At 60.3% G+C, this 228,673-nt stretch carries 211 protein-coding genes, 2 pseudogenes and 1 riboswitch (1 of these 214 cut by a window edge); of the genes and pseudogenes, 108 read left to right on the top strand and 105 right to left on the bottom strand.

Translation table 11 applies throughout. The annotated features are described in order from the left end of the window. Positions 1-40: 40 nt before the first annotated feature. The 7 genes from UB23_RS13105 to UB23_RS13135 all read left to right on the top strand — a co-directional run bounded on the left by UB23_RS13105 (position 41) and on the right by UB23_RS13135 (position 5,638). Positions 41-679, top strand: a complete 639-nt coding sequence (locus UB23_RS13105; protein WP_045059744.1) for a peroxiredoxin — start codon at positions 41-43, stop codon at positions 677-679. Positions 680-962: 283 nt separating this feature from the next. Next, positions 963-1,556, top strand: coding sequence for an NADPH-dependent FMN reductase (ssuE, locus tag UB23_RS13110; protein WP_045059745.1), 594 nt, complete (start codon positions 963-965; stop codon positions 1,554-1,556). Between the two features lie 102 nt (positions 1,557-1,658). After that, positions 1,659-2,624, top strand: coding sequence for a sulfonate ABC transporter substrate-binding protein (locus UB23_RS13115; RefSeq protein ID WP_045059746.1), 966 nt, complete (start codon positions 1,659-1,661; stop codon positions 2,622-2,624). A gap of 25 nt (positions 2,625-2,649) precedes the next feature. Then, positions 2,650-3,798 carry an FMNH2-dependent alkanesulfonate monooxygenase gene (ssuD, locus tag UB23_RS13120; RefSeq protein WP_045059747.1) on the top strand — a complete coding sequence of 383 codons (1,149 nt, stop codon included), beginning with the start codon at positions 2,650-2,652 and terminating at the stop codon, positions 3,796-3,798. A gap of 8 nt (positions 3,799-3,806) precedes the next feature. Further along, positions 3,807-4,589, top strand: a complete 783-nt coding sequence (gene ssuC / locus UB23_RS13125; protein WP_045059748.1) for an aliphatic sulfonate ABC transporter permease SsuC — start codon at positions 3,807-3,809, stop codon at positions 4,587-4,589. After that, positions 4,586-5,392 (top strand): aliphatic sulfonates ABC transporter ATP-binding protein, encoded by an 807-nt coding sequence (gene ssuB / locus UB23_RS13130; RefSeq protein ID WP_045059749.1) that lies wholly within the window; start codon positions 4,586-4,588, stop codon positions 5,390-5,392. The genes ssuC and ssuB overlap by 4 nt, the downstream gene beginning before the upstream one ends. Before the next feature lie 30 nt (positions 5,393-5,422). Continuing rightward, positions 5,423-5,638, top strand: a complete 216-nt coding sequence (locus tag UB23_RS13135; protein ID WP_003229256.1) for a TOBE domain-containing protein — start codon at positions 5,423-5,425, stop codon at positions 5,636-5,638. Positions 5,639-5,839: 201 nt separating this feature from the next. Here UB23_RS13135 and UB23_RS13140 read toward each other — a convergent pair whose 3' ends face one another. From UB23_RS13140 to UB23_RS13150, 3 genes are all read right to left on the bottom strand, one after another. Continuing rightward, a complete protein-coding gene (locus tag UB23_RS13140; RefSeq protein ID WP_045059750.1) occupies positions 5,840-6,478 on the bottom strand; it encodes a TetR/AcrR family transcriptional regulator in 639 nt (212 codons plus the stop codon). 95 nt (positions 6,479-6,573) lie between these two features. After that, a complete protein-coding gene (locus UB23_RS13145; RefSeq protein ID WP_236695858.1) occupies positions 6,574-7,332 on the bottom strand; it encodes a carbonic anhydrase in 759 nt (252 codons plus the stop codon). 189 nt (positions 7,333-7,521) lie between these two features. Beyond that, positions 7,522-8,898 (bottom strand): glutamine synthetase family protein, encoded by a 1,377-nt coding sequence (locus tag UB23_RS13150; protein ID WP_045059751.1) that lies wholly within the window; start codon positions 8,896-8,898, stop codon positions 7,522-7,524. A 278-nt stretch (positions 8,899-9,176) separates the two neighbouring features. Here UB23_RS13150 and UB23_RS29915 point away from each other — a divergent pair, with 278 nt between their 5' ends. The 8 genes from UB23_RS29915 to UB23_RS13185 all read left to right on the top strand — a co-directional run bounded on the left by UB23_RS29915 (position 9,177) and on the right by UB23_RS13185 (position 17,918). Then, a complete protein-coding gene (locus tag UB23_RS29915) occupies positions 9,177-9,467 on the top strand; it encodes a hypothetical protein (protein WP_082069181.1) in 291 nt (96 codons plus the stop codon). A 37-nt stretch (positions 9,468-9,504) separates the two neighbouring features. Further along, entirely contained in the window at positions 9,505-10,863 is a 1,359-nt protein-coding gene (locus tag UB23_RS13155; RefSeq protein WP_045059752.1) for a glutamine synthetase family protein, read from the top strand. A gap of 58 nt (positions 10,864-10,921) precedes the next feature. Further along, positions 10,922-12,286, top strand: coding sequence for an aspartate aminotransferase family protein (locus UB23_RS13160; protein ID WP_045059753.1), 1,365 nt, complete (start codon positions 10,922-10,924; stop codon positions 12,284-12,286). A gap of 182 nt (positions 12,287-12,468) precedes the next feature. Then, positions 12,469-13,566, top strand: coding sequence for a polyamine ABC transporter substrate-binding protein (locus tag UB23_RS13165; protein WP_045059754.1), 1,098 nt, complete (start codon positions 12,469-12,471; stop codon positions 13,564-13,566). Positions 13,567-13,806: 240 nt separating this feature from the next. Beyond that, positions 13,807-14,904: a polyamine ABC transporter substrate-binding protein gene (locus UB23_RS13170; RefSeq protein ID WP_045059755.1), complete on the top strand. Its 1,098-nt coding sequence runs from the start codon at positions 13,807-13,809 to the stop codon at positions 14,902-14,904. A gap of 67 nt (positions 14,905-14,971) precedes the next feature. Then, positions 14,972-16,114 (top strand): ABC transporter ATP-binding protein, encoded by a 1,143-nt coding sequence (locus UB23_RS13175; protein WP_045059756.1) that lies wholly within the window; start codon positions 14,972-14,974, stop codon positions 16,112-16,114. Between the two features lie 35 nt (positions 16,115-16,149). Then, positions 16,150-17,031: an ABC transporter permease subunit gene (locus UB23_RS13180; protein ID WP_177328557.1), complete on the top strand. Its 882-nt coding sequence runs from the start codon at positions 16,150-16,152 to the stop codon at positions 17,029-17,031. After that, a complete protein-coding gene (locus UB23_RS13185) occupies positions 17,028-17,918 on the top strand; it encodes an ABC transporter permease subunit (RefSeq protein ID WP_045059758.1) in 891 nt (296 codons plus the stop codon). The genes UB23_RS13180 and UB23_RS13185 overlap by 4 nt, the downstream gene beginning before the upstream one ends. Before the next feature lie 49 nt (positions 17,919-17,967). On the opposite strand, the gene UB23_RS29770 is transcribed toward UB23_RS13185, so the two are convergent. Further along, positions 17,968-18,114 carry a hypothetical protein gene (locus UB23_RS29770; protein WP_160298063.1) on the bottom strand — a complete coding sequence of 49 codons (147 nt, stop codon included), beginning with the start codon at positions 18,112-18,114 and terminating at the stop codon, positions 17,968-17,970. Then, on the bottom strand, positions 18,102-18,743 hold the full coding sequence (locus UB23_RS13190; protein WP_045059759.1) for an HD domain-containing protein: 642 nt from the start codon (positions 18,741-18,743) through the stop codon (positions 18,102-18,104). Before UB23_RS13190 ends, UB23_RS29770 begins: the two co-directional genes overlap by 13 nt. Before the next feature lie 281 nt (positions 18,744-19,024). Here UB23_RS13190 and UB23_RS13195 point away from each other — a divergent pair, with 281 nt between their 5' ends. Beyond that, on the top strand, positions 19,025-19,990 hold the full coding sequence (locus tag UB23_RS13195) for a GlxA family transcriptional regulator (protein ID WP_045060004.1): 966 nt from the start codon (positions 19,025-19,027) through the stop codon (positions 19,988-19,990). Between the two features lie 145 nt (positions 19,991-20,135). Here the strand turns inward: UB23_RS13195 and UB23_RS13200 are convergent, their stop codons facing one another. Then, a complete protein-coding gene (locus UB23_RS13200; RefSeq protein ID WP_045059760.1) occupies positions 20,136-22,541 on the bottom strand; it encodes a penicillin acylase family protein in 2,406 nt (801 codons plus the stop codon). Positions 22,542-22,655: 114 nt separating this feature from the next. Then, positions 22,656-23,237 carry a DUF6436 domain-containing protein gene (locus UB23_RS13205; protein WP_045059761.1) on the bottom strand — a complete coding sequence of 194 codons (582 nt, stop codon included), beginning with the start codon at positions 23,235-23,237 and terminating at the stop codon, positions 22,656-22,658. Between the two features lie 98 nt (positions 23,238-23,335). On the opposite strand from UB23_RS13205, the gene UB23_RS13210 reads away from it, so the two are divergent. Then, positions 23,336-24,283: an alpha/beta hydrolase gene (locus UB23_RS13210; RefSeq protein WP_045059762.1), complete on the top strand. Its 948-nt coding sequence runs from the start codon at positions 23,336-23,338 to the stop codon at positions 24,281-24,283. A gap of 119 nt (positions 24,284-24,402) precedes the next feature. On the opposite strand, the gene UB23_RS13215 is transcribed toward UB23_RS13210, so the two are convergent. Further along, positions 24,403-25,149, bottom strand: coding sequence for a DUF2059 domain-containing protein (locus UB23_RS13215; RefSeq protein WP_045059763.1), 747 nt, complete (start codon positions 25,147-25,149; stop codon positions 24,403-24,405). A 109-nt stretch (positions 25,150-25,258) separates the two neighbouring features. Between UB23_RS13215 and UB23_RS13220 the strand changes: the two genes are divergently transcribed. Both UB23_RS13220 and UB23_RS13225 read left to right on the top strand, forming a co-directional pair. Further along, positions 25,259-25,891, top strand: a complete 633-nt coding sequence (locus UB23_RS13220; RefSeq protein ID WP_045059764.1) for a 2OG-Fe(II) oxygenase — start codon at positions 25,259-25,261, stop codon at positions 25,889-25,891. A gap of 2 nt (positions 25,892-25,893) precedes the next feature. Next, positions 25,894-26,379 (top strand): DUF523 domain-containing protein, encoded by a 486-nt coding sequence (locus UB23_RS13225; protein ID WP_045059765.1) that lies wholly within the window; start codon positions 25,894-25,896, stop codon positions 26,377-26,379. 128 nt (positions 26,380-26,507) lie between these two features. On the opposite strand, the gene UB23_RS13230 is transcribed toward UB23_RS13225, so the two are convergent. Continuing rightward, positions 26,508-27,095, bottom strand: coding sequence for a transporter substrate-binding domain-containing protein (locus UB23_RS13230; RefSeq protein WP_045059766.1), 588 nt, complete (start codon positions 27,093-27,095; stop codon positions 26,508-26,510). Between the two features lie 134 nt (positions 27,096-27,229). Between UB23_RS13230 and UB23_RS13235 the strand changes: the two genes are divergently transcribed. Then, positions 27,230-27,655, top strand: a complete 426-nt coding sequence (locus UB23_RS13235) for a DUF4399 domain-containing protein (RefSeq protein WP_045059767.1) — start codon at positions 27,230-27,232, stop codon at positions 27,653-27,655. 61 nt (positions 27,656-27,716) lie between these two features. On the opposite strand, the gene serA is transcribed toward UB23_RS13235, so the two are convergent. Next, the gene (gene serA / locus UB23_RS13240; protein ID WP_045059768.1) at positions 27,717-28,946 is read right to left on the bottom strand and encodes a phosphoglycerate dehydrogenase; all 1,230 of its coding nucleotides are present in this window, start codon (positions 28,944-28,946) and stop codon (positions 27,717-27,719) included. Between the two features lie 202 nt (positions 28,947-29,148). Between serA and UB23_RS13245 the strand changes: the two genes are divergently transcribed. The 4 genes from UB23_RS13245 (at position 29,149) to UB23_RS13260 (ending at position 33,425) form a co-directional block, all read left to right on the top strand. Beyond that, a complete protein-coding gene (locus UB23_RS13245; protein WP_045059769.1) occupies positions 29,149-30,543 on the top strand; it encodes an FAD-binding oxidoreductase in 1,395 nt (464 codons plus the stop codon). A gap of 37 nt (positions 30,544-30,580) precedes the next feature. Continuing rightward, positions 30,581-31,246, top strand: a complete 666-nt coding sequence (locus UB23_RS13250) for a fumarylacetoacetate hydrolase family protein (RefSeq protein WP_045059770.1) — start codon at positions 30,581-30,583, stop codon at positions 31,244-31,246. 204 nt (positions 31,247-31,450) lie between these two features. Next, on the top strand, positions 31,451-32,380 hold the full coding sequence (locus UB23_RS13255) for an SdiA-regulated domain-containing protein (protein WP_045059771.1): 930 nt from the start codon (positions 31,451-31,453) through the stop codon (positions 32,378-32,380). Between the two features lie 127 nt (positions 32,381-32,507). Continuing rightward, on the top strand, positions 32,508-33,425 hold the full coding sequence (locus UB23_RS13260; protein WP_045059772.1) for an SdiA-regulated domain-containing protein: 918 nt from the start codon (positions 32,508-32,510) through the stop codon (positions 33,423-33,425). 125 nt (positions 33,426-33,550) lie between these two features. On the opposite strand, the gene rpiA is transcribed toward UB23_RS13260, so the two are convergent. After that, positions 33,551-34,225: a ribose-5-phosphate isomerase RpiA gene (gene rpiA, locus UB23_RS13265; protein WP_045059773.1), complete on the bottom strand. Its 675-nt coding sequence runs from the start codon at positions 34,223-34,225 to the stop codon at positions 33,551-33,553. 185 nt (positions 34,226-34,410) lie between these two features. Here rpiA and ilvA point away from each other — a divergent pair, with 185 nt between their 5' ends. After that, entirely contained in the window at positions 34,411-35,925 is a 1,515-nt protein-coding gene (gene ilvA, locus UB23_RS13270; protein WP_045059774.1) for a threonine ammonia-lyase, biosynthetic, read from the top strand. A gap of 39 nt (positions 35,926-35,964) precedes the next feature. After that, positions 35,965-36,390, top strand: coding sequence for a DUF2269 domain-containing protein (locus UB23_RS13275; protein WP_045059775.1), 426 nt, complete (start codon positions 35,965-35,967; stop codon positions 36,388-36,390). Positions 36,391-36,442: 52 nt separating this feature from the next. On the opposite strand, the gene UB23_RS13280 is transcribed toward UB23_RS13275, so the two are convergent. Beyond that, positions 36,443-37,099: an HAD family hydrolase gene (locus UB23_RS13280; protein ID WP_045059776.1), complete on the bottom strand. Its 657-nt coding sequence runs from the start codon at positions 37,097-37,099 to the stop codon at positions 36,443-36,445. 143 nt (positions 37,100-37,242) lie between these two features. Here UB23_RS13280 and UB23_RS13285 point away from each other — a divergent pair, with 143 nt between their 5' ends. Further along, a complete protein-coding gene (locus UB23_RS13285; protein WP_007945562.1) occupies positions 37,243-37,722 on the top strand; it encodes an RNA pyrophosphohydrolase in 480 nt (159 codons plus the stop codon). Between the two features lie 22 nt (positions 37,723-37,744). Next, positions 37,745-40,024 carry a phosphoenolpyruvate--protein phosphotransferase gene (gene ptsP / locus UB23_RS13290; RefSeq protein ID WP_045059777.1) on the top strand — a complete coding sequence of 760 codons (2,280 nt, stop codon included), beginning with the start codon at positions 37,745-37,747 and terminating at the stop codon, positions 40,022-40,024. Between the two features lie 59 nt (positions 40,025-40,083). Here ptsP and UB23_RS13295 read toward each other — a convergent pair whose 3' ends face one another. Next, a complete protein-coding gene (locus tag UB23_RS13295; protein WP_045059778.1) occupies positions 40,084-40,830 on the bottom strand; it encodes an NRDE family protein in 747 nt (248 codons plus the stop codon). 132 nt (positions 40,831-40,962) lie between these two features. On the opposite strand from UB23_RS13295, the gene UB23_RS13300 reads away from it, so the two are divergent. The 3 genes from UB23_RS13300 (at position 40,963) to UB23_RS13310 (ending at position 43,655) form a co-directional block, all read left to right on the top strand. Beyond that, complete coding sequence (locus UB23_RS13300; RefSeq protein ID WP_045059779.1) at positions 40,963-41,745, top strand: sulfite exporter TauE/SafE family protein; 783 nt, start codon at positions 40,963-40,965, stop codon at positions 41,743-41,745. 83 nt (positions 41,746-41,828) lie between these two features. Next, on the top strand, positions 41,829-42,635 hold the full coding sequence (gene lgt / locus UB23_RS13305) for a prolipoprotein diacylglyceryl transferase (protein ID WP_045059780.1): 807 nt from the start codon (positions 41,829-41,831) through the stop codon (positions 42,633-42,635). Positions 42,636-42,683: 48 nt separating this feature from the next. Then, positions 42,684-43,655, top strand: coding sequence for a thymidylate synthase (locus UB23_RS13310; RefSeq protein WP_045059781.1), 972 nt, complete (start codon positions 42,684-42,686; stop codon positions 43,653-43,655). A gap of 118 nt (positions 43,656-43,773) precedes the next feature. On the opposite strand, the gene cadR is transcribed toward UB23_RS13310, so the two are convergent. After that, on the bottom strand, positions 43,774-44,223 hold the full coding sequence (cadR, locus tag UB23_RS13315; RefSeq protein ID WP_045059782.1) for a Cd(II)/Pb(II)-responsive transcriptional regulator: 450 nt from the start codon (positions 44,221-44,223) through the stop codon (positions 43,774-43,776). Positions 44,224-44,309: 86 nt separating this feature from the next. Between cadR and UB23_RS13320 the strand changes: the two genes are divergently transcribed. The 7 genes from UB23_RS13320 (at position 44,310) to UB23_RS13350 (ending at position 53,380) form a co-directional block, all read left to right on the top strand. Further along, entirely contained in the window at positions 44,310-46,577 is a 2,268-nt protein-coding gene (locus tag UB23_RS13320) for a heavy metal translocating P-type ATPase (protein WP_045059783.1), read from the top strand. Positions 46,578-46,593: 16 nt separating this feature from the next. Beyond that, complete coding sequence (locus tag UB23_RS13325; protein ID WP_045059784.1) at positions 46,594-47,457, top strand: LysR family transcriptional regulator; 864 nt, start codon at positions 46,594-46,596, stop codon at positions 47,455-47,457. A gap of 119 nt (positions 47,458-47,576) precedes the next feature. Continuing rightward, entirely contained in the window at positions 47,577-48,653 is a 1,077-nt protein-coding gene (locus UB23_RS13330) for a putative 2-aminoethylphosphonate ABC transporter ATP-binding protein (RefSeq protein WP_045059785.1), read from the top strand. Continuing rightward, positions 48,653-50,377, top strand: a complete 1,725-nt coding sequence (locus UB23_RS13335; RefSeq protein WP_045059786.1) for a putative 2-aminoethylphosphonate ABC transporter permease subunit — start codon at positions 48,653-48,655, stop codon at positions 50,375-50,377. The genes UB23_RS13330 and UB23_RS13335 overlap by 1 nt, the downstream gene beginning before the upstream one ends. A gap of 27 nt (positions 50,378-50,404) precedes the next feature. Beyond that, positions 50,405-51,430 (top strand): putative 2-aminoethylphosphonate ABC transporter substrate-binding protein, encoded by a 1,026-nt coding sequence (locus UB23_RS13340; RefSeq protein ID WP_045059787.1) that lies wholly within the window; start codon positions 50,405-50,407, stop codon positions 51,428-51,430. 256 nt (positions 51,431-51,686) lie between these two features. Then, positions 51,687-52,817 carry a TIGR03364 family FAD-dependent oxidoreductase gene (locus tag UB23_RS13345; RefSeq protein ID WP_045059788.1) on the top strand — a complete coding sequence of 377 codons (1,131 nt, stop codon included), beginning with the start codon at positions 51,687-51,689 and terminating at the stop codon, positions 52,815-52,817. A gap of 2 nt (positions 52,818-52,819) precedes the next feature. Then, positions 52,820-53,380 (top strand): phosphonate degradation HD-domain oxygenase, encoded by a 561-nt coding sequence (locus tag UB23_RS13350; RefSeq protein ID WP_045059789.1) that lies wholly within the window; start codon positions 52,820-52,822, stop codon positions 53,378-53,380. A gap of 153 nt (positions 53,381-53,533) precedes the next feature. On the opposite strand, the gene UB23_RS13355 is transcribed toward UB23_RS13350, so the two are convergent. Then, positions 53,534-54,910 (bottom strand): GTPase/DUF3482 domain-containing protein, encoded by a 1,377-nt coding sequence (locus UB23_RS13355; RefSeq protein ID WP_045059790.1) that lies wholly within the window; start codon positions 54,908-54,910, stop codon positions 53,534-53,536. Further along, positions 54,903-56,273, bottom strand: coding sequence for a DUF2868 domain-containing protein (locus tag UB23_RS13360; protein ID WP_045059791.1), 1,371 nt, complete (start codon positions 56,271-56,273; stop codon positions 54,903-54,905). The genes UB23_RS13355 and UB23_RS13360 overlap by 8 nt, the downstream gene beginning before the upstream one ends. 99 nt (positions 56,274-56,372) lie before the next feature. Between UB23_RS13360 and UB23_RS13365 the strand changes: the two genes are divergently transcribed. Further along, on the top strand, positions 56,373-56,885 hold the full coding sequence (locus tag UB23_RS13365; RefSeq protein ID WP_045059792.1) for a dihydrofolate reductase: 513 nt from the start codon (positions 56,373-56,375) through the stop codon (positions 56,883-56,885). Between the two features lie 122 nt (positions 56,886-57,007). On the opposite strand, the gene UB23_RS13370 is transcribed toward UB23_RS13365, so the two are convergent. Next, the gene (locus UB23_RS13370) at positions 57,008-58,399 is read right to left on the bottom strand and encodes an L-cystine transporter (RefSeq protein ID WP_045059793.1); all 1,392 of its coding nucleotides are present in this window, start codon (positions 58,397-58,399) and stop codon (positions 57,008-57,010) included. Positions 58,400-58,639: 240 nt separating this feature from the next. On the opposite strand from UB23_RS13370, the gene UB23_RS13375 reads away from it, so the two are divergent. Beyond that, positions 58,640-59,695 (top strand): phosphorylcholine phosphatase, encoded by a 1,056-nt coding sequence (locus UB23_RS13375; RefSeq protein WP_045059794.1) that lies wholly within the window; start codon positions 58,640-58,642, stop codon positions 59,693-59,695. Positions 59,696-59,869: 174 nt separating this feature from the next. Here UB23_RS13375 and ilvD read toward each other — a convergent pair whose 3' ends face one another. The 3 genes from ilvD to UB23_RS13390 all read right to left on the bottom strand — a co-directional run bounded on the left by ilvD (position 59,870) and on the right by UB23_RS13390 (position 63,969). Beyond that, positions 59,870-61,711, bottom strand: a complete 1,842-nt coding sequence (gene ilvD, locus UB23_RS13380) for a dihydroxy-acid dehydratase (RefSeq protein WP_045059795.1) — start codon at positions 61,709-61,711, stop codon at positions 59,870-59,872. A 354-nt stretch (positions 61,712-62,065) separates the two neighbouring features. Then, positions 62,066-63,262: a class I SAM-dependent rRNA methyltransferase gene (locus UB23_RS13385; protein WP_045059796.1), complete on the bottom strand. Its 1,197-nt coding sequence runs from the start codon at positions 63,260-63,262 to the stop codon at positions 62,066-62,068. A 167-nt stretch (positions 63,263-63,429) separates the two neighbouring features. After that, positions 63,430-63,969: a type 1 glutamine amidotransferase domain-containing protein gene (locus UB23_RS13390; protein ID WP_045059797.1), complete on the bottom strand. Its 540-nt coding sequence runs from the start codon at positions 63,967-63,969 to the stop codon at positions 63,430-63,432. Between the two features lie 207 nt (positions 63,970-64,176). Here UB23_RS13390 and UB23_RS13395 point away from each other — a divergent pair, with 207 nt between their 5' ends. From UB23_RS13395 to UB23_RS13405, 3 genes are read left to right on the top strand one after another with little or no spacing between them, the layout of a single operon-like run. Further along, the gene (locus UB23_RS13395; protein WP_177328558.1) at positions 64,177-64,992 is read left to right on the top strand and encodes an HDOD domain-containing protein; all 816 of its coding nucleotides are present in this window, start codon (positions 64,177-64,179) and stop codon (positions 64,990-64,992) included. Between the two features lie 41 nt (positions 64,993-65,033). Continuing rightward, positions 65,034-65,846: a bifunctional DNA-formamidopyrimidine glycosylase/DNA-(apurinic or apyrimidinic site) lyase gene (gene mutM, locus UB23_RS13400; protein WP_045059799.1), complete on the top strand. Its 813-nt coding sequence runs from the start codon at positions 65,034-65,036 to the stop codon at positions 65,844-65,846. Positions 65,847-65,898: 52 nt separating this feature from the next. Then, positions 65,899-66,222: a hypothetical protein gene (locus tag UB23_RS13405; protein ID WP_045059800.1), complete on the top strand. Its 324-nt coding sequence runs from the start codon at positions 65,899-65,901 to the stop codon at positions 66,220-66,222. Positions 66,223-66,245: 23 nt separating this feature from the next. Here UB23_RS13405 and UB23_RS13410 read toward each other — a convergent pair whose 3' ends face one another. The 5 genes from UB23_RS13410 to UB23_RS13430 form a co-directional block, all read right to left on the bottom strand. Continuing rightward, a complete protein-coding gene (locus UB23_RS13410) occupies positions 66,246-66,497 on the bottom strand; it encodes a YfhL family 4Fe-4S dicluster ferredoxin (protein WP_028621174.1) in 252 nt (83 codons plus the stop codon). A gap of 178 nt (positions 66,498-66,675) precedes the next feature. Further along, positions 66,676-67,155 (bottom strand): pantetheine-phosphate adenylyltransferase, encoded by a 480-nt coding sequence (coaD, locus tag UB23_RS13415; RefSeq protein WP_045059801.1) that lies wholly within the window; start codon positions 67,153-67,155, stop codon positions 66,676-66,678. Positions 67,156-67,270: 115 nt separating this feature from the next. Further along, positions 67,271-68,866, bottom strand: a complete 1,596-nt coding sequence (locus UB23_RS13420) for a GMC family oxidoreductase (RefSeq protein WP_045059802.1) — start codon at positions 68,864-68,866, stop codon at positions 67,271-67,273. A 127-nt stretch (positions 68,867-68,993) separates the two neighbouring features. Next, positions 68,994-69,539, bottom strand: coding sequence for a hypothetical protein (locus tag UB23_RS13425; protein WP_045059803.1), 546 nt, complete (start codon positions 69,537-69,539; stop codon positions 68,994-68,996). 25 nt (positions 69,540-69,564) lie between these two features. After that, entirely contained in the window at positions 69,565-70,995 is a 1,431-nt protein-coding gene (locus tag UB23_RS13430) for a coniferyl aldehyde dehydrogenase (RefSeq protein WP_045059804.1), read from the bottom strand. Between the two features lie 149 nt (positions 70,996-71,144). Here UB23_RS13430 and UB23_RS13435 point away from each other — a divergent pair, with 149 nt between their 5' ends. Both UB23_RS13435 and UB23_RS13440 read left to right on the top strand, forming a co-directional pair. Continuing rightward, positions 71,145-71,834: a TetR/AcrR family transcriptional regulator gene (locus tag UB23_RS13435; protein ID WP_045059805.1), complete on the top strand. Its 690-nt coding sequence runs from the start codon at positions 71,145-71,147 to the stop codon at positions 71,832-71,834. Between the two features lie 15 nt (positions 71,835-71,849). Then, positions 71,850-72,704, top strand: coding sequence for a sulfurtransferase (locus UB23_RS13440; protein ID WP_045059806.1), 855 nt, complete (start codon positions 71,850-71,852; stop codon positions 72,702-72,704). 104 nt (positions 72,705-72,808) lie between these two features. Here UB23_RS13440 and UB23_RS13445 read toward each other — a convergent pair whose 3' ends face one another. From UB23_RS13445 to UB23_RS13460, 4 genes are all read right to left on the bottom strand, one after another. Continuing rightward, positions 72,809-73,801 carry a hydrolase gene (locus UB23_RS13445; RefSeq protein WP_045059807.1) on the bottom strand — a complete coding sequence of 331 codons (993 nt, stop codon included), beginning with the start codon at positions 73,799-73,801 and terminating at the stop codon, positions 72,809-72,811. Between the two features lie 62 nt (positions 73,802-73,863). Next, positions 73,864-74,478: a 16S rRNA (guanine(966)-N(2))-methyltransferase RsmD gene (gene rsmD, locus UB23_RS13450; protein ID WP_045059808.1), complete on the bottom strand. Its 615-nt coding sequence runs from the start codon at positions 74,476-74,478 to the stop codon at positions 73,864-73,866. Then, positions 74,478-75,968, bottom strand: a complete 1,491-nt coding sequence (locus UB23_RS13455; protein ID WP_045059809.1) for a M16 family metallopeptidase — start codon at positions 75,966-75,968, stop codon at positions 74,478-74,480. The genes rsmD and UB23_RS13455 overlap by 1 nt, the downstream gene beginning before the upstream one ends. Next, positions 75,961-77,316 (bottom strand): M16 family metallopeptidase, encoded by a 1,356-nt coding sequence (locus UB23_RS13460; RefSeq protein WP_045059810.1) that lies wholly within the window; start codon positions 77,314-77,316, stop codon positions 75,961-75,963. Before UB23_RS13460 ends, UB23_RS13455 begins: the two co-directional genes overlap by 8 nt. 343 nt (positions 77,317-77,659) lie before the next feature. Here UB23_RS13460 and ftsY point away from each other — a divergent pair, with 343 nt between their 5' ends. The 4 genes from ftsY to rpoH all read left to right on the top strand — a co-directional run bounded on the left by ftsY (position 77,660) and on the right by rpoH (position 81,826). Continuing rightward, positions 77,660-79,171: a signal recognition particle-docking protein FtsY gene (gene ftsY / locus UB23_RS13465; protein WP_045059811.1), complete on the top strand. Its 1,512-nt coding sequence runs from the start codon at positions 77,660-77,662 to the stop codon at positions 79,169-79,171. Continuing rightward, positions 79,168-79,839, top strand: a complete 672-nt coding sequence (ftsE, locus tag UB23_RS13470; RefSeq protein ID WP_045059812.1) for a cell division ATP-binding protein FtsE — start codon at positions 79,168-79,170, stop codon at positions 79,837-79,839. The genes ftsY and ftsE overlap by 4 nt, the downstream gene beginning before the upstream one ends. Continuing rightward, the gene (gene ftsX / locus UB23_RS13475; protein WP_045059813.1) at positions 79,836-80,858 is read left to right on the top strand and encodes a permease-like cell division protein FtsX; all 1,023 of its coding nucleotides are present in this window, start codon (positions 79,836-79,838) and stop codon (positions 80,856-80,858) included. The genes ftsE and ftsX overlap by 4 nt, the downstream gene beginning before the upstream one ends. Before the next feature lie 113 nt (positions 80,859-80,971). Next, positions 80,972-81,826 (top strand): RNA polymerase sigma factor RpoH, encoded by an 855-nt coding sequence (gene rpoH, locus UB23_RS13480; protein WP_045059814.1) that lies wholly within the window; start codon positions 80,972-80,974, stop codon positions 81,824-81,826. A gap of 152 nt (positions 81,827-81,978) precedes the next feature. Here rpoH and mtgA read toward each other — a convergent pair whose 3' ends face one another. Then, positions 81,979-82,701, bottom strand: a complete 723-nt coding sequence (mtgA, locus tag UB23_RS13485; RefSeq protein ID WP_045059815.1) for a monofunctional biosynthetic peptidoglycan transglycosylase — start codon at positions 82,699-82,701, stop codon at positions 81,979-81,981. 73 nt (positions 82,702-82,774) lie between these two features. Between mtgA and UB23_RS13490 the strand changes: the two genes are divergently transcribed. The 4 genes from UB23_RS13490 (at position 82,775) to trmB (ending at position 85,122) form a co-directional block, all read left to right on the top strand. Further along, positions 82,775-83,146 carry a DUF423 domain-containing protein gene (locus UB23_RS13490; protein ID WP_045059816.1) on the top strand — a complete coding sequence of 124 codons (372 nt, stop codon included), beginning with the start codon at positions 82,775-82,777 and terminating at the stop codon, positions 83,144-83,146. Positions 83,147-83,331: 185 nt separating this feature from the next. Further along, positions 83,332-83,532 carry a sulfur carrier protein ThiS gene (thiS, locus tag UB23_RS13495; protein ID WP_007897898.1) on the top strand — a complete coding sequence of 67 codons (201 nt, stop codon included), beginning with the start codon at positions 83,332-83,334 and terminating at the stop codon, positions 83,530-83,532. Positions 83,533-83,592: 60 nt separating this feature from the next. Continuing rightward, positions 83,593-84,387: a thiazole synthase gene (locus tag UB23_RS13500; RefSeq protein ID WP_045059817.1), complete on the top strand. Its 795-nt coding sequence runs from the start codon at positions 83,593-83,595 to the stop codon at positions 84,385-84,387. A 9-nt stretch (positions 84,388-84,396) separates the two neighbouring features. Further along, on the top strand, positions 84,397-85,122 hold the full coding sequence (gene trmB / locus UB23_RS13505) for a tRNA (guanosine(46)-N7)-methyltransferase TrmB (RefSeq protein ID WP_045059818.1): 726 nt from the start codon (positions 84,397-84,399) through the stop codon (positions 85,120-85,122). 128 nt (positions 85,123-85,250) lie between these two features. On the opposite strand, the gene UB23_RS13510 is transcribed toward trmB, so the two are convergent. The 9 genes from UB23_RS13510 to UB23_RS13550 all read right to left on the bottom strand — a co-directional run bounded on the left by UB23_RS13510 (position 85,251) and on the right by UB23_RS13550 (position 91,950). Beyond that, on the bottom strand, positions 85,251-85,574 hold the full coding sequence (locus UB23_RS13510; RefSeq protein ID WP_017341283.1) for a DUF3392 domain-containing protein: 324 nt from the start codon (positions 85,572-85,574) through the stop codon (positions 85,251-85,253). Between the two features lie 22 nt (positions 85,575-85,596). Then, positions 85,597-86,802 (bottom strand): radical SAM family heme chaperone HemW, encoded by a 1,206-nt coding sequence (gene hemW / locus UB23_RS13515; RefSeq protein WP_045059819.1) that lies wholly within the window; start codon positions 86,800-86,802, stop codon positions 85,597-85,599. Then, the gene (rdgB, locus tag UB23_RS13520) at positions 86,799-87,395 is read right to left on the bottom strand and encodes an RdgB/HAM1 family non-canonical purine NTP pyrophosphatase (protein ID WP_045059820.1); all 597 of its coding nucleotides are present in this window, start codon (positions 87,393-87,395) and stop codon (positions 86,799-86,801) included. Before rdgB ends, hemW begins: the two co-directional genes overlap by 4 nt. After that, positions 87,392-87,826 carry a DUF4426 domain-containing protein gene (locus tag UB23_RS13525; protein ID WP_045059821.1) on the bottom strand — a complete coding sequence of 145 codons (435 nt, stop codon included), beginning with the start codon at positions 87,824-87,826 and terminating at the stop codon, positions 87,392-87,394. Before UB23_RS13525 ends, rdgB begins: the two co-directional genes overlap by 4 nt. A 26-nt stretch (positions 87,827-87,852) precedes the next feature. Beyond that, complete coding sequence (gene metW, locus UB23_RS13530) at positions 87,853-88,473, bottom strand: methionine biosynthesis protein MetW (RefSeq protein ID WP_045059822.1); 621 nt, start codon at positions 88,471-88,473, stop codon at positions 87,853-87,855. A 7-nt stretch (positions 88,474-88,480) separates the two neighbouring features. Continuing rightward, positions 88,481-89,620, bottom strand: a complete 1,140-nt coding sequence (metX, locus tag UB23_RS13535; protein WP_045059823.1) for a homoserine O-succinyltransferase MetX — start codon at positions 89,618-89,620, stop codon at positions 88,481-88,483. Between the two features lie 193 nt (positions 89,621-89,813). Continuing rightward, on the bottom strand, positions 89,814-90,404 hold the full coding sequence (locus tag UB23_RS13540; RefSeq protein WP_045059824.1) for a YggT family protein: 591 nt from the start codon (positions 90,402-90,404) through the stop codon (positions 89,814-89,816). Positions 90,405-90,414: 10 nt separating this feature from the next. After that, entirely contained in the window at positions 90,415-91,233 is an 819-nt protein-coding gene (gene proC / locus UB23_RS13545) for a pyrroline-5-carboxylate reductase (RefSeq protein ID WP_045059825.1), read from the bottom strand. A gap of 24 nt (positions 91,234-91,257) precedes the next feature. Continuing rightward, positions 91,258-91,950 (bottom strand): YggS family pyridoxal phosphate-dependent enzyme, encoded by a 693-nt coding sequence (locus UB23_RS13550; protein ID WP_045059826.1) that lies wholly within the window; start codon positions 91,948-91,950, stop codon positions 91,258-91,260. 57 nt (positions 91,951-92,007) lie between these two features. On the opposite strand from UB23_RS13550, the gene UB23_RS13555 reads away from it, so the two are divergent. Then, complete coding sequence (locus UB23_RS13555) at positions 92,008-93,042, top strand: type IV pilus twitching motility protein PilT (protein WP_045059827.1); 1,035 nt, start codon at positions 92,008-92,010, stop codon at positions 93,040-93,042. Between the two features lie 131 nt (positions 93,043-93,173). On the opposite strand, the gene UB23_RS13560 is transcribed toward UB23_RS13555, so the two are convergent. Continuing rightward, positions 93,174-93,782: a C40 family peptidase gene (locus UB23_RS13560; protein WP_045059828.1), complete on the bottom strand. Its 609-nt coding sequence runs from the start codon at positions 93,780-93,782 to the stop codon at positions 93,174-93,176. Between the two features lie 250 nt (positions 93,783-94,032). Here UB23_RS13560 and UB23_RS13565 point away from each other — a divergent pair, with 250 nt between their 5' ends. Beyond that, positions 94,033-94,452 carry an NINE protein gene (locus tag UB23_RS13565; RefSeq protein ID WP_045059829.1) on the top strand — a complete coding sequence of 140 codons (420 nt, stop codon included), beginning with the start codon at positions 94,033-94,035 and terminating at the stop codon, positions 94,450-94,452. A gap of 91 nt (positions 94,453-94,543) precedes the next feature. Here UB23_RS13565 and UB23_RS13570 read toward each other — a convergent pair whose 3' ends face one another. The 7 genes from UB23_RS13570 to gshB all read right to left on the bottom strand — a co-directional run bounded on the left by UB23_RS13570 (position 94,544) and on the right by gshB (position 100,520). Beyond that, positions 94,544-95,815 carry a dihydroorotase gene (locus UB23_RS13570; RefSeq protein WP_045059830.1) on the bottom strand — a complete coding sequence of 424 codons (1,272 nt, stop codon included), beginning with the start codon at positions 95,813-95,815 and terminating at the stop codon, positions 94,544-94,546. After that, complete coding sequence (locus tag UB23_RS13575) at positions 95,812-96,816, bottom strand: aspartate carbamoyltransferase catalytic subunit (RefSeq protein ID WP_007913665.1); 1,005 nt, start codon at positions 96,814-96,816, stop codon at positions 95,812-95,814. Before UB23_RS13575 ends, UB23_RS13570 begins: the two co-directional genes overlap by 4 nt. 27 nt (positions 96,817-96,843) lie before the next feature. Next, positions 96,844-97,350, bottom strand: coding sequence for a bifunctional pyr operon transcriptional regulator/uracil phosphoribosyltransferase PyrR (pyrR, locus tag UB23_RS13580; protein WP_045059831.1), 507 nt, complete (start codon positions 97,348-97,350; stop codon positions 96,844-96,846). Positions 97,351-97,447: 97 nt separating this feature from the next. Next, positions 97,448-97,885, bottom strand: a complete 438-nt coding sequence (gene ruvX / locus UB23_RS13585; RefSeq protein WP_005792259.1) for a Holliday junction resolvase RuvX — start codon at positions 97,883-97,885, stop codon at positions 97,448-97,450. Next, positions 97,885-98,457, bottom strand: coding sequence for a YqgE/AlgH family protein (locus UB23_RS13590; RefSeq protein WP_045059832.1), 573 nt, complete (start codon positions 98,455-98,457; stop codon positions 97,885-97,887). Before UB23_RS13590 ends, ruvX begins: the two co-directional genes overlap by 1 nt. Positions 98,458-98,546: 89 nt before the next feature. Then, entirely contained in the window at positions 98,547-99,446 is a 900-nt protein-coding gene (locus UB23_RS13595) for an energy transducer TonB (protein WP_045059833.1), read from the bottom strand. 117 nt (positions 99,447-99,563) lie between these two features. Further along, positions 99,564-100,520, bottom strand: coding sequence for a glutathione synthase (gene gshB, locus UB23_RS13600; RefSeq protein ID WP_045059834.1), 957 nt, complete (start codon positions 100,518-100,520; stop codon positions 99,564-99,566). Positions 100,521-100,765: 245 nt separating this feature from the next. On the opposite strand from gshB, the gene pilG reads away from it, so the two are divergent. The 7 genes from pilG (at position 100,766) to trhA (ending at position 111,432) form a co-directional block, all read left to right on the top strand. Further along, positions 100,766-101,170, top strand: a complete 405-nt coding sequence (gene pilG, locus UB23_RS13605; RefSeq protein WP_045059835.1) for a twitching motility response regulator PilG — start codon at positions 100,766-100,768, stop codon at positions 101,168-101,170. A 57-nt stretch (positions 101,171-101,227) separates the two neighbouring features. After that, positions 101,228-101,593: a twitching motility response regulator PilH gene (pilH, locus tag UB23_RS13610; RefSeq protein WP_045059836.1), complete on the top strand. Its 366-nt coding sequence runs from the start codon at positions 101,228-101,230 to the stop codon at positions 101,591-101,593. Positions 101,594-101,603: 10 nt separating this feature from the next. Continuing rightward, positions 101,604-102,137 (top strand): chemotaxis protein CheW, encoded by a 534-nt coding sequence (locus UB23_RS13615; protein ID WP_045059837.1) that lies wholly within the window; start codon positions 101,604-101,606, stop codon positions 102,135-102,137. Between the two features lie 62 nt (positions 102,138-102,199). Next, positions 102,200-104,260 carry a methyl-accepting chemotaxis protein gene (locus UB23_RS13620; RefSeq protein WP_045059838.1) on the top strand — a complete coding sequence of 687 codons (2,061 nt, stop codon included), beginning with the start codon at positions 102,200-102,202 and terminating at the stop codon, positions 104,258-104,260. A 37-nt stretch (positions 104,261-104,297) separates the two neighbouring features. After that, positions 104,298-110,189, top strand: coding sequence for an Hpt domain-containing protein (locus tag UB23_RS13625; RefSeq protein WP_045059839.1), 5,892 nt, complete (start codon positions 104,298-104,300; stop codon positions 110,187-110,189). Continuing rightward, positions 110,182-110,637: a chemotaxis protein CheW gene (locus UB23_RS13630; protein WP_045059840.1), complete on the top strand. Its 456-nt coding sequence runs from the start codon at positions 110,182-110,184 to the stop codon at positions 110,635-110,637. Before UB23_RS13625 ends, UB23_RS13630 begins: the two co-directional genes overlap by 8 nt. A 177-nt stretch (positions 110,638-110,814) precedes the next feature. Continuing rightward, positions 110,815-111,432 carry a PAQR family membrane homeostasis protein TrhA gene (trhA, locus tag UB23_RS13635; RefSeq protein WP_045059841.1) on the top strand — a complete coding sequence of 206 codons (618 nt, stop codon included), beginning with the start codon at positions 110,815-110,817 and terminating at the stop codon, positions 111,430-111,432. Positions 111,433-111,530: 98 nt separating this feature from the next. Here trhA and UB23_RS13640 read toward each other — a convergent pair whose 3' ends face one another. Beyond that, on the bottom strand, positions 111,531-112,250 hold the full coding sequence (locus tag UB23_RS13640; RefSeq protein WP_045059842.1) for a 16S rRNA (uracil(1498)-N(3))-methyltransferase: 720 nt from the start codon (positions 112,248-112,250) through the stop codon (positions 111,531-111,533). 155 nt (positions 112,251-112,405) lie between these two features. Beyond that, positions 112,406-113,812 carry an adenosylmethionine--8-amino-7-oxononanoate transaminase gene (locus UB23_RS13645; protein WP_045059843.1) on the bottom strand — a complete coding sequence of 469 codons (1,407 nt, stop codon included), beginning with the start codon at positions 113,810-113,812 and terminating at the stop codon, positions 112,406-112,408. Positions 113,813-114,034: 222 nt separating this feature from the next. Here UB23_RS13645 and UB23_RS13650 point away from each other — a divergent pair, with 222 nt between their 5' ends. The 3 genes from UB23_RS13650 to UB23_RS13660 all read left to right on the top strand — a co-directional run bounded on the left by UB23_RS13650 (position 114,035) and on the right by UB23_RS13660 (position 117,307). Then, entirely contained in the window at positions 114,035-115,786 is a 1,752-nt protein-coding gene (locus tag UB23_RS13650; protein ID WP_045059844.1) for a flavin monoamine oxidase family protein, read from the top strand. A gap of 343 nt (positions 115,787-116,129) precedes the next feature. Beyond that, entirely contained in the window at positions 116,130-116,681 is a 552-nt protein-coding gene (locus tag UB23_RS13655; protein WP_045059845.1) for a cytochrome b, read from the top strand. A gap of 32 nt (positions 116,682-116,713) precedes the next feature. Beyond that, on the top strand, positions 116,714-117,307 hold the full coding sequence (locus UB23_RS13660) for a YceI family protein (RefSeq protein WP_045059846.1): 594 nt from the start codon (positions 116,714-116,716) through the stop codon (positions 117,305-117,307). A 249-nt stretch (positions 117,308-117,556) separates the two neighbouring features. Here the strand turns inward: UB23_RS13660 and UB23_RS13665 are convergent, their stop codons facing one another. From UB23_RS13665 to ahcY, 4 genes are all read right to left on the bottom strand, one after another. Further along, the gene (locus UB23_RS13665; RefSeq protein ID WP_045059847.1) at positions 117,557-119,452 is read right to left on the bottom strand and encodes a DEAD/DEAH box helicase; all 1,896 of its coding nucleotides are present in this window, start codon (positions 119,450-119,452) and stop codon (positions 117,557-117,559) included. 223 nt (positions 119,453-119,675) lie between these two features. Next, positions 119,676-120,491 carry a substrate-binding periplasmic protein gene (locus UB23_RS13670; RefSeq protein WP_045059848.1) on the bottom strand — a complete coding sequence of 272 codons (816 nt, stop codon included), beginning with the start codon at positions 120,489-120,491 and terminating at the stop codon, positions 119,676-119,678. 189 nt (positions 120,492-120,680) lie between these two features. Beyond that, positions 120,681-121,526: a methylenetetrahydrofolate reductase [NAD(P)H] gene (metF, locus tag UB23_RS13675; RefSeq protein WP_045059849.1), complete on the bottom strand. Its 846-nt coding sequence runs from the start codon at positions 121,524-121,526 to the stop codon at positions 120,681-120,683. Positions 121,527-121,705: 179 nt separating this feature from the next. Then, complete coding sequence (ahcY, locus tag UB23_RS13680) at positions 121,706-123,115, bottom strand: adenosylhomocysteinase (RefSeq protein WP_045059850.1); 1,410 nt, start codon at positions 123,113-123,115, stop codon at positions 121,706-121,708. A gap of 23 nt (positions 123,116-123,138) precedes the next feature. Beyond that, positions 123,139-123,240: riboswitch (S-adenosyl-L-homocysteine riboswitch) on the bottom strand. A gap of 198 nt (positions 123,241-123,438) precedes the next feature. Here ahcY and UB23_RS13685 point away from each other — a divergent pair. Further along, positions 123,439-123,831: an acyl-CoA thioesterase gene (locus UB23_RS13685; RefSeq protein ID WP_045059851.1), complete on the top strand. Its 393-nt coding sequence runs from the start codon at positions 123,439-123,441 to the stop codon at positions 123,829-123,831. A 261-nt stretch (positions 123,832-124,092) separates the two neighbouring features. Then, positions 124,093-124,974 (top strand): formate/nitrite transporter family protein, encoded by an 882-nt coding sequence (locus UB23_RS13690; RefSeq protein ID WP_045059852.1) that lies wholly within the window; start codon positions 124,093-124,095, stop codon positions 124,972-124,974. Here the strand turns inward: UB23_RS13690 and UB23_RS13695 are convergent, their stop codons facing one another. Together UB23_RS13695 and UB23_RS13700 are read right to left on the bottom strand one after the other, a co-directional pair. Beyond that, complete coding sequence (locus tag UB23_RS13695; RefSeq protein WP_045059853.1) at positions 124,975-126,240, bottom strand: cation:proton antiporter; 1,266 nt, start codon at positions 126,238-126,240, stop codon at positions 124,975-124,977. Between the two features lie 106 nt (positions 126,241-126,346). Then, positions 126,347-127,516, bottom strand: coding sequence for an MFS transporter (locus tag UB23_RS13700; protein ID WP_045059854.1), 1,170 nt, complete (start codon positions 127,514-127,516; stop codon positions 126,347-126,349). Positions 127,517-127,824: 308 nt separating this feature from the next. Here UB23_RS13700 and UB23_RS13705 point away from each other — a divergent pair, with 308 nt between their 5' ends. Together UB23_RS13705 and UB23_RS13710 are read left to right on the top strand one after the other, a co-directional pair. Next, a complete protein-coding gene (locus UB23_RS13705) occupies positions 127,825-128,658 on the top strand; it encodes an EamA family transporter (RefSeq protein WP_045059855.1) in 834 nt (277 codons plus the stop codon). A 39-nt stretch (positions 128,659-128,697) separates the two neighbouring features. Continuing rightward, positions 128,698-129,081 (top strand): MAPEG family protein, encoded by a 384-nt coding sequence (locus UB23_RS13710; RefSeq protein WP_045059856.1) that lies wholly within the window; start codon positions 128,698-128,700, stop codon positions 129,079-129,081. Positions 129,082-129,207: 126 nt separating this feature from the next. Here the strand turns inward: UB23_RS13710 and mltA are convergent, their stop codons facing one another. Continuing rightward, entirely contained in the window at positions 129,208-130,380 is a 1,173-nt protein-coding gene (gene mltA / locus UB23_RS13715; protein ID WP_045059857.1) for a murein transglycosylase A, read from the bottom strand. Positions 130,381-130,507: 127 nt separating this feature from the next. Here mltA and UB23_RS13720 point away from each other — a divergent pair, with 127 nt between their 5' ends. Further along, positions 130,508-130,957 (top strand): c-type cytochrome, encoded by a 450-nt coding sequence (locus UB23_RS13720; protein WP_045059858.1) that lies wholly within the window; start codon positions 130,508-130,510, stop codon positions 130,955-130,957. Positions 130,958-131,039: 82 nt separating this feature from the next. Here UB23_RS13720 and UB23_RS13725 read toward each other — a convergent pair whose 3' ends face one another. From UB23_RS13725 to UB23_RS13740, 4 genes are all read right to left on the bottom strand, one after another. Continuing rightward, on the bottom strand, positions 131,040-131,435 hold the full coding sequence (locus UB23_RS13725; RefSeq protein WP_045059859.1) for a DUF1090 domain-containing protein: 396 nt from the start codon (positions 131,433-131,435) through the stop codon (positions 131,040-131,042). A 99-nt stretch (positions 131,436-131,534) separates the two neighbouring features. Then, positions 131,535-133,202 (bottom strand): NAD-dependent DNA ligase LigB, encoded by a 1,668-nt coding sequence (gene ligB / locus UB23_RS13730; protein ID WP_045059860.1) that lies wholly within the window; start codon positions 133,200-133,202, stop codon positions 131,535-131,537. A 208-nt stretch (positions 133,203-133,410) separates the two neighbouring features. Further along, the gene (gene metK / locus UB23_RS13735; RefSeq protein ID WP_045059861.1) at positions 133,411-134,601 is read right to left on the bottom strand and encodes a methionine adenosyltransferase; all 1,191 of its coding nucleotides are present in this window, start codon (positions 134,599-134,601) and stop codon (positions 133,411-133,413) included. 18 nt (positions 134,602-134,619) lie between these two features. Next, the gene (locus tag UB23_RS13740) at positions 134,620-135,615 is read right to left on the bottom strand and encodes an ArsR/SmtB family transcription factor (protein WP_045059862.1); all 996 of its coding nucleotides are present in this window, start codon (positions 135,613-135,615) and stop codon (positions 134,620-134,622) included. Between the two features lie 273 nt (positions 135,616-135,888). On the opposite strand from UB23_RS13740, the gene tkt reads away from it, so the two are divergent. The 6 genes from tkt to fba all read left to right on the top strand — a co-directional run bounded on the left by tkt (position 135,889) and on the right by fba (position 142,212). Next, a complete protein-coding gene (tkt, locus tag UB23_RS13745; protein WP_045059863.1) occupies positions 135,889-137,886 on the top strand; it encodes a transketolase in 1,998 nt (665 codons plus the stop codon). A 154-nt stretch (positions 137,887-138,040) separates the two neighbouring features. Continuing rightward, complete coding sequence (gene epd, locus UB23_RS13750) at positions 138,041-139,105, top strand: erythrose-4-phosphate dehydrogenase (protein WP_045059864.1); 1,065 nt, start codon at positions 138,041-138,043, stop codon at positions 139,103-139,105. A 17-nt stretch (positions 139,106-139,122) separates the two neighbouring features. Continuing rightward, positions 139,123-140,286: a phosphoglycerate kinase gene (locus UB23_RS13755; protein ID WP_045059865.1), complete on the top strand. Its 1,164-nt coding sequence runs from the start codon at positions 139,123-139,125 to the stop codon at positions 140,284-140,286. Between the two features lie 35 nt (positions 140,287-140,321). Further along, positions 140,322-140,543, top strand: coding sequence for a lipoprotein (locus UB23_RS13760; protein ID WP_045059866.1), 222 nt, complete (start codon positions 140,322-140,324; stop codon positions 140,541-140,543). Between the two features lie 56 nt (positions 140,544-140,599). Then, positions 140,600-140,929 (top strand): MliC family protein, encoded by a 330-nt coding sequence (locus tag UB23_RS13765; protein ID WP_045059867.1) that lies wholly within the window; start codon positions 140,600-140,602, stop codon positions 140,927-140,929. A gap of 218 nt (positions 140,930-141,147) precedes the next feature. Continuing rightward, positions 141,148-142,212: a class II fructose-bisphosphate aldolase gene (fba, locus tag UB23_RS13770; protein WP_008151974.1), complete on the top strand. Its 1,065-nt coding sequence runs from the start codon at positions 141,148-141,150 to the stop codon at positions 142,210-142,212. A gap of 129 nt (positions 142,213-142,341) precedes the next feature. On the opposite strand, the gene UB23_RS13775 is transcribed toward fba, so the two are convergent. Further along, the gene (locus tag UB23_RS13775; protein WP_045059868.1) at positions 142,342-143,010 is read right to left on the bottom strand and encodes a polysaccharide lyase family 7 protein; all 669 of its coding nucleotides are present in this window, start codon (positions 143,008-143,010) and stop codon (positions 142,342-142,344) included. 321 nt (positions 143,011-143,331) lie between these two features. On the opposite strand from UB23_RS13775, the gene UB23_RS13780 reads away from it, so the two are divergent. From UB23_RS13780 to UB23_RS13790, 3 genes are read left to right on the top strand one after another with little or no spacing between them, the layout of a single operon-like run. Then, the gene (locus tag UB23_RS13780) at positions 143,332-145,455 is read left to right on the top strand and encodes a putative bifunctional diguanylate cyclase/phosphodiesterase (RefSeq protein ID WP_045059869.1); all 2,124 of its coding nucleotides are present in this window, start codon (positions 143,332-143,334) and stop codon (positions 145,453-145,455) included. A gap of 45 nt (positions 145,456-145,500) precedes the next feature. Continuing rightward, positions 145,501-145,992, top strand: a complete 492-nt coding sequence (locus UB23_RS13785; RefSeq protein ID WP_045059870.1) for a M48 metallopeptidase family protein — start codon at positions 145,501-145,503, stop codon at positions 145,990-145,992. 50 nt (positions 145,993-146,042) lie between these two features. Beyond that, positions 146,043-146,333 (top strand): winged helix-turn-helix domain-containing protein, encoded by a 291-nt coding sequence (locus tag UB23_RS13790; protein WP_045059871.1) that lies wholly within the window; start codon positions 146,043-146,045, stop codon positions 146,331-146,333. A 119-nt stretch (positions 146,334-146,452) separates the two neighbouring features. Here UB23_RS13790 and UB23_RS13795 read toward each other — a convergent pair whose 3' ends face one another. Next, entirely contained in the window at positions 146,453-146,905 is a 453-nt protein-coding gene (locus UB23_RS13795; RefSeq protein ID WP_045059872.1) for a GNAT family N-acetyltransferase, read from the bottom strand. Between the two features lie 168 nt (positions 146,906-147,073). Here UB23_RS13795 and UB23_RS13800 point away from each other — a divergent pair, with 168 nt between their 5' ends. Further along, entirely contained in the window at positions 147,074-147,811 is a 738-nt protein-coding gene (locus tag UB23_RS13800; protein WP_045059873.1) for a substrate-binding periplasmic protein, read from the top strand. Between the two features lie 21 nt (positions 147,812-147,832). On the opposite strand, the gene yccS is transcribed toward UB23_RS13800, so the two are convergent. From yccS to betI, 9 genes are all read right to left on the bottom strand, one after another. Further along, the gene (gene yccS / locus UB23_RS13805) at positions 147,833-150,016 is read right to left on the bottom strand and encodes a YccS family putative transporter (protein ID WP_045059874.1); all 2,184 of its coding nucleotides are present in this window, start codon (positions 150,014-150,016) and stop codon (positions 147,833-147,835) included. A 235-nt stretch (positions 150,017-150,251) separates the two neighbouring features. Further along, entirely contained in the window at positions 150,252-151,430 is a 1,179-nt protein-coding gene (locus UB23_RS13810) for an NAD(P)/FAD-dependent oxidoreductase (protein ID WP_045059875.1), read from the bottom strand. A gap of 153 nt (positions 151,431-151,583) precedes the next feature. Next, entirely contained in the window at positions 151,584-152,921 is a 1,338-nt protein-coding gene (gene dbpA, locus UB23_RS13815; protein WP_236695861.1) for an ATP-dependent RNA helicase DbpA, read from the bottom strand. Positions 152,922-153,077: 156 nt separating this feature from the next. After that, positions 153,078-154,505, bottom strand: coding sequence for a multidrug transporter subunit MdtD (gene mdtD, locus UB23_RS13820; RefSeq protein ID WP_045059877.1), 1,428 nt, complete (start codon positions 154,503-154,505; stop codon positions 153,078-153,080). Positions 154,506-154,648: 143 nt separating this feature from the next. Beyond that, entirely contained in the window at positions 154,649-155,986 is a 1,338-nt protein-coding gene (locus tag UB23_RS13825) for a TldD/PmbA family protein (protein ID WP_045059878.1), read from the bottom strand. Beyond that, a complete protein-coding gene (locus UB23_RS13830) occupies positions 155,986-157,428 on the bottom strand; it encodes a TldD/PmbA family protein (RefSeq protein WP_045059879.1) in 1,443 nt (480 codons plus the stop codon). Before UB23_RS13830 ends, UB23_RS13825 begins: the two co-directional genes overlap by 1 nt. 314 nt (positions 157,429-157,742) lie before the next feature. After that, positions 157,743-159,446: a choline dehydrogenase gene (gene betA / locus UB23_RS13835; protein WP_045059880.1), complete on the bottom strand. Its 1,704-nt coding sequence runs from the start codon at positions 159,444-159,446 to the stop codon at positions 157,743-157,745. 151 nt (positions 159,447-159,597) lie between these two features. Next, the gene (betB, locus tag UB23_RS13840; protein ID WP_045059881.1) at positions 159,598-161,070 is read right to left on the bottom strand and encodes a betaine-aldehyde dehydrogenase; all 1,473 of its coding nucleotides are present in this window, start codon (positions 161,068-161,070) and stop codon (positions 159,598-159,600) included. A 118-nt stretch (positions 161,071-161,188) separates the two neighbouring features. Then, positions 161,189-161,782 carry a transcriptional regulator BetI gene (gene betI / locus UB23_RS13845; protein WP_045059882.1) on the bottom strand — a complete coding sequence of 198 codons (594 nt, stop codon included), beginning with the start codon at positions 161,780-161,782 and terminating at the stop codon, positions 161,189-161,191. Positions 161,783-162,162: 380 nt separating this feature from the next. On the opposite strand from betI, the pseudogene UB23_RS13850 reads away from it, so the two are divergent. Further along, positions 162,163-163,708 (top strand): annotated as a pseudogene (locus tag UB23_RS13850) (BCCT family transporter). A 44-nt stretch (positions 163,709-163,752) separates the two neighbouring features. Beyond that, positions 163,753-164,112: a hypothetical protein gene (locus tag UB23_RS30750; RefSeq protein WP_205940125.1), complete on the top strand. Its 360-nt coding sequence runs from the start codon at positions 163,753-163,755 to the stop codon at positions 164,110-164,112. A gap of 198 nt (positions 164,113-164,310) precedes the next feature. Here UB23_RS30750 and choV read toward each other — a convergent pair whose 3' ends face one another. The 3 genes from choV to UB23_RS13865 all read right to left on the bottom strand — a co-directional run bounded on the left by choV (position 164,311) and on the right by UB23_RS13865 (position 167,358). Further along, positions 164,311-165,489: a choline ABC transporter ATP-binding protein gene (gene choV, locus UB23_RS13855; protein WP_045059884.1), complete on the bottom strand. Its 1,179-nt coding sequence runs from the start codon at positions 165,487-165,489 to the stop codon at positions 164,311-164,313. Then, positions 165,486-166,331, bottom strand: coding sequence for a choline ABC transporter permease subunit (choW, locus tag UB23_RS13860; protein ID WP_045060006.1), 846 nt, complete (start codon positions 166,329-166,331; stop codon positions 165,486-165,488). Before choW ends, choV begins: the two co-directional genes overlap by 4 nt. A gap of 76 nt (positions 166,332-166,407) precedes the next feature. Continuing rightward, the gene (locus UB23_RS13865) at positions 166,408-167,358 is read right to left on the bottom strand and encodes a choline ABC transporter substrate-binding protein (RefSeq protein WP_045059885.1); all 951 of its coding nucleotides are present in this window, start codon (positions 167,356-167,358) and stop codon (positions 166,408-166,410) included. 435 nt (positions 167,359-167,793) lie between these two features. Between UB23_RS13865 and UB23_RS13870 the strand changes: the two genes are divergently transcribed. Both UB23_RS13870 and UB23_RS13875 read left to right on the top strand, forming a co-directional pair. Next, positions 167,794-169,170, top strand: a complete 1,377-nt coding sequence (locus tag UB23_RS13870) for an L-serine ammonia-lyase (protein ID WP_045059886.1) — start codon at positions 167,794-167,796, stop codon at positions 169,168-169,170. 540 nt (positions 169,171-169,710) lie between these two features. Beyond that, positions 169,711-170,814, top strand: coding sequence for a GlxA family transcriptional regulator (locus tag UB23_RS13875; RefSeq protein WP_045059887.1), 1,104 nt, complete (start codon positions 169,711-169,713; stop codon positions 170,812-170,814). Between the two features lie 89 nt (positions 170,815-170,903). Here UB23_RS13875 and UB23_RS13880 read toward each other — a convergent pair whose 3' ends face one another. The 5 genes from UB23_RS13880 to choX form a co-directional block, all read right to left on the bottom strand. Next, on the bottom strand, positions 170,904-171,167 hold the full coding sequence (locus tag UB23_RS13880) for a hypothetical protein (RefSeq protein WP_045059888.1): 264 nt from the start codon (positions 171,165-171,167) through the stop codon (positions 170,904-170,906). A 466-nt stretch (positions 171,168-171,633) separates the two neighbouring features. After that, the gene (locus UB23_RS13885) at positions 171,634-172,110 is read right to left on the bottom strand and encodes a thioesterase family protein (RefSeq protein WP_045059889.1); all 477 of its coding nucleotides are present in this window, start codon (positions 172,108-172,110) and stop codon (positions 171,634-171,636) included. 147 nt (positions 172,111-172,257) lie between these two features. Beyond that, positions 172,258-173,223 carry an L-carnitine dehydrogenase gene (locus UB23_RS13890; RefSeq protein ID WP_045059890.1) on the bottom strand — a complete coding sequence of 322 codons (966 nt, stop codon included), beginning with the start codon at positions 173,221-173,223 and terminating at the stop codon, positions 172,258-172,260. A gap of 140 nt (positions 173,224-173,363) precedes the next feature. Beyond that, positions 173,364-174,251 carry a 3-keto-5-aminohexanoate cleavage protein gene (locus tag UB23_RS13895; RefSeq protein WP_045059891.1) on the bottom strand — a complete coding sequence of 296 codons (888 nt, stop codon included), beginning with the start codon at positions 174,249-174,251 and terminating at the stop codon, positions 173,364-173,366. A 90-nt stretch (positions 174,252-174,341) separates the two neighbouring features. Continuing rightward, positions 174,342-175,286 (bottom strand): choline ABC transporter substrate-binding protein, encoded by a 945-nt coding sequence (gene choX, locus UB23_RS13900; RefSeq protein WP_045059892.1) that lies wholly within the window; start codon positions 175,284-175,286, stop codon positions 174,342-174,344. A gap of 207 nt (positions 175,287-175,493) precedes the next feature. Between choX and UB23_RS13905 the strand changes: the two genes are divergently transcribed. Next, a complete protein-coding gene (locus UB23_RS13905) occupies positions 175,494-176,438 on the top strand; it encodes a GlxA family transcriptional regulator (protein ID WP_045059893.1) in 945 nt (314 codons plus the stop codon). A 30-nt stretch (positions 176,439-176,468) separates the two neighbouring features. Here UB23_RS13905 and UB23_RS13910 read toward each other — a convergent pair whose 3' ends face one another. Then, the gene (locus UB23_RS13910; protein ID WP_045059894.1) at positions 176,469-176,885 is read right to left on the bottom strand and encodes a DUF3010 family protein; all 417 of its coding nucleotides are present in this window, start codon (positions 176,883-176,885) and stop codon (positions 176,469-176,471) included. Positions 176,886-176,953: 68 nt separating this feature from the next. Beyond that, positions 176,954-177,868: a LysR family transcriptional regulator gene (locus UB23_RS13915; protein WP_045059895.1), complete on the bottom strand. Its 915-nt coding sequence runs from the start codon at positions 177,866-177,868 to the stop codon at positions 176,954-176,956. A 182-nt stretch (positions 177,869-178,050) separates the two neighbouring features. Here UB23_RS13915 and UB23_RS13920 point away from each other — a divergent pair, with 182 nt between their 5' ends. Together UB23_RS13920 and UB23_RS13925 are read left to right on the top strand one after the other, a co-directional pair. Further along, on the top strand, positions 178,051-179,385 hold the full coding sequence (locus UB23_RS13920) for a nucleobase:cation symporter-2 family protein (RefSeq protein WP_045059896.1): 1,335 nt from the start codon (positions 178,051-178,053) through the stop codon (positions 179,383-179,385). A gap of 62 nt (positions 179,386-179,447) precedes the next feature. Further along, the gene (locus UB23_RS13925; protein ID WP_045059897.1) at positions 179,448-179,957 is read left to right on the top strand and encodes a nucleoside deaminase; all 510 of its coding nucleotides are present in this window, start codon (positions 179,448-179,450) and stop codon (positions 179,955-179,957) included. 151 nt (positions 179,958-180,108) lie between these two features. On the opposite strand, the gene UB23_RS13930 is transcribed toward UB23_RS13925, so the two are convergent. The 3 genes from UB23_RS13930 to UB23_RS13940 all read right to left on the bottom strand — a co-directional run bounded on the left by UB23_RS13930 (position 180,109) and on the right by UB23_RS13940 (position 181,171). Beyond that, entirely contained in the window at positions 180,109-180,432 is a 324-nt protein-coding gene (locus UB23_RS13930) for a helix-turn-helix domain-containing protein (protein WP_045059898.1), read from the bottom strand. Further along, complete coding sequence (locus UB23_RS13935; RefSeq protein WP_045059899.1) at positions 180,416-180,670, bottom strand: type II toxin-antitoxin system RelE family toxin; 255 nt, start codon at positions 180,668-180,670, stop codon at positions 180,416-180,418. The genes UB23_RS13930 and UB23_RS13935 overlap by 17 nt, the downstream gene beginning before the upstream one ends. A gap of 99 nt (positions 180,671-180,769) precedes the next feature. Next, positions 180,770-181,171 (bottom strand): lysozyme inhibitor LprI family protein, encoded by a 402-nt coding sequence (locus UB23_RS13940; protein ID WP_045059900.1) that lies wholly within the window; start codon positions 181,169-181,171, stop codon positions 180,770-180,772. Positions 181,172-181,418: 247 nt separating this feature from the next. Between UB23_RS13940 and UB23_RS13945 the strand changes: the two genes are divergently transcribed. The 6 genes from UB23_RS13945 to etfB all read left to right on the top strand — a co-directional run bounded on the left by UB23_RS13945 (position 181,419) and on the right by etfB (position 189,182). Beyond that, complete coding sequence (locus tag UB23_RS13945) at positions 181,419-182,396, top strand: dipeptidase (protein WP_008033250.1); 978 nt, start codon at positions 181,419-181,421, stop codon at positions 182,394-182,396. A 78-nt stretch (positions 182,397-182,474) separates the two neighbouring features. After that, on the top strand, positions 182,475-183,005 hold the full coding sequence (locus tag UB23_RS13950; protein ID WP_034116150.1) for a DUF5943 domain-containing protein: 531 nt from the start codon (positions 182,475-182,477) through the stop codon (positions 183,003-183,005). Between the two features lie 15 nt (positions 183,006-183,020). After that, positions 183,021-185,081, top strand: a complete 2,061-nt coding sequence (gene dgcA, locus UB23_RS13955) for a dimethylglycine demethylation protein DgcA (protein WP_045059901.1) — start codon at positions 183,021-183,023, stop codon at positions 185,079-185,081. Between the two features lie 142 nt (positions 185,082-185,223). Beyond that, the gene (dgcB, locus tag UB23_RS13960; RefSeq protein ID WP_045059902.1) at positions 185,224-187,176 is read left to right on the top strand and encodes a dimethylglycine demethylation protein DgcB; all 1,953 of its coding nucleotides are present in this window, start codon (positions 185,224-185,226) and stop codon (positions 187,174-187,176) included. Then, positions 187,176-188,396 carry an electron transfer flavoprotein subunit alpha gene (etfA, locus tag UB23_RS13965; RefSeq protein ID WP_045059903.1) on the top strand — a complete coding sequence of 407 codons (1,221 nt, stop codon included), beginning with the start codon at positions 187,176-187,178 and terminating at the stop codon, positions 188,394-188,396. Before dgcB ends, etfA begins: the two co-directional genes overlap by 1 nt. A gap of 15 nt (positions 188,397-188,411) precedes the next feature. Further along, positions 188,412-189,182, top strand: a complete 771-nt coding sequence (gene etfB, locus UB23_RS13970) for an electron transfer flavoprotein subunit beta (protein ID WP_045059904.1) — start codon at positions 188,412-188,414, stop codon at positions 189,180-189,182. Between the two features lie 695 nt (positions 189,183-189,877). Here etfB and gbcA read toward each other — a convergent pair. Next, on the bottom strand, positions 189,878-191,173 hold the full coding sequence (gene gbcA / locus UB23_RS13975) for a glycine-betaine demethylase subunit GbcA (RefSeq protein ID WP_045059905.1): 1,296 nt from the start codon (positions 191,171-191,173) through the stop codon (positions 189,878-189,880). Between the two features lie 295 nt (positions 191,174-191,468). Between gbcA and gbcB the strand changes: the two genes are divergently transcribed. Beyond that, positions 191,469-192,569, top strand: a complete 1,101-nt coding sequence (gene gbcB / locus UB23_RS13980; protein WP_045059906.1) for a glycine-betaine demethylase subunit GbcB — start codon at positions 191,469-191,471, stop codon at positions 192,567-192,569. Between the two features lie 211 nt (positions 192,570-192,780). Here gbcB and UB23_RS13985 read toward each other — a convergent pair whose 3' ends face one another. Further along, entirely contained in the window at positions 192,781-193,821 is a 1,041-nt protein-coding gene (locus UB23_RS13985) for a threonine aldolase family protein (RefSeq protein WP_045059907.1), read from the bottom strand. 132 nt (positions 193,822-193,953) lie between these two features. On the opposite strand from UB23_RS13985, the gene UB23_RS13990 reads away from it, so the two are divergent. The 8 genes from UB23_RS13990 to fdhA all read left to right on the top strand — a co-directional run bounded on the left by UB23_RS13990 (position 193,954) and on the right by fdhA (position 203,995). Then, positions 193,954-194,670: a TraX family protein gene (locus tag UB23_RS13990; RefSeq protein ID WP_045059908.1), complete on the top strand. Its 717-nt coding sequence runs from the start codon at positions 193,954-193,956 to the stop codon at positions 194,668-194,670. Positions 194,671-194,952: 282 nt separating this feature from the next. Next, positions 194,953-196,206 carry a serine hydroxymethyltransferase gene (gene glyA, locus UB23_RS13995; RefSeq protein WP_045059909.1) on the top strand — a complete coding sequence of 418 codons (1,254 nt, stop codon included), beginning with the start codon at positions 194,953-194,955 and terminating at the stop codon, positions 196,204-196,206. Between the two features lie 23 nt (positions 196,207-196,229). After that, positions 196,230-197,480 (top strand): sarcosine oxidase subunit beta, encoded by a 1,251-nt coding sequence (locus UB23_RS14000; RefSeq protein WP_007947735.1) that lies wholly within the window; start codon positions 196,230-196,232, stop codon positions 197,478-197,480. A 14-nt stretch (positions 197,481-197,494) separates the two neighbouring features. Further along, a complete protein-coding gene (locus tag UB23_RS14005) occupies positions 197,495-197,824 on the top strand; it encodes a sarcosine oxidase subunit delta (protein WP_045059910.1) in 330 nt (109 codons plus the stop codon). Next, on the top strand, positions 197,821-200,838 hold the full coding sequence (locus tag UB23_RS14010; RefSeq protein ID WP_045059911.1) for a sarcosine oxidase subunit alpha: 3,018 nt from the start codon (positions 197,821-197,823) through the stop codon (positions 200,836-200,838). Before UB23_RS14005 ends, UB23_RS14010 begins: the two co-directional genes overlap by 4 nt. A 101-nt stretch (positions 200,839-200,939) precedes the next feature. Then, complete coding sequence (locus tag UB23_RS14015; protein WP_045059912.1) at positions 200,940-201,572, top strand: sarcosine oxidase subunit gamma; 633 nt, start codon at positions 200,940-200,942, stop codon at positions 201,570-201,572. A gap of 156 nt (positions 201,573-201,728) precedes the next feature. Further along, a complete protein-coding gene (purU, locus tag UB23_RS14020; protein ID WP_045059913.1) occupies positions 201,729-202,586 on the top strand; it encodes a formyltetrahydrofolate deformylase in 858 nt (285 codons plus the stop codon). 209 nt (positions 202,587-202,795) lie between these two features. Next, positions 202,796-203,995, top strand: a complete 1,200-nt coding sequence (gene fdhA / locus UB23_RS14025) for a formaldehyde dehydrogenase, glutathione-independent (RefSeq protein WP_045059914.1) — start codon at positions 202,796-202,798, stop codon at positions 203,993-203,995. A 139-nt stretch (positions 203,996-204,134) separates the two neighbouring features. Here fdhA and UB23_RS14030 read toward each other — a convergent pair whose 3' ends face one another. The 4 genes from UB23_RS14030 to UB23_RS29920 form a co-directional block, all read right to left on the bottom strand. Beyond that, a complete protein-coding gene (locus tag UB23_RS14030; RefSeq protein ID WP_045059915.1) occupies positions 204,135-204,809 on the bottom strand; it encodes an anti-sigma factor in 675 nt (224 codons plus the stop codon). Next, complete coding sequence (locus UB23_RS14035) at positions 204,806-205,450, bottom strand: sigma-70 family RNA polymerase sigma factor (protein ID WP_045059916.1); 645 nt, start codon at positions 205,448-205,450, stop codon at positions 204,806-204,808. The genes UB23_RS14030 and UB23_RS14035 overlap by 4 nt, the downstream gene beginning before the upstream one ends. Positions 205,451-205,506: 56 nt before the next feature. Further along, on the bottom strand, positions 205,507-206,100 hold the full coding sequence (locus UB23_RS14040; RefSeq protein WP_082069185.1) for a fasciclin domain-containing protein: 594 nt from the start codon (positions 206,098-206,100) through the stop codon (positions 205,507-205,509). Between the two features lie 97 nt (positions 206,101-206,197). Then, positions 206,198-206,491 carry a hypothetical protein gene (locus UB23_RS29920; protein WP_177328555.1) on the bottom strand — a complete coding sequence of 98 codons (294 nt, stop codon included), beginning with the start codon at positions 206,489-206,491 and terminating at the stop codon, positions 206,198-206,200. Positions 206,492-206,542: 51 nt separating this feature from the next. Between UB23_RS29920 and UB23_RS14050 the strand changes: the two genes are divergently transcribed. Further along, the gene (locus UB23_RS14050; RefSeq protein ID WP_045060009.1) at positions 206,543-207,100 is read left to right on the top strand and encodes a DUF2780 domain-containing protein; all 558 of its coding nucleotides are present in this window, start codon (positions 206,543-206,545) and stop codon (positions 207,098-207,100) included. Position 207,101: 1 nt separating this feature from the next. Here UB23_RS14050 and UB23_RS14055 read toward each other — a convergent pair whose 3' ends face one another. Then, positions 207,102-207,989, bottom strand: a complete 888-nt coding sequence (locus tag UB23_RS14055) for an acyltransferase (RefSeq protein WP_045059917.1) — start codon at positions 207,987-207,989, stop codon at positions 207,102-207,104. 311 nt (positions 207,990-208,300) lie between these two features. On the opposite strand from UB23_RS14055, the gene rloA2 reads away from it, so the two are divergent. Both rloA2 and UB23_RS30265 read left to right on the top strand, forming a co-directional pair. Then, positions 208,301-208,807, top strand: coding sequence for a retropepsin-like aspartic peptidase RloA2 (gene rloA2, locus UB23_RS14060; protein WP_045059918.1), 507 nt, complete (start codon positions 208,301-208,303; stop codon positions 208,805-208,807). A gap of 73 nt (positions 208,808-208,880) precedes the next feature. Next, positions 208,881-209,012: pseudogene (locus tag UB23_RS30265) on the top strand (hypothetical protein); the annotation flags it as partial. A gap of 83 nt (positions 209,013-209,095) precedes the next feature. Here the strand turns inward: UB23_RS30265 and UB23_RS14065 are convergent. The 8 genes from UB23_RS14065 to UB23_RS14100 form a co-directional block, all read right to left on the bottom strand. After that, the gene (locus UB23_RS14065; protein ID WP_045060010.1) at positions 209,096-209,725 is read right to left on the bottom strand and encodes a glutathione S-transferase; all 630 of its coding nucleotides are present in this window, start codon (positions 209,723-209,725) and stop codon (positions 209,096-209,098) included. A gap of 347 nt (positions 209,726-210,072) precedes the next feature. After that, complete coding sequence (locus UB23_RS14070; protein WP_045059919.1) at positions 210,073-210,252, bottom strand: hypothetical protein; 180 nt, start codon at positions 210,250-210,252, stop codon at positions 210,073-210,075. Beyond that, complete coding sequence (locus UB23_RS14075) at positions 210,249-211,379, bottom strand: PepSY-associated TM helix domain-containing protein (RefSeq protein ID WP_045059920.1); 1,131 nt, start codon at positions 211,377-211,379, stop codon at positions 210,249-210,251. Before UB23_RS14075 ends, UB23_RS14070 begins: the two co-directional genes overlap by 4 nt. Before the next feature lie 71 nt (positions 211,380-211,450). Then, entirely contained in the window at positions 211,451-213,880 is a 2,430-nt protein-coding gene (locus tag UB23_RS14080) for a TonB-dependent siderophore receptor (protein ID WP_045059921.1), read from the bottom strand. Positions 213,881-214,028: 148 nt separating this feature from the next. Then, positions 214,029-215,030 carry a FecR domain-containing protein gene (locus tag UB23_RS14085; RefSeq protein WP_045059922.1) on the bottom strand — a complete coding sequence of 334 codons (1,002 nt, stop codon included), beginning with the start codon at positions 215,028-215,030 and terminating at the stop codon, positions 214,029-214,031. Beyond that, a complete protein-coding gene (locus tag UB23_RS14090; protein WP_045059923.1) occupies positions 215,027-215,545 on the bottom strand; it encodes an RNA polymerase sigma factor in 519 nt (172 codons plus the stop codon). The genes UB23_RS14085 and UB23_RS14090 overlap by 4 nt, the downstream gene beginning before the upstream one ends. Before the next feature lie 112 nt (positions 215,546-215,657). Further along, positions 215,658-216,365, bottom strand: a complete 708-nt coding sequence (locus tag UB23_RS14095; protein ID WP_045059924.1) for a 3'-5' exonuclease — start codon at positions 216,363-216,365, stop codon at positions 215,658-215,660. Continuing rightward, positions 216,362-218,302: a putative nucleotidyltransferase substrate binding domain-containing protein gene (locus UB23_RS14100; RefSeq protein ID WP_045059925.1), complete on the bottom strand. Its 1,941-nt coding sequence runs from the start codon at positions 218,300-218,302 to the stop codon at positions 216,362-216,364. The genes UB23_RS14095 and UB23_RS14100 overlap by 4 nt, the downstream gene beginning before the upstream one ends. Before the next feature lie 249 nt (positions 218,303-218,551). On the opposite strand from UB23_RS14100, the gene UB23_RS14105 reads away from it, so the two are divergent. Further along, positions 218,552-218,998, top strand: a complete 447-nt coding sequence (locus UB23_RS14105; protein ID WP_045059926.1) for a response regulator — start codon at positions 218,552-218,554, stop codon at positions 218,996-218,998. Positions 218,999-219,084: 86 nt separating this feature from the next. Here the strand turns inward: UB23_RS14105 and UB23_RS14110 are convergent, their stop codons facing one another. Beyond that, entirely contained in the window at positions 219,085-221,262 is a 2,178-nt protein-coding gene (locus UB23_RS14110) for a malate synthase G (RefSeq protein WP_045059927.1), read from the bottom strand. Between the two features lie 531 nt (positions 221,263-221,793). Here UB23_RS14110 and UB23_RS14115 point away from each other — a divergent pair. Further along, a complete protein-coding gene (locus tag UB23_RS14115; RefSeq protein ID WP_045059928.1) occupies positions 221,794-222,312 on the top strand; it encodes a glycine cleavage system protein R in 519 nt (172 codons plus the stop codon). A gap of 215 nt (positions 222,313-222,527) precedes the next feature. On the opposite strand, the gene rarD is transcribed toward UB23_RS14115, so the two are convergent. The 5 genes from rarD to UB23_RS14140 form a co-directional block, all read right to left on the bottom strand. Further along, positions 222,528-223,415 (bottom strand): EamA family transporter RarD, encoded by an 888-nt coding sequence (gene rarD / locus UB23_RS14120; protein WP_045059929.1) that lies wholly within the window; start codon positions 223,413-223,415, stop codon positions 222,528-222,530. A gap of 132 nt (positions 223,416-223,547) precedes the next feature. After that, positions 223,548-224,522 carry a serine/threonine protein kinase gene (locus UB23_RS14125; protein WP_045059930.1) on the bottom strand — a complete coding sequence of 325 codons (975 nt, stop codon included), beginning with the start codon at positions 224,520-224,522 and terminating at the stop codon, positions 223,548-223,550. A gap of 213 nt (positions 224,523-224,735) precedes the next feature. Next, positions 224,736-226,637 carry a PhoX family protein gene (locus UB23_RS14130; RefSeq protein WP_045059931.1) on the bottom strand — a complete coding sequence of 634 codons (1,902 nt, stop codon included), beginning with the start codon at positions 226,635-226,637 and terminating at the stop codon, positions 224,736-224,738. A gap of 58 nt (positions 226,638-226,695) precedes the next feature. Beyond that, a complete protein-coding gene (locus UB23_RS14135; protein ID WP_045059932.1) occupies positions 226,696-227,460 on the bottom strand; it encodes a TOBE domain-containing protein in 765 nt (254 codons plus the stop codon). A gap of 136 nt (positions 227,461-227,596) precedes the next feature. Further along, complete coding sequence (locus tag UB23_RS14140; RefSeq protein WP_045059933.1) at positions 227,597-228,340, bottom strand: ComF family protein; 744 nt, start codon at positions 228,338-228,340, stop codon at positions 227,597-227,599. An 89-nt stretch (positions 228,341-228,429) separates the two neighbouring features. Here UB23_RS14140 and bioB point away from each other — a divergent pair, with 89 nt between their 5' ends. Continuing rightward, a protein-coding gene (gene bioB, locus UB23_RS14145) for a biotin synthase BioB (RefSeq protein ID WP_045059934.1) crosses the window boundary here: on the top strand, positions 228,430-228,673 show its 5' end (the start). 812 nt of this gene lie beyond the right edge of the window; 244 of the gene's 1,056 nt are visible here — the first part of the coding sequence; it begins with the start codon at positions 228,430-228,432; its stop codon lies off the right edge, out of view.

Consider the following 228,673-nt stretch of genomic DNA (forward strand, 5'->3'; position numbering starts at 1 on the left):
GCACAGTTGAGCTCATCAAGCACTCACCAGGAGCAGCACCATGAGCCTCAGACTTGGCGACATCGCCCCCGACTTCGAACAGGATTCCAGTGCCGGCACCATTCGGTTTCATGAATGGCTGGGCGATAGCTGGGGTGTGCTGTTCTCCCACCCGGCAGACTTCACGCCGGTATGCACCACCGAGCTGGGCTTTACCGCCAAGCTGAGAGACCAGTTCGCCGAGCGCGGCGTCAAGGCGATTGCCCTGTCCGTGGACCCGGTGGATTCGCACCACAAATGGATCGAAGACATCAACGAGACCCAGGACACCCAGGTCAATTTCCCGATTCTGGCTGACGCCGATCGCAAGGTGTCGGACCTTTATGATCTGATTCATCCCAATGCCAACGACACCCTGACCGTGCGATCGCTGTTCGTCATCGACCCCAACAAGAAGGTGCGGCTCACCATCACTTACCCAGCGAGCACTGGCCGTAACTTCCATGAAATCCTGCGGGTAATCGACTCGCTGCAACTCACCGACAACTACAAGGTGGCGACCCCGGCCAACTGGCAGGACGGTGATGAAGTAGTGATCGTGCCATCGCTCAAGGACGAGGAAGAAATCCAGAAGCGCTTTCCCAAAGGTTATCGCGCGGTGAAGCCGTACCTGCGCCTGACGCCGCAACCCAATCGTTGAAGATAAAAAGATCGCAGCCTCCGGCAGCTCCTACACGGATAGGCGGGCCCTGTAGGAGCTGCCGAAGGCTGCGATCTTTTTGAACCCACACCACAAAGCAGGGGATTTCAGGCCGTTTCGACGGCCTTTTTTTTTGCCTGGACATCCACTCTTTACATATCTCTTATTCGAATAACCAAATGAATAAATATGATTTATGGATATAACAATCAGCTGTTAAGGTCACTCCATCCAAGCGAGATCGCACACTGCGAATTGCCAAAATAGCTTAAGGAATTCCTGAATGCTGGTTGTCTCAATCGGTGGCAGTCCTAGCCAACGCTCCCGTTCCGGAGTGCTGCTGGACCACTCTCAGCGCTGGTTGCGCGAGCAAGGTGTGGAAGTGGTGAGTTACCAGGTACGGGACTTCCCGGCCGAAGACTTGCTGCATGCACGCTTCGATAGCCCCAAGGTGATCGACCTGCTGCAACAGATTGAAAACGCTGACGGCCTGCTGATCGCTACGCCGGTTTACAAGGCCTCGTTCTCCGGTGCACTGAAAACCGTGCTGGACCTGCTGCCCGAGCGCGCGTTGGACCACAAAGTGGTTTTACCCATGGCTACCGGCGGCAGTATCGCGCACATGCTGGCGGTGGATTACGCGCTCAAACCGGTGCTGTCGGCGCTCAAAGCCCAGGAAATGTTGCACGGGATTTTCGCCGTGGACAGTCAGATCGCTTACGGCGAAGGCAGCGCCCAGGCGCAGTTGGCGCCTGAGCTGGAACAACGACTTAGTGAGTCGCTGGAGCTGTTTCTTATCGCCATGGCGCGACGGCCGAAACCGATCGATCCGAACCTGTTGAATGAACGTTTGCTGAGTGCTCGCTGGAGCATTTGAGCCCGCACTCAATCCACCCCTGAATTTGCTTCACTCCACCTTACTCAGCCGCTAACGGCCAAGCAGGTGCAGCCAAAACCCAACTGCAAAAAGGAGAGCGCTATGCGCACTGTCATTTTGCGTCGTGGTCTGGTCGCTCTGTTTGCTGCGGCTGTCACCTTCGGCGCCATTACTCAAGCTCAGGCCGAGACACTTCGAATCGGTTATCAGAAGTACGGCACCCTGGTGCTGCTCAAGGCCAAGGGTACTCTGGAGAAACGCCTCGCCGCCCAAGGCGTGGACGTGCAATGGACTGAATTCCCCGGTGGCCCGCAGTTGCTGGAAGGCCTGAACGTCGGCTCCATCGACTTCGGCGTTACCGGCGAAACCCCGCCGGTGTTTGCCCAGGCGGCCGGTGCCGATCTGCTCTATGTCGCCTATGAACCACCAGCGCCCCACAGCGAGGCGATCCTGGTGCCCAAAGACTCGCCGATCAAATCTGTGCAGGAACTCAAGGGCAAGAAAATCGCCCTGAACAAAGGCTCCAACGTTCACTACCTGCTGGTGCGGGCTCTGGAAGACGCCGGCCTCAAATACAGCGATATCCAGACCGTGTTCCTGCCGCCAGCCGATGCCCGCGCCGCGTTCGAGCGTGGCAGTGTCGACGCCTGGGTCATCTGGGACCCGTACCAGGCTGCGGCCGAACAGCAACTGCAGGCCCGCACCCTGCGTGACGGCAAAGGCATCGTCGACAACCATCAGTTCTACCTGGCGACCAAACCCTACGCGCAGAAAAATCCCGAGGTGATCAAGACTTTGGTGGAGCAAGTGCGCGCAGTCGGCGAATGGTCCAAGGCCAACCCTGAAGACGTGACCCAACAGGTTTCGCCACTGCTTGGCCTGCCGGCAGACATCACCCTGACGTCGGTGAAACGCCAGGGCTACGGCGCGCTATTCCTGACCCCGGAAGTGGTGGCCGCGCAACAGAAAATCGCCGACAGCTTCTACCAGCTCAAGCTGATTCCGAAGCCGCTGAGCATCAAGGACGTGATCTGGACGCCACCGGCGGCCGTTGCCAAAGCACCGTAATTCGACTTCCTAAGGAGACCACTCCATGAGCCTCAACATCTTCTGGTTCCTGCCTACCCACGGCGACGGCCATTACCTTGGCACCGCCGAAGGCGCTCGCGCCGTCGACCACGGTTACCTGCAACAGGTCGCGCAAGCAGCCGACCGCCTGGGCTTTGGCGGGGTGCTGATCCCCACCGGGCGCTCCTGCGAAGACTCGTGGCTGGTGGCCGCGTCGTTGATCCCGGTAACCCAGCGCCTGAAGTTTCTGGTCGCCCTGCGCCCCGGGATTATTTCCCCGACGGTGGCCGCGCGCCAGGCGGCGACGCTGGATCGGTTGTCAGGGGGGCGGGCGCTGTTCAACCTGGTGACCGGCGGGGATCCGGAAGAGTTGGCCGGCGATGGTCTGTTCCTGAGCCACGAAGAACGCTATCAGGCTTCGGTGGAATTCACTCGCATCTGGCGTCGGGTGCTGGAAGGTGAAACCGTTGACTACGACGGTCAGCACATCAGCGTGAAGGGCGCCAAGCTGCTCTACCCACCGATCCAGCAACCGCGTCCACCGCTGTACTTCGGTGGCTCGTCGGAAGCGGCGCAGGACCTTGCCGCGGAGCAGGTCGAGATGGTTCTGACTTGGGGTGAGCCGCCGGCCGCTGTTGCCGAGAAGATCGAACAGGTACGGGCCAAGGCCGCCAAGTTGGGGCGTACCGTGCGGTTCGGGATTCGCTTGCACGTGATCGTTCGGGAAACCAATGCTGAAGCCTGGCAAGCGGCGGACCGGCTGATCTCCCACGTGGATGATGAAACCATCGCCCGCGCCCAGGCGTCGCTGTCGCGCTTCGATTCGGTTGGCCAGCAACGCATGGCCGCGCTGCACGGTGGCAGTCGCGACAACCTGGAAGTCAGCCCCAACCTCTGGGCCGGTGTCGGCCTGGTGCGTGGTGGTGCCGGCACGGCACTGGTGGGTGACGGTCCGACAGTGGCCGCCCGTGTGAAGGAATACGCGGACCTGGGCATCGATACGTTCATCTTCTCCGGCTATCCACACCTGGAAGAGTCCTATCGTGTTGCGGAGCTGTTGTTCCCGCACCTGGATATCGAGCGTGCGCAGCTGCCCCAGGGTGCCAACTACGTCAGCCCGTTCGGCGAGATGGTCGCCAACGATATCCTTCCCAAAGCCGCGTCGCAGAGCTGAGGCGTGTCATGAAGAAAGTTATCCACAACCTGGCGCCCTGGGCGTTGCCGGTGCTGTTGCTGGCGGTGTGGCAGTTGTCGGTATCGGCGGGCTGGTTGTCGACACGGATTCTGCCGGCGCCGATAGCCGTCATTGAAGCCGGCGTGAGCCTGGTGCGCAGCGGTGAAATCTGGACCCATCTGGCAATTAGCGGCTGGCGTGCTGCCTTGGGCTTCACCATCGGTGGCAGCATCGGCCTGGTGCTGGGTTTCATCACCGGCCTGTCGAAATGGGGCGAGCGCCTGCTCGACAGTTCGGTGCAGATGGTGCGCAACGTACCGCACCTGGCGCTGATCCCTCTGGTCATCCTGTGGTTTGGCATCGATGAGTCGGCGAAGATTTTCCTGGTGGCCCTGGGCACATTGTTCCCGATCTACCTCAACACCTATCACGGCATTCGCAACGTCGATCCGGCGCTGGTGGAGATGGCGCGCAGTTACGGTTTGTCCGGTTTCAGCCTGTTCCGCCAGGTGATCCTGCCGGGCGCACTGCCTTCGATCCTGGTCGGTGTGCGCTTCGCGTTGGGCTTCATGTGGCTGACGCTGATCGTTGCGGAAACCATTTCTGCCAGTTCTGGCATCGGTTACCTGGCAATGAATGCCCGGGAATTCCTGCAGACCGACGTGGTGGTGCTGGCGATCCTGTTGTACGCGGTGCTCGGCAAACTGGCCGACCTCGCTGCGCGCGGACTTGAACGAGTATGGCTGCGCTGGCATCCGGCCTATCAGGCTGCCAAGGGAGGTGCCGCATGACGGCTCAACAACCTCCACGCTTGCTGCGCGGAATTCCACTGGCAGTGCGCAAGCTGCAAAAGACCTTTGGTACGCGGCAAGTGCTGCGCGAGATCGACCTGCACATTCCGGCCGGGCAGTTCGTGGCCGTGGTCGGGCGCAGCGGGTGCGGTAAAAGTACCTTGTTGCGCTTGCTCGCCGGCCTCGACAAACCCACTGGTGGTGATCTGCTGGCGGGTTCGGCGCCTTTGAGCGCTGCGCTGGAAGACACCCGCTTGATGTTCCAGGAAGCGCGTCTGCTGCCGTGGAAAAAAGTTATCGACAACGTCGGCCTCGGGCTCAAGGGCAACTGGCGGCCACAAGCACTGGACGCGTTGGAGTCGGTTGGCCTGGCCGACCGCGCCAATGAGTGGCCTGCGGCGCTGTCCGGTGGGCAGAAGCAGCGCGTGGCACTGGCCCGCGCGCTGATCCACCAACCGCGCTTGCTGTTGCTGGACGAGCCCTTGGGCGCTCTCGATGCCCTGACCCGGATTGAAATGCAGCAACTGATCGAACGCCTCTGGCAAAAGCACGGCTTCACGGTGTTGCTGGTGACCCACGACGTCAGTGAAGCGGTCGCGATTGCCGATCGGGTGATCCTGATCGAAGAGGGTGAAGTCGGCCTCGACCTCCACGTGGAACTACCGCGCCCTCGGGTTCGCGGTTCTCACCGGCTGGCGGCGCTGGAAACCGAAGTCCTCAACCGCGTGCTGTCACTGCCCGGCGAGCCGCCGGAACCCGAACCTGTTTCACCATTGCCCACGCAGTTGCGTTGGGCGCAATAACTCACCTTATCCAACGACAGGAACAACCTCATGACTATCAAGGCCATCAACGTTCGTAACCAGTTCAAAGGCTCGATCAAGGAAATCGTGCTGGGTGACGTGCTGTCGGAAATCGACGTGCAGACCGCTTCGGGTATCGTCACTTCAGTCATCACCACTCGTTCTGTCAAAGAGCTTGAGCTGGTGGTCGGCAGTGAAGTGATCGCGTTCGTGAAATCCACCGAGGTGTCGATCGCCAAGTTGTAAAGGGCGTGCACTGCGCACAACCCCGGAGGGTGTGAGCCCTTCGGGTTTTTTGTGTGCGTGATTCAGTGGAGTCAGCGGTGTGGCCATCGCGGGCAAGCCCGCTCCCACAGGTTGATTTGTCACTTACAAAATCTTTGTTCGCTGGAGATTCTTGTGGGAGCGGGCTTGCCCGCGATGAGGCCAGCATGACCTGCACCGTAGTCAGATTGAGTGAGCGCGCTTGGTCAGATAAGGCGGCAGATAAAGCCCCAGATACGCATCAAACACCCGCATCCCTTCCTCGGCCATGCGCGGCGTGATCTGCCCATGCTGCTGCACCGAACGCGCGTACACCCGATCACCCAATTCCATCGCCAACGCAAACACGTCAACATCGTCCGGCAGCTTCGGCAATTCAAAGTGATGATTGAACAGCTTGTACATCAGGTCCCCCAACTCGATGTCGTGCTGACGGTCAGCCTGTGTCACTTCGGTCAACCCATGCTGGGCGAGAATCAACTGTCGGGCGGCCGCGTCCTCGTCGTAGATGTCGAGCATGCGCTGTTCCACCAGCCGCGACAGGTCGCGCCAGCCATTGAGGGCGGTGTGGTCGATGGGGGCTTGCAGGCAGGCGCGAAAAGCGGCGTGGACGTCGGCCGTCAGCGCTTCGAGCAGGGACGGAACACTGGCGAAGAAATGGTAGACCGAGGAGGGCGGGATGTCTGCGCGCTCGGCAACGCTGTAGATCGACAGACTGCCTGCGCCTTCGGCAGCCAGCAGCGTGCGGGCGGCGTCGAGTATCGAGTCGATCCGCGCCTGGCTGCGGGCGCGGGGTTTGCGAACGTTGGCGGTGCGCGTCATCGGAGTGTTCCTGCAAGGGCAGCGAGCATTGTACGAGGCGCCCTGCACCTTGTCTGCACGGGGCGGCCTGCTGCCCAATAACATTACAGAGCAGTTTATCCTCCGACTTGTATGCTGCGTCCGTTCAAGGGTTGAACCGGGCGTGCATTCATCGGGTACAGCGCCTTGAATGCCTGCAGCTGCGTTGTAGATAGTTGCAGCACTGAGGAAAGCACATGCCAGCGCACACCTTCCGTACACGGTGGCGTCGTCAGCGATCCCGCGTAGGAGTAGTAGCGACGGTTTGAGGGTAATAGATTGGCAATGTTCAGCGTTTTCAGGGTTTCCATGCCGCCTGCATTGTCGGGCATGGCTGCCAGGATCGGTTCGAGGGTCGGGTTGTGTGTGCCCTCTTCAAATAGCAATGCGACCACAGCAAGCTCGCCTGCTGTGTTGCGGTAAACCAGATGCGCGTTGAGTGGGTAAGTCCGGCCCATGATTTTTTCTTCGCTGGGCGTATGGAAGTGCATCTGCACGAATGCGTACTTGCCTGAGGGTAAGGTGATACCGCCTGCGGCGGATGACGATACCTGGATGGTATGTCCGTTGTTCAGAATGGCAGCGGGGCCAGCTTGAAATGTGAACGCCAACGGGGCAATTTCAGTCTCAACCGCATCACGGATATCGATCGGAGACTGCGCTTGGCCGGACGTACAGCCTTCATATTCGCTGCTCAATCCTCCCCAGTTTTCCGCGCCGATAGGAGCGGTATAGCTCCAGTCAACCGGTTTGCCCGTCGTTGCCCCGGCGGTGTTGCAAGCACCGGAGACGATCAAGGCAAGAGCCGACGCCAATAGCTGTTTTTTCATGATCATTTTTTCACCACTCTGGTAGGAATTCCGGTAATGGTCCGGCGTTCCTGAGTGTGTGATTGCGCAATGTTCAGCTATGCAGTCCGCGTCCTACGTTTGCGTAGGATCATTCCTCTTTGCCAGTGGGAATGGCGAGAATAAAAAAAGCCGCCAGCTGTAAGGCTGGCGGCGTTATTTTTATTTGATGCGAATTTAAACAGTATGCAGATACCAGTTGTACTCAAGATCGGAGATGGAGTGTTCGAACTCCTCCAGCTCGCTCTCCTTACACGCGACAAAAATGTCGATGTATTTTGGATCGATGTATTTGGCCATCACTTCGCTGTCGTCCAGCTCGCGCAGTGCATCACGCAGGTTGTTCGGCAGGCTCTGCTCGTTCTGCTCGTAGGAGTTGCCTTCCACGGGCGCGCCCGGTTCGATCTTGTTGACCAGGCCGTGGTGCACGCCAGCCAGGACCGAAGCCATCAGCAGGTACGGGTTGGCGTCGGCGCCGGCAACACGGTGCTCCAGGCGGACCGCGTCGGCGGAACCGGTCGGTACACGTACCGCTACAGTCCGGTTATCCAGACCCCAGCACGGTGCGTTGGGCACGTAGAACTGTGCGCCGAAGCGACGGTAGGAGTTGACGTTCGGGCACAGGAAAGCCATCTGTGCCGGTAGGGTCTCGAGCACACCGCCGATCGCGTGACGCAGTGCGGCGTTCTGCTCGGGATCCTCGCTGGCAAAAATATTCTTGCCGTCTTTATCAAGGATCGAGATATGGACGTGCAGCCCATTACCTGCCTGGCCCGGGTAAGGCTTGGCCATGAAGGTGGTGTCCATCTCATGGTCGTAGGCAATGTTCTTGATCAGGCGCTTGAGCAGTACCGCGTAGTCACACGCCTTGATAGGGTCGGCCACGTGGTGCAGGTTCACTTCGAACTGCGCCGGGGCACTTTCCTTGACGATCGCATCGGCAGGAATGCCTTGCTCCTTCGCACCTTCCAGAATGTCCTGGAGGCAGTCGACGTATTCGTCGAGGTCGTCGATCAGGTAAACCTGTGTCGAGTGCGGGCGTTTGCCGGAAATCGGCGAGCGCGGAGGTTGCGGGCGACCGTTCACGTTCTCCTGGTCGATCAGGTAGAACTCCAGTTCGAACGCAGCACAGATCGTAAGACCCATTTCGTCGAACTTGGCGACAACCTGACGCAGGACTTCCCGGGGGTCGGCGAAGAAGGGTTCACCTTCGAGTTCGTGCATGGTCATCAACAGTTGCGCAGTAGGGCGCTTCTGCCAAGGCTCGTTGCACAGGGTGTCAGGGATTGGATAACAGATTCGGTCAGCATCGCCGATGTCCAGGCCCAGGCCGGTGCTTTCCACCGTCGAGCCGTTGATATCCAGGGCAAAGAGGGAGGCCGGCAGGTTGATGCCTTTCTCGTAAACCTTGTGGAGGCTGGTGCGTTCGATGCGCTTGCCGCGCACCACACCATTCATATCCGCAATCAGAAGGTCAACGTACAGAACCTCAGGATGTTCCTTAAGGAACGCGTTCGCTTCGTTAAGCTGAACGGCACGCGGGGGTACCGACATGATGCAACACCTTTGTTGTTAAAAATATCAATCATTGATCTCTTCGGGTTTCAGTCAACCCGAACGGCATGCCGAAGTCAAGCGAGGCCTTTTTTGCCCTAAAAAAGCGCCCATGAGGCTTTTTTGAGGCACTTTGGGGCATTTTTTTGCCCTCGGGCTTATTACCAGCCGCAGGCTTGAGCGGGCCGTGTTGTATTTTTTACGGGGGTGTTGTGTAAAAAAATGAACAAGGCTAAGCTCGAATCAAACCCATAACAGCAATAATACCGGGGTGTTTCATGTCTCGCCTGCCGTTCATCGGCGTCACCGGCTGCTCACGGCAGACCGATCAGCTGGCAGCGTCCGATATTCTGGACGGTCTGGATGGCATTCTCTTTACCGGCTCTGCATCCAATATAGAACCGTTTCACTCCAGCGGCCCGTACTTCGTAGCGCAGACTGCCGATAATTCTGCACGCATCACCCATACACCTGTTGCCCCACGCTTCTTTCGAGGCGAGCATTCATGTGCCCGGCAATTGCAAGGGCAATCTGTACCACACGACGCCGATGCGTCAAACAACGCCTGACTTATCAGAGTCCGGAAACTCAGCCTAAGAGGCATTTATGAGTCACAACCTCGACCAGCTCACCGATTGGTTGAAAGACCACAAGATCACAGAAGTCGAATGCATGATCGCCGATCTGACCGGTATCACCCGGGGCAAGATTTCGCCGACCAACAAATTCATTGCGGAAAAAGGCATGCGCCTGCCCGAAAGCGTTCTGTTACAGACCGTGACTGGCGACTATGTCGAAGACGACATCTATTACGAACTGCTCGACCCGGCCGACATCGACATGATCTGCCGTCCCGACCAGAACGCGGTGTACCTGGTGCCGTGGTCCGTGGAGCCCACCGCCCAGGTGATCCACGATACCTATGACAAGCAAGGCAACCCGATTGAGCTGTCGCCGCGCAACGTGCTCAAGAAAGTGCTGAAACTCTATGCCGACAAAGGCTGGCAGCCGATCGTGGCGCCGGAAATGGAGTTTTACCTGACCAAGCGCAGTGACGACCCGGACTACCCGTTGCAACCGCCAATTGGCCGTTCCGGTCGTCCGGAAATCGGTCGTCAGTCGTTTTCCATCGAAGCGGCGAACGAGTTCGACCCGCTGTTCGAAGACGTCTATGACTGGTGCGAACTGCAGGAGCTGGACCTCGACACGCTGATCCACGAAGACGGTACGGCGCAGATGGAAATCAACTTCCGTCACGGCGATGCCCTGTCCCTGGCCGACCAGATCCTGATCTTCAAGCGCACCATGCGCGAAGCGGCCCTCAAGCATGATGTGGCTGCCACCTTTATGGCCAAGCCCATGACCGGTGAGCCGGGCAGCGCGATGCACTTGCACCAGAGCATTATCGACATCGAGACCGGCAAGAATGTCTTCTCTAATGAAGACGGGACCATGAGCCAGCTGTTCCTGCACCACATCGGCGGGCTGCAGAAGCTGATCCCCGAGCTGCTGCCGCTGTTCGCACCGAACGTCAACTCGTTCCGCCGCTTCCTGCCGGATACCTCGGCGCCGGTAAACGTGGAGTGGGGCGAAGAAAACCGCACGGTGGGCCTGCGGGTGCCGGATGCCGGGCCACAGAACCGTCGAGTGGAAAACCGCCTGCCGGGTGCCGATGCCAACCCTTACCTGGCGATCGCCGCGAGCCTGCTCTGCGGCTACATCGGCATGGTCGAAGGCTTGAACCCAAGTGCGCCGGTGGTGGGACGTGGTTATGAACGCCGCAACCTGCGCCTGCCACTGACCATCGAGGACGCGTTGGAGCGCATGGAAAACAGCGCGACCGTCGAGAAGTACCTGGGCAAGAAATTCATCACTGGCTACGTCGCGGTCAAGCGGGCCGAGCATGAAAACTTCAAGCGCGTGATCAGTTCATGGGAGCGGGAATTCCTGCTCTTTGCCGTCTGATGCGCTGCGGCGCGGTAGGAAATAACCGCGCCCTCACTGCAAACTTAGGAGAATTCGCATGACTAGTAACAATCCGCAAACCCGTGAGTGGCAAGCACTGAGCAACGACCATCACCTGGCACCGTTCAGTGACTTCAAGCAGTTGAAGGAAAAAGGCCCGCGCATCATCACCAGCGCCAAGGGTGTCTACCTGTGGGACAGCGAAGGCAACAAGATCCTCGACGGCATGGCCGGCCTGTGGTGTGTGGCCATCGGTTACGGTCGCGACGAACTGGCTGACGCAGCCAGCAAGCAGATGCGCGAGCTGCCGTACTACAACCTGTTCTTCCAGACTGCTCACCCTCCCGTACTGGAACTGGCCAAGGCCATTGCCGATATCGCGCCGGAAGGCATGAACCACGTGTTCTTCACCGGCTCCGGTTCCGAAGGCAATGACACCATGCTGCGGATGGTGCGCCACTACTGGGCGATCAAGGGCCAGCCGAACAAGAAAGTCATCATCAGCCGCAAGAACGGCTATCACGGTTCCACTGTGGCCGGCGCGAGCCTGGGTGGCATGACTTATATGCACGAACAGGGCGACCTGCCGATTCCAGGCATCGTTCACATTGCACAGCCGTACTGGTTCGCCGAAGGCGGCGACATGACGCCTGAAGAGTTTGGCGTGTGGGCTGCCAACCAGCTGGAAGAAAAAATTCTGGAAATCGGCGTTGATAACGTCGGTGCCTTTATTGCCGAGCCGATCCAGGGTGCCGGTGGCGTGATCATTCCGCCTGAGACCTACTGGCCGCGCATCAAGGAAATCCTCGCCAAGTACGACATCCTGTTCGTGGCGGACGAAGTGATCTGCGGTTTCGGTCGCACCGGCGAGTGGTTTGGTTCCGATTTCTACGACCTCAAGCCCGACATGATGACCATCGCCAAAGGACTCACCTCCGGCTACATCCCAATGGGCGGCCTGATCGTGCGCGACGAAGTGGTGGCAGTGCTCAACGAAGGCGGCGATTTCAACCACGGTTTCACCTATTCCGGTCACCCGGTGGCGGCTGCGGTGGCGCTGGAAAACATCCGCATCATACGTGATGAAAAAATCATCGAGCACGTCCACGCAGAAACGGCACCGTATTTGCAAAGTCGCCTGCGGGAACTGAACGATCACCCACTGGTGGGGGAAGTACGTGGGGTAGGGCTGTTGGGGGCGATCGAACTGGTCCAGGACAAGGCCACTCGCAAGCGTTACGAAGGTAAAGGCGTCGGCATGATTTGCCGCACCTTCTGCTTCGATAACGGCCTGATCATGCGCGCCGTCGGCGACACCATGATCATTGCTCCGCCACTGGTGATCACCAAGGCGGAAATCGATGAGCTGGTGACCAAGGCTCGCAAGTGCCTGGACCTGACACTGAGTGCGCTGCAAGCCTAAGTGCTAGGCTCTGAGCGGGGTGCAAGGTTTGCATTTCGCTCAGGGCAAACAAAGGATGGGTCTTTCCTTGAAAGGCAGCCTCGGATCTTGCCAGACTACCGGTTGTTTCAGATGCCCGGCAAAGGCCGCTGAGCACGTGGTTAAAAAGAAAAATTGGAGCATTACCCATGAAGGCATTAGGTATGAAGATAGCTGGCAAGACCCTCCTGGCCATGTCCCTGATGGGCATGATGGCAGGCGCAGTTCAGGCGGACGATAAGGTTCTGCACGTCTACAACTGGTCTGATTACATCGCACCGGACACCGTCAAGAAGTTCGAAGCCGAGTCGGGCATCAAGGTGGTCTACGACGTATTCGACAGCAACGAAACGCTGGAGGCGAAGTTGCTGGCAGGCAAGTCCGGCTACGACATCGTCGTGCCGTCGAACAACTTCCTGGCCAAGCAGATCAAGGCTGGCGTTTACCAGAAACTCGACAAGTCCAAACTGCCGTTGTGGAAAAACCTCAATACCGACCTGCTCAAAGCAGTATCGGTGAGCGATCCGGGTAACGAACATGCATTCCCGTACATGTGGGGTTCGATCGGTATCGGCTTCAACGACGAAAAGGTCAAGGCAGCACTGGGCGCCGATGCACCAACCAATTCCTGGGACCTGATCTTCAAGCCTGAAAATGCTGCCAAGCTGAAATCATGCGGCATCAGTGTCCTCGATTCGCCAACCGAGATGATTCCGGTGGCGCTGCACTACCTGGGCTATCCGACCGACAGCCAGGACAAGAAACAACTGGCTGAAGCTGAAGCACTGTTCCTGAAAGTCCGTCCTTCGATCGGCTACTTCCATTCGTCCAAGTACATCTCCGACCTCGCCAACGGCAACATCTGTGTGGCCATCGGTTACTCGGGCGACATCTACCAGGCCAAGTCCCGTGCGGCTGAAGCCGGTGACAAGGTGAAGGTCAGCTACAACATTCCGAAAGAAGGTGCTGGCAGCTTCTACGACATGGTCGCCATCCCGAAAGATGCCGAAAACGTCGAAGGCGCCTACAAGTTCATGACCTTCCTGATGAAGCCGGAAATCATGGCAGAGATTACCAACGCCGTGCGCTTCCCGAACGGTAACGCTGCGGCAACACCGCTGGTTGATAAAGACATCACCAGCGACCCGGGCGTTTATCCACCAGCCGACGTTCTGGCCAAGCTGTACGCGATTGCCGACTTGCCGGCCGCTACCCAGCGAATCCTGACCCGCAGCTGGACCAAGATCAAATCGGGTAAATAAATAAACCTGCAGGAGCGAGCTCGCTCGCGAAGAACGCTGGAGCCCCGTTGGGTGCCAGGCATCCCGAGTTATCGTTGGCGACCATCGCGAGCGAGCTCGCTCCTACAGGGCTATATGCATAAAAGTTTTGCTGGAACGGTTTTTCGAGGGTAAGTTGCGCGCCGGTTTGTTGTCGGGCAGTCGAGGGCTGTCATGCAGCGCGGGGCAACTTGGGCCCAACTAATTTCAGAGGACCTCCACTTGCCTATTTCTTCTTTGTTTCGCAATGCCCTGTTGATGGCTGCCGGACTGACAGTTGCTGTCGGTGCCCAGGCCGCCGGTACGGTGCATATTTATAACTGGTCAGACTACATCGGTCAGACCACCCTGGAAGACTTCCAGAAAGAGACCGGCATCAAGCCGGTGTATGACGTCTTTGACTCCAACGAAACCCTGGAAGGCAAGTTGCTGGCCGGGCGCACCGGTTACGACGTCGTCGTGCCGTCCAACCACTTCCTGGGCAAGCAGATCAAGGCGGGCGCATTCCAGAAACTCGACAAGTCGAAGCTGCCCAACTATTCGAACCTCGACCCGGTGCTGCTCAAGCGCCTGGAGCAGAACGATCCGGGCAACCTCTATGCCGTGCCGTACCTGTGGGGCACTAACGGCATCGGTTACAACGTCGATAAGGTCAAGGCGGTACTGGGTGTCGACAAGATCGATTCCTGGGCCGTGCTGTTCGAGCCGGAGAACATCAAGAAGCTTCACAGCTGTGGTGTCGCCTTCCTCGATTCGGCTGACGAAATGATGCCGACAGTGCTCAACTACATGGGCCTGGATGCCAACAGTACCAACCCGCAGGACTACAAAAAGGCTGAGGCCAAGTTGCTGGCGGTGCGGCCTTACGTGACTTACTTCCACTCCTCCAAGTACATCTCGGACCTGGCCAACGGCGACATCTGCGTGGCTATCGGTTTCTCCGGCGACATGTTCCAGGCGAAAAACCGCGCTGAAGAAGCGAAGAAGGGCGTGAACATCGCCTACTCGATTCCCAAGGAAGGTGGCGCGCTGTGGTTTGACATGCTGGCGATTCCAAAGGACTCGAGCAACGTCAAGGAAGCCCACGCCTTCATTAACTATTTGCTGAAACCTGAGGTCATCGCCCAGGTCAGTGATTACGTCGGCTACGCCAACCCTAACCCTGGGTCGGACAAACTGATGGAGCAGTCCATTCGCACCGACGAAGCGGTTTATCCACCGCAGGCAGTCCTCGACAAGACCTACGTGTCCATCGAGCTGCCACCCAATATTCAACGTTTGATGACCCGCAGCTGGACCAAGGTCAAGTCGGGTAAATAGCTTCAAAACTATCCAAGGTTGGCTCACCTTGAGCGAACTGCACTCTGTTTTTTTGGGAGTTTCGTAAATGGCAGTTGCCTCCGGCGCCTACAAGAAAGCCCTCGAGGGCGACCAGACACCTAAACAGGTGCTGGTCAAAATCGACCGGGTCACGAAGAAGTTCGACGAGACGATTGCCGTGGACGATGTGTCCCTGGAAATCAAGAAAGGCGAGATTTTCGCCCTGCTCGGCGGTTCGGGATCGGGCAAGTCCACGTTGCTGCGCATGCTTGCGGGTTTCGAACGGCCTACGGAGGGGCGCATTTTCCTCGACGGTGTGGACATTACCGATATGCCGCCGTACGAGCGGCCGATCAACATGATGTTCCAGTCCTACGCCTTGTTCCCGCACATGACCGTGGCGCAGAACATTGCCTTCGGCCTCAAGCAGGACAAGATTCCCGCGGCTGAAGTCGACGCCCGCGTAGCCGAAATGCTCAAGCTGGTGCAGATGAGCCAGTACGCCAAGCGCAAGCCGCATCAACTGTCTGGCGGCCAGCGCCAGCGTGTGGCACTGGCGCGCTCCCTGGCCAAGCGGCCAAAGCTGTTGTTGCTCGATGAGCCAATGGGCGCACTGGACAAGAAACTGCGCTCGCAGATGCAGCTGGAACTGGTCGAGATCATCGAACGAGTCGGTGTAACCTGCGTCATGGTGACCCACGACCAGGAAGAGGCCATGACCATGGCCGAGCGCATCGCGATCATGCACCTGGGCTGGATCGCCCAGATCGGCAGCCCGATCGACATCTACGAAACCCCGACCAGCCGCCTGGTCTGTGAATTCATCGGTAACGTGAACATCTTCGAAGGCGAAGTCATCGACGACGCCGAAGGCCACGCGATCATTACCTGCAAGGACCTGGACCGCAAAATCTACGTGGGCCACGGCATCAGCACCTCGGTGCAGGACAAGTCGGTCACCTACGCGATCCGTCCGGAAAAACTGCTGGTTACCGCCGACATGCCGACGTGCGAATACAACTGGTCCAGCGGCAAGGTCCACGACATCGCCTACCTGGGCGGCCATTCGGTGTTCTACGTCGAGCTGCCAAGCGGCAAGCTGGTGCAGTCATTCGTGGCCAACGCCGAACGTCGTGGCCAGCGTCCGACCTGGGGCGACCAGGTCTATGTGTGGTGGGAAGACGATAGCGGCGTGGTACTCCGCTCATGAACATGCGCAAATTCAAACGCCGCCTCAATCGAATAATTCCCGGTGGCCGCCAACTGGTCATCGGGGTTCCGTTCATCTGGCTGTTCCTGTTCTTCATGTTGCCGTTCTTCATCGTATTGAAGATCAGCTTCGCCGAAGCCGACGTGGCCATTCCGCCTTACACCGAGATCTACAGCTTCATCGACCAGAAGCTCCAGGTGCTGTTGAACCTGGGCAACTACGCGATGCTGGGCGACGACGAGCTGTACATCGCCGCGTATCTTGGCTCGTTGAAGATGGCGCTGATCAGCACGGTCCTCTGCCTGCTGATCGGCTATCCGATGGCCTACGCCATCGCCAGTGCCCGCAAAGAGATGCAGACGGTGCTGGTGCTGCTGATCATGATGCCGACCTGGACCGCGATCCTGATCCGCGTGTATGCGTGGATGGGCATCCTCAGCAACAACGGCCTGCTCAACGGCTTCCTGATGACCATGGGCTGGATCAACGAACCGCTGCAAATCCTCAACACCAACCTGGCGGTGTATATCGGCGTGGTTTATTCCTACCTGCCGTTCATGATCCTGCCGCTTTACGCCAACTTGGTGAAGCATGACAACAGCCTGCTGGAGGCGGCCTCCGACCTGGGCTCGAGCACGTTCAACAGCTTCTGGAAAATCACCATTCCATTGTCCAAGAACGGCATCGTCGCTGGCTGCATGCTGGTGTTCATTCCGGTCGTGGGTGAGTTCGTGATCCCGGAACTGCTCGGCGGTCCGGAAACCCTGATGATCGGTAAAGTGCTGTGGCAGGAATTCTTCAACAACCGTGACTGGCCGGTGGCGTCTGCCCTGGCGGTGGTGATGCTGGCGATCCTGGTCGTGCCGATCATCCTGTTCAACCGTAGCCAGGCCAAAGAGATGGAGGGCAAGGAATGAAGCGCTTCCGTTTCTCGAGTTTCATGCTGGTAGTAGGACTGCTGTTCATCTATGCGCCGATGCTGATCCTGGTGATCTACTCGTTCAACGCCTCCAAACTGGTGACGGTATGGGGTGGCTGGTCGATCAAGTGGTACGTCGGCCTGATGGACAACACCCAACTGATGGGCTCGGTGCTGCGCTCGCTGGAGATCGCCTGCTACACGGCGGTTGCGGCGGTAGCGCTGGGTACACTGGCGGCCTTCGTGTTGACCCGGATCACCCACTTCAAGGGGCGCACGTTGTTCGGTGGCCTGGTCACCGCGCCGCTGGTGATGCCCGAGGTGATTACCGGTCTGTCGTTGTTGCTGCTGTTCGTGGCAATGGCGCAGATGATCGGCTGGCCCCAGGAGCGTGGCATCGTCACCATCTGGATCGCTCACACGACGTTCTGTGCCGCGTATGTGGCGGTGGGAGTGTCGGCGCGTTTGCGTGAGCTGGACCTGTCCATCGAAGAGGCCGCCATGGACCTTGGCGCACGGCCGTGGAAGGTGTTCTTCCTGATCACCATCCCGATGATCGCGCCATCGCTGGCAGCGGGGGGCATGATGTCCTTCGCGTTGTCGCTGGATGACCTGGTGTTGGCGAGTTTCGTTTCCGGGCCGGGGTCTACGACCTTGCCGATGGAAGTGTTCTCGGCCGTGCGCCTGGGCGTGAAGCCTGAGATCAACGCCGTGGCCAGTTTGATTCTGCTGGCGGTGTCGCTGGTGACCTTCCTGGTGTGGTTCTTCAGCCGGCGTGCGGAAGAGTCGCGCAAGAAAGCGATCCAGCAGGCCATTGAGGAAAGCGCTGCCGACTCATGGAAGCAACCGGACGTGCGTCGTGCGCAGGCACCGCAAGCCGTTTGAGTCTGTAGGCTCGAACACCTGTGGGAGCGAGCCTGCTCGCGATGAGGGTTTAACGTTCAACGAAGATGTTGAATGTCAGTCCGCAATCGCGAGCAGGCTCACGCCCGCAAGGGCTGTTCGCCGGGTGCGGAGTCCAGGTGCCGCAGCCCAGCAGCATGAAGTCTTCCACAGGTTTTTCAGCGGTCAGGAAATCCACGGGGACTTGCGGATGATCTCGACAAAGTTCATCGGCTTGAAACCTGGCTCACTGTCCACCAGCACATCCGCATTCACCGTGCCGAAGGTGGTGCCTGGCTTGTCCTTGAAGCCGTTGGCAAAGGCACACAGGATGCACTCCTTGAACCCTTCACCCCGTGGATGCGCATGCACCACCGCCTCGCGCTGCACGGTGGAAAACGTCGCGTAATCGATGCCCAGCACATCCATCTCGACCCCTGCTGTTACCAGGGCCACGTTGGGGCGAAGGTGTTGCGGCACTCCCGGCGTGGTGTGCAAGGCAATCGATAACCACACCTGTTCGATGTCGTCGTCGCTTAAGCCATAGGGCTTGAGGAAGGCTTTGGCGGCGTTCGCACTGTCGACCTCGAAACGCTCATCGGCAGAGCGGTGGCCTTCCACCAGGCCCAGGTCATGAAACATCGCGCCGACGTAAAGCAGTTCGGGGTCGTAGGCCAACTGCTGGCGTTCGCCGCTAAGCGCGCCGAACAGGAACACCCGGCGAGAATGGTGATAAAGCAGGTCTGACTCGACGTCGCGAATGTATTCGGTGGTGGCCCTGGCCAGGGCGCTGTCGGGGATCTGGATGCCGGCGATGTGGCTGCTCATGGGTGCTTTCCTCGTGGGAACGCCTTGGTGGCGCTGATGGAACAAGTCTGTTCCTGCACCACACAGCGGACAATCGAGCCATGGCTGCGATCCTTGCCAATGAACGTGCATATCGCGCCAGCCTCGCTTGTTTCGCCGCGATTGGCTAAGTTCCTGTAGGCGCGAGCTTGCTCGCGATGGAGCTGAACGATGAAGAGGACTGCCTGGACGAAATGGCGCCATTAAGTCCATTGCGAGCAAGCTCACTCCTGCTGGGGGCATTGAATGGGGGCAAGTCTGTCATGAGTAAAACCGTTGCCATTGTGGTCTTTGCCGGCGTTCAGTCCCTGGACGTCACCGGGCCCATGGATGTGTTTTCCGAGGCCAATCGTTTCCTGGCACCGGCCGACCACTATCGCCTGGAAGTGATTGGTGTCGAGCATGGGGTGATGGCCTGTTCCAACGGTTTGGCAGTCAATGCCCATCGGCATTACTGCGAAGCGCTGGATGACTATGACCTGCTTCTGGTGGCCGGCGGCCCGCAGTTGCCGTACATGAATTTCGGCGCAACTTTTGATGCCTGGCTGCGCGACGCCAGCGCTCGGGCGCAACGGTTCGGCTCGATCTGCAATGGCGCATTCATGCTTGCCCGAGCCGGGTTGCTGGAAGGCAAAACGGTGACCACCCACTGGGGCGATGCGGCGGCGCTGGCCGCTTTATGTCCTGGTACGCGTGTCGAAGCCGACCGGCTGTACGTGCAGGATGGCGCGCTATACACCTCGGCGGGGGTGACTGCAGGGATTGATCTGTCGCTGTTCCTGCTGGCCCAGGATCACGGCCCGGAAGTCGCCTTGAGCGTGGCGAAGCGCCTGGTGGTGTTCACCCAGCGCTCGGGCGGGCAGTCGCAGTTCAGTCCATTCCTCACGCCCCATGCCGAACCGACCTCGGCGGTGGCGCTGGTGCAGCTCCATGTGCTGGCCAACCTCACCGGGGACCTGACCATCGCCGACCTGGCCAACGCCGCCAACATGAGCGCCCGTAATTTTTCCCGGGTGTTCGCCCGGGAAGCGAAGATCACCCCGGCGGAGTTCGTCGAAAGGGCTAGGGTGGATGCGGCGCGGGTGTTGCTGGAGAGCACCCGTGCACCACTGAAGACAGTGGCGTATCAGTGTGGTTTTCGCGATGCACAGCACATGCGCAGTGTGTTCAACCGGCGGCTGGGGGTGACGCCCCAGCAGTTCAGGCTGAATTTTGCGGTGGTGGTGTGAGGCGCAGGTCTGGGGTTGTCCATGCGGGCCCCATCGCGGGCAAGCCCGCTCCCACAATGGTCGCGCCGATCACAAATCATGTGTACGGCGCAGATCCTGTGGGAGCGGGCTTGCCCGCGAAGGCGTCAGCCCAGGCAACACAAATCTACTGAGCCACTGGCACCAACTTCAAAGTACTGCGCGTATTCGCCGCCACTTCCTCCTCATTGAGGTAAGCCTGGAAATAGACCCCTTCGATATACGCCTCGGCCTGGTCTTCATAGTGGCTGTTAAAGGGCACGCCGCTCTGACCGACCGGGTTGACGGTCAGGCTGTGGGCCGGGTCGGCGAAGTCGATCAGGCGCCGGGTCGACGGGCCATAGGTGACAGGCCAGGGCGCCGGGCCGATCTTCGCCGACAGGTTGTTGGGGACTTCATGAGTGCCCGGCGCGGGGAACGGGCCGACGTTGAAGACCTGGTCCAGCGGTTTTTGCTGCCCTACCGGATGACCATGGGTCAGGGTATGCGCCTTGCCCCACTGCCACTGCGCGAAGTCTGCGCCAAGCGTGTTCCGAAGGTGCACCAGGCTCGCTTGCCATGCCACCTTGACCGTGTCGGCGCGGGTTTCCTTCACCAGGGTGTCGCGGTTGTCCCACCACGGTGAATCAGCGCTGGCGGCCAGGCGCGGCAGTGCGGCATCGATCACCCGGGTCGACAATAGGGTGTCGAAAAACCCATCGCCCAGCTCGTCATGCATGGTCGCGTCAGTCAGGTTGAACAGGAACTGGTTGAACAGCGTGGCATTGGTGGAGTCCAGCGGGTAATCACCTTGCCACTGGGCCAATTGCTCCACCAACCGCAGTTCGGCAGGATCGCTCACCACTTCGCGTAACACCGGCAACAACGGGGCGAGCAAGCGTGGCCCGTAGCCGGTGGTGGTGCCCAGTTGCAGCTTCTGGCTGGCTTCCAGGTCCCACTTGACGGCTTTGTCGCCGAGCTGGCGATTGAGCTGCTGGCCACGATCCGCCAGGTTGTAGTACCCGGGGATGTCCATGCCGGTTGGCGATACCGGCTGGAAGTTGGCCGACACGATATAGCCCCGCGGCGGATTTTCTTCCTGAGGGTTGGCGCTGAACGGGTAGAAGCCGTCCTTCTCCGCCTCGGCAGTGCTGCCATCGAGAATAAAGCCACCCCGCACGCCCGCGGGGCGCCTGGGTAGCTGCGCTGCCGCCCACCAGCCAATGTCGCCCTTGGCATTGGCCCAGACGATGTTCAGGCCGGGCGCCTGGACCTTGGCTGCGGCACTGCGCGCCTTGGCCAGGGTGTCGGCGCGGTTGAGCTGGTAGAAGCCTTCGAGAATCGGGTTCGGGCTTTCGAGGAAGCCCCACCACATGGCGATCGGGGTCTTGCCCACATTCGCGCCCAGCGCATCGTTGACGATCGGCCCATGGGGCGACTGGCGCAGTACCAGGGTCACTGGGGTCTGACCCTTAACCGCTATCTGCTGCTCGCTGGAGGTCATGTCCACCCACTTGCCGCGATACCAGACCTGGTTGGGGTTGTCCGGATTGACCTTCTCGGCGATCAGGTCCAGGTCATCGTTCTGGAACATGGTGATGCTCCAGCCGAAATCGTGATTCAGGCCGAGTGACGCAAACGGCATCAGCGCCTGATAGTGACCGTAAAGGTCAAAGCCGGGTGCCGAGAGCTGCGCCTCATACCATACCGACGGCGCCGAGAAGCGAATGTGCGGGTCACCCGCCAGCAGCGGCTTGCCGCTCTTGGTGCGGCTGCCGGCGACGACCCAGGCGTTGCTGCCTTCGAACTGCGGCAGGCCGTGTTCCGCCAGGGCCTGTTCACTTAGGCGGGCGAGGGCGTTGAGGTCCTTCCAGTCGACACTGGCAAGGGGCCTGGCAGCGCCACCCTGGTGATTGGCCAGCACGCCTTTGGGCTGCCAGTCGAGATCGAACACATTGAGGTAGTTCGCACCAAGTTGATCACGCACGTAGGTCAGCAGGGGCTCGGTACGAAACGCTGCGGCGAAACTGTAGGCCATGTAGCCGGCGATGCTGATGGTGTCCTGTGCGGTAAACGGGCGCTTGGGAATGCCCAGCACGTCGAACTCGACCGGTCGCGCATGGCTGTCCTGGTACTGATTGATGCCATCCAGATACGCCTGCATGGCGATAAACGCCGGCGACTGTTGATCCAGGTTGGCGAAGTAGGTCTCAGCGCGCTCCCGGATGCGCAGGCTACGCATCAGCTTGTCGGTATCGAGCAGTTTGGGCCCCAGCACTTCGGCCAGTTCACCCCGGGCGAGGCGACGCAGGACTTCCATCTGGAACAGCCGGTCCTGGGCGTGCACATAGCCCAGCGCGCGGTACAGGTCGGGTTCGTTTTCGGCGCGGATATGCGGGACGCCGCGTTCGTCGTAGCGCACCGTGACCGGACCCTGCAGGTGTTGCAGTTCAACCATGCCCTTGCGCGTCGGCTGTTTGCTGTAGACATACCAGCCAGCGCCGGCAGCGAGCAGCACAACCAGCAGGACGAGAACGGTCAGGAGGCGTTTCATGGTGATTTCCTTGTTCTTGTTATGAGTGACAGCAATTCCCTGGCGACACTGTTTAACACGACCTGCCGCGACGGCCCATCGCCCTTAGGAGGGATTCGTATTGCCGGATCTTCCCTACTTCGTTGCCGCCACAGGCCAGGGGCAGTAACACCCCACCGCCAGTGTGTGAGTGGCGCTCACCTCACGCCCTTCGTTCAGCGCCTGCAGGATCGGTTCGATGAAGCTGTTACTGGAATTGCACGTCAGGCCTTCGCTGTAGGGGCCAAAATAGGCCAGTTTGCCGGTTCGATCCCATATCGCCACGGCGGGGCTGGCGGGGATCTGCTCGGAGCCAGGCAACACGTTGATGTTTTTCAGCCCGCCGAGGGTGCTCGGTAACTGCCCGTGACTACCGGGTTTTTGCACCGAGTAGAACTCGATGCCCTGTGGAACATAACGCTCGACCAGCTCACTGAGATGCTGCTGGTTGCCGACATTGCAGGGGCACGCAGGGTCCCAGAAGTGCACCAGGCGAATGGCCCCGGGGCCTGCAAGGTCGTCCGGCAGACGCAAGGGGTCGCCGGAGAATACTGCCGTATGTTCACTGAATGCGCGCAGGTAGCGACCTTGAAACCAGTCGTATGCCGCCCACAGTACGACGGCGCACACGAGGGTGAGCAGGCTGGCGAGCAGTGTGGTGCGGTAGGCCGGGCGCATGGAATGCTTTCCTTGGAGGTCGGTTAGCTTGCCATGCTTGCCGGGACAGATGAATATCGCAGGCCGATAAAGTCCGTTTCACTTGCTGGAAATTGCTCATGTCTGCCACTTTCGCCCCCGATCACTTGCGCGCCAGCCTGCGGCCATTGGCCGATGCCCAGCCGTTGTCGGAGCAAGCGCGGGCGTATCGGCACTTTTATGGCCTGGATTTTCCCGGGCGCGAACTGCGCACTGGCCTGGGCCGATTCGAGGCGGGTGGTTATCAGCTGGTCAGTCAGTTCTGGTGGCCGGCGCGGGCGAAAGCGACGTTGTTCCTGTTTCACGGTTTCTACGATCACACCGGGTTGTATCGGCACGTGATCGACTGGGCGCTGGATCAGGGCTTCGCCGTCATTGCCTGCGACCTGCCGGGGCATGGCCTGTCCAGTGGCGAGCGGGCGAGCATTCGGGATTTCAGCGAGTACCAGGACACGCTGCAGGGCTTGTTTGCCGAAGCGGAGTCGATTGATCTGCCGCAGCCGTGGCACTTGTGCGGGCAAAGCACCGGGGGTGCGATTGTGATTGATCATGTGCTCAACGCGGGCGCGCAAAGCCCAGCCCAGGGCCAGGTGATTTTGCTGTCGCCACTGGTTCGACCACGGGCGTGGGGTTGGTCACAATTGAGTTATCACCTGCTCAGGCCCTTCGTCAAAGGTATCGCCCGGCGCTTCAGCGAAAACTCCAACGATCCGGAGTTCCTGCCCTTCCTGCAAGCCGACCCGCTACAACCGCTGCGCCTGCCCACCGCCTGGGTAGGCGCGCTCGCCCGTTGGGTCAAGCGCATCGAGGCAGCACCGCACAGCTTGCGTCGGCCGCTGATCGTGCAGGGGCAGGCGGACATGACGGTGGACTGGCAGCATAACCTTGGGGTGTTGCGGACTAAATTCGACCGGCCGCAGGTGTTGATGCTGCCTGAGGCGCGGCATCATCTGGCGAATGAGACGCTGGCTTTGCGGGCGGAGTATTTCGGGTTCTTGACCAAGCGGATCAAGGGGCGGAATTTGTAGCGGCAGTGATCGCCCCATCGCGGGCAAGCCCGCTTCCACAGTTGACCGAGTTATCCAGCCGAATGTGGTCCATGTTGGAGCGGGCTTGCCCGCGAAGAGGCCCTCTCGGGCGCTGAACATCATTCGCCAGGATTAGTTTGCCCCACCGCCAACCCCGCCCGAATAGCTGCCAGCGCCGCCTGGTAATAAGCCTTGCCTTCGGTCGATTCGGCAAAGGTCGCGAACTCTTCCAGCTCGGTATCCGACAGGTCGCGATAGACGTACAGCAAGGTGTTGTTCAGGTCGCTGCCGATCTGGTCCATCAGGCGCTGGCGCTGACCATTCAACATGCCCTGAGCCTGGCCGCCACCCAGCAGGCCGGGGATCATGGAGCTCAGACTGTCCGCCGCGACGCCGGCAATCGCCAGGCTGACTTCGGCGCCCGCTTCGCGCGCAGGCAGGGCCTGGGCCAGATGTCCGATGATCAGCAGGCGCGTGTCACTGGCCTCGATTTTCGGCAAGCCCTTGGCATTCTTCGCCAGCTGATCGCGGCGGGTTGCCAGCAACTCCGCCGCGACGATTTTTTTGCCCAGCGGTGACTGGAAAAAGGCCAATGCCGGCTTGGGATCGGCCAGGGTCTTGCGCAGTTGTGCCTCGGCCCGCTGATCGACCGCTTGAGGCGCAAAACGCTGATTGCTGTTGTTCACCAATGCCTGGAACACTGCCGGTGGCAGGCTGTTCTGGTAACGCTGCTGTGCCGCCGACAAGGCATCGTTAAAATGCGCGCGTTGTTCCGGCCAACCGGCGACCTTGTACAACTGGTCGTGGTCGTCTGCCCAGGCGGGTAAAACGCAGAACATCAACAGTGAGAAAAGCAAACGACGCATTAGGGACTCCTGTCAGCAGGCGACTATTCTCCGTGTGGCATTCGGACTTGTCGAGAATTCGTATCAAGCCGCTGCATGGCTCTGTCGGATTTGCAGGCACAGGAATACTATGCGCGCCATGCAAATACCCTCTGATCATCCGCTGCTGTTACGTATCGTCGACGACCTGGCCACACATGGCTGGTCGCAGCAGAATATTTTCCTGCCTCTGGGTCTGACCCGGGAACTGGCTGCTGAGTGCCATAAACGTTCAGCCGAAGGTGAATTGGCGCCTGCCGCCGTGGGTCGCGGGCCCACTTCGGAGATTCGCGAGGGCATTCGTGGTGACCGCATTCAGTGGATCGAACCCGGCCAGGCGCTGGCGTGTGACAGTTATCTACAGCTGATGGACAGCCTGCGCGAGGCGATGAATCGGGGCCTGTTCCTCGGCCTGGAGGATTTCGAAAGCCATTTCGCGCTGTACCCGCCAGGCGCCTTTTACCTCAAGCACGTCGACCGCTTTCGCGACGACGACCGGCGCATGGTGTCGGCGGTGGTCTACCTGAATGATGCCTGGCTACCCGAGCACGGTGGCCAGTTGCGCATGTACCTGGACGAAGGCGTGCAGCATGACGTCGTGCCAACCGGCGGCTGCCTGGTGGTCTTCCTGTCCGGCGAGGTGCCCCACGAAGTCCTGCCCGCCAGCCGAAATCGCCTGTCGTTGACCGGCTGGTTCCGGCGTCGCGGCAACGAGCCCTTCTGACCATGCAGAAAATTCTGGTAAGCCGCTGCCTGCTGGGTCACCGCGTTCGCTACGACGGCGGTGCCAGTGGGCCTTTCGATCAGTTGCAGCAATGGGTCGGTGAGGGTCGGGTCGTGCCTTTGTGCCCCGAGGTGGCCGGCGGCTTGCCGACTCCCCGGGCTGCTGCGGAAATCCCCGGCGGGCAGGGCGGTGAAGTGCTGGATGGGCGGGCCGCGGTCATCACCACTGATGGTGCGGATGTCAGCGCCGAGTTCCTGTCGGGGGCTTGTCAGGCCCTGGAACTGGTGCAAAAGCACGGCATCCGGATTGCGGTGCTGAAGGCCAACAGCCCGTCGTGCGGGAATCTGTTGACTTATGACGGGACGTTCAGCGGTGTGAAGGTCAACGGTGAGGGCGTCACAGCGGCATTGCTGCGACGCCACGGGGTGCAAGTCTTCAGCGAGCTGCAACTGCCGGAAGCGGCCCGTGCTTTGACCGCACAAGACTAACCGCCCGAACACGTTTCCTTTGGGAGCGAGCCTTCTCGCGTTGGCGGCCCGTCACTCAACACTTTAGCTGGATATGCCGGCCTCATCGCGAGCAGCGCGCTCCCACAGGGTTATCCATCTGCCTCGGCTCAGGGCTTCGGCGCCACACTCGTATCCGCACCAAACCACTTCTGCGACAGTGCCTGCAGGCGTCCGTCCGCCTTGATCCGCCCCAGCGCATTCTCCAGGCTGGCATGAAACGCCGGGTTGCCCTTCTGGAACGGAATGGCCAGTTTCACCGGCACAGCCGCCTTGGGTTTGTCCTGTGCCAGGCTCTGCACCAGCAGTATGGAGCGCGGCTCCGCTTCTTTCTGCGCGATCAGATCCGCCTTGGCATAGCTGTAAGGTTCGGTGAAGTCGAAACGATCCTTCAGATCCGGGGTCAGTGCTATGTGGTTGATGGCGACGTCGTATTTGCCGCTTTCAACCCCAGGCAACAGCTCACTGGCATCGGCAACGACGAAGTCGGCCCGCACGTCCAGCTCTTGGGCCAGCAGCTGGCCCAGTTCGACTTCAAAGCCGGCGAGCTTGCCGTCGTCCTTGAAATTGAAGGGTGGTGTATTAGCCTCAAGAGCGATGCGTAGTTCGCCACGGTCGTTGATGTCGTCAATCAACTCGGCATGAGCCAGTGGGCTCAAAAGGGGTAGCAGGCAGATCAGGCCAGGCAAAAAACGCATGGTCACTCCTTTGAATTCATTATTGCGAGGCTCTGGATCGGCTCGCTTTGCTATGGTTGTCGAGTGCCTTCGACAACAAATGGTCATGAAGTTGTCATGACTGCGCAGATTTTACGTAAAAACTGGAGAAGAGAATGAAAACCTTTATGTCACGAGCAGCATTGGCTGGCCTGTTGATGGGGGCTTCGATGCTGGCAACGGCAGCCACTCCGGCTCCCAAGGGAGCAGAAGCGTTCATCGTGTCGCCCGAAGACGGCGCCAAGGTGCCACAGGAATTCAAGGTCAAGTTTGGCGTCAAGGACATCTCCCTGGCCCCGGCTGGCGATACGACCAAACACACCGGTCACCACCACCTGCTGATTGATGTCAAAGAGCTCCCAGCCGCCGGTCAGCCGATTCCGACGGACGCCAACCACATGCATTTCGGCAAGGCGCAGACCGAAGCGACCATCAAGCTGCCGCCAGGCAAGCACACCTTGCAGCTTGAGCTGGGTGACAGCGGCCACATTCCGTTCGATCCGCCGATCGTGTCGAAAAAGATCACCGTGACTGTAGAGTAATTTTTCGCAGGCATGAAAAAGGGAGCCCGAAGGCTCCCTTTTTTGTCGCTCAACATCGCTGTCAGAACAATACGCGGCAACGAATGGTGCCGTTGATGTGCTGCAGCTTCTCCTGGGCGATCTCCGAGTAGTCGGCGTCGACGTCGATCACTACGTAGCCGACTTTCTCGTTGGTCTGCAGGAACTGACCGGAAATGTTGATGCCGTTTTCGGCGAAGACCTTGTTGATCTCGCTCATCACGCCCGGAATGTTCTCGTGGATGTGCAGCAGGCGATGCTTGCCAGGGTGAGCCGTCAGGGCCACTTCCGGGAAGTTCACCGACGATACCGAGGTACCGTTATCGCTGTACTTGACCAGCTTCTCAGCCACTTCCAGACCGATGTTGGCCTGCGCCTCGGCGGTGGAACCACCGATGTGCGGGGTCAGGATAACGTTGTCCAGGCCACGCAGCGGGCTTTCGAACTCTTCGTCGTTGGAGCGGGGTTCTACCGGGAACACGTCGATGGCTGCGCCGATCAGGTGTTTGTCCTTGATCGCGTCCGCCAGGGCGTCCAGCTCGACCACGGTGCCGCGCGCAGCGTTGATCAGGATGCCGCCCTTCTTGATGGCGCGGATTTCCTTCTCGCCGATCATCCACTGGGTCGCAGCGGTTTCCGGAACGTGCAGGGTGACGATGTCGGACATGCCCAGCAGGTCGTGCAGGTTGCCGACCTGGGTCGCGTTACCCAGTGGCAGCTTGGTCACGGTGTCATAGAAGTACACTTGCATGCCCAGGCCTTCAGCCAGTACCGACAGTTGGGTACCGATCGAACCGTAACCGACGATGCCCAGCTTCTTACCGCGGATTTCGAAGGAATTGGCCGCGCTCTTGATCCAGCCGCCACGATGGCAGGAAGCGTTCTTCTCGGGGATGCCACGCAACAACAGAATCGCTTCGGCCAGCACCAGCTCGGCTACGGAGCGAGTGTTGGAGTACGGTGCGTTGAACACTGCGATCCCGCGTTCGCGAGCCGCGTTCAGGTCGACCTGATTGGTGCCGATGCAGAAGCAACCGACAGCGACGAGCTTCTTCGCGTGATCGAAGATCTCTTCGGTCAGTTGCGTGCGGGAGCGGATGCCGATGAAGTGCGCATCAGCGATCTTTTCCTTCAGTTGGGCTTCCGGCAGAGAACCAGTGAGGTACTCGATGCTGGTGTAGCCCGCCGCCTTGAGGACGTCGACAGCCGATTGGTGGACGCCTTCGAGAAGAAGGAACTTGATCTTGCTCTTATCGAGAGAAGTCTTGCTCATCTGCGTAAACCTGTATCCCGGAGAAAAATGGCAGGAAGTCAGCAGTCGCTGACCCCGGACGGCAGGAACGCCGTCGCCGCAGAATCGCCTTTGGGCACTATGCTGCGGGGTCGGTATGCTAGCATAGGCGCCCCGCTAAACACTCATTCCTGCGACGTGAAGCGTTCTCAGGATGACCATGAATTGTTCGAGAGTTCTGTCGATGACCAATCCTGCCCTGATTGATGAGCTGAAGACCCTGGTTGAGCCTGGCAAGGTGCTGACCGATGCCGACTCCCTCAATGCTTATGGCAAGGATTGGACCAAGCATTTCGCCCCGGCGCCCACCGCGATCGTGTTTCCCAAGACCACCGAGCAGGTTCAGGCCATTGTCCGTTGGGCCAACGAACGCAAGGTGGCACTGGTGCCATCCGGCGGTCGTACCGGGCTTTCCGCCGCCGCCGTGGCAGCCAACGGCGAAGTGGTTGTGTCGTTCGACTACATGAACCAGATTCTTGAGGTAAACCTCACCGATCGCACCGCCGTGTGCCAGCCGGGGGTGGTCACCGAGCACCTGCAGAATGTCGCCGAAGAAAAGGGCCTGTACTACCCGGTAGATTTCGCCTCGGCCGGTTCCAGCCAGATTGGCGGTAATATCGGTACCAATGCCGGCGGAATCAAGGTGATTCGCTACGGGATGACCCGCAATTGGGTCGCCGGCATGAAGGTCGTCACCGGCAAGGGTGACCTGCTTGAGTTGAACCGCGACCTGATCAAGAACGCCACGGGCTACGACATGCGTCAGCTGTTCATCGGTGCCGAAGGGACCCTGGGTTTTGTGGTCGAAGCGACCATGCGCCTGGATCGCGCGCCGAAAAACCTGACTGCCATGGTGCTCGGTACCGCCGATTTCGATTCGATCATGCCGGTACTGCACGCTTTCCAGGACAAACTCGACCTGACGGCCTTTGAATTTTTTTCCGACAAGGCCCTGGCCAAAGTCATGGCGCGCGGTGATGTTCCGGCGCCTTTCGAAACCGATTGCCCGTTTTACGCGCTGCTGGAATTTGAAGCGACCACTGAAGAAGTGGCCAACCACGCCCTGGAAACCTTCGAACACTGCGTCGAGCAGGGCTGGGTGCTGGACGGTGTGATGAGCCAGAGCGAAACCCAGCTGCAGAACCTCTGGAAGCTGCGCGAATACATCTCCGAGACCATCTCCCACTGGACTCCGTACAAGAACGACATTTCGGTCACCGTGTCGAAAGTGCCGGCGTTCCTCAAGGAAATCGACGCGATCGTCGGCCAACACTATCCGGATTTCGAAATCGTCTGGTTTGGTCACATCGGCGACGGCAACCTGCACTTGAACATTCTCAAGCCGGATAACCTGAGCAAGGACGAGTTCTTCGCCAAGTGCGCCACGGTCAACAAGTGGGTGTTCGAAACCGTCCAGAAGTACAACGGTTCGATTTCCGCCGAACACGGCGTGGGCATGACCAAGCGTGACTACTTGACCTATAGCCGTTCAGAGGTTGAGATCGAGTACATGAAAGCCGTCAAGGCAGTGTTCGACCCGAACGGCATCATGAACCCGGGCAAGATTTTTGCTGTTTGACTTTCGAACTTAAGCGCTACGAACCAGGAGCCGGTCAATGAGCTATCAGCACCAGTATGTCGACGGTACGCGTATCCACTTTCCACTGGGCAAAGTGGTCTGCATCGGTCGTAACTACGCCGAACACGCCAAGGAACTGGACAACCCGGTGCCTACCGAACCGCTCCTGTTCATCAAGCCGGGCAGTTGCGTCGTGCCGCTCGAAGGCGGCTTCAGCATTCCGACCGAGCGTGGTTCGGTGCATTACGAAGCAGAAATCGCCGTATTGATCGGCAAGCCGCTGTCGACCAAGCCAAGCCGGGAAGAAGTGCTGGATGCGATCTCGGGTTTCGCACCGGCCCTGGACCTGACGCTGCGCGACAAGCAGGCTGAACTGAAATCCAAGGGCCTGCCCTGGGAAATCGCCAAGTCATTCGACGGCGCGGCGGTGATTGCGCCGTTCGTATCCGGCAGCACCTTCGCCGACCTGACCGACATCGGCATTCGCCTGACCATCAATGGTCAAGTTCGCCAGGACGGCAACAGCAGCGCCATGCTCAACCCTATCGTGCCGATGATCCAGCACATGGCCGGATGCTTCTCGCTGCAGGCCGGTGACGTGATCCTGACCGGCACGCCAGTGGGCGTTGGCCCGCTGAATGTCGGCGACGAACTGGTCATCGAATTGCCCGGCGCCAGCAGCTTTACCACCAGCGTCCGCTGACAGCACACCCTCCCGTGGAAGCAAAGCTGCCTGTGGAGAGCTGCCTGTGGGAGCAACGCTTGCTCGCGATAGCGGTCCACCATTCAACTTCAATGTTGAATTCAAAGGCCTCATCGCGAGCAAGCGTTGCTCCCACAGGAATTGCATCCCAACCGGGATTGCTCCCATGACTCCCATTCATGACTATCCGGAATCCATCCGTTAATGGCCAACCCACCGCTGCCCACGCTGAAACCTGCCCGCCGCCCGCGCTTTTTCATGCGCTGGTATTACTGGCTATTGCTGGTTGCCGCCATAACCTATGGCCTGGCCATTGCCATGCATTGGGATGACCGCGGTGCGCTCTGGTTGCAGGAACGTTTCGAAAGCCCCGCCGAGCGCCAGGAAAGTATCTGGCTGCCGAATTACACCGCAATCATCGACGCCAAATTGCTGCCAGGCATGGAGAAGGACGAAGCGTCCGACCTGGCGTACAACCCTCAGACCAAAACCCTGTTCTCGGTCATGGGCAAGAACCCGTTCCTCGTCGAACTGTCCTTGCAGGGCGACGTGCTGCGCAAGATGCCCCTGGCCGGCTGGAGCAATCCGGAAGGCCTGACGGTGATGGGCAATGGCCTGATGGCCATCGTCGACGAGCGCGAGCACCTGCTGTCCATCGTCAAGGTCGATGCCGATACCCGGGAGCTGAACATCGGCGACTTCCCCAAGTACGATCTTGGCCCTTCGAAAGATCAGAACAAGGCGTTCGAAGCCATCGTCTGGGACTCGCGCAATCAGCAGATGTTGTTAGGTGAAGAGCGTCCACCGGCGCTGTTCACCTGGAAAAGCAGCGACGGCGTCTCGCTGGCGGGCGACAAGCAGAAGCTCGACAGTGACGAACTGGACCTGCGTAATCTGTCTGCCCTGGCCATCGACCCACGCACCGGCCATACCCTGGTGCTGTCAGCCGATTCCCACCTGCTGCTGGAGCTGGACGAGCAGGGCAAGCAGGTCAGCTTCATGACCTTGCTGGGGGGCTTCAACGGGTTGGAGAACACCATCCCCCGAGCCGAAGGCGTGACCATGGATGACGCTGGCAACCTGTACATGGTGAGCGAGCCGAACTTGTTTTACCGCTTCGAAAAACAACACTGATCCGAAAAACACGCTGAAAACCTGTAGGAGAAATTTGGACGTTGTAGGCGCAGGCAAGTGGCCATTAAGCTTCAGTTCAGACAGGCGTGGTATTTCATCCGCCTGTTTTGAATCCGAGCACACCAGAATGCGTCGATTGGCCCGTCCCAAATCTCTGATCCTGATCTTCTTAGTCATTGCGCTGATCGCCCTCGTAGCCATGGGCCAATACCTGCGCCTGTTCGAGCGCGGCTGGTTCAACCTGCATGCGCTGTGGCAGGCCGAGAGCGCACTTTCCATTGGTCTTGATCGTTATCAGGTCACGGTCGAGGCGCGGGTGATCGATGGCCTGGATGACGACGTGTCGGCCCTGACATTCGATCCAGTGCGCAAAAGCCTGTTCACGGTCACCAACAAGAATTCCGAATTGATCGAGATGTCTCTGGATGGCCAGATTATCCGGCGCATTTCGCTGGTGGGCTTTGGCGATCCGGAAGCGGTGGAGTACATCAGCGCCGACACCTACGTGATCACTGACGAGCGCGAGCAGCGATTGATCAAGATTCATCTGGAGGAAGACACCACCTTCCTCGACGCGGCGGACGCCGAGCAGATGACCCTTGGTGTGCATATGGCCGGTAACAAGGGCTTTGAGGGCCTGGCGTACGACTCGGTGGGCAAGCGCCTGTTTGTTGCCAAGGAGCGCGACCCGATGCTGATCTACGAAGTACAGGGTTTTCCGCACTACAATCCGGAAAAGTCCTACGCGGTACATGTGGTCAATAACCCCAAGCGCGATGCCGGGATGTTCGTGCGAGACCTGTCCAGTCTGCAGTACGACGAGCGCAGCGGCCATCTGCTGGCGCTGTCGGACGAGTCGCGGTTGATCCTGGAACTGGACGTGGACGGGCGCCCGCTCAGTACCATGTCACTGAGCAAGGGGCGCCAGGGCCTGCAAAAGACCGTGCCGCAGGCGGAGGGGATCGCCATGGATGACGAAGGCACGATGTACCTGGTGAGCGAGCCGAACCTGTTCTACGTGTTCAAGAAACCCGCACAAAACTAACCAATACCCCAAAACACTGTGGGCGCGGGCTTGCTCGCGATGGCGGCCGGTCAGTCAACAGAATGTTGATTGTAATGGCCTCATCGCGGGCAAGCCCGCTCCCACAGGTTTATCGGTGTTTCTGGTTATTCTGCGCGCAGGGTTTTCACGCCTTCGCTGGTGCCCAGCAACAGCAAGTCCGCGGGTCGTGCAGCAAACAAACCATTGGTCACCACGCCGACGATCGCATTGATCTGCGTCTCCAGCTGCACCGGGTTGGTGATCTGCATGTTGTACACGTCGAGGATGATGTTGCCATTGTCGGTCAGCACACCTTCGCGGTAGACCGGGTCGCCGCCCAGCTTGACCAGTTCGCGGGCCACGTGGCTGCGGGCCATCGGGATCACTTCCACTGGCAGCGGGAACTCGCCCAGGACCGGCACCAGCTTGCTGGCGTCGGCAATGCAGATGAACGTCTTGGCCACGGCGGCAACGATCTTCTCGCGAGTCAGGGCGGCGCCACCGCCCTTGATCAGGTTCAGGTGCTCGTCGCTTTCATCGGCGCCGTCGACGTAGAACTCCAGGTCGCTGACGGTATTGAGTTCGTACACCGGAATCCCGTGGCCCTTGAGGCGCGCGGCAGTGGCTTCGGAGCTGGCGACGGCGCCATCAAATGCGCCTTTGTGTTGCGCCAGGGCGTCGATGAAGCAATTGGCGGTGGAGCCGGTGCCGACCCCGACGATGCTCTTGTCATCGAGTTTCGGGAGGATGAAGTCGACGGCGGCCTGGGCCACTGCCTGTTTGAGTTGATCCTGGGTCATGCGGGCTCCGAAGTGCCGAAGAGGGGGCTGAAGGCCGGCATTATAGGCTGCGGGGCAGCGAAGGTCATGCTCAAACCTGGGGCATACCCCTGTAGGGGCAAAGCTTTGGATTGGGGTGTGGTCGTGTGGCGCGAAGCCGGGTTAGACTCGTTGGTCCTGCCCAACCCGCTCAGTGATGCTTTCCGATGCTCGAACAGTACGTCAAGAAGATCCTCACCTCGCGCGTTTATGACGTTGCCGTAGAAACCCCATTGCAGACTGCTCGCCAGCTCTCCGAGCGGCTGGGCAACAGCATTTGGCTCAAGCGCGAAGACTTGCAACCGGTGTTCTCGTTCAAGATCCGCGGCGCCTACAACAAGCTCACCCAACTGAGCGAGGAAGAGCGGGCGCGCGGTGTGGTCACCGCTTCTGCCGGCAACCATGCCCAAGGGCTGGCCCTGGCGGCCAAGGTACTGGGCGTGAAAGCGACCATCGTGATGCCCAAGACCACCCCGGAAATCAAGGTCGAAGGCGTACGCTCGCGCGGCGGCAAAGTCGTGTTGCACGGGGATTCATTCCCGGAAGCCCTGGCCTACTCGCTGAAACTGGTCGACGAAAAAGGCTACGTCTACATTCATCCCTACGACGATCCTCATACCATCGCCGGGCAGGGCACGGTGGCCATGGAGATCCTGCGCCAGCACCCGGGGCGCCTGGATGCCATTTTCGTCCCGGTCGGCGGTGGCGGGCTGATCGCCGGTATTGCGGCGTACGTTAAATACCTTCGACCTGAAATCAAGGTCATCGGCGTCGAGCCGGACGATTCCAATTGCCTGCAAGCAGCCATGGCTGCCGGTGAACGCGTGGTCTTGCCGACCGTGGGCATCTTCGCCGACGGTGTGGCGGTGGCGCAGATCGGCCAGCACACATTCGACATCTGCAAAGACTACGTCGATGAAGTCATCACCGTCAGCACTGACGAAATCTGTGCGGCAATCAAGGACATTTACGACGACACCCGCTCCATCACCGAGCCCGCCGGCGCGCTGGGCGTGGCCGGGATCAAAAAGTACGTCGAACAGCATGGTGTCACCGGCCATTCCTTCGTGGCCATCGACTCCGGCGCCAACGTCAACTTCGACCGCCTGCGCCACGTCGCCGAGCGAGCCGAGCTGGGCGAGGGTCGCGAAGCCATCATCGCCGTGACCATTCCCGAGAAGCCTGGCAGCTTCAAGGCGTTCTGCGAAGCCATCGGCAAGCGCCAGATCACCGAATTCAACTACCGCTACAACACCGGCAGCGAAGCGCATATTTTTGTCGGGGTGCAAACGCATCCGGACACCGATCCGCGCAGCGCGCTGATTGCCAGCCTGGGCGAGCAGGGCTTTCCGGTGCTCGACCTGACCGACAACGAACTGGCCAAGTTGCACATCCGTCACATGGTGGGCGGTCGTGCCGCGCATGTGGTCGATGAAGTGATTCTGCGGTTTGAATTCCCGGAGCGCCCGGGCGCGCTGTTCAACTTCCTCAACAAGCTGGGCGGGCGCTGGAACATATCGATGTTCCATTATCGCAACCACGGCGCTGCGGACGGCCGAGTCGTCGCGGGGCTGCAGGTACCGCATGACGAGCGTCACCTGGTGCCTGCGGCGCTGGAAGAAATCGGCTATCCGTATTGGGACGAAAGCGACAACCCGGCCTATCTGCTGTTTCTGGGCTGAGCGACTACGCTGTTGGGCAAGCCATAAGGAAATCGAACAATGGACACGTTAACCGCGCTGAAAATGGCCCACACTGCGGCGACCGCGATATTGCTGGGTTGTGCGCTGGGCCTGGGGATCTGGGTGTGGCAAACGCGGCGCGGTGGCGACGCCACGGCGGGCAGCCGCACCTTGCAGCGGCCACGGGTGTTTGTCTGGCTGCTGATGGGCCTGGCCCTGCTGAGCATGCCATTCACCGGCTGGTGGATGGTGCACCTGGTGGGCTGGCCCTTGGGGCAGACCTGGCTGCTGGCCTCCAGTGTGCTTTATACCTTGGCGGCGTTGGGGTGGTTCTGGCTGCTGGTGCGGCTGAACAAATTGCGCAAGGCGCCGGGGGGTAATGGCAGATTTACCTTTGCCTTGGCGCTGTTCAGTTTTGTTTGCCTGGTCGCGATTGCGGGGTTAATGGGCGCTAAGCCGGTTTAGCCCGAAAAGATCGTCCGAACGCGGCCCGAGCCTTCGGACGATCTTTTGATCTTCAGTCGCGCAGGGTGATCACCGGCCAACCGCGCTTCTCGGCCTCAGCCCGCAAGTTAGGGTCCGGATCAACCGCCACCGGATTCGCCACCTGCTCAAGCAGCGGCAAATCATTCATCGAATCGCTATAGAAATAGCTGTCGTCCAACGAATGCCCGGTCTCTTGCAGCCAGCGATTCAATCGGGTGACCTTGCCTTCGCGGAAGCACGGCACGTCGGTGCTGCGCCCGGTGTAGCGGCCGTCGAGCATTTCGCACTCGGTAGCAATCAGGGTTTCAACGCCCAGGCGCTCGGCAATCGGCCCGGTTACGAAACGGTTGGTCGCGGTGATGATCACCAGCTTGTCACCTGCGTCGCGGTGCTTGGCCAGCAGTTCGATAGCCTTGGGTAACACGATCGGCTCAATGCAGTCGCGCATGTAGTCCTGGTGCCATTGCGCCAGCGTGGCCATTTCGGTGCGGCCCAGGACCTCCAGGCAAAAGTTCAGGTAAGCGGCGTTATCGAGCTTGCCGGCCAGGTAATCCTGATAGAACTCGTCGTTGCGTGTCTTGTAGGCAACCGCGTCGAGGAACCCGCGCTCGCACAGGTAATCGCCCCAGGCGTGGTCGCTGTCGCCGCCCAGAAGTGTGTTGTCCAAGTCGAATAAAGCCAGCCGCATTGCAGTTACTCGCTGAAAAGTCTGTAGAAAGGCGTCCAGAATACGGACTTTTCACAAGAGTGCACATAAGGTAGGCCGGCTCGTTGCTGCCTTCACAACCTTTGTGGAACAATGCGACGACATGCGTTTGCGAGGTTGTTGCCGTGATCGACCCCGATGGTTTCCGCCCCAATGTCGGGATCATTCTCACGAATGATGCCGGACAGGTGCTATGGGCTCGCCGTATCAATCAAGATGCCTGGCAGTTTCCCCAGGGTGGAATCAATCCCCAGGAGACGCCGGAAGACGCCTTGTACCGCGAGTTGAACGAAGAAGTGGGCCTGGAACGCGAAGATGTTGAAATTCTCGCCTGTACTCGGGGCTGGTTGCGCTATCGTTTGCCGCAACGTCTGGTCAGGACCCACAGCCAACCGCTGTGCATCGGCCAGAAACAGAAGTGGTTTCTCCTGCGCCTGATCTCCAACGAGCAGCGGGTGCGGATGGATTTGACCGGTAAACCGGAGTTCGATGGCTGGCGCTGGGTCAGCTATTGGTATCCGTTGGGCCAGGTGGTGACATTCAAGCGCGAGGTGTATCGACGCGCTCTCAAAGAGCTTGCCCCGCGCCTTTTAACGCGCGACTGACGACGGAGTTCGACCCCGAGCCATGCTCAATACGCTGCGCAAGATCGTCCAGGAAGTTAACTCCGCCAAGGATCTCAAGGCGGCGTTGGGGATTATTGTGTTGCGCGTCAAAGAGGCCATGGGCAGCCAGGTTTGCTCGGTCTACCTGCTCGACCCCGAGACCAACCGCTTCGTCCTGATGGCCACCGAAGGCCTCAACAAGCGCTCGATCGGCAAGGTCAGCATGGCGCCGAACGAAGGTCTGGTGGGCCTGGTCGGTACGCGTGAAGAACCCCTGAACCTGGAAAACGCTGCGGATCACCCGCGCTACCGTTACTTCGCCGAGACGGGGGAAGAGCGCTACGCCTCCTTCCTTGGGGCGCCGATCATTCACCACCGCCGCGTCGTCGGCGTGCTGGTCATTCAACAGAAAGAACGCCGCCAGTTCGATGAAGGTGAAGAAGCTTTCCTCGTGACCATGAGCGCGCAGCTCGCCGGCGTTATTGCCCACGCCGAGGCCACCGGCTCGATCCGAGGGCTGGGGCGCCAGGGCAAGGGCATCCAGGAGGCGAAGTTCGTCGGCGTTCCCGGTTCGCCGGGCGCGGCGGTCGGTACGGCGGTGGTCATGCTGCCGCCAGCGGATCTGGATGTGGTGCCGGACAAGACCATTACCGACATCGATGCCGAACTTGGGCTGTTCAAGACTGCCATCGAAGGTGTGCGTGCCGACATGCGTGCCTTGTCGGCCAAGCTTGCGACCCAGCTGCGCCCGGAAGAGCGCGCGTTGTTCGACGTCTATCTGATGATGCTCGACGATGCCGCGCTGGGCAACGAAGTCACCACCGTGATCAAGACCGGGCAGTGGGCCCAAGGCGCGTTGCGCCAGGTTGTCACCGATCACGTCAACCGCTTCGAACTGATGGACGACGCCTACCTGCGGGAGCGCGCATCGGACGTCAAGGACCTCGGCCGACGCCTGCTGGCTTACTTGCAGGAGGAGCGCCAGCAAAACCTGGTCTACCCGGAAAAAACCATTCTGGTCAGCGAAGAACTGACGCCGGCGATGCTCGGCGAGGTTCCGGAAGGCACGCTGGTTGGCCTGGTCTCGGTGCTCGGCTCGGGTAACTCCCACGTTGCGATCCTGGCTCGGGCCATGGGTATCCCGACGGTTATGGGCCTGGTTGACCTGCCATACGCCAAGGTTGACGGCATCGAGCTGATCGTCGACGGCAATCGTGGCGAGGTCTACACCAACCCCAGTGACGTGCTGCGCAAGCAATTCGCCGAGGTGGTGGAAGAAGAGAAGCAACTGGCCCTGGGTCTCGACTCTTTGCGAGACCTGCCATGCGTGACCCTCGACGGCCACCGCATGCCGCTGTGGGTCAACACCGGCCTGCTGGCGGACGTGGCGCGGGCGCAGAAGCGTGGCGCCGAGGGCGTTGGCCTGTATCGCACCGAAGTGCCGTTCATGATCAACCAGCGCTTCCCGAGCGAAAAGGAGCAGCTGGCGATCTATCGCGAGCAGCTCGCCGCGTTCCACCCGCAGCCGGTCACCATGCGCAGCCTGGATATCGGCGGTGACAAGTCGCTGTCGTATTTTCCCATCAAGGAAGACAACCCGTTCCTGGGATGGCGCGGCATTCGCGTCACCCTCGACCACCCGGAAATCTTTCTGGTGCAGACCCGGGCCATGCTCAAGGCCAGTGAGGGCCTGAACAACCTGCGAATCCTGTTGCCGATGATCTCCGGCACCCACGAGCTCGAAGAAGCCCTGCACCTGATCCATCGGGCCTGGGGTGAAGTGCGCGACGAGGGCACGGATGTTCCGATGCCCCCGATTGGCGTGATGATCGAGATTCCGGCGGCGGTGTACCAGACCAAGGAGCTGGCGCGACAAGTCGATTTCCTTTCGGTCGGTTCGAACGACCTGACCCAGTACCTGCTGGCGGTGGATCGCAACAACCCGCGGGTGGCCGATCTCTACGATTACCTGCACCCGGCAGTGCTTCAAGCGCTGCAGAACGTGGTGCGTGATGCCCATGCCGAGGGTAAGCCGGTGAGTATCTGCGGCGAGATGGCCGGTGATCCTGCGGCGGCGGTGTTGTTGATGGCGATGGGTTTCGACAGCCTGTCGATGAACGCCACCAACCTGCCCAAGGTGAAATGGATGCTGCGCCAGATCAATCTGAGCAAGGCCAAGGAGTTGCTGGCAGAGCTGATGACCATCGACAACCCGCAAGTTATCCACAGCTCGTTGCAGTTGGCGCTGAAGAACCTTGGGTTGGCGCGGATCAATAATCCGGCGACTGCCAAGGTGCTCTAAACCACTGATGGCCTCATCGCGGGCTTGCCCGCGATGAGGCCGGCACAGGCAAGACAAAATCAAACCCTGATTTCCACTTCCCCCAAATGCCCGCCATACGGCCCGAAGCTCCGCTCGACCATATGCCGCGTGCCATCCGCCTGCACAATCAGCGCCGTACTCGCCCGCGTCCCGTAAGTCGGGCTGGCAATGAACACACTCGACAGCAACGCCTCGGTTGCCAGCCCCACCCCGGTATCCGGCAGCTCGGCAAAGTCGGCTGTCTGCGGGTCGTTGAGCAGCGCGAGCAGAACATCAGGCTGTGGATCGTCCAGCGCTCTTTCCAGTGCCGAGCGGGCCTTGAGCAACTTGGGCCAGGGCGTGTCGAGCCCGGCATTGGATAAACCATAGACTCCCGGCTGCAGCATCACCGCCTCCGACTCCCGGGCGTTGAAGTGCCACAGCTCATGATTGTTGCCAACCAATAGGTTAAAGCCGGCATATTCAACCGAACGTCCGACAACGTCGGTTAAATAATCATCAATTGGTATGTCGCCACTGAGGAACCGTGCGACCAGCTCGCCCCGGGATTTGCGCGCTGGTGGCTGATGGGGATCGCGAATATTGGTCAGCGCGGCGAAGCGGCCATTGGCGCCGATACCGAGCCAGGTGCCGCCGGCTTCCAGGTCGCGACCGGCGTACACCTGGGGCGCTTGCGACCACTGCGCAAGGGGCAGGCTGGGACGGGCGTAGAACTCGTCGCGGTTGGCCGCCACGATCAGCGGCTGGGCATGCCCGGGTCGCCAGGCAAAAACAATCAGGCACATAAGAGGGTCCCATGCATTTTTTTCCACTGTACGCAGTCATCGTCCGTCGATCCATCGCCCTGCACAGTGGAGCCTTGGCCCCCGCATCCGTTACCATGCCGCTCCTGATTTCACGATGCTAGGGATATGGCCATGGAAATTCTGCTCTATCTGGCGCTGGGCGCCTGTGCGGGTGTACTGGCCGGGCTGTTCGGGGTGGGGGGCGGCATCATTATCGTCCCGGTACTGGTGTTCAGTTTCACTTTGCAGGGTTTCGATGCGTCGATCCTGACTCACCTGGCGGTGGGTACATCCCTGGCAACGATCATTTTTACCTCGGTCAATGCGGTTCGCGAGCATCATCGCCGCGGGGCCGTGCGTTGGCCGATCTTCGCGTGGATGACCGTGGGTATCCTGATGGGCGCCGGCTTTGGTGCGCTGACGGCCGAAGCGATCTCCGGGCCGAACCTGCAGAAGATTATTGGCGTATTTGCGCTGGTCATCGCTGTGCAGCTGGCTCTGGACGTCAAGCCCAAGGCCAGCCGAACGGTGCCCGGCAAAGTCGGTCTGACCCTGGCCGGCAGCGTGATCGGTTGGGCCTCGGCGATTTTCGGGATCGGCGGTGGCTCGCTGACCGTGCCGTTCCTCACCTGGCGCAGCGTGCCAATGCAGCAGGCGGTGGCCACGTCATCGGCGTGCGGCCTGCCGATTGCGCTGGCCAGTGCTTTAAGTTTCATGATTCTGGGCTGGCACGATCCGTTGTTGCCGGCCCATAGTCTCGGTTTTATTTATTTACCGGCGCTGCTGGGCATTGCCCTGACCAGCATGTTCTTCGCCCGGGTGGGCGCGCGGCTGGCTCACCGACTGTCGCCGAAATTGCTGAAAAGACTGTTTGCCGCTTTGCTGTTCTGCGTCGGGCTCAGCTTCCTGCTTTGACGCGCTCCGCAATACTGGCTTAATCCTGGCGTGACAGCGTCGCCCGGGAATTTAGAAAGTTTCAACTCTAACGAGGAGTCGCAATGCTGCCTTACCCGCAGATCGACCCGGTGGCCTTGGCCATCGGTCCGCTGAAAATCCACTGGTACGGCCTGATGTACCTGATCGGCATTGGCGGCGCATGGTGGCTGGCGTCCCGCCGGCTGAACCGCTTCGACCCGACCTGGACCAAGGAGAAGCTCTCCGACATGGTGTTCTGGATGTCGATGGGCGTGATCGTCGGCGGCCGCCTGGGCTATGTGCTGTTCTACGATCTGAATGCCTATCTGGCCAACCCGACGCTGATTTTCGAAGTGTGGAAGGGCGGCATGTCGTTCCACGGCGGCTTTATTGGCGTGATGCTGGCGGCATTGTGGTTCGGCAAGAAGAACAACAAGTCGTTTTTCCAGCTGATGGATTTCATCGCACCGATGGTGCCGATCGGCCTGGGTGCCGGCCGTATCGGCAACTTCATCAACGCCGAACTGTGGGGCAAGGCAACGGACGTGCCGTGGGCGATGGTGTTCCCGACCGATCCTGCGCAACTGGCGCGTCACCCGTCGCAGCTGTACCAGTTCGCACTGGAAGGCGTGGCGCTGTTTGCGATCCTGTGGATTTTTTCCCGCAAGCCACGGCCGACCATGGCGGTGTCGGGGATGTTCGCGCTGTTCTACGGCATCTTCCGCTTCATCGTTGAATTCGTCCGCGTACCGGACGCGCAACTGGGCTATCTGGCCTGGAACTGGCTGACCATGGGTCAGGTGCTGTGCGTACCGATGATCGTTGGCGGGTTGTTCCTGATCTGGCTGGCGTATCACCGCGCCCCGGCTACTCCGGCAGCGGCAGTATAAAATTCGAACCCGGGGCTCGGGCCCCGGGCTCAAGGACACAGGTAACTCATGAAGCAATATCTCGAACTGGTCGCCCACGTCATCAAGAACGGCACCAAGCAGGCCAACCGTACCGGCGTGAACACCATCAGTTTTCCCGGTGCGATGCTGCGTTATGACCTGCAAGAAGGTTTTCCGGCAATCACCACTCGCAAAATGGCCTTCAAATCGGCCATTGGCGAGATGTGCGGATTCTTGCGAGGGGTGAACAACGCCGCCGAATTCCGCGCCCTGGGCTGCAAGGTCTGGGACCAGAACGCCAACGAAAATGCGCAATGGCTGGCCAACCCGTTCCGCCAGGGTGAAGACGATCTCGGCGAGATCTACGGTGTGCAGTGGCGCAAATGGCCGGCATACAAGCAGATCCCGGTCAGCAACCAGGCGGCGATCGAGCAGACCCTGAGCCAGGGATATCGGCAGATCGCCGCGGGCGAAGAAGACGGCGAGGCTTATGTGGTGCTGTACAAGGCGATCGACCAGATCCGCCAGTGTATCGACACCATCATCAAGGACCCAGGTAGCCGGCGCATCCTGTTCCACGGCTGGAACGTCGCGCAGCTCGATGAAATGGCCCTGCCGCCGTGCCACCTGCTGTACCAGTTCCACCCGAATGTCGAGACCAGGGAGATTTCCCTGACCCTCTTCATCCGCTCCAATGACCTGGGCCTGGGCACGCCGTTCAACCTCACCGAAGGCGCCGCGCTGCTGAGCCTGATCGGCCGCCTGACCGGCTATACACCGCGCTGGTTCACCTACTTCATCGGTGATGCCCACGTGTACGAGAACCATCTGGACATGCTCAACGAGCAGCTCACGCGTGAGCCGTTCCCTATGCCCAAACTGGTGATCAGCGACCGGGTGCCGGAGTTTGCCAAGACCGGTGTTTATCAGCCTGAGTGGCTGGAGCTGATCGAGCCTGGCGATTTCTCGCTGGAAGGCTATCAGCACCACGCGCCAATGACCGCGCCGATGGCGGTCTAACGCCTCCGTTATCTCTCCGCGTAGGAGCTGCCGAAGGCTGCGATCTTTTGATCTTGATTCACAGCAAGATCAAAAGATCGCAGCCTTCGGCAGCTCCTACAGGGGATGGGTGGTGCTTTTAGTGGCCGTGGCTGCGGCCAACATGGGAGGGCTCGACTTCCGTCGCGACAACCCCGCCACTCACCTCCAGCCGCTGCAAAATCCCGCAATGCTCGCTCCCTGGCCCCTCGCCGCAACGTTGGCGCAGGTCGAGAAGCTGTGCCTGCAATGCCAGCAAGCCCTCGATCCGGGCCCTGACGTGATGGATGTGCTCATCCACCAGCGCATTCACGCTTTCACACTGATCCTGCGGACTGTCGCGCAATGCCAGCAGGCTGCGGATCTCTTCCAGGGTCATGTCGAGGGTGCGGCAGTTGCGGATAAACGTCAGGCGTTCGACGTGGGCCTGGGTGTATACGCGGTAGTTGCCGTCACTGCGCGCGGGCTCTGGCAGCAGGTTCTCACGCTCGTAATAGCGGATGGTCTCCACGGCGCAGTCGGTCAGTTTGGCCAGCTCTCCGATCTTCATGGCTGCAAATCTCCAAATGGGTGCTTGACCCTATAGTGGCTACAGGGTCTTTACTTGGCAACAGGCACCTACATGGACGCAAACCAATGAGCGACTCCCAGCACATCCACAAACCCGGCGCGGATCACGATCATGATCACGCCCCCAAGCTTCAGCCTGTACAACAGCATGACCATGGCAGCCATGGCGACTCGTGCTGTGCTTCCAAAGCCGCTGCGCCGTCGCTGATCAAGCTGAGCGAAACGCCGACCGACGGCGCGCGCCTGAGCAGTTTCCGCATCGATGCCATGGACTGCCCGACCGAGCAGACGCTGATCCAGAACAAGCTCGGTAAACTGGCAGGTGTGCAGCAACTCGAATTCAACCTGATCAATCGGGTCCTGGGCGTGACCCATGACCTGCCCAGTACGGCGCCGATCATCGAGGCGATCAAGTCGCTGGGCATGGTGGCCGAGCCGATGGAGCAGGGCGCCGAAACGCCTGCGCCGATTCCCGAGAAAAAGCATTGGTGGCCTCTGGCGCTGTCGGGTGTGGGTGCACTGACTGCAGAAGTGATCCACTTCACCAACGCCGCGCCGGACTGGGTGGTGGCGATCATCGCGCTGGTTTCGATCCTCAGTGGTGGCCTCACTACGTACAAAAAAGGCTGGATTGCGCTCAAGAACCTCAACCTGAACATCAACGCGTTGATGAGCATCGCGGTCACCGGCGCGGTCCTGATTGGCCAGTGGCCGGAAGCGGCGATGGTGATGTTCCTGTTCACTGTGGCCGAGTTGATCGAAGCCAAGTCGCTGGATCGAGCGCGCAACGCCATTGGCGGCCTGATGCAGATGACCCCGGAACAGGCCACGGTGCAGCAAGCCGACGGCCGCTGGGTTGAGCAAGACGTCAAAACCATCGAGCTCGGCGCGCGAGTGCGGGTGCGTCCCGGCGAGCGGATTGGTCTGGACGGCGAAGTCGTGTCGGGCAGTTCCACCATCGATCAGGCGCCGATCACGGGCGAAAGCCTGCCGATCGAGAAGACCGTGGGCGATAAGGTGTTCGCCGGGACCATCAACCAGGCAGGGTCCCTGGAATATGCCGTCACTGCTGCGGCCAATAACTCTACGCTGGCGCGGATCATCCACGCCGTGGAACAGGCGCAGGGCGCACGGGCGCCGACCCAGCGTTTCGTCGATCAGTTCTCCAAAATCTATACCCCGGCAGTGTTCCTGCTGGCCTTGGCCGTTGCCGTGATTGCGCCGCTATTCATGGGCGGCGCCTGGTTCGACTGGATCTACCGGGCGTTGGTCTTGCTGGTGGTCGCTTGCCCATGCGCGTTGGTGATTTCCACCCCGGTGACCATCGTCAGCGGCCTCGCGGCGGCGGCGCGCAAAGGCATCCTGGTGAAGGGCGGGGTTTATCTGGAGGGCGGCTACAAGCTGGATTACCTGGCGTTGGACAAGACCGGCACCATCACCCATGGCAAACCGGTGCAGACCGATTATTTGTCGCTTGACCCAACCACTGACGCAACCGCCCCAGCGATTGCGGCGGCGCTGGCCGGTCGCTCGGATCACCCGGTGTCGTTGGCCATCGCCAATGCGGCTGTGGATAAACAATTCGCGCCGCTGGTTGTGGATAACTTTGAAGCGCTGGCTGGTCGCGGTGTGCGCGGTGAAATCAACGGTCAGGTCTACCATTTGGGCAACCATCGGCTGGTAGAAGAGCTGAATCTTTGCTCGCCGGAACTGGAAGAGAAGCTGTTTGCACTGGAAAAACAGGGTAAATCGGTGGTCTTGTTGCTCGACAAGTCCGGCCCGCTGGCGCTATTCGCCGTGGCCGATACGGTCAAGGAGTCCAGCCGCGAGGCGATCCGGCAACTGCACGAACTGGGCATCAAAACCCTGATGCTTACCGGCGACAACGTCCACACCGCTCAGGCGATTGCCGCGCAAGTGGGTATCGACGAAGCCAAGGGCGACCTGCTGCCAACCGACAAGCTGCAAGCCATCGAAGCACTTTATGCACAGGGCCATCACGTCGGCATGGTCGGCGATGGCATCAACGATGCGCCGGCACTGGCTCGGGCAGAGATCGGTTTCGCAATGGCGGCTGCTGGTACCGATACCGCCATCGAGACCGCCGATGTCGCCCTGATGGACGACGATCTGCGCAAGATCCCCGCGTTTATCCGCCTGTCGCGGCAAACGTCGAGCATCCTCAAGCAGAACATTGCCCTTGCATTGGTAATCAAGGCGATCTTTCTTGGGGTAACCTTCGCCGGGGTCGCCACCATGTGGATGGCGGTGTTCGCCGACATGGGCGTGAGCCTGTTGGTGGTGTTCAATGGTTTGCGTTTGTTGCGCAAGTAAGCGATGAGGATCGGGTGTGCTGAGTGCGGAGCTGAAGGCGTTTTATATGGTGGCCCGCCTGGGCAGCATCACCCAGGCGGCGAAAAAGCTCGGGCTGAGCCAGCCTACGGTGACCACCCAGATTCGCAATCTGGAAAGCCAGTACTCGGTTGAACTGTTCTATCGCGGTGGCCGCCGCCTCACTGTCAGCGATGAAGGGGCGCGACTGCTGCCCATGGTCAAGGCATTGATGCAGCAGGAGGCGGACATCGAGTTCTTCCTGCGCAACAGTGGTCAGGTTCAAGGTACTTTGCGCATCGCGGCTACTGCGCCTTATTACATTCTCGACCTGGTGAAGACCTTTCGCGAGCGCCTGCCCCAGGTGGAGGTGTCGGTGGAAATCGGCAACTCGCAGCAGGTGCTGGAGGCGCTGGAGGAGTACCGCGTCGACGTCGCTGCTTCCTCGCAGTTGCTGGATGATGCGCGATTGATCCGTCGAGTGCTGGGTACCGATCCACTGGTACTGGCGGTGCATCGCAATCATCCGCTGGCGGTGCATGATCATGTGCCGCTCAGCGCGTTGGCCGGGCATACCCTGTTGATGCGCGAATCCGGCTCCACCACCCGGCGCTTGACTGAAGAGCTGCTGGCCAGTGCCGGCGTGGGTTTCGGACCGCTGCTGGAAATTGGCAGTCGGGAGTCGATCCGCGAGGCAGTGCTGCGCAATATCGGTATCAGCATCATTGCCCGCCAGGAAGTGCCGCATGATCCGCAACTGCGGGTGTTGACCATCGAGAATGCGCCGCAGATCCCTGAATACCTGTACTGCCTCAAGGAGCGCAAGGGCGCGCGGTTGCCTGCGGCGTTTCTCGGGTTGGCGCAAGAGATGGCGCCGGCCTGAGATCTTTTGACTTCAACCCAAATCCCTGAATACCACTATCAGCCGTTTTTGCCTCACTGCCACATCACGTACGCATTACATCCCTAGGATGGCTCTCATCTGCTTTATGAGGTCTGTCCATGAACCACTCGATCGCAACTGCCCTGACCAACCCCGGCGCCCCGATGAAAGTGCGCGGCGTGCAGAAACGCTTTGGCGCGTTCACTGCGCTGGATAACGTTTCCCTCGACGTGGCAGCCGGCGAGCTGGTTTGCCTGCTCGGTCCGTCGGGCTGCGGCAAGACTACTTTGCTACGCTGCATCGCCGGCCTGGAGAAACAGGACAGCGGCGAGCTGTACCTGGGCGATCGCGACGTTTCCCACCTGGCGCCCCAGGCCAGGGACTACGGCATTCTGTTCCAGTCCTACGCCTTGTTCCCCAATCTCACCGTCGAGGCAAACATCGCCTATGGCCTAGCCGGCAGTGGTCGCGATGAAGTGCGTAAGCGTGTGGGGCAGATGCTGGAGTTGGTGGGCCTGATCGGCAGTGAAAAAAAGTACCCCGGGCAACTGTCCGGCGGCCAGCAGCAACGCGTCGCCCTGGCGCGGGCATTGGCGCCGGCACCGTCGCTGTTGCTGCTCGATGAGCCGATGTCGGCCCTCGACGCTCGGGTTCGCGAGCATCTGTGCACCGAGCTGCGCCAGCTGCAGCGCAACCTGGGCATTACCACCCTGATGGTCACGCACAACCAGGACGAGGCCATGCTGATGGCCGACCGCATCGCCGTGATGAACAACGGCAAGGTCGAGCAGTACGCTACCGCGCAGGAAATCTACGACCGTCCGGCGACTCCCTTTGTCGCCGAGTTCGTCGGCCAAGGCAACTGGCTGCCGTTCAGCCGCAGCAATGGCAGCCATGCCCAGGTGGGCGGGATGAACATGCGCCTGGCGGAGGGGGGCGCGAAAACCGCATCGGGGCGCTTGTTCTGCCGACCTGAAGCCATCTGCGTCAACCCGACGGTGCATGAGGAAAACCTGTTCCCGGCCAAGGTTCGCGAGATCACTTTCCTCGGCAACCGCTGCCGCATGAGTTTCGAACTCGACCAATTGCCTGGCCATGCGCTGCTCGCCGAGCTGGCGCCTGAAGCCATGCCGCGTCTTGGCGCGCAGCAGATCATGGTGGCTTTGCCACCGCGCAGCCTGCAGGTATTCGCCTGATGAGCGCGAACATCGCCCTGTCGATGCCGCGCAAGCAGGTGCGGCAGACTTCCCGGGCCGAAATCGGCGATCGGCTGTTCGTGGTCGGCGGCAAAATGGTTTTGCTGGTATTGCTCGGCGTCGCGGTATTGCTGCCGTTGCTGGCGATCTTCTGGCGCGGGTTCAGCGCCGAGGCCGGGCAGGGCGGTGGCCTGGTCGCCGCCCGTGAGTTGGTAACCAGTGCGAACTTCCACTGGCTGTTGGGCAACAGCTTGAAAGTTTCCCTCAGCGTAGCGGCTATTGTCGTCCCGCTGGCCTACCTCTTTGCCTACGCGCTGCAACGAACGCTGATTCCAGGCAAAGGCGTCTGGCGCGGTATTTCCCTGTTGCCGCTGATGGCGCCCTCAATGCTGCCGGGAATCGCCCTGGTCTATCTGTTCGGCAACCAGGGCATGTTGCGCGGCCTGCTCTCGGACAACATCTACGGTTTCTGGGGCATTGTTCTGGGCGAGGTCATCTACACCTTCCCGCATGCCTTGATGATCCTGCTGTCAGCGCTGTCATTGGCAGATGCGCGCCTGTTCGACGCGGCTTCCAGCATGGGCGCCAGTCCGGCGAAAGCTTTTCGCAGCATCACCTGGCCGGCGACGCGTCAGGCCGTGTTCGCGGCGTTCTGCCTGGTGTTCACCCTGACCATTACCGACTTTGGCGTGCCCGTGGTGGTCGGCGGCGATTATCAAGTGCTGGCACTGGAAGCTTATAAGGCGGTGGTCGGCCAGCAACAGTTCGGCCGTGGCGCTCTGATCGGCATGGTCCTGCTGCTGCCGGCACTGCTCAGCTTCGGTGTCGACGCCTGGTTGCGTCGCCGTCACGGCGACTCCATGAGCGGTAGGGCGCAAGTGTTCAAACCGCTGCCATCGCCCCTGCGAGACAGGTGTTACCTGGCGATCGTGATGCTGATCTGCGCGGTGCTGTTGCTGGTATTTGGCATGGCGGTGTTCTCGTCGCTGGTGAAATTCTGGCCGTACAACCTGTCGCTGTCGCTCAATCACTACCAGTTCAACGACACGGCAGGTGGTGGCTGGCTGGCCTACGGCAACAGCGTGAAGATGGCCGTGTGCACAGCGCTGATCGGCAGCGTGCTGATCTTCACCGGCGCCTACCTGATGGAAAAAACCAAGGGCCAGCGCGGCCTGAACCTGACCTTGCGCATGCTCAGCTTTGTGCCGATGGCGGTGCCCGGCCTGGTGCTCGGCCTGGGTTATGTCTTCTTCTTCAATCTCACTGGCAACCCGCTGCATGTGCTGTACGGGTCCATGACGCTGCTGGTGGTGTGCACGATTGCTCATTATTTGACCACCGCCCAGATGACCGCCACCACAGCGCTGCGCCAACTCGATGGCGAGTTCGAAGCCGCTGCGTTGTCGCTCAAGGCACCGCTGTATCGGCACTACCTGCGTGTCACCGTGCCGATCTGCCTGCCCGCGCTGCTGGACATCGTGCGCTACCTGTTCGTCTCGGCGATGACCACCGTCTCGGCCGCGATCTTCCTGTACAGCCCCGACACCATCCTCGCGGCGGTGGCGGTGCTGAACATGGATGACGCCGGCAACGTTGGCGGTGCGGCCGCGATGTCGACCCTGATTCTGTTCACCTCGGCGGGCGTGTCCCTGCTGCTGGCCTGGGCCTCGCGCGGTTTGCTGCGTCGCTCCCAGGCCTGGCGGCAGACCGTGCCCGGAAAATAGATCTGTCCCCATAAAAGGAGCTGCATCATGTTCAAGCCTATGGCCCTGGCCGCTGCTGTCCTCACCGCTTTCAGCCTGAACGCCTTTGCGGCGAAAACCGAGTTGACGGTGTACACCGCGCTCGAAGCGGAACAGCTCAAGACTTACAAAGAGGCATTTGAGAAAGCCAACCCGGACATCGGGATCAAGTGGGTTCGCGACTCTACAGGCATCATCACCGCCAAGCTGCTGGCTGAGAAAGCCCGCCCGCAGGCTGATGCCGTGTGGGGCCTGGCGGCATCGAGCCTGGCGATTCTCGACCAGCAAGGCATGCTGCAGAGCTATGCACCCAAGGACCTGGACAAGATCGGTGGCAACTACCGTGACGCCGCCAATCCACCCGCCTGGGTCGGCATGGATGTCTGGGCCGCGACCATCTGCTTCAACACCGTCGAGGCCGAGAAACAGGGGCTGACCAAGCCGGTAAGCTGGCAGGACCTGACCAAGCCTGAGTACAAAGGCAAAATCGTGATGCCTAACCCGGCGTCGTCCGGCACTGGTTTCCTCGACGTCAGCGCCTGGCTGCAAACCTTCGGCGAGAAGCAGGGCTGGCAGTACATGGACGACCTGCACCAGAACATCGGGCAATACGTCCACTCCGGCTCCAAGCCTTGCAAGCTCGCCGCCTCCGGCGAATTCCCGATCGGCATTTCCTTTGAATACCCGGCCGTTCAACTCAAGCGCCAGGGCGCTCCGCTCGACATCATCCTGCCGAAGGAAGGCCTTGGCTGGGAGATCGAAGCCACCGCGCTGATCAAGGGCTCGCAGCACGAAGAAGCGGCGAAGAAGCTGGCTGATTTCTCTGCCAGTCCGGCGGCGATGGAGCTGTATAAAGAGAATTTTGCGGTGCTGGCTCAGCCGGGAATCGCCAAGCCACAGACCGAGCTGCCGGCGGATTACGAGCAGCGCTTGATCAAGAACGACTTTGCCTGGGCGTCGAAGAATCGCGACGAAATCCTGACCGAGTGGCGCAAGCGCTATGACGGCAAGTCCGAGAAAGTGGCTGCCAAGTAGGATCTTTATCGGCTGACAGGGCCACTTCGCGGGCAAGCCCGCTCCCACAGGTTTCGAGGTGTTCGCGAATTTGGCGTTCACTACAAACCCTGTGGGAGCTGCAGTGAACAAAGATGCTGTGAACACCACAGAGCCTGTGGGGCCTGGCAAGCCAGCTCCAATAGGGATTTGTAGTGAACACAGATGTTGTGAACACCAATAAACCTGTGGGAGCGGGCTTGCCCGCGAAGGCGGCTTCGAATTCAGGACAAAACCCATGACACAACACAGCGACATACTGATCGTCGGCGCCGGCATCCTGGGTCTGTCCCATGCCTACGCCGCCGCCAGGCGCGGGCTCAAGGTCAGCGTTTTCGAACGCAGCGAAACACCCCTGGGCGCCTCGGTGCGCAACTTCGGCCAGGCCCTGGTCACCGGCCAGCCACCCGGCCCGATGCTCGAACTGGCCAAGGCCAGCCGTGATATCTGGGGCCAATGGGCGCAACTTGCCGGGCTGCAGCTCAAGCGCAATGGCTCGTACCTGTTCGCCCGCACGGAAGCCGAAGAAGGTTTGCTCGAAGCCTTTTGCGCCGGCCGCGCGGTGGAACACGATTACCGCGTCGACCTGCTGCGCGGCTCAGCGCTACGCGATTTGTACGGCGGTCAATTCCGCCATCACCGGGCCGCGCTGCATGGCCTGGAGGATCAGCAACTGTATTCCCGGGAAGCGATCCCGGCATTGATCGACTACCTGCGCCGCGAGCTGGGCGTCGAGTTTCATTTTTCGACGCTGGTGCGCGACATTGAACCGGGCCGCGTGCACAGCACTGCGGGGGTATTCAGTGCCGGGCAGATCATCGTTTGCTCCGGTCATGATTATCAGACCCTGCTGGCCGGCCCCATCGCCGAGCTCAACCCGCAAGTCTGTCGCCTGCAAATGCTGCGGGCGCGGCCGCAGGTCAACCTCAACCTGCAACATGCGCTGCTCACCGGCCTGAGCTGCGTGCACTACGGTGCTTTTGCCGATCTGCCCGAAGCTGCGGCAGTGCAGGCGCAGATTGTGCGAGAAACACCCTACTTGCACGAAAACGGCATTCACCTGCTGATTAGCCCGACGCCTTACGGCGAATTGATCATTGGCGACTCGCACCATTACGGCAACGATGCCTCACCCTTCAATGCCGAGCAGGTGGATGACTACATGATCGAACTGGCCGAGCAGACGCTTGGCTGCAAGATCAAAGTGGTGGAGCGCTGGCAGGGCGTCTACGGTTCACGGGGTCCGGCGCCCTTTTCGTTCCTGCGTCCTGCCGGCGGGCTGAGTGCAGCGCTGATGCACAGCGGGGTCGGCATGAGCGTCGGGCCGGCCATGGCTGAGCGCAACGTGGCGATCTTGCTGGGGGAATAATCATGGAGCGCAATGAGCAAGTGATTGGCGAGGTTTTCGCCCTGTACGAGCGTTACGGCGCCAGCGACTACATCGGCGAGCCGGTGTCGCAGATCGAGCATATGTCACAGGCCGCCGAACTGGCCATGGCCGAAGGTTTTGACGATGAGGTGGTGCTGGCGGCGTTCTTCCACGACATCGGGCATATCTGCGCTGCCGATGACGCCAGGAACATGGGCGGATTTGGCGTGGTCAGCCATGAGCAGTTGGGTGCCGATTTTCTGCGGCGCGCAGGTTTCAGCGAGCGCCTGGCGCGGCTGGTCGAGTATCACGTTCAGGCCAAGCGTTATCTGACCCTCAGGGAGCCTGGGTACTACGAGCGATTGAGTGAAGCCAGTCGCCGGACCCTGGTGCATCAGGGTGGGGTGATGTCCATTGAGGAAGCTGAGGCATTCGAGCGTGATCCCTTGTGCGCCGTGAGCCTGCGCATGCGGCAGTGGGATGAGTTAGCCAAGGAGATGGATGTTCCGGTGATTGATCTGGGGGTGTTGAAGGCCAAGGCGTTGCGGCTATTGGTGATCTAGGGCAGACGGACCGCGTTGCTTTCTTCGTCGCACCGCCGCCCTGAGCAAGCCCGCTCCCACCTGGTTCAGGGTTGGTCACATAGTGTGTGTCCAACACCGATCCACTGTGGGAGCGGGCTTGCTCGCGAAAGGGGCTGTACAGTAACCAGAGGTCTAAAGCTGCTGCGCCAGCACCTCTATCTGCTCCTGCCGCTCCGCCTGATTCAACTTCGCATGGGGGTTGAGCGACGACCACTGGGGATAGGCCCGGGCCTTGTTCAGTGCTTCCGGCAACTTGCCTTCGCGCCAGGTCTTGTCCTGTGGCGTGGCGACCTGGATGCTCTCCAGCGCTGCATGCCCGCGGGCATTCAGGGCCAGCAGCAGTTGGCGCTGGCGTAATGCCAACAGCCGCAGCACGCTGTCGTCGACAGTCAGTTCTCGCTGGCCCTTGATCTTGCCCAGCAGGCGGCTGCCGTAGCTGCGCGCGGTTTGCAGGGCGCCGCCGGCAATGGCGCCTGCCAGTGCCGCGGCGCCCAGCGTCAGACCACCGACCAGCAAATCCACACCGGCACCGGCGGCTGCGCCGGCGGCGATGCCACCGCCGACCCGAACGCCCAGTTGCTTGAGGGTTTCGGGATTGAACAGGTCATCGCCCCAGCGGCCATCAAGCAACGGCAAGTCGCTGGCGGCGGCATCTTGCGGGCGGAAAGCGTAGAGTTTGAGCAAGGCTTCGACGCACCGCTGTTCCCGCTGGCGCACGGCCTTGCGCAGTTCGCTGATCGCCTGCTGTTCCTGCTCGGCCTCGGCGGCGACGCTGCGTCGACACGCGGCGCAGTCGATCAACAATTCGGCTATCAACCGCGCGGCGCTATGCTGGCGGGCCAGGCGCTGGGCTTGCTGATCGGCGATCAGGCGTTCCAGCTGCGGCCGGGCGTTCTCCAGCAGCAGTGCCAGGCTTTCATACAGTCGACGTTCGCCATCTTCCGGCGGGGCGACGCTGTCGAAGCGTACCAGGGCATGCAGACCCAGCCGCGCCAATGCTTCACGCCAATCCGGTTCACGATGGTTGGCGCTGCTGACGAAGTTCAGCACCGGCAGCAGGGGTTTGCCGCAACTGGCCAGCACTTCGAGCTCGTCGCGGTATTTGGATAACACCGGTTCGCGGGCATCGATGACATAAAGGCCGGCATCACAGGTGAGCAACTGGCGCAGTACCTTGGCTTCCTGCTCGAAACGCTGCCGGGCCTCGCTGCCCTCAAGGAATCGGGCCAGGCGTGCCGGGCCGTCGAGGCGCTCGCCGGGGCGCTCCAGGCGCTCGAGATAATCGAGCAGGGCGATGGCATCTTCCAGGCCCGGAGTGTCGAACAGGTCAAGCAACGGCTCGCCGTCCACCGACAGGCGCGCACCTTCGACATGGCGGGTGGTGCTGGGCCGATGAGACACTTCGCCGAATCCGACATCCCGGGTCAGGGTTCGCAGCAACGAGGTTTTGCCAACGTTGGTGTGACCCACCACCGCGAGTTTCAGCGGGTTTTTTCGCGAATCAGTCATGACCGTTCTCCAGCCAGTTCAATGGCGCGCTGTCGGCGAACGGCAGTTCCAGCTGTTGCAGCGCCACATGCCAATCGCCCAGGCGCTCGGCATCCAGGGCCTCGCCGGGTGGGGCCTGCAGCAGCCAGACACGTGTGGCGCTGGCGTTGCGAGCCAGTTCGGCGATGAGCGCCAGGCTGCCGCGATCCGGCGAGCGGCGTGGATCGCAGGCGATGGCCAGGCGCGCGGGGGGAAACCGACTGAGCTGTTCGAGCAGTTTGTGGCGCGATTCACGACTGTCGAGAATCCCCGCGTTGCTGACATTCTTCGGCAACTGCGGCGGCCACGGGCGTTGATCGTCCAGCTCGATAGCGACCAGTAGCGCGCCCTCGCTTTGCAAGTCGCTGGTGCTGCTTTGCACCCGATGCAACCGCTCGGGCGCAGCATCGCTGATGCCCAGTCGTTCGCTGCTGGGCATCAGCCTTTCGCGAAGTTGCGCATAGCCGGCCAGGTTGAGGTCCAGATGCAATTTTGCCTGGCCGGTTTTCCAGCGCCATAGGCAGAACAACGCCAGGAGCAGGCGGGGAACGACCCCGTAGACCACCAGCACGCCCACCAGCCAGGTGGCCCAGGCTTGCCGGGCGCTTTCGATGTTCAGCGCCGCATCGCCACTGGCGCGGATCATCTCGACCGTGGGTATGTTGAAGCCAAGCAAGGCAGGCAGGGCACCCAGGGTTTGAGTCATGGCGACGAAGGTGTCGGCGCCAAGCAGGGTGGTCTCCCAGACGAAGCCGTAACGCCGGGTGGCCATCAGGGTCAGCAGCATCACCAGTGCGCTAAGCATCGCCAGCAACCAGAGGAGGTTGACCAGCAAGCCGATCGCCCAGCGATTGAGCTTGTGTCGTTGCAGCAACAGCAGCAGCGCGGGCGGCAGTTGCGCGGCCTTGGCGTCCCGGGCGAGTTTTTCGCTGAGCCACAGCCACAAACGACCGAGACTGGCGCCGTGTTCGCCGGCGAACATCAGGCCCAGGGCCCAGCTCAGCAGCAAAATCAGATTGAGCCCGAGCAGGCTGCCCAAGGCCCAGAACACATTGACCGGCAACTTCCCGTCGCTCAGCGCGGCAAACGCCAGGCCGGCGCCGCTGATCACTGCCAGTGCCGCCAGGACAATCAGCGCCAGTCGCGCACCTTGCAGCCAATGGCTGAGGGCGCTGCTCAGCCCGTCGCGCTCCGCCAGCCAAAGGGCCCGGCGTTGAATCCGTGTCGGCAGGTCGCCGCCTTCGCTGCGGGCTATTCGATTGGCTTCAATATCGTCCAGGGCCCCGGCATGTTCTTCGCGCAGGCGGATGGTTTCAGTCAGCCAGAGGTTAGTCAGTTCAGTCACGCGGCATCCCGTCGCTTAATTGAGCCGTGAGCATAACCGCTGTAGCGCTTGTCGGGGGCCTGCGTTGCGAGAAGTTGAGGCTCTGGTATCCTCGCCGACATGACTAAATCACTCCCCCTCAGCCTGATCGCAGCCCTCGGTGAAAACCGTGTGATCGGCATCGACAACAGCATGCCCTGGCACTTGCCGGGGGACTTCAAGTACTTCAAGGCCACCACCCTGGGCAAGCCGATCATCATGGGTCGCAAGACCTGGGATTCCCTGGGTCGCCCGCTGCCGGGACGATTGAATATCGTCGTCAGTCGCCAGGCCGGTCTGCAGCTGGACGGCGCCGAGGTTTATCCGTCGCTGGAGTCCGCAGTGGTTCGGGCGCAGGAATGGGCGAACCAGCAGGGTGTCGATGAGGTGATGTTGATTGGCGGGGCGCAGCTGTATGCGCAAGGCATGGCGCAGGCGGATCGCCTGTACCTGACCCGTGTGGCGCTGAGCCCCGAGGGGGATGCCTGGTTTCCGGAGTTTGATTTGATGCAGTGGACATTGGTGTCCAACACCTCGAATCCAGCTGAAGGCGACAAACCAGCGTACAACTTTGAAGTTTGGGAAAAGGCCTAAAAACATCGCCAGCAGGCTGGCTCCCACAGTGGGTTTGAGGTGAAACACAGATTGTGTGAACACCCAAAATCCCTGTGGGAGCCAGCCTGCTGGCGATGAGGCCAGATCAGACGCCAAAGAACTTAAGCGTGCGCCAACTCCGCATGCTCATCCGCATCTAGCAACTCTTTATCCGTCTGCTGCATCAACTGGCTGGTAATCGCCCCCGCCGTGATCGAACCGCTCACGTTCAACGCGGTGCGGCCCATGTCGATCAGCGGCTCAACCGAAATCAGCAAAGCCACCAGTGACACTGGCAAGCCCATTGCCGGCAACACGATCAACGCGGCAAAGGTCGCGCCACCGCCGACGCCGGCCACCCCAGCCGAACTCAAGGTAACAATCGCCACCAACGTCGCGATCCATAGCGGGTCCAGCGGGTTGATGCCCACGGTCGGTGCAACCATCACCGCCAGCATTGCCGGGTACAGGCCGGCACAGCCATTCTGGCCGATGGTCGCGCCAAACGAGGCGGCGAAGCTGGCGATGGACTGTGGGATACCCAGGCGGCTGGTCTGGGCTTCGATGCTCAGCGGAATGGTCGCGGCGCTCGAGCGGCTGGTGAAGGCGAACGTCAGCACCGGCCAGATCTTGCGGAAGAAACGCAGCGGGTTGATCCCGGCCGCCGACACCAGCACGCCATGCACCACAAACATCAAGCCCAGGCCGATGTAGGACACCACCACAAAACTGCCCAGCTTGATGATGTCTTGCAGATTGGAACCGGCGACCACCTTGGTCATCAGGGCCAACACGCCGTAGGGGGTCAACTTCATGACCAGACGCACCAGGCGCATTACCCAGGCTTGCAGGGTGTCGATAGCGTTGATCACTTTCTGACCTTTCTCGACGTCATCCTTGAGCAGTTGCAAGGCCGCAACCCCAAGGAAGGCCGCGAATATCACCACGCTGATGATCGACGTCGGCTTGGCGCGCGCGAGGTCAGCGAACGGGTTTTGCGGGATGAACGACAGCAGCAACTGCGGCACATTCAGGTCGGCGACCTTACCGGCGTAGTCGGTCTGGATGGTCTGCAGGCGGGCCATTTCCTGGGTGCCTGCGACCAGGCCCTCAGCGGTCAGGCCGAACAGGTTGGTGAGGCCGATACCGACAAGCGCGGCGATGGCCGTGGTGAACAGCAGCGTACCAATGGTCAGGAAGCTTATTTTGCCCAGTGACGAGGCGTTGTGCAGCCGCGCCACTGCGCTGAGGATGGAGGCGAACACCAGCGGGATCACGATCATCTGCAGCAGTTGTACGTAACCGTTACCCACCAGGTCGAACCAGCCGATCGACGCCTTCAGCACCGGGTTGCCCGCGCCATAAATGGTGTGCAGAGCTACGCCAAACGCCACGCCCAGTACCAGCGCAAGCAGGACCTTTTTCGCCAGGCTCCAGTTGGAGTGGCGGGTTTGTGCCAAGCCGAACAGCAAGGCCAGGAACACCAGCAGATTGAGGATCAGCGGCAGATTCATGAAAACTCCGAGAAAGACTTGTGCCCGCTGCCTTGCGGGGCAGCTGCGAACCGGCAAGCCTAACAGCTTGAAAACTAATGAATTAATATCAAAAACGCATGATAACTGTCGTTTTCGGAATAAGCGCATGTCGCTTCCGGGAATGCAGTTGGCGCAATGGAGACGTGAACGGTCGCAGGCGGGCGGGGAATGTCACACTTATTTGATAGCGTCGAGCTCTTTGAATCAGGGAGAACTACGATGAAGCTTGCTCCGAAATTTTTGCTCGCAGCACTCTGCCTGGGCCTTGCTGGCCAGGCCTTCGCCACGGATCTGAAACATTGGCCAGCCGATCAGGCCAAGGCGTTGGACGCGATGATCGCGGCCAACGCCAACAAGGGTAATTACGCGGTGTTTGACATGGACAACACCAGTTACCGCTATGACCTGGAAGAGTCGTTGCTGCCGTTCATGGAGAACAAAGGCCTGATCACCCGCGAGAAGCTTGATCCCTCCCTGAAGCTGATTCCGTTCAAAGACACCGCCGAGCACAAGGAAAGCCTCTTCAGTTATTACTATCGCCTTTGCGAAATCGACGACATGGTCTGCTATCCATGGGTCGCGCAGGTGTTTTCCGGGTTTACGCTCAAAGAGCTCAAGGGTTATGTCGATGAGTTGATGGCATCAGGCAAACCGGTGCCAGCCACTTACTACGAAGGCGACGTGGTGAAGAAACTCGACGTTAACCCGCCGAAAATCTTCACTGGGCAAAAAGAGCTCTATAACAAGCTGATGGAAAACGGCATTGAGGTCTACGTGATGACTGCCGCATCGGAAGAGCTGGTGCGCATGGTGGCGTCAGATCCGCAGTACGGCTACAACGTCAAGCCGCAGAACGTGATCGGCGTGAGCCTGCTGCTCAAGGACACCAAGACCGGCGAACTGACCACTGCACGCAAGCAGATTACGGCCGGCAAGTATGACGAGAAGGCCAACCTGGGCCTGGAGTTGACCCCGTACCTGTGGACCCCGGCGACCTGGATGGCGGGCAAGCAGGCGGCGATCCTGACTTACATCGACGAGTGGAAAAAACCGGTGCTGGTCGGCGGCGATACGCCAACCAGCGATGGTTTCATGCTGTTTCACAGCGTCGACGTGGCCAAGGGCGGTATTCACTTGTGGATCAACCGCAAGGACAAATACATGACCCAGATAAACGGCATGATGGCCAAGCATGCAGCGGCTCAGGCCAAGGAAGGATTGCCGGTGACGGCAGACAAGAACTGGGTGATCGTGAAGCCTGAAGAAATCCAATAATCCCAGATTTGTCGATCCCTGTAGGAGCTGCCGAAGGCTGCGATCTTTTGATCTTCAGAGGTCGCGTCCAAGAAAGATCAAAAGATCGCAGCCTCCGGCAGCTCCTACGGGGGATCTTCTGAAACAAAAATGCCCCGCGCTTGGCGGGGCATTGTTTTGTTCGACGGTTAAGCCTTACAGCCCGTCGAGCATCGCCTTGTTACGCACCGCGCCCTTGTCGGCGCTGGTTGCCAGCAGGGCATAGGCCTTCAGGGCAGTGGTCACCTTGCGTGGACGTTTTTCCACAGGCTTCCAGCCTTTCTGATCCTGCTCGGCACGCCGGCCGGCCATTTCTTCATCGCTGATCAACAGGTTGATCGAACGGTTCGGAATGTCGATCAGCACCTTGTCGCCGTCCTGCACCAGACCAATCGCACCACCGGCTGCCGCTTCCGGCGAAGCGTGGCCGATGGACAGGCCCGAGGTGCCGCCGGAGAAACGACCGTCGGTGAGCAGGGCACAGGCTTTGCCCAGGCCTTTGGATTTCAGGTACGACGTCGGGTAGAGCATTTCCTGCATGCCCGGGCCGCCTTTGGGGCCTTCGTAACGGATGATCACGATGTCGCCGGCCTTCACTTCGTCAGCGAGGATGCCGCGTACGGCGCTGTCCTGGCTCTCGAAGATCTTCGCATTGCCTTCAAACACGTGGATCGATTCATCGACGCCGGCGGTTTTCACCACGCAACCGTCCAGCGCGATGTTGCCGTACAGAACGGCCAGGCCGCCTTCTTTCGAATACGCATGCTCAACACTGCGGATGCAGCCGTTTTCACGGTCGTCGTCCAGGGTTTCCCAACGGGTCGACTGGCTGAATGCGGTTTGCGTCGGGATGCCCGCCGGGCCGGCTTTGAAGAAATGATGCACGGCTTCATCGTCGGTCTGGGTGATGTCCCACTTGGCGATGCCTTCGGCCAGGGTTTTGCTGTGCACGGTCGGCAGGTCGGTGTGCAACAGGCCGCCACGGGCCAGCGAGCCCAGGATGCTGAAGATCCCGCCGGCGCGGTGCACGTCTTCCATGTGGTACTTCTGGATGTTCGGTGCGACTTTGCACAGTTGCGGCACGAATCGGGACAGGCGGTCGATGTCGCGCAAGTCGAACTCCATCTCGGCTTCCTGGGCGGCGGCCAGCAAGTGCAGGATGGTGTTGGTGGAACCGCCCATGGCGATGTCCAGGGTCATGGCGTTTTCGAACGCCTTGAAGTTGGCGATGTTGCGCGGCAGTACCGACTCATCGTTCTCGCCGTAGTAACGCTTGCACAGCTCGACGATGGTGCGGCCGGCCTGCAGGAACAGCTGTTCGCGGTCGCTGTGGGTCGCCAGGGTCGAACCGTTACCCGGCAACGCCAGGCCGAGGGCTTCGACCAGGCAGTTCATCGAGTTGGCGGTGAACATGCCGGAGCACGAACCGCAGGTCGGGCAGGCGCTGCGCTCGTACTCAGCGACTTTCTCGTCAGAAGCGCTGGAGTCGGCGGCGATCACCATGGCATCGACCAGGTCGAGGCCATGGGAGGCGAGTTTGGTCTTGCCGGCTTCCATCGGGCCGCCAGACACGAAAATCACCGGGATGTTCAGGCGCAGGGAGGCCATCAGCATGCCAGGGGTGATCTTGTCGCAGTTGGAAATGCAGACGATGGCATCGGCGCAGTGGGCGTTGACCATGTACTCGACGGAGTCGGCGATGATCTCGCGGCTCGGCAGCGAATACAGCATGCCGTCATGGCCCATGGCGATGCCGTCATCCACGGCGATGGTGTTGAATTCTTTTGCCACGCCGCCAGCGCGTTCGATTTCACGGGCGACCAGTTGGCCCAGGTCCTTGAGGTGGACGTGGCCCGGTACGAACTGGGTGAAGGAGTTGGCAATGGCGATGATCGGCTTTTTGAAGTCGTCATCTTTCATCCCCGTGGCGCGCCACAGTGCGCGGGCGCCGGCCATGTTGCGGCCGTGGGTGGATGTTTTCGAGCGGTAATCAGGCATGAAGCACTCCGGGCGGCTAATCAGGTATCAAAGGGGAAGTGAGCTTCTATTGACGTCTGGAACACTCAGAAATGGCCGTGTGTCCGGAAGTTGCCGATAACTTTGCGGGATCGCCGCGCGCTTCAGCTTGAGCTCATAAACCCGCCGGGGGATGACTGGCGATGAATGAGGCGATTCTACACGGCTGGCGGCGAGAGGGAATGCCAGAACGCGCACTGGCCGCGCTCACGAGACGTGCGGCCACCCTGTAGGAGCGAGCTCGCTCGCGAAAAACCAGAGGACGCCGCGGGGTGTCAGGCTGCCAGCGTCATCGTTGACGACCATCGTGAGCGAGCTCGCTCCTACAGATAGTGTTTAGCTGTTTGGCAGCAACCGGCAGGTGATGCTCTTGATGTAGCGCGTCTCGGCAATTGCCGGGTGCACCGGGTGATCCGGACCCTGGCCGCCGCGGTCCAGCAGCTGGATGTTACGGTCCAGGTGACGGGCGCTGGTCAGCAGGATGTTCTGCAGGTCGTCTTCCGGCAGGTGCATCGAGCACGAAGCGCTGACCAGGATGCCGTCCTTGGTCAACAGGCGCATGGCTTGTTCGTTCAGGCGGCGGTAGGCGCCTTCGCCATTTTTCATGTCTTTCTTGCGTTTGATGAACGCCGGCGGGTCGGCCACGATCACGTCGAAACGTTCTTCGCTGGCTTTGAGTTCTTTAAGGGCATCAAACACATCGCCTTCGAGGCAGGTCATCTTCTCGGCGACGCCGTTCAGCGCGGCGTTGCGCTCGACACCATCGAGGGCGAAGGCCGAAGCGTCGACGCAGAAGACTTCACTGGCGCCGAAGGCCGCTGCTTGCACGCCCCAGCCGCCAATGTAGCTGTAGAGGTCGAGTACGCGTTTGCCCTTGGCATAAGGCGCCAGGCGAGCACGGTTCATGCGGTGGTCATAGAACCAGCCGGTTTTCTGGCCTTGAATGACCGGCGCTTCGAATTTCACGCCGTTCTCCTCCAGCGCAACCCACTCAGGCACCAGGCCAAACACGGTTTCAACGTAGCGGTTGAGGCCTTCGGCATCACGGGCGGCGGAGTCGTTCTTGAACAGAATGCCGCTTGGCTTGAGCACTTGGGTCAGTGCGGCGATCACGTCTTCCTTGTGCGCTTCCATGGTCGCCGAGGCGATCTGTACCACCAGGATGTCGCCGAAACGGTCGACGACCAGGCCTGGCAGCAGGTCGGAATCACCGTAGACCAGGCGATAGAACGGCTTGTCGAACAGGCGATCGCGCAACGACAGGGCAACGTTCAGGCGGTGCACCAGCAACGACTTGTCCAGCGGCAACTTGATGTCGCGCGACAGCAGGCGGGCGCAGATGAGGTTGTTCGGGCTCATGGCAACGATGCCCAGCGTCTTGCCACCGGCGGCTTCGAGGATCGCCTGATCGCCGGCCTTGAAGCCGTTTAACGGTGTGGCGGCTACATCGATTTCGTTGCTGTAGACCCACAGGTGGCCGTTTCGCAGGCGACGGTCGGCGTTGGCTTTGAGGCGCAGGCTAGGCAGGGACATGACGTCGCTCCGGAAAAAAGAGCGGGAGTATAGCGTGTTGGGGGTGGTGGCGGGCTTGCAGGTGATGAAACGCCGGCTCCCACAGCGCTTTGGTGCCGAATGCAAATTATGCATGCACAGCAGATCCCTGTGGGAGCGGGCTTGCCCGCGAAGGCGGCCTCGAACTATTACTCGGAAAGCGCGGCAATCAACTCCCGATTGAACGCCGGAATATCATCCGGCTGCCGGCTGCTGATCAGGTTACCGTCCTTGACCACTTCCTTGTCGACCCAATTGGCCCCGGCATTCACCAGATCGTCCCTGAGCGTCTTGTAGCTGGTCATGGTCTTGCCGCTGACCAGTCCGGCAGACACCAGCAACCAGCCGCCATGGCAAATCACCGCGATAGGCTTGCCCGCCGAAGTGCCGGTCTTGACCAGATGCTGGGCGTCCTGGTCGATGCGGATGGTGTCGGAGTTCTGCACACCGCCCGGCAGCACAATGGCGTCGTAATGGTCGGCGCTGGCACCCTTGAACGTGCCGTCGACCTTGAAATCATCCGCGGGCTCGTCGTGATTCCAGCCTTTGACCTGGCCTTGCTCGGCCGACAGGATATCGACTTGAACGCCGGCGTCCTCCAGAGCCTGTTTCGGACCTGTGAGTTCAACCTGCTCGAAACCATCGGTTACCAGAATCGCGACACGCTTGCCGTTCAGGGAATGGGACATGATTACAGCTCCTGAGGTGAGTACATGTTTGCCCGTGGGCATTACTCCGTCCGAAGCCGGGACGTGGATGAAAGTTCCTCCGATGTGCCCGCTGGTGTGTCGGATCCAACTTCATAAAGGTTAGAATTGCCGCCTGTCCCAGAGCGCGTACTTATGTCCCAAGAGCTGACCACCGAACAGATTCAACAGACCCTGCAAGGCATTAGCGTGCCGGCCCAGCCGCAGATCATGGTGGATTTGCAAATGGAGCAGTACATGCCGGACCCGGACCTGGAGGTGATCGCCAAGCTGATCTCCCAGGACCCTGGCCTGTCCGGTTCATTGTTGAAGATCGTCAACTCGCCGTATTACGGCCTGAGCAACAAGATCGCCTCGATCCAGCGCGCAGTGAATCTGCTGGGTAGCCGTTCGGTCATCAACCTGATCAATGCGATGTCGATCAAGGGCGAGATGAACGACGACACCATCGTCACCTTGAACCGATTCTGGGACACCGCCCAGGACGTGGCGATGACGTGCCTGACCCTGGCCAAGCGCCTCGGCGGACAGGCGGGCGATGAAGCCTATGCCCTGGGTCTGTTTCACGATTGCGGTGTGCCGCTGATGCTGCAGCGTTTCCCCGACTACATGGGTGTGCTGGAGGAGGCCTACGCCAACGCCAGTGCGGAATGTCGGGTGGTCGATACGGAAAACAGCCGGTTCAACACCAACCATGCGGTGGTCGGCTACTACACGGCGAAGTCCTGGCGTCTGCCGGAGCATGTATCCCATGCGATCGCCAACCACCACAATGCCCTGGCGATCTTCAGCGATGACTCGTCCCGCAACAGTCAGTTGAAGAACCTGCTGGCGATCCTCAAGATGGCCGAACACATCTGCGCGTCGTATCGGGTGCTGGGCAATCAGAAAATCGACCATGAGTGGAACAGCATCAGTCACCTGGTGCTCGATTATGTCGGCCTCTCGGACTACGACTTCGAGACCCTCAAGCAAACCATTCGCGACCTCGGCAATCATCGCTGAGTGCTGATCCCTCTCCGACCCAGTCCTGATTCGAGTGCGCCATGCCTGAACTGCCAGAAGTTGAAACAACTCGCCGCGGGATCGCGCCACACCTTGAGGGCCAGCGCGTCAGCCGGGTGATTGTGCGTGATCGACGCCTGCGCTGGCCGATACCCGAAGACCTCGACGTGCGCCTGTCCGGGCAGCGCATCGTGCTGGTGGAGCGGCGCGCCAAGTACCTGCTGATCAATGCCGAAGTAGGCACCTTGATCAGCCACCTGGGCATGTCCGGCAATTTGCGCCTGGTGGAGGCCGGCACCCCGGCGGCCAAGCATGAGCACGTGGACATCGAGCTGGAATCAGGCCTGGCCCTGCGCTACACCGATCCGCGTCGGTTCGGCGCCATGCTCTGGAGCCTTGACCCGCTCAATCACGAGCTGCTGGTACGCCTGGGGCCGGAACCGTTGACCGAGCTGTTCGACGGCGAGCGCCTGTTTCAACAGTCCCGTGGGCGATCCATGGCGGTCAAGCCGTTCATCATGGATAACGCAGTGGTGGTGGGGGTGGGCAATATCTATGCGACCGAGGCACTGTTCGCCGCCGGAATCGACCCGCGCCGCGAGGCCAAGAGCATTTCCCGGGCGCGCTATCTCAAACTGGCCATCGAGATCAAGCGCATCCTGATCCACGCGATCGAGCGCGGCGGCACCACCTTGCGCGACTTTATCGGCGGTGACGGGCAGCCGGGTTATTTTCAGCAGGAATTGTTTGTCTACGGCCGTGGTGGCGAGCACTGCAAGGTCTGCGGAACCGGGTTGCGAGAAGTAAAGCTGGGGCAGCGTGCGAGTGTCTTTTGCCCTCGTTGTCAAAGTTGACTGGCCCTACGGGCTATAGTCTGTGTTCACTGCTCAGCCGAAGGACCGTGCCATGAATTCGTTTCGAACCCTAGTCGTCGTGTTGTTATTGAGCGTTGCAGCGCCGGTGCTGGCAGCCAGCAATGGCAGCGGCGACCCGCGCTACACCATCCAGAATCCCCCGGCCTACGCCATGATCGGCGACTTGCTGATCGCCCGACCCTTGCTGGTGGTGGCGACGGTGATCGGTGCAGGGGCGTTTGTGGTGTCGCTTCCCTTCACCGCGCTGGGCGGCGGCATAGGGGATGCGGGGCAGGCGCTGGTGGTGGACCCGGCGCGGGCAGCGTTTGTGCGGTGCCTGGGGTGCATTGGGGAGGGGTTTGAGCAGCGGGAGTGAGGCCAGTTGCATCACTCCAGAAATCAGACCTTACCGGTAATCACACGATACTTCGCCATCAACTGCTCTTCAGTTTCCGGATGTGCCTCATCCAGCGGAATGCAATCCACCGGGCATACTTGCTGGCACTGTGGCTCGTCGTAGTGGCCGACGCACTGCGTGCACAGGTTGGGGTCGATCACATAGATCTCTTCGCCTTGGGAGATGGCGGCGTTCGGGCACTCGGGCTCGCAGACGTCGCAGTTGATGCAATCGTCGGTGATGATCAGGGACATGCTAACTCCAGCCAGGGTGGAAGACCCAGGCGCTATAAACCAATGCGCGCAATTGTGCCGTATTGGCGCTGCAGGAGCCAGCTTGCTCGCGATGGACGGGAGAGCGCCAAGTTTACCCAGGCAGCCCGCGCGTCATCGTTAACGTTCATCGCCAGCAAGCTGGCTCCTGCAGCCTGCGTTATTTCTTGAAGCGTTCGGTGAGGGCATCCGCCACCGCAGGGTGCACGAATTTGGTGATATCGCCGCCCAGGGCCGCAATTTCACGGACCAGCGTCGAGGAGATGAACGAGTATCGCTCGGATGGAGTGAGAAACAGGCTTTCCACATCCGGTGCAAGCTGACGGTTCATGTTGGCCAGCTGAAATTCGTATTCGAAGTCCGACACTGCGCGCAATCCACGGAGAAAGACGTTGGCGTTTTTCTCTTTGGCGAAATGCGCCAGCAGCGTCGAGAAACCGACCACTTCCACGTTCGGCAGATGCTTGGTGACCTCGCGAGCCAACTCCACCCGTTGTTCCAGGGGAAACAAGGGGTTTTTCTTCGGGCTGGCGGCGACGGCAATAATCACGTGATCGAACAGGCGCGAGGCGCGTTCGACCAGATCGCCATGGCCCTTGGTAATAGGGTCGAAGGTACCTGGGTACAACACTCGGTTCATCGCGTCGTCCTGGCGGGAGTCCGTTGGGGAGTCGGATGGTATCGCAGCATTCCCGGTCGGCCAAGTCGCCTGTTGGGTAAGAAAGCACTATAGACGATGGGACTATTCCTCGTTTTCACGGATTTTTTAAACGGTCGGCGAGCGCGGTGGCCAGTTGCGCGGTCAGTCCGTACACCGATAATTGAGGGTTTGCACCAATGCTGGTGGGGAATAGCGAGCCATCATGGATCGACAGGTTGCTGATCTGGTGATGACGGCCGAGGCTGTCGGTCACGGCGTTTTTCGGCTCTTCGCCCATGACGCAACCGCCCATCACATGGGCACTGCCCAGGCGGGTGCGGTAGAGCTCCAGGCTCAAACTGTCGATCAGCGTGCGCGCTTCGGCCAGGGTTTTGACGTGGCGAGCATCAGCATGCATCGGCATCACTGCATTGGCGCCACCGGCAAACTGGATTTCGGCCATGCTGTGGAACGCCCGGCGCAAGCCGTCCCAGGCATAGGCAGAAACCTGATAGTCGAGCACCGGGGTGTCGTCACCGCGCAATTCGACGCTGCCGCCGGGACTATCCGGGTGAAAGCCGTCACGTAGCAGCGCCAACATGGCGTGGGTGTGCGGCAAATTCTCCATGTGTCGGGAATTCTCTTCGCCGAAGCCGCCCAGCAGCGTGGTGGCGAGCGCCGGGTGCAGAGGTGGTACTTCCAGTTTGTAGGACATCTTGCCGCTGGTACCGTCCTGCCACTGGAAGTGATCGGAGTAGATCGACTGCGGAGCGCCGTAGAACGGGTTGATCACCTCATCGAACAGGGCGGCAGACATGTTCACCAAATGCAGGAACGTGCGTTTGCCCAGGCGCTTGTGCGGATCGGGGGCCGCGGAGCGCAGCAGTAGCGCCGGGCTGTTGATTGCGCCCCCGGCCAGTACGTAATGTCGCGCCTTGACCGTGATCGTCCTGCCCGTGGGCGCAACGCAGCGCTCATCCATCGCGACACAGCTCAGGCCGATGACCTTGTCGTCCTTGATCGAGAGCTTTTCAGCGCGAGCCAGATAGAGCAATTCACCGCCTTTTTCCAGGGTGGCGGGAATGGTCGTCACCAGCATTGACTGCTTGGCATTGGTCGGACAGCCCATGCCGCAGTAACCCAGGTTCCAGCAGCCACGAACGTTGCGCGGAATCACGTGCCAGCTGTAGCCCAGTTTTTCGCAGCCTTTGCGGATTACGTCGTTATTGGCGTTGGGCGGTACCATCCAGGGGGCGACCCCGAGCCGCTGCTCCATTTTCTCGAACCACGGCGCCATGTCGGCAGGGCTGTGGCCTTTTACGTCATGTTCCCGGGCCCAGTGTTCGAGCGTCGGGGGCGGGGTGCGAAAGCTCGATGTCCAGTTGATCAGCGTGGTGCCGCCCACCGCGCGCCCTTGCAGTATGGTGATGGCGCCGTCCTTGCTCATGCGGCCGATGCCTTCCTGATAGAGGCTGGCGTAGGCCTGGTCTTCGAGCATCTTGAAGTCGCTGCTGGTCTTGAGGGGACCTTCTTCGATCAGCAACACCTTGAATCCGGCGGCGCTGAGGATTTCTGCCGTGGTGCCGCCGCCGGCGCCGCTGCCGATGATTGCCACGTCGGCTTCCAGGGTCAGGTCCTCGGTCAGTTGCGAGCCGTTGTAGGTTTTCCAGCCGCGGGCCAGGCCTTCACGGAACGGATCAGGTACGGGCATGTTCGGGTTCTCGTTATTGTTTTGGTTTTGTGGTGAGGCTACCGACGCCATCGCGAGCAGGCTCGCTCCCACAGGGTTACGCGATAAAGGTGGGAGGTGAGCCTGCTCGCGATGGCATCCCCCGGTCTCAGACAGCAGGCGGGCCCGGATACCCGCAATGTGCCCACGACTCTTGCCGGCTATACCAAGCCATCATCACCAGCTGCAGCAGTGAGCTATGGCCCATGCGCAGCAGGCTTAACGAACTGTTTTCCCAGCGATCAAGGAACTGCCGGACTTCATCGGCGCTGGCATTCTCCCAACTGCCCCAAACGCCGGTCAGCGGGCCGCGAGTGACGGTCAAGCCGAGCACGTCGAACAACTGCTGGGTCAGCTTGAGCATCTGCGGCGAGAGATGATTGAGGCCGTTGTCCAGATTTTTCAGGGTGCTATCGACGGCGTGCGGCATTTGCTCGGTAGCCACCGCGCCATCAAGCATCACTGGAATCAGTGCTCGCAAAAACAGCAGGTCCCCTCGGCGCAGTATTGCGAAACCGCTGGCCGGCGTACTTGAGGAGCAGCCGCTGAGGCTTGCGCCCAAACCGGCCGTGGCAAGGAAAGCCGTGGCGCCCAAGCTGAATTTCAGCAGGCCGCGACGTGACAGCGCGGGTGTATCGGACAGGCTGGGATTCATTATTGTTATTACCCGGCGATGATATTTAGCGGATGAACAGCTTCTGGATGAGCTTCTGGATGGCTTTGCCATAAGGCGGATAGATCAGCTTCGCCGCATTGAAGCGCTGCTTGATCAAAACGCCCTTGGCTTTGCTGAACGTCAGAAAACCCTCCTGGCCGTGGTAATGGCCCATGCCGGATGCGCCGATGCCGCCAAACGGCATGTCGTCCTGTGCGACGTGCAGCAGGGTGTCATTGAGGCAGACACCGCCGGAGTGGGTTTCATGGAGAACGCGCTGCTGTTCGCCCTTGTTGTAGCCAAAGTAATACAGGGCGAGCGGACGGGGGCGCTGGTTGATGTAGGCAAATGCTTGCGCCAGGTCCGTATAGGGCACGATCGGCAGCAGCGGGCCGAAGATTTCGTCCTGCATCACGGTCATGTCATCGCTGACGTTGAGCAACAGGCTATGGCTCATGCGGCGTCCCTGACCCTGCTCGAACAGCGGTATCAGCAGCGCGCCCTTGCTGGTAGCGTCGCTGATGTAGCCGTTGAGGCGCGCCAGTTGGCGGTCATTGATGATGGCGGTGTAGTCCGGGTTGTCTGCCAGTGTCGGATAAAACCCGCGAACGGCCTGGCGATAGGCTTCAACGAAGCCACCGACCCGGTCGTGCGGCACCAGCACGTAGTCGGGGGCCACGCAGGTTTGCCCGGCGTTTAGCGTCTTGCCAAAGGCGATGCGCTCGGCGGCGTCTTTGAGCGGCACATCGTGGGACACGATCGCGGGGGATTTTCCGCCCAGTTCCAGCGTGACTGGCGTCAGGTTCTCAGCTGCCGCGCGCATCACGTGCTTGCCGATACTGGTGGCGCCGGTGAACAGCAGATGGTCAAAACGCAGCCGGGAAAATGCTACCCCAACATCAGCTTCACCGAGCACGACGCAGACCAGATCCTGGGGGAAAATCCGTCCCAGCAGTTCCTTTAGCAGCAATCCGGTGGCTGGCGTGGATTCGCTGAGTTTGAGCATCACCCGGTTACCCGCCGACAACGCGCCAACCAGAGGCCCAATGGCCAGGTACAGCGGATAGTTCCACGGCACGATCACGCCGACCACGCCCAAAGGCTGGTACACGACTTTGGCTGAAGCAGGCTGGAACGCAACTCCGACTTTGCGTCGCGAGGGCTTCATCCAGCCTTTCAGGTGCTGGCTCGCGTAATGGATGCCATGCAGGCTGGGCATCAGTTCAGCGAGCAGGGTTTCATCGGCGCTGCGGTGGCTGAAATCCTGGCTGATAGCGTCGATCAGGGCCTGGCGCTCAGTGCTGAGCAAATCCCTTAACGCTTTGAGCCATTGCTGACGCTGAGCTGCAGGAGGCATCGGGTTGGCAGCGTACGCAGCGCGTTGAGCATCAAACAGGCTGCGTAGTTCTTCCAACGGCTGCTGCAGGTTTTGCAGGTAGGCGACGTCAGCGGTCATGGTCAGCTCCGGATTTTTATTTTACTGGATAACTTTCTAGAGTCTATGCTCTATAAAGTCAACTGACATCCTGGTGCAGCTTTGTTTTATCCGGTTGCGGATAGGCCGTAAGATGCTCTCCATCGCATTCCTGAATTAAAGCTCAAGCCATGGCCCCTCGAATAAAAACCAGCGAGCGCATCGTGCAGAACAGCCTCGAGCTGTTTAACCAGCAAGGCGAACGCAGCATTAGCACTAACCACATTGCTGCCCATATGGAGATTTCTCCGGGCAACCTCTACTACCACTTCCCTAACAAGCAGGCGATCATTGCCGTGCTCTTCAGTGAGTACGAAAGCCTGGTGGACAGCTTCCTGCGTCCACCCCAGGGCCGCGCCTCCACGGTGGAAGACAAGCGTTTCTACCTCAAGGAACTGCTGGCAGCCATGTGGCGGTATCGCTTCCTGCATCGTGACCTCGAGCACCTGCTCGACAGCGATCCGGAGCTGGCCGGGCGCTACCGACGCTTTTCCCAGCGCTGCCTGATCCATGGCACGCATATCTACGCCGGCTTCGTCGAGGCCGGGATCCTGCGCATGGACAAGGTGCAGATCGAGTCCCTGACCCTCAACGCCTGGATTATCCTGACCTCCTGGGTGCGTTTTCTCTGCACGACGCGGGAAAATTCCAATCACTTGAGTGAGCAAGCCGTCAAGCGTGGGGTGTATCAGGTGCTGGTGCTGGAGGCGGGCTTCGTCACGGATCAGGCGCGTGATGAGGTCAATGCGCTGTATGAAGAATTTTATGTGCCGCTGGGTCAGGCGCTTGAAGAAGCGCATGAGGAATCAGAACCGCTTTAATCACAGGAGCCCGTTATGCCTATTGCGCAGTTGATCAGCCCGCAAGCGTTGGACCTGAAGAAGGAGCAGCCGGGGCTGGTGGTCCTGGATTGTCGTTTTGCCCTGGAAGATCCGGACTACGGACAGCGCAGTTACTCGGAGGGCCATATCGCCGGGTCGAGTTTTGCCGACCTGGAGCGGGATTTAAGCGGGACCGTCGTCAGGGGCGTGACCGGTCGACATCCATTGCCAAACCCCGACGACCTGATTGAACGCCTGCAGGCATGGGGCATCAATCCCGACAGTGAAGTGGTTCTGTATGACGACGGTCCTGGTGCGTTCGCGGCGCGGGCCTGGTGGTTGCTGGCCTGGCTGGGCAAGCGTGACGGCGTGTTCATCCTTGATGGCGGACTCAAGGCCTGGCATGCCGCCGGCTTGCCACTGAGCCTGGATGCGCCCGGCAAAGAGCGCAGCACCTTCACCGGTGAACCGGACGCCTCGTTGGTGCTGAGCAGCGAACAATTGCAGCAGCGTCTCGACCAGCCGGCCATGACCTTGCTCGATGCTCGTGCCCTGGTCCGTTTCAAGGGTGAAGTGGAGCCGATCGATCCGGTAGCGGGGCATATTCCCGGGGCGCAATGCGCAGCGTTCACCGATAACCTGGGCGGCGACGGGCGATTCTTGCCGGCTGATCAGTTAAAGCAGCGCTTTGCGGCGAAACTGGCAGACCGTTCGCCGACGGAACTGGTGGCCTATTGCGGCTCCGGGGTGACTGCGTGCCATAACCTGTTCGCCCTGTGCCTGGCGGGTTATCCGTTGGGGGCGTTGTATGCGGGGTCTTGGAGCGAGTGGATCAATGATCCTCTGCGAGGCGTCGCCAGGGGCGAATAATCCAGTACCTGCAGGAGCGAGCTTGCTCGCGATGGAGGTGAACGATAACGCTGGAAATCAGGCACCCCGCAGCGCTCTCGGGTTTTTCGCGAGCAAGCTCGCTCCTACAGGGGATTTGCCAGCCACGCTGGGATGCGCCGCTCCAGGTAGTATCCCGGCTGCCTCACCGAACCCTCGACAAACCCGACATGCCCACCTGCGGCGTGCAATTCGAACTGGATGCTCGGGGATAACTCGTCGGCTCGGGGCAGACTGTGCGGGAATACGAATGGATCGTCAGCCGCCTGGATCATCAGCGTTGGCGTTTGGATCTGCCCAAGGAAATAACGGCTCGACGCTCGGCGATAATAATCTTCGGCATCGGCATAGCCGTGCAGTGGAGCGGTCACCCGGCCATCGAAGTCCCAGAAAGTGCGCATGTTCTCCAGAGAGCCCAAGGCCGCCAGGGACGCCAGTCCATCTTCGCGCCCGTCATGCTGGAACTGGCGTTGCTTGTTCTTGATGTAGGCCAGCATCTCGCGCATGAAATGCGCCTGATAGACCCTTGAAAAACCCTGGCCGATGCGATCTGCACATTGATCCAGGCGAAAGGGCACCGATACCGCCACAGCACCCTGCAAGCCACTGTCACGGCCACTTTCACCCAGGTATTTGAGCAACACATTACCGCCCAGGGAGTAACCAACTGCGTACAACGGAGCGAGTGGCCGCCTGGCGCGCAGGTGCTTGAGGGTTTCGGCCAGGTCTTCGCTGGCGCCGGAATGGTAACTGCGCGGCAACAGGTTCGGTTCCCCCGAGCAACCGCGCCAGTTCAGTGCGACGCTGGCCCAGCCCCGGGCCGCCAGCGCCTTTTGCACGCCCGCGACATAAGGTGAATTCGAAGAGCCGGTCAGCCCGTGCAAAACCAGCACCAAGGGGGTGTCGGGGCCCTGCGGGCCATGCCAGTCGAGGTCAAGAAAGTCCCCATCCTCAAGCCACAGGCGCTCGCGCTCGCGTTCAATGTGGGTGGTTTTACGCCACAGCGGTCCCCACAATGTCTGCAAGTGCGGGTTGCCAAGGCCGAAGGCGGGGGTGAAGCGTTCTGACGGAGGGGACACGATTACTCTCGAGGCGGCGGCGCTTGCCTCTATTGAGGCAGGCACCTTTTCAGGCGGGTCGATTAACCCGCGATCTGTGCCATACGTTGCCACAACGCGTAGTACACCCGCCCGGATTTCTGCTCCCGATGCAGGCGCCAGTTGCCTGGCAAGCCAAGGCTCGATGGCGCGTTTTCGCTCTCGGTGTAGATCCAGGCCTCGTCGGCCAGCCACTGGCGCTCTTCAAGCAGGGTGCACACGGTTGGCAACAGGTTCTGGTTGAACGGCGGGTCGAGGAATACCAGGTCGTAGGCCACGGCGGCCTGGGTTTCCAGGTAACGCAAGGCGTCGGCCGTCTGGATTTGCCCGGTGGTGCAACGCAGCGTGCCCAGGTGCTCCTTGATGCTCGACACGGCAATGTTGCTGGCGTCGAGCGCCTGGCCCATGGCGGCGCCTCGGGACAATGCCTCGAGGAACAGCGCGCCGCTGCCGGCGAAGGGGTCGAACACTTTCGCCCCGGCGACGTAAGGCGCGAGCCAGTTGAACAGGGTTTCACGCACTCGGTCCGGCGTCGGGCGCAAGCCTGGTGCGTCGGGGAAGCTCAGCTTTCGGCTGCCCCATTCGCCGCCGATGATGCGCAATTGATTCACGCCGTTATGCACGTTGTGAACAGGTTTTTTAGGGCGAGAACTGGCCATTAATGCTCCGGAACCCCGAGCGGTTGCTCGGCAGGTTTATCAGTAGGGGCCGGTAACGGCTTTTGCGGCACGGTCGGGCCAGCGCTGACGATGACCATTTTGTCCGTGCTCAGGTGTTTGTTCAATGCAGCCTTGACCTGCTCGACGGTCAGGCTTTGCGACTGGCGCATGAAATCGTCCAGGTAACTCAGCGGCAGGTTGTAGAACCCCATGGCGCCCAGTTGGCCAACTATATCGGCATTACTGGCCGTCGACAGCGGGAAGCTTCCGGCCAGTTCGCGCTTGGCGTCGTCGAGTTCTTTCTGGGTCGGACCTGTCTTGAGGTAGTCGGCGAGGACATCCTGCACCAGTTTCAAGGTTCCTTCGCTCATTTCGGCGCGGGTCTGCAGGTTGATCATGAATGGGCCGCGCGCCTGCATGGGCGTGAAGCCGGAGTAGACGCCGTAAGCCAGGCCGCGTTTCTCCCGGACTTCGGTCATCAACCGAGTACCAAAACCGCCACCGCCGAGAATCTGGTTGCCCATGGACAATGCGGCATAGTCCGGATCTTCACGGTCGATGCCCAGCTGCGCGAGCATCAGGTTGGTCTGCTTGGATGGGAACTCGATGTGGCCGATGCTGGCCTGGGGCTCTACCGGTTGCGCGATTTTCGCCAGTGCCGGGCCTTTTGGCAGGGCGCTGGACACTTGCGCGGCAATGGCCTCGGCATCGGCGCGAGACAGGTCTCCGACCAGGGCAATGACCACGTTGCCAGCGGCATAGGCTTTCTCATGGAAGGCCTTGAGTTGCGCCAAGGTAATTGCAGGAACGGTTTTCGCCGTGCCGTCGCTCGAGTGGGCGTAGGGGTGGTCGCCGTAAAGACGGGTCATCAGCTCCAGGCCTGCAAGTTTGCCGGGGTTCTGCTTCTGGTATTCGAAGCCGGCGAGCATCTGGTTCTTGATGCGCGCAAAGGAGTCGGCGGGAAAGGTCGGTTTGCCCACCACTTCGGAAAACAGTTCCAGGGCCGGCGCGCGTTTATCCGCGGCGCTGAGGCTGCGCAGCGAGGCGAGCGCCATGTCCTTGAACGCACCATTGCCAAAGTCTGCGCCCAGGCCTTCAAAACCCTGGGCGATAGCGCCGACGTCCTTGCCTGCAACGCCTTCGTTGAGCATGGCATTGGTCAGCAGGGCGAGGCCGGGCGCGTCGCCGTCCTGACTGCTGCCGGCGGCGAAAATCAGGCGCAGGTCGAACATCGGCAGCTCGCGAGCTTCGACGAACAGCACTTTGGCGCCTTCGGCGGTGTTCCAGGTCTGCACATCCAGAGAGCGGTGGCTCGGCGCCTTGCCATCGAGCTCGGCCAGGGATTGCAGCTTCTGGCTGGACTTGGCCTTGTCGAGGGCCTCGCTGGCTGTCGAGTCGTCGGGCCGCAGCAGGTAGACGGTCGCGGAGCCGATCAGCGCGACAACGACGAGGCCGATCAGCGCCAGGCGCGGTTTTTTACGCTCACTCATGAGTCGTCTCCTGTGGCAGTACGTGGGCGACGCTGAGACGTTCGCGGGTGAAATACAGCTTGGCGGCCTTCTGGATGTCTTGCGGGGTCACGCTTTCCAGGTCGGCGAGTTCGGTGTCCATCAGTTTCCACGACAGGCCTACCGTTTCCAGCTGGCCAATGGAGGTGGCCTGGCTGGTTATCGAGTCGCGCTCGTAGACCAGGCCGGCGATGACCTGTGCGCGCACCCGCTCCAGCTCTTCAGTGGCAGGTGCGGTGGTTTTCAACTGGTCGAGCAGTTTCCACAAGCCGGCCTCGGCCTGGGCGATGGTTTTGTTTTTCTGGGTGTTGGGGGTCGCCGACAAGGTGAACAGGCTGTCGCCACGGGTGTAGGCGTCATAGCTCGACGAACCGCCGGACACCAGTTCTTCACCGCGTTCCAGTTGGGTCGGGATGCGGCCGCTGTAGCCGCCGTCCAGCAGGGCCGAGATGAGGCGCAGCGCGTTGACCGAGCGCTTGTCTTCAGCCGTGGCGATGCTCGGCACATTGAAGCCCAGCATCAGGCTCGGTAATTGGGTCTGCACGTGCAGGGTAATCTTCCGTTCACCGGGCTCGGCCAGTTCCAGAGGCTGCTTGGCTGAAGGCACGTCACGCTTGGGGATCGGGCCGAAATAGCGCTGGGCCAGGGTCTTGACCTCGTCTGGAGTGACGTCGCCGACCACCACCAGGGTGGCATTGTTCGGCACGTACCAGGATTGGTACCAATGGCGCAGCTCCTCGACCTTCATGCGGTCCAGGTCGGCCATCCAGCCGATGGTCGGCGTGTGGTAGCCGCTGGCCGGGTAGGCCATGGCCTTGAAGCGCTCATAGGCCTTGGACATGGGCTTGTCATCAGTGCGCAAGCGGCGCTCTTCCTTGATGACTTCGATTTCACGGGCGAACTCGTCGGGTGGCAGGCGCAGGCTGGCCATGCGGTCGGCTTCAAGCTCGAAGGCGACGCCGAGGCGATCACGGGCCAGCACCTGGTAATAGGCTGTGAAATCGTCGCTGGTGAATGCGTTCTCTTCAGCGCCCAGGTCGCGCAGGATCAACGAGGCTTCACCGGGGCCGATTTTTTCGCTGCCCTTGAACATCATGTGTTCCAGTGCATGGGACAAGCCAGTCTGGCCTGGGGTCTCGTAGCTGGAGCCGACCTTGTACCAGACCTGGGAAACGACCACCGGCGCTCGATGGTCTTCGCGCACTACGACCTTGAGGCCGTTGTCCAGGGTGAATTCGTGGGTGGGTTGGGGATCGGCAGCCAAGGCTGAGAGTGGCAGACAAACTGTGCTGAGCAGCAGGCCTGCAGCGCGGCGGGCAAGAGCATTCATTCGTTTTTAAACCTGTTGGGCGGCCCGCTTGGTCTTAGCGTCGGCGGGCGAGAGGGTGCTAGGATACTGATCCGTTTTAGCGGCGGCCACGCCTATCAAGCCTTGATGCTTGATCAGGTTGTATGGGTTCGCGACGGGAATTCGGCATTTACTGGCAGAGTTCTGCTTTTTCGCCGATTTTGCCGCATCAGTCCTGTGTTAAATCGTTTTCCTGAGGTGTCTCGTACACCTCTACAAAATGTTGCGCGTGAACAAGCTCGATCTATTGCAGTCTGTTCAGCATTGAATATTTATTTGCCGAGGCGCCTGTGGGCGCGTCGCTACCGTGAGATAGCCGTCCTCCATGTTTGGTTCCAACGACGACAAGAAGACCCCAGCTGCGGCTGGCGAGAAGAAAGGCCTGTTCGGATGGCTGCGCAAAAAGCCGCAGGAAACCGTCGTCGAACAGCCACAGCCACTTAATGAGCCGGCTCCAGCGCCGGTACTGGATGAGGAGCCCTCGCCGATTGTCCTGCCGATCGCCGAGCCGGTGCTGCGGCCGATCGTCGAGCCTGAACCTGAAGTCGTGGCTGAGCAACCCTCGACTCCGGTTCCGGTCGCCGAACCCTGGTTAAAATTGCCCGTCGCGGAAGAACCGGTGGCGTTGGTCGAGGATGAACTGGCGCCGCACCTGCCGCCGCCAATCCCGGCACCGACGGTTGTCGCGCCGGAGCCCGCTCAGGCAGTGTTTGTGGAGCCGCCTGTCGCCCCCGTGGTGCTGACTGAGCCTGAGCCTGTTGCAGTTCCAGTTCCAGTTCCAGTTCCAGTTCCAGTTCCAGTTCCAGTTCCAGCGCCAGCTGCGGTGCCAGCACCAGCGCCAGTGGTCGAGACGTCGGTTGCCGTCATTGAGCCTGTTGCAGAGCCTGTGCGTACCGAAGAATCCAAGGCGGGCTTCTTCGCCCGGCTCAAACAGGGCTTGTCCAAGACTAGCGCCAGCATTGGCGAGGGCATGGCCAGCCTGTTCCTGGGCAAGAAGTTCATCGATGACGAATTGCTCGAAGACATCGAAACCCGCCTGCTGACAGCCGATGTCGGCGTCGAAGCTACCTCGGTGATCATCCAGCGCCTGACCCAGAAGGTCGCGCGCAAGGAGCTGGCCGATGCGGCTGCGCTGTATAAATCGCTGCAGGCGGAGTTGGCCGCGATGCTCAAGCCGGTTGAGCAGCCGCTGAAAATCACCTCGCAGAGCAAACCGTTTGTCATTCTGGTCGTCGGCGTCAACGGCGCCGGCAAGACCACCACCATTGGCAAGCTGGCCAAAAAGCTGCAGCTCGAAGGCAAGAAAGTCATGCTGGCCGCCGGTGACACCTTCCGCGCCGCTGCGGTCGAGCAGTTGCAGGTCTGGGGCGAGCGCAACAAGATCCCGGTGATCGCCCAACACACTGGCGCCGACTCGGCATCGGTTATCTTTGACGCCGTGCAGGCCGCGAAGGCCCGGGGCATCGATGTATTGATAGCCGATACGGCCGGGCGCCTGCATACCAAAGACAACCTGATGGAAGAACTGAAGAAGGTTCGCCGGGTGATCAGCAAGCTCGATGCGGACGCGCCGCACGAAGTGTTGCTGGTGCTCGACGCGGGGACCGGCCAGAACGCCATCAACCAGGCCAAGCAATTCAACCAGACCGTTGAATTGACCGGGCTGGCGCTGACCAAGCTCGATGGCACGGCCAAGGGCGGGGTGATTTTCGCCCTGGCCAAGCAGTTCGGCTTGCCTATTCGCTACATTGGCGTCGGCGAAGGCATCGATGACTTGCGTACTTTTGAAGCAGAACCCTTTGTCCAGGCATTGTTTGCCGAGCGGGAGCGTTCATGATTCGTTTCGAACAGGTCGGTAAACGCTATCCGAACGGTCACGTCGGCTTGCACGAGCTGAGCTTTCGGGTCCGTCGGGGCGAGTTCCTGTTTGTAACCGGGCATTCCGGCGCCGGTAAAAGTACATTGTTGCGGCTGTTGTTGGCCATGGAGCGCCCGACTACCGGCAAGTTGCTGCTGGCCGGGCAGGACCTGGCCACCATCAGCAATGCGCAGATCCCCTTTCTGCGGCGTCAGATCGGGGTGGTGTTCCAGAATCACCAGCTGCTGTTCGATCGCACGGTGTTCAACAACATTGCCTTGCCGCTGCAGATCCTCGGCTTGTCGAAGGCCGAGATCGTCAAGCGCGTCGACTCCGCCCTTGAGCGTGTGGCGCTTTCCGACAAGACCGACCTGTACCCGGGCGACCTCTCCACCGGTCAACAACAGCGCGTCGGCATTGCCCGGGCCATCGTCCATCGTCCGGCTTTGCTGCTGGCGGATGAACCCACCGGTAACCTCGACCCGCGCCTGGCGGCAGAGATCATGGGGGTATTTGAAGACATCAATCGCCTCGGTACCAGCGTGCTGATTGCCAGTCACGACCTGGCATTGATCGCCCGCATGCGTCACCGCATGCTGACCCTGCAGCGCGGTCGATTGATCGGTGACGGGGAGGCCGGCGTATGAGTGCGACTCGCAGCCCCAAGGTTTCCGAGCGCGTTGCCCCGAAGGCCGCCGATCCGCAGCCGCAGAAGAAAAAACGCGACGACGATGACGGCCCCGATTTTGCCACGCTGTTCCATGCCTGGATTGAAAGCCATCGGGCCAGTCTGATGGACAGTCTGCGTCGTTTGGGCAAGCAGCCTATTGGCAGCTTCTTCACCTGCATGGTCATGGCGGTCGCCCTGAGCCTGCCCATGGGGCTGTCACTTCTGCTCGGTAACGTCGAGCGTCTAGGTGGTTCCTGGCAGCGTGCGGCGCAGATTTCCCTTTACCTGCAACTCGACGCCAGCCCCGAGCAGGGGGAAGCATTGCGTGAGCAGATAAAAGCTATCCCCGGCGTCGCCGATGCTGAATACGTAGGCCGCGACCAGGCGCTAGAAGAGTTCCAGCAGCAGTCCGGCTTGGGCGACGCGCTCAAGGAGCTGCCGGAAAACCCGCTGCCTGGCGTGGTACTGGTTACTCCGAATGAGGTCGACAAGCCCGCTCTTGAAGCATTGAGACAAAAACTTTCCGAGTTGCCCAAGGTACAGCAGGCGCAACTTGATCTAGTCTGGGTCGAGCGTTTGGCCGCGATCCTGAAGCTGGGCGACCGTTTTGTCTTCGGTCTGACCGTGCTGCTGGTTTCTGCATTACTTTTGGTGATAGGCAATACCATTCGTCTTCATATTGAAAACCGCCGCACAGAGATAGAAGTGATTAAACTCGTGGGCGGCACTGACAGTTATGTACGCAGGCCCTTTCTGTACATGGGCGCGCTGTATGGCTTCGGTGCAGGGATTTTTTCGTGGGGCTTGTTGGCGTTTGGCCTGGACTGGCTGAACGATGCGGTGGTCGGCCTGGCCGGTTTGTACGGCAGTGATTTCGCCTTGGCCGGGGTACCTGTTGCCGATGGTCTGTCACTCTTGCTTGGCGCGGTGCTGTTGGGGTATATCGGTGCATGGATTGCAGTCGCACGCCACCTGCGGGAGCTTGCGCCGAAGTAATATCATTTTGCTCGTATTGACCTTTCAGCGTTTATGGGAACTTATTCTTCGGTTTCCGGTCAATTTTCGCAGTGCTGAACTGCACGAGTTATGTAAGACGGAGGTTTTTTCGTATGACCAATTCTTTGCAACCTGCATATGCTCTGGTCCCGGGTGCGAACCTGGAGGCCTATGTGCACACGGTGAACAGCATTCCATTGCTGACGCCGGAGCAGGAGCGTGAACTGGCCGAGAGTCTCTATTATGAGCAGGATTTGGGGGCGGCTCGGCAGATGGTGCTCGCCCACCTGCGTTTTGTCGTACACATTGCCCGTAGCTATTCCGGCTACGGTCTGGCTCAGGCTGACCTGATCCAGGAAGGCAACGTCGGCCTGATGAAGGCCGTGAAGCGCTTCAACCCGGAAATGGGTGTGCGTCTGGTTTCGTTTGCCGTGCACTGGATCAAGGCTGAGATTCACGAGTTCATCCTGCGCAACTGGCGCATCGTGAAGGTCGCGACCACCAAGGCCCAGCGCAAGCTGTTCTTCAACCTGCGTGGCCAGAAGAAACGTCTGGCATGGTTGAATAACGAGGAAGTTCACCGCGTGGCGGAAAGCCTCGGCGTTGAACCGCGTGAAGTGCGCGAGATGGAAAGTCGCCTGACCGGCCATGACATGGCCTTCGACCCGGCTGCCGAAGCAGACGACGACAGTGCTTTCCAGTCGCCAGCCAACTATCTGGAAGACCACCGGTACGACCCGGCACGTCAACTGGAAGACGCTGACTGGAGTGACAACTCCAACCACAACCTGCACGAGGCGCTGGAAGTGCTCGACGACCGCAGTCGTGACATTCTCTATCAGCGCTGGTTGGCTGAAGAGAAAGCCACGCTGCATGACCTGGCGCAGAAGTACAACGTGTCGGCCGAGCGTATTCGTCAGCTTGAGAAGAGCGCGATGAACAAGCTCAAGTTGTCTATCGCGGCGTAACTCTCGCGAACGCGATGAAAAACGCCCCGATCAGCGATGATCGGGGCGTTTTTGTTCATAAGATCAAAAGATCGCAGCCTTCGGCAGCTCCTACGGACAAATGTGTAGACCTGTGGAAGCTGCTGAAGGCTGCGATCTTTTGCTCTGGGCGTTCATTGCGCCCAAGGCGGCCGACGCGAGCCGTTCAGGCCCAGCAGATAGCTGTCGCCACCCAGCTGGCTCATCTGTTGTCGAACCCATCCTGCGCGTCGCGCAACATAGCTGGTGGGATGGCTCGCGCTCCAGGCTCGCGGGTTTGGCAGGACCGCCGCCAGCAGGCTGGATTGCTGACGACTGAGCCCTTTTGCGCTGACACCAAAGTGGTGCCGCGCTGCCGCCTCTGCGCCAAACACGCCCTCATCCCACTCCACACTGTTGAGGTAAACCTCAAGAATCCGCTGCTTGGGCCAGAGCACTTCTATCAACCCGGTAAACCACGCTTCCAGGCCTTTGCGCAGCCAGCTGCGGCCGGACCACAAGAACAGGTTCTTCGAAACCTGCTGGCTCAAGGTGCTGGCGCCCCGAATCGAACCGCCGAGCTCGTTGTGAGCCAGGGCTTTTTGAATCGCGCCAAAATCGAATCCCCAGTGCTCCGGGAATTTCTGGTCTTCACCGGCAATCACCGCAAGCTTGAGGTCGTCGGAGATCTCATCCCAGGGTTTCCAGGTGCGTTGCAGGTCAATGGGCTCGCCGTCGAACCATGACTCGATCTTGCGCTCGACCATCAAGGCCGTTCCCGGAGGCGGCACCACGCGAAATATCAGCACCAGCAATACGCTGCCGCCCGCGAACCAGAGCACGGCCTTGGTGAATCTTCGTACAATTAAACGCAGCATAGAGATGGCTTGGCCGAACCCGTTGAGCGGGCCATTATACAGACCCTGTTGATCGAGTCTGACTGGAGTTCTCATGCTGCGTGGCTTTCTGATGCTGGCCGCTTTTTTTGGCTTTACCGGAGTTGCCCTGGGCGCATTCGCTGCCCATGGCCTGAAGAGCCGCCTGACGCCTGAATACCTTGCGGTATTCCACACCGGCGTCACTTATCAATTGGTGCATACCCTGGCGTTGCTGGGCGTGGCGCTGCTGGCCACACAAATGCAGGGACGCCTGGTCACGTGGGCAGGTGCTTCGTTTGCGATCGGCATCCTGCTGTTTTCCGGCAGCCTGTATGTGTTGACCATGACGGGCATCAGCAAACTTGGGATCATCACCCCGTTTGGCGGGCTGGCGTTTCTGGTGGGCTGGTTTTGCCTGGGTCTTGCCGCCTGGCGCCTGGCCTGAGGTAACCAAACCTCGGTAGGAGCTGCCGCAGGCTGCGATCTTTTGATCTTCAAAAAAGCCAGATCAAAAGATCGCAGCCTGCGGCAGCTCCTACCGGGAGGATTGCGTTTCAAGACGAATGGCTTGGGTCGATCTGGTTGATCGGGCTAGAATGCCAGCCCCTTAAAATGATGGTGGCCTGCGGCATGCGCATTCAGTTGAACGGCGAATCCCTTGAACTGCCCGACGGTGAAACCGTTGCGGCCCTGCTCACCCGTCTGGAACTTACCGGACGCCGGGTAGCGGTCGAGCTCAATCTGGACATCGTCCCGCGCAGCCAGCATGCCGAAACCACCTTGAACGACGGTGATTCAGTCGAAGTTGTGCACGCCATCGGCGGCGGCTAGTCGCCCGGCCCGCAAGGGCACAGAATTCTGCAAGAACCTCACCCCAACAGAGGATTTCCCATGAGCATCGTTCGTAGCGACAAGCCCTTCGTCCTGGCCGGTCGTACCTACCAGTCGCGTTTGCTGGTAGGCACAGGCAAGTACCGTGACATAGAAGAAACCCGCCTGGCCATCGAAGCCTCGGGTGCCGAGATCGTGACCTTCGCCGTGCGCCGTACCAACCTCGGCCAGAACCCGGGCGAACCGAACCTGCTTGAAGTCCTGTCGCCGGATCGCTACACCTTCCTGCCGAACACGGCAGGCTGCTTCGATGCCGCCGAGGCCGTGCGCACCTGTCGGCTGGCCCGGGAGCTGCTGGGCGGCCACAACCTGGTGAAGCTTGAAGTGCTGGCGGACCAGAAAACCCTGTTTCCCAACGTGATTGAAACCCTGAAGGCTGCCGAAGTGCTGGTCAAGGAAGGTTTTGACGTGATGGTCTACACCAGCGATGACCCGATCATTGCCCGTCAGCTGGCGGAAATCGGTGTGATCGCGGTGATGCCGCTGGCCGGTCTGATCGGCACGGGACTGGGGATCTGCAACCCTTACAACCTGCAGATCATCCTCGAAGAAGCCAAGATTCCCGTACTGGTGGATGCTGGTGTGGGTACCGCTTCCGACGCTACGATTGCCATGGAACTGGGCTGCGAGGCGGTGCTGATGAACTCGGCTATCGCCCATGCCCAGCAGCCGGTCATGATGGCCGAAGCCATGAAACATGCGATCGTCGCGGGCCGTCTGGCCTACCTCGCCGGTCGCATGCCGAAAAAACTCTATGCCAGCGCCTCCTCGCCGCTGGATGGTCTGATCAAGTAAGAGCCATTGATGACTGAATCAAAAGAAACGCCTATCCAGCCGGAAGAAGGCGAAGAGCGCCAACACCGACGTATCAAGAGTTTTGTGATGCGCGCCGGGCGCATGACCGAAGGCCAGCAGAAAGGCCTGGAGCAGGGCACGCCACTGTTCGTGCTGCCGCTCGCCGATGCGCCGGTGGACTTCGATCAAGTGTTTGGCCGCTCTGCGCCGCGCTCCCTGGAAATCGGCTTCGGCATGGGCCATTCCTTGCTGGAAATGGCTGCGGCTTCGCCGGAGCAGGATTTCATTGGCGTTGAGGTGCACCGTCCGGGTGTTGGCGCGCTACTCAATGGCGTGCTGACCCAGGGCCTGACCAACCTTCGAGTCTACGATTGCGATGCGATCGAAGTGCTCAACCGCTGCGTGGCGGATAACAGTCTCGATCGCCTGATGCTGTTTTTCCCTGATCCATGGCACAAGAGTCGTCACCACAAGCGTCGCATCGTTCAGGCGTCGTTCGCTGAGCTGGTGCGTAGCAAGTTGAAGGTCGGCGGCGTGCTGCACATGGCCACGGACTGGGAGCCGTACGCCGAGTACATGCTGGAAGTGATGAACGTCGCGCCGGGTTATCGCAACCTGGCCGAAGACGGTAAGTGCGTACCGCGCCCGGCCGAGCGGCCGATCACCAAGTTCGAACGCCGTGGCGAACGTCTTGGGCATGGCGTGTGGGATCTGAAGTTCGAAAAGCAGTCCTGAACGGTAATACAAAAACCTGTGGGAGCGGGCTTGCCCGCGACAGTGGTCTGACAGTCAACGTGGATGTTGAATGTTACGGCCTCATCGCGGGCAAGCCCGCTCCCACAATGTTTTGTATGTGCTCAAATTCAGCGGCGGTCGGCCACTACGCCGATGAGCACCAACACCACCAACAACACCGGCGCCAGGCTGTAGTTGTTGAACTGGCTCAGGCCTTTGATGATCCACGGCGTGGCGTAGATCAGCGCGAGGCCGCTGCCGACCATGCACACCAAGGCCATCAGCGGGACGCGCAAGGCGCCGGCGATGCTGCCCAGGCGTTGGTCGACCCAGCCCTTGATGTCCGCGCCAAACAGCACCAGCAAACAGCCCACCAGCGCCAGAGAGATCTCCGACAGGTTGCTGCGGCTCCAGCGGGAGACGGTGGCGAGCAGGTCGAGTATCAAATCCATTCGTTTTCCCTTAAGGCTGAAATCAGCTCAGAAATTTCTGCAGCAAGTCATTGAGGAACAGTTGCCCGCGCTCGGTGGCCGCCAGACGTGACGGTTCGACCTGCAACAAGCCGCTTTGTTCGGCCTCGAGGCGGCCTTCGGCGAAGCTTTCCAGACTCAGGCCGGTACGCTCCTGGTACAGCCGCGATTCGACGCCTTCGGTGAGGCGCAAGGCGTTCATCAGGAACTCGAACGGCATTTCTTCATTGGTCAGCGCTTTCTCGCCCGCCTTGAAGCTTTTCGCCGGGTTCAGGTAGTCCTTCGGCAGGCGCGTCTTCCAGGTGCGCACGATGCGCCCGTCCGGATGACTGAGCTTGCCGTGAGCGCCGGCGCCGATGCCGATGAAGTCACCGAAGCTCCAGTAATTGAGATTGTGCCGCGCCGGGCGCCCGGGTTGGGCATACGCCGAGACTTCGTATTGCGCGTAACCGTGCTCGGCGAGCAACGCCTGGCCGGCTTCCTGAATGTCCCACAGTGTGTCGTCTTCCGGCAGCGTCGGCGGCTGGTTCCAGAACACCGTGTTCGGTTCCAGGGTCAGTTGGTACCAGGACAGGTGAGTAGGCTTAAGGGCGATGGCCTGGCGCAGGTCACTCAACGCATCGTCCAGGGACTGATCGGGCAAGCCGTGCATCAGGTCCAGGTTGAAGTTGTCGAACCCGGCCTGACGCGCCATGCCGGCAGCACGGAGGGCTTCGTCACCGTTATGAATGCGGCCCAGGGCCTTGAGTTTCTCTTCCTGGAAGCTCTGGACGCCGATCGACAGGCGATTGATGCCCAGCGCGCGGTAAGCCATGAACTTTTCCTGCTCGAAGGTCCCGGGATTGGCTTCCAGGGTGATTTCGATGTCTGCGGCGAACGTTATGCGCTGCTCGACGCCCTTGAGCAGTCGGCCCAGGGCCGCAGCGCTGAACAGGCTCGGCGTGCCACCGCCAAAGAAGATCGAACTCAGCTCGCGGCCATACACCGCGTGCAGATCCTGATCGAGATCGGCCAGCAAGGCATCGACGTATTCCTCTTCCGGCAGCACCGGGCTGGCCGTGTGGGAATTGAAGTCGCAATAAGGGCATTTGCGTACACACCACGGGATGTGGATGTACAGCGCCAGGGGCGGCAGTACGGCAAGCGCTGCCCGAGGCGGTTGTGCAGCGCCGCCGTAAATCAGCGGCGATGCGGAGGAGTCGTGGGTCATTTCAAGCCCAGACGCAGGCGCAGCAGTTCCATTGCACGGGCGCGGTGGCTGATCAGGTTCTTGTCGCCAGGGCTCAGCTCTGCGCTGGAGCAGTCGCGTTCCGGCACCCAGAACAGCGGATCATAGCCAAAACCATGCTCGCCACTGGCCTGGGTCAGGATGCGCCCTTGCCACAAGCCTTCGCAGAGTATCGGCAGCGGATCATCGGCGTGCCGCACCAGGGCCAGTACACAGACGAATTGCGCGCCGCGCTCGGTTTCAGGTACGTCTTTCAAGGCGTCGAGCAGCTTGGCGTTGTTCGCCGCATCGCCTTGGCCATCAGCGTAACGGGCCGAATAGATGCCCGGTGCGCCACCGAGGAAGTCCACTGCCAGGCCCGAATCATCGGCCAGTGCCGGCAGGCCGGAGATGCGCGCGGCGTTGCGGGCCTTGAGAATGGCATTCTCGACAAACGACAGGCCGGTTTCTTCAGGCTCGACAGTGCTGAATTCGCCGATCGAGCGCAATTGCACCGAATCGCCGAGCATGGCCTGGAGTTCCTTGAGTTTGCCGGCGTTGTGGCTGGCCAGTACGAGTTGGGTGAAGTTCATCATTGGCCGGGGAAAAGCTCTTGGTTGAAATTGATGGTGTTGATTTTATCGCCAGTCTGCACCTGAATATTAAAGGTGCGGGTCTCCTGCTGATCGACCGGGTATTGGGCGATATAGTAAATCGCACCCTGTTCGGTGATCTGGCGGAAGTTGAGCTTTACGCTCTGGCTGGTCAGGTCCTTGATGGTGCCGCTGACCTGGGCCATCAGCGGCTTGCCGTCCTTGAGCACCGAAATGTTGATCACGCCCTGGTTCTTGCTGCGGGTCAGTTCCGCGGCTTTGGCAATGTCCGGCGTCAGGAAGGTGGAATTGAAGGTGTTGTAATGCACCGTCACGTCACCGAATTTTTCCTGGCGTTCACCCTTGATGGCATCGGCGGCCATGGCGGTCACGCTCAGGCAGGCAGTAAATAGAAACAGCGCTAGACGACCCATGTTGGTTCTCCTCGAAATGTCGTGTTTCACACCGCGATCTTGTGATCCTGCAGGCCGGGGCTGCTGACGCGGTAGATGCCGATTTCACCTAATAGATTAGGCCATAGCTTGCTGGCCCACCCGTGGCGATGCTGTTGATCGACAGCCAGCCGATCAATGACCTTGGCTTCACGTTCGCGACACAACTCTTCAAAGTCGCCGAAAGTGCAGAAGTGGATGTTCGGCGTGTTGTACCAAGTGTATGGCAGGAAATCGGAAACGGGCATCCGCCCCTTGCTCGCGAGGTACCAGCGGCAGCGCCAGTGGCCGAAATTCGGGAAGGTGATGATGCACTGGCGACCGACCCGCAGCATCTCGTCGAGGATTCGGTCCGGGTAGTGCACCGCCTGCAACGCCTGGGTCATGACCACGATGTCGAAACTGTTGCTGGCGAAGTTGCCCAGGCCCTTGTCCAGGTCCTGCTCGATGACGTTGATGCCTTTGGCGACGCATTCGGCAATATTGTCCGGGTCGTTTTCCAGCCCGTAGCCGGTCACCTGCTTGTTGTCGCGCAGCCAGGTCAGCAGTTCACCGTCGCCGCAACCCAGGTCGAGTACGCGGCTGCCGGCGGGGATCCATTCCTGGATGATTTCCAGATCGGCTCTCATGATGTCCTCAAAGCGAAATTCGGTTCATGTAGTTGCTGAACGCCTGCAGGTAACGCGGAATCGGAATCAGGAAGGCGTCGTGGCCTTGCGGAGCGTCGATCTCGAGGTAGCACACGTCTTTCTTGGCGGCCATCAGCGCATCCACCAGCTCCCGCGAGCGGGCAGGGGAGAAGCGCCAGTCGGTGGTGAACGACATCACGCAGAATTTGGCCTGGGCGTTGGCGAAGGTTTTCGCCAGGTCGTCGTCGAAATTCGCCGCAGGATCGAAGTAGTCCAGCGCCTTGGTCATCAACAGATAGGTGTTGGCGTCGAAGCGGCCGGAAAACTCCTCCCCCTGGTAACGCAAGTAGCTTTCAACCTGGAACTCGACGCTGTGGAAGTCGTAGTTGAGCTTTTCACTTTTCAGGCCGCGGCCGAATTTCTCGCCCATGGAGTCATCGGAAAGATAAGTGATGTGCCCGACCATCCGTGCCAGCATCAAGCCGCGCTTGGGGATTACGCCTGCTTCCTGGAACGAGCCACCGTGGAATTCGGGGTCGGTCAGGATAGCCTGGCGCGCCACTTCGTTGAACGCGATGTTCTGTGCCGACAACTTGGGGGCCGAGGCGATTGCCAGGCAGTGCCGGATGCGATCGGGGTAGGTAATGCTCCATTGCATCGCCTGCATGCCGCCCAGGCTGCCGCCGATCACGGCGGCCCATTGGTTGATGCCGAGCACGTCCGCCAGGCGTGCCTGGCTGTGCACCCAATCCTCTACCGTGAGCACCGGGAAGTCGGCTCCAAATGGCTTGCCGGTCTCCGGGTTGATGCTGCTCGGGCCGGTGGAGCCATTGCAGCCGCCCAGGTTGTTCAGGCTGACGACAAAAAATTTAGTCGTATCAATGGGCTTGCCGGGGCCGATGCAGCTGTCCCACCAACCGGGTTTGCGGTCGTCGGGGCTGTGGAAACCGGCGGCGTGGTGGTGGCCGGACAAGGCGTGGCAGATCAGCACGGCGTTACTCGCCGTGGCGTTCAGCGTGCCGTAGGTTTCGTAGATCAGGTCATAGGCTGGAAGCGAACGGCCACAGGCCAGGGCCAGAGGTTCACTGAAGTGCGCCACTTGCGGCGTCACCAGGCCAACAGAATCGGCGGGAAAGGCAGTTGGCATCGACCCTGCTCTCGTTGAAATGAGGCGTAAGTCTAAAGACCGGTGGGGTTAGCGGCAAGCAAAGGCCGGGGCTGTTTGTTACTTGTCATACCGAGGCGTTGCCATCGCGGGCAAGCCTTGCTCCAACAAGTCTGCACTTTACCTGTGGGAGCGGGCTTGCTCGCGAAGAACGATACTGCAGTGAGCCTGGGAGTTAGATGAGCAAGCGCAGGATCTGCGGCATCATCGTCATCTCGGCCAGGTTGTTGATGACCAGCATGTCGATCAGCTTCAACACCATGAAGGCGAGGATCGGCGAGATATCCAGGCCGCCGAGGTTTGGCAGGATCTTGCGGAACGGTGCAAGGGCCGGTTCGCAGATCTGGTTGACCAGCTCGGCGCCAGGGTTGTGGCTACCCGGTGCAACCCACGACAGGATCACACTGATGATCAGGGCAAAGAAGAAAATCTTCAGGAACAGCGCGGTCACGCCGATCAGCGACCAGATCAGCAGTTGCAGCGGGTTGCCGGTCGTGCCGTAGGTCAGCAGCAGTGTCAGCGCCATCAGTGCCAATTGCACCAGGATCGCCAGCACCAGGGACGACATGTCCAGGCCAAACATGCTCGGGATAATCCGGCGCAGGGGCTTGAGCAGCGGTTGGGTGGCTTTTACCGCGAATTGGCAGAGCGGGTTATAGAAGTTCGCCCGCACCAGTTGCAGCACGAAACGCAACAGTACGATCAGCAGATACAGGCTGCCGAGGGTTTGCAGCACGTAGACCGCTGCAGTGTTCAATCCAATCATGTAAGGCTCCTTATTGACCCAATTGTTCGGCCATTTCGGCCGAGCGGTGCGCAGCGGCGCCGAGTGCTTTTTCTACCAGCGCTTCAAAGCCGCCAGCCTGGAACGACTTGATTGCAGCTTCGGTGGTACCTGCAGGGGAAGTCACGCGGCGACGCAATTCAGCCGCGTCGACGTCACTGGCAACCGCCATGTGCGCAGCGCCCAAGGCCGTTTGCACGGTCAGTTGAGCGGCGATATCTGCTGGCAGGCCGAGTTTCACGCCGGCAGCGGTCATCGCTTCAATCAGCAGAAAGAAGTACGCCGGGCCGCTGCCGGACACCGCAGTGACCGCGTCCAGCTGCTGTTCTTCGTCAAGCCACAGGGCGATGCCGACGGCGGACAGCAACTCTTCGGCTTGCTGGCGTTGCTCGGCGCTGACTTCGGCCGTAGCGAACAACCCGCTCACACCCTGGCGCAGCAGCGCCGGGGTATTGGGCATGCAGCGCACGATAGGCTGTGCGCCGAGCCAGTTGTTCATGCTGGCGCAGGTAATGCCGGCAGCGATGGACACCACCAGTTGGTTCGGCTTCAGGTTCGGGCGAAGCGCTTCGCACACGGCCTTCATCGCCTGGGGTTTGACCGCCAGGACGACCACTTCGGCGTCTTTGATCGCCTCGGCGTTGTCGGCAAATACAGCAATGCCGTGTTCAGCGGCGACTTTCGAGCGGGTTTCAGCGCCCGGATCGCTGGCGCGGATCAGCTCGGCTTCCAGACCTTTGGCGCGCAGGCCGCCGATCAGGCTGGCGGCCATGTTGCCGGCACCGATAAAGGCAATACGAGTCTTGCTCATGTCAGGTCCTTACAAAGAGAGCCATCAAGGCTGCATTGGTTGAGAGCCGCGGGCGCCAAACAGGGCCGTACCGATACGGACCCAGGTGGCGCCCATGGCGATGGCCGACTCGAGGTCGTGGCTCATGCCCATGGAAAGTGTGTCGAGCGGCAGGTTCAAACTGGCTTGCAGTTGCTGTACGGCAGCAAAGGCGGCGTCCTGGGCGGCGCGATCTTCAGTTGGCTCGGGAATCGCCATCAGCCCGCGCAAGCGGATGCGCGGCAATTGGCTGATGGCTTGCGCCAGCGCCGGCAGATCTTCAGGGGTGCAGCCGGATTTGCTGGCTTCACCGCTGACGTTGACCTGGATGCAGATATTCAGTGGAGGCAAATCGGCGGGACGTTGCTCGGACAGGCGTTGTGCGATTTTCAAGCGATCCACGGAATGCACCCAGGCGAAGTGCTCGGCGATAGCGCGAGTCTTGTTCGATTGAATGGGGCCGATGAAGTGCCAGATCAAGGGCAGGTCGGCCAATTCGAGCTGTTTGCCCAGGGCTTCCTGCAGATAGTTCTCGCCGAAGTCGCAGATCCCGGCGGCGTGTGCTTCGCGCAACGCTTCGGCGGGCTTGGTCTTGCTCACGGCGAGCAACTGCACGCTGTGCTCGTCGCGGTGAGCGGCTTGGGCCGCAGCATGGATGCGCGAACTAACCTGTGCGATGTTGTCTGCTATCGTGGACATTCAAGAGGCGCCAGCGGTTCTGAGGTTGGCGGCATTCTACTGGAATTGAGGAGCGCTATGGATATCACTGAGCTGCTGGCCTTCAGCGCCAAACAGGGCGCGTCCGACCTGCACTTGTCCGCCGGCCTGCCACCGATGATTCGCGTCGATGGCGATGTACGCCGCATCAACTTGCCTGCCCTGGACCACAAACAGGTGCAGGAGCTCGTCTACGCGATCATGAACGACACCCAGCGGGTGGATTTCGAGAAGCATCTGGAGACCGACTTTTCCTTTGATGTGCCCGGCGTGGCGCGCTTTCGCGTCAATGTCTTCAACCAGAACCGCGGCGCTGGTGCGGTTTTTCGTACCATTCCCTCAAAAGTCCTGAGCATGGATGACCTGGGCATGGGGGAGGTATTTCGCAAAATCACCGAGGCCCCGCGCGGCCTGGTGTTGGTGACCGGGCCTACCGGCTCCGGCAAGTCGACCACCCTCGCGGCCATGATCGATTACCTGAACAACCATCGTCATCACCATATCCTAACCATTGAGGACCCTATCGAATTCGTTCACGAATCACGCAAATGCCTGATCAATCAGCGCGAAGTTCACCGTGATACCCGCAGCTTTGCCACGGCCCTGCGCTCGGCCCTGCGCGAGGACCCGGACGTGATTCTGGTGGGTGAAATGCGCGATCTGGAGACTATTCGGCTGGCCTTGACGGCGGCGGAAACCGGGCATCTGGTGTTTGGCACGCTGCACACCACGTCGGCGGCGAAAACCATCGACCGGGTGGTGGACGTGTTTCCGGGAGACGAGAAGTCGATGGTGCGTTCGATGCTCTCCGAGTCCCTGCTGGCCGTGGTCTCGCAGGCGCTGATCAAGAAAGTCGGTGGCGGCCGGGTTGCCGCGCACGAGATCATGATAGGAACGTCGGCGATCCGTAACCTGATCCGTGAGGACAAGGTGGCGCAGATGTATTCGTCGATTCAGACCGGCGCGTCGTTGGGGATGCAGACGCTGGATATGTGCTTGAAGGATCTGGTCAACAAAGGGCTGATCAGCCGCGAGCATGCGCGGGAGAAGGCGCGGTTGCCGGATAACTTCTGAGGGAGATTGGTGGCGCTTTCAAGTATGCCATCGCGAGCAGGCCCGCTCCCACAGCGGAATGCATTCCAACGTGGGAGCGAGCCTGCTCGCGATAGGGCCGTAATGTCCGGCGAAGATGTTTTGGCTTCAGATCAGCGCTGAACAACCCGCAACGCGCTCTGTTCTTTCGGCAGTACCCGCTTGGCCACTACGTAGTGTTTTTCCCAATACGGTTTTTTCAGCGTATCGATACTCACCGACTTGCCACGACGCGGTGCGTGGATGAAGCGGTCGTTGCCCAGGTAAATGGCGACGTGATTGACCCGACGGCTCTTGATGTTGAAGAAAATCAGGTCGCCAGGCTTCAGATCCTTGCGATCGACTTTCTCGCCATGACCACTGGCCATGGCGTTCGACGTGCGGGGCAGGTCGAATGTCGCGTCGTTGAACGCGTATTTCACCAGGCCGCTGCAGTCAAACCCTTTACTTGGGCTGCTACCGCCCCAACGATAAGGAGTACCGAGCACATTCACCGCACGGCTCAGCACGTTGCTGCTTTCCTTGCTCGCCATTGGCGGAACCAGGCTGCTTTTACTGGTCAGGGTTGGAGCTGTTTTTTTGCTTTTGCTCGAAGGAGCAGAAGCATGGGATTTCGGGGTGTAACCATTAACGTTGGGAAGACGTTGCTCACGATTGGTGGCGTGGGCGGCCAGTGGCATCAAAAGGCAAATGGTTAGCCATGTCTTGAAAATTGGACGCATTAGGCAGGGCTCATATTGGTTAGCGCGCAACTTTATAACAGCTTTTTTGTCCATTCCGGGTCCGTTGGTCGATTCGCAAAAGTCTCAAGGGAACCAAATTGGCGACAGATGTACGAGGGTCTTCAGGCAAATGCCTTATGCGACAAGACTTTAGAGAACAGAAGGATAACATTTGCCATTTGTCGGCCACGCGTAAAAAAGTCACAAAGAATTAAAGAATATTTATCTATCGTCTGAATCGAGGTCATTCATGAATACCTATCAGCACCCTGTTCCGCATCAGGACACCCATAGCAAGCTCATTGGCTACCTGCTGTGGATCCTCGGATTTACCGGTGCTCACCGCTTTTATTACGGCAAGCCGGTGACCGGGACGATCTGGTTTTTCACCTTCGGTTTGCTGGGTATCGGCTGGCTGATCGACGTGTTCCTGATCCCGGCCATGGATCGCGAGGCGGACCTGCGCTTTACCGCTGGGCCGATCGAATACAACGTCGCGTGGATTCTGCTGACCTTCCTCGGAGTGTTCGGTGTACACCGCATGTACCAGGGGAAATGGATCAGCGGGTTGCTGTACCTGGTCACGGGTGGGTTGTTCTTCCTGGGGGTGCTGTATGACTTCTGGACGTTGAATGACCAGGTTTCCGTGCGTAACGCGCAGAGCCGTTAAGCAAGATCAAAAGATCGCAGGCTTCGCCAGCTCCTGCACAGGGATATGCGTTTCCCTTTAGGAGCTGCCGCAGGCTGCGATCTTTTGGTTTTCAGGCCTGGTGGCTGATCCGTCCATCCACCAGGGTGTACCGCACCACACTCGGCAGGCTGTGGCCAATGAACGGGCAGTTCTCGCCCTTGGACAGCCAATTTTCACCGGCTACGGTCGAAGCCGCCGGATCGAACAGCACGATATCCGCCGCACCTCCCACCGCCAGCTTGCCTGCCGGCAGGCGCAACGCTTCGGCGGGCCCGGCGCTCAGTCGCGCCAGCAGTGTCGGCAGGTCGAGCAATCCATCCTCCACCAACGTCATGGCCAGCGGCAGCAGTAACTCGACGCTGCTGATGCCTGGTTCGGTCGCGCCGAACGGCGCCAGTTTGGCATCGCGCTCGTGGGGCTGGTGGTGGCTGGAGATGGCCGACACCACGCCAGACTTCACCGCCTCACGCAGGCCGTCGCGGTCAGCGCGGGTGCGCAGCGGCGGCTGGACGTGATAGAGGCTGCTGAAGTCGATCAGCGCTTCATCCGTCAGGATCAACTGATACAGGGCCACATCGGCGGTCACCGGCAGACCACGGGCCTGGGCCTGGGCGATCAGGGCTACGCCGCGGGCGCTGGTGAGCTGGCTGAAGTGCGCGCGTACGCCGCTTTGCTCGACCAGTAACAGATCACGGGCCAGGGCCACGGTTTCGGCGGTTTCCGGAATGCCTGGCAAGCCTAGGAAGCTCGCGGTCGGGCCTTCGTGGGCCAGGCCGCCTTCAGCCAGGTCATGATCCTGGGAGTTGAAGATTACCGTCAGGTCGAACGTTGCCGCATATTCCAGTGCCCGGCACAAGGTGCGGGTGTTGCGGAAACTCTCCAGACCGTTGCCGAAGGCCACGCAACCGGCATCGCGCAATGCGACCAGCTCTGCAAGCTGTTCGCCATCAAGGCCTTTGCTCAGGGCGCCGATCGGGAAGACTTTGGTGTTGCCGGCCTCACGGGCGCGGTCGAGGATCAGTTCGGCGACGGCCGAGGTGTCCAGGACCGGTTTGGTTTTCGGTGGGCAGCACAGGCTGGTGACGCCGCCCGCAGCCGCTGCGCGGGTTTCGCTGATGATCGAGCCTTTGCGGCTATAGCCTGGCTCGCGCAGGGCAACGTTCAGGTCGACCAGGCCGGGAGCGGCCACCAGGCCCTGGGCGTCTATGGTATCGACTGCGACGAAACCGGCAGGTGCGGCACCGAGGGCGACGATCTTGCAGGCTTCAATGTGGATATCGGTGACTTGATCCCGCCCGCTGACGGGGTCGATGACGCGTGCGCCGAGAATGCTGAGCTTCACTGGGCGTTCTCCTGCTCGAATTGGCGCTGGGCGGTTTGTCCGCTCATGGCCATGGACAAAACGGCCATACGAATGGCAATCCCGTAGGTCACCTGATTGAGGATGACCGAGTGCGGACCATCGGCCACTGCGGACTCGATTTCCACCCCGCGATTGATCGGTCCCGGGTGCATGACAATGCAATCGGGCTTGGCGCCGGCGAGGCGTGCTGTCGTCAGGCCGAACAGGCGGTAGAACTCGCCCTCGCTCGGCAGCAGGCCGCCAGTCATGCGTTCTCGCTGCAGGCGCAGCATGATCACCACGTCGACGTCTTTCAGGCCTTCGGTCATGTCGGTATAGACCTTGACGCCGTATTGCTCGATGCCGATCGGCAGCAGGGTCTTCGGCGCAATCACGCGGATGTCCGGGCAGCCGAGGGTTTTGAGCGCCAGCATGTTCGAGCGCGCGACCCGCGAGTGCAGGATGTCGCCGACAATGGCCACCGAGAGGTTTTCGAAACCACCCTTGTGCCGACGGATCGTCAGCATGTCGAGCATGCCCTGGGTCGGGTGCGCATGCCGGCCGTCGCCGCCGTTGATGATCGCCACTTGCGGGCAGACATGCTCGGCAATGAAGTGCGCCGCGCCGGAGTCACCGTGGCGCACGACGAACATGTCGGCGGCCATGGCTTCGAGGTTGCGCAGGGTGTCGAGCAGCGTTTCGCCCTTGCTCGCCGAGGAAGTCGACACGTTCAGGGTGATGACATCCGCCGACAGGCGCTGGGCCGCCAGTTCGAAGGTGGTGCGGGTACGGGTAGAGTTCTCGAAAAACACGTTGCACACGGTCTTGCCGCGCAGCAGCGGGACTTTTTTCACCGCCCGGGCGCCGACTTCGAGGAACGAGTCGGCAGTGTCGAGGATTTCCGTCAGCAGCTCGCGGCGCAAACCGTCGAGCGAGAGGAAGTGGCGCAGCTGGCCCTGATCATTGAGCTGCAGCGGGCGCTTGGTGTCTAGAGGCGTCATCGCGAGGGGGACTCTCAATAGGGCGGATTAAAGGGCGAAATCTTGCAGTTCCAGCACGAGCGGCGATGGCCCGGACAGTTTCACCCGTTCATGGGCGGCCAGCGACAGGGTTGCGCCGACTACGTTCGGGCGGATCGGCAGCTCACCGGCGTCGAGGTCCAGCAGACAGACCAGCGTCACGCTGGCCGGGCGGCCGTAGTCGAACAGCTCATTGAGCGCGGCGCGAATGGTCCGGCCACTCATCAGCACGTCGTCGATCAGCACCAGGTGCTGGCCTTCGATCTCGAACGGCAGGGCAGAAGGGCGGACCTGCGGGTGCAAGCCGTTCTGGCTGAAGTCGTCGCGATAGAAGGAGACGTCCAGGGTGCCGAGTGGCGAGTCGCTGCCCAGTTCATCGAGCAAGGCCTGGGCGACCCAGACGCCGCCGGTGCGAATGCCGATGTAGCGTGGCTCGCTGATGCCGCGATGTTCCAGGTGCGCCTTGAGACGGATCGCCATCTGGCTGATCAGTTCGGCGGGATTGGGCAGGCTCATGGTTGCTCCTTCTTGGGCCCGGGCCAGATTCTGCTTGAGCAATGGCCCGGGTTGCAGCTTAGAGAGTCGCGTGGCGGCTCTTCAGGATAGGGTGTGATCAGGATTCGAACAGTGCGGTATTTTCGTCGAGCCAGCCTTGCAGCAGCAGGGCGGCGGCGATGGCGTCCACCGGATTGTCGCGGTAGCTGCCCTTTTGTCCGCCCCGATCCCGCCGCTCGCCCTTGGCCTCAAAGGTGGTCAGGCGTTCATCGTGGGTATAGAAGGGCAGGTTGTAGCGGCCATTGAGGCGGCGGGCGAATTTTTCCGCGCGCAGGCACATGTCGCTGGGCGTTCCGTCCATGTTCAGGGGTAGGCCGACCACGACAGCGTCGGGTTTCCATTCCTTGATCAGGGCTTCGACCTGGTTCCAGTCGGGTATGCCGTTCTGCGCCTTCAGGGTGCACAGCTCGCGAGCCTGGCCGGTAATCACCTGGCCGACCGCCACGCCGATCTGTTTGGTGCCGTAGTCGAAGCCGAGAATCAACCGCAGAGCCATCAGGCGTGCCCCGCCTGGCTGGTCAGCAGGCTGAGATTGATCCCCAGGTGCCGGGCCGCCGCTTCCAGGCGCAGTTCGCTGCTGGTATTGAACAGGATGTCGGCGCTGTACGGGCAGGTCAGCCAGGCGTTGTCAGCCAGTTCCGACTCCAGTTGCCCGGCTTCCCAGCCGGCGTAACCGAGGGTGATCACGCTTTTCCCGGGACCGACGCCGTCTGCAATCGCGAACAGCACGTCCTGGGACGTGGACAGCGACAGCTCGCCTTCCAGATCAACGGTCGCCTGGTAAGTCTGGCCTGAGGGGTGCAGGACAAAACCGCGATCGGTCTGCACCGGGCCGCCCATGAAGATCGGTACGTGCTGGCATAGCGCCGGTGGTTCGATATCCGGGCGCAATTGCTCGAGGATATCAGCCAGATTCAGATCTTGCGGACGGTTGACCACCAGCCCCATGGCACCATTGGCCGTGTGCTCGACGATGTAGGTCAAGGTGTGGGCAAAGTTCGGGTCGGCCATGTGCGGCATGGCGATCAGGAAATGATGCTTGAGGTAACTGGGGCTGACGTTTTTCATGAGCGCTAGTGTGGCGTTGGAGGGGCAAACTGACAAGCTGAAGCCGGTCAAAAGATCGCAGCCTTCGGCAGCTCCTACAGGTGCCACATCTAATTACTGGACAACCTGTCGCCGCGGGCAAATTTCCAGGTGCGGATGATTTCCAGGCGGTCGATGTCCGACAGGTCCCCGGTAAACGGCGCAAACGGCGCCGCGAGCCGCACGATGCGCTGGGCGGCCTGGTCCAGCAGCGGCTGGCCGGAGGATTCCAGTACCAGCACTTCATACAGCGAGCCGTCGCGGTTGATCGAGACCATCAGGCGCAAATTGCCATAGATTTGCTTGCGTCGCGCTTCGTCCGGGTAGTTCAGGTTGCCGATGCGCTCGACTTTCTTGCGCCATTCATCCTTGTACCAGGCACCCTTGTCGCGCATGGTCGAGGCGGCGCTCAGGCGGTGTATACGCGGGCGCTTGGCGTACAGCTGTTGTTCGTTGGCCAGTTCGGCTTCGAGGCTGGCGATGTCACTGGACAGCTGTTCACTGTCGAACGTCGGCGCGGCCACCTTGGGTTTGGCATCGATCTTGGGCGCTTCGGTTTTTGCCGGTGCTTTCTTCGGTTTCGGCGCAACCGTGGTCACTGCGGCCTTGGGCGGCGCTTCCTGGACTTCAGGTTTAGCGGCAGGAGGCGGCGTGACTTTCTTGACCTTGTTGTCCTGGAAGGGCGCGACCTCGGTGGTCTTGGGGGTCGCCTTTTTATCCAGGGTGCCGCTGCCTTGCTGGTTTTCCTGGGCGAGGAAATCGGCTTTCTCGGGCTTCTTTTCACTTTTGAAAGTGGCGAGGGTGATTTCCAGGGTTTTGCTGATCTGCTTGGGCTCGACCATGGTGAAGCCCACGCCCAGCAGCAACGCCAAATGAATTAACGCTGCGAGAAACAGGGTAAATCCGAGGCGATCGGCCGGGCGCACACCGCGGTGGGCGAGTTCGGCAGGCAGATCGGACGGAAGTGTCATGGTGAAAAAACCAACATCGCGTTTTTAAGGGCTCGGCATGATAACGCAATGTTGGTTTTTAGCTTCAAGCTTGAAGTTTCAAGCGACAGGCTGCATTGAGCGAATCTCACTTGCAGCTTATGGCTTGCTCTGCAACTTCTTCTCGATGGCGTCCATCAGCAGGCCACCAATGTCGGTGCCAAAGGCATTATCGATCTCGCGGATGCAGGTCGGGCTGGTGACGTTGATTTCCGTCAGGTGCTCGCCAATCACGTCCAGGCCGACGAACAGCAGGCCTTTTTCGCGCAGTGTCGGGCCGACCTGAGCGGCGATCCAGCGATCCTTGTCGGTCAATGGGCGGGCTTCGCCACGACCACCAGCCGCGAGATTGCCGCGGGTTTCACCGGCGGCGGGAATCCGCGCCAGGCAGTAATCCACAGGCTCACCGTCGATCATCAGGATGCGCTTGTCGCCGTCCTTGATCGCCGGCAGGTAGGCTTGGCCCATGATTTGCTGGGCGCCCAGCGCGGTCAGGGTCTCGAGAATGACCGACAGGTTCGGGTCGCCAGCGCGATGACGGAAGATCGAGGTGCCGCCCATGCCGTCCAGCGGCTTGAGGATCACGTCGCCATGCTTGGCGGCGAACTCACGCAGCACGTCGGCGCGGCGGCTGACCACGGTTGGCGGGGTGCACTGGGGAAACAGTGTGGCGAACAGCTTTTCATTGCAGTCGCGCAGGCTCTGCGGTTTGTTGACGACCAGCACGCCGGCGCGCTCGGCTTGCTCCAGCAGGTAGGTGGAGTAGACGAACTCCATGTCGAAGGGCGGATCCTTGCGCATCAGAATCACGTCCAGATCGCTCAGGAGCGCGTCAGTCTCGGCCTCCAGTTCGAACCACTTTTCCGGGTTGGCGAAGACTTTCAGCGGACGCATGCGCGCCCGGGCTTCGCCTTCGCCCTGATACAGGTCGCGCTGCTCCATGTAGAACAGTTCCCAGCCGCGCTTTTGCGCGGCCAGCAGCATGGCCAGCGAGCTATCCTTTTTATAGGAAATGCCGGCAATGGGATCCATGACAATCCCGACGCGAACGCTCATGGGTTTTTCCTCGAATTTGGGCTTTGTCGATCCCCTGTGGAAGCGGGCCACAGGGCTATATAAAAGTGGCGTCAGATTGGCGCCGGGCGTGTTTGCGGTCAAGGGAAAACCACAGTGCCAGTCACCCGATAGATTGGATTTGGAGACTGTGCTAAAAAGGCTTTGCCCTTGAACATCAAGGGTTTCGAGCCCTGGAAGATCCGAAAACGGACAATTTGATTCGCAAAGGCGACGGTAGAGTAAATATGGATCAGCATTCCAGCGCCTTGAAGGTCATGGTGATCGACGATTCGAAGACGATTCGCCGCACCGCCGAAACGTTGCTGAAAAATGTAGGTTGCGAGGTCATCACGGCCATCGATGGTTTCGATGCGCTGGCGAAAATCGCCGACAACCATCCCGGCATCATCTTTGTCGACGTCATGATGCCGCGTCTGGATGGTTATCAGACCTGCGCCCTGATCAAGAACAACAGCGCGTTCAAATCCACGCCAGTGATCATGCTGTCGTCCAGGGACGGGCTGTTCGACAAGGCCAAGGGGCGCATCGTCGGCTCCGATCAGTTTTTGACCAAGCCTTTCAGCAGGGAAGAATTGCTGAACGCGATCCAGGCCCATGTTCCAGGGTTTGCCGCCGTTTTGCCGCAGTAGGACACGCACAGTGACGCTCGGCCAACGGGCCCGGCGTCGACAAGAATGGGGAAGACCATGGCACGAATTCTGATCGTCGACGACTCGCCGACCGAAATGTACAAACTGACGGGCATGCTGGAAAAGTATGGTCACGAAGTGTTGAAAGCCGAAAACGGCGCCGACGGCGTGGCCCTGGCCCGCCAGGAAAAACCTGACGCGGTGCTGATGGACATCGTCATGCCCGGCCTCAATGGTTTTCAAGCCACCCGGCAGTTGACCAAGGACCCGGAAACCGGGCACATCCCGGTGATTATCATCACCACCAAGGATCAAGACACCGACAAGGTCTGGGGCACGCGCCAGGGCGCCAAGGATTACCTGACCAAGCCGGTCGACGAAGACACCCTGATCAAGACCCTCAACAACGTGCTTGCCGGCTGATCATCGGACCATGAGTGAATCGCTGACTGCCTTCGAACTGCTGCTGCAACTCGATCAGCGTTGCCGTCTGCTGGCGGCAGACCTGCCTTCCCAGCCGGCCCGCCAGGACAGCTGGAGCGGTATAGGATTTCGATTGGGCGAGCACTGGTACGTCGCTCCCATGGGCGAGATCAGTGAAGTCTTGCACGAACCGCGATTCACCCAGTTGCCCGGGGTAAAACCCTGGGTCAAGGGCGTGGCCAACCTGCGGGGGCGCTTGCTGCCGATCATGGATGTCTGCGGCTTCTTCGCCCTGGAGCTGTCGGCGGTGCGCAAGCAGCGTCGGGTGTTGGTGGTGGAGCACAACGAGGTGTTTGCCGGGTTGATGGTCGACGAAGTTTACGGGCTGCAGCATTTTGCCCAGGGAAGTCTGGAGCCGGTGGATAACTTGAGCGGGGCGATTGCGCCGTTCATCAAGGGCCGGTTTAAGCGCGAGCAGGATTGGCAGGTGTTCAGCCCGTTTGCGCTGGCGCAGTCGCGGGCGTTCATGCACGTCGCTTTGTAAACGCAGACCCCACAAAGCGATCTGTGGTGGGTTGGTAGATGTGAGTTAACAGGCGAGGACCGATGATAAAAGCAAAAGCAGGCAAGCCAATGGAAGGGTCGCGCAGCCGGTCGCAGATCATCGTGCTGTTTATCGCGCTGATCATCTTCATCATGCTGTTGTTCGCCAATTTCGCGTACCTCAACACCCAGGCTACGTACGATAAACAGTACATCGGCCACGCAGGCGAGTTACGCGTGCTGTCCCAGCGTATCGCCAAGAATGCTACGGAAGCCGCTGCCGGCAAGTCTGCCGCGTTCAAGCTGCTCAGTGATGCGCGCAATGATTTTGCCCGGCGCTGGAGTTATCTGAAGCAAGGCGACCCTTCTACCGGTCTTCCCCCTGCGCCGTCCGCCGTGCGCCCGGAAATGCGCGCAGTGCAAACGGACTGGGAGCGCCTGCTGAAAAATACCGACGCCATCCTCACCAGCGAACAGACCGTACTGTCGCTGCACCAGGTCGCCGCGACCCTGGCCGAGACTGTGCCGCAACTGCAGGTTGAGTATGAAAAAGTCGTCGAGATTCTGCTGCAGCGGGGCGCTCCCGCCGCCCAGGTCGCGATGGCTCAACGGCAATCCTTGCTGGCCGAGCGAATCCTGGGGGCGGTGAATACCGTGTTGTCCGGGGACGAGAATTCGCAACAGGCTGCCGACGTCTTCGGGCGTGACGCGGCACGCTTCGGCCAGGTCCTGACGGGCATGTTGCAAGGGGATCCGGCGCTGAAAGTCAGCCAGGTCGAGGACCGCGATGCCCGGGCCCGCCTGCTCGAGATTTCCGAACTGTTCGAGTTCGTCTCGGGTTCCGTCGATGAAATTATCGAAACCTCGCCTGAACTGTTAAAGGTCCGGGAGTCAGCAACCAACATCTTCGGCCTGTCGCAAACGCTGCTGGACGAAGCCTCGCACCTGGCCAATGGTTTTGAAAACCTTGCCGGCGGCCGTCACACCGACACCATCGGCGGCTATGTCCTGGGCTTGCTGGCGCTGACATCGATCATCCTGATCGGCCTGGTGATGGTGCGCGAAACCAATCGGCAGCTGCGTGAGACCGCCGAAAAGAACGAACGTAACCAGACGGCGATCATGCGTCTGCTCGACGAGATTGAAGACCTGGCAGACGGTGACCTGACGGTGACGGCCTCGGTGACGGAAGATTTCACCGGCTCCATTGCCGACTCGATCAATTATTCCGTCGACCAGCTGCGCGACCTGGTGGCAACCATCAACCTGACCGCCGGCCAGGTCGCCGCCGCCGTGCAGGAAACCCAGGCCACCGCCATGCACCTGGCGCAAGCCTCCGAGCATCAGGCGCAGCAGATATCCGAAGCTTCCACGGCCATCAACGACATGGCCCAATCCATTGACCAGGTGTCGGCCAACGCGGCCGAGTCCTCGGCGGTGGCTGAGCGGTCGGTGGAAATCGCCAACAAGGGCAACGAGGTGGTGCATAACACCATCCACGGCATGGATAACATTCGCGAGCAGATCCAGGATACCGCCAAGCGAATCAAGCGCCTTGGTGAGTCTTCCCAGGAAATCGGCGACATTGTCAGCCTGATCGACGACATTGCCGATCAGACCAACATTCTGGCCCTCAACGCTGCGATCCAGGCCTCGATGGCGGGTGACGCTGGTCGCGGTTTCGCCGTGGTAGCCGATGAGGTGCAGCGCCTGGCCGAGCGCTCATCCGCTGCGACCCGACAGATAGAGACCCTGGTGCGGGCAATTCAGACGGACACCAATGAAGCTGTGATTTCCATGGAGCAGACCACCACCGAAGTGGTGCGTGGCGCACGTCTGGCGCAGGATGCCGGGGTGGCGCTGGAGGAAATCGAAGGCGTATCCAAAGTGCTCGCGGCGCTGATCCAGAGTATTTCCAATGCCGCCCAGCAGCAGACGTCCTCGGCCGGACAGATCTCCCTGACGATGAACGTGATCCAGCAGATCACCTCGCAGACCTCCTCCGGCTCCACTGCAACCGCCGAAAGCATCGGTAACCTGGCGAAGATGGCCAGCCAGCTGAGGCGTTCGGTGTCCGGTTTCACCTTGCCCGCGGCGAGCGCGCAGGCTGCTGATAAAGTATAGGGCGTGGCAGGCGCAGGTTTTTTCCAGTGGAGTGGTTATGGGTGATCGGCACGACTATGTGGCCCTCGAGTGGGTCAAGGGCGAGATTGCCGAAACGCTGAGGCAGGCGGCGCTCCATCTGGAGAGCATGGCGATGGACGAAGAGCAGACGCCCCTGGCGCTCGCTGAATGCCTGGCGTGCATCCACCAGGTTCACGGCAGTTTGCAGATGGTCGAATTCTACGGCGCGGCACTGCTGGCCGAAGAAATGGAACAGCTGACCCAGGCGTTGCAGCAGAACCGTGTGAGCCATCGTGAAGAAGCGATCCACCTGCTGTTGCAGGCGCTGGCGCAGTTGCCGGTGTACCTCGACCGGGTGCAAGGTGCGCGCCGGGACTTGCCGCTGGTGGTGCTGCCCCTGATCAATGATTTGCGCAGTGCCCGCGGCGAGGGGCTGTTGTCGGAAACCAGCCTGTTCAGCCCGCAAATGCCGGATTTGCCCCCGCTGGACGACGCAGCGCTGGCGCAGCTGGAGCCGCCAGAGTTGGCCAATGTGTTGCGCAAGTTGCGGCAAATGCTGCAGATGGCACTCGTTGGATTGCTGCGCGAACAGGCTGACGACACTCACCTGGGTTACCTGGCAAAGGTGTTCGCGCGACTCGAAAGTATCTCCGGTCAGGCGCCGCTCAGCCCGTTGTGGCAGGTGGCCTCGGCGCTGGTGGAAGGCATGCGTGGCGGTGCGATCGCCAACAGTCCGGCGCTGCGAAGCCTGTTCAAGGAAGCTGACACGGAACTCAAGCGCTTGCTCGAAGAAGGCATGCGCGGCATCAATCAACCGGCACCACCAGAGCTGCTCAAGAGTTTGCTGTTCTACATTGCCAAGGCCGAACACCCCACCGGGCGCATGCTGACCATGAAAGATCGCTACTCCCTAGAGGACGCGTTGCCTGACAGCGCAATGGTTGATGACGAGCGCGCGCGCCTGGGCGGTCCCGACCGCGATGCGATGCGCTCGGTGCTGGTGGCGCTGTGCGAAGAGCTGGTGCGGGTCAAGGAACGCCTGGACCTGTTCGTGCGCAGTGACCGCCAACACATTGCCGATCTCGACAGCCTGCTGTCGCCCCTGCGGCAAATCGCCGACACCCTGGCGGTGCTGGGTTTTGGCCAGCCGCGCAAGGTGATCATCGATCAGTTGGCGGTGGTCCTGAGCCTGGCCCAAGGCCAGCGTGAGCCCACGGACGCCATCCTGATGGACGTCGCGGGCGCCTTGCTCTACGTCGAAGCGAACCTGGCCGGCATGGTCGGCAACCTGGAACCGGAAAGCCAGGAAGACAGCCGCTTGCCGACCACCGACCTGACACAGATTCACCAGATCGTCATCCGCGAAGCGCGCATCTGCCTGCAACAGGCCAAGGACATGATCGTCGACTACATCGACGCCGACTGGGACCGCCAGCACCTGCAGCCCTTGCCTGCCTTGTTGACGCAGATCCGCGGCGCACTGGCGATGATCCCGTTGAGTCGCGCTGCCAGCCTGGTCGAAGCGTGCAACCAGTTCATCCGTGAACACCTGCTGCTGGATCCTGGCCAGCCGGGATGGCAGGAGCTCGACAGCCTGGCCGACGTGGTGACCAGCATCGAATATTACCTGGAGCGCCTCAGCGACGACCCCGAGGCAGCCGGGGAACAGGTGCTCGACGTCGCCGAGAAAGGCCTCGCCGCACTGGGGTTTTTCCCCCGCGCCCGGCATGCCCCGGAACTCGAACAAGTGCCGGAGCCGACTGAGGCGCATCTCATTCAGGAGTTGCAGGCGTACGGTGCTCCTGAGTTGGTGCAGACCCTCGCGGACGTGCTCGCCAATCCTGTGTCTGCGGTAAATCCCCCGGCGCTGCATACCCCGGGTAGCCTGCTACCGCCGCCTGCGGGCGAAGAGCCGGTGGACGATGAACTGCGTGAAGTGTTCCTGGAAGAAACTGACGAAGTACTGCAAGTCCTCCGTGAGTACTTGCCCCGCTGGACTGCCGACCCGCAGAACACTTCGGCCCTGAGTGAGCTGCGCCGGGCCTTCCACACCCTCAAAGGCAGCGGCCGGATGGTTCGGGCGCTGATCCTGGGCGAGCTGGCGTGGGCGGTGGAAAACCTGCTCAATCGAGTGCTCGAACACAGCGTGAAGCCGGGCCCTGGCGTGCAGCAATTGCTGGCTGATGTGCTGCAGCTGTTGCCGGAGCTGGTCGCGGAATTTGCCCGCAATGCCCAGCGCCAGCGCAACGATGTCGACCAGGTGGCGGCCCGTGCGCATGCCTTGGCCAAGGGCGAGCAACCGTTGGTGGATGAGGATGCAGAGGACGTCGTGGCACTCGATCCGCTGCTGCTGGAAATTTTCCGCAACGAAGCCGAAACCCATCTGGCCAGCGTCAATCGCTTCCTCGACCAGGCCGCCGAGCATGTGCCCTTGCAGGCCAGTGACGAGTTGCAGCGCGCCTTGCATACGCTCAAGGGGAGCGCCTCAATGGCCGGCGTGGTGCCGATCGCCGAACTGGCCGCGCCGCTGGATCAACTTGCCCGCGAGTACAAGGCGCACCTGCTCGCACTGGACCTGGACGAAGTGGAACTGTTACTGGAGGCCGAAGGGCTGTTCCGGCTAGGCCTGCGCCAGCTAAAGACGGATCCGCTGGCCGAGATAACGGGCGCGCAGCATCTGATCGAGCGAACCCATGCACTGCTGGCCATGCGCCTGCAAACCCTGCTGAGCGCACCCCAGAGTCGGCCACGTATCAAGCGCGACCCGCAATTGATCAACAATTTTCTGGCCCAGGGCATGGACATCCTGCTGGACGCCGAGAGCTTGCTGCAACGCTGGCAGCAACACCCCGGTGAACGCCAGGAACTCAGCGCGCTGCTGGACGAATTGACGACCTTGGGTGAAGGCGCACACCTGGCTGATCTGCATCCGGTGGATGAGCTGTGTGAAGCCTTGCTCGATCTGTACGGTGCGGTGGAGGAAAGCAGCCTGGCGGTCAGCCCGGCGTTTTTCCATGAAGCGCAAAGTGCCCATGAAGCGCTGATCAACATGCTCGACGAGCTCGCAGCCGGCCAGGAAGTCAGCCCGCAACCGGCGCGGGTGCGAGCCTTGCGCGATTTGCTGGATGAAAGCCTGGACCCGTCGGCCACCGGCCTGATTCGCAGCGACGGCAGCCGCGCCCTGAGCATTCGCGAGCTGGGCAGCGCCACTGCCGAACTGGCGCAGGCAGAACCAGACGACGCTATCGTGTCGATCTTCCTGGAAGAGGCTGTGGATATCCTCGAAAGCTCGGGCCAGGCCCTGCAACGCTGGTTGAGCGATCCGGATAACGCCGCACCGCTGCTGTCGTTGCAACGTGACCTGCACACGCTCAAGGGCGGGGCGCGGATGGCCGAGGTCGAACCCGTGGGTGATCTGGCCCATGAATTGGAAGGGCTGTACGAAGGCCTGGTGGATCGCCGTTATCAGCACACCGATGCCTTGGCGCAGCTGTTGCTGCGCAGCCATGATCGCCTCGGGCAGCTGCTTGAGCAGTTGCAGGACCAGCATCCCCTGGATGAGCCAGATGAGCTGATCGAGGCCATCCGCGAGTTTCGCCAGAACAACCTCGGCAGCGCTGAAGTGGCCGAACCGCTGCCGGTCAGCGATCACCCAGGCCATGATCCGGAGCTACTGGAGATCTTCCTGGAAGAAGGTTTCGACATCATCGAAAACTCCGGGGCGGCGCTGGTGCGCTGGCAGGCCGACCCGGCGAATCGCCAGGAAGTGGAAAACCTGCTGCGTGATCTGCACACCCTGAAGGGGGGCGCGCGGATGGTCGAAATCACACCGATCGGTGATCTGGCCCACGAGCTGGAATTTCTCTATGAAGGTTTGTCGGCAGGCTTACTGCAACCGACCCAGGCCTTGTTCGCGCTGTTGCAGAGCAGCCATGACCGACTGGCACAAATGCTCGACGCGGCGCGCGCCGGTCAACCCATGCCGCCTGCCGATCAGTTGATCGACTCGATCCGCAATTTCAGTCACCCAGTGTTGCCGGCAGATCCTGTCACGGCACCTGCGGTGATCAAGCCCGAACCTCCTGCACCGCAGCCTGACGCCGGCGCCGACATGGTCAAGGTCTCGGCAGAGTTGCTGGATGATTTGGTCAACCTGGCCGGTGAAACCTCGATTTTCCGCGGGCGCATCGAACAGCAGGTCAGCGATGCACGGGTGGCCCTGAGCGAAATGGAAACCACCATTGAGCGCATGCGCGACCAGTTGCGGCGCCTCGATACGGAAACCCAGGGGCGGATCCTCAGCCGCCAGCAGGTGGAAGCCGAACGTCTGGGGTACGAGGAATTCGATCCGCTGGAAATGGACCGGCATTCGCAGCTGCAACAGCTGTCGCGTGCGCTGTTCGAGTCCGCGTCCGACCTGCTTGACCTCAAGGAAACCCTCGACCGGCGCAATCAGGACGCCGAAAACCTGCTGCAACAACAGGGGCGCATCAATACCGAGTTGCAGGAAGGCCTGATGCGTACACGCATGGTGCCGTTCGAACGGATGCTGCCGCGCCTCAAGCGCATCGTCCGTCAGGTTTCCGGCGAACTGGGCAAGGATGTGCAATTCATCGTCGGCAACGCCGAAGGCGAGATGGACCGTAACGTCCTCGAGCGCATGGCCGCGCCGTTGGAGCACATGCTGCGCAACGCCGTGGACCACGGCCTGGAATCCTCCGAGGTGCGCATCGCTGCGGGCAAACCCGCTCAGGGAAAGATTACCCTGGACCTGTCGCGCGAGGGTGGGGACATCATTTTCGATATCCGCGATGACGGCGCCGGCGTGCCCCTGGACGCGGTACGCCGCAAGGCGATCAAGCGTGGCCTGCTGGCGCCTGACAGCGATATCAGCGACCGCGATGTGCTGCAATTTATCCTGCAACCGGGATTTTCGACGGCGGAAAAAATCACCCAGATTTCCGGGCGTGGCGTGGGTATGGACGTGGTCCACGAAGAGGTGCGGCAGCTGGGCGGGACCATGAGCATTGACTCGGTGTCCGGGCAGGGCGTGCATTTTCGCATCCGCCTGCCGTTCACCGTGTCGGTCAACCGGGCGCTGATGGTGCAATGCGCGGAAGATCAGTATGCGATCCCGCTCAACACCATCGACGGCATCGTTCGTGTCTTGCCCAATGAACTTGAAGGCCACTATCGCCTGGATCCGCCAACCTACAAATATGCCGGGCAGCACTATGAGTTGTGTTACCTCGGCGAACTGCTGAAAACCAGCAGCCGCCCGAAGCTGCTGGGACAAAACCTGCCGCTGCCGGTGTTGCTGGTGCAGTGCAACGAACGCCACATCGCCGTGCAAGTCGACGCCATGGCCGGCACTCGCGAGATCGTGGTCAAGAGCCTCGGCCCGCAGTTCGCTGCCGTGCAAGGTTTGTCCGGAGCAACGATCCTGGGGGATGGCCGGGTGGTGCTCATTCTTGACCTGTTGGCGCCGATCCGCGCCATGCAGACCCGCTTGCCGCGTCAGGCCCTGATGCAAGACGCCGAGCCAGAGTCGCACAAACCCCTGCTGGTGCTGGTGGTTGATGATTCGGTCACGGTGCGCAAGGTCACCAGTCGTTTGCTGGAACGTCACGGCATGAACGTACTGACCGCCAAGGATGGAGTCGACGCCATGTTGCTGCTGGAAGAGCACCTGCCCGACCTGATGCTGCTGGACATCGAAATGCCGCGCATGGATGGCTTCGAAGTGGCCACCCAAGTGCGCGCGGACGAGCGTACGCAGCATCTGCCGATCATCATGATCACCTCGCGCACCGGACAGAAACACCGCGACCGCGCCATGGCCATTGGCGTCAACGATTACCTTGGCAAGCCGTATCAGGAATCGGTATTGCTCGAAAGCATCGCCTTCTGGAGCAAACCCCATGCTTGAACACCGCACCAGCAACCTCACCGGGCTGCTGTTGCCCCTGGCCGATCGCCACCTGATTCTGCCCAATGTGGCGGTCGCCGAACTGATCGACTACCAGCCGGGCACGTTCGACCTGGATACGCCGCCCTGGTACCTGGGGCGGGGAAGGTGGCGGGACCGGCAGATTCCAATGCTCAGTTTCGAGTCGGCCTGTGGTCAGAAAATCGTCATGGGCGAGCGGGTGCGGATCGTGATCCTCAATGCCCTGGGTGGGCGCCCGGAGTTGAAGTTCATCGCACTGTTGGTGCAGGGCATTCCACGGTCCTGCAAGCTCGACAGCCAGTTGAGCTATGTCGATGTGCCCTTGTGCGCGCTGGAGCAAGCCGCGGTGCAAGTGGGCGATCAAGTGGCCAAGGTCCCTGACTTGCTGGCGCTGGAAGGTTTGCTGGTGGAGGCGGGGCTGGTCTGACGGGGCCTGGAAGCATTGTGGGAAGGCTCCTGGATGTCGCCGAACGCTCCTGCAACGATGTGTAGTGATGCCGCCAGCGGATTTTTAATGCGAATGATGCGGTCTGAAGCGTTGCGTTTTCAGGCTTCAAGCCGGAGCCTTGCGCACTGTCGTAATGGGTTTTGAGGTAGGCAATACATGTATCACGGGGAAAAACTCAACGCCTGGACGCATCTGGTGGGGGCGGTGGCGGCCTTTGTCGGCGTGGTATGGATGCTGGTGATTGCCAGTATGGACGGCAGTCCGTGGAAAATCGTCAGTGTGGCGATCTATGGTTTCACCTTGCTGGTGCTGTACAGCGCCTCGACCGTTTACCACAGCGTGCGGGGACGCAAGAAAGCGATTATGCAGAAGGTCGATCACTTTTCGATCTATCTGTTGATCGCCGGCAGCTACACGCCGTTTTGCCTGGTCACGCTGCGCGGTCCCTGGGGCTGGACCTTGTTCGGGATCGTCTGGGGGTTGGCGCTGATTGGCATCCTGCAGGAGATCAAACCGCGGTCGGAAGCGCGGGTGCTGTCTATCGTGATTTACGCGGTGATGGGCTGGATCGTGCTGGTGGCGGTCAAGCCATTGTTAGCCGCGCTGGGTTCGACAGGGTTTGCCTGGCTGGCATCGGGCGGGGTGTTGTACACCGTGGGGATCGTCTTTTTTGCGCTGGACCACCGGCTGCGGCATGCGCATGGGATCTGGCATTTGTTTGTGATCGCGGGAAGCTTGCTGCACTTTGTGGCGATTTTCTTTTACGTGCTTTGAACAACGGATCAACAGATCTCAGAAGCTCCTACAGGGAAATATGATCCCCTGTAGGAGCTGCCGCAGGCTGCGATCTTTTGATCTTTTGATCTTTTGATCTAGAAATCCCCCCAAAGCTGCTGAGCCACGGCCAGCGCCACAACCGGCGCCGTCTCAGTCCGCAACACTCGCGGGCCAAGCCGTGCCGCGTGAAAGCCTGCGCCCTTGGCCTGATCAACCTCGGCATCCGACAGCCCGCCTTCTGGCCCGATCAGAAATGCCAGCGTGGCGGGCTTGGCGTGACTCAGCAACGGCTCGGCCACCGGATGCAGCACCAGCTTCAGCTGCGCTTCAGTCTGCTTGAGCCAATCAGCCAATAACTGCGGCGGATGAATCACCGGGACCCTCGACCGTCCGCATTGCTCACAGGCACTGATTGCCACCTGGCGCCAGTGCATCAGGCGTTTGTCGGCACGTTCGTCCTTGAGGCGCACTTCACAACGGTCGCTGAAGATCGGGGTGATCTCGCTCACGCCCAGTTCAGTGGCTTTCTGGATCGCCCAGTCCATACGCTCGCCACGGGACAAACCCTGGCCGAGGTGGATCTGCAAGGGGGATTCGACCTGCCCGGCGAAACTCTCATCGATCTGCACCACCACGCGCTTCTTGCCGACCTCTACCAGCCGGGCGCGGAACTCTTGTCCCGAGCCGTCGAACAGCTGCAACGCATCACCTTCGGCCATGCGCAGCACGCGGCTGATGTAGTGCGCCTGGGCCTCGGGCAGCTCGTGCTCACCGGTGCTCAGGGGGGCGTCGATAAAGAAGCGGGACAGTCTCATGCGGGTTCTCTGGAAAGGGAGTGAATCATAAAAGGTGGTGCCTTCTGTGGGAGCGAGCCTGCTCGCGATTCGGTCTCGCATTCGCGATGAGTGCTGGCTGACCGATTGCTATCGCGAGCAGGCTCGCTCCCACAGTGCTTTCATTTTCGGGCCAATCAACCCGGATCGCGGAATCCCGGGTGAAAGTTTTCCGGCACTGACACACTGACGCTGTCGCGCGTTGCAATGTCGATCCCTTCGCTGGCCACTTCAGCCAGAAAGTCTATCTGATCAGGCGTGATCACGTACGGCGGCAGGAAGTACACCACGCTGCCCAAAGGCCGCAGCAGGGCCCCGCGTTCCAGCGCATGCTGGAACACTTTCAGGCCGCGTCGCTCCTGCCACGGATAGGCTTCTTTGGTGGCCTTGTCCTTGACCATCTCGATCGCCAGTACCATGCCGGTCTGGCGTACTTCCGAGACGTTCGGATGGTCGGCCAGGTGCGCGGTGGAGGAGGCCATGCGTTGGGCCAGGGCCTTGTTGTTCTCGATGACGTTGTCTTCTTCGAAAATATCCAGGGTCGCCAGCGCCGCCGCACAGGCCAGCGGGTTGCCGGTGTAGCTGTGGGAGTGCAGGAAGGCGCGCAGGGTCGGGTAGTCGTCGTAGAAGGCGCTGTAGACATCGTCAGTAGTGACGCAGGCCGCCAGCGGCAGATAGCCGCCGGTGAGGGCCTTGGACAGGCACAGGAAGTCTGGGCGGATGCCTGCCTGTTCGCAGGCGAACATCGTGCCGGTACGGCCGAAGCCGACGGCGATTTCGTCGTGGATCAGGTGCACGCCATAGCGATCACAGGCCTCACGCAACAGCTTGAGGTATACCGGGTGGTACATGCGCATGCCGCCGGCGCCCTGGATCAGGGGCTCGACAATCACTGCCGCAACCGTGTCGTGATGTTCGGCCAGGGTCTGTTCCATGGCCGCGAACATGTTGCGCGAATGCTCCTCCCAGCTCATGCCTTCAGGGCGCAGGTAGCAATCCGGGCTCGGCACCTTGATGGTGTCGAGCAGCAGCGCCTTGTAGGTTTCGGTGAACAGCGGCACATCGCCAACCGACATCGCCGCCATGGTTTCGCCGTGGTAGCTGTTGGTGAGGGTGACAAATCGTTTTTTGTTCGGCTGACCGCGGTTGAGCCAGTAGTGAAAGCTCATTTTCAGCGCGACTTCGATGCAAGACGAACCGTTATCGGCATAGAAGCACCGGGTCAGGCCTTCCGGCGTCATCTGCACCAGGCGCTCGGACAGCTCGATCACTGGCTGGTGGCTGAAACCGGCGAGGATAACGTGTTCGAGCTGGTCGACCTGATCCTTGATGCGCTGGTTGATGCGCGGGTTGGCGTGGCCAAACACGTTGACCCACCAGGAGCTGACGGCGTCGAGGTAGCGTTTGCCTTCGAAGTCTTCAAGCCATACGCCTTCCCCGCGCTTGATCGGGATCAGCGGCAGCTGTTCGTGGTCTTTCATCTGGGTGCAGGGATGCCACAGCACCGCGAGATCGCGTTGCATCCACTGATTATTCAGGCCCATATTCAGTCTCCTCGAGGCAGTCCGTGACAAACGCGGACCTGCAATCGCGCAAGCCTATGCAATGACTGGCCCTGGAACAACCCATTGGGTCAATTGAGCTACATTGGATGGGGCGATAGACGTCGCTGGCGGCCATTTGATGGCTGACGTATTCTTCGCCATTCCTTGAGTCGTCTGACTCGCAAAACTGATTTTTCCTCGTGTATTTCCGGAGTTCGCTGAATGTCTGCTGGTTGGCTGCGCGCCTGTGCGCTGGTGATGTTGGGCCTGTTCAGCGTATCTGCGCTGGCCAAGGATAAAACAGCGATCGTGATCGGCGGCGGGCTGTCCGGCCTGACGGCGGCTTACGAGCTGCAGAACAAAGGCTGGCAGGTCACCCTGCTGGAAGCCAAGCCGAGCCTGGGAGGTCGCTCCGGCATGGCCACCAGTGAGTGGATCGGCAACGACAAGACCCAGCCGGTGCTGAACAAGTACGTATCGACGTTCAAGCTTGGCACCACGCCGGCTCCGGAGTTCGTGCGCACCCCGAGCTACCTGATCGATGGCGTGTATTACAGCGCTGCCGACCTGGCGATCAAGGACCCGACGACTGCCGAAGCGCTCAAACGCTACGAGAAGACCGTTGACGACCTGGCCCGCTCGATCGAAGACCCGCAGAACCCGGCAGCGAACAACACGCTGCACGCCCTCGACCAGATCAACGTCTCCAACTGGCTCGACCGCCTGACACTGCCTGCCACGGCCCGTCAGCTGATCAACCAGCAGATTCGTACCCGCTACGACGAACCGTCGCGCCTGTCACTGCTGTACTTCGCGCAGCAGAGCCGCGTTTACCTGGGCGTTTCCGACCGTGACTTGCGCGCCTCGCGCCTGATCGGTGGCAGCCCGGTGCTGGCACAGGCATTCGTCAAGCAACTGAAGACCATCAAGACCAGCTCGCCGGTGTCGGCGATCGTCCAGGACAAGGATGGCGTGACCGTCAAGGTCGGCAGCGTTGGCTATCAGGCTGACTACGTCGTGGTGGCTGTGCCATTGCGCGCACTGAACAAGATCCAGCTGACCCCCGCACTGGATGCCCAGCACCTGGGCGCGATCAAGGGCACCAACTACGGTTGGCGCGACCAGATCATGTTGAAGTTCAAGACGCCTGTGTGGGAAAGCAAGGCGCGCATGTCCGGCGAGATCTACAGCAACACTGGCCTTGGCATGTTGTGGGTCGAGCCGGCGCTGAAGGGCGGCGCCAATGTGGTGATCAACCTGTCCGGCGACAACGCCCGCGTGATGCAGGCCTTCGGCGACAAGCAGATGGCCGATCAGGTGCTGATTCGCCTGCACGCTTTTTACCCCCAGGCCCGCGGCTCGTTCACCGGCTATGAAATCCGCCGCTACAGCACCGACCCTTCCATGGGTGGCGCTTACCTGGCCTTTGGTCCTGGCCAGATCAGCAAATACTGGCGCCTGTGGGAGCGCCCGCTGCAGCGTGTAGCTTTCGCTGGCGAACACACCGACACCTTGTACCCAGGCACGCTGGAAGGCGCATTGCGCACCGGTCAGCGCGCGGCCGGCCAGGTTGAAGACCTGGCGGCAGGCAAGTCGTTTGAGCCAGCGAAGGTTGTACCAGTGGCGGCTGCTGCGGCGGCAGGCGCGGTTGCGGCGAAGAAGGGCAACTTCTTCACCAACCTGTTTGGTGGTTCGGATGATGAGAAGAAGCCGGAACCTGTAAAGGCGCCAGCCCCCGTCGCTCCGGTTGCCCCAACCCCGGCGCCGGTACCAGCGCCTGCGCCTGCTCCGGTTGAAGCGCCGAAGCCTGCGGCACCGGTGAAAGCCGAGCCGGTTAAAAAGGCCCCGGCGAAGAAGCCGGCAGCCAAGGCCGAGACAAAAAAAGCGCCGGCCAAAGCCCCGGCAAAAAAGGCTGAACCGGCCAGGAAGCCAGCGGCCAAACCGGCAGCAACCACTGAGACCAAGGCTCAGTAAAATTTGCTGTTGAACAGAAGCGCGGCTCAATGGCCGCGCTTTTTTTTGCCCGCACTATCGCCGTCGCGGGCAAGCCCGATCCCACAGGGTTTTGTGTCGTACGTGATTTCTCGGTTTACGCATCTCCTGTGGGAGCGGGCTTGCCCGCGAAAGCGTCTTCACGATGACCACTTAATTTCCGGTCCGCCACTAACATCCCGCCACGCTTTGGACTTTAATCTTTCCTTAACTCATCCGTCTCACACTCTTGATCGTATTTCTCGATATTTCAAAGCAAAATTTTCCGCTTTAATTCGATAGATAAGTCGATAGTCTTGGTCGCAGTTCTCACAGGATTTGGGCAATGCAGCTACGTAACTCTTCTTCGCGCTACGGTTGGATCAGCGTCTTCTTGCACTGGAGTGTGGCACTGGCAGTCTTTGGATTGTTTGCGCTGGGCTTGTGGATGATCGACCTGGACTACTACAGCACCTGGCGCAAAGACGCGCCGGAGCTGCACAAGAGCATTGGCCTGGTGCTGTTCGCCGTGATGTTGCTGCGGGTGCTTTGGCGTTTCGTCAGCCCACCGCCGCCTACCCTGGAAAGCTACAGCCGCATGACGCGCCTTGGCGCCAAGTTTGGCCACTCGTTCCTGTACCTTGGTTTGTTCGCTGTGATGATTGCCGGTTACCTGATTTCCACCGCAGACGGTGTCGGGATTCCGGTGTTTGGATTGTTTGAAGTGCCTGCACTGGTCTCCGGGCTACCGGACCAGGCAGATACCGCCGGTTTGATTCATTTCTACCTGGCATGGGCGCTGGTCATTTTTTCCGGCCTTCATGCGTTGGCAGCATTGAAGCACCACTTTATCGATCGTGATGCGACCCTTAAGCGAATGCTCGGCCGCAAAGCCTGATGTTCAACCTCGACTCCAAAGGAATAGAAAGCATGTTGAAAAAGACTCTCGCCGCTCTGGCAATCGGTTCCGCGCTGCTGTCCGCCAACGTAATGGCGGCCGACTACACCGTGGACAAGGAAGGCCAGCACGCCTTCGTCGACTTCAAGATCAGCCACCTGGGCTATAGCTTCATCACAGGTACCTTCAAGGACATCGACGGCAAGTTCAGCTTCGATGCGGCCAAGCCTGAAGACAGCAAGATCGAGTTCAATGTAAACACCGCCAGCGTATTCACCAACCACGCTGAACGTGACAAGCACATCGCCAGCGCCGACTTCCTGAACGCCAGCAAATTCGGCAAGGCGACCTTTGTTTCCACCAGCGTCAAATCCACCGGCAAAAACGCTGCTGGTCAGGAAACTGCTGATGTCGCGGGCGACCTGACTCTGGCTGGCGTGACCAAGCCAATCGTGGTCAAGGCCACTTTCCTGGGTGAAGGCAAGGACCCATGGGGCGGCTACCGTGCCGGCTTCGAAGGCACCACCAGCATCAAGCGTTCCGATTTCGGCAAGCAGAAAGACCTGGGTCCGAAGTCCGATGCAGTCGAGCTGTACATTTCGTTTGAAGGTGTGAAAGCGAAATAACATTCGCCGCTGACACAAAGAACGCCCCCGATCTCGCGATCCGGGGCGTTTTTATTGCCTGGCGCAATCTACGCAGGTGGTGAAATCCAGTGTGGGAGCGGGCTTGCCCGCGATGGCAGCGTGTCAGTCAATATCAATGTCTGCAGGACTGACGCCATCGCGGGCAAGCCCGCTCCCACAGGGTTTGCTTTAGCCAGAAAAAATGCCCCGAATCTCGCGATCCGGGGCATTTTTTATTGCAGCGTTAACTCAGCGATTACGAGTCAGCAGCGCTGGTTTTTCGCCGCGAGGACGGCCTGGCAATTGATCAAGCTGTTCAGGTGTCGGGAAACGATCGGTTTTCGACTCCTTGTGAATGATCTTCGGTGCCGGGCCGCGCGGGTTCTGCACCGCTGGTTCCGAGCGAGGCTGATCGTCACGCGCCGGACGGCGATTGCGACCTTCTTCGCGACGGGCTTGACCGTCACGTGGAGCACCGCTGCGTGGGCCACTGCGCTTGGCCGGCGGAGTGCCAGTGGTGGCGCCGTCGCTGCTGCGCGGACCGCTCTGGCGACCCTGTGGCTTACCGCCGTTGCGCGGTGCACCGGCACCGGCACCGGCACCTGCGCCGGCTGCCGCACCCGGTGCCGGAGCACCTGGACGACGGCCACGGCCCTGAGCCGGCTTGGCTTGCGGCACGTAGTCGACGCGATTACCGAAGTTATCGATGTCGTCGTCCAGGAACTCGTCCGGTGCGCGATCAGCGGAAGCACGAGGTGCCGGGCGCTGTTGCTCGCGAGCTGGCGTGCCTTCACGTGGCTTGTGCTCACGGGCCGGGCGATCGCCACGGCCAGTGGTTGCAGGTTTTTCCTTGCCGCCCTTGTCCTTGCCCTTGTCTTTACGACCGCCGCCACCGCCACCGCCGCCGTTTGGACCGTCGCCGCGCGGGCCACGTGGGTTGCGCGGGTTACGCACATCCGGACGCTCGCGCACTTCAGGCTTCTCGGCCTCTACAGCGCTGGAGTCGAAGCCCATCAGGTCGCCGTCGGCGATTTTCTGCTTGGTCATGCGCTCGATGCTTTTGAGCAGCTTTTCTTCGTCCGGAGCCACCAGCGAAATGGCCTCGCCCGAACGACCGGCACGGCCAGTACGGCCGATACGGTGAACGTAATCTTCGTCGACGTTCGGCAATTCGAAGTTGACCACGTGTGGCAACTGGTCGATGTCGAGGCCGCGAGCCGCGATGTCGGTGGCAACCAGGATGCGCACTTCACCGGCCTTGAAATCGGCCAGGGCTTTGGTGCGGGCGTTCTGGCTCTTGTTGCCGTGGATGGCGACGGCGCTGAGGCCGTGCTTGTCCAGGTACTCGGCCAGGCGGTTGGCGCCGTGCTTGGTGCGGGTGAAGACCAGGACCTGTTCCCAGGCGCCTGCGGTGATCAGGTGCGCCAGCAGCGAACGCTTGTGGTTGGCTGGCAGACGGAACACGCGTTGCTCGATGCGCTCGACCGTGGTGTTCGGCGGAGTGACTTCGATGCGTTCCGGGTTGTGCAGCAGCTTGCCGGCGAGATCGGTGATGTCCTTGGAGAAGGTCGCCGAGAACAGCAGGTTCTGACGTTTGCTTGGCAAGCGAGCCAGCACCTTCTTCACGTCATGCACAAAGCCCATGTCGAGCATGCGGTCTGCTTCGTCCAGCACGAGGATTTCCACGTGGGACAAATCGACGCTGCCTTGGCCGGCGAGGTCGAGCAGGCGGCCAGGGCAGGCCACCAGCACATCAACGCCACGGGACATGGCCTGAACCTGTGGGTTCATGCCGACGCCGCCGAAAATGCAGGCGCTGACAAACTTCAGGTCACGGGCATAGACCTTGAAGCTCTCATGGACCTGGGCCGCGAGTTCACGGGTAGGGGTCAGGACCAGTACGCGCGGTTGGCGCGGGCCGTGACGCTGGGATTTGTCCGGGTGACCGTTAGGGAACAACCGCTCCAGAATCGGAAGGGCGAAGCCACCGGTTTTACCAGTACCTGTCTGTGCCGCAACCATGAGGTCGCGACCTTGCAACACGGCGGGAATGGCCCGCTGTTGCACCGGAGTAGGCTCGGTATAGCCCGCCGCCTCGATGGCGCGGACTAAAGCCTCGGAGAGACCGAGGGAAGCAAAGGACATGAGTAATCCTGTTTTAGTTAGGGCTTGGCCCAATGGGAGTCTTGCCTGGCGCGAATGGCGTTTAAGAAGAACGCAATCCCGTCCGGTCCTGCTGGGTCTGAAAAGCTCGTCTGGAGCGCTCGCGCGGGCTGAAAAGCTGCGCTGTAGCGGGGTCGAGATGCCTTGAACAAGTCCGAGCGTCCGGGCGTGAGCCTGGCGGGAAGGCCGGAGTATAACAGAGCAATCACTGCGCGCCGCTTTCCTGCTGCTCAACGGTTTTGCCGCGTACGGTAGTCAGGCCGTTTGCGGGTACTTCGACGGCAGGTCCCGCGCCATATCGGGCACTCAGCTCGGCATAGGCAGGCTCGCGCTTAAAGCGCTTGAGCTCGGCGCCGAACCGCTGCACCAGCAAGTCCATGCCGCCACTGCGACGCACCGCGAGGAATTGGCTTTGTTCACTGATGATAAGCGGATTTTCAGTGATCTTGTCGCGAATGCCCAATTCATCCAGGAGGTGCTGGCCCACTCGGCGGTCGGTGATCAACAGGTCGACGCGCCCGCGCAGCAGTTTCCCGAAGTTTGCTTCATGACTGGGTGCGGGCTCCCTGGTAAACAGCGTCGATTGGCTGAAGTCGGTGCTGTACAGGTAGCCCGGCGAGGTGCCGATGGTCAGGCCGCGCAGGGCGTTCAGGGAGGTGAACGGGTGCGGGCGGTCGTTGGCGTAGAACATCACGAACTGTACTTGCGACAGGGGTTCGCTGGGGTAAAGCAGGGTGGCGTCGCGTTCGTCGCTGTGAAAAATGTCCAGCGCACCATCGGCCTGGCCTTGTTCGAGCATCGACAGGCAGCGCTTCCAGGGCAGGAACTGCCACTGCACTTCAATGCCCAGGCGCTTGAAGACGATGGCGGTGGTTTCATAGTCCAGCCCCAGCGCCTTGCCGTTCTCTTCATAGACGTAAGGTGCCCAGGGCTCGGTGACAATGCGCAGTTTCTCGCCCCGGGCTGTAAAGCTCAGGCACGTGAATAAAATCACCGTCAGTAACTGTGAGATCAAAGGCATGGCCTGAGATTACGACGAGAAGCCGCAAAGAGCCAGAAACTGCATGGAGAAGCTCTATCTCCGTGGATTAGCGCACAGAAAAAGGGCGTTAAAAGCAAAAGATCGCAGCCTTCGGCAGCTCCTGCACCGGGTTTGTTTATTCCCGGTAGGAGCTGCCGAAGGCTGCGATCTTTTGATCTTGCTCTTTGCTTAGCGCGGCAACTTCAAATTGTTCCACACCGCCAGACTCGGCTCGGCCTGGTTCAACGTATAGAAGTGCAACCCTGGCGCGCCACCCTGCAGCAGACGCTCGCACATCTCGGTGATGACTTGCTCACCGAAGCCCTGAATGCTGCGGGTGTCGTCGCCGTAGGCTTCCAGCTGCTTGCGGATCCAGCGCGGAATTTCCGCACCGCAGGCATCAGAGAAGCGTGCCAGCTTGCTGTAGTTGGTGATTGGCATGATGCCCGGCACGATCGGGATGTTAACGCCCAATGCCCGCACCCGCTCGACGAAGTAGAAGTAGCTGTCGGCGTTGAAGAAGTACTGGGTGATCGCGCTATCGGCGCCGGCGTTGGCTTTGCGCACGAAGTTGGCGAGATCGTCTTCGAAATTGCGCGCTTGCGGGTGCATTTCCGGATAAGCGGCGACTTCGATGTGGAAATGATCGCCGGTCTCTTCACGAATGAATTCCACCAGGTCATTGGCGTGACGCAATTCGCCGCTGGCCATGCCCATTCCCGAGGGCAGGTCGCCGCGCAAGGCGACGATACGGGTAATGCCAGCCGCTTTGTACTGAGTCAACAGGCCGCGCAGATCGTCCTTGCTGTCACCCACGCAGGACAAATGCGGGGCGGCAGGGACTTTGACTTCGCTTTCGAGCTGCAACACGGTGTTGATCGTGCGATCACGGGTTGAGCCACCTGCGCCGTAGGTGCAGGAGAAGAAATCAGGGTTGTAGGTAGCCAGCTGGCGGGCAGTGGCGAGCAGCTTTTCATGCCCAGCGTCGGTCTTCGTAGGGAAGAACTCGAAGCTGTAGCGACGGTCTTGGGACATGGTCATATCCTTGGAAACGCGTAAGCCTGGAAGGCACCGTGCACCCTGTGGGAGCAAAGCTTGCTCGCGATAGAGACGCTGCGGTCTTCAGTGAGACCATGGCGACGCCATCGCGAGCAAGCTTTGCTCCCACAGGCCTGCATTAAACCGCTCCCCATGGGGGAGCGGAGCAGGACCGATCAGTAGCGGTAGGCGTGCGGCTTGAACGGACCTTCAACAGTCACGCCGATGTAGTCAGCCTGCTGCTTGGTCAGTTGCGTCACAACACCACCGAAGCCGCGAACCATTTCCAGAGCCACTTCTTCGTCGAGTTTCTTGGGCAGTACTTCAACGGTCAGGCGCTCGGCTTTCTGGGCTGGCGACAGGTCGGCGTATTTCTGGCCGAACAGGAAGATCTGTGCCAAAACCTGGTTGGCGAACGAACCGTCCATGATGCGGCTTGGGTGACCTGTGGCGTTGCCCAGGTTAACCAGACGGCCTTCAGCCAGCAGGATCAGGTAGTCATCGTTCTGGGCATCGAATGCGCCAGGACCGGTGCGGTGGATCTTGTGCACCTGCGGCTTCACTTCTTCCCATGCCCAGTTCTTGCGCATGAAAGCAGTGTCGATCTCGTTGTCGAAGTGGCCGATGTTGCAGACAACAGCGCGCTTCTTCAGGGCTTTTAGCATGTTGGAGTCGCAGACATTGACGTTGCCGGTGGTGGTCACGATCAGGTCGATCTTGCCCAGCAGTGCTTTGTCGATGCTCTCTTCAGTACCGTTGTTGATACCGTCGATGAATGGCGAAACCAGTTCGAAACCATCCATGCAGGCTTGCATGGCGCAGATCGGATCGACTTCGGAAACCTTGACGATCATGCCTTCCTGGCGCAGGGACTGGGCCGAACCCTTACCGACGTCGCCGTAGCCGATAACCAGTGCTTGCTTGCCCGACAGCAGGTGGTCGGTGCCACGCTTGATCGCATCGTTCAGGCTGTGACGGCAGCCGTACTTGTTGTCGTTCTTGCTCTTGGTGACCGAGTCGTTGACGTTGATGGCCGGGATTTTCAGTTCGCCCTTGGCCAGCATGTCCAGCAGGCGGTGAACGCCGGTGGTGGTCTCTTCGGTGACGCCATGGACGCGGTCCAGGATTGCCGGGTATTTCTTGTGCAGCAACTCGGTCAGGTCGCCGCCATCGTCGAGGATCATGTTGGCATCCCAAGGCGCGCCATCTTTAAGGATGGTTTGCTCAAGGCACCACTCGTACTCTTCTTCGGTTTCGCCTTTCCAGGCGTATACCGCGATGCCGGCAGCGGCGATAGCAGCAGCGGCCTGATCCTGAGTCGAGAAGATGTTGCAGGACGACCAGCGCACTTCGGCACCCAGGGCAACCAGGGTTTCGATCAGCACGGCAGTCTGGATGGTCATGTGGATGCAGCCGAGGATCTTCGCGCCTTTGAGCGGCTGCTCGGCAGCGTATTTGCGACGCAGACCCATCAGGGCCGGCATTTCCGATTCGGCGATGATGGTTTCGCGACGACCCCAGGCGGCCAGGGACATGTCGGCAACTTTGTAATCGTTAAAATCTGCAGGCGTGATAACAGCGCTCATGAAGAGCCTCCATTCGTAATGTATGCGAATGGGCGCCGTTGTGCGTTTAGTGTCCGGTCGCTGGGACCAGGCAACGCCCCATCCGAGCCTGACAGGTTGAACCTGCTGCAGCGCCCCTCGGACAGGTGGCGGGAAAACGGTAGCAAACGATCTTTACCGTTTTGAAACGGTGGCGATTATAGCGGGCTATGCTGATCTTCCAAAGCCTTTCTGCAGGTCAATGTCTGAACGGTAATCGATGCCATAGTCGATGGCGAATAGAGCTCTAGCCCGGGCTCTGCCATGATGGTAACCATCATTCGGCAAGACGCTCAGGAGTGAATATGAATTTCCACACCCGCAAATGGGTAAAACCCGAAGACCTCAACCCCAACGGCACGCTGTTCGGCGGCAGCCTGTTGCGCTGGATCGACGAAGAGGCGGCCATTTACGCCATTGTCCAGCTGGGCAACCAGCGCGTGGTCACCAAGTACATTTCGGAAATCAACTTCGTCAGTGCCTCGCGCCAGGGTGACATCATTGAATTGGGCATTACCGCCACCGAGTTTGGCCGCACGTCCATCAGCCTGACCTGCGAAGTGCGCAACAAGATTACGCGCAAGAGCATCCTGACGGTGGAGAAAATGGTGTTCGTGAACCTCGGCGAAGACGGCTTGCCTGCGCCGCACGGCCGGACCGAAATCAAATACGTCAAAGATCAGTTCCAGGACGAGTAACACGAGTTCGTGGGAGCCGGCTTGCCGGCGATGGCGTCGCTAGCATCACCGGAAAAATCCGAGTTCATCTCGGTTCCTGGTGTCGCTAATGACCCCATCGCGGGCAAGCCTTGCTCCCACAGATTGATGCTCCCACAGGCTCCACACATGGCTCCCACAGGCCGCACTACCACAGGACTGATGTTTCGTTAGTGTGAGCAGTGAACAGCTCCGAACCGCGCCTGTCGTACGTACATCTCACGCCACCGGTTCCGGAGCACTATGGACACGCAAAAAGACGGCAAGACCCCGAACCTTTCGGCCCAGGAAAAACACGACGTCGACAAAAGCCAGCCGCCGCGCGCTGCCGTGCTGCATGAAATCATCCGCACCCAGGGTGATCAGGAGCTGGAACGCAGCGTCGCCGCCCTTTGGTGGTCCGCCCTCGCGGCCGGCCTGACCATGGGCTTGTCCCTCATGGCCATGGGCTTGCTTAACTCTCGCCTGCCGGACGCAGAAGGGTTCAAGGTAATCGCCAGCTTCGGTTACTGCGCCGGCTTCCTCGCGGTGATCCTTGCCCGTCAGCAACTGTTTACCGAAAACACCCTGACGGCAGTGCTGCCGGTCATGACCAAACCGACCCTTAACAATTTCGGGCGGCTGCTGCGGCTGTGGACGGTGGTGCTGGTGGGCAACCTGTGCGGTACCTTGCTGGTGGCTTATGTAATGCTCCACCTGCCGATTTTCGACACCAAGACCGACATGGCCTTTCTCGACATCGGGCGCAAGGTGATGGAGAACGACGCGAGCAAGATGTTCGCCAAGGGCATCGTCTCGGGCTGGATGATCGCCACTATGGTCTGGATGATCCCTTCCATGGAAAGCGCGAAGATGTGGATCATCATTCTGATCACCTACCTGATGGCGCTGGGGGATTTCACCCACATCGTGGTCGGCTCGGCCGAGGTGTCGTACCTGGTGTTTGCCGGCGAGTTGTCGTGGAGTGATTTCTGGCTGGTGTTTGCCGGGCCGACGCTGGCGGGGAATATCATCGGAGGCAGCTTCATTTTTGCGCTGCTGAGCCATGCACAGATTCGCAGCGAAAGCGGGCCGCCCAAGGAGGATGCGGATCAGCAGCCTGATCCGCAAAAGCTCAAGAAGTAATCAGTGATGACCCGCCTGTGCCGCTGGCGCAGGCTCATCACGGGTGACGTGCTTGACCAGTTTGCCGATGCTCAGGCCCTGCAGCAGGATCGACGACAGCACCACAATGTAGGTAATGCTCAGCAACAGGTCGCGCTCCGGCCCCAGCGGAAGCGCCAGCGCCAAGGCTACCGAAACACCTCCACGCAGCCCGCCCCAGGTCAGAATCCTGATTGTCCCGCGCGGGACTGTGCGCCAGCGACGCAGCAGCAGGATGGCCGGCGCCACGGTCAGCAGGCGTGACAGCAAGATTGCCACGGCCAGCAAACTGGCTGCCAGCACATGCAGCCAGTTGAATGGCAGCAGCAATAGCTCCATGCCGATCAGGGCAAACAGCAGGGCGTTGAGCATGTCGTCGAGCAGCTCCCAAAAACCGTCCAGGTACTTGCGGGTCATGTCGTTCATCGCCAGGTTGCGGCCCAGGTTGCCGATGATCAGGCCGGCAACCACCATCGCGATCGGCGCGGACACGTGCAACTCCGAGGCCATCGCCGAACCACCGATCACCAGCGCCAACGTCAGCATCACTTCGATCTGATGCTGCTCGATGCTCTTGATCATCAGGTACACCAGATAACCGATCAGCGCGCCAAACAGCACGCCGCCAACAGCTTCATGCACGAACAGCATGGCGGTTGCGCCGACGGTTGGCGTCTCACCCAGTTGCGCGATACCCAACAGTACGGTGAACACCACCACCGCCGTGCCGTCGTTGAATAGCGACTCGCCGACGATTGTGGTTTTCAGCGGCTTGGAGGCGTTGGCCGTCCGTAATACGCCGAGCACCGCGATTGGATCTGTCGGCGAAATCAGCGCGCCGAACAGCAGGCAGTACAGGAAGCTCACGTGCCAGCCGAACAGGGCAAAGATGTAATAGGCCAGGCTACCGATCACGGCGGTGGCGATCAGGACGCCGAAAGTCGCGAGCAGGCCAATGGGCCAGCGATAGCTGCGCAGGTCATTGAGATTGACGTGCAGGGCGCCGGCAAACAGCAGGAATGACAGCATCCAGTTCATCAGCAGATCGCCGAAGTCGATCTGTCCGATCAGTTGTTGAATGCGATCTTCAAGACCGGGATAACCCAGGAAGCTCAGTCCTTGCAGGAGCAGGGAAAACAGCAGGGCAGTGACCATGACGCCGATGGTGGGTGGCAGGCCGATAAAGCGGAAATTGACGTAGGTGAGCAGCGAGGTAAGGCAGATAAATGCAGCGACAAGCTCAAGCATTCGGGGTCCTTTGGCAGGTGGTGGAAAGACTGTTAAAAGCAAAGCGTGATCGATTATCGCCTGGATGGCGGGCTTGGGTTCTACGTTCGCCTGGAGACTTCATACGTCAGTCGGTGATGCCGGCCAGCGGTGCTTCACGTCGTTGCCGGTAGATGAAGTACAACGCCGTCACCACGGTCAGGCCGCTGACCAGCGCGCCGGTCCAGGGCAGGTCGGCGAGGTCGGCGCCGCTGGCGACTACCAGCCCGCCGATCCAGGCGCCGGCGGCGTTGCCCAGGTTGAATGCGCTCTGGTTCAGGGTCGAGCCCAGGTTCGGTGCCTCATGGGCCTGGTCGATGATCAGCAGTTGCAGGATTGGGCACAGCGCGAAAGCAAAAATTCCCCACAGCACCAGCGTGATGGCTGCCGGGATGACCGAGTGGCTGGTCTGCGTGAAAGCTGCAAGCACCACCACTACCGCCAGTGCCATGCCCACCAATGACGGCAGCAGGCGGCTGTCCGCCAGCCGGCCGCCGAGCATGCTACCTGCCGTGAGGCCTACGCCAAACAACAGCAGCATGATGGTCACGCCATGGGGGCTGACGCCAGTGATGTCCTGCAGGATCGGCGCAATGTAGGTGAACACACTGAACAGGCTGGTCGACGCCAACACGCTCATGCCCAGCGCCATCAACACATTGGCCTTGCCCAGCACCTTGAACTCGCTGGCAAGGTTGGCCTTGTCCATGGCGATGTCCTTAGGCAGCCACGCCCACTGGGCGATGGCCGCAATCACGCCAATCACCGAGACGGCCCAGAACGTCGAGCGCCAGCCGGCGTATTGTCCGAGGGCGGTGCCCAGTGGTACGCCCAACACATTGGCCAGTGTCAGGCCGGTAAACATCATGGCAATCGCCTGGGCACGTTTGTTCGGTGCTACCAGGCCGGCGGCCACCACCGAACCAATGCCGAAAAACGCCCCGTGGCACAGGGCGGTGACCACGCGAGCGGCCATCAGCGTCGCGTAGTTCGGCGCCAGGGCACACAGAATGTTGCCGAGAATGAACATCAGCGTCATGCCCAGCAGCGTCGCCTTGCGCGGCATGTTGGCGGTGCCGATCGCGAGGATCGGCGCGCCGAACACCACACCCAGGGCGTACCCGGTGATCAGCAGGCCGGCGTGGGGGATGCTTACCGCAAGGTCGCGGGCGACGTCGGGCAGCAGCCCCATGATGACGAATTCAGTGGTGCCGATGCCGAATGCGGCAACAGCGAGGGCGAATAACGCGAGTGGCATGCGCAAGTTCTCTGTCGGTAGTCTTGACGCTGTAATCAGGCATACGCATGCCAGAGACCGCTCTGGAACAGAGCGGGTCGCGGGCAAAAATTATTGGAATTGGTCTGTGCGCAACTGAGTGCGGCGTGGTCGCTTGCAGTATAAACAGCTGCTGACATATGGCGAATCAATTCTCCCGTTTCCCTTAGGAGAGAGCTTGCTCGCAAAAAAACGTGATGGCGATGCGTTAATCCAGAAGGCGCGCGTTATCGTTGACGTCCATCGCGAGCGAGCTCCTACAGGGGAGTGGGTCACAAAAGGAGCATGCCGTGCTTGCAACGGCTTTGGTGTTAGTGGCGGCGCTGTTGCACGCGGCGTGGAATACCTTGATCAAATTCAGCGCCGAACGGCTGCTGGTAGTTGCCTGCATGGACAGCGTGGCCCTGTTGTTCGTGGCCGTAATGTTGCCTTTCGTGGAGTGGCCGCCGCAGGAGATCTGGCCGTGGATTCTTGCGTCGGCGGCCTTCGAGTTGCTTTATCGTTATCTGCTGATCCAGGCTTACAGGGTCGGTGACCTCGGGCTGGTGTATCCACTGATGCGCGGATTGTCGCCGTTGGTGGTGCTGGCGCTGACACTGCTTTTCGCCGCAGAGGTACTGACCCATCAGCAGATCTTCGGCATCTTGCTGATCCCGCTCGGCATGCTGTGCCTGCTGTGGCAAGGCGGAGGCGGGGCGCGGCTGCCGTGGTCGATGTTGCCGGTGGTGGCGTTGATCGGCCTGTGTATTGGCTGCTACACCTTCATCGACGGCCAGGCTTTGCGGCGCTGGTCACATCCACTGGATTACCTGGTGTGGGTGACGCTGATCAGCGCCTGGCCTTTTCCATTGCTGGCACTGGTGCGCAAGCGACCGGCGTTCATGCTGTTCTGGCGCGAACAATGGCGGCTGGGATTGGCAGTCGGATTGTGCGTGTTGTTCAGCTACGCTCTGGTGCTGTGGGCCATGCAGCTGGGCTCGATTGCCGAAGCGGCGGCGTTGCGCGAGATCAGTGTGATCCTGGTGGTGCTGTTCGGCATGCGCTACCTGAAAGAACCTTTCGGCCGGCCGCGGCTCTTAGCCTGTGGGCTGGTACTGATCGGCATGCTGGTGATGAAGTTTTAACGCTGATAACAATTCTGGAACTTGAAAAGGGACTGCTTTATGACGGTTGCTCTGTGGTGCATCTTGATCGCGATATTTCTGCCCTACGTCTGCGTCGGCGTGGCCAAGATCAGTGGTGGGTACAGGTTGAAAGACAACCACGACCCTCGGGACTTTCTTGAATCGTTGAATGGGTTTGGTCGACGCGCGCACGCGGCGCAACTGAACAGCTTCGAAGTGGCCCCAGCGTTTGCAGCTGCGGTGATCGTGGCGCACCTGGCCGGCAACGCGGAGCTGGTGACGATCAATGTGCTGTCGGTGTTGTTTATCACCAGCCGCTTGCTCTACATCATCTGCTACCTGGCAGATTGGGCGATCTTGCGGTCGTTGGTGTGGTTTGTTGGGATGGGCCTGATTATCAGTTTGTTTGTGGTGTCGGCGTAAGATCAAGAGATCGCAGCCTCGGTGCCCTCGACAGCTCCTACGCAGATCCCTGCAGGAGCTGTGTTGAAGGAGCTGTGTAGGAGCTGTCGAGGGCAACGAGGCTGCGATCTTTATCTTTGTTCGCGCTCAGGGTTTGTCAGCCACCTGAGGCACCTGCGGCAACGCCGCGCCCTTGGGCCATAACATCCAGATCTGACCCTGCTGTTTCATATCCCCGGCCAACTGCCCGGCAGCTTCACCGGTGCCCCAGAACAGGTCCGCGCGTACTTCGCCGGCAATCGCTCCGCCAGTATCCTGTGCCGCTACCGGTCGAACCAGCGCCGTTCCGTCAGGTCGGGTGGTGGAAAGCCACAACAGGCTGCCCAGCGGGATCACCTTGCGATCAACCGCCGCACTGTAGCCGGCTGTGAGCGGTACGTTGAGCGACCCGCGAGGGCCTTCGTTGCTGTCCGGGTTGCGGGTGAAAAACACGTAGCTCGGGTTGCTGCCAAGCAGTTCCGGTATGCGAGCCGGATTGGCCTTGGCCCAATCACTGATGGCGCCCATCGTCACATCTTCTTTTTTCAGCTCGCCCTGTTCCACCAGCCAGCGGCCGATCGGTCGATAGGGGTGGCCGTTTTGATCGGCGTAAGCAATGCGCAACTGACGGCCATCATCGAGCTGGATGCGACCCGAACCCTGGATCTGCAGGAATTGCAAATTCATCGGGTCGGTCAGCCAGGCCACGACGGGTGCCTTCACCCCTTTGGTTTCGATGGTGGCTGCATCGTCGTAGGGCTTGAGTACGCGACCTTCGAGCCTTCCGCGCAGGCGTTTGCCTTTGAGTTCCGGATAGATGCTGTCCAGCGAGACAATGATCATGTCCTCCGGCACGCCGTACACCGGAATATTCGCCACCGCGGTCTGAGTCAGGCTGCCAGGGTAGACCGGTTCGTAGTAACCGGTGATCAGGCCGTTGGGGTTGTCATTGGCAGCGCGCAAGCCGTAGACGTCCAGGTGTTGCTTGAGGAATCCGCGGATTTCGTTGGCGGTTGCCGGGACGTTGGCGGAGGCCGCACAAGTGGCGCCCCAGACCGCGTCGGCCTTGAGTCGGTTACAGGCGCTGCGCCACGAACCGAAGCCGGCGATCAGGTCGTTGTCCGACACCGTTGGCAACGCTTCCCAGGTGGCGCTGGAGTAAGTCGCCAGCGCGTGGGTTTTGGGTGGGGCGTTTTCGCCCCCGGTGCAGCCGGCGAGCACGGCGACTATCGGGAGAGTCCAGGACAGGCGAGGGCGCCATGCCTTGATGCAGCTGATCATGGAGTAATTCCTTTGCTGGTTGCCTGAGTGCTCCATGCGCTCGAACAACCCATATTGATAATAGGGCTATTGGTCTTTACGGATGACGCGAGGATACTGGCCGCCGTTCCCGTGACCTGAAGCCACCATGACTCTTAAAAGACTTTCCGTTGTATTGCTGGCCTGCCTGACGTTGACTGCTTGTGGCGGCGTCGACCCGAATTCGCCGCTGGGCCAGCGCAAGGCGATTTTCAAACAGATGCTCAAGACCGGTGAAGACCTGGGTGGCATGTTGCGGGGTCGCATTCCATTCGATGGCGCGAAGTTCGCTGACGGTGCCGTGAAGCTCGATGCCTTGTCCCATGAGCCCTGGAAACATTTCCCGCAGGTGCGCGAAGAAGATCACACCAGCGCCAAGGATGATGTCTGGCAGAAACAGGCACGCTTCCAGGAAATGGCTCGCACGCTTGAAGCCGCCACCGGTGAATTGGTGGTTGCCAGCAAGGTTCAACCCTACAAGGCCAGCAATCTGGGGCCGGCGGTGCAGAAGGTCGAAGATGGCTGCAGTGCGTGCCATAAAGAATTTCGGGATCATTGATTTGCGGCGCTCTGGCTGACGATTCGACTTGCTCGCGAAGAGGCCAGTCAGAGCAACCGAAAGCTTCGGTCATTCTTTATATTTATTTATCCAGCTCATCCAGCGCTTCCTGCAATTCCTTGCGGGACTCGGCGAGCTTGTCTTTGCGTTTGTTGATCTTCTCCGGGTCGCCTTTCTTCATGGCCTTGTCCAGGTCTGCCTGGCGCTTGCTGACTTCATGCTTGGCGTCCAGCACCTTGTTTTCCCGTTCTTTCTGCAGCGATGCGTCGGTGCAGTGGGTGGTGACTTCGCTCAGGGCTTTTTCCAGGCCGGCCTGTTGATCAGCATTACCGTGGGACTTGGCCAGTTCGATCTGGTTGATGATGCCCTGTTTCTTGGCCGCGCAACCGGTCAGGCCGGGAGCCTCTTCAGCGGCCATCAGTGGAGCGGCCATGACGCTGCAAAGCGTCAACAGGGCGAGTGGAGAAAGAAATTTCATAAAAGCTCCATGTGTAAAGGCAATCGTGTCGGTGTGACGACGGGCCGTTTGAGCCGGATCGGCACCTATGGGTTCCCGTATGCACGGTATTGCAGGCCGCTAAAAACCGTCAACGCCCGCCATACGTAATGTTTCGCTCAAGGCCAGGACCTGCGGGTCACGGAAAAACGCGCTTAATTGCGCCGCGCGTCCCGGGCCTATACCGGCCTGGGCCTGCCATTGTTCGGTTTCACGTTGCGCCAGTTCCCGCCACGAATCAGCAAGCTGTGCCTGACCGATTGGCGGCATGCCCAACGCATTGAGCCAGCGTGCGAACGGACGTTGTCGGGCGCTGTTGAAGCTGTTTAAAAGCTGAGCCGTGCTGCGCTCGCCGAAACCGTTAATGTTAGCAAGCTCTTGAGCATCGAGGGTCAACCAATCCAGCAGTCCCTTCAGTCGGCCTGTTTCCAGAAGTTTCTCCCAGGTGCCCGGGCCGATGTTTGGCATGTCCAGCCCTTGCTTGCCGCTGAGCCAGGTCAGTCGCGCGAGAAACTGGCTTTGACAGCCCTGAGTGGGTTGCCAGCAACTGAGCTGATGAAAATCCGCAGCTTCTGGAACCTCCATGTGAACGCGCTCGACGCTACGCAGTATGACGCCGTCCAGCCTTGGAATGGTCAGGCCGGCCAGGCTGATGGACACCTGGTCGCCAGGGCGGATATCCAGCGCTTGCCAGCGTGGCAGGGAACTGACGCTGACGCGCTTGATCTGGCGATCATCGAGCCATATCGGCGCTACATCCAGCACTGGAGTGATCCGGCCAGTGCGTCCGATGTTGAAATGGACCTTGCGAACTTCGGCCAGCGCCTGGGCGAAAGGGTATTTCCAGGCCACGATCCAGTAGGGCGCCTTGGCTTGCCAGCGATCGGCAGAGGGGCGCTCGTCCTGGCGCAGGACAATGCCATCGCTGGCGAAAGGCAGGGGTGAGCGGTACCAATGCTCACGCCAGCGCACGACGTCGGCCAGTTCCGCGATCGGGTGGCTCAAGGGCGCGGTGCTATCGAATCCCAATGCGTCCAGGGCGGCAATGCGCGCGGAAAGACTGGCTGGGCCTTCTGGCCATTCCCACACGAACAGGCCGATGCCTGCGGCGTCCTGCGCGCTTAGTTGTTTGCGCGCCATCAGTCCGGCGACGTTGCCCCGAGCATTGAGGCTGCCGGCACTGGCTTGAACGTGGCCATCCAGGCGCCAATACAGTTCACCTTGCACCACCAGGTCCCGGGGTTGCGAAAGCTGTTGCGGGATGCCGCCAATCCGCCGCGCCGATGCGGTCCAGTCCTTGCCCTGCACCCCGTTGCCGCGACTGATCGCGCGCACCAGTACACCTTTCTCATACACCAGGCTCACTGCCACGCCATCGACCTTGGGTTGAACCCAGACTTGGTTGCGATTTTTCAGCCAGTCTTCAATGGCTGCGCCATCAATGAGTTTGTTCAGGCCGGTGTGGGGGATGGGGTGTGGAATCGAGCCACCTGCGGTGCGCAGTGGATCTGCCGGCGCGTCCAGATTGAAGCATTGCTGCCAGTCGGTCAGTTGAGCGCGGGCTTGATCGTAAAGTTCGTCGGCGACCATGGACTGGCCTTGGCGATGGTAGCTGTCGTCCCACAGGTCGATCTGTTTTTGCACGGCGCTGATCTCTTCCTGGGCTCGCCCGGGGGGCCAGTCGGGGCATTGGGCTGCGTGGACGGAGAGCGAAAGGAAGGTCAGGAGAATAGCGATCAACAAGCGCATCGTGAGCGTCCTTGCTCATTGGGGGTTGTTGAAGATTAGTCAGTATTGCCAGGCCCGGAGGGTGAGTGTTTTGCCTGGTATTTCCCGCGGTGAATGGGCCGGCCCCATCGCGAGCAGGCTCGCTCCCACAGTGCTGAGCTTGAGACACAGCCACAAAAAAGCCCCGCACGGCGAACCGTGTGGGGCTTCGGGTACCGCCGGGGAAGTCTTACAAACCAGCAGCGGAACGCAGGGCGTCGGCGCGGTCGGTTTTTTCCCAGGTGAACGTGGTGAAGGTGTCTTCGCCCACGGTCTTGGTTTCCGGAGTACGGCCGAAGTGGCCGTAAGCGGCGGTCTCCTGGTACATCGGGTGCAGCAGGTCTAGCATGGTGGTGATGGCGTAAGGACGCAGGTCGAACACTTCACGCACCAGGTTGATGATTTTCTCATCGCTGATCTTGCCGGTGCCAAAGGTGTTCAGCGAGATCGACGTAGGCTGGGCCACGCCGATTGCGTAGGAAACCTGAATCTCGCAACGCTCGGCCAGGCCTGCAGCCACAATGTTCTTGGCCACGTAACGACCGGCGTAGGCGGCCGAACGGTCAACCTTGGAAGGATCCTTGCCGGAGAACGCACCGCCACCGTGACGAGCCATGCCGCCGTAGGTGTCGACGATGATCTTGCGACCGGTCAGGCCGCAGTCGCCAACCGGGCCACCAATGATGAACTGGCCAGTCGGGTTGATGTGGAACTGGGTGTCCTTGTGCAGCAGCTCGGCAGGCAGTACGTGCTTGACGATCAGCTCCATCACGCCTTCGCGCAGGTCTTTGTACGACACTTCAGGGTTGTGCTGGGTCGACAGGACCACGGCATCGATGCCCACGACTTTGCCATTTTCGTAACGGCAGGTGACCTGGGACTTGGCGTCCGGGCGCAGCCACGGCAGCAGGCCGGATTTGCGCGCTTCAGCCTGACGCTGTACCAGCTGGTGAGAGAAGGTGATTGGTGCCGGCATCAGCACGTCGGTCTCGTTGCTGGCGTAGCCGAACATCAGGCCCTGGTCGCCGGCGCCCTGATCTTCAGGCTTGGCACGGTCGACACCCTGGTTGATGTCAGGGGACTGCTTGCCGATGATGTTCATCACGCCGCAGGTCGCACCGTCGAAACCAACGTCGGAGCTGGTGTAGCCGATGTCGGTGATCACATCACGAACGATCTGCTCCAGGTCAACCCAGGCCGAGGTGGTGACTTCGCCGGCGATGATCGCCACGCCCGTTTTCACCAGCGTCTCGCACGCCACGCGGGCGAACTTGTCTTCAGCAATGATTGCGTCCAGCACCGCATCAGAAATCTGGTCGGCGATTTTGTCCGGATGCCCTTCAGACACGGACTCGGAGGTGAAGAGGGAGTATTCGCTCATCTCGATGTTTTCCTGAATTTACCGATGGTGAGTGTCGCCAGCCGGCCGCTGAAAGTGGCGGACCTGAATCTGGAAACCATTACGTAAGCCTACATAGAGGCTTTCCCCGGGAACGAGTCCCGCAGCGGTGGCCCAACGGGCCAGATCGTCCTGTTCAAACCCCAACCAGAGATCACCGCAGGCCTCCTTGGCCCAACTCTGGTTGTGGCTACATAACTCTGTCACTAACAGGCTACCGCCTGGTTTCAGCAAAACGGCCATGTGCCTTAGGGCATCAGCCGGCGCGGCAAAATGGTGCAGTACCATGTTCAATACAACGCAATCAGCCGTGAGGCTGACGCCGTTCAACGCATCGGCGAGCTGCAGGCTGACGTTGCCCAGGGCTTCGCGTTCACAGACCTGGCGTGCCAGTTCAAGCATGGCCGGGCTGTTATCCAGTGCCGTTACGTGCATGAAACGCCGCGCCAGTTCCGGCAGGAAGGCGCCGTCACCGGGGCCGACTTCGATCGCCGTGGCGCTCTCGCCGAAACCCAGCTTGTCGAGCAGTGCTACCACGCTGTCGCGGTACTGCGGCAAGCCGGCAATCAGGTCCTGCTGGGCGCGAAATTTTTCCGCGACCCGCGAGAAGAAGTCCTGGCTGGCAGCTGCTCGTTGCCCATGGACCTGACCGATCCGCGACTGCACATCGGCAGGCAGGGTCAGGTTATCCACTTCTTCGAGCAGGGCGGCATGCAGCTTGCCGCCCAGCAGTTCAGTGTGGGGCAGGGCGCGACGATAGAAAATCGCATTGCCTTCACGGCGAGTCGCCACCAGTTCGGCCTGGGCCAGTACTTTGAGGTGGTGACTCATGCCCGACTGACCCATGCCGAAAATCTGCGCCAGTTCCAGTACGCCAAACGAATCGTTGGCCAGCACGCGCAACACATTCAGACGCAAAGGATCGCCGCCGGCCTTGCAAAGGGCCGCCAGCTCGTCGCAATCGTCATGTTGAATGGATGGCACGCGTAAATTCATAAGGCCGGCAGTCTAGTCACGGGTCGAAAACACCGCAAGAGCAATATCAAAAAGTTTTGATATTGCTCGATAGATGGCACTTCCCGGCGCCTGCTTTACTCTACAAACGTACAGCGGAAAGGTTTCACCAAGCGAAACCGCCGCCTGTCATGGGAAAAACGTCCTCATATGACTATCTGTCATTGCCCCGAGGCCGGTCGGTGAGGGAAAATGCTCGCCTTTTTTCCGATTCGTTTTATTCACTCTCGATTCAATATCCGCAGGAGAACAGCGATGCCCAGCCGTCGTGAGCGTGCCAACGCCATTCGTGCCCTCAGCATGGATGCCGTGCAAAAAGCCAACAGCGGCCATCCCGGTGCCCCTATGGGTATGGCGGATATCGCCGAAGTACTTTGGCGTGACTACCTGAAGCACAACCCGAGCAATCCATCGTTCGCTGACCGTGACCGCTTCGTGCTGTCCAACGGCCATGGCTCGATGTTGATCTACTCGCTGCTGCACCTGACCGGCTACGACCTGTCGATCGATGACCTGAAAAACTTCCGCCAACTGCACAGCCGCACCCCGGGCCACCCGGAATTCGGCTACACCCCTGGCGTTGAAACCACGACCGGTCCACTGGGCCAAGGCCTGGCCAATGCCGTTGGTTTTGCCCTGGCAGAAAAAGTTCTGGCCGCGCAATTCAACCGTCCGGGCCACAACGTTGTTGATCACCACACCTACGTATTCCTGGGTGATGGCTGCATGATGGAAGGCATTTCCCACGAAGTCGGCTCCCTGGCCGGTACTTTGGGCCTGGGCAAGCTGATCGCCTTCTACGATGACAACGGTATTTCCATCGACGGCGAAGTCGAAGGCTGGTTCACCGACGACACGCCAAAGCGTTTCGAAGCCTATAACTGGCAGGTGATCCGCAACGTCGATGGTCACGACCCTGAAGAAATCAAGACGGCCATCGACACCGCTCGCAAAAGCGACCAGCCGACGCTGATCTGCTGCAAGACCACGATCGGCTTCGGTTCGCCGAACAAGCAGGGTAAAGAAGACTGCCACGGTGCCCCGCTGGGTGATGCGGAAATCGCTCTGACCCGCACCGCGCTGAACTGGAACCACGGTCCGTTCGAAATCCCGGCTGACATCTACGCCGAGTGGGATGCCAAAGAAGCCGGTCTTGCCGCTGAAGCCGAGTGGGATCAGCGTTTTGCCGCCTATTCCGCTGCCTTCCCTGACCTGGCCAACGAACTGGTTCGTCGCCTGAGCGGTGAATTGCCAGCTGACTTCGCCGAAAAAGCCTCGGCCTACATTGCTGAAGTCGCGGCCAAAGGCGAGACCATCGCCAGCCGCAAGGCCAGCCAGAACGCCCTGAATGCCTATGGTCCGCTGTTGCCTGAACTGCTGGGCGGCTCCGCTGACCTGGCCGGTTCCAACCTGACCCTGTGGAAAGGTTGCAAAGGTGTCACCGGCGAAGACGCCAGCGGCAACTACATGTACTACGGCGTTCGCGAATTCGGCATGAGCGCGATCATGAACGGCGTCGCCCTGCACGGCGGTCTGGTGCCTTACGGCGCGACCTTCCTGATGTTCATGGAATACGCACGCAACGCAGTGCGCATGGCCTCGCTGATGAAAAAGCGCGTGGTGTTCGTCTACACCCACGACTCCATCGGCCTGGGCGAAGATGGCCCGACTCACCAGCCAATCGAGCAACTGACCAGCCTGCGCAGCACCCCGAACCTCGATACCTGGCGTCCAGCGGATGCCGTTGAATCGGCGGTTTGCTGGAAACTGGCAATCGAGCGCAAGGACGGCCCTTCGGCGCTGATCTTCTCGCGTCAGAACCTGCAGCATCAGGATCGTGATGCCGGCCAGATCGCCGACATCGCCCGTGGCGGCTACGTGTTGAAGGACTGCGTGGGCGAGCCTGAGCTGATCCTGATTTCCACTGGTTCGGAAGTGGGCCTGGCTGTTCAGGCGTACGACAAGCTGACTGCGCAAGGTCGCAATGTGCGTGTGGTGTCTATGCCTTGCACCAGCGTGTTCGATGCCCAGGATGCCGACTACAAGCAATCGGTATTGCCGTTGCAGGTCAGCGCCCGTATCGCCATCGAAGCCGCGCATGCGGACTACTGGTACAAGTACGTGGGCCTGGAAGGCCGCGTCATCGGCATGACCACCTACGGCGAGTCGGCGCCTGCCCCTGCCTTGTTCGAAGAGTTCGGTTTTACCCTGGAAAACATCCTGGGTCAGGCTGAAGAGCTGCTGGAAGACTAAAGCAGTGCGCGGTAGCCCAGGCTGCCGCGTCCCCTGTAGGAGCTGCCGGAGGCTGCGATCTTTTGATCTTGTTTTTAAGCTCGAGATCAAAAGATCGCAGCCTTCGGCAGCTCCTACAGGGGTTGTGTTGTTAGCGAACATTATCGAGAACCCCATGCCCCAACCGCGTCCTTACAAAGTTGCACTCAACGGCTACGGCCGGATTGGTCGTTGCGTCTTGCGTGCGTTGTTCGAGCGAGGCGACAAGGCCGGGTTTGAGATTGTCGCGATCAACGATCTGGCCGACATGGCCAGCATCGAATACCTGACACGCTTCGACTCCACGCACGGGCGTTTTCCCGGCGAAGTGAAAGTCGACGGCGATTGTCTGCATATTAATGGCAACTGCGTGAAGGTCCTGCGCAGTGCTACGCCCGAAGGCATCGACTGGGCGTCACTGGACGTCGATCTGGTGCTTGAATGCTCCGGTGCCTACCACACCCGCGAGGATGGCCAGCGTTTCCTCAATGCCGGTGCGCCGCGGGTGCTGTTTTCCCAGCCGATGGCCAGCGAGGCCGACGTTGACGCCACTATCGTCTACGGTGTGAACCAGGATTGCCTGACCGGCGCCGAGCTGCTGGTGTCCAACGCGTCCTGCACCACCAACTGCGGCGTGCCGCTGTTGCGCCTGCTGGACAAGGCGATTGGCCTGGATTACGTGTCGATCACCACCATTCACTCGGCGATGAACGATCAGCCAGTGATCGACGCCTATCACCACGAAGACCTGCGCCGCACCCGTTCGGCGTTTCAGTCGGTGATTCCGGTGTCCACTGGTCTGGCGCGTGGCATCGAACGCCTGTTGCCGGAACTTGCCGGCAGAATTCAGGCCAAAGCCGTGCGGGTGCCGACGGTAAACGTCTCCTGCCTCGACATTACGATGCAGACCGCTACCGCTACTGATGCCACCGAGATCAACCGGATCCTGCGCGAGGCGGCCACCAGCGGTCCGCTCAAGGGCTTGCTCGCCTATACCGAGTTGCCTCACGCAAGCTGTGATTTCAACCACGACCCACATTCTGCCATCGTCGATGCCAGTCAGACTCGGGTCTCCGGCCCCAAGCTGGTGAACATCCTGGCCTGGTTCGACAACGAATGGGGTTTTGCCAACCGAATGCTGGACGTTGCAGAGCACTATCTGCAAGCAGCTTCTCCACTCTCTGCTTCTCAAAAGCCGTAACTCAGGAAATGCGACCCATGACCGTGTTGAAGATGACCGACCTCGATCTGCAAGGTAAGCGCGTACTGATTCGCGAAGACCTCAACGTCCCAGTCAAGGACGGTGTTGTCACCAGCGATGCGCGAATCCTGGCCTCGCTGCCGACCATCAAGCTGGCCCTGGAGAAAGGTGCAGCCGTGATGGTCTGCTCGCACCTTGGCCGTCCGACCGAAGGCGAGTTCTCGGCCGAGAACAGCCTCAAGCCAGTCGCCGATTACCTGAGCAAGGCCCTGGGCCGCGAAGTGCCACTGGTTGCCGATTACCTGGGCGGCGTTGAGGTCAAGGCCGGCGACATCGTGTTGTTCGAAAACGTGCGCTTCAACAAGGGCGAGAAAAAGAACGCTGACGAACTGGCCCAGCAATACGCCGCACTGTGCGACGTGTTCGTGATGGACGCCTTCGGCACCGCTCACAGAGCCGAAGGTTCGACCCATGGCGTGGCCAAATTCGCCAAAGTCGCCGCTGCAGGTCCGCTGCTCGCTGCTGAACTGGACGCACTGGGCAAAGCCCTGGGTGCACCAGCCCAGCCAATGGCCGCCATCGTCGCCGGCTCGAAGGTGTCGACCAAGCTCGACGTACTCAACAGCCTGAGCCAGATCTGCAACCAGCTGATCGTCGGCGGCGGCATTGCCAACACGTTCCTGGCCGCAGCCGGCCATCCGGTTGGTAAATCCCTGTACGAGCCGGACCTGCTGGACACCGCTCGCGCAATCGCCGCCAAGGTCAGCGTGCCGCTGCCGGTAGACGTGGTGGTGGCCAAGGAGTTCGCCGAAAGTGCGACCGCCACCGTCAAGCTGATCGCCGACGTGGCCGCCGATGACATGATTCTGGACATCGGCCCGCAGACCGCGGCGAATTTCGCCGAGTTGCTGAAATCGTCCAAAACCATCCTGTGGAACGGCCCGGTGGGCGTGTTCGAGTTCGACCAGTTCGGCAACGGCACCAAGGTCCTGGCCCAGGCCATCGCCGAAAGCTCGGCCTTCTCCATTGCCGGTGGCGGAGATACCCTGGCCGCTATCGATAAATATGGCGTTGCCGACCAGATCTCCTACATTTCTACCGGCGGCGGTGCGTTCCTCGAATTCGTCGAAGGCAAAGTGCTGCCGGCGGTTGAAGTCCTGGAAAGCCGGGCCAAGGCCTGAGGTCTGCTCTGTTGACCAGGAAAGGGAGTGTTCACATGGTCAAGACACTGGCGCTGTTGGTCGTCGTGGCATCGCTGGCCGCCTGCGGGAGTAATCCCAAGGCCAAGCCGGAGCCTGCACCGTCCGAGGTGGAAAAAGGCTGTTACCAGGCTGACTGGCAGGCCGAGACCAACCCGGTGATCAACAAGCGTTCCGGGCCTGATGGCCTGGAGAAATATGAGACCCGGACGCCGGCCAAGGAACATGGTTGCCCTTGACGGGTCTGACTCTTTACCCAGCGCTGGCGGCGCGTGCCGCCAGTCGAGGAACATGGATGAAAGGTTTTATCGCCGTTACGGCATTGGCACTGCTGGCAGGTTGCTCGAATTTCAACCTGTTCACGCCTGCCCAACCGACTGACAGCTGGACGAGCTGGACCTGTGACAGCCAGGCCAAGGTGCTGTGGCGCTATACCGATGCCAGCCGTGAGGCGGTGGATGTGCGCCTCGGCGGGGCAGATCAGGTCTATCGCCTGAAGCAGGAACAGGGCGCCTCGGGTGCGCTGTACAGCAACGACATGCTGGCGTTTCACATGAAAGGTGAGGAAGGCCTGGTGTACTGGGTCGCCACCAATGATTTGATTGGCCGCGGTTGCCATCTGTAGGAGCGAGCTTGCTCGCGATGGTCGTTAACGATAACGCTGGGTGCCTGAGTGCCCGCGCTGTCTGGGCCATCTTCGCGAGCAAGCTCGCTCCTACAGGGGGCCGATGCAACACCGAATTCGCAGGCAGGGCCAACCCCCGATCTGCAATAACTTGAATAGCCGCCGCCGCTACGGCAGGCTGGCACGATTAACGACCCAAACCGGGAGAGACACACACAATGGCACTTATCAGCATGCGCCAGATGTTGGACCACGCAGCCGAGTTCGGCTACGGCGTTCCAGCCTTCAACGTCAACAACCTTGAGCAGATGCGCGCCATCATGGAAGCCGCTGACAAGACTGACTCCCCGGTGATCGTCCAGGCTTCGGCCGGTGCTCGCAAATACGCTGGCGCGCCGTTCCTGCGTCACCTGATCCTGGCGGCTATCGAAGAATTCCCGCACATCCCGGTGTGCATGCACCAGGACCACGGCACCAGCCCTGACGTCTGCCAGCGCTCGATCCAGCTGGGCTTCAGCTCGGTGATGATGGACGGCTCCCTCGGCGAAGACGGCAAGACCCCAACTGACTACGACTACAACATTCGTGTCACCCAGCAAACCGTTGCCATGGCTCACGCCTGCGGTGTTTCGGTTGAGGGCGAGTTAGGTTGCCTGGGCTCCCTGGAAACCGGCATGGCCGGTGAAGAAGACGGCATCGGGGCCGAAGGCGTACTGGATCACAGCCAGATGCTGACCGACCCGGAAGAAGCTGCTGACTTCGTCAAGCGCACTCAGGTCGACGCCTTGGCAATTGCCATCGGCACCAGCCACGGCGCCTACAAGTTCACCAAGCCGCCTACTGGCGACGTGCTGGCGATCGATCGTATCAAAGAGATCCACAAACGCATCCCCAACACTCACCTGGTGATGCACGGCTCGTCTTCGGTGCCTCAGGACTGGCTGGCGATCATCAACCAGTACGGTGGCGACATTAAAGAAACCTACGGCGTTCCGGTTGAAGAAATCGTCGAAGGCATCAAGCATGGCGTGCGCAAGGTCAACATCGACACTGACCTGCGCCTGGCTTCCACTGGTGCGATGCGTCGCCTGATGGCTACCAACCCAAGCGAGTTCGACCCGCGTAAATTCTTCGGCGCCACCGTCACCGCCATGCGCGACGTGTGCATTGCGCGCTACGAAGCCTTCGGCACTGCCGGCAACGCTTCGAAGATCAAGCCGATCTCCTTGGAAGGTATGTACCAGCGTTACCTGAAGGGCGAGTTGAACGCCAAGGTCAACTGAGTCAGGCTTCAGTCAGCACTGAAAAACCCGCAGCGATGCGGGTTTTTTTTGCCTGTCGTTCCGAGGTTCCGGGATGTCCTGCGCTCCAGCGCATGCAAGGCCCCCGACACAACACAGAATGTGTTCGCGCTACTTGTCGTGATCAATATCCAGTTTGCTGAACGTCACCTTGGCACCTTCGCTGGTGTACCCCGTATTGTCCTGGACATAAACACCCGCCTTGAAATACAGCGGCTTGTCGCGCCAGGTGGCGCTGATGTTGGTGTCCCATTGATATCCCGCAGCACTGATACCCAATGCGCCGCCGGGGCTGAGGTGAATGAGGTAGGAAAACTGCCGGTCGAGCTTGATGCCGGTCGCCAGTGTAATGACCCGACCTTCGCCGTCATCCGGGTGCATGCGCACTTTGGCAACGACATTCCCGGTTTGCGTCTTGGTCTTGTACTGGTATTCGAGTTTTACCATGGGTTTCTGGCTGTCGTAGGCATGGATCTGACCGATGACCAACTTGCCTGAACTGGGCACCTGATTGACCGCCAGGGTTGCGCGCAGGGAGTTGTCGGCGTCGGGGTAGTACCAGTTGCGAAGCGTGCCATTGCTATAGGTTTCACGAAGTTCAGTGCGCGGGTATTTGGCATTTTCAGTGCGTGAACCGGTCACCGGGGACCAGAAAAATAATGTGCCGGTGTCGGAGTGGAAGTATTGATCCTTGAACCCCTTCACCAATTTGGCTGTTTCAACAGTGTAGGGCGGATTGCCGACAGGAACACTCAGGTTCCAGGTTGCGAGATCGATCATAGACAAAGCTTCCACAGTTTTCTTGCACGCACGTACCAGACGCTCTGGCACGCAGCTCGGAGGTGGGCCTTTATAAGCGCGTAAGCCCGCCTTGTTAACGCAAAACTGACAGATGGGTGACGTCAAAATCCTGTCAAAAAGCCATCTTCCCGGGTTTCAGGGGGCTACAGCCGTGACCGTTAGTCGGTGAATTAACGCTTTAGTTAGATGATGGCGCTCTGACAGCTACTGCTTTGTTGGATCCAGGTCTAGAGTGAGGGCTTAGTATTTGTCCGGTTTTTCAAAAAAACCGGCCTGACTCCCCGAACGAAGAGAAGCAGCATGGAATGCGGGCCACTTACGCCAGGTGAAGGCAATTCGATTCTGTTAATCGTCGATGATTACCCGGAAAATCTGATTAGCATGCGGGCCTTGCTCGAACGTGAGGATTGGCAGGTCATGACCGCCACCTCGGGTTTCGAGGCCTTGGGGTTGATGCTGGAGCATGATGTCGACCTGGTGCTGCTGGATGTGCAGATGCCAGGCATGGACGGTTTTGAGGTCGCGCAGTTGATGCGGGGCAGTCAGCGAACCCGTCTTACCCCGATCATCTTCCTCACGGCCAACGAACAGTCTCAGGACGCCGTGCTCAAGGGCTATGCCAGCGGCGCGGTGGATTACCTGTTTAAACCCTTCGACCCGCAGATTCTCAAGCCAAAAGTTCAGGCGCTGCTCGAGCATCAACGCAATCGCCGGGCGCTGCAACGCCTGAGCCACGATCTGGAACTCGCTCGCGCGTTTAATGCGTCGGTGCTGGATAACGCCGCCGAAGGCATTCTGGTGGTCGATGAGGGCGGTCTGATTCGCTTTGCGAATCCGGCGATGTCGCGGATGCTCAGTGCTACTGTGCAGGAACTGGAGGGCAAGGAGTTTCTGGATTTCCTGCAAAAACCGCATATTGCCCTGTGGGCCGATTCCGAACTGCTGGCCGGCTACAGGCGCGGTGAAACCCTGCGTCTGCACGATGCGCTGCTGCGAACGGCCCCCAATCAGCAGGTGCCGGTTGCGCTGTCCTGTGCACCATTGCCTGCTGAACAGCGCGCTATGGTGGTGACGGTGCTCGACATGTCAGTGGTGCGCCATCTGCATAAGCAACTGGAGTTTCAGGCCATTACCGACCCCCTTACGGGGCTGCTTAATCGTCGAGGTTTCTATCAGACGGTTGAGAATCTGCTGCTGCGCGGTGAGCGCTCCGACAGCGCGTGGGTGTTGTTGTACCTGGACCTTGATGGCTTCAAGCGGGTGAACGATTCGCTCGGTCATGATGCCGGGGACAGGGTGCTGCGCTGGGTTTCCGAGCAATTGAAGGCCTGTTTGCAACCCTTGGATATTCTCGCCCGCATGGGCGGCGACGAGTTCACAGCGCTGCTGGACCTGGAGTTTCCCGAGCAGGCAGCGCGGATCGCCGAAAAGCTGATCGAGCGGGTCTCGGTCTGTCAGCAGATTGATGGCCTGGACGTCGCGCTGGGTGCCAGTATCGGCATCGCCACATTCCCGGACTGCGGTTCCAACCTTGATGGTTTGTTGCGTGCGGCGGACATCGCCATGTACGAAGCCAAGCGTGCCGGTCGCCAGCAGTACCGCTTTTATGACCATGAAATGAACGGCCGCGCGCGCTCACGATTGATGCTTGAGGAGAGCGTGCGCGACGCCATCGAGAACCGTGATTTCAACCTGGTCTACCAGCCCCAGGTGGCCATTAACGGTGGGCAGATTCGCGGGTTCGAAGCCCTGTTGCGCTGGCAGCACCCCAGCGTTGGTGACGTGCCGCCCGGGCTGTTTTTGCCGTTGCTGGAAGAAGCGCGGCTGATCAGTCGCCTGGGCAGCTGGATCTACCAGCGCGGTGCGGGACAGCGCAAGGCGTGGGAAGCCGTGTTTGCCGAGGACCTGGTGCTGGGAGTGAGTTTGAGCAGTACCCAGTTCGGCATGCCGAACCTGGCCACTGAGTTGCGCCAGGTGCTGGAGCGTCATGGGCTCAAGCCTCGCCATCTGGAAGTCGAAGTCACCGAGGCGGCGTTGGCACAAAACCCCGAGGAAACTCGCAAGCAACTGCGTTTGCTGCGCAACCTGGGGGTGCGGGTCGCTTTGGATGACTTCGGCTCTGGCGCATGTTCGTTGTCGAATCTGCGCGACCTGGAGCTGGACACCTTGAAAATCGACAGGCATCTGATCGCCCGGTTGCCGCAGTCGTCCCGGGATGCGGCATTGGTGAGCAATGTGATTGATTTGTGCCGCCAGTACGGGATTCTGGTCATTGCCGAAGGCGTGGAAACCGTCGCGCAATATGAATGGCTGCAGGCGCACGGTTGCGAATATGTGCAGGGCTTCCTGGTAGCGCGACCGATGGTGGCCGAGGACGTCGGCGAATTTGTCCTGCCGTTCGACTGGAACACGCTGGCATCGTGAATTCGCTACACTGGCGGCCTGTTCGTCATTGATGTTGCCCTTTTCATGACCGCGTTGAAATACCTCCAGGCCTATCCCGCCGCGCTGCAGGATCAGGTTCGCCAGCTGATCGCCGAGAAGCGGCTGGGCGAGTACCTGACCCGGCGCTACCCGGACAAACATGGTGTGCAGAGCGACAAGGCGCTGTACACCTATGCGCTGGACCTCAAGCAGGAATACCTGCGTAACGCCCCTGCGATCGACAAGGTGCTGTTCGACAACCGTCTGGACCTGACCCATCGCGCCCTCGGCCTGCACACCACCATTTCCCGAGTGCAGGGCGGCAAGCTCAAGGCGAAGAAAGAGATCCGGGTGGCTTCGTTGTTCAAGGAGGCTCCGTCCGAGTTCCTGAAGATGATCGTGGTGCACGAACTGGCGCACTTCAAGGAATCGGATCACAACAAGGCTTTCTACAAGTTGTGTGAACACATGTTGCCTGGGTATCACCAGGTGGAGTTTGACCTGCGGGTGTACCTGACTTGGCGGGATATGCTGTAGGAGCTGCCGAAGGCTGCGATTCTCTGATCTTCCAATAACAAGGACCGAACGTGAGCAAGACCAAAACCAGTTTCTATCGCCGCCTGTACGTGGCCTACCTGATCGACAGCGGACTCGCCAGCAGCGTTCCGGCGCTGACCGAGTCAACAGGCATGCCCCGGCGTACGGCGCAGGACACCATCGCAGCGCTGGCCGACCTGGATATCGTCTGCGAGTTCGAGCAGGAGGAGGGCGCGCGCAATCATGCCGGCCGCTATCGCATTCGCGATTGGGGGGCGATTGATCGGGGGTGGATTGAGCGCAATTTGCAGCAGGTCAAGGCGGTGCTTGAGTATCCCTGATTGTGCGGTGCTGGTGCTGACCTCTTCGTGAGCAAGCCCGCTCCCAAAATGATGTGCGCAACGCCGCAGGTCCCGAACCCTGGCAAAAAACTGTGGGAGCGGGCTTGCTCGCGACTATCCTAAGGACGACGCATGCCTATGTGTGGAATGTCATCCTCCAGGTATTCTTCACCTGCCACCACAAACCCGTACCGCCCATAATACCCCTGCAAATGCGCCTGGGCCGAGAGATAGATCGGCATATCCGGCCAATGCTTTTCTGCCTGTTTCAGCGCCTGGGCCATCAGGTCATGACCCAGCCCGGTGCCGCGCACCTGAGGTGCAATGATCACCCGCCCGATCACTACATCGCCGCCCTGCAGCTCCGGGTCGAGCAGGCGCAGATAGGCCACCAGCCGGTCGTCGCTCCAGGCCATCAGATGGCGGGTGTCGCCTTCCAGGTCCTGGCCATCGATGTCCTGGTACACACACTTCTGCTCGACCACGAAGACTTCCGCCCGCAGTTGCAAGATGGCGTACAGCTGCTCTTTACCCAGATCGCTATGGTGTTTGCAGACCCATTCAACTGTCATCTTCAAATTCCTTGTTCAACGTTGCTCTGATACTAAGCGCCCTGAGGGAAGATGTCTTGATGACGCAGAATTCTGTGACAAAGGCCAAAATGCCATCATTCAATTCGTGCGGCTCACTCTTCTTTGTGTAATCTTCGATGACAGCCCGCCCGCCAAGGATTTTCCAGCATGCCGCGAGTGCCTCATGCCTTTGTTCTGATCGGATTGCTGTTGTTGTTTCAGAATGCTCAGGCGGAAAAGCTGCGGCTGGTGGCGGATGCCTGGCCGCCGTTTACCGATGCCACGCTGATCAATGGCGGCTTGGCCACAGACATTGTCAGCACTGCATTGGCGCGCGCCGGTTACGCCAGCGACTTCGAGCAGGTGCCTTGGGCGCGGGCCATGCTCGGGGTTGGCGAGGGGCGTTATGACGTGCTGGTCAATGCCTGGTACAACGAGGAACGCACCCGGATCGGGCAATTTTCCGGTGAGTATCTGTTGAACCGGGTGCGCTTCATCAAGCGCAAAGACGCCCCCATCGAATACAACAACCTGCAGCAGCTGCACACCTACCCGATCGCGGTGGTGCGGGGTTACGCCTATTCCAGGGCATTCGACGACGATGTGTCGCTGCAGAAAGTCCCGGTGCACAGCTTTGCCATGGCGGTGCGGATGCTCGCTGCCGACCGGGTAAAACTCACGCTGGAAGATGAGTTCGTGGCGCGTTACTACCTGTCGCGCGAATCCGCCAAGGTACGCAACTCAGTGGAGTTCCTGCCCAAGCCTTTGAGCGAGAACAGCCTGCATATCCTGGTCAGCCTGAAGAACCCCCAGCATGAGCAGATCGTTGCGGGATTCGATCGGGAGATTGCGGCAATGAAGGCGGATGGAAGCTATGCGCGGTTGTTCAAGCAGCATGGCATGTGAAGGCGGAGGCCGCTCCAGGCTTCAAACTTCGCTGCCGTCCTTGATCAAATGCGCCGCCAAGGTCCGTAACGGCCCGAGCTGACGGCAGATCAGTGCCAATTGAGTCTGCACCAGGCGCTGCCCTTCATCGATCTCGTCCGGCATCTGTTCGAGCTCATTGGCCAGCGCTTCTTCTTCATCGCTCTGAATTGCGATGGGCGTCTTGCTTGCCAGACCCTGGGCGATTTCGTCGATGCTGGCGGCCAGCTTGATGCCGGCGCCCTCGATCAAGTACTCGCGCATCTCCGCCGGCAACAGCGTCTCGCGGTGGGCGCCGAGGCCGGACAGATAACTGAGCAAGGTGTGCGAGAGCACCAGGAAGCGGAAGCCGACATCGGCCTCCTTACGGAAATGCCCAGGCTCCATCAGCATATTGGCCAATGTCGTGGACAGGGCCGCATCGGCGTTGTGGGCATTGCGTCGGGCCAGGCGATAGGCCAGGTCATCGCTCTTGCCGGCGGCATACTGCTGCATGATCTGACGCAGATAGATGCTGTTGCAGGTGAGGGTGTTGGCCAGGACTTGGTTCAGGCGTCGACCCTGCCAGTCCGGCAGGAACAGGAACACCGCCAGGCCGGCGATCAGGCTGCCCAGCAAGGTATCGAACAGCCGGGGCAGGAACAAACCGTAACCGTCGCCGACCTGATTGAAGCAGAACAACACCATCAGGGTGATCGCGGCGGTTGCCAGGGTGTAGCGGGTGGTGCGGTTGATAAAGAACACCACGCCTGCGGCGATCGCGAAGCACGACTGCACCAGCGGGTTGGGAAACAGGTCGAACAGCGCCCAGGCCACGGTCAGGCCAATGGCAGTGCCGATAATCCGCTGACCGAGCTTGCGCCGGGTGGCGCCATAGTTGGGCTGACAGACAAACAGTGTCGTGAGGATGATCCAGTAACCCTGGGACGGGTGGATCAAATGCACCATGCCGTAGCCGATACTCAAGGCCAGGGGCAATCGCAAGGCGTGGCGGAACAGCAACGAGGTGGGTGTCAGCTGCGTGCGCAGACGAATCCAGACATCCTTGAGGCTGCGGGGCGAACGGTCGAGCAGGCTGCTGTCGGTGGCGTCGGCCAGGGCGTCGGGATTACTCGCGTCGCTGAGCAGGCGGTCGAGGGTGCCGAGATTGGCCGCCAACGCCCGCAGCGAGCGCAGCAGGCCGCGCCAGGCCGGGTTGCTCTGCACTCGCAGGTGTTCGAGAGAAGCGTGCAGGTCGCTCAGGGCCTCGGCGAAACTGGCGTCGTAGACGAACGGCTGGCGCATCTGGATCGACTCCGCCAGGGCGCGGCAGGCTTTGCCTTGCTGGCGCAGCAGACGCTGGCAACGGAACAGCACGTCGCTGTGGAAGAACGCGTCCGCCAGGGCGTTGTAGGGATAATGCGAGGAGCTGGCGCGCTCGTGGATGTCCTGCGCGAGGAAGTACAGCTTCAGGTAGCGGCTGACTTTCGAGCCGGGGCGACCATTGCCGACCCGATGCAGGATGATTTCCTTGGCGGCGTTGAGGGCGGCGACCACCCGACCATTCTGCTGTGCCAGTTCCAGGCGACGAGCTTCCACGTCCATTTGCCGTATCGGTTCGAACAGCGAAGATTTCAGCTTCAGGTAGAAACCCAGTTCACGGAACAGTCGCGCCAGGCTCTGTTGCACTGGCTGATTGGAAAACATCGCCTGCCACAGCACCGAGAGCAGGCCGTACCATGCCGCACCGGCCACCAGCAGCAGCGGTTCATGCCAGAAATCGGTGACCGCGCCCCCGCGCTGGTCCACGCCGATCATGGTGTAGACCGACAGAATCAGGGTCGCCGAGGCAATCGCCCCATAGCGTTCGCCCAAGGCGCCGAGCATGGTCAGGCCGAAGCTGGCGAGGGCCAGGGCGATGACAAAGACAATGGGATAGGGGAACAGCAGCTCGACCGAGAGTGCGGCAACACTGAAGCACACCAGCGTAACCGCCAGGGCATTGAGGCGGCCTTGCCAACTGTCGTCGGTCTCGGCCAGGGCGCTGGCGATGATCCCCAGGAACAGTGGAATCAGCAGGCCCATTTCATCCTGATACCAGCACAGCGCCATGCTGCCGGTCAGGGCAATGAACACCCGCACGCTGTAGCTGAATTTATCCAGTGCCCAGAGGCGGCGCAGAGACTGACGAAATGAACTTGATGGCATGAAGTGCGAAGGCCTTCCGAGGCAATGACGCTAAATTGAGCCAGTAATGACGTTGACGCAATGGCGTCGATCACATCTGACAGCAAAATCTGTTCCTTGTCCGGCAGAACACGGTCCCGTAGGAGCTGCCGAAGGCTGCGATCTTTTGATCTTGATCTTGATCTTGATCTTGAAGATCAAAAGATCGCAGCCTCGTTTCTCTCGACAGCTCCTACGGGGTGTGTTGCGCGGTGTTTCAGACGTACTGCGCGGCGGCGTAGCCTGAAGCCCAGGCCCACTGGAAGTTGAAGCCGCCCAGGTGGCCGGTGACATCCAGCACTTCACCGATGAAATACAGGCCAGGGCTTTTCAGTGATTCCATGGTCTTCGACGACACCTCGTGGGTGTCGACGCCGCCCAGGGTCACCTCTGCCGTTCGATACCCTTCAGTCCCTGCCGGTACCAACTTCCAGCTGGCCAGTTTCTCGGCAATCTCGGCCAATTCCCCGTGGGTGTACTGCTTCATCGGCTTGGAGACGAACCAGTTGTCGGCCAGCAGGTTGGCCATCTTCTTGGTGAAGATTTCTCCCAGCAAGGTCTTCAGCTCACTGTTCGGGCGTTCGGCTTGCTGTTGCTGCAACCAGGCCGGTACATCATGGTCGGGCATCAAGTTGATCTCGACGGCGTCGCCAGACTCCCAGAACGAGGAAATCTGCAAAATCGCCGGCCCGCTGAGGCCGCGATGGGTGAACAGGATGTTCTCGCGAAAGCTTTGCTCGTTGCAGCTCACCAGGCAATCCACCGACGTGCCGGACAGCTCGGTGCACAACTCCTTGAGCTGATCGGTGATGGTGAAGGGCACCAGGCCGGCGCGGGTAGGCAGTAATTGGTGGCCGAATTGCCTGGCCACCTGATAACCGAAACCGGTAGCACCCAGCGTCGGAATCGACAGGCCGCCCGTGGCGATGACCAGGGACTGGCAGCTCAACTGGCCCAGCGTGGTGTCCAGCAGATAGCCGCTTTCGATTTTCTCGATGGTCTGGATCGAGGTGTCCAGGTGCAGGCTGACGCCGACCTGGTCGCACTCGTTGAGCAGCATCTCGAGGATGTCGCTGGATTTGTTATCGCAGAACAGCTGGCCGAGCTTTTTCTCGTGGTACGGCACGCCGTGCTTGGCGACCATAGCGATGAAATCCCACTGGGTGTAACGCGCCAGTGCGGATTTGCAAAAATGGGGATTCTGGGACAGGAAATTGCCCGGTTCCGTGTACATGTTGGTGAAATTGCAGCGACCACCGCCCGACATCAGGATTTTCTTGCCGGCCTTGTTCGCGTGGTCCAGTAACATCACTTTGCGCCCGCGCCCGGCGGCGGTCAGCGCACACATCAAACCTGCGGCGCCAGCGCCAATGATCACGACTTCGGTAGAGCGCAAAACGGTGTCCTCTAGATATGTCACCACAAAACAAACTGTGGGAGCGAGCTTGCTCGCGATGGCGGACTGACAGACAACATTGATGCTGAATGTGCTGGCCTCATCGCGAGCAAGCTCGCTCCCACAGGGGATATTCGTTGGGCAGATGATCTCTTACAAGATACGCACGCGCAGCGAGCGGCCTTTGATCTTGCCGTCGTTCAGGCGCTGCAAAGCCTGCTTGGCGATGCCGCGTTCCACTGCCACGTAGGCTTGGAAATCGAAAATGGCGATCTTGCCGACCTGGGCGCCGGGGATGCCGGCGTCGCCTGTCAGTGCGCCCAGAATGTCACCAGGGCGAACTTTGTCTTTACGGCCTGCGCCAATCACCAGCGTGCTCATCACCGGCAGCAGTGGGGCGCCGCCCTGGGATTTGAGGTTGTCCAGCTGATCCCAGCTCAACGGCGATTTCTGCAGTTGTTCGATGGCCTGGGCGCGGTGCGCTTCGGACGGGGCGACCAGGCTGATTGCGATACCCTTCTCGCCAGCACGACCGGTACGGCCAACGCGGTGAATGTGGATTTCCGAGTCACGTGCCAGCTCGACGTTGATCACCATGTCCAGTGCATCGATGTCCAGGCCGCGTGCGGCGACGTCGGTGGCAACCAGTACCGAAGTGCTGCGATTGGCGAACATCGCCAATACCTGGTCGCGATCGCGCTGTTCCAGGTCGCCGTGCAGGCCGACGGCGGAGATACCTTTGGAGGTCAGGTGATCAACCGTTTCCTGAACTTGCTGCTTGGTGAAGCAGAAGGCTACGCAGGAAGCCGGACGGTGATGCGCGAGGACTTTGACGACCGCGTCCATACGCTCTTCCGGGGAGATTTCGTAAAAGCGCTGCTCGATCTGCGTGTCGTCGTGGAATGCCTCGGCCTTCACTTGCTGAGGGTTGCGCATGAACTTGGACGCCAGCTGCTTGATGCCGACCGGGTAGGTAGCCGAGAACAGCAGGGTCTGGCGACGTTCCGGGGCCTGCATGATGATTTCTTCGATGGAATCGTAGAAACCCATGTCCAGCATGCGGTCGGCTTCGTCGAGAATCAGCGTATTCAGGCCATGCAGCACCAGCGAGCCCTTGCGCAGGTGCTGCTGGATGCGACCCGGTGTGCCGACGATGATGTGCGCGCCGTGCTCCAGCGAGCCGATCTGCGGGCCGAATGCCACGCCGCCGCACAAGGTCAGGACCTTGATGTTGTCTTCGGCACGGGCCAGGCGACGGATTTCCTTGGCCACCTGGTCGGCCAGCTCGCGAGTCGGGCAAATGACCAGTGCCTGGCAACCGAAGAAGCGCGGATTGATCGGGTTCAACAGGCCGATACCGAAGGCTGCGGTCTTGCCGCTGCCGGTCTTGGCCTGGGCGATCAGGTCCATCCCCTTGAGGATCACCGGCAAGCTTTGCGCCTGGATCGGCGTCATCTGGGCATAACCGAGGGAGTCGAGGTTAGCCAGCATGGCGGCGGACAGCGGCAAAGTATTAAAAGCGGTGGCGATGGTGGTCACGGGACTGGCCTGCAAAACAAAATGTCGCGTAGTGTATCAGTCCCGTGGCTACTGGCCTGTATTTTCCGGACGGAAAGTCGCCAGGCCCAGCCACTTGTCGTCCGCAAACTAAGGTTCGATGTGCTCCTCTGGACGTTTGACACGCCGTCCGTCTTCCTTCGATAGCTGCGAGAAGATGGCAGCCGCCAGCATCGCCATGATGCCCACGGTCACGAAGGTCAGCTGGAAGGCGCCCAGCACCGTGTCCACGCCGTCATTGCCGACTTCGGCGGTGAAGCCGCCGAGCAAAGCGCCGGCGCAAGCAACTCCCAGGCTCAGGGACAATTGCGCAACCACGGACAGCAAGCTGTTGCCGCTGCTGGCGCTGGCGTCGTCCAGGTCGATCAGGGTCACCGTGTTCATTGCAGTGAATTGCAGCGAGTTGATTGCACCCAGGATCGCCAGCATGCCCAACAGCAGCCAATAGGGCGTCTGCTCGCTGACCAAGCCCATGCTCGCGAGCATCACCCCCAGGGCCAGGGTGTTGCCAGTCAGCACGATGCGATAACCCAGGCGTTCGATCAGCGGCCGAGCCACCGACTTGGCGACCATGGCTGCGGCGGCCAGTGGCAACATGCTCATGCCGGCCTGGGAGGGCGAGTAGCCCAGCGCCACTTGCAGCAGCAGCGGTACAAGGAACGGCAAGGCGCCGCTGCCGAGGCGGGCGAACAGATTACCGAGGATGCCCACGGCAAAGGTCCGGGTCTTGAACAGCGAAGGCGCAAACAGCGGATTGTCGATGTGCCCGGCTCTTAGCCAATACGCAGCGAGGCAGGCCATGCCGGCGAACAGCAGCAACATCACGCGCAGGTGCGGCAGGTGCAGCTCGCCCAGGCCTTCCATGGCGATGGTGATCAGCACCATCGCGGCGCCAAACAGCAGGAAGCCAAGGCTGTCGAAGCGGGTACGCTCGGTGCCGCGCAGGTCGGGAATGAATTTCCACACGGCGTAGCAACCGATGACACCCACCGGCAGGTTGAGCAGGAAGATCCAGTGCCAGGACAAATACTCAACCATCCAGCCGCCAGTGGTGGGGCCCAGCAGTGGGCCGAGTAGACCGGGGATGGTGATAAAGCCCATGATCCGCACCAGCTCTGACCGCGGATAGGCGCGCAGCACTACCAGGCGACCGACCGGCAGCATCAGCGCGCCGCCCAGGCCCTGGATGACCCGGGCGCCGATCAGCATGCCCAGGCTATTGGACAGTGCGCACAGCAACGAGCCGATGCTGAACAGCAGGATGGCGCCGAAGAATATCTTGCGGGTGCCAAAACGATCGGCGATCCAGCCCGAAGCCGGGATCAGCAAGGCGACGGTGAGCATGTAGGCAATGATCACGCCTTGCATGCGCAACGGATCTTCCGCCAGATCGCGGGCCATGGCCGGCAGTGCGGTGTTGAGGATGGTCCCATCGAGGGACTGCATGAAAAAAGCGATGGCCACCACCCAAGGCAGCCAGCGGGCGGTGACGGGATCCAGAGGCGGGCGATTGGGCATGGGACCTCTTGTCAATTGGAACAACGCACCTGTAGAAGCGAGCTTGCTCGCGATGGTTGTCAACGATAACGCGGGGCATCTGATGCCCCTCAGCGCTCTCCGGTTTTTCGCGAGCAAGCTCGCTCCTACAAGGATTTGTGGATTTACAGGGTCAGGGTTAACCGACTGATCAGCGCGCCCGGCAACAACGCCGAGGCCGTTGCCCGCTGACTATAGGTGCTGGCGGACAGCAGGAGTTCCCGCTCCTGCGTCAACGCTTCCAACTGAGAACCGAGCAAGCTGTAGGCCGTGTCATCAAAGCGCATGGTGCTCACCGGTGCCTGTATCTCGCCGTTCTCGACCCAGAACGTGGCGAACCGCGTCATGCCGGTCATGCGGGCGCCTGGCTGGTCCGAGTAATTCAGATACCACAGGTTGCTGATGTACAGGCCGGTCCCCAATTGCTTGAGAATGTCGGCGTCCGGCAACGTACCAGCCGCCATGTTCACGGCGCTGGGCGATTCACCGCTGCCGGCGCCGTTGGCGGCCAGGCCATATTCGGCGGCGCTGCGTGAGCCCACCAACTGCTCGCCCGCCCGGCCTTCGACGATCAGCTTCAGGTCGCTGCGCGGATAACCTTCGCCGGAAAACGCCGGGCTCAACGAACCGCTCACGTGTTCATCCAGCGACACCAGCGCACTGAATGCCTGGTCGCCGGCATAGAGCTTCTGCAGCGGGCTGCTCTTGCTGGCAATCGACTGCGCGGAAAACCCGCCCCAGCACAGCATGCCGATGATTTCTTCCAGCGCAGCAGGTGCGAGGTAGGCGCGGTACTGACCCGGCGCCAGGGTGCGTAGCGGGCGGCCGAGAAATTCAAGTTGCTCGCGGGCTTGCTCGAAGCGTTTGGCAAAACCCTCGCTGTTCCATTCATGCCCGGCATAGCTGGCTTTTACCGCCTGGCCGTTCTCGTGAAACAGGCTGAAATCGAAATTGAAACTGTTCGCCTGATGCCAGCCGAACGCTCCCGAAGAGCTGGCGAAACCGCGGCTGATCGGACCCGCTGCGTAAAAGCCCACAAGGTCCAGGCCTGCCGCCGCGCGGGTGATTTCAGCCACGGCCTGCGCTGTCTCCGGTAGCGGATGATCCTGCACGTTCTGGCTCTGCCAGTCGTTGAAGTTGAGCAGCAGGTACGGGTCTTCCGGTAATAGCGGCAGGGTGTCGCGCAGCTGCTGCAGGCCCTCGGCCAGACGCTGGATATCTGCCCGGAGGTCATCCGACAGGGTGATGTCGAGGTCGGCGTGGCGGCCCTGGTCGATCAGCTTGAAGCCGATGCTGGCCTGCTGCACCTGTCCGGCCTGGCGCACCTTGCCATGGTTGAACCGCACGAAAGCCGAGGACTCGGCGGCGTAGCTCAGGGTGAACTGTTCCGGCTGGCGAATGGCGTCCTGCAGCCAGGTCACCAGGGCCTTGAACGACTCGGCCTGATTGATTGGAATACTCATCAGGCGTCTCCCCCGAATACATCCACGTTGCTGAATACACAGGCGGGCGAGGCATGGCCTACGCGGATCACCTGATTCGGTTCACCTTTGCCGCAGTTCGGTGTGCCTAATACCTTGAAGGTGCTGGCGTCGCCGACGGCGCTGAGGTTTTTCCAGAACTGTGCAGAGATTGCCCGGTAATTAGGGTTTTTCACCACGCCCTTGAGTTCGCCATTCTCGATCAACTGGCCCCACTCGCAGCCGAACTGGAATTTGTTGCGTGCATCGTCGATCGACCAGGAGCGGTTGGTGCTCATCAGGATGCCGTGCTCGATATTGCCGATGAGTTGCTCCAGCGGTTGATCCCCAGGCTCAATGTTCAGGTTGGCCATGCGATCGATCGGCGGACGGTTCCAGCCACAGGCGCGACTGTTGGCTACGCCCTCCATGCCCGCACGAAACTGCGAGAGGGCACCACCCAATGGCCGCAGCAACAAACCTTGCTTGATCAGAAACTGCTTGCTGGCGGCGCTGCCATCGTCGTCATGCCCGTAGCTTGCGAGTTGTTCGGGAATGTCCGGGTCGAAGGTCACGTTGAGCAGGTGCGAGCCGTACTGCAGTTGACCGAAGTCTTGCGCCTTGACGAAGCTGGTGCCCGCGTAATTGCGTTCATCGCCCAGGATGCGGTCCAGCTCCAGGGGGTGACCGATGGACTCGTGGATTTGCAGCATCATCTGGTCGGGCATCAATAGCAGGTCACGCGTGCCTTGCGGGGTGTTGGGTGCCAGCAGCAACTGCAGGGCCTGATCCGCTACTTGCGGACCGGCGCCGATCAGTCCGCAGCGGCTGATCACGTCGGCACCGCCCTGCTGGCCAAAGTTCTCGCGGCCCAGGCTGCGGGTCTGGCTGTCGTTCCCATCGTAGGCAGTGACGTCGAGGCCCGGGTAAACGAAGCGCTGGGCCTGGCGCAACTCGGCGCCGGCGCTGTTGAGGTAGATCTGCTCGACGTGGGTGACGCCGATGCTGACCTGCCAGTTCACCAGCCGCTCATCCTTGGGTACAGCTGCGGATTCGGCGCCGAGCAGCTGATAGCAATCACTGAGAGAGGGGAAGGGCTGATCGAGATTGGGCGAAAAGTAGTCGGCGCGATCACTGGAAACGGCCTGCTCGCGAAGGTCGAGCAAGGCATGAGGCTTGAATAGTCGGGCTTGTTGCTCGGCTTTCTCGAGTGCTGCTTGCAGGCCTGGTTGCGACAGGTCGTTGGTCGCCGCATAGGCTTCAACGCCATTGACCCGCACCGTCAGCATGGCCCCTTCGTCGCGGCTCAGGCTCGGCGGTTCGGCGACGTTCTTGCGCACTGACAGGTACTGGCCGGACTCGCGCACATAGCGTAGCGAAAAGAACTCGGCGCCCGTGCGCAAGGCAGCAAAGCGCTGCTTGAGCTGGGGGTGGAAATCGAACATTCGGGAACCTCCCTGGATGGAGTGGCGGTGACGCGGTGTGGCGAAGGGGGTGAAACGTTTGCGTGGCGCTAGATTAGGCCTGGGCGTGGGGTAGATCAAGGGCGTGGGCAGAGGGGGTAGGGATTGCCGGGTGTATCAGGGTGCAGATGTGTGGTTGTTGGGCCGGGCCCTTTCGCGAGCAAGTCGAACGGCGCACCGCCGCTCCCACATTGGATATTCAGTGAGCACAGATTATGTGAACACCCGAGATTCCTGTGGGAGCGGCGGTGCGACGTTCGACTTGCCCGCGATGGCCGCGCCGCAGTCTGACTGTCTTACTGAGCAGTCAGGCTCACATCCCGCATCGGCTTGCCACGTACCGGAGCATCACCGGCCACATAGTAATCCGCCGTGCTGCGCGGCAGAGGCTGGCGGCCGCGGATCTTGTCGGCGATTTTCTCGGCGATCATGATCGTTGGCGCATTCAGGTTACCGGTGGTGATGATCGGCATGATCGAGGCATCGACCACTCGCAGACCCTGCATGCCATGCACGCGGCCTTCGCCATCGACCACAGCCATTTCGTCGGTGCCCATCTTGCACGAGCAGGACGGGTGGAACGCGGTTTCAGCGTGTTCGCGGATGAACTTGTCGAGCTGCTCATCGGTTTGCACTTCGATGCCCGGGCTGATTTCACGGCCACGGTACTGGTCCAGCGCCGGCTGTTGCATGATTTCACGGGTCAGGCGAATGCCGTCGCGGAATTCCTGCCAGTCCTGCTCGGTGGCCATGTAGTTGAACAGGATGCTCGGGTACTCGCGCGGATCCTTGGACTTGGCCTGGATGCGACCGCGGCTCGGCGAACGCATGGAACCCATGTGTGCCTGGAAACCGTGCTCTTTCACACCGTTGCTGCCGTTGTAGTTAATCGCCACCGGCAGGAAGTGATATTGGATGTTCGGCCAATCGAAATCTTCGCGGGTACGAATGAAACCGCCGGCTTCGAACTGGTTGCTGGCGCCGATGCCGGTGCCGTTGAACAGCCACTCGGCACCGATGGCTGGCTGGTTGTACCAGAGCAGCGATGGGTACAGCGAAACCGGTTGAGTGCAAGCGTACTGCAAGTACAGCTCGAGGTGATCCTGCAGGTTTTCGCCAACGCCTGGCAGGTCGTGGACCACCGGGATGTCGAGCTTGTTCAGCAGTTCGGCCGGGCCGACGCCGGAGCGTTGCAGGATTTGCGGCGAGGCAATGGCGCCGGAGCACAGCAGCACTTCCTTGCGGGCACGGGCTTCAACGCGCTCTTCTGCAGCGCCGATCAGGTAACGCACGCCGACCGCACGCTTGCCTTCGAACAGGATCTTGTCGGTCAGGGCGTGGGTGACGATGGTCAGGGTCGAACGCTTCTTGGCCGTGTCCAGGTAGCCGCGAGCGGTGCTGGCGCGACGACCGTTCGGCGTGACGGTGCGGTCCATCGGGCCGAAGCCTTCCTGCTGGTAACCGTTCAGGTCTTCTGTGCGCGGGTAACCGGCTTGCACGCCTGCTTCAACCATCGCGTGGAACAGCGGGTTGTTGCCGGCTTTTGGCGTGGTCACGCTGACCGGGCCCTCGCCACCGTGGTAGTCGTTCGGACCGATGTCACGGGTTTCCGCCTTGCGGAAATACGGCAGGCAGTTCAGGTAGTCCCAGTCTTCCAGGCCAGGCAGCTTGGCCCAGTTGTCGTAGTCCATGGCGTTGCCGCGGATGTAGCACATGCCGTTGATCAGCGAAGAGCCACCCAGGCCCTTGCCGCGACCGCATTCCATCCGGCGACCGTCCATGTGTGGTTCAGGATCGGTTTCGTAGGCCCAGTTGTAGCGACGGCCTTGCAGCGGAAACGCCAGGGCGGCTGGCATCTGCGTGCGGAAGTCCAGACGGTAATCCGGGCCACCGGCTTCGAGCAGCAGGACGGTGACGCCTTCGTCTTCAGTCAGACGGGTCGCCAGGGTGTTACCGGCAGAGCCGGCACCGATGATGATGTAATCGAATTCTTGGGACATTGAATGCACCCTCTTTGAAGTAGGTCAGGTCAGACCGTTGCGATTGCTGCGCACTCGATCGCCAGCAGGCTGGCTCCCACATTGGAATGCGTACTCCTGTGGGAGCCAGCCTGCTGGCGATGACGGCCTCGCAGGCGAAGCAGATGCCGCCTTAGAAAACCGAGGCGTAATCGCCCAGTTCGACCTGTACCGATTTGATGCGCGTGAAGTTGTTCAGCGAGCTGATGCCGTTCTCACGACCAACACCCGACTGCTTGTAGCCACCCACCGGCATCTTCGCGTCGGACTCGCCCCAGGCGTTGATCCAGCAGATACCCGCTTCCAGTTGATGAATCACACGGTGAGCGCGGTTCAGGTCCTTGGTGACAATGCCGGCGGCCAGGCCGAAGTCGGTGTCGTTGGCACGACGGATCACTTCTTCTTCGCTGTCGTAGGTCAGGATCGCCATCACCGGCCCGAAGATTTCTTCGCGAACGATGGTCATCTCGTCGGTGCAGTCGGTGAACACGGTCGGTGCCACGAAGGCGCCTTTGGCGAATTCGCCTTCGGTCAGACGGCTGCCGCCGCACAGAACGCGAGCACCTTCTTCTTTGCCCTTGGCGATGTAACCCAACACGCTTTCCATGTGGGCGAAGCTGACCAGCGGGCCGAAGTTGGTGTTCTCGTCTTCCGGATTGCCGATGCGGATGCGCGCTACACGCTCGGCGATCTTGGCTTCGAACGCAGCTTTCAGATGGGTCGGTACGAACACGCGAGTGCCGTTGGTGCAGACCTGGCCGGAGCTGTAGAAGTTGGCCATCATCGCGGTGTCGGCGGCACGATCGAGGTCGGCGTCGTCGAAAATGATCAAAGGCGATTTGCCGCCCAGCTCCATGGTCACTTCCTTGAGCGACGAGCTCGAAGCGCTGGCCATGACTTTCTTGCCGGTGTCGGTGCCGCCGGTGAAGGACACTTTCTCGATGCGCGGGTGCTCGGTCAGCCAGGTGCCGACTTCACGGCCGCTGCCGGTCAGAACGTTGAACACGCCAGCCGGAACGCCGGCTTCAGTGTAGATTTCGGCCAGTTTCAGGGTCGTCAGGGAAGTGACTTCACTTGGCTTGAAGATCATTGCGTTGCCGGCTGCCAGGGCAGGGGCAGATTTCCACAGGGCGATCTGGATCGGGTAGTTCCAGGCGCCGATACCGGCCACCACGCCCAACGGCTCGCGACGGGTGTAGACGAAGGAAGTGTCGCGCAGCGGGATCTGCTCGCCTTCGATGGCCGGTACCAGGCCTGCGTAGTATTCCAGCACGTCCGCACCGGTGACGATGTCGACGTACTTGGTTTCGGAGAACGATTTGCCGGTGTCGAGGGTTTCCAGGGCTGCCAGTTCATCGTTGCGCTCGCGCAGGATGTCGACGGCGCGACGCAGGATGCGCGAACGCTCCATCGCGGTCATCGCGGCCCAGATTTTCTGGCCCTTTTCGGCGCTGACCACGGCGCGTTCCACGTCTTCCTTGGTCGCGCGCTGGACGTTGGCGAGGACTTCACCGTTAGCCGGGTTGATGGCTTCGAAGGTAGCGTCGCTGCTGGCATCGCTGTAGCCGCCATCAATGTAGAGTTTTTGCAGTTCGAAACGGGCCATAAAGTCCTCGCAAGAGCATAAGTGGGTTGGCGGTAACCACTGCTGGTAAAGCCAGTTCCCCTAAGGTTGTGGCAACACCGATCAGTAGCAGTTCAGGGGTTGAGCGTTTATGTGTGCTCTAACTCACCTGCTTGGCCAATTGGAAATCCATGTATTCGTAAGCGATCTGGTGCGCCTGGGCAGTGTCGAAAGCATCTCCGGACAGCGCACCGCGCAACCACAAACCGTCAATGAGCGCCGCCAGGCCGCGGGCTGCACTGCGCGCGTCATCCAGCGGCAGTACGCGGCGGAACTGGCAACACAGGTTGGAATACAGACGGTGATCGTTGATCCGCTGCAACCTGTGCAATGACGGGTGGTGCATGCTGGTGGCCCAGAAGGCCAGCCAGGTTTTCATTGCCGGGCCATTGACCTGGCTGGCGTCGAAGTTGCCTTCGATGATCACCTGCAGATGGGCCCGCGGGCTGTCATCTGTCAGCGCCTGACGGCGTGCGGTGACGTTCTCGCTGAGGACACTCATCAGATACTGCGCCGTGGCAGCGATCAGGCCATTCTTGTCCTGAAAATAGTGACTGATGATGCCGTTCGAGACACCGGCCAAACGGGCGATCAGCGCAATGCTGGCGTCCCCCATTCCAACCTGATCGACAGCCTGCAAAGTGGCTTCGATCAACTGCTGACGGCGGATGGGTTGCATACCGACCTTGGGCATCTTGCACATCTCCTTAGGCCTTCCGGCAGACGTGGAACGTCTATCGGATTGAAGGCCAGTCTATTTTGTTTTGATTGAACGTTCAATCAATAAAGAATAAGCTCTGCGACAAATCGTCGCTATTTACAGTTTTTTGCCTGCGTGTAAATGGCGATAAACCGACATCAAAAATCGCTCGAAACCTGTGCGCCCCGGTGCTTGGGGACTTTCAGGCATTTTCGGGGTGTCTTTATATCACCCGCTGGTCGGCTGCCAACTAACCGATTGGTCGGGTACCGCTTTGCCTTGTGTTCTTCTCTCGCACTGCCCGGAGCATCTGTGCCATGAGTTCTGCCTCTCTTATAAAGACCCCACCCGAGAAGGTGACGGTCAACGGTTGGGTGTTCTACACCTCTACCGCGCTGATCCTGTTGTTGACCGCCATTCTGATCATTGCCCCGCAAGAGGCCGGCAGAGTGCTCGGCGTCGCCCAGGCCTGGTTGTCCCGCAGCTTCGGCTGGTACTACATGGTGGTGATTGCCGCTTACCTGGTGTTTGTCATCGGCCTGGCGTTCTCGTCCTACGGCAAACTCAAACTGGGCAGCAAGGACGACACCCCGGACTTCAGCTATGGCGCCTGGGCGGGCATGCTGTTCTCGTCGGGTATCGGCATCTCGCTGTTGTACTTCGGTGCATCCGAACCGCTGGATCACTACTTCAACCCGCCGGAAGGCGTGGCCGGCAGCAACATGGCTGCACGTCAGGCGGTACAGCTGACGTTCCTGCACTGGGGCCTGCATGGCTGGGCGATTTATGCGCTGGTCGGCCTTGCCGTGGCGTATTTTGCCTACCGTCATAACCAGCCGCTGGCGCTGCGTTCGGCGCTGTATCCACTGGTGGGCGAGCGCTGGGTCAAGGGCGCGGCCGGTCATGCGGTGGATGGCTTCGGGATGTTCGTGACCCTGCTGGGCCTGGTGACCAATCTGGGGATCGGGTCTCTGCAAGTGTCGTCGGGCCTGGAAAACCTGTTCGGCATGGAGCACAGCAACACCAACCTGCTGATTGTGATCATCGTGATGAGCACCGTGGCGACCATTGCTGCCGTGTCGGGTGTGGAGAATGGCATTCGTCGGCTGTCCAACCTGAACATCATCCTTTTCAGCGGCCTGTTGATCTTCGTCCTGCTGTTCGGCCCGACGCTGCATCTGCTCAACGGTTTTGTGCAGAACATTGGCGACTACCTCAACGGCGTGGTGCTGAAAACCTTCGACCTCTATGTGTATGAAGGCGACGCTGACAAGACCGAGCGCTGGATGGGCCTGTGGACCCTGTTCTATTGGGCCTGGTGGATCTCCTGGGCACCGTTCGTGGGCATGTTCATCGCGCGTATTTCCCGTGGGCGCACGGTGCGTGAACTGGTGGCCGGCGTGTTGCTGATTCCCCTGGGCTTCACCCTGGCGTGGCTGTCGATCTTCGGTAACTCGGCCCTGGACCTGGTGATGAACCATGGTGCAGTGGAGCTCGGCAAGACCGCGCTGGAACAGCCGTCCATGGCGATCTACCAGCTTCTCGAGCACTACCCGGCGTCGAAAGTGGTGATCGGCGTGTCGATCTTCGTGGGTTTCGTGCTGTTCCTGACGCCGGCGGATTCCGGCGCGGTGATGATGGCGAACCTGTCGTGCAAGGGTGGCAACGTTGATGAAGATGCGCCGCACTGGTTGCGGATCTTCTGGTCTGCGGTGATCACGCTGGTGACCATCGGCCTGCTGTTCGCCGGTAACTTCGAAGCCATGCAAACCATGGTGGTGCTGGCTGGCCTGCCGTTCTCGGTGGTGCTGGTGTTCTTCATGTTCGGCTTGCACAAGGCCATGCGCCAGGACGTGCAAATCGAACAGGAGCAGGCGGAGCTCGCAGCCCGTGGGCGGCGCGGTTTCAGCGAGCGCCTGACCCAGCTGGACCTGCAACCGAACCAGTCGATCGTTCAACGTTTCATGGACAAGCAGGTAACTCCGGCGCTGGAAGAGGCGGCGGTTCTGTTGCGTGGCCAAGGCCTGGATGTGCAGACATTGCTGGGCAAGGCCAAGCGCTGCATGGGCCTGCGGATCGAGATGGAAGAGGGTAACCCGTTTGTCTACGAAGTGAGCCTGGATGGCTACCTGGCGGCGGCAAGCGAGACGGTCTCGGCTGAAAGTGTCGATGAACCCCGGGCACGCTACTACCGCGCCGAGGTTTACCTGCACAATGGCAGCCAGGATTACGATCTGATGGGTTTCACTCAGGATCAGATCACCCGTGACGTGCTCGATCAGTTTGAAAGCCATCGGCAGCTCCTTGGCCGGGTCTATAGCTGAGTAGTCAAGTAAGCGGTGTTGCTGTCTGAAGCACCGCATCGGCTTTATCGCCAGCAGGCTGGCTCCCACAAGAGCATGCATTCCAATGTGGGAGCCAGCCTGCTGGCGATGGGGGCTTCTACTTCAACGACTGCATCACCCGATATCCCATAAACGAAAACGCCGCGATCCTCTCGCGGCGTTTTTGTGTCTGTTGTGTTACCCCAGGTTCTTGCCGAGCAGCGCGTGGTATAGCTCGCTGTCACCGAGGATCCCTACCACTTTGTTGTTGTCATGCAGCACCAGTTTGTTGCCGGTCTGGTAGCGAATCTGCAGCGCATCGCGCATGCCGATATTGGAGTCCACCAGGGTCGGCCGACGACCCAGGCCGTCCACTGCCTGTCCGGGTGCCCAGTTCTGCAGATCCAGGCTCGCACCGTTCTGGCGGGCGCCCTTGATGGTGTTGCCTTCGGCCAGGTCCAGCCATGAATCGCCGCCCGGGTCGAGGCATACCGAACCGTTGATGCGTTTGCACTTGTCCAGGGTGCGCATGAGGCTGCGGCCGCACAGCACGTTCAACGGGTTGGTGTGGGCGACGAAGGTGCGCACGTAATCGTCCGCAGGGTTCAAAACGATCTCTTCCGGCTTGCTGTACTGGATGATCCGGCCGTCTTTCATGATCGCGATGCGACTGCCCAGCTTCAGGGCCTCATCAAGGTCATGACTCACGAAGACGATGGTCTTGCTGAGCTTGCTCTGCAGTTCCAGCAATTCATCTTGCAGGCCCTGGCGAATCAGCGGGTCGAGGGCCGAGAAGGGTTCGTCCATCAGCAGAATGTCGGCGTCCATCGCCAGCGCACGGGCCAGGCCTACACGTTGCTGCATGCCGCCGGATAGCTCGTCGGGCTTTTTGTTGCGCCACTGGGTCAGGCCGACCAGCTCGAGTTTTTCATCGACCAGCTTCTTGCGTTCCTTCTCCGGACGCCCCTGCATTTCCAGGCCGAAGCTGATGTTTTCCCGCACCGTCAGCCAAGGCATCAGGGCGAACTTCTGGAACACCATGGCGATGCGCTTGGTGCGCATCATCTTCAGCTCTGCCGGGGTACAGGAAGCGATGTCGATCTGCTTGCCTTCGTGTTCGACGAACAGCTTGCCACGACTCACGGTATTGAGGCCGTTGATGCAGCGCAGCAGGCTGGATTTGCCGGAACCGGACAGGCCCATCAGTACGCAGATTTCACCTTTATCGACATCCAGGCTGGCTTTTTCCACGCCGACGATTTGCCCGGTTTTTTTCAGGATCTGGTCGCGGGTCATGCCCTGATCGAGTAGCTTGAGCGCCTCGCGCGGGTCCTTGGAAAAGATTACGTCGACGTCTTCGAAGCGAATAATGCTCATGCGTCACCCCCTACTTTAGCGTCGGGTTGTTTGCAGATACGGTCGAGCATGATCGCCAGCAGTACGATCGCCAGGCCCGCTTCGAAGCCCAGGGCGATATCAGCAGTGTTCAGTGCGTTGACCACGGGTTTGCCCAGGCCATCGGCGCCCACCAGTGCGGCAATCACCACCATCGACAACGACAGCATGATGCACTGGGTGATACCGGCCGCAATGCTTGGCATCGCGTGGGGCAGTTCAATCCGTGAGAGCAATTGACGACGCGAGCAGCCGAAGGCTTTGCCGGCGTCCATCAGTTCCTGTGGAACATCCCGGATACCCAGGTAAGTCAGGCGGATGGGCGCGGCGATCGCGAACACCACCGTGGAGATAAGCCCCGGCACCACGCCCAGCCCGAAGAGGGTCAGGGTAGGAATGAGGTAGACGAAGGTCGGCACGGTCTGCATCAGATCGAGCACCGGACGCATCATGGTGTAGAACATCGGCTTATGCGCGGCAACGATGCCCAGCGGCACGCCGATGACCACGCAGACCAGGGTGGCGAACAACACCTGGGCGAGGGTTTCCATGGTTTCCTGCCAGTATCCCAGGTTGAGGATCAGCAGGAAGGAGGCGATGACGAAAACTGTCAGTCCCCACTTTCGTTGAATGAAATGCGCAAGTAGTGCGATAAGGCCGATCAATGCCAGCGGGTTGAACCAGGTCAGCGCAAAAGTCACGCCGTGGATCATCGTTTCCAGAGACACGGCGATGGCGTCGAAGGTGTTGGCGCCATGTTGCGTCAACCATTCGACGAAGCTCGCAATGTACTGGCCTAGAGGGATTTTCTGATCAATCAGCATGGTATTGAACGTCCGCATGCAAGGAAATAACAGCCCGGGTGAGCACGCTCACCCGGCATAAACGATGCTCCTGAATTCAAGGCTGCGCGAGTTTGGCTTTCACGGCCTCCAGGCCTGGTTTACCGTCAATGGTGGTTACGCCAGCGAGCCAGGTATCGAGCACCTGTGGATTCTTTTTCAGCCAGGCCTTGGCAGCCGCGTCAGGCTTCATCTTGTCGTCCAGGACGTTGCCCATCAGCGTGCTTTCCATGTCGAGGGTGAACGCCAGGTTCTTGAGCAGTTGACCAACGTTGCTGCATTCCTGGGCGTAGCCCTTGCGGGTGTTGGTGAAGATGGTCGCCTGGCCGAAGTTGGGGCCGAAGAAATCATCGCCGCCGGTCAGGTACTTCATCTTGAAGCGCGTGTTCATCGGGTGTGGCTCCCAGCCCAGGAATACCACGGCGGTATTGCGCCGCTGCGCGCGATCGACTTGCGAGAGCATGCCTGCCTCGCTGGACTCGACGACCTTGAAGCCGGCTTCCTTGAGGCCGAAGGCGTTCTTGTCGATCATGCTCTGGATCAGACGATTGCCGTCGTTGCCAGGTTCGATGCCGTAGATCTTGCCATCGAGCTCTTTCTTGAACTTGGCGATGTCGGCGAAATCCTTCAGCCCCTTGTTATACAACTCTTCGGGAACGGCGAGGGTGTATTTCGCGTTTTCCAGGTTGGCGCGCAGGGTCTCCACGGTACCGGCATCACGATAGGCCTTGATGTCGTTCTCCATGGTTGGCATCCAGTTGCCCAGGAACACGTCCATGTTCTTGCCATCTGCCAGCGACTTGTAGGTCACCGGCACGGAGATCATTGTAGTTTTGGTCTTGTACCCCAGTGCGTCGAGCACGACGCTGGTGGTAGCGGTGGTGACGGTGATGTCGGTCCAGCCGACATCGGAGAAGTTTACGGTGCTGCACTGGGCCGGTTCTGCAGCTTGCGCCAGAACCGGCAGACTAAGCATGGCGGCCAACAACAACGACGGGGAACCTTTCATTGACTGACTCCTTGGTGTTTTTTTCGGCAGTGTTCCGACTGGACCACCGCACTTATAGGTTGCGGTTGGATGGCGTTTTCAGACAGCTCTACCTCGGCGCCTTGCAATCGAGTCGATACGATCATGTACCAGTGAAAATCTGACGCCTACAGGGTGCGTCGTAACCAGTACAGGGATGGTCGCATCCAGTGTCGGTGACGTCGTTTACAGCTTTTTTCTGCCCTGTTTGTACCTCTGCGCCGTAAAAAAACGGCGGAACCATAGCGTTGGCGACTCGCGGCGTTGGTGGACAAGAGTGCGTCGGTTCGAGACGTCGAACGACCGGGTAAAAGCCTGATGATGCAGCCACATCGGCGGATTGCAGCTTGAGCGTAGCAGCTCCGTCACTGGGCGCTTTTGCGTCTGGAGTTGGGCATATCCAGGAGTTCGGCAGTAATGGCTATCAGCGTTTTCGACCTGTTCAAAATCGGCATCGGCCCTTCCAGTTCGCACACGGTGGGGCCTATGCGCGCCGCCGCACTGTTCGTGCAGGGCCTGCGTGAGAAGGGGCTGCTGGATCAGGTCCGGCGCGTCGAAGTGCAGCTGTATGGTTCGCTGTCGGCCACCGGCATCGGTCACGGTAGCGACAATGCGGTGATCATGGGCCTGATGGGTGAGTGGCCGGACGCGATCGATCCGTCGCAAATCGGCATTCGTATCGCCACCCTGCGCGAAACCGACGAGTTATTGCTCGATGGTCATCTGCCGGTGCCGTTCATCTGGGCCCGGGACATGCGCCTGATCGATGAAAACCTGCCGTTCCATCCCAATGCCATGACGTTGGTGGTTGAAGGTGATACGGGAGAACTGCACCGCGATACCTACTATTCAGTGGGTGGCGGTTTTGTCGTGGATCAGGCACAGGCCAGTAGCGGCGTGGTGGATATGGACCGCACCGAGTTGCCTTACGATTTTTCCAGCGCGGTCGAGTTGTTGAGCTTGTGCCAGAAGCACAACCTGCGAGTTGCCGAACTGATGATGGCCAACGAAAAGGTCTGGCGCAGTGAAGACGAAATTCGTGCCGGCCTGATGAAGCTCTGGCGAGCCATGCAGGAGTGCGTCGAGCAAGGCCTCAAGCATGAAGGCATCCTGCCCGGTGGCCTGAATGTGCGACGTCGCGCCGCCAGGTTGCACCGCAGCTTGCAGGAGCTGGGCAAGCCGAATGTGATCGGCTCGACGCTGAGTGCCATGGAATGGGTCAACCTGTTCGCCCTGGCCGTCAACGAAGAGAATGCGGCGGGTGGGCGCATGGTCACGGCGCCGACCAACGGCGCGGCGGGGATCATTCCTGCGGTGCTGCATTACTTCATGAAGTTCAGCGAAGCGGTGACTGACGCCAATGTCGTCGACTATTTCCTGAGCGCGGCGGCTGTGGGGATCCTGTGCAAGAAGAACGCTTCCATCTCCGGGGCTGAAGTCGGCTGCCAGGGTGAGGTCGGTTCGGCCTGCGCCATGGCGGCGGCGGGGTTGGCGGAGATCCTCGGTGCCACGCCGGAGCAGCTGTGCAACGCGGCTGAGATTGGACTTGAACACAACCTGGGGCTGACGTGTGACCCCGTGGGCGGACTGGTGCAGGTGCCTTGCATCGAGCGTAATGCAATTGCCGCGGTGAAGGCGATCAATGCGGCGCAGATGGCGTTGCGCGGTGACGGGCAGCACTTTATCTCGCTGGACCGCGTGATCCGGACTATGCGTGATACCGGGGCGGACATGCATGACAAATATAAGGAAACCTCGCGCGGTGGATTAGCGGTCAGTGCGGTGGAGTGCTGATATCGGGTTGAACCCATCGCGGGCAAGCCCGCTCCCACAGGATTTGCTGTGCAACCAAGAAGTGGGGCACACCACAGATCCCTGTGGGAGCGGGCTTGCCCGCGATGTTGCCAGATCAGTCAAAACCGCGCGCAAAGTGAACACACCATCCTTGATACGCCACCTTTTAGCGCGTCGCTTACAGATAAGCGACTTCGACAGGATCAGGGATCCCAATCGTCGCTGACCGCCTGTCACCTGTGCTTGTGGTGACACTCTTTCAATACACGCCGCAGCCCTGTTCCCACAAGTGCTACCGATTTGCTCACACGCTAAGGGACAGAGCGCTTGATGCGATTCATGGCACTTATATCCCCCCACTCTACGTGGTCATATACAGACACATTCCGACGTCGTTTTCAGGAGTTATTGAACGCGCATTCAATTTTAGGCATGGCAATTGCTCTGTCATTACAAAGCCCGTCTCCCACGCGAGAACGATGGCAATAACAAGAGCCTCCGCCTGAGGCCATCACCCGCTTTGTGTGAGGAGATATTGCGATGACGACGTTCAACTCCGGGACTCAACCCCAGAACCGTGCGCCTCAATCCATCGGCTTTTTGCTGCTGGACAATTTCACGCTGATTTCTCTGGCGTCCGCAGTGGAACCACTGCGCATGGCCAACCAGTTGTCCGGTCGCGAGCTGTATCGCTGGACCACACTCACCGTCGATGGCGGGCAGGTCTGGGCCAGTGACGGCCTGCAGATCACCCCCGATTGCTCCATGCACAAGGCTCCCGCGCTGGACACCATCATTGTCTGCGGTGGTATCGGTATCCAGCGCACGGTCACCCGCGAACACGTTTCATGGCTACAGAGCCAGGCGCGCCAGTCGCGTCGTCTCGGCGCAGTGTGCACGGGTAGCTGGGCCCTGGCGTGCGCCGGGCTGCTGGACGGTTTTGATTGCAGCGTGCACTGGGAATGCCTGGCATCGATGCAGGAAGCTTTCCCGCGCGTGGCCATGAGCACCCGGTTGTTCACCCTCGACCGTAATCGCTTCACCAGCTCTGGTGGCACTGCGCCGCTGGACATGATGCTGCACCTGATCAGCCGTGATCACGGACGCGAACTGTCGGCCGCGATCTCGGAAATGTTCGTCTACGAGCGCATCCGCAATGAGCAGGATCACCAGCGTGTGCCGCTCAAGCACATGCTTGGTACCAACCAGCCGAAGTTGCAGGAAATCGTCGCGCTGATGGAGGCCAATCTGGAAGAGCCGATCGACCTGGATGAGCTGGCGGTATACGTCGCGGTGTCGCGTCGTCAGCTGGAGCGGTTGTTCCAGAAGTACCTGCATTGTTCGCCGTCGCGCTACTACCTGAAACTGCGCCTGATCCGCGCCCGGCAGTTGCTCAAGCAAACACCGATGTCGATTATCGAAGTGGCGTCGGTATGTGGCTTCGTGTCCACTCCGCATTTTTCCAAGTGCTATCGCGAATACTTCGGTATTCCGCCGCGTGACGAACGTGTGGGTTCCAACACCACGCAGCAGGTAGCAATGATGCCGCTGCCGCAGGCACTGGTGCTGTCGCCATTGTCGGGGCCGTTGTCGGCATTGAGTCAGGCGCGTAATGAGTCGACTTTTGCCAGCGTAAGGCTCTAAACCGAGTCGCCTTCATCGCGGGCAAGCCTTGCTCCCACAGATTGCTGCTGTTATCTGTCGGAGCAAGGCTTGCCCGCGATGGCTTCCTATCAGGCGCTACGGCTCTGCTGATACGCCGCCAATGCTGGCAGCAATTGCCTGTCGATCGCCTGGCGCACAGCCGGCAGGATGGTAGCGCTGCTGGTATACATCTGCTTGACCATGGTCCGTAGCGTTATCGCCCGTTCATCGTTCAAACCGCGCACCGCGCATTCGCAAGCCTGCTCGGCTGTAGAGCCGCTGGGTACTTGAAAGCCCAATGACTTCAGCTGGCCCAACAGGTCTTCCTGGTCAATCAAATCGGCGTGCATCATGACGCAATCCTTCTTCAGGGAACGGTGTCGTATCTCGATTCTCATCGGGGGGCGCGGTGGCGGCAAGGGCGATTTTTCGTAATGGCCGCGATACCTATGAACAGGTCGTTTTCGGCTAATTGCGTTAAGAGAGGAGTCGGCACACTGGTTACAGCTGGCTTCACGAAGGTTGGTCACCCTCGCGCAACGGCTCCTCAACAGTACCCACCTCTGCCTCGATCCTGTCACGGCTTGATCGGGGTTTTTTTTGCCTGTGGATCAGCGAAGGATGTTGTGCCTGGGCTGATGCCTTCGCGGGCAAGTCGAACCGCCGCTCCCCAGGTTAAGAGTCGGCGCTCAAGTTTGTGGTCTCCGCGATCCTGTGGGAGCAAGGCTTGCCCGCGATGAACGATGACGCGGTTTCAGCGCTGCAATACTTCATTTCGGAAGTCGGCAAAAACGGCGTCGTTCAACGGCGATCTCCTGGTTATTTTTTTGCGGGTAATGCGATCACTCGACCAATGTACTGGGGCGGCGGCACGTCGGTTTGCCCGGCGACGAGGGCTTGAAGCCTGGCCAGGGTGTCTTCGCCGAAGGGCGCCGATCGGGGGCCAGCGAGGTCGACGTGCAGCAGCATTTGCTCATTACCCGCCAGCTCCTTGACATCACCCACTAGGTGCAGGCTGTGATAAAGGTGCAAGCGCTTGCTGTCGTGGCCGATGATCCGGGTGTGTACTTCGACCTCGGCGTCGAGCTTCACTTCGTGCAGGTAATTGAGGTGCAGTTCGAGGGTGAAGAGCGAGTTGCCGCTGGCTTCTCGGTGGCTGCTGTCCATGCCGAGGCGATCCATCAGGGCGTCGGTGGCGTAGCTGAAGATCAGCAGGTAGAACGCGTCTCGCAGGTGGCCGTTGTAGTCGACCCAGTCGGGGATGATTGTGGTTTGGTAGGTGGTGAGGGTAGACATTGTTTCTGGTTCCGATGATGAGGGAGGCTGGGCTGGCCCCATCGCGAGCAGGCTCGCTCCCACACTAGGGGTTGCTCCCATAGCTGGCCAACCTGCAATCAGTGTGGAAGCGAACCTGCTCGCGATAGGGCCAGGCCTGCTGATGCTCTACTCGCTAAAAGCCATCCCGTGCTTCTGCTTGGTGGTTTTCACCGCTTCCAGCACCGCCAACAGGCAATCATCACGATAGCGCTCCAGCGCTGAAATGCTGTGGGTACCCAATTGATCACTGGTCCCGTCGACCACATCGTCAATCAACTTGTCGGTCAGTTCCGGCGCCGGCAGGTAGGTCCACGGCAACTGCAACGCCGGGCCAAACTGCGCCATGAAATGCCGCATGCCGGCATCGCCGCCTGCGAGGGTATAGGTCAGGAAAGTACCCATGAACGACCAGCGCAGACCCGCGCCAAAGCGAATGGCATCATCGATTTCACCGGTGGTCGCCACACCATCGTTCACCAGGTGCAGCGCCTCACGCCACAGCGCTTCGAGCAATCGGTCGGCGATAAAGCCGGGTACTTCCTTGCGCACATGCAGCGGACGCATGCCCAGGGATTCGTAGACTTTCATCGCCGCTTGAACAGCTTCCGGAGCCGTGTTTTTACCGCCCACCACTTCCACCAGGGGCAGCAGGTAAACCGGGTTGAACGGGTGGCCAACGACGCAGCGTTCCGGGTGGGTCGAACTCTCGTAGAACTCGCTGGGTAACAGGCCCGAAGTGCTGGAGCCGATCAAGGCGTCGGGTTTGGCTGCTGCACTGATCTTGCTGTGCAATTCGAGTTTCAGGTCCAGGCGCTCGGGGGCGCTTTCCTGAATGAAATCGGCATCGCGCACACACTCTTCGATGGTCGCGACAAAGCGCAGGCGATCCTGCGAAGCGCCGGGGGCCAGGCCTTGTTTTTCCAGGGCGCCCCAAGCGTTGGCGACGCGTTTGCGCAGGGCGGCTTCAGCACCAGGCGCGGGGTCCCAGGCCACTACGTTGAGGCCGTGGGCGAGGGCGCGGGACACCCAGCCGCTGCCGATGACACCGCTGCCCAGGGCGGCGAAGGTTTTGATTTCGGTGATGAACGTCATGGCGACTTCCTAAAAGAATTCGGTGATCCCTGTGGGAGCGGGCTTGCCCGCGATGACGGTATTCCTGCCGAAGAAAATGTATCGGTAGTACCGGCGCTATCGCGGGCAAGCCCGCTCCCACAGGTGAGGTGTGATTCGGCTCAGCCGCGCTTGGTCAGGCCCATTTTTGCCCGGCCTTCGGCTGGGGTCAGGACACGGGCGCCGAGGCGGCTGAGGATTTCGCTGGCGCGCTCCACCAACTGGCCATTGGTGGCCAACACGCCCTTGTCCAGCCAGATGTTGTCTTCCAGGCCGACCCGCACGTTGCCGCCGAGCAGTACCGCTTGCGCAGCCATCGGCATCTGCATGCGTCCGATGCCAAAGCCGGCCCAGACGGCGTTGGATGGAAGGTTGTCGACCATGGCTTTCATGGTGGTGGTATCGGCCGGTGCGCCCCACGGAATGCCCAGGCACAGCTGGAACAGCGGATCATCGAGCAAGCCTTCCTTGATCATCTGCTTGGCAAACCACAGGTGCCCGGTGTCGAAGATTTCCAGCTCGGCCTTAACGCCCAACTCTTGTATGCGCTTGGCGCCCGCGCGCAGTTGCGCCGGTGTGGATACGTAAATGGTGTCGCCATCGCCGAAGTTCAGCGTGCCGCAATCCAGGGTACAGATTTCCGGCAGCAGCTCTTCGACGTGGGCCAGGCGTGTCAGGGGGCCGACCAGGTCAGTGTTGGGGCCGAATTCCATCGGGTTTTCGCCAGCGCCGATTTCCAGGTCGCCGCCCATGCCGGCGGTCAGGTTGACGATGATGTCGACGTCCGCTTCGCGGATGCGCTCCATCACTTCGCGGTACAGCGCCACATCCCGGCTGAACTTGCCGGTTTCGGGACTGCGCACATGGCAATGCACCACGGTGGCGCCCGCCTTGGCGGCTTCCACGGCCGCCGCTGCGATTTGCTTCGGGGTGACCGGTATGTGCGGGCTCTTGGCGGTCGTGTCGCCAGCACCGGTAAGTGCGCAGGTGATGATGACGTCGTGGTTCATGAGGCAGGTTCCTGTTCTTTAGGGGAATGGCGGGCGTGATAAGTCCGTTAGCAGCCCGTTGGGGGCTGCAATTGGGCGTTCAGTCAGGGTTTATTTACTGGTCAGTTTCAGGTTTTCAGCGGCCGGTTTGCCGTCGAAGGTGGTCACGCCTTCGAGCCAGCGCTGTTTGTCCTGGGGGTGATCATTGAGCCACTGTTTGGCCGATTCGAATGCGTCCTTGTGATCCAGCAGCGGCTGCATCATCCGGCTCTCGTCTTCGGCGGAGTAGGTCAGGTTACTGAGCAGGCGGCCGATGTTCGGGCATTGCTGGGCATAGTTCGGCGAGGTAACGGTCCAGACGGTGGCCATGCCTTCGTTCGGGCCGAGCGCATCGTCGCTGCCGGTGAGATAGGTCATCTGCACATTAACGTTCATTGGATGCGGCGCCCAGCCGAAGAACACCACGGCTTCCTTGCGCCGCACGGCACGATCCACTGCCGCGAGCATACCGGCCTCACTGGACTCGACCAGCTGGAATTTGCCCAGGCCGAACTGGTTCTTGGCGATCATCGCCTTGATCTGGGTATTGGCACCCGAGCCTGGCTCGATCCCGTAGATCTTGCCGCCCAGTTCTTTCTCGAACCTGGCGATGTCGGCGAAAGTCTTCAGGCCTTTGTCTGCCAGGTAGGTCGGCACGGCAAGGGTCGCGCGGGCGTCTTTGAGGCTTGGCGCATCAAGCACCTTGACCTGTTTCGCGTCGACGAAAGGAGTGATGGTCTGGGTCATCAGCGGGTTCCAGTACCCCAGGAACAAGTCCAGGCGCTGGTCGCGGATCCCGGCGAAGATGATTTGCTGGGACGCGCTGGTTTGTTTGGTGTTGTAGCCGAGGCCGTCTAGCAGCACCTGAGTCATGGCGCTGGTGGCGATCACGTCGGTCCAGTTCACCACGCCCATGCGTACGTTCTGGCAAGAAGCGGGTTCGGCCGCCATGACACTGGCGCTCAGGAAAGCGGTACCGCTCAGTGCAAGAACACAGCTGCTGATGAGTCGTTTCATGTCGGGTTCCTCGGCAGACGTTATTGTGGGTTCCGATGTCTATGTGCACCGGTGATGCCAAGTTACGCAGCTAAGACCCCGTCAACACGCACTACGGCGACCAGCTCTTGCACTGGAGCGACCTGCCCCTTGAATGCCGCTTGCAACTGGCGTATCAACGTCCACACGCTTCCCGCCCTCTCGTTACCTGCCAGTCGAGTGCGCTCCATGTCCCAGGATTTCTACTTCTTGTTGATGCCGGGTTTTTCGGCCATAGGGTTTATCTCGGCCATCGAGCCGCTGCGGGTGGCCAATCGCTTTCGCGGTGAACTTTATCGCTGGCATGTGCTGAGCGCCGATGGCGGTGCTGTTCTGGCCAGTAACGGCATGTCGGTCAACGCCGATGCCGCGCTGGAGCCGCTCGCAAAAGGGGCGACGTTGCTGGTAGTCGCCGGCTTCGAACCGCTGAAATTCGCCACGCCCGCGCTTGAGCACTGGCTGCGCCGGCTGGACAGCGACGGCGTGACCCTGGGCGCCATCGACACCGGCAGCTTCGTCCTCGCCGAGGCAGGGTTGCTTGAGGGCCATCGCCTGACCCTGCACTGGGAAGCCATCGACGCGTTCAAGGAGTCCTATCCGCTGCTCAGCGTCACCCAGGAGCTTTTCGAGATCGACCGCAGGCGCATTACCTCGGCGGGCGGCACGGCGTCAATTGACCTGATGCTCGATCTCATCGGCCAGGCCCACGGTCCGGAACTGGCGATTCAGGTCAGCGAACAATTCGTACTCGGTCGCATCCGCCCGCGCAAGGATCACCAGCGCATGGAAGTAGCCAGTCGGTACGGCATTCGCAACAAGAAACTGGTGCAGGTGATCGGCGAGATGGAACGCCACAGTGAGCCGCCGTTGAGTACGCTGGCCCTGGCCGAATCGATCAAAGTGACGCGGCGCCAGCTGGAGCGCCTGTTTCGCTTGCACTTGAATGACACACCGAGCAATTTCTATCTGCGATTACGACTGGAAAAGGCCCGGCAACTGCTGCGGCAGACGGACATGAGTGTGCTGGAAGTGAGCATTGCGTGCGGGTTTGAATCGCCGTCGTATTTCACCCGCAGTTATCGGGCGAAGTTTGAGCGGTGCCCGCGGGAAGACCGACGTACCGCAAAAGCATGAACACAGAAAATGTAGGATCTGCGTGGGCTATTACTTCTTCATCAGCGCAGAACACGCCGCCTTGTACGCCTCATGCTGATATTTGTTCAGCGTCCCCGGCAGTTCAAAATTGTGCTTCTTGGCCTGGGCATTGATCGTCTGTGGCGACAGCAGCGTCACCTCACAACTGTCCAGCAACTGAAAAACTCCCTCGATCTTGAAGGTGGTCGGCCCACCGGCAAACTCGCCTTTCTTACTGCGCTTCTTGATCACGATCCGGTCGATTGAGTTCTCCCGAATGAACGATGCCACCTGTGCGGCAAACACTTTGACGTTGGCCGCTTCGTCGTCATCGTCCAGGGCAATTTTCTTGGTGGCCAGGGGCAGGTGGCTGAGCGCCTGATTGTCGAGGGACGCGACGGCGATGATGGCTTCACTGCCTTTGATTTCAATGCCGCAGATTTTCATTTCGTGCCCTTCTAAGTCGGTGAAGTGTGATGGTGGCGCAGCCTTGAGGTGAAGTCACGGCATGAGTGTTACAGGGTGGTGGACTGCCCCCGACGATCCAGTTCAAACACTTTGTTCTGTTGCAGGCGCGTCTTCAGCCAGCGTTCGGCTTTGCCCATCTTGCGTGTACGGGCCCAGAGCAGGTCAACACCCACATGCCAGTCGGTGTGGGGATACGCACCCAACTGCAGTTCGACCAGTTCGCCATTGGCCAGTTCACGCTGGATCAACTGGCGCGGCAACGTGGCCCAACCGAGGCCGGCACGGACCATTTCCAGCAGCGCCAGGTAGTTTTCGGCCTGCCAGATCCGAGTGGAACGCAGGTACTCGCTGCTGGGCAGCTTTTCGGCGTGTGCGCTAAACGCCAGGCGGCGGTGCACGTGCAGGTCTTCGAAGGTCACGCTGCTCAATTTCGCCAGCGCATGTGCGGGGTGACAGACGTGCAGCATGATCAGCTTGCCCATCTGCTGGAATTCGAGCTGCGGCGGGTACTGCGGCTGGGAGAAGGCGATCCCCAGCACGGCCTGGCCCTGGGCTACGAGTTCGCTGACATCCCCATATACAGGGTGCCTGATCACCAGATCGACATAGGGGAAAGCCTCTTCGAACTCCAGCAGCACCGGCATGACGGCGTTGTAGGGCGTTTCAATGGCCAGTGACACGCTGGGTTCGATCGCGTCGGACAGGCAATCCGCATGGGCCTGGAGGGTCAGGCAACGTTCCAGCACCGACTGCGCCTGCAACAACATTTTCTGGCCGGCCTGGGTCAGCACCGGGTTGCGATTCGAGCGATCGAACAGTTCCACGCCCAGGTCCTGTTCCAGATTGGAAATCGCCACGCTCACGGTTGATTGAGTCTTGCCCAGCTTGCGCGCGGCCGCCGAGAACGACCCGCTGTGCACGGCCTGGACGAATGTTTGCAACTGGTCCAGAGAGAACTGCATGGGCGTGACCTCAAGCGAATATATCTATCGTTAAAAACGATGGTTGCTCATTTGCTCCATCGTTTACAAGCAGAGAATATCGGACCTGAAACGACCTCTTCTGCTGCATCGATTTGCGCTGTGCCTGGCCTGTGGACGCCTCCCAGGACTACAAGAAAAAAGCACTTCAGGAGACATTCGATATGAGCAATTCACAGGTTCATCCGGTGGACGAAATCCTGCCGGTTCGCCAGTTGGTGACATTCGGTTTGCAGCATGTACTGGTGATGTATGCAGGTGCGGTGGCGGTACCACTCATACTGGGCAGCGCACTGGGGCTGACATCGGCGCAGATAGTGACGTTGATCAATGCGAATCTGCTGACGTCGGGCATCGCCACGATGATTCAGACCCTCGGCTTCTGGAAGTTCGGGGCGCGCCTGCCGCTGATACAGGGCTGTTCATTCATTGCGCTGGCACCAATGATCATGATCGGCAAGGAGTTCGGGCTCACTGAAGTGTTCGGCGCGGTGATCGCGGCGGGGGCGATCACCATTGCCATGGCGCCCGTGTTCAGTAGGTTGCTGCGGTTCTTTCCGCCCGTGGTGATCGGCAGCCTGATCACCATCATCGGCATTTCCCTGATGCCTGCCGCGGCAATCTGGCTAGGTGGCGGCAATCCTGATTCCGCAGATTTCGGTGCGCCATCGAACCTGCTGCTGGGGCTGGCCACGGTCATCGTTACATTGGTGATCTATGCCAGGTTTTCCGGCTTCATTGGCAACCTAAGCGTATTGATCGGCTTGTTCGTGGGCAGCCTGATCGCGGCAGCGTTCGGCATGACGCACTTCGGGCAGGTGAGCAGCGCAGCCTGGTTCGAGCTGAGCCCGCCCATGGCCTTCGGCATGCCGCAGTTTTCACTGATGCCGATACTGGTCATGACGTTGGCGATGTTGGTGATCATGGCCGAAACCACCGGTAACTGCCTGGCGATCGGCAAATTGACCGGCAAGACCACCACGCAAACAACTCTTGGCAATGCATTCCGTGCCGATGGGCTATCAACAATGCTCGGCGGGTTGTTCAACAGCTTCCCCTACAACGCCTTCACCCAAAACACCGGCCTAATTGCGCTCTCCAACGTCAAGAGCCGGTATGTCGTGGCTTCGGCGGGGGCAATCATGGTGCTGATGGGCCTGTTTCCCAAACTGGGTGCGCTGATCGCAGCGGTGCCGACGCCGGTGTTGGGCGGTTGCGCCGTGGTGATGTTCGGCATGACCACGGTGGCCGGTATCCAGGAGCTCTCACGGGTGACATTCGAGGGGACTCGCAACGCAATCATCGTTGCCGTATCGATAAGCGTCGGTGTGCTGCCGATGTCGTTCCCGGCGCTGTTCGAACACGCCAGCGGCACTCTCAAACTGGTACTGGAAAGCGGAATCTTCCTCGGTGCGATCACCGCGATTGTGCTCAATATCCTGCTCAATCCGCAGAGCAGGCGCGAGCCGGTGGCACCCGCCGCCGAGCTGGCCGACTGACAGGTGTTTAGCCCCTGGCCGACGCGGTCAGGGGCACAGTTGAACATAATAAGGAGTTTTACATGACAAGCTTCACTTGCGCTGTACCTGCCGGCATCACCGAGCTTGATCTGCAACTGCTGCGCCGCTCTCTCGAACTGGCAGAGGACTCGAAGGCCCGTGGTCGTCATCCGTTTGCTGCACTGGTCGCCGATGGGGCCGGTAACATCATTGCGGCGGCGGGCAATAATTCCATGCCGCCGGAAGGCGATCCCACCCAGCATGCCGAACTCGCTGCAGCCGCGCAGGCGGCCAAGCTGCTAAGCCCGGCAGACCTGGCACAATGCACGCTCTACACCAGTGCCGAACCCTGCTGCATGTGTGCGGGGGCGATTTACTGGACGGGCATTGGCCGAGTGGTCTACGCGCTGTCCGAGCATGCCTTGCTGGGGCTCACGGGTGGCCACCCGGAAAACCCGACGTTCTCGTTGCCGTGCCGGGAAGTGTTCGCGCGCGGCCAGCGACAGATTCCGACATTCGGGCCGATGTTGGAAGCAGAGGCTGCGCGCGCGCATGAAGGGTTCTGGACGTGACTGGGTAGGGCGGTTTTTGCTGAGTGGAGGCGGGGCTGCCTCCCTTGGCTTTGGGGTTTGATGCTGGGGTTTAATGGTGGAAAAGATCGCAGCCTCGTTGCACTCGACAGCTCCTACACAGCTCCTGCACCGCTTCTACGGAGGCAATTTCCTACAGTTCGAGTTGATCGGCGCCTATTCCAAATGCAGCGGCAATCTTTTCCCGGGTCGCCTTTCGAGGCTTGGCAACTGTCTCCTGCTGGGCGAAGGCCGGCTGAGAAATACCCATACGTTTGGCGACTTCGTCCTGGGTGAGGTTAAGGTGTTCACGCCAGGCGCGAATAGGCGTCGCTCCGTCAACGATACGACTGACTACCTCGTGAGGAATCAGATCGGGTTCAATTTTGCGTGCGACGTACTGGGCATAGGGAATGACGACGAAAGCGGGATTGCCATCCGCATCGTTGATGATTTGAACGTCAGTAGGTGCGTTCATCGCGTTTCTTGACCTCTTGAATACTGACCACTTTGATGACGCCATCCCAGTCGAACATGACGCGATAGCTACCCACTCGTAGTCGGTAGGCGTAGTCATGTCCCACCAGTGCTTTGACATTGTTCACGTCCGGCATGCAAGTCAGTAGCGTGACAGCATCACGGACTTTAACCTGATGGATGGAGTGCAATTTCAACAGCTGCTTAACGGCTTTGCGTGTCCAGTGGATGCTGTTCATTGGAAGAATATAAGTCTTTTATAAGACTATCAATCTTTACTTATATTCTCGCGAAGGCAAAGGCATCAACCGTGTCAGAATATTGCTCGGATTTCTAACTCACTCCTGCCCGATCGACTCCAAAAACTCCGACCTTTCATCACTCATGCGTGCAATGCAGTCATTTTGCGCAATGGTGAACGCCTTGCTGCCACTCGTCGCCGGGAACGCTTCGACTGCGCAATCGGCGTCTCGCGTCTTCAGCCATTGTTGCTGCGCCGCTTTGATTTTTGCGGTGATGTCTGCCAGCTGGGTCGGGTTCTTGCCGTAGAGTATTTGCATGCGCTCGGCCAGGGTCTGGTAGTTGTCCTTGAGCAGGTCTTCGGCGGCGGTTCGGCCATAGACCGAGCATTCGAGGGTCTGGACGTCGTTTTCGACAGCGTCGCAGGGGGTGGTCTCGGACTCTTCTTCCGCGTGTACGGCCGTGGCGATCAATGCCAGAACCAGAAAGATCATTTTCATTGCGCTGCCGTCCCTCATTCCAGTTGAGCCTCAGTGAAGCATCCAGTCGTGCAGCGGATTCTGGCTCAACCTGACGGGCTTGAACAGGCGGGCGAGCAGGGGTGGCGACGACCCTTTGTCGCGGATTGACGCTTTCGGCAATTCCCCTGTCGTTTTTGCACCCGGCTGTCCCGGTGCTCAGGCATATGCTGGCTCCAAAGCGCCGGCACACGATTCGGCGCATGAATCGACAATAGGGGACAGCCTGATGAGCCCAGCCGAACTGCACGCCGACAGCATCGTTATCGACGGGCTGATTATCGCCAAGTGGAACCGTGAGCTGTTCGAGGACATGCGCAAAGGCGGCCTGACGGCGGCCAACTGCACCGTGTCGGTGTGGGAGGGCTTCCAGGCCACCGTCAACAACATCGCCGCGAGTCAGAAGCTGATTCGTGAAAACAGCGACCTGGTCATTCCGGTTCGCACCACCGCCGACATCCGCAAGGCCAAGGAGCAGGGCAAGACCGGTATCCTCTTCGGCTTCCAGAATGCCCACGCCTTTGAAGACCAGATCGGCTATGTCGAGGTGTTCAAGCAGCTCGGCGTCGGTATTGTGCAGATGTGCTACAACACCCAGAACCTGGTCGGTACCGGTTGCTACGAGCGCGATGGTGGCCTGTCCGGTTTCGGTCGTGAAATCGTCGCCGAGATGAACCGAGTTGGCGTGATGTGCGACCTGTCCCACGTCGGTTCGAAAACTTCTGAAGAGGTGATTCTCGAATCGAAGAAACCCGTCTGCTACTCCCACTGCCTGCCGTCGGGCCTGAAGATTCACCCGCGCAACAAATCCGATGAAGAACTCAAGTTCATTGCGGATCACGGTGGCTTTGTCGGCGTGACCATGTTCGCGCCGTTCCTCGCCAAGGGCATCGATTCGACTATCGACGACTACGCCGAAGCCATCGAATACACCATGAACATCGTCGGCGAAGACGCCATCGGCATCGGCACCGACTTTACCCAGGGTCACGGCCAGGACTTCTTCGAGTACCTGACCCATGACAAGGGTTACGCCCGCCGCCTGACCAGCTTCGGCAAGATCATCAACCCGCTGGGCATCCGCACCGTCGGCGAGTTCCCGAACCTCACCGAAACCCTGCTCAAGCGCGGCCATAGCGAGCGCGTGGTGCGCAAGATCATGGGCGAGAACTGGGTCAACGTGCTCAAAGACGTCTGGGGCGAATAAGCCGCCGCACTTCTGAATCCTTACCTGCGGCCATCCGCGCCGCAGGCAACACCCCAATTTTTCTGGAGTTATGTTTCCATGGCCAAGATCGCCCCGCAATTGCCTATCGAAGTCGACAGCGAGACCGGTGTCTGGACCTCCGATGCCCTGCCGATGCTGTACGTGCCACGTCATTTCTTCGTCAACAACCACATGGGCATCGAGGAAGTGCTGGGCGCCGACGCCTATGCCGAAATCCTCTACAAGGCCGGCTACAAGTCCGCCTGGCACTGGTGCGAAAAAGAAGCCGAATGCCACGGCCTTGAAGGCGTCGCGGTGTTCGAGCACTACATGAAGCGCCTGTCACAACGCGGCTGGGGCCTGTTCAAGATCCAGGACATCGACCTCGATAAAGGCACCGCCAGCGTCAAGCTCGAGCACTCCGCATTCGTCTACGTGTACGGCAAGGTCGGGCGCAAGGTCGACTACATGTTCACCGGCTGGTTTGCCGGTGCCATGGATCAGATTCTGCAAGCCCGCGGCAGCCAGATCCGCACGGTTGCCGAGCAAGTCTACGGTGGCTCCGAAGAAGGCCACGACGACGGTTTGTTCACCGTCAAGCCGTTGTAAGTCGAGGAACCCGCCATGGCTTTCGAAGCAATGTTCCAGCCGATCCAGATCGGCAAACTGACCATCCGCAACCGCGTGCTCAGCACCGCACACGCGGAGGTCTACGCGACCGACGGCGGCATGACCACCGACCGGTACGTCAAGTATTACGAAGAGAAAGCCAAGGGCGGGATCGGCCTGGCCATTTGCGGTGGTTCTTCGGTCGTGGCCATCGACAGCCCGCAGGAGTGGTGGAGCTCGGTGAACCTGTCCACCGACCGGATCATTCCGCATTTCCAGAATCTTGCTGACGCCATGCACAAGCACGGCGCCAAGATCATGATCCAGATTACCCACATGGGCCGGCGTTCGCGCTGGGACGGCTTCAACTGGCCGACACTGATGTCGCCGTCCGGGGTGCGCGAGCCGGTGCACCGTGCTACTTGCAAAACCATCGAGCCGGAAGAAATCTGGCGGGTTATCGGCAACTACGCGCAAGCGGCACGCCGTGCCAAGGCCGGTGGCCTGGACGGCGTCGAGTTGTCCGCCGTGCACCAGCACATGATCGACCAGTTCTGGAGCCCGCGCGTCAACAAGCGGACCGATGAGTGGGGTGGCAGCTTCGAGAACCGTATGCGTTTCGGCCTGGAAGTATTAAAAGCCGTGCGCGCCGAAGTCGGTCCCGATTTCTGCGTCGGCATCCGCTTGTGCGGCGATGAATTCCATCCGGATGGTTTGTCCCACGAGGACATGAAGCAGATCGCCAAGTACTACGACGACACCGGCATGCTGGACTTCATTGGCGTGGTGGGCTCGGGTTGCGACACCCACAACACCCTGGCCAACGTGATCCCGAACATGAGTTATCCGCCGGAGCCGTTTCTGCACCTGGCAGCCGGTATCAAGGAAGTGGTCAAGGCCCCGGTTCTGCACGCGCAGAACATCAAGGATCCGAACCAGGCGACGCGCATTCTCGAAGGCGGTTACGTCGACATGGTCGGCATGACCCGCGCGCACATCGCCGACCCGCACCTGATCGCCAAGATCAAGATGGGCCAGATCGACCAGATCAAACAGTGCGTCGGTGCCAACTACTGCATCGACCGGCAATACCAGGGCCTGGATGTGCTGTGCATCCAGAACGCAGCGACTTCCCGTGAATACATGGGCGTGCCGCACATCATCGAAAAGACTACCGGGGTCAAACGCAAGGTCGTAGTAGTGGGTGCCGGGCCTGCCGGTATGGAGGCAGCGCGCGTGGCCGCCGAACGTGGCCACGACGTGACCCTGTTCGAGAAGAAGGAATTCATCGGTGGGCAAATCACCACGGCGTCGAAAGCGCCGCAGCGCGACCAGATCGCCGGTATCACCCGCTGGTATCAGCTGGAACTGGCGCGTTTGAAAGTCGACCTGCGCCTGGGTGTGGCGGCCGATGCGCCGACCATTATGGACCTGCGCCCGGACGTCGTCGTGCTCGCCGTCGGCGGTCATCCCTTCCTGGAGCAGAATGAGCACTGGGGCGCGGCTGAAGGCCTCGTGGTCAGTAGCTGGGACATCCTTGATGGCAAAGTTGCGCCGGGCAAGAACGTGCTGGTGTACGACACTATTTGCGAGTTTACCGGCATGTCGACCGCCGACTTCCTCGCGGACAAAGGCAGCCAGGTCGAGATCGTTACCGACGACATCAAGCCAGGCGTGGCAATTGGCGGCACATCGTTCCCGACCTACTACCGCAGCATGTACCCCAAAGAAGTGATCATGACCGGGGACATGATGCTGGAGAAGGTCTACCGCGAAGGCGACAAGCTGGTGGCGGTGCTGGAGAACGAATACACCGGCGCCAAGGAGGAGCGGGTGGTGGATCAGGTAGTCGTGGAAAACGGCGTGCGCCCGGACGAAGAAATCTATTACGCGATGAAAGAAGGCTCGCGCAACAAGGGCCAGATCGACGTGGAAGCCCTGTTCGCGATCAAGCCGCAGCCTTGCCTGGAACAGAGCGGCGACGGCTACTTGCTGTTTCGCATCGGCGACTGCGTAGCCCAGCGCAACGTGCACGCGGCGATCTATGACGCGTTGCGGCTGTGCAAGGATTTCTAAGTTTTTGACGTCACCTGTGTAGGAGCTGCCGGAGGCTGCGATCTTTTGATCCTGTTTTCAAGATCAAGATCAAAAGATCGCAGCCTGCGGCAGCTCCTACGCCGAACGCGTTTCTCCAAGATGTACTGGTGGGAGCTTCACCATGTTGAACACCCTTCTTCCAATCCTGTTGTTTGCCGCCCTGGGCCTGGCTGTCCTTGGCGCGTTGCGGCGGGTGGCCATGTGGCGTCGGGGCCGGGCTTCGAAAGTTGACCTGATCGGCGGCCTGCTTGCCATGCCAAAGCGCTACATGGTCGACTTGCACCACGTGGTGGCGCGGGACAAATACATCGCCAATACCCACGTCGCCACCGCCGGTGGTGCGGTGGCTTCCGCCGTGCTGGCGATCCTGGTTCACGGTTTCGGCCTGCATAACCGCTTCCTCGGGTATGCACTGCTGCTGATGACTGCCGTGATGTTCGTGGGAGCGATTTTCGTCTACCTGCGCCGACGCAATCCTTCGGCCCGTTTGTCCAAAGGCCCGTGGATGCGCCTGCCGAAAAGTCTCCTGGCGTTCTCCGCTTCGTTTTTCCTGGTGACCCTGCCAGTAGCAGGCATCCTCCCGGAAAATTTCGGCGGCTGGATCCTGGCGGCAATCCTGTTTGTCGGCGTGTTGTGGGGCGTCTGCGAGTTGTTCTTAGGCATGACTTGGGGCGGCCCCATGAAGCACGCCTTTGCCGGTGCTCTGCACCTGGCCTGGCACCGTCGCGCCGAGCGCTTTGGCGGCGGTCGCTCCACCGGGTTGAAACCGCTGGATCTGAACGATCCTACTGCGCCGCTGGGTGTGGAAAAGCCCAAGGATTTCACCTGGAACCAGTTGCTTGGCTTCGACGCTTGCGTACAGTGTGGCAAGTGCGAGGCCGCGTGCCCGGCATTTGCCGCCGGCCAGCCGTTGAACCCGAAAAAACTGATTCAGGACATGGTCGTTGGCCTGGCCGGTGGCACCGATGCCAATTTTGCCGGCAGCCCATACCCAGGCAAGCCCATCGGTGAGCACGCCGGCAATCCGCATCAGCCGATCGTCAACGGTCTGGTGGACGCCGAAACCCTATGGTCCTGTACCACTTGCCGCGCCTGCGTTGAAGAGTGCCCGATGATGATCGAGCACGTCGATGCCATCGTTGACATGCGCCGCCATCTCACCCTGGAAAAAGGCGCGACCCCGAACAAGGGCGCCGAAGTCCTGGAAAACCTGATCGCCACCGACAATCCCGGCGGCTTCGCCCCGGGAGGGCGGATGAACTGGGCAGCGGACTTGAACCTCAATCTGATGAGCGAGAAAAAATCCGTCGACGTGCTGTTCTGGGTCGGCGACGGTGCTTTCGACATGCGCAACCAGCGCACTCTGCGTGCGTTTGTCAAAGTGCTGAAAGCGGCCAAGGTCGACTTCGCCGTTTTGGGCCTTGAAGAACGCGACAGCGGTGACGTGGCACGGCGACTGGGCGACGAAGCGACTTTCCAGCTGTTGGCCAAACGCAATATCCAGACCCTGGCCAGGTACAGCTTCAACCGCATCGTCACCTGTGACCCCCACAGCTTCCACGTGTTGAAGAACGAGTACGGCGCCTTCGACGGCAACTACCTTGTGCAGCACCACAGCACCTACATGGCAGAAATCATTGGTGCCGGCGCCCTCAGCCTCGGCCAGCACAAAGGCAGCAGCGTCACCTATCACGACCCGTGCTACCTCGGTCGTTACAACGGCGAGTACGAGGCACCCCGTGAAGTGCTGCGTGCCCTTGGCATCGAAGTCAAAGAGATGCAGCGTTCAGGTTTCCGTTCCCGTTGCTGCGGCGGTGGTGGCGGTGCGCCGATCACCGACATCCCGGGCAAGCAACGAATCCCCGACATGCGCATGGAAGACATCCGCGAAACCGGCGCCGAGCTGGTGGCAGTCGGTTGTCCACAGTGCACCGCGATGCTTGAGGGCGTGGTCGAACCGCGACCGCTGATCAAGGACATCGCTGAACTGGTGGCCGACGCGCTGCTCGAAGAGGCGGCGCCGAACAAGCCCAATGCACCGGTGCAACATGAAGAACCTGCGGAGGCCCACTGATGAGCGACATTATCCGCCGCGATCCGCGCGCCGAATGGATCGCCCGCAACCGCTTGCACCCGCTGCACGCGGCCATGCAACCGGCGCAACACAGCTGGATGGGGCCTAACGGGGTCATCCGCAAGAACCCCCACGGCGTCGGCTTTATCGGGCCCAACGGGCTGAAGCGCATCGACCGCAGCGGGGCCCAGCAAGGTGGGGCGACCAAGCGTACCGCCGCTGTAGAAGTACAATTGCCGCTGCATCAGGTGCCTGCGCCGGCGTTCTATATTTGCGTGGTCCCGGACATGGTCGGTGGCCGCCTGAGCAGTCACGACCGTGACTTGCTGGGGCTGGCTCATCAATTGGCTGGCTCGGACGGCGCGGTGTTGGCGGTGGTGTTCGGTGAACACAAGGAAAGCACATTTGCCACCGCTGGCGTGGATCGCCTGTTGGTGCTGGACGGCGAGGAATTCAGCGGTTATGCACCGGAACAACGAGTGCAGGGCCTGCGGGCTGTGGATAACCAGTTCAATCCGCGTCACTGGTTGCTGCCTGACAGCCGTACCGGCGGCGGCGAACTAGGCCGTCGGTTTGCCGCAACCTTGGGTGAACGCCCGGCAACACGGGTGTGGCAGGTCAAGGATCAGGAGTGTATCGGCCGTGCCGGTGCTGGCCTGCAGGATCTTGCCCGGCCGGTTGCGCGCCTGATTCTGGCTGCCGTCGAATGCGCCGAGCCGGTCAGTGAAAGCCGTCATGAAGCCTTGCCGGTGGAGTTATCCACAGCCGTGGCGCGCAGCCTTTCGCGCATCGAAGATCTGGGCGCAGTGGCAGTCGACCCGGCAGCGATTCCCATGGCCGAAGCGGAATTCATCTTCTCTGGCGGTAACGGCGTCAAGGACTGGGGACTTTTCCACAGTACCGCCCAAGCGTTGGGCGCTACCGAAGGCGCATCGCGGGTAGCGGTGGACGACGGCTTCATGGCGCGCGAGCGTCAGGTCGGTGCGTCCGGCACCTGGGTCACCGCACGGGTCTATGTAGCGGTGGGGATTTCCGGGGCGATCCAGCACCTGCAAGGCATCGGTGCCTGTGACAAGGTGGTGGCGATCAATCTCGACCCCGGTTGCGACATGATCAAACGGGCCGACCTGTCGGTGATCGGCGAGAGTGCCGAGATTCTACAAGCCTTGATCGATGCGGTAGCGGCTTACCGGAACGACGCCAAGCGCGATGCGGCTTAAGGGAAGGAAAAGGTCATGAGCACGAAAATCATCAGCCTGGTGTCCATCGGCGCCCACCCAACCTCCGGCCGGCCACGTCGCGCTGAGCAGGATGCGCGCGCGGTAGAACTGGGCTTGCAACTGGCTGGGGATAACTTGCAAGTCCTGCACGCAGGCGACGTCGCCGAGCCTGCCTTACGTGCCTATCTGGGTATGGGTCTTGAGCAACTGCATGTACTGGAACAACCGCAGGGCGCCGATGCATTGCCCGCATTGACCGCCTACTTGCATGAAGCCGGCGCCCAGGTGGTACTCACCGGCAGCCAGGCGGAAACCGGCGAAGGGTCGGGCATGCTGCCGTTCCTGCTGGCGGAGAGTCTCGGCTGGCCGCTGGTCGTGGGGCTGGCGCAGGTTGAATCCATCGACGGTAATTGCGCAATGGTGCTGCAGGCATTACCGCGAGGCCAGCGTCGTCGCCTTAAAGTACGGCTGCCGTTTCTGGCCACTGTGGATAACGCTGCACCCAAGCCTCGCCAGAGCGCCTACGGCCCGGCGCGACGCGGCTTGTTGCAGGCGGACGAAGTCGAGGTATTCGACGATGAGTTACTCGCGGTAGCGACCCTGCAACCTGCCAAGCCACGGCCGAAACGCTTGAAGGTGATCAAGGCCAAAAGTGGCGCTGATCGCATGAAGGCCGCAACGGCGAAGGCCAGTGGTGGGGGCGGGCAGGTTTTGAAGGGATTGACTGCGCAAGCCGCCGCCGACGCGATCCTCAAGTTGTTGATCGAAGAAGGCGTCGTTCGCTAAGGCTTGGCAGCCACTGCACGCGAGCCGTGAGCTCTGGGCCGGAGGATGCTGTGGCTTCAATACGTCAAACTATCCAGTTATTCCGGGGCTTTCTACTTGCCCACAATCGCTGTTGGCGGTTTTGTGGATAAGTTGTTTGCTGTCGGCTACAGGCCCCATAAATCGGGCTTCTCAAGAGTTTGATTAAAAAATAGCCAATCTCTCATTATCTACATGAATATCCTTCGAAATCCCTTATTTAGCGTGGTTTCCCCTGGTTTTCCACAGATCTCCAATAGTTGTCCCCGAAGTCTGTTGGCGCTTCTGTGGATAAGGTGTTTGCGATCCGCTGCGAGCCAGGCAGAGCGTGGCTTTGAAGCATTAGATCAAAAAATGATCAGTTGCTTCGATAAACGCATGTTTCGGATAAGTCACGGATTTTATTTAGTTTATACGGAAATGATTTCCGCCTATCCACAGTTGTCCCCAATTGCTGTGGGTGGAGATGTGGATAACTTGTTGGCGGAAGGCCACGAGCTGCGCACTGTATAGCTCTGAACGCAATTGATCATATTTCGTACAGTTATAACTTGAATCGGGTGTTGTCGTTAAAAGATCGCAGCCTGCGGCAGCTCCTACAGTTTGTTGTGTCCGATAAATTATCGGTGCACGCGTCACTGTAGGAGCTGGTGCAGGCTGCGATCTTTTGACTTTGATCAACCTTGAACGGGAACGCCTTTGAGATACGGCGCAGGCTCAGCCCCCAGATTGTTCAGCAGGCGTTCGCTGTACCAGTCCACAAAGTTCACCACACCGAACTCATAGGTCTTGGAATACGGCCCAGGCTGGTAAGCCGTGGAATTGATCCCGCGCTGGTTCTCTTCCGCCAGGCGACGGTCCTGGTCGTTGGTGGCATCCCAGACCTGGCGCATGCGATCAACGTCGTAGTCCACGCCTTCAACGGCGTCCTTGTGCACGATCCACTTGGTGGTGACCACGGTTTCCTGGGCACTGATCGGCCACACGGTGAACACAATGATGTGATCGCCCATGCAGTGGTTCCATGAGTGCGGCAGGTGCAGGATGCGCATCGAGCCCAGATCGGGGTTCTTGATGCGCCCCATGAGTTTTGCGCAGCCCTGTTTGCCGTCCAGGGTCATCGAGACGGTGCCCTTGAGCAGCGGCATGCGCACGATGCGGTTACGCAGGCCGAAGCTGGCATGCGCGTAAGGGATCTTCTCGGCTTCCCAGGCAGCGGCCGAGGCGGCCACGTGGTCCTTGAACCCCTGGTCGGCTCGCGGGTCGGTGACGTCGTCCCATTCCAGCAGGGTTTTGAGCAGTTCCGGGTGCGAGGCGTTGCAGTGGTAGCACTCGCGATTGTTTTCCAGTACCAGCTTCCAGTTGGCTTTTTCAACCAGGGTGGTGGTAATCGCCACCTTGGTGTTCTCCATGTCGTAGGGTTCCATGTAGTGGTTCAGCGTCGACAGGAAGTCATCGATGGCCGGCGGATTTTCCGCCAGGCTGATAAAGATGTAGCCGCCCGCAGTCTTCACGTTCACCGGCTTGAGGCCGTACTGCTTCATGTCGAAGTCGGCACCCATTTCGGTGCCCGCGAACAGCAGGCGGCCGTCCAGCTCGTAGGTCCACTGGTGGTAGTGACAGACCAGCTTGGCGACCTTGCCTTTTTCGCTGGTGCACAAACGCGAACCCCGGTGACGGCAGACGTTGTGGAACGCATGCACCACACCTTCGGCACCGCGGATCACGATGATCGGGTTCTTGCCAATCTGCAGGGTCAGGTAGTTGCCCTTGGTCGGGATCTCGCAGGTCATGCCGGCGATCAACCACTCCTTCTGGAAAATTTCCTGCATGTCGATATCAAACAGCCGCTCGTCAGAGTAAAACGGCTGCGGCAGCGAGAAAGTGCGCTCGCGCTCTTGCAGCATCTGTGCGGTGGCCTTGCGTGCGGGTTCCAGCGGATCGCCCAGGCTGATTTTTGCGGTGACGTCCATCAATTTGATCCTCAAGGCCATTCTGTGTGGCCGGCGAAAGTGGCTATGTGGCCGGTTTAGCGGGTTTGCTACGCAAGGTGTAAAGAATCTGTCTTTGTGTGGAGCGAGTGTGGGGCCGGCGCTGCCCAGAACCTTATCCATGGGCGACATGGCCCAATCTGTTCCCGACGCGCAACCCCCGGTAACCAAGGGCTGGTCGCGATAAGTATGTGAATGTCGCAGATAGGTAAATGGGTGGTTCGCGCTATACGCAGAATCGCCAACATAAGGCCGACCATCGGCGGTGGAGAACAGCATGTCCAACAGCTTCCTGAATCCGGTAACCACCCAGACCTGGGCCAATGGTCGACACATCGTCCGTTGCGTCAAAGTCATCCAGGAAACCTGGGACGTGCGCACTTTCTGCTTTATGGCAGACCAGCCGATCCTGTTCTTTTTCAAGCCGGGGCAGTTCGTTACCCTGGAGCTGGAAATCGAAGGCGTGCCGATCATGCGTTCTTACACCATTTCCAGCTCGCCCTCTGTGCCGTACAGCTTCTCCGTGACCATCAAGCGCGTGCCGGGGGGCAAGGTCTCGAACTGGTTGCACGACACTCTGCACGAAGGCCAGGAGCTGGCGGTGCACGGGCCGGTCGGGCTGTTCAACGCCATGGACTTTACCGCGCCAAAGGTCTTGTACCTCAGCGGTGGGGTCGGCATCACGCCAGTGATGTCCATGGCGCGCTGGTTCTACGACACCAACGGCAACGTCGACATGGTGTTCATTCACAGCGCCCGTTCACCCAAGGACATCATCTACCACCGTGAGCTCGAACACATGGCGTCGCGGATCGACAACTTCAGCCTGCACCTGATATGCGAGAAGCATGGTCTGGGTGAGCCTTGGGCGGGGTATCGCGGTTACCTGAACCACAAGATGCTGGAGCTGATGGCACCCGACTTCATGGAGCGCGAAGTGTTCTGCTGCGGCCCGACGCCGTACATGAATGCGGTCAAGCGCATGCTTGAAGCGGTCGGCTTCGACATGTCGCGTTATCACGAAGAATCCTTCGGTGCGACGCCACCGGAAGCCCGGGCGGATGCGGTGGAGCAGGCGGAAATTGCTGCCGACGCGCCGGAAGTTGATTTGGCGGATCTGCATCAGGTCGAATTTATCTCGTCCGGCAAGAGCATTCGTGTGGCGCCCGGTGAAACCGTGCATGCGGCGGCGGCCAAGCTCGGTTTGCTGATTCCGAAGGCCTGCGGGATGGGTATTTGCGGTACGTGCAAGGTGTTGAAATTGGGGGGCGAGGTGGAAATGGACCACAACGGCGGAATTACCGAAGAGGACGAAGCGGAAGGGTTCATCCTGTCGTGCTGCAGCGTGCCGAAAGGGGACGTGCGCATTGAGTTTTAATCGGCGTGGTGATGACTGCTGATTGACCCTGCGGACCATGGATGACGAAATCTGTAGGAGCTGCCGAGTGCAACGAGGCTGCGATCTTTTGATCTTGACTTTAAAACCAAAATCAAAAGATCGCAGCCTCGTTGCACTCGACAGCTCCTACGGCTCCTACAGGTGCGCAGGTCCACAAGCAGGTAGCTGCGCAGACCTGCAGAGGGAAAGCTTAGCGGGACATGACCTCGCGAATGTCCGCCGCCAATTCACGTACCCGTTCCTCCTCGGTGTCCCACGAGCACATGAAGCGCGCGCCGCCGTTGCCGATGAAGGTGTAGAAGCGCCAGCCCTTGGCGGTCAGTGCGGCGATGGCCGGTTCCGACAGTTGCAGGAACACGCCGTTGGCCTGCACCGGGAACATCAGTTCCACTCCTGGAATATCGCTGACCAGCTCGGCCAGCAATTGCGCGCAATGGTTGGCGTGGCGGGCGTATTTGAGCCAGGCGTCGTTTTCCAGGATCCCGACCCAGGGGGCCGAGAGGAAGCGCATTTTCGAGGCCAACTGCCCGGCCTGCTTGCAGCGGTAGTCGAAGTCTTCGGCCAGTTTGTGGTTGAAAAACAGGATCGCTTCACCCACCGCCATGCCGTTTTTCGTACCGCCAAAGCACAGCACGTCGACACCGGCCTTCCAAGTCAGGTCCGCTGGAGAGCAGCCTAGAAAGGCGCAGGCGTTGGAGAATCGCGCGCCGTCCATGTGCAGGTTCAGGCCGAGCTCCTTGCAGGTGGCGCTGATGGCACGGATTTCTTCAGGGGTGTAGATGCTGCCGACTTCGGTGGCCTGGGTCAGGGTCACTACGCGGGGTTTTGGGTAGTGAATATCCTGGCGCTTGAGAGCGACTTCACGAATGGATGCCGGGGTCAGCTTGCCATTTTCGGTGCGCGCAACCAGCAGCTTGGAGCCGTTGGAGAAGAATTCGGGCGCGCCGCATTCGTCGGTCTCGACGTGGGCGGTTTCCGAGCAGATCACGCTGTGGTAACTCTGGCACAGCGACGACAGGGCCAGGGAGTTGGCAGCGGTGCCGTTGAAGGCAAAGAACACTTCGCAGTCGGTTTCGAACAGTTTGCGGAATTGATCGGACGCGCGTGCGGTCCATTCATCGTCGCCATAAGCGCGCTGGTGGCCGTGGTTGGCCTGCTCCATGGCAGCCCAGGCTTCAGGGCAGATACCGGAATAGTTGTCGCTGGCGAATTGTTGGCTCTTGTCGGTCATGGCCGGCTTCCGTGATCGAAGCTCTTATGGTGAAGAGCATTCGTGGTCAATGATGGTGCGCACTTTACCGAAGATCGTCCGGGGAGCACACGGGATGTTGCTTTCGAAAAAATACAGCGTTGGCGGACAATTATGCACATGACTCAGCGCGATGGTGCACTCGATCTGCTCAAGTGGCTGGCGCTTTTGAGCATGGTGCTCGATCACCTGCGATATGTCGGCTATTCCATTGATATCCTGTTTGCGCCGGGGCGATTGGCGTTCCCATGGTTCTGCCTGGCAATGGCTGCGAACCTGGCGCGGATGGGCGCATCCCGCGCCGGCACTCCGTGGCGGTATCTGTCGTGGTTGGTGGTGTTCAGCGCCATCAGCGAGATCCCGTATCGGCTCTTCATGCCGGCGCCCGACACGCTGAACGTGCTGCCCACGCTGGTACTAGGGTTGTTGGTGGCGCGCGGCTGGCAGCAGCAAACGCTGGAATCGCGTCTACTCGCGCTGGGTGCATTGGTACTGGCTGCATTGTTCCCGGAACGACTGATGTTCGGGTTCTTCGGCGTGCTGTTGCCGCTGGCGATGCTGCTGGTGATCAGGCGGCCCTGGTATTACAGCCTGTTGCCTGGGGTGGTGGGCCTGGCGGCGAATCAATGGCAGGTGCTGTATCCGGCGGCGCAGTTTGGCAATGTCGCCGCCATCTGGGGCATTGTCACTTGTCTGATCGCGCCATGGCTGGGGATGGTCTTGTTGCGACATGCCAAACATCTCAAGCCTGCGCCGATGCGACGCTGGGCGTATGCGTTGTATCCGCTGCATTTCCTTCTGCTGTTACTCGTCCGCGAAATCATCGCTTAACCCTGTGGGAGCTGGCTTGCCAGCGATAGCGGCGTCACATCCGGCATTGATGGTGGATGACCCACCGCCATCGCTGGCAAGCCAGCTCCCACAGGGTTTTTCGTTGATTTGAGGATCGTGTTCGGCATGCCATTTCCGCCCATGTCGTAAACGCACCTTTGCGTGGCGTCCGTAGGCATTTGGCCTGTCTGCGCCGGTCATACCATCGCATCAAAGGGCACTGTCGCAACACCAGTGCCTCACCGAGACGAATGGCGCATAGATGCCGCTGGGAGAGACGCGATGTTCAGCAAGCAAGACCAGATCCAGGGTTACGACGATGCACTGCTGGCGGCGATGAATGCCGAGGAGCAACGTCAGGAAGATCATATCGAGCTGATCGCGTCCGAAAACTACACCAGCAAACGCGTGATGGAAGCGCAAGGCAGCGGCCTGACCAACAAATACGCCGAAGGCTACCCGGGCAAGCGCTACTACGGTGGCTGCGAGCACGTCGACAAGGTTGAAGCGCTGGCCATCGAGCGCGCCAAGCAACTGTTCGGTGCCGATTACGCCAACGTCCAGCCGCATTCCGGCAGCCAGGCTAACGCCGCTGTCTATCTGGCCTTGTTGAACGCAGGCGATACCGTGCTGGGCATGAGCCTGGCCCACGGCGGTCACCTCACTCACGGCGCCAAGGTCAGCTTCTCCGGCAAGCTCTACAACGCCGTGCAGTACGGCATCGACACCACCACCGGCCTGATCGACTATGACGAAGTCGAGCGCCTGGCGGTCGAGCACAAGCCGAAAATGATCATCGCCGGGTTCTCCGCCTACTCCAAGACTCTGGACTTCCCGCGCTTCCGCCAGATCGCTGACAAAGTCGGTGCCTACTTCTTCGTCGACATGGCGCACGTCGCCGGCCTGGTCGCTGCCGGGCTGTACCCGAACCCTCTGCCATACGCCGACGTCGTCACCACCACCACCCACAAGACCCTGCGCGGTCCACGGGGTGGCTTGATCCTGGCCAAGGCCAACGAAGAGCTGGAAAAGAAATTCAACGCTGCCGTGTTCCCCGGCGGCCAGGGCGGCCCGCTGATGCACGTGATAGCCGGCAAGGCCGTGTGCTTCAAGGAAGCGCTGGAGCCAGGTTTCAAGGCGTACCAGCAGCAAGTGATCGACAACGCCCAGGCCATGGCCGGCGTATTTATCAATCGCGGCTACGATGTAGTGTCCGGCGGCACCGATAACCACCTGTTCCTGGTCAGCCTGATTCGTCAGGGCCTTACCGGCAAAGAAGCGGATGCAGCACTCGGTCGCGCTCACATCACCGTGAACAAGAACGCTGTCCCGAACGATCCACAGTCGCCGTTCGTGACCTCTGGCCTGCGCATCGGCACTCCGGCGGTGACGACTCGCGGCTTCAAGGTGACGCAGTGCGTCACGCTGGCCGGCTGGATCTGCGACATCCTCGACAACCTCGGCGACGCCGACGTAGAAGCAAATGTTGCCCAGCAAGTGACGGCCCTGTGCGCGGACTTCCCGGTTTATCGCTGAGCGCGGTTTTGGAGTAAATGACTATGCAACGGTATTCGGGCTTCGGCCTCTTCAAACACTCCCTCAGCCATCACGAAAACTGGCAGAAAATGTGGCGCACGCCGACCCCTAAAAAGGTCTATGACGTGGTCATCGTCGGTGGTGGCGGGCATGGTCTCGCGACCGCCTACTACCTCGCCAAGGAACACGGCATCACCAATGTGGCCGTGGTCGAGAAAGGCTGGCTGGGCGGCGGTAACACCGCGCGCAACACCACCATCGTTCGTTCCAACTACCTGTGGGACGAGTCGGCGCACCTGTACGAACACGCGATGAAACTGTGGGAAGGCCTGTCACAGGACCTGAACTACAACGTGATGTTCTCCCAGCGCGGCGTCTACAACCTGTGCCACACCCTGCAGGACATCCGTGATTCCGAGCGTCGGGTCAGCGCCAACCGCCTCAACGGCGTGGACGGTGAACTGCTCGATGCCAAGCAAGTGGCCGATGAGATTCCGTACCTCGACTGCTCGAAAAACACTCGCTACCCGGTGATGGGCGCCACTGTCCAGCGTCGCGGCGGCGTGGCCCGTCACGATGCCGTGGCCTGGGGCTTTGCCCGTGCCGCCGATGCACTGGGCGTGGACCTGATCCAGCAGACCGAAGTGATCGGCTTCCGCAAGGAAAACGGTGTATGCATCGGCGTGGAAACCAACAAGGGCTTCATCGGCGCCAAGCGCGTTGGCGTGGTGACAGCCGGTAACTCCGGGCACATGGCAAAGCTGGCAGGTTTCCGGCTGCCGATCGAATCCCACCCGCTGCAAGCGCTGGTGTCCGAGCCGATCAAGCCGATTATCGACAGCGTGATCATGTCCAACGCCGTACACGGTTACATCAGCCAGTCCGACAAGGGCGACCTGGTGATCGGCGCCGGTATCGACGGCTACAACGGCTACGGCCAGCGCGGTTCGTACCCGGTGATCGAGCACACCATCCAGGCCATCGTCGAGATGTTCCCGGTGTTGTCCCGCGTGCGCATGAACCGGCAGTGGGGTGGCATCGTCGACACCACGCCGGACGCCTGCCCGATCATTTCAAAAACCCCGGTGCCGAACATGTTCTTCAACTGCGGTTGGGGCACCGGTGGCTTCAAGGCAACACCTGGCTCGGGCAACGTATTTGCCGCGAGCCTGGCCAAGGGTGAAATGCACCCATTGGCTGCACCTTTCTCCATCGACCGTTTCCACAACGGTGCGTTGATCGATGAACACGGCGCTGCTGCGGTTGCCCACTAACAGGAGAAATCCCCATGTTGCATATCTTCTGTCCTCACTGCGGCGAGCTGCGCTCCGAAGAGGAATTTCACGCATCCGGCCAGGCGCACATCCCGCGTCCACTGGACCCGACCTCCTGCACCGACGAGGAGTGGGGAGACTATATGTTCTTCCGCGATAACCCTCGCGGCCTGCACCACGAGCTGTGGATTCATGCCGCCGGTTGCCGTCAGTACTTCAACGCCACCCGCGACACCGTGACCTACGAAATTCTCGAAACCTACAAGATCGGCACCAAGCCACAATTCACCGACAAGACCGACAGCCCGAAAGCGGCCGCCACGGCTCTGGGAGAGAAGGTATGAGCCAGATCAATCGCCTGTCCAACGGCGGACGCATCGACCGCAACAAAGTGCTGAGCTTCACGTTCAACGGCCAGAGCTACAAGGGCTATGAAGGTGACTCCCTGGCCGCCGCGCTGATCGCCAACGGCGTGGATATCATCGGTCGCAGCTTCAAGTATTCCCGCCCACGCGGCATCTTCGCCGCAGGCGCTGAAGAGCCGAACGCAGTGCTGCAGATCGGCGCGACCGAAGCCACGCAGATACCTAACGTACGCGCCACGCAACAGGCCCTGTATCAAGGCCTGGTCGCCACCAGCACCAACGGCTGGCCAAGCGTGAACAACGACATGATGGGCATTCTCGGCAAGGTCGGCGGCAAGCTGATGCCGCCGGGCTTTTACTACAAAACCTTCATGTACCCGCAATCGTTCTGGATGACCTACGAGAAGTACATTCGTAAGGCCGCAGGTCTTGGTCGATCGCCGACCGAGAACGATCCGGACACCTACGACTACATGAACCAGCACTGTGACGTGCTGATCGTTGGCGGTGGCCCTGCTGGCCTGGCCGCGGCACTGGCGGCTGCGCGCAGCGGTGCCCGGGTGATCCTGGCCGATGAACAGGAAGAGTTCGGCGGCAGCCTGCTCGATTCCCGCGAAAGCCTCGACGGCAAGCCTGCCGTGGAATGGATCGCCAGCGTCATCGACGAACTGAAGAACACCCCTGACGTGCTGCTGTTGCCGCGTGCCACGGTCAACGGTTACCACGACCATAACTTCCTGACCATTCACGAGCGTCTCACCGATCACCTCGGCGACCGCGCTCCGATCGGCCAGGTGCGTCAACGCATTCACCGCGTCCGCGCCAAGCGCGTGGTGCTGGCGACCGGTGCTCACGAGCGTCCGCTGGTCTACGGCAACAACGACGTGCCGGGCAACATGCTTGCCGGTGCCGTCTCGACTTACGTTCGCCGGTATGGCGTCGCACCCGGCAAAAAGCTGGTCCTGAGCACCAACAACGACCACGCCTATCGCGTGGCGCTGGATTGGCTCGATGCCAGCCTGCAAGTCGTGGCTATCGCTGACGCGCGCAGCAATCCGCGCGGCGCGCTGGTGGAAGAGGCGCGCGCCAAAGGCATTCGCATCCTGACCGGCAGTGCCGTGATCGAGTCTCGCGGCACCAAGCGCGTGACTGGCGCGCGCATTGCTGCCATTGACGTCAAAGGGCACAAGGTCACCAGCCCCGGCGAATGGCTGGACTGCGACCTGGTGGTCAGCTCCGGCGGCTACAGCCCGGTGGTGCACCTGGCGTCGCACCTGGGAGGCAAGCCGACCTGGCGTGAAGACATCCTCGGTTTTGTACCGGGCGAGGCACCGCAAAAGCGCGTCTGCGTGGGCGGTATCAATGGCGTCTACGGTCTGGGTGATTCCCTGGCCGATGGTTTTGAAGGTGGCGCCCGTGCCGCCAGCGAAGCCGGTTTCGGGGTGGTCGAAGGTACTTTGCCTAAAGCCCTGAGCCGCCTCGAAGAGCCAACCCTGGCGCTGTTCCAGGTGCCCCACGAGAAGAATTCGGCCCGTGCACCCAAGCAATTTGTCGACTTCCAGAACGACGTCACCGCCGGTGGCATCGAACTGGCGACCCGCGAAGGTTTCGAGTCGGTTGAGCACGTCAAACGCTACACCGCACTGGGCTTCGGCACCGATCAGGGCAAGCTGGGTAACGTCAACGGCCTGGCCATCGCCGCCCGCTCGCTGAACGTCACCATCCCGCAGATGGGCACCACGATGTTCCGTCCCAACTACACGCCGGTGACTTTCGGTGCCGTAGCCGGTCGTCACTGTGGGCACATCTTCGAGCCTGTGCGTTTCACTGCATTGCATCACTGGCACGTGAAAAACGGCGCCGAGTTTGAAGACGTCGGCCAATGGAAACGCCCATGGTATTTCCCGAAAAACGGTGAAGACCTGCATGCCGCGGTCAAGCGCGAATGCAAGGCCGTGCGCGACAGCGTCGGTCTGCTGGATGCTTCGACCCTGGGCAAGATCGACATCCAGGGCCCGGACGCCCGCGAATTCCTCAACCGCATCTACACCAACGCCTGGACCAAGCTCGATGTGGGCAAGGCGCGTTACGGCCTGATGTGCAAAGAAGACGGCATGGTGTTCGACGACGGCGTGACCGCTTGCCTGGCCGACAACCATTTTGTGATGACCACCACCACCGGCGGCGCCGCTCGGGTACTGCAGTGGCTGGAAATTTACCAGCAGACCGAATGGCCAGACCTGAAGGTGTACTTCACTTCAGTGACTGACCATTGGGCAACCATGACCCTGTCCGGCCCGAACAGCCGCAAGCTGCTCAGCCAGGTCACGGACATCGACTTGAGCAACGAAGCCTTCCCGTTCATGACCTGGAAAGAAGGCCTGGTCGGTGGCGTCCCGGCGCGGGTGTTCCGGATTTCGTTTACCGGCGAGCTGTCGTATGAAGTCAACGTGCAAGCCGACTACGCGATGGGCGTGCTGGAGAAAATCGTAGAGGCGGGCAAGCAGTACAACCTGACCCCGTATGGCACTGAAACCATGCACGTTCTGCGGGCCGAGAAGGGCTTCATTATCGTCGGCCAGGACACCGACGGTTCGATGACCCCGGATGACCTGAACATGGGCTGGTGTGTCGGTCGCACCAAACCGTTCTCGTGGATCGGCTGGCGCGGCATGAACCGCGAGGATTGTGTGCGCGATCAACGCAAACAGCTGGTTGGCCTGAAGCCGATCGATCCGACCAAATGGCTCCCTGAGGGTGCGCAGCTGGTGTTCAACACCAAGCAGGCGATCCCGATGAGCATGGTCGGCCACGTGACCTCCAGCTACGCGCACAACTCCCTGGGCTATTCGTTTGCCATGGGCGTGGTCAAGGGCGGCCTGAACCGCATGGGCGAGCGAGTGTTCGCCCCGCTGGCGGATGGCAGCGTGATCGAGGCGGAAATCGTTTCTTCGGTGTTCTTTGATCCGAAGGGCGAGCGCCAGAACATTTGATGACCTCGAGATCTGTGGGCGGGCTACCAATCGCTAGCCTGCTGGCGATGACGGCAGTGCAGCCACCACAGGAACCAACAGAATTCAGGAACAGGTGCTTTATGACCGCAGCCAATGTGTACCAACAACGCCCAACCACCGGCGCCAAGGCCGAGTCGTCGTTGCATCATGCCGACCTCGCCAGCCTGGTAGGCAAGGGTCGCAAGAATGCCGGCGTGATCGTGCGTGAGAAGAAACTCCTCGGCCACCTGACCATCCGTGGCGATGGCCACGATGCCGCGTTTTCCGAAGGGGTGCACAAGGCCCTCGGCATTGAATTGCCGGGCGCTCTGAGCGTGATCGTCAAGGGCGAGACCAGCCTGCAGTGGATGGGGCCGGATGAGTGGCTGCTGATCGTGCCGACCGGTGAAGAATTTGCCGCCGAGCAAAAGCTGCGTGAAGCGCTGGGTGATTTGCACATCCAGATCGTCAACGTCAGCGGCGGCCAGCAGATCCTCGAACTGAGCGGCCCGAATGTGCGCCAGGTCCTGATGAAATCGACCAGCTACGACGTGCACCCCAACAGCTTCCCGGTGGGCAAGGCCGTGGGCACGGTGTTCGCCAAGTCGCAACTGGTGATCCGCCATACCGCCGAAGACACCTGGGAGCTGCTGATCCGTCGCAGCTTCTCTGATTACTGGTGGTTGTGGTTGCAGGATGCCGCAGCCGAGTACGGCCTTAGCGTCCAGGCTTGATCACAACCGCTCACCTGTAGGAGCGAGCTTGCTCGCGATGGACTTGAGGACGACGCGTTAACCCAGGCAGTACGCGTTATCGTTGGCGCCCATCGCGAGCAAGCTCGCTCCTACAGAGGTAGCGTCGTTTACCGATACCTCAGGAGTCACTGCACTATGAGCCGCGCCCCAGACACATGGATTCTGACCGCCGACTGCCCTAGCGTCCTCGGCACCGTGGACGCGGTGACGCGGTTTCTTTTCGAGCAGGGCTGCTACGTCACCGAGCACCACTCCTTCGATGATCGGCTCTCGGGACGGTTTTTCATCCGGGTGGAATTCCGTCAGCCTGACGGGTTCGATGAACAGTCATTCCGCGCCGGCTTGCAGGAGCGCGGTGAAGCGTTCGGCATGATCTTCGAACTGACTGCGCCGAACTATCGGCCAAAAGTGGTGATCATGGTGTCCAAGGCCGATCACTGCCTCAACGATCTGCTCTATCGCCAACGCATTGGCCAACTGTCCATGGACGTGGCCGCAGTGGTCTCCAATCACCCGGACCTCAAGCCGCTGGCCGAGTGGCACCAGATTCCTTACTACCACTTCCCGCTCGACCCGAACGACAAGCCATCGCAAGAGCGTCAGGTGTGGCAAGTGATCGAAGAGTGCGGTGCGGAGTTGGTGATTCTTGCGCGCTACATGCAGGTCCTGTCACCGGAGCTGTGCCGCAAGCTCGATGGCAAGGCGATCAATATCCATCACTCCCTGTTGCCCGGTTTCAAGGGCGCCAAGCCGTATCACCAGGCCTACAACAAGGGTGTGAAACTGGTGGGCGCCACGGCGCACTACATCAACAACGACCTGGACGAAGGGCCGATCATTGCCCAGGGCGTGGAGGCCGTGGATCACAGTCACTACCCGGAAGACCTGATCGCCAAGGGGCGGGATATCGAAGGGCTGACCTTGGCGCGAGCGGTGGGTTATCACATTGAGCGGCGGGTGTTCCTGAACGCCAATCGCACCGTCGTTCTTTAAATCGCTATCGCTGCCAAGCCAGCTCCCACAGGGCTGAGGTCGCTCAGAAAATGTGCACAACCCTAACATTGTGGGAGCGGGCTTGCCCGCGATGAGGCCCTCAAACACAACACAAGACACAAGACCCACAGGCAATAACCCGAGCAATCAACGCGCCGCCGCTACAAGGCGACGTGAGTGCGACATAAAAACAACAGCGAGGTGAAAGCATGTCTGGCAATCGTGGTGTGGTGTATCTCGGCGCTGGCAAGGTCGAAGTACAGAAAATTGACTATCCGAAAATGCAGGACCCGCGCGGCAGGAAGATCAACCACGCTGTGATCCTGCGCGTGGTGTCCACTAACATCTGTGGTTCCGACCAGCACATGGTGCGCGGTCGGACCACCGCTCAAACCGGCCTGGTGCTGGGGCACGAAATCACCGGTGAAGTGATTGAGAAGGGCAGCGACGTCGAGAACCTGCAAATCGGTGACCTGGTGTCCGTGCCGTTCAACGTGGCTTGCGGGCGCTGCCGTTCCTGCAAGGAAATGCACACCGGTGTCTGCCTCAGCGTTAACCCGGCACGTCCGGGCGGTGCTTACGGTTATGTCGACATGGGCGACTGGACCGGCGGCCAGGCTGAATACGCCTTGGTGCCTTACGCCGACTTCAACCTGTTGAAACTGCCTGACCGCGATCGCGCGATGGAAAAAATCCGTGACCTGACCTGCCTCTCCGACATCCTGCCGACCGGTTACCACGGCGCAGTCACTGCCGGCGTTGGCCCGGGCAGCACCGTGTACATTGCAGGCGCGGGTCCAGTCGGCCTGGCCGCTGCAGCTTCCGCTCGTCTACTGGGCGCCGCTGTGGTCATCATCGGCGACGTCAACACCGTGCGCCTGGCACACGCCAAGGCCCAGGGCTTCGAAATTGCCGACCTGTCCCTGGACACCCCGCTGCACGAACAGATCGCCGCATTGCTGGGCGAGCCTGAAGTAGACTGCGCCGTAGACGCCGTCGGCTTCGAAGCGCGCGGTCATGGCCACGATGGTGCGAAACACGAGGCTCCGGCCACGGTGCTCAACTCGTTGATGGGCGTGGTTCGTGTTGCCGGCAAAATCGGCATCCCGGGCCTTTACGTGACCGAAGATCCAGGTGCAGTGGATGCCGCAGCAAAAATGGGCAGCCTGAGCATTCGCTTTGGTCTGGGCTGGGCTAAATCCCACAGCTTCCACACCGGCCAGACGCCTGTGATGAAGTACAACCGCCAGCTGATGCAGGCGATCATGTGGGACCGTATCAACATTGCCGAAGTGGTGGGCGTGCAGGTGATCAGCCTGGATCAGGCACCGGAAGGTTACGGCGAGTTTGATGCAGGTGTACCGAAGAAGTTTGTGATTGATCCGCACAAGTTGTTCAGCGCGGCGTAAACGGTTACGCAAAACAAAACGGCGACCTCAGGGTCGCCGTTTTTACATCAGAAGATCGCAGCCTTCGGCGGCTCCTATGCCGAACGCGTAACCCTGTAGGAGCTGCCGAAGGCTGCGATCTTTTGATCTTTTCGTTTGCTCACAACACCGCCAACGACCCTTGATACAACACCGGCCCCGTCGGCTGTCCGGTCGGCGAGCCCCCCTTGGGCTCCAGGCTCACCGCCAACGCAATCGGCTTGCCGATCAGCACCTTTTGCGCATCGCTCAGCTCAACCTTGCCCTTGCCACCCGCCGGAATCACGCCGAGGGAAATCGGTTTGCCATTCGCCGGTATCGCCCACAACTCCAGGCTGCGTCCCGGATCAACCGCAGCCAACGCCAGCGGCTCCACTTGCAGATAGTTGTCGTGGGCCTGAACCCTTAGCGCCGGTTGCGAATCGGCCGTCAGCAATGTCGCGCTGTACCGCGCTTCATCACGGTTGTAGAGCACGCTCAGGAACACGACGACCACCAGCGAACACAACGCCGCCGTCACCCGCATCCAGTTCCAGAAGGAACGCTTCTGTGGCACATGCAGTTTTTGTGGGTCGATGCGCGCCGTGATGCCTTGCCACACGCGTTCCGGCACCGGTTGCTCGGGCAATGCTTCGGTCAGGCTGGCGAGACTGTCCTGCCAGTGCGCCAGTTCTGCGCGTAATGCCGCGTCTTCCAGCAGCAACTGTTCAAAGCGCCGACGAGCTGCTGCGGGCATCAAGCCAATGGCGTAGTCGGCGGCGAGGGCTCGGCGCAGGCTCGGGGTTTGATAGTTCATGATTCAAGGCACCTGCGCAGGCGCTCCATACCACGGCGGATCCAGGATTTGACCGAGCCCAGCGGCGCGGCCAGGTGTTCCGCCAGTTCCGAGCAGGACAGCCCTTGAAAGTAGGCGACGGTGATCGATTGACGCTGCATGCCGTCGAGGCTTTCCAGGCAGCGGTTCAAGGCATTGGCCTCGCGTGCGGTGTTTAATAATTCGTGGGCGGATGGACTTTCATCCACCAGCGCCTGTTCTTCGAGATCGGTCAACGGTCGGTCGCGGTGTTTGCGCAGCTGGTCGATGGCTTGATTGCGGGTGATGTTGACCATCCAGGTCAGCGGCGCCGACAGATGTGCCTCATAGCGCGAAGCGTTGTTCCAGATGCGCACGAAGCTTTCCTGCAGCACTTCTTCGGCCAGGTCTTGACGCCCCATGAACCGCAGGGCAATACCGTGCAAACGCGGGCCGACACTGCGGTAAAGCGTCTCGAATGCGCGGCGGTCACCCAGCGAACACTGGGCCAGAAGCTGCCTGAGCTGATCGGTGTCGGCAATGGAAATAACGGTTCTCCAATCAGTCGAGGTGGTGAGGTGAGGCTGCGTGCGGTGCCGGTTGCAGGCAGAGGTTAGTTCACAGCGCGCAGTTGTTCCATTCACGGGCAGACACCTCGGAAAAATCCGCCGACCCCGATGCGCAGGGCCGGCGGTACAACTCAACCTTTCGGCATCAGCACTTTGTCGATGACCTGAATCACGCCGTTTGACTGGTACACGTCGTAGGTGGTGATATCGGCGACATCACCTTTTTCATCTTTGATGGTGATGTTGTGCGGGCCGTTCATCATCGCCCAGAGCTTGCCGCCAGCGACGGTGGTGAGTTCGGTCTTGCCGCCACCGGCCTTGATCTTCTCGGTCAGGGTCATCATGTCGAGTTTTCCGGCGACGACGTGGTAGGTGAGGATTTTGGTCAGGGTGGCCTTGTTTTCAGGTTTGAGCAGCGTATCGACGGTGCCGGCGGGCAGGGCGGTAAAGGCCGAATTGACCGGTGCGAACACGGTGAATGGGCCTTTGCCTTTGAGCGTGTCGACGAGGCCGGCGGCTTTCACGGCGGCGACCAGCGTGGTGTGGTCTGAGGAGTTCACCGCGTTGTCGACGATGTCTTTGCTCGGCAGCATGCTTTGGCCGCCGACCATCACCGCGTCATGGCTCATGGTTGCCGCTTGCACGGTGTTCAGGACGGATCCGCCGCCAAGGGCCAGGGTCAGCAGGCTGGCAATCAACGGCGTTTTCATCGAAGTGCGTTTCATGGTAGTGATCCTTGAGGAGGGAATCGGCCAGGAATGTCTGTCCGTGCTTGATATACGCGGCCGGGTCTAGACTGGATGCACCACGAAGAAACTCTTTTTACGGGTCACAACGCCGGACCTTGTAGGAGCTGGCAAAGCCTGCGATCTTTTGATCTTGATCTTGATCTTGATCTTGATCTTGATCTTGATCTTGATCTTGATCTTGATCTTGATCTTGATCTTGATCTTGATCTTGATCTTGATCTTGATCTTGATCTTGATCTTGATCTTGATTTTGGGCGGGCTTGAATGCGCTGAAGATCAAAAGATCGCAGCCTTCGGCAGCTACTACAGAAGCTGCGACAGGCTTACAGATGCGGGAACAATCCTCCGGGAAACCAGTCGAACGCACAGCTTTTCGCCGCTCATGGGTGGGCGGTTTATGCCTAAAGAGGTTGTCTCGATGAAGATTTCACGCGGTTTTGCACTGGCTTCGCTCATGACCCTGGCGGCCAGCCCGGTGTTCGCCGGGTTCACCCTGGACGATCTGACCAAAGCGGCGTCGAGCATGCAGGGCGGTGATGCGGCCACTAAAGCGGCGCCGACCTCGGAAACGGCGGGTCTGCTCGGCGCGCTGACTTCGCAGTTGAATGTAAAACCCGAGCAAGCCGTCGGTGGCGCCGCGGCGATGCTGGGCCTGGCGAAGAATCAGCTGAGTTCGACCGACTATTCCGAACTGGCCAAAAGCGTTCCGGGGATCGACAAGTTGTCGGGCGGTGGTGAGCTGGGCGCGTTGGCCGGTTTGCTCGGCTCGAACGGCAAGGCGGCAGGGCTGGACAATGCCTTGGGCACCGTCAAGGACACCAAAGACCTGAACAATGCGTTCAGCGCCCTGGGCATGGACACCGGCATGATCGGCCAGTTTGCCCCCTTGATCCTGCAATACCTCGGTCAACAGGGCGTTGGTGGTTCGCTGCTGCAAAGCCTCGGCAGCATCTGGGGCGCAGGTACCGGCACCTGATTCAGCGGCGCCCGGCGCGCAAGGCGTCGATGCGCTGATCTTTTTCGATCCAGAGCTGGTTGACCCAGTTTTGGATTTTTTCGCGAAAAACCGGATCGTTTTCGTAATCGCCCTGCCACAGCGCGGGGTCGAGTTCGCGGGTGTTGATGTCGATGATGACCCTCGGCAAGTTGCCGCTGATCAGGTCCCGGAAGCCCGGGATTTTCTGCTGCGGATAGACCACGGTGACGTCGAGAATCGCATCCAGCTGCTCGCCCATCGCCGCCAGCACAAACGCCACACCGCCCGCCTTGGGTTTGAGCAGGTGGGTGAAGGGTGATTGCTGATGGGCGCTTTTCGCGGCAGTGAACCGGGTACCTTCCAGGTAATTGACCACCGTCACCGGCTGGCGCTTGAACAGCTCGCAGGCCGCCTTGGTGATTTTCAGATCCTGGCCGGCAAGCTCCGGGTTCTTTGCCAGGAAGGCTTTGGTGTAGCGCTTCATGAACGGGTAATCCAGTGCCCACCACGCCAGCCCCAGGAAGGGCACCCAGATCAGTTCTTTCTTGAGGAAAAACTTGAAGAACGGCGTGCGCCGGTTCAGCGTCTGAATCAGCGCCGGAATATCGACCCAGGATTGATGATTGCTGATCACCAGATAGGACGTGTCAGTGCGCAAGTTATCGCCGCCACGGATGTCCCATTGCGTGGGGATGCACAGCCGGAAGATCAGCTTGTCGACTTCCGCCCAGGTCTCGGCGATCCACATCACCGCCCCCGACGCGTAGTCGCGCAGGCGCCCGGGCAGCACCAGCTTGAGCAAGGCAAACACCATCAGCGGCCCGAACAGGACCAAGGTGTTGAGCAACAGCAGCAGGGTAACGAAACAGCCGGTGAGCAGTCGGCGCATAAGTCACTCTTGAAATCATTTGGGCGCGTCATGATAAGCAGCTTCGGGCGCGAGGCCAAATCGGTGATGACGAATGTTTCACCTGGCTGGCGGTATGCTTGACCTCATTAACGGTCCTCAGGTCTTGTGGTGATTGATCCGACCTCTTCTCGGGCAATCCCGCTTCCACAGTAGATTGAGGTGTGCAAGATTTTTTGAACCACCCAAAACCCTGTGGGAACGGGCTTGCCCGCGACGCGATCGTAAGAACGAACGAATTACCCACTGGCTGTCTAAAATTGCGCTGCCCACTTTTCAAGGATGCCCACTACGTGAAATCCCTCTTCGCCCTGCTGACCTTGGTGGCCCTGCCAGTGATGGCCGCCGAGCCGACCCTGTACGGTCGCTACGAATACATCGCGCTGCCGGAAATCGGCGGCGAAGTGCTCAAGGCCAAAATGGACACCGGCGCCCTGACCGCGTCGCTGTCGGCCAAAGACATCGAGACCTTCACCCGTGACGGTGATGAGTGGGTGCGTTTCCGCCTTGCGACCAAGGATGCGAGCAATAAGGTCTACGAGCACAAGATTGCGCGGATCAGCAAGATCAAGACCCGCTCGGAAGAGGATGCGGACGATGATGAGTCGGCGGCGCCGACCAAGCGTCCGGTGGTGGATCTGGAGCTGTGCCTGGGTAACGTCAAACGCACGGTCGAGGTCAATTTGACGGATCGCAGCAGTTTTAACTATCCGTTGTTGATTGGGGCAAAGGCGCTGCGTGAGTTTGGTGCGGCGGTGAATCCGGCTCGGCGTTTTACCGCGGATAAGCCTGATTGCTGAGCATTGGCTGCCGATTGACGTCGCATCAACCTGGTTCACCGTTCCCCCCACTTAACTGACGGGCCCGCACGCCATGCCCCATATCCTGATGGTCGAAGACGAAGCCGCCATTGCCGATACCCTGATATTCGCCTTGCAGGGCGAGGGCTTTATCTGATTTTCCTCAGCGCCGCGCGATGCGGAAATCGATCGCGTGGTAGGGCTGTAAATCGGTGCCGACGATTACGTAGTCAAACCGTTCAGCCCCCAATCGGACCATCTTTTGAGGCCATTGCTTTGAACTGAAATTCAAACCTTGGGCATTGTGGCCAACATCGAAGGCCGCTGGCTCACCTCGAAATACCACGCCGCCAGCTGCGGATTAGGCTCGCGCCAAGCCAGGTCCGGATGGCGCAGATCCAGATAACCAAGGGCACAAGCCACACTGATCGCCGCCACATCAAAATGACTGGTCAGCTCGGCGATGGCCTCTGCTTCAAGCAATGCGAGCGCGCGGCGGATTTTGTCGCGCTGGCCGTCAAGCCAGGCATCCCAGTGTTTTTCCGGGGCGCGCAGGGCGACTTCGTAACGTGTGAGCACGGCGGCGTCCATGATGCCGTCGGCCATGGAGGCGAGCGTCAGGCGGCGCCAGCGGGCCGAGCCTTCGCGGGGGATCAGCGGATTGCCAACGTGCTGGTGATCGAGGTAATCGAGGATCACCCGGCTGTCGTGGATGACGTTGCCGTCGGCCAGGCGCAGGGCGGGGATTTTGCTCAGGGGGTTGTCGTTGATCAGGCTCGGGTCTGGGTCGACTGGGGAGAGCACGCAGTTTTGCAGGGCGACTCGGTCCTGTTGACCGGTTTCGTGCAGCAGCACCATGACTTTGCGTACGAAAGGCGAGAGGGAGTTGTGGTAGAGGGTCATGGTCGGGGTGGACATGGCGGCGTCTCGGTCAGTGGTGGTGGCAGGCAGCGGTGGGAGCAAGGCTTGCCCGCGATGACGGTAGCACATCTGAAATTGATGTAACTGACGCACCGCCATCGGTATATCAGCCGACACAGATGTCGACTGATATACCGCTTTCGCGAGCAAGTCCGCTCCCACAGGTTTTGCATTTTCAGGTGGCGGGCAACGAGGGGACCGTAGGAGCTGCCGCAGGCTGCGATCTTTTGATCTTGAAAATCAAAAGATCAAAAGATCAAAAGATCGCAGCCTGCGGCAGCTCCTACGGGGACGTCGCGTTATCGGCATTATTGACGTTACCGGCGTTACCGGCGTTACCGGCGTTACCGGCGTTGCAGGAGGCCTCGCAGGGCGAAGGCGGCGGGAATGCCCAGGCCCAGCCAGCTCAAAGCATCCCACACGCCATCGCCCAGCAACGCCGCGAACAACCCGGCGGCGGTGAACAGGCCGATGACCGTGGGAATGGCAAAGACTTTCCAGAAATTCGACTGGCGCGGCCTCATGCTTGAGCCTCCGCAGTTTCAAGCACAGGCTTTGCCGCTTTGCGCCGCACGACCCACAGGTACGCCCCGCTGCCGAGCACGATGATGGTCAGCACATCCAGGGTCGCCCACAGGATTTTCATCGGCATGCCGCCGTAATCACCAAAGTGCAACGGCTGCGACATGCCCATGACGTCCATGTACCACGGCCGCTCCGCCACGGCAGTGACTTGCAGGGTGCTGGCGTCAATCAGCACTGGCGTCAGCAGGTGGGAGGTCAGGTGCGTGTTGCCTTTCATGAATACGGCGTAATGATGCTCGCTGGAGAACCGCGTGCCGGGGAAGGCGATGAAGTCGGGTTGCATGTCCGGTGCGACCTCGCTGGCGATGTCCAGCAGGCGAGTCGGTGGCGCGAGCTGCGTCAGCACGGGTGCGTCGGCCTTGGGCGCGATCATCGCGCCCAAGGCCTCATTGCGCCATGCCGCGATCAGCAGGTCGGCACAGGCGCTGATCACTCCGGTGACACCGACCACCAGCATCCAGGTCAGGGCCACGACGCCGATCAGGTTATGCAGGTCGAGCCAGCGCAGGCGTGTGGATTTATCCTGGCGCACGGTGGCGAATTTCAACCGGCGCATGAACGGCAGGTACAGCACTGTCCCGGACACGATGGCTACCACGAACAGAATGCCCATGAACGCCAGCAACAGCTTGCCCGGCAGGCCGGCGAACATGTCCACGTGCAGTCGCAGCATGATCATCATGAAACCGCCGTTCGCCGAAGGCATTTCCAGTGCTTCACCGGTGCGGGCGTCGAGCATGAAGGTATGGGACGAATTCGGCTCGGTTCCGGCAGTGGCCGCCATGATCGCGAACGCGGCATTGGGGTCTTCTTCGTCGAAACCGAAGTACTGCATGACTTCGCCCGGCCGATGTTTTTCCGCCGCCAGCACCAGTTGCTGCAAGTTCAGCCGCGCAGTGCCGGCGGGCATTTCCTTGAGCTCGGGTGCATCGCCCAGGAGATGGTCGATCTCGTGGTGAAAAATCAATGGCAAGCCGGTTACCGCCAGCATCAGCAGGAACACGGTGCAAATCAGGCTGGTCCAGGTATGGACGAAGGACCAGCGGCGGATCGTTTTACTCTTCATTTGCAGCCCTTCAGAAATACCAAAGCCGTCCTCGAAGGACGGCCCGGTGTTGGGTGTGTCAGGTCAAGCGTTTACCACTTGTAGGTCGCACTGGCGACGACACTGCGCTGGTCGCCGTAGTAGCAATAGAAACTGTCACAGGTGGAGATGTAATCCTTGTAGAACAAGTTGGTGGCGTTCAGTGCCAGGGACGCACCTTTGAGGCTGTTGTCCAGGCGGCCGAGATCGTAGTGGACAGCGGCGTCGAACACGGTGAAAGCGTCCGCCTTGCCCAGCTCGGTGTTGGCCTGGTCGCCATAGGTATTACCGGTGTAGCGAACGCCGCCGCCTACGCCAAAGCCGTCGAGCACACCGGTGTGCCAGGTGTAGTCGGTCCACAGCGAAGCCTGCTGGTTGGGCATCAGTTGCAGGCGATTGCCCTTGAACGCGCCGTCCTGTACCTCGGATTTGGCCAGGGTGTAGGCCGCGATGACTTTGAGGTTTTCGGTCACGTCGGAGACGGCTTCCAGTTCCAGCCCTTTGACTTTCACTTCGCCGGTCTGGCTGGTGATCGAGACATTATTGGAGTTGGTGGTGGTGACGGAGACGTTCTTCTGCGTCAGGGTATACACCGCAGCGGTCAGCAGGGTGTTGCTCCCAGGCGGTTGATACTTGATACCCAACTCCCATTGCTCGCCTTCGGTAGGCTTGAACGAATCGGTGGGCGAGGCCGTGGCGTTGCTGGTTGGCTGGAACGATTCGGCGTAGGACAGGTAGGGCACGATGCCGTTGTCGAACACGTAGCTGATGGCCGCATTGGCGCTGAATTTCTTGTCGCGCTCGGTGTTGGTGGCATCACCTTTGTTGAAAAATTTGGTACCGGTGTGCACCCAGTCTTCACGACCGCCCAGCGTCAGTCGCCATTGATCGATGTACATCTGGTCCTGCACATACAGGCCGGTCTGGTAGGTCTTCTGATCGTAGTCGTAGAACGCATCGGAACGCGGCGGGCGCACGATGGGCAGTCCATAGACGGGATTGTTGACGTTGGTGGTCAGGCCATCGCCGAAAATCGAGGTGTAGTTGGTGTTGGTGCGCTGGTGATCGAGGCCGATCAACAAGGTGTGACCTACATCACCCGTGGCGAAATCGGCCTGGAAGTTGTTGTCCACGGCGAATTGGCTGATGTCTTCGTCGACACTGGTGCTCGAACGACCGACATTGCCTTGGGCGTCCACCTGGGTGAACGGGTAGGCGCCGGGGGTGAGCGCCTGGAACGACAGGTCCGATTTGGTGTAGCGCAGGTTCTGCTTGAACTGCCAGACATCGTTCAGGCGATGCTCGAAGGCATAACCCAAGGCGTAGTAGGTGCGGTCGTAGTATTCCCAGTCTGGATCACCGAGGTTCTTGTGATGGGAAATGTCACCCAGTGGCGAGCGGATTTTGGTGCCCTGTATCGGCAGGAACTGGCTGGTGATGCCGGTATCGTCGCGGGTGAACTGCGTCAGCAGGGTAAATTTGGTGTCGTCGTCGATGTTCCAGGTCAGGCTGGGCGCAATGTTGTAGCGCTTGTTATCGACGTGGTCGATCTGCGTGCCGCTGTCGCGGACCACTGCGCTTAGGCCGTAGAGGAACCGACCGTCTTCGTCGATCTTGCCGGTGCTGGCAAAGTTGATCTGGCGATGATTGTCACTGCCATATTCCACCTGGATTTCACTGCTCGACTCGGCGCTGGGGCGGCGGCTGACCATGTCCAGCATGCCGCCCGGCGGGGTCTGGCCATACACGGAGGAGGCCGGACCGCGCAGCAGGGCGAGTCGATCGAGGTTCCAGGTTTCCTGTTTCGGGTTGGCGTATACGCCTTTTGGCAGCGGCAGGCCGTCGAGGAACTGGGTCGGTTCGAAGCCGCGTACACGCAACCAGTCGGCACGGGTGTCGCTGCCGTAGCTGCTGGCGACGATGCCGGGCATGTAGCGCACGGCGTCATCAATGTTCTGTACGTTGCGGTCGTCCATCTGCTGGCGAGTGACGACCGAGATCGAGCGCGGTGCTTCCACCAGGGCAGTGTCGGTCTTGGTGCCGGCAGCAGTGCGAGTGGCGAGGTAGCCGTCAACCGGGCCCCAGGCGCTCTCGGTGTTTTCCACTCCTGTCACATTGGTCGTCGGCAGGGCCATCACGCCCTCAGGCACGGCCACCAGGCTGAACGTGCCCGCGCTGCTTTGCTCCAGTTGCAAGCCGGTGCCACGCAACGCTTCGCGCAAGGCGCCGGTGGCGTCGAACTGGCCCTGGACGGGTGCCGAGGTTTTACCGGCGGCAAGCGAGGGGTTCAGCGACAGCGCAAGGCCCGCCTGGCTGGCGATCTGGTTCAAGGTGCTGGCCAGGGGAGCCGCCGGCAAGTTGTAGGCGCGCACGCTGGAGGCCTGCTCGGCGGCCAATAGCGGGCCGCTGGCCAGCGGGGCGCTGAGGGCAATGGCCACGGCCAACAGGCTGGGGCGCAACAAGGTGTCTAGCGTACGGGACATAAAGCGGCTCCTGAAAGGGAATACTTCTCAATTGCCTAGGTGCCGAACGAAATTCCAAAAGTGATAGGGCCAGGTGAAAATAATTTTGATTCAGGTTTTGCAGTGAATCTCCTGGCCTCCTCGCGAGCAAGCGTTGCTCCCACAGGTTTCAAGGCTCAGCCTCAGCCTCAGCCTCAGCCTCAGCCTCAGCCTCAGCCTTCGCCACCGTCACCCACCACTGCGTGTGCTGCTCAATCTGCACTGGCAGTGTTGGCAGCAATGCGCGCAAGGCCTTGTCGGTATCCTTCAACGGGAAACTGCCGGTGATCCGCAGGTCTGCAATTTCGGGCGCTACGCCCAGATAACCCGGCCGGTAACGACTCAGTTCATGCACCAGGTCTTCCAGGCGCGCGTTGTCCACCACCAGCATGCCGCGAGTCCAGGCGTCGGCGCCGGGCTTGAGCGCGACGACCGGGCCCAGGCCGTTGTTGCGCATCAGCACCTGCTGGCCTTCGCGCAGAATCTGTTCGTCGCGGCTCGCCTGCGGGTGGGCGGCCACTGCGGATTTCAACACGCTAAGGCGTGTGCCATCCTCTTCGCGCTTGACCAGGAACCGCGTTCCCAGTGCGCGCAGGCTGCCTTCGCGGGTTTCGACGATAAACGGCCGGGCATCGCCGTGGCCGGTTTCAACGAGGATTTCGCCGTCCTGAAGAATCACCCGACGCTGCGTCTCGTCAAACCGCACGTCCACGGCGCTATGGGTGTTCAGGTTGATCACGGTGCCGTCGCTCAGGCGCAAGGTGCGCTGCTCGCCAGTGGCCGTGCGCTGATCGGCCAGCCAATAGTCGAGCGGCAAGTAACGCTCTCCCGCAAACAATGCCAGGCCAATCACCGCCACGATGCTGGCCAGGCCGCTGCCCAGCTTGCGCACGCGTCGGCGGATGCCCTCACGCGATTGCAGCAACGCGGCGCGGGCCGGGCCATTGGCTACACTGAAACGCTGGTCAAGCATGCCCAACTGACGCCAGGCGCGCGCGTGCTCTTCGTGGGCGGCGTGCCATTTGGCGAACTCTTCGCGCTCCACCGGGTTGGCGCAATCCAGTGACAGCTGCCAGGCAATCGCCGCGTCCAGTACCTGGGCCGAGACCGGTTTGGAGCTCACGGGGCTCATGCTGGCTCACCGTACAGCGCGATGTAGCACTGGCGAATGCCTTGGGCCAGGTATTGCCTGACCCGGGGTACCGACACCCCGAGACGCTGGGCGATTTCTGCGTGGCTGAGGCCGTCGAGACGGTTATACAGAAACGCCGCACGCGCCTTGCTCGACAGTTTGCCGAGCAGGCGATCGATGTTTTTCAGGTCTTCGAGAATGAGTTGCTGCTCTTCCACCGAGGGGTGTTCGCCCTCGGGAATGAGCATCAGCTCGGTCAGGTAGGCTTGCTCCAGGGCGGCGCGGCGGAAGTAGTCGAACAGCAGACCCTTGGCGATTGCCACCAGAAACGCCCGGGGTTCGCGGGGCTCGTGGATTTCGCCACGCCCCAGCAGTCGTACGAACGTGTCCTGACTGAGGTCTTCGGCCCGTTGCGGGCAGGCAACGTTGCGGCGCAGCCAAGCCAATAGCCAGCTGCGGTGGTCGCGATATAGCGCACCGACGAGCTCACTGTGGGGGCTTTGGACTGACGGCACGCAGCATCACCGATTGGGAAGAGTTAACTAACGAGAATTGTTCGCGATTGTGGCAGAGGCGGGGGAGGTAAGCAATTGGCGCTGGTCGGGTGGTTTAGTCAGGCGCCGTCTATCAGAAGGAGGGAGACTGCTGCCGCCGCTTCCACTGACTCAGCCGCTGCTGCAGATTCAACGGGCTGTGAATCTGCTGCTGCCGTGCCCGGCTGAACAGGATCAGTGCCAGTTCGGCGGTGGCCAGTGCGTCGGCACTGGCGTTATGGCGCTCGAACACTTCGAGTTTGAACCAGTCTATCCACTCGTCCAGTCCGGCCTCGCGGATAGGCGCCTGGGGGCACAATAGCGGGGCGATGTCTGCCACATCGAGAAAGGTATTCTGCAACTTGTACCCCAGATGATCCTTCAGTGCCCGGCCGAGCATGTGCTGATCGAAGGGGGCATGAAAAGCCAGCACCGGGCTGTCCCCCAGGAACTCCATGAACTCCAGCAACGCCTGCGCCGGATCGCTGCCCGCCGCAATGGCGCTTGGGCCAAGGCCATGGATCAGCACACTGGGGGCCAGTTTCATGTCGGCGCATTGCAGGGTTCGTTCGAACTGCTGACTGAAGTCGATGGCCCCGTCCTCGATCACTACCGCACCAATCGACAACACCCGATCCTTGTTCAGGTTAAGCCCCGTGGTTTCCAGGTCCAGCACCACCCAGCGTTGTTCGCGAAGGCTGCATTCGCTCAGCCCGATCGCCGGCGGCAAGCGACCCAGACGTTGCAATATTTCGCCAGACAGCGCGGGGCCGGCGGGGCGCAACCAGGAAAACAGGCTCACAACTGATACCTCACTGTGAGGCTGCTTTGCAGACGCTGGGCCTGGCGCAGGGATTCACGCAGGATTCGCCGATCCAGCTGATTGAGGCTGTCGGGGTCGACCCGGTTGGAGTAGGGCAGGTTCTCCCGGGTCTGTAGCTGATGCTGCTGCATGCGGGTTTGCTGGATGAAATGATAGGCCTCTTCGTAGGCCGCGCCGTCCAGCCGGTCGATGACCTCTTTATCAACCAGTTGGCGAAAGCGTTCCAAGGTGTTGTTGGTCTCGATTCCGTTGGCCAGCGCCAGCAACCGGGCGCCGTCGACGAAGGGCGTTAGGCCCTGGACTTTCAAATCCATCGTGGCTTTCTCGCCATGTTTGCGTGCCAGCACGAATTCGCGGAAGCGTCCTACAGGTGGGCGGTTGCGCAGGGCATTGTCGGCCATCATGCGCTGGAACAAACGATTGTCGGCGACCTGGTCGAGAATGCCCCTGCGCAATTGTTCACAGCCTTGCTCATCGCCCCAGACCACGCGAAGGTCGAAATAGATACTCGAGCCCAGCAGGTTTTCCGGCGTGGCCTCGCGGATGAACGCCGAGAAACGTCGCGCCCATTCAGCGCGGGACAAACACAGCTCGGGGTTGCCGGCCATGATGTTGCCCTTGCACAGGGTAAAACCGCACAGCGCCAGGCTCTGGTTGATCTGTTGGGCGATGGGTAGCAATTTGCCGCGAATTTCTGCCGCATGGGCGGCGTCCCTCGCCTCGAACAGAATGCCGTTGTCCTGGTCGGTGTGCAGCGTCTGCTCGCGACGGCCTTCGCTGCCGAAACATAGCCAGCTGAATGGCACGCCCGGGTCGCCTTTCTCGGCCAGTGTCAGTTCGATCACCCTGCACACCGTGTGATCGTTAAGCAGGGTGATGATATGGGTGATCTGGGTGGAAGACGCGCCGTGGGCCAGCATGCGCTCCACCAGTTGGCCGATCTCGCCGCGCAGCGCCACCAGGCTTTCCACGCGCTGGGCACTGCGGATAGTCCGCGCCAGGTGCACCAGATCGACCCGCTGCAGGGAAAACAGGTCACGTTCCGACACCACACCGCACAGGCGGTGGTCCTTGACCAGGCAGACGTGGGCAATGTGCCGCTCGGTCATGGCGATCGCTGCATCAAATGCACTGTGGTCCGGGGTTAAAAAGAATGGTGCGCGGGTCATGTGCCGTTCTATGGCTTCATTGAAGTCGTTGGTGCCGCCTGCCACCACGTGCCGCAAGTCGCGCAGGGTGAAAATCCCCAGCGGGGCCTTATCGCCATCGACCACCACAATGCTGCCGACCTGTTGTTCATGCATCAGGGTCACGGCTTCGCGCAGTGGCGTGACCGGGCTGCAGGTCACTGGATGACGCATGGCCAACTCGCCCAGGCGGGTATTGAGCGAGTATTGGGTGCCCAGGGTTTCCACGGCTTTTTGCTGGACTTGCTGGTTGACCTGATCCAGCAGGCTGCTGACGCCACGCAGGGCGAAATCGCGAAAGGTGTGGGAAAGCGCGAACAGTTTGATGAACGCCAGCTTGTTCAGTTGCAGGCAGAAGGTGTCTTCAGCCGCCAGGTGCTCGGTACGAGTGGCCCGCTCACCCAGCAACGCTGCGAGAGGAAAGCACTCGCCGGTGGTGATTTCGAAGGTGGTTTCGGTGCCGCCTTTGGCGGTGTGCGGGCGCTCACCCACGACGCGGCCTTGTTTGACGATGTAGAAGTGTTCAACAGGGCCATCGTCAGGCTTGATGATGCTCTCGCCGGGTCCGTAAAAGCGCAGCTGACATTGCTCGACCAGGTACGCCAGGTGAGCGTGTTCCATGTGATTGAACGGCGGGAAGCGCTGAAGGAACTGCAAAGTGCCCTGGATGTTTTGCAACACCGCAGTTTTCCCTGCCTGGGTGAAGGCGTCCGCTTTACTCATAACCATTACCGCAGTCGTTTGGAATTATTGTTGTCGGATGACTTCAACATGGTCGGCCCATGGGCGCAGGGTGCCCATTGGACGTAAGTCTAGGTAGGCAACGACCGGATTAACTATCGGAAGAGTCCGACGTAACGTTGGGAAAAATCTCACTCCCCACCTATTGGAAATAAATCCGACGAAGTGCACATTGAACCGCTGGCTGGCGATGTCTCACGAGTGGGCCAGGAACGATTTGTAACCTTTGAGAAAGCCATGTCCGACCAAGATATCCTGAGTGACGCCGAGCGCGAGGCGCTAAGTGCGGTCATGCTCGAACCCGATCTACCGCCCCAGCGTGTGTTGATCGTCGATGATGACAAAGATGCACGTGAATTATTGTCGGAGATCCTGGCGCTGGATGGTATTCGCTGCCTGACCGCAGCCAGCGGTGAAACCGCACTGAAGATGCTGGACGAGAAACCCTCGATTGGCCTGGTGATCACCGATTTGCGGATGGGGCATGTCGATGGCCTGGACCTGATCCGCCAGGTTCGTGAATCGGTGCGGGCGGCGATGCCGATCATCATTGTGTCCGGCGATGCCGATGTGAAAGACGCCATCGCAGCGATGCACCTGAGCGTGGTGGACTTTCTGCTCAAGCCCATTGATACCGTGAAGCTGCTGGGTTTGGTGAAGCACGAGTTGGGATTGGAGCCATAGTCAACTCCCAAAAACTATCTCATTCATATGCAAAAAGGCCCTGATCCGAAGATCAGGGCCTTTTTTTGTTCGCCGCTAGCGTTTACTCAGAGGCCATTGGCAGCCTTGAACTCACGGCGACGACGGTGCAGGACCGGCTCGGTGTAGCCGTTCGGCTGCTTCGTACCTTCCACCACCAGTTCGACCGCCGCCTGGAAGGCGATGTTGCTGTCGAAGTCCGGAGCCAGTGGGCGGTACAGCGGGTCGTTGGCGTTCTGACGGTCAACCACCGGCGCCATGCGCTTGAGGCTTTCCATCACTTGTTCTTCGGTGACGATGCCGTGACGCAGCCAGTTGGCGATGTGCTGGCTGGAGATACGCAGGGTCGCACGGTCTTCCATCAGGCCGACGTCATTGATGTCCGGCACCTTGGAGCAACCTACGCCCTGATCGATCCAGCGCACCACGTAGCCGAGAATGCCCTGGGCGTTGTTGTCCAGTTCGTTCCTGATCTGCTCCGCAGTCCAGCTCGGGTTCACGGCAAGCGGAATGGTCAGGATGTCGTCCACCGAAGCGCGGGCACGCTTGGCCAGTTCGGCCTGACGAGCGAACACGTCGACCTTGTGGTAGTGCAATGCGTGCAACGCCGCTGCGGTTGGTGACGGTACCCAGGCGGTGTTTGCACCGGCCAGAGGGTGAGCGACTTTCTGTTCAAGCATCGCCGCCATCAGGTCGGGCATTGCCCACATGCCTTTACCGATTTGCGCACGACCTTGCAGGCCGGTGCTCAAGCCAATATCGACGTTCCAGTTCTCGTAGGCGCCGATCCATTTTTCAGCCTTCATGTCGGCCTTGCGCACCATCGGGCCGGCTTCCATGGAGGTGTGGATTTCGTCGCCAGTGCGGTCGAGGAAGCCGGTGTTGATGAACACCACGCGCTCGGCGGCTGCCTGGATGCATGCCTTGAGGTTGACCGTGGTGCGGCGCTCCTCGTCCATGATCCCGACCTTGAGGGTGTTGCGCGGCAGGTCCAGCACGTCTTCGATGCGACCGAACAGCTCGTTGGTGAACGCGGCTTCTTCCGGGCCGTGCATCTTCGGCTTCACGATATAGACCGAGCCCGTGCGGCTGTTCTTGCGCGAATTGTTGCCGTTGAGGCTGTGAATCGCGGCCAGGCACGTTACCAGGCCGTCGAGAATGCCTTCCGGCACTTCGTTGCCGTCCTTGTCGAGGATGGCGTCGATGGTCATCAGGTGACCCACGTTACGCACGAACAACAGGGAGCGGCCATGCAGGCTCAGTTCCTTGCCGTCGACGCCGGTGTAGGTGCGGTCGGCGTTCATGGTGCGGGTGAAAGTCTTGCCGCCTTTGGCAACTTCTTCCGCCAGGTCGCCCTTCATCAGGCCGAGCCAGTTGCGGTAGATCACCACCTTGTCGTCAGCATCGACAGCCGCTACGGAGTCTTCGCAGTCCATGATGGTCGTCAACGCGGCTTCCATCAGGATGTCTTTGACGCCGGCCGCGTCCGTCTGGCCGACGGGGGTGCGGGCATCGACCTGGATTTCGAAATGCAGGCCGTTGTTCTTCAGCAGGATCGCGGTGGGTGCCCCGGCATCGCCATGGAAGCCGATCAGCTGAGCGTCGTCGCGCAGTCCGGAATTACTGCCGCCTTTGAGGGCGACCACCAGTTTGCCGTCAACAATCTTGTAGCTGGTGGAGTCTACGTGCGAGCCGGCAGCCAGGGGGGCCGCTTCGTCGAGGAAGGCGCGGGCGAAGGCAATGACCTTGTCGCCGCGGACCTTGTTGTAGCCTTGGCCTTTTTCCGCACCGTCGGCTTCGCTGATGGCATCAGTGCCGTAAAGCGCGTCGTACAGCGAACCCCAGCGGGCATTGGAGGCGTTGAGCGCGAAGCGCGCGTTCATCACCGGCACCACGAGTTGCGGGCCGGCCATGCGGGCGATTTCGTCATCGACGTTTTGCGTCGTTGCCTGGAAATCGGCCGCTTCTGGCAGCAGATAACCGATGTCTTGCAAGAAGGCTTTGTAGGCCACGGCGTCATGTGCATGGCCGGCACGCGCTTGGTGCCAGCCATCGATACGAGCCTGGAAATCATCGCGTTTGGCGAGTAGGGCTTTGTTCTTCGGCGCCAGGTCATGAATGACCTTGTCGGCACCGGCCCAGAACTTATCGGCGGTGAGGCCGGTACCGGGAATGGCTTCGTTGTTCACGAAGTCGAACAGGACTTTGGCGACCTGCAGGCCACCGACTTGAACGTGTTCAGTCATTGCTTGCCTCACTCTGCTCAGCTATTTCGCTTTTCAGCTCTTCAATTATGACAATGAAGCCTCTGGCCATTTAAACCACAAACCCTGGCGCCAGTACATGCCCTTGCGGGCGGCTGGGGTTGGTCCAATCAACGGCTTGAAGCCTTGCTGATGGGGCTTTCAGGGGTTGCGACTGCGCCTTGGCAGACATCGATCCAACGTTATGTAGTGCGCGCTGCGGCATACTACATGATGAATTGCGGTTGTGAAAATTAGACTAATTGCGTCGTTCTGCGACCCCATGACGCATTGCGGTCGCGACGGGGAACGGGATGTTCTCAAAAAAGTGATGGATTGTTCCAGCTAAATATAAAAAGTTGTACACGATTTGTGGTTTGCAGGTTTTTCGTGGGTCACCCAATCGCCAGCAGGCTCGCTCTCACAGGACGCAATCCGTGTGGGAGTGAGCCTGCTCGCGATGACGGCAGACGATTCAACACAGAATCTCCCCTTGCCTATACTTCCTTTTCTATAACAAAAGAGGGCTGCGCCATGGACCACCTCGTACTCACAGTTTTCGCTCCGGACAAGCCTGGGCAGGTCGAGCGCATCGCCCAGTGCATTGCCGAGCACGGCGGTAACTGGCTGGAAAGCCGAATGTCGCGGATGGCCGGGCAGTTCGCCGGGATCCTGCGGGTGGGGGTGCCGGCCGAAGCCTATGACGAATTGGTCGATGCGCTGCAAGCCTTGTCCGCCCACGGGATCCGTGTGCTGATCGCCGAAAGTGGCATTGAACAGTCCTGCACCTGGAAGCCGATCGCCATGGAGTTGGTGGGCAATGATCGTCCGGGGATCGTGCGCGACATCACTCGCCTGCTCAGCGAGCAGGGCGTGAATCTCGAGCGGCTGGTTACCGAGGTACGTCCTGCACCCATGAGCAGCGAACCGCTGTTCCACGCCGAAGCGATTCTGGCGGTGCCGCTGACGCTTTCGCTTGATGTATTGCAGTCGCGCCTGGAAACGTTGGCCGATGATCTGATGGTGGAACTGGTGCTGCGCAGTGAGGCTTGAGAAGGTTATCCAAGTTAAACGTGCACCTGCCTGTGGATAACCTGTAGAGACAGCCCGCCAGCCCAGGCGGGCCGGGCCTCTTCAAGAGTTGATCAAAAAACCAGCAGTTTCAATCACTTGCGCACAATCGCAGGGGATCACGCTGTGGATAACCTTGGGGCAGTTGGTTGCAGGCCACGAGCGTCGTGGCCTGCAGAGGTTTGAGTGTTTTTTGATCAGCTGCGCCGGCGCAAATTTATCACGGCATCGACGCTGTAAACCGCCAGGCCTGCCCAGATAAAGATGAAGGCCACCAGGGTGCTGGAAGACAGGTGCTCATCAAACAACAGTACCGCCTGCAGTAGCACCAGCGTTGGCGCCAGGTACTGGAGAAATCCCAGGGTTGTGTAGGGCAAGTGGCGTGCGGCGGCGTTGAAGCATACCAGCGGTATCAGCGTCACCGGCCCGGCAGCCACCAGCCACCAGGCTTCGGACGTGGTCCAGAACTGTGCTTGCGCACTGCTCGCCGCGGGGTTGAACAGCAGCCATGCAACGGCGATTGGCACCAGCATCCAGGTTTCCACCACCAGGCCGGGCAGGGCCTTGACCGGCGCCTGCTTGCGAATCAAGCCGTAGAAACCGAAGGTCAATGCCAGTACCAGCGACACCCAGGGCAGGCTGCCGACTTGCCATACCTGTTGTGCCACGCCAGCCGCCGCGAGGCCCACCGCCAGCCACTGCATGCGTCGCAGGCGCTCGCCGAGGATCAGCATGCCCAACAGCACGTTTACCAGCGGGTTGATGTAGTAACCCAGGCTGGCTTCGAGCATGCGCCCATTGTTTACCGACCACACGTAGGTCAGCCAGTTGGCCGCAATGAGCGTACCGCTCAAGGCCAGTATCGCCAGCCGTTTAGGGTTGTCACGCAATTCGCGCCACCAGCCTGGGTGCTTCCAGACCATCAGCAGCAAGGCGCCGAATAGCGCCGACCAGAGCACGCGGTGGATGATGATCTCCACGGCGGGGACGCTGGCGATGGCTTTGAAGTAGAGCGGGAAAAGTCCCCAGATGATGTAGGCACTCAGGCCCAGGATGTACCCGCGACGCGGGTTGGCGGCTTGCATGCAGAATCCTTGCTTAGGCAGCTAACAAAGAGGGGATTGTAGGGCGGTTGTATAGATGTGTCCTGTCGGAAAACAAAAAGATCGCAGCCTTCGGCAGCTCCTACAGCTGCCAGAGGCTGCGATCTTTTAATCTCAAAAAAGCTTCAGCGGTTCTTCGTTGAGCGCCGACAGTTGTTCACGCAGTGCCAACACCTGATCGCCCCAATACCGCTCAGTGCCGAACCACGGGAAGCTGTGGGGGAACGCCGGGTCATCCCAGCGCCTGGCCAGCCAGGCGCTGTAGTGCATCAGGCGTAGCGCGCGCAACGGTTCGATCAGCGCCAGTTCCCGTGGATCGAAGTCGTGGAACTCGTTATAGCCGTCCATCAGTTCTGACAACTGGCCGAGGCATTCCTGGCGATCGCCGGCAAGCATCATCCAGATGTCCTGCACTGCAGGGCCCATGCGGCAATCATCGAGGTCGACGATGTGAAACATCTCGTCTCGACACATCATGTTGCCGGGGTGGCAATCGCCGTGCATGCGGATGTTCTGGTGTGGAGTGGCCTTATAGACCTCTTCAACGCGCTTGAGCAGGTCCCTGGCCACTGACTCATAGGCGGGCAGCAGGCTCTTGGGAATGAAATTACCTTCAAGCAACGTCGCCAGCGAGGCATGGCCGAAGTTCTGCACGCCCAATGCTTCGCGATGTTCGAACGGTTTGGTCGCGCCCACGGCGTGCAGACGCCCGAGCAATTGACCCAGGCGGTACAGCTGGTCGAGGTTGCCTGGCTCCGGCGCGCGGCCCCCACGGCGCGGGAACAGGGTGAAACGAAAACCGTTGTGCTCGTGCAGGCTGGCACCGTTATGAATCATTGGCGCCACCACGGGCACATCGCATTCGGCGAGCTCGAAGGTGAACTGGTGCTCTTCAAGAATCGCTTCGTTGGTCCAGCGCTGTGGGCGGTAGAACTTGGCGATCAGCGGTTCACCGTCTTCGATGCCGACTTGATAGACACGGTTTTCGTAGCTGTTGAGGGCCAGGATGCGGGCGTCGCTGAGAAAACCGATGCTTTCGACGGCATCGAGCACAAGATCTGGGGTGAGGGTTGCAAACGGGTGGGCCATGCTGACTCCTGCGCGCAGCAGGCTGCCGCGTCCGGCCAAGCATGGTAGCGCAGACGGGGCTTGTTTAGGGGGTGGGGTTGAGATGTGTGTCGTCCGGGCGGACGCCTTCGCGGGCAAGTCGAATCGTCGCACCGCCGCTCCCACAGGGTTGGCGCCGACTCTAAAGTGGCGCATGGAGCTGTGTGAGCAAGGCTTGCCCGCGATGAAGTTTTATCAGGCGCCGACCACGCCGCCATCTTCACGGCTGATAGCCATTACCGAAGACCGTGGCTTACCGTTCGGCAGATGCTCGGGAAAGGTCGAACCGCCGTTCTCCCCCGGATGCTGGATGCCGACAAACAGGGTTTTATGGTCTGGCGAGAAGCTGATCCCGGTGACTTCGCAGCCGACCGGGCCCACCATGAACCGGCGGATTTCGCCCGTCACCGGGTCGGCGCAGAGCATCTGGTTGTTGCCCATGCCCGCGAAGTCGCCGGCATTGCTTGAGTCGCCATCGGTGAGAATCCACAACCGGCCGGCATCGTCGAATCCCAGGCCGTCCGGGCTGTTGAACATGTTCTGCGGCGTGATGTTCGACGAGCCACCCTTTGGCGTACCGGCATGAACGCCCGGATTGCCGGCAACGACGAACAGGTCCCAGGCAAAACTGTTGGCGCCGTGATCATCGCGATCGGTGCGCCAGCGCAGGATCTGCCCGTAGACATTCTTCTCCCGCGGGTTAGGGCCGCCCACCGGCTGGCCCTCTTCGCCACGCTTGGCATTGTTGGTCAGAGTGCAGTAGACCTGGCCGTCCTTGGGGCTGACGACGATCCATTCCGGGCGGTCCATGCGGGTGGCATGGACCACGCTGGCAGCCAGGCGTGCATGGATCAGCACGTGCGCCTGGTCGGCAAAACCGCTACTGGCATCGATCCCGTTCTTGCCGTGGGTCAACTCGATCCACTCGCCATGACCTTTTGGATGATCTGCATGGCTGTCGCCAGCGTCGAACCGTGCGACGTACAAGGTGCCGTGATCCAGCAAGTCGCGGTTGGCCTTGGCATCTGCATGATTGATCTTGTCGCGGCTGACGAACTTGTAGATGAACTCGCCGCGCTCGTCATCGCCCATGTAGACCACGGCGTGACCGTCGGCAGTTTCTGCCAGCGCAGCGTTTTCATGCTTGAAGCGGCCCAGGGCAGTGCGCTTCTTCGGCGTCGATTGGGGGTCGAACGGGTCGATCTCCACCACCCAGCCGTGACGGTTGAGCTCGTTGGGATTCTTCGCCATGTCGAAGCGCGGGTCGTGGGGGTGCCAGTTGATTTCCTTGCTGGCGGCGACCACGCCATAGCGTTTTTGCGCGGCATCGAACGGCTGTCCGGCGTCGCTGCTGCCAAAGCAGTCAGTGAAGTTTTCTTCGCACGTCAGGTAAGTGCCCCATGGCGTCTTGCCGTTGGCGCAGTTCTGGAAAGTACCGAGGACATGTTTGCCCTGTGGGTCTGCGCTGGTTTTCACCAGCGCATGCCCGGCTGCAGGACCGCTCAGGTCGATGGGCGCGTTGCCATGGATGCGCCGGTTGTAGCGCGAGCCCTGGACGAAGTGCCATTGGTCGCCCTTGCGCTGCACTTCGATCACCGACACGCCTTCGCAGGCCAGGGCTTTGTGCACGTCGGCCGCCGATTGCGGCATGCCACCGTGGGGGTAGAGATAGCGGTAGTTGGTGTATTCGTTGTTGATCGCCATCAGCGCGCGGTCTTTTTCTCCGGGAAACTCGAAGAGGCTCATGCCGTCGTTGTTGTCGCCGAACTGCAATTCCTGTTGCTCGGCGGTGCCGTTGCCGCTTGGATCGAAGGCCGGGCCATCCTTGTGCAGCGGCTGTCCCCAACTGATCAGCACCGAAGACCGGTAGCCCGGAGGCAGGCTGATGGCGTCGTTGGTCGCGGCAGGGATGCTGTCGAAACCCAGAAGCTGGCTGGTGCCGGCGCTGACGCTGGCGGCCAGGACGCTGCGGCTCAGCAGGCTACCGCCCATGAACATGGCCGCGCCGCAGAGCGCTCCGGCGCTGATAAAGCCGCGGCGGCTGAGGCCGACCATTTTTTCGAGGTCAGTGGACTGGTTTTCTTCTAGTAGGTTCACATCAGGCTCCCTGCAGGATTTTGCAGCCACCTTAAAGCGCATTAATGACGCTAATGTTTCAGAGCGGTGTACCCAACAGTACGTTGGAGGGAGCAAATTGCACCTGTACCGGTTTGCCGACGTCCAGGACCAGTGTTCGCAGGTGTAGCGGCTCGGCCAGCGCGCAGAGGGTCTGGCCGTTGGGCAGGCTGATGCGCACTTCACTCGGGCCGTCCTCGGCGTCGATTATTGCTTCGATCCTGCCCTGCAGGCAGTTGGTGCCGGGTGTCGACTGTTGATCCATGCCCAGCAACTCAAGCCAGCCGGCCTTGATCAGCGCCACCACCTCGGTACCGGTCTGCAGTTCCAGGCGCAGGGTGCTGTCGTGAGTGATCTGCGTGTCGATGACCAGCCCTGCGGCCAACTCCAGGCGGATCCGGTCGTTGCGCCCCTGGGCGGTGATCGCAACGACTTTGCCGTGCAGTTGATTGCGCGCGCTGGTCCTGAGCATCAAGCGACCGAGCAGGTTCAGGTCGCTGGCTTCCTCAGCCGTTTCCAGCACCTGGGCCTGCACGACCTGGAGCTTCTGATACAGGCGCAACACCCGCTCACCTTCACTGGAAAGCCTGGCGCCGCCACCGCCCTTGCCGCCGACGCTGCGTTCCACCAGGGGTTTTTGCGCCAGGTTGTTCAGCTCATCGATGGCGTCCCAGGCAGCCTTGTAACTGAGCCCGGCGCTTTTCGCCGCGCGGGTGATCGAGCCCTGTTCGGCGATGTGCTGCAGCAGGGCGATGCGCTGCGGGCGTCGAACGATGTGCTGGGATAATAACGTTGGCAGTGACATGGCAGGGCGCTTTGGTTGTGGCGACTTGCAGGACGTTGGCGCCTGGGCGCCTGGTAGTCAAGCCTGTGGACTGCGTCATCGTCCATCGCGGGCAAGCCTTGCTCCCACAGGATTCGCCCCAAAGGTTGGGGGGCGGTCAAGCCTTGCTCTCAGAGGGTTTTGGGGTGCGCGCCAGGCAGTAGACGTCCACCTGGGTAGCGCCGGCTTCCATCAACAGGCGCGCGACGGCCTGGGCGGTAGCGCCGGTGGTCAGCACGTCGTCGACCAGTGCCAGGTGGCGGCCCTTGATTGAGGCATCGAGGGTCAGGGCGAAAGCCTCACGCAAGTTCTTTTTCCGGGCATCAGCCTTCAGGTCCTGCTGCGCGCTGGTGTCCTGAACCCGCAGCACCAGCTTCTCGTCGCAGGGGATTTGCAGTAGTTCACCCAGCCAGCGAGCCAGCATCGCCGCCTGATTGAAGCCCCGCTGGCGCAAGCGCCGGGTAGCCATGGGAACCGGCACCAGCGCGTCCGGGCGCTGCATGCCTTCGTCAAAGCGATGCTGCAGGTATTGTGCGAGAAGTTCGCCGAGCAGGCGCCCATATGGCCATTTTGCGCTGTGTTTGAAGCGGGTGATCAGGCTGTCCACCGGGAAGTCGTAAAGCCAGGGCACAGCGACCTGTTTAAAAGCTGGCGGTTGCTTCATGCACTGCCCGCAGGTCATGCCTGGCGCGAACAAGGGCAGTGCGCAGGTCTGGCATTGATCGCCCAGCCATGGCAGCTCGGTTTCACAGGCCATGCAGATCGGGGCGGTCTCTTCGGCATCTTCCTGGCACAGCAAACAAGACTGTTTGTTTTTTAACCAGATGTAAACCGGTCCATCGTAACGTGGTTGACAGCGCATCGCTCTTCCTTAAATATGCCGAACATCCGTGTCGCGCCTGTGGTTATTCCATAACCGGCGCCTGCCAAGCATAAAACAAGGAAACGCCCATGAGCGCCAGCACCACTGCAAACCTGCGTCATGATTGGTCTTTGGCCGAAGTCAAAGCGCTCTTCGTGCAGCCATTCAATGACCTGCTGTTCCAGGCGCAGACGGTGCACCGCGCGCATTTCGACGCCAATCGCGTCCAGGTTTCCACGCTGCTGTCGATCAAGACGGGTGCCTGCCCGGAAGATTGCAAATATTGTCCGCAGTCGGGTCACTACAACACCGGGCTGGAAAAAGAAAAGCTGA

It is taken from the genome of Pseudomonas sp. ES3-33 (assembly GCF_000952175.1).
In the GTDB taxonomy this organism is placed as follows: Bacteria; Pseudomonadota; Gammaproteobacteria; order Pseudomonadales; family Pseudomonadaceae; genus Aquipseudomonas; species Aquipseudomonas gregormendelii.

Coding starts and splice junctions, on each gene's coding strand:
- UB23_RS13105 (WP_045059744.1), top strand. CDS start 41: ATGAGCCTCAGACTTGGCGACATCGCCCCCGACTTCGAACAGGATTCC.
- ssuE (WP_045059745.1), top strand. CDS start 963: ATGCTGGTTGTCTCAATCGGTGGCAGTCCTAGCCAACGCTCCCGTTCC.
- UB23_RS13115 (WP_045059746.1), top strand. CDS start 1,659: ATGCGCACTGTCATTTTGCGTCGTGGTCTGGTCGCTCTGTTTGCTGCG.
- ssuD (WP_045059747.1), top strand. CDS start 2,650: ATGAGCCTCAACATCTTCTGGTTCCTGCCTACCCACGGCGACGGCCAT.
- ssuC (WP_045059748.1), top strand. CDS start 3,807: ATGAAGAAAGTTATCCACAACCTGGCGCCCTGGGCGTTGCCGGTGCTG.
- ssuB (WP_045059749.1), top strand. CDS start 4,586: ATGACGGCTCAACAACCTCCACGCTTGCTGCGCGGAATTCCACTGGCA.
- UB23_RS13135 (WP_003229256.1), top strand. CDS start 5,423: ATGACTATCAAGGCCATCAACGTTCGTAACCAGTTCAAAGGCTCGATC.
- UB23_RS13140 (WP_045059750.1), bottom strand. CDS start 6,478: ATGACGCGCACCGCCAACGTTCGCAAACCCCGCGCCCGCAGCCAGGCG.
- UB23_RS13145 (WP_236695858.1), bottom strand. CDS start 7,332: ATGATCATGAAAAAACAGCTATTGGCGTCGGCTCTTGCCTTGATCGTC.
- UB23_RS13150 (WP_045059751.1), bottom strand. CDS start 8,898: ATGTCGGTACCCCCGCGTGCCGTTCAGCTTAACGAAGCGAACGCGTTC.
- UB23_RS29915 (WP_082069181.1), top strand. CDS start 9,177: ATGTCTCGCCTGCCGTTCATCGGCGTCACCGGCTGCTCACGGCAGACC.
- UB23_RS13155 (WP_045059752.1), top strand. CDS start 9,505: ATGAGTCACAACCTCGACCAGCTCACCGATTGGTTGAAAGACCACAAG.
- UB23_RS13160 (WP_045059753.1), top strand. CDS start 10,922: ATGACTAGTAACAATCCGCAAACCCGTGAGTGGCAAGCACTGAGCAAC.
- UB23_RS13165 (WP_045059754.1), top strand. CDS start 12,469: ATGAAGATAGCTGGCAAGACCCTCCTGGCCATGTCCCTGATGGGCATG.
- UB23_RS13175 (WP_045059756.1), top strand. CDS start 14,972: ATGGCAGTTGCCTCCGGCGCCTACAAGAAAGCCCTCGAGGGCGACCAG.
- UB23_RS13185 (WP_045059758.1), top strand. CDS start 17,028: ATGAAGCGCTTCCGTTTCTCGAGTTTCATGCTGGTAGTAGGACTGCTG.
- UB23_RS13190 (WP_045059759.1), bottom strand. CDS start 18,743: ATGAGCAGCCACATCGCCGGCATCCAGATCCCCGACAGCGCCCTGGCC.
- UB23_RS13195 (WP_045060004.1), top strand. CDS start 19,025: ATGAGTAAAACCGTTGCCATTGTGGTCTTTGCCGGCGTTCAGTCCCTG.
- UB23_RS13200 (WP_045059760.1), bottom strand. CDS start 22,541: ATGAAACGCCTCCTGACCGTTCTCGTCCTGCTGGTTGTGCTGCTCGCT.
- UB23_RS13205 (WP_045059761.1), bottom strand. CDS start 23,237: ATGCGCCCGGCCTACCGCACCACACTGCTCGCCAGCCTGCTCACCCTC.
- UB23_RS13210 (WP_045059762.1), top strand. CDS start 23,336: ATGTCTGCCACTTTCGCCCCCGATCACTTGCGCGCCAGCCTGCGGCCA.
- UB23_RS13215 (WP_045059763.1), bottom strand. CDS start 25,149: ATGCGTCGTTTGCTTTTCTCACTGTTGATGTTCTGCGTTTTACCCGCC.
- UB23_RS13220 (WP_045059764.1), top strand. CDS start 25,259: ATGCGCGCCATGCAAATACCCTCTGATCATCCGCTGCTGTTACGTATC.
- UB23_RS13225 (WP_045059765.1), top strand. CDS start 25,894: ATGCAGAAAATTCTGGTAAGCCGCTGCCTGCTGGGTCACCGCGTTCGC.
- UB23_RS13230 (WP_045059766.1), bottom strand. CDS start 27,095: ATGCGTTTTTTGCCTGGCCTGATCTGCCTGCTACCCCTTTTGAGCCCA.
- UB23_RS13235 (WP_045059767.1), top strand. CDS start 27,230: ATGAAAACCTTTATGTCACGAGCAGCATTGGCTGGCCTGTTGATGGGG.
- serA (WP_045059768.1), bottom strand. CDS start 28,946: ATGAGCAAGACTTCTCTCGATAAGAGCAAGATCAAGTTCCTTCTTCTC.
- UB23_RS13245 (WP_045059769.1), top strand. CDS start 29,149: ATGACCAATCCTGCCCTGATTGATGAGCTGAAGACCCTGGTTGAGCCT.
- UB23_RS13250 (WP_045059770.1), top strand. CDS start 30,581: ATGAGCTATCAGCACCAGTATGTCGACGGTACGCGTATCCACTTTCCA.
- UB23_RS13255 (WP_045059771.1), top strand. CDS start 31,451: ATGGCCAACCCACCGCTGCCCACGCTGAAACCTGCCCGCCGCCCGCGC.
- UB23_RS13260 (WP_045059772.1), top strand. CDS start 32,508: ATGCGTCGATTGGCCCGTCCCAAATCTCTGATCCTGATCTTCTTAGTC.
- rpiA (WP_045059773.1), bottom strand. CDS start 34,225: ATGACCCAGGATCAACTCAAACAGGCAGTGGCCCAGGCCGCCGTCGAC.
- ilvA (WP_045059774.1), top strand. CDS start 34,411: ATGCTCGAACAGTACGTCAAGAAGATCCTCACCTCGCGCGTTTATGAC.
- UB23_RS13275 (WP_045059775.1), top strand. CDS start 35,965: ATGGACACGTTAACCGCGCTGAAAATGGCCCACACTGCGGCGACCGCG.
- UB23_RS13280 (WP_045059776.1), bottom strand. CDS start 37,099: ATGCGGCTGGCTTTATTCGACTTGGACAACACACTTCTGGGCGGCGAC.
- ptsP (WP_045059777.1), top strand. CDS start 37,745: ATGCTCAATACGCTGCGCAAGATCGTCCAGGAAGTTAACTCCGCCAAG.
- UB23_RS13295 (WP_045059778.1), bottom strand. CDS start 40,830: ATGTGCCTGATTGTTTTTGCCTGGCGACCCGGGCATGCCCAGCCGCTG.
- UB23_RS13300 (WP_045059779.1), top strand. CDS start 40,963: ATGGAAATTCTGCTCTATCTGGCGCTGGGCGCCTGTGCGGGTGTACTG.
- lgt (WP_045059780.1), top strand. CDS start 41,829: ATGCTGCCTTACCCGCAGATCGACCCGGTGGCCTTGGCCATCGGTCCG.
- UB23_RS13310 (WP_045059781.1), top strand. CDS start 42,684: ATGAAGCAATATCTCGAACTGGTCGCCCACGTCATCAAGAACGGCACC.
- cadR (WP_045059782.1), bottom strand. CDS start 44,223: ATGAAGATCGGAGAGCTGGCCAAACTGACCGACTGCGCCGTGGAGACC.
- UB23_RS13320 (WP_045059783.1), top strand. CDS start 44,310: ATGAGCGACTCCCAGCACATCCACAAACCCGGCGCGGATCACGATCAT.
- UB23_RS13330 (WP_045059785.1), top strand. CDS start 47,577: ATGAACCACTCGATCGCAACTGCCCTGACCAACCCCGGCGCCCCGATG.
- UB23_RS13335 (WP_045059786.1), top strand. CDS start 48,653: ATGAGCGCGAACATCGCCCTGTCGATGCCGCGCAAGCAGGTGCGGCAG.
- UB23_RS13340 (WP_045059787.1), top strand. CDS start 50,405: ATGTTCAAGCCTATGGCCCTGGCCGCTGCTGTCCTCACCGCTTTCAGC.
- UB23_RS13345 (WP_045059788.1), top strand. CDS start 51,687: ATGACACAACACAGCGACATACTGATCGTCGGCGCCGGCATCCTGGGT.
- UB23_RS13350 (WP_045059789.1), top strand. CDS start 52,820: ATGGAGCGCAATGAGCAAGTGATTGGCGAGGTTTTCGCCCTGTACGAG.
- UB23_RS13355 (WP_045059790.1), bottom strand. CDS start 54,910: ATGACTGATTCGCGAAAAAACCCGCTGAAACTCGCGGTGGTGGGTCAC.
- UB23_RS13365 (WP_045059792.1), top strand. CDS start 56,373: ATGACTAAATCACTCCCCCTCAGCCTGATCGCAGCCCTCGGTGAAAAC.
- UB23_RS13370 (WP_045059793.1), bottom strand. CDS start 58,399: ATGAATCTGCCGCTGATCCTCAATCTGCTGGTGTTCCTGGCCTTGCTG.
- UB23_RS13375 (WP_045059794.1), top strand. CDS start 58,640: ATGAAGCTTGCTCCGAAATTTTTGCTCGCAGCACTCTGCCTGGGCCTT.
- ilvD (WP_045059795.1), bottom strand. CDS start 61,711: ATGCCTGATTACCGCTCGAAAACATCCACCCACGGCCGCAACATGGCC.
- UB23_RS13385 (WP_045059796.1), bottom strand. CDS start 63,262: ATGTCCCTGCCTAGCCTGCGCCTCAAAGCCAACGCCGACCGTCGCCTG.
- UB23_RS13390 (WP_045059797.1), bottom strand. CDS start 63,969: ATGTCCCATTCCCTGAACGGCAAGCGTGTCGCGATTCTGGTAACCGAT.
- mutM (WP_045059799.1), top strand. CDS start 65,034: ATGCCTGAACTGCCAGAAGTTGAAACAACTCGCCGCGGGATCGCGCCA.
- UB23_RS13405 (WP_045059800.1), top strand. CDS start 65,899: ATGAATTCGTTTCGAACCCTAGTCGTCGTGTTGTTATTGAGCGTTGCA.
- UB23_RS13410 (WP_028621174.1), bottom strand. CDS start 66,497: ATGTCCCTGATCATCACCGACGATTGCATCAACTGCGACGTCTGCGAG.
- coaD (WP_045059801.1), bottom strand. CDS start 67,155: ATGAACCGAGTGTTGTACCCAGGTACCTTCGACCCTATTACCAAGGGC.
- UB23_RS13420 (WP_045059802.1), bottom strand. CDS start 68,866: ATGCCCGTACCTGATCCGTTCCGTGAAGGCCTGGCCCGCGGCTGGAAA.
- UB23_RS13425 (WP_045059803.1), bottom strand. CDS start 69,539: ATGAATCCCAGCCTGTCCGATACACCCGCGCTGTCACGTCGCGGCCTG.
- UB23_RS13430 (WP_045059804.1), bottom strand. CDS start 70,995: ATGACCGCTGACGTCGCCTACCTGCAAAACCTGCAGCAGCCGTTGGAA.
- UB23_RS13435 (WP_045059805.1), top strand. CDS start 71,145: ATGGCCCCTCGAATAAAAACCAGCGAGCGCATCGTGCAGAACAGCCTC.
- UB23_RS13440 (WP_045059806.1), top strand. CDS start 71,850: ATGCCTATTGCGCAGTTGATCAGCCCGCAAGCGTTGGACCTGAAGAAG.
- rsmD (WP_045059808.1), bottom strand. CDS start 74,478: ATGGCCAGTTCTCGCCCTAAAAAACCTGTTCACAACGTGCATAACGGC.
- UB23_RS13455 (WP_045059809.1), bottom strand. CDS start 75,968: ATGAGTGAGCGTAAAAAACCGCGCCTGGCGCTGATCGGCCTCGTCGTT.
- UB23_RS13460 (WP_045059810.1), bottom strand. CDS start 77,316: ATGAATGCTCTTGCCCGCCGCGCTGCAGGCCTGCTGCTCAGCACAGTT.
- ftsY (WP_045059811.1), top strand. CDS start 77,660: ATGTTTGGTTCCAACGACGACAAGAAGACCCCAGCTGCGGCTGGCGAG.
- ftsE (WP_045059812.1), top strand. CDS start 79,168: ATGATTCGTTTCGAACAGGTCGGTAAACGCTATCCGAACGGTCACGTC.
- ftsX (WP_045059813.1), top strand. CDS start 79,836: ATGAGTGCGACTCGCAGCCCCAAGGTTTCCGAGCGCGTTGCCCCGAAG.
- rpoH (WP_045059814.1), top strand. CDS start 80,972: ATGACCAATTCTTTGCAACCTGCATATGCTCTGGTCCCGGGTGCGAAC.
- mtgA (WP_045059815.1), bottom strand. CDS start 82,701: ATGCTGCGTTTAATTGTACGAAGATTCACCAAGGCCGTGCTCTGGTTC.
- UB23_RS13490 (WP_045059816.1), top strand. CDS start 82,775: ATGCTGCGTGGCTTTCTGATGCTGGCCGCTTTTTTTGGCTTTACCGGA.
- thiS (WP_007897898.1), top strand. CDS start 83,332: ATGCGCATTCAGTTGAACGGCGAATCCCTTGAACTGCCCGACGGTGAA.
- UB23_RS13500 (WP_045059817.1), top strand. CDS start 83,593: ATGAGCATCGTTCGTAGCGACAAGCCCTTCGTCCTGGCCGGTCGTACC.
- trmB (WP_045059818.1), top strand. CDS start 84,397: ATGACTGAATCAAAAGAAACGCCTATCCAGCCGGAAGAAGGCGAAGAG.
- UB23_RS13510 (WP_017341283.1), bottom strand. CDS start 85,574: ATGGATTTGATACTCGACCTGCTCGCCACCGTCTCCCGCTGGAGCCGC.
- hemW (WP_045059819.1), bottom strand. CDS start 86,802: ATGACCCACGACTCCTCCGCATCGCCGCTGATTTACGGCGGCGCTGCA.
- rdgB (WP_045059820.1), bottom strand. CDS start 87,395: ATGATGAACTTCACCCAACTCGTACTGGCCAGCCACAACGCCGGCAAA.
- UB23_RS13525 (WP_045059821.1), bottom strand. CDS start 87,826: ATGGGTCGTCTAGCGCTGTTTCTATTTACTGCCTGCCTGAGCGTGACC.
- metW (WP_045059822.1), bottom strand. CDS start 88,473: ATGAGAGCCGATCTGGAAATCATCCAGGAATGGATCCCCGCCGGCAGC.
- metX (WP_045059823.1), bottom strand. CDS start 89,620: ATGCCAACTGCCTTTCCCGCCGATTCTGTTGGCCTGGTGACGCCGCAA.
- UB23_RS13540 (WP_045059824.1), bottom strand. CDS start 90,404: ATGATTGGATTGAACACTGCAGCGGTCTACGTGCTGCAAACCCTCGGC.
- proC (WP_045059825.1), bottom strand. CDS start 91,233: ATGAGCAAGACTCGTATTGCCTTTATCGGTGCCGGCAACATGGCCGCC.
- UB23_RS13550 (WP_045059826.1), bottom strand. CDS start 91,950: ATGTCCACGATAGCAGACAACATCGCACAGGTTAGTTCGCGCATCCAT.
- UB23_RS13555 (WP_045059827.1), top strand. CDS start 92,008: ATGGATATCACTGAGCTGCTGGCCTTCAGCGCCAAACAGGGCGCGTCC.
- UB23_RS13560 (WP_045059828.1), bottom strand. CDS start 93,782: ATGCGTCCAATTTTCAAGACATGGCTAACCATTTGCCTTTTGATGCCA.
- UB23_RS13565 (WP_045059829.1), top strand. CDS start 94,033: ATGAATACCTATCAGCACCCTGTTCCGCATCAGGACACCCATAGCAAG.
- UB23_RS13575 (WP_007913665.1), bottom strand. CDS start 96,816: ATGACGCCTCTAGACACCAAGCGCCCGCTGCAGCTCAATGATCAGGGC.
- pyrR (WP_045059831.1), bottom strand. CDS start 97,350: ATGAGCCTGCCCAATCCCGCCGAACTGATCAGCCAGATGGCGATCCGT.
- ruvX (WP_005792259.1), bottom strand. CDS start 97,885: ATGGCTCTGCGGTTGATTCTCGGCTTCGACTACGGCACCAAACAGATC.
- UB23_RS13590 (WP_045059832.1), bottom strand. CDS start 98,457: ATGAAAAACGTCAGCCCCAGTTACCTCAAGCATCATTTCCTGATCGCC.
- UB23_RS13595 (WP_045059833.1), bottom strand. CDS start 99,446: ATGACACTTCCGTCCGATCTGCCTGCCGAACTCGCCCACCGCGGTGTG.
- gshB (WP_045059834.1), bottom strand. CDS start 100,520: ATGAGCGTTCGCGTCGGGATTGTCATGGATCCCATTGCCGGCATTTCC.
- pilG (WP_045059835.1), top strand. CDS start 100,766: ATGGATCAGCATTCCAGCGCCTTGAAGGTCATGGTGATCGACGATTCG.
- pilH (WP_045059836.1), top strand. CDS start 101,228: ATGGCACGAATTCTGATCGTCGACGACTCGCCGACCGAAATGTACAAA.
- UB23_RS13615 (WP_045059837.1), top strand. CDS start 101,604: ATGAGTGAATCGCTGACTGCCTTCGAACTGCTGCTGCAACTCGATCAG.
- UB23_RS13620 (WP_045059838.1), top strand. CDS start 102,200: ATGATAAAAGCAAAAGCAGGCAAGCCAATGGAAGGGTCGCGCAGCCGG.
- UB23_RS13625 (WP_045059839.1), top strand. CDS start 104,298: ATGGGTGATCGGCACGACTATGTGGCCCTCGAGTGGGTCAAGGGCGAG.
- UB23_RS13630 (WP_045059840.1), top strand. CDS start 110,182: ATGCTTGAACACCGCACCAGCAACCTCACCGGGCTGCTGTTGCCCCTG.
- trhA (WP_045059841.1), top strand. CDS start 110,815: ATGTATCACGGGGAAAAACTCAACGCCTGGACGCATCTGGTGGGGGCG.
- UB23_RS13640 (WP_045059842.1), bottom strand. CDS start 112,250: ATGAGACTGTCCCGCTTCTTTATCGACGCCCCCCTGAGCACCGGTGAG.
- UB23_RS13645 (WP_045059843.1), bottom strand. CDS start 113,812: ATGGGCCTGAATAATCAGTGGATGCAACGCGATCTCGCGGTGCTGTGG.
- UB23_RS13650 (WP_045059844.1), top strand. CDS start 114,035: ATGTCTGCTGGTTGGCTGCGCGCCTGTGCGCTGGTGATGTTGGGCCTG.
- UB23_RS13655 (WP_045059845.1), top strand. CDS start 116,130: ATGCAGCTACGTAACTCTTCTTCGCGCTACGGTTGGATCAGCGTCTTC.
- UB23_RS13660 (WP_045059846.1), top strand. CDS start 116,714: ATGTTGAAAAAGACTCTCGCCGCTCTGGCAATCGGTTCCGCGCTGCTG.
- UB23_RS13665 (WP_045059847.1), bottom strand. CDS start 119,452: ATGTCCTTTGCTTCCCTCGGTCTCTCCGAGGCTTTAGTCCGCGCCATC.
- UB23_RS13670 (WP_045059848.1), bottom strand. CDS start 120,491: ATGCCTTTGATCTCACAGTTACTGACGGTGATTTTATTCACGTGCCTG.
- metF (WP_045059849.1), bottom strand. CDS start 121,526: ATGTCCCAAGACCGTCGCTACAGCTTCGAGTTCTTCCCTACGAAGACC.
- ahcY (WP_045059850.1), bottom strand. CDS start 123,115: ATGAGCGCTGTTATCACGCCTGCAGATTTTAACGATTACAAAGTTGCC.
- UB23_RS13685 (WP_045059851.1), top strand. CDS start 123,439: ATGAATTTCCACACCCGCAAATGGGTAAAACCCGAAGACCTCAACCCC.
- UB23_RS13690 (WP_045059852.1), top strand. CDS start 124,093: ATGGACACGCAAAAAGACGGCAAGACCCCGAACCTTTCGGCCCAGGAA.
- UB23_RS13695 (WP_045059853.1), bottom strand. CDS start 126,240: ATGCTTGAGCTTGTCGCTGCATTTATCTGCCTTACCTCGCTGCTCACC.
- UB23_RS13700 (WP_045059854.1), bottom strand. CDS start 127,516: ATGCCACTCGCGTTATTCGCCCTCGCTGTTGCCGCATTCGGCATCGGC.
- UB23_RS13710 (WP_045059856.1), top strand. CDS start 128,698: ATGACGGTTGCTCTGTGGTGCATCTTGATCGCGATATTTCTGCCCTAC.
- mltA (WP_045059857.1), bottom strand. CDS start 130,380: ATGATCAGCTGCATCAAGGCATGGCGCCCTCGCCTGTCCTGGACTCTC.
- UB23_RS13720 (WP_045059858.1), top strand. CDS start 130,508: ATGACTCTTAAAAGACTTTCCGTTGTATTGCTGGCCTGCCTGACGTTG.
- UB23_RS13725 (WP_045059859.1), bottom strand. CDS start 131,435: ATGAAATTTCTTTCTCCACTCGCCCTGTTGACGCTTTGCAGCGTCATG.
- ligB (WP_045059860.1), bottom strand. CDS start 133,202: ATGCGCTTGTTGATCGCTATTCTCCTGACCTTCCTTTCGCTCTCCGTC.
- metK (WP_045059861.1), bottom strand. CDS start 134,601: ATGAGCGAATACTCCCTCTTCACCTCCGAGTCCGTGTCTGAAGGGCAT.
- UB23_RS13740 (WP_045059862.1), bottom strand. CDS start 135,615: ATGAATTTACGCGTGCCATCCATTCAACATGACGATTGCGACGAGCTG.
- tkt (WP_045059863.1), top strand. CDS start 135,889: ATGCCCAGCCGTCGTGAGCGTGCCAACGCCATTCGTGCCCTCAGCATG.
- epd (WP_045059864.1), top strand. CDS start 138,041: ATGCCCCAACCGCGTCCTTACAAAGTTGCACTCAACGGCTACGGCCGG.
- UB23_RS13755 (WP_045059865.1), top strand. CDS start 139,123: ATGACCGTGTTGAAGATGACCGACCTCGATCTGCAAGGTAAGCGCGTA.
- UB23_RS13760 (WP_045059866.1), top strand. CDS start 140,322: ATGGTCAAGACACTGGCGCTGTTGGTCGTCGTGGCATCGCTGGCCGCC.
- UB23_RS13765 (WP_045059867.1), top strand. CDS start 140,600: ATGAAAGGTTTTATCGCCGTTACGGCATTGGCACTGCTGGCAGGTTGC.
- fba (WP_008151974.1), top strand. CDS start 141,148: ATGGCACTTATCAGCATGCGCCAGATGTTGGACCACGCAGCCGAGTTC.
- UB23_RS13775 (WP_045059868.1), bottom strand. CDS start 143,010: ATGATCGATCTCGCAACCTGGAACCTGAGTGTTCCTGTCGGCAATCCG.
- UB23_RS13780 (WP_045059869.1), top strand. CDS start 143,332: ATGGAATGCGGGCCACTTACGCCAGGTGAAGGCAATTCGATTCTGTTA.
- UB23_RS13785 (WP_045059870.1), top strand. CDS start 145,501: ATGACCGCGTTGAAATACCTCCAGGCCTATCCCGCCGCGCTGCAGGAT.
- UB23_RS13795 (WP_045059872.1), bottom strand. CDS start 146,905: ATGACAGTTGAATGGGTCTGCAAACACCATAGCGATCTGGGTAAAGAG.
- UB23_RS13800 (WP_045059873.1), top strand. CDS start 147,074: ATGCCGCGAGTGCCTCATGCCTTTGTTCTGATCGGATTGCTGTTGTTG.
- yccS (WP_045059874.1), bottom strand. CDS start 150,016: ATGCCATCAAGTTCATTTCGTCAGTCTCTGCGCCGCCTCTGGGCACTG.
- dbpA (WP_236695861.1), bottom strand. CDS start 152,921: ATGCTGGCTAACCTCGACTCCCTCGGTTATGCCCAGATGACGCCGATC.
- mdtD (WP_045059877.1), bottom strand. CDS start 154,505: ATGCCCAATCGCCCGCCTCTGGATCCCGTCACCGCCCGCTGGCTGCCT.
- UB23_RS13825 (WP_045059878.1), bottom strand. CDS start 155,986: ATGAGTATTCCAATCAATCAGGCCGAGTCGTTCAAGGCCCTGGTGACC.
- UB23_RS13830 (WP_045059879.1), bottom strand. CDS start 157,428: ATGTTCGATTTCCACCCCCAGCTCAAGCAGCGCTTTGCTGCCTTGCGC.
- betA (WP_045059880.1), bottom strand. CDS start 159,446: ATGTCCCAAGAATTCGATTACATCATCATCGGTGCCGGCTCTGCCGGT.
- betB (WP_045059881.1), bottom strand. CDS start 161,070: ATGGCCCGTTTCGAACTGCAAAAACTCTACATTGATGGCGGCTACAGC.
- betI (WP_045059882.1), bottom strand. CDS start 161,782: ATGCCCAAGGTCGGTATGCAACCCATCCGCCGTCAGCAGTTGATCGAA.
- UB23_RS30750 (WP_205940125.1), top strand. CDS start 163,753: ATGGACAAGCAGGTAACTCCGGCGCTGGAAGAGGCGGCGGTTCTGTTG.
- choV (WP_045059884.1), bottom strand. CDS start 165,489: ATGAGCATTATTCGCTTCGAAGACGTCGACGTAATCTTTTCCAAGGAC.
- choW (WP_045060006.1), bottom strand. CDS start 166,331: ATGCTGATTGATCAGAAAATCCCTCTAGGCCAGTACATTGCGAGCTTC.
- UB23_RS13865 (WP_045059885.1), bottom strand. CDS start 167,358: ATGAAAGGTTCCCCGTCGTTGTTGTTGGCCGCCATGCTTAGTCTGCCG.
- UB23_RS13870 (WP_045059886.1), top strand. CDS start 167,794: ATGGCTATCAGCGTTTTCGACCTGTTCAAAATCGGCATCGGCCCTTCC.
- UB23_RS13875 (WP_045059887.1), top strand. CDS start 169,711: ATGACGACGTTCAACTCCGGGACTCAACCCCAGAACCGTGCGCCTCAA.
- UB23_RS13880 (WP_045059888.1), bottom strand. CDS start 171,167: ATGATGCACGCCGATTTGATTGACCAGGAAGACCTGTTGGGCCAGCTG.
- UB23_RS13885 (WP_045059889.1), bottom strand. CDS start 172,110: ATGTCTACCCTCACCACCTACCAAACCACAATCATCCCCGACTGGGTC.
- UB23_RS13890 (WP_045059890.1), bottom strand. CDS start 173,223: ATGACGTTCATCACCGAAATCAAAACCTTCGCCGCCCTGGGCAGCGGT.
- UB23_RS13895 (WP_045059891.1), bottom strand. CDS start 174,251: ATGAACCACGACGTCATCATCACCTGCGCACTTACCGGTGCTGGCGAC.
- choX (WP_045059892.1), bottom strand. CDS start 175,286: ATGAAACGACTCATCAGCAGCTGTGTTCTTGCACTGAGCGGTACCGCT.
- UB23_RS13905 (WP_045059893.1), top strand. CDS start 175,494: ATGTCCCAGGATTTCTACTTCTTGTTGATGCCGGGTTTTTCGGCCATA.
- UB23_RS13910 (WP_045059894.1), bottom strand. CDS start 176,885: ATGAAAATCTGCGGCATTGAAATCAAAGGCAGTGAAGCCATCATCGCC.
- UB23_RS13915 (WP_045059895.1), bottom strand. CDS start 177,868: ATGCAGTTCTCTCTGGACCAGTTGCAAACATTCGTCCAGGCCGTGCAC.
- UB23_RS13920 (WP_045059896.1), top strand. CDS start 178,051: ATGAGCAATTCACAGGTTCATCCGGTGGACGAAATCCTGCCGGTTCGC.
- UB23_RS13925 (WP_045059897.1), top strand. CDS start 179,448: ATGACAAGCTTCACTTGCGCTGTACCTGCCGGCATCACCGAGCTTGAT.
- UB23_RS13930 (WP_045059898.1), bottom strand. CDS start 180,432: ATGAACGCACCTACTGACGTTCAAATCATCAACGATGCGGATGGCAAT.
- UB23_RS13935 (WP_045059899.1), bottom strand. CDS start 180,670: ATGAACAGCATCCACTGGACACGCAAAGCCGTTAAGCAGCTGTTGAAA.
- UB23_RS13940 (WP_045059900.1), bottom strand. CDS start 181,171: ATGAAAATGATCTTTCTGGTTCTGGCATTGATCGCCACGGCCGTACAC.
- UB23_RS13945 (WP_008033250.1), top strand. CDS start 181,419: ATGAGCCCAGCCGAACTGCACGCCGACAGCATCGTTATCGACGGGCTG.
- UB23_RS13950 (WP_034116150.1), top strand. CDS start 182,475: ATGGCCAAGATCGCCCCGCAATTGCCTATCGAAGTCGACAGCGAGACC.
- dgcA (WP_045059901.1), top strand. CDS start 183,021: ATGGCTTTCGAAGCAATGTTCCAGCCGATCCAGATCGGCAAACTGACC.
- dgcB (WP_045059902.1), top strand. CDS start 185,224: ATGTTGAACACCCTTCTTCCAATCCTGTTGTTTGCCGCCCTGGGCCTG.
- etfA (WP_045059903.1), top strand. CDS start 187,176: ATGAGCGACATTATCCGCCGCGATCCGCGCGCCGAATGGATCGCCCGC.
- etfB (WP_045059904.1), top strand. CDS start 188,412: ATGAGCACGAAAATCATCAGCCTGGTGTCCATCGGCGCCCACCCAACC.
- gbcA (WP_045059905.1), bottom strand. CDS start 191,173: ATGGACGTCACCGCAAAAATCAGCCTGGGCGATCCGCTGGAACCCGCA.
- gbcB (WP_045059906.1), top strand. CDS start 191,469: ATGTCCAACAGCTTCCTGAATCCGGTAACCACCCAGACCTGGGCCAAT.
- UB23_RS13985 (WP_045059907.1), bottom strand. CDS start 193,821: ATGACCGACAAGAGCCAACAATTCGCCAGCGACAACTATTCCGGTATC.
- UB23_RS13990 (WP_045059908.1), top strand. CDS start 193,954: ATGCACATGACTCAGCGCGATGGTGCACTCGATCTGCTCAAGTGGCTG.
- glyA (WP_045059909.1), top strand. CDS start 194,953: ATGTTCAGCAAGCAAGACCAGATCCAGGGTTACGACGATGCACTGCTG.
- UB23_RS14000 (WP_007947735.1), top strand. CDS start 196,230: ATGCAACGGTATTCGGGCTTCGGCCTCTTCAAACACTCCCTCAGCCAT.
- UB23_RS14005 (WP_045059910.1), top strand. CDS start 197,495: ATGTTGCATATCTTCTGTCCTCACTGCGGCGAGCTGCGCTCCGAAGAG.
- UB23_RS14010 (WP_045059911.1), top strand. CDS start 197,821: ATGAGCCAGATCAATCGCCTGTCCAACGGCGGACGCATCGACCGCAAC.
- UB23_RS14015 (WP_045059912.1), top strand. CDS start 200,940: ATGACCGCAGCCAATGTGTACCAACAACGCCCAACCACCGGCGCCAAG.
- purU (WP_045059913.1), top strand. CDS start 201,729: ATGAGCCGCGCCCCAGACACATGGATTCTGACCGCCGACTGCCCTAGC.
- fdhA (WP_045059914.1), top strand. CDS start 202,796: ATGTCTGGCAATCGTGGTGTGGTGTATCTCGGCGCTGGCAAGGTCGAA.
- UB23_RS14030 (WP_045059915.1), bottom strand. CDS start 204,809: ATGAACTATCAAACCCCGAGCCTGCGCCGAGCCCTCGCCGCCGACTAC.
- UB23_RS14040 (WP_082069185.1), bottom strand. CDS start 206,100: ATGAAACGCACTTCGATGAAAACGCCGTTGATTGCCAGCCTGCTGACC.
- UB23_RS14050 (WP_045060009.1), top strand. CDS start 206,543: ATGAAGATTTCACGCGGTTTTGCACTGGCTTCGCTCATGACCCTGGCG.
- UB23_RS14055 (WP_045059917.1), bottom strand. CDS start 207,989: ATGCGCCGACTGCTCACCGGCTGTTTCGTTACCCTGCTGCTGTTGCTC.
- UB23_RS14065 (WP_045060010.1), bottom strand. CDS start 209,725: ATGTCCACCCCGACCATGACCCTCTACCACAACTCCCTCTCGCCTTTC.
- UB23_RS14070 (WP_045059919.1), bottom strand. CDS start 210,252: ATGAGGCCGCGCCAGTCGAATTTCTGGAAAGTCTTTGCCATTCCCACG.
- UB23_RS14075 (WP_045059920.1), bottom strand. CDS start 211,379: ATGAAGAGTAAAACGATCCGCCGCTGGTCCTTCGTCCATACCTGGACC.
- UB23_RS14080 (WP_045059921.1), bottom strand. CDS start 213,880: ATGTCCCGTACGCTAGACACCTTGTTGCGCCCCAGCCTGTTGGCCGTG.
- UB23_RS14085 (WP_045059922.1), bottom strand. CDS start 215,030: ATGAGCCCCGTGAGCTCCAAACCGGTCTCGGCCCAGGTACTGGACGCG.
- UB23_RS14100 (WP_045059925.1), bottom strand. CDS start 218,302: ATGGTTATGAGTAAAGCGGACGCCTTCACCCAGGCAGGGAAAACTGCG.
- UB23_RS14105 (WP_045059926.1), top strand. CDS start 218,552: ATGTCCGACCAAGATATCCTGAGTGACGCCGAGCGCGAGGCGCTAAGT.
- UB23_RS14110 (WP_045059927.1), bottom strand. CDS start 221,262: ATGACTGAACACGTTCAAGTCGGTGGCCTGCAGGTCGCCAAAGTCCTG.
- UB23_RS14115 (WP_045059928.1), top strand. CDS start 221,794: ATGGACCACCTCGTACTCACAGTTTTCGCTCCGGACAAGCCTGGGCAG.
- rarD (WP_045059929.1), bottom strand. CDS start 223,415: ATGCAAGCCGCCAACCCGCGTCGCGGGTACATCCTGGGCCTGAGTGCC.
- UB23_RS14125 (WP_045059930.1), bottom strand. CDS start 224,522: ATGGCCCACCCGTTTGCAACCCTCACCCCAGATCTTGTGCTCGATGCC.
- UB23_RS14135 (WP_045059932.1), bottom strand. CDS start 227,460: ATGTCACTGCCAACGTTATTATCCCAGCACATCGTTCGACGCCCGCAG.
- UB23_RS14140 (WP_045059933.1), bottom strand. CDS start 228,340: ATGCGCTGTCAACCACGTTACGATGGACCGGTTTACATCTGGTTAAAA.